The organism is Micromonospora sp. NBC_01638 (assembly GCF_045209745.1).
Taxonomy (GTDB): Bacteria; Actinomycetota; Actinomycetes; order Mycobacteriales; family Micromonosporaceae; genus Micromonospora.
In genome coordinates this window covers 5,838,258-6,064,803 of the sequence record NZ_CP109273.1, presented here as the reverse complement: position 1 = coordinate 6,064,803, position 226,546 = coordinate 5,838,258, and the positions used below count along the sequence as shown (strand labels likewise).

The following is a 226,546-nucleotide window of genomic DNA, read 5'->3' as shown; positions in this document are numbered from 1 at the left end:
GGAGACGGTCATCGTGGAGTACGAAGCGCACGGAACCCTTGTCACGACTGGCGCGGCGTTCGAGCAGGTGGTCATCGCCGTATTCCGGGTCCGCAACGGTCAGATCCTGTCGTACCGCGACTACATCAACCCCTTGCCTCTGCTCGACGCGCTCGCCAGCATCACCGGCGGCACCCGCGCTTAGGCGGCGGGTCCGTACGGGCCCCGCGCCCCCACGTACAGCACCTACCATGGTCCGGGCACGGGGTCGCGCCACACGGCGGCCCAGCCGGTAGACCTGGGGAGGTCTCGTGACGGTGCCGTCCACGTCGGATCGGCCCGAGGGTCGGGGTGCTGACCGCATTGACTCCTCGGTCGTGCATCCGGCCCGCCGCTACAACTACTGGCTGGGCGGCAAGGACAACTTCGCCGTCGACCGGGAGTCCGGGGACCAGATCGCCGCCGTCTACCCGGGGGTGCGTACCCTCGCTCGGGAAAACCGGGCCTTCCTCGGCCGGGCCGTCCGGTTCCTCGCCGAGGAGGCCGGCGTCCGGCAGTTCCTCGACATCGGCACCGGCATCCCGAGCGCCGACAACACCCACGAGGTGGCCCAGTCCGTCGCACCCGAGTCCCGGGTGGTCTACGTCGACAACGATCCGATGGTGCTGGTCCACGCCCGAGCGCTGCTGACCAGCGACCCCGCCGGCGCCACCGCCTACCTGGACGCCGACCTGCGCGCCCCGGAGCAGATCCTCGCCGACCCACAGCTGCACGCCACACTGGACCTGTCCCGTCCGGTGGCCCTGGTGCTGGTCGCCGTGACGCACTTCCTCACCGACGACGATCGCCCGCACGAGCACGTCGCCCGGCTGCTCGACGCGCTGCCGTCGGGCAGTTGGCTGGCGCTGACCCACTTCACCACCGACCACATCCCCGCCGAGATCGTCGAGCGGATGCTCGCCGAGTTCGCCTCCGGCCGGATGAAGCAGGACGCCGTGCCCCGCGACCGGGCCGAGTTCGCGCGCTTCTTCACCGGCCTGGAGTTGGCCGAGCCGGGCATCGTCCCGGTCACCGAGTGGCGGCCGCGGGTGCCTCCGGAGCAACGCCCGTCCCTGGCCGACGCCTCCATCTACGGTGCGGTGGCCCGCAAGCGCTGACCTGCCCCAGGGCGCGTCGCAAAGTCCGGGCTGGTGCCCATGGTGAGCGAATGGCGAGGGTTGGGGTCAGCCTGGGGCGAGGAGGCAGAACTCGTTGCCTTCCGGGTCGGCGAGGACCGTCCACGGGACCTCGCTCTGGCCCAGGTCGACGGCGGTGGCTCCGAGAGCCCGCAGTCTGGTCGCCTCGGCCTTCACGTCGTCACCTGGGTATGGGCGGACGTCGAGATGGACGCGGTTCCACACGGTCTTCACGTCGGGCGTGCGGAGGAACTGCAAAAACGGGCCGACGCCCTTGGCGGAGCGCAGCACCGCGTTGTGGTCGGTCACCTCGTGCAGGGTCCAGTCCATGGCCTTGCCCCAGAAGCGGGCCATGGCTCGCGGATCCACGCAGTCGACCACTACCGCGGCGATCGGTCCGGTGTCCCGGTAGAGCGGTCGGGGGTCCAGCACACAGAACTCATTGCCCTCTGGGTCGGCCATGACCGTCCATGGGACGTCGCCCTGGCCTACGTCGGCGGGTGTTGCGCCGAGGTCCTTCAGGCGCGTGACCACCTCTGCCTGATGGGCCGCCGAGGTGGTGGCGAGGTCGACGTGCACGCGGTTCTTCACCGTCTTGGGTTCCGGGGAGATGATGAGGTCGAGGCAGACAGCGACGGGGTCGGGGTAGACGAAGCCCTCGGGTTCGAGGTTGGTCACGCCGGGTCCCTCGCTGGAGACTCCCCAGCCGAGTGCCTCCGCCCAGAAACCGCCCAACGCGGAGTCGTCGCGAGCCTTCATGTTGATCTGCACGAGCCGTGTTGCCATGCCGACGATGCTAATTGTCTCCGTCGCTGGTGTGTGGTGTCGGTGCCCAGGATGGGCGCCAGGCCGTCGCGGGGAGCGGTGTCAGGCTTCCGAGGTGGGCGATGACCGCCCGGAGCCCTGGGTGTGGGTTCGCTCGGGGAAGGATGAGCGAGAGAGGGTACGCGAGCGCCGGTTTCACGATCGGGATCCGGCGTAGGTCGTAGTTCGTCGGCCAGGCGTACCGGTCGCGCGAGCCCACGAGGGTTGCCACGTCGGTGGAGTCCGCGAGGATGTCGAGGAGTACCTCGTTGCCGAAGTTTGGCCCCGCGGCGTCGATGCGGAGGTCGAAGTCGGTGGCGAGCTGATCGTAGAACTCCGCCCACTCGCTTCGCGGCGCGATACCCGGCACCCAGATCCGGTGCTGACGCAGCTGGGACGGCGTCAGTGTCCGTGCGGAGGCCAGCGGGTGCCTCGGGCCGACGAGGAGTTCCAGCGGCGAGTCGAACGCGTGGATCATCTGCACGTCGCGTGGCAGTGTGGCCGGGTCGGTCACCGACCGGAACGACGCGTCGATATCGCCGGCCTGGACGGCGGCGACCGCCGCGCGCGGGTCGTTGACCCTGAGGGTCACCACGTCGAGGTTGGTGTCCGGATGCGACCGCCAGTAGTCGTGCAGGACGACGGCCTGCGCGGTGCGCAGGCCGAGAACGTCGATGCGAAGAGCCCGTGAGCCCTGTCTGATCGCGGCGATGGCGCGATCGACAGCTGTGACGATGGTCCGGGCGTGCGGGAGGAACGCCTGGCCGTCGAGTGTCAGCTCGACCCCTCGGGCGGTGCGGGTGAACAGCCGGACGTCGAGTTCGCGTTCAAGGGTCGCGATCCGCTTCGACACGGCCTGCTGCGTGACGCCGAGTTCGTCGGCCGCGTGTTGCAGCTGGCCGAGCTCGGACGCGCGAACGAACGATCGCACCGCTTCGGTATCCACTGAAACAGTATGCATCTGCACAACTAATGGTTGTGGCTCGCCCGGAAGGCGGTTGTTTGATCTGCGGCGATGCGGCCGGTGTGATGCGGAGACCCGAACATCGGTTGTCGCGAGGGAGTCGCATGCGTGTGCGGTTGGGGCCCGATTTCGGTTGGTTGTGGTCGGCCTACGCCGCCAGCACCTACGGTACGTGGATTGCCTTCGGCGCATTTCCGCTGATCGCAGTTCACGTGCTGCACTCGCCGGCGTTCGCCGTGTCGCTCCTGGAGGCGGCCGGGCTTGCCGTCGCGGCGATTGTCGCGTTCTCGCTCGGACCGTGGGTGGAGCACCGGGCCAAGCGGCCCGTGATGATCGCGATGGACCTGATCCGGTTCGTCGCGATGGCAAGTGTCCCGATCGCGTACGTCCTCGGCAAGCTGTCCTACGGCCAACTGCTGGTCGTCTCGGTCATCTCCGCAACCGCGAGCATCGCCTTCAGTGCCGCATCCGGCGCGTACCTGAAGTATCTCGTCCGCAGCGATCACCTCCTCGTGGCGAACGGGAGATTCGAGGGCACGAACTGGGTGGCGACAGCCGTGGGTCCGCCCCTCGGTGGTGCGCTCATCGGGTTGCTCGGCCCGGTCATCACTGTCCTGGCCGATGCCTTCAGCTACCTGGTGTCCGCGTTCGGGGTCCTCCGCATCGGTGGCGGCGACGTCGCATCACCCCGCGACCGGGCCAGCAGGCTGCGCGGAGCCGACCTTCTGGACGGCTGGCGGTTCATCCTCGGCGACCGCGTACTCAGGGGCCTGTTCCTCAACTCGATCCTGGTCGGCGGCCTCATCATGGCCACCGCCCCGCTCCTGGCCGTCCTCCTGCTGGGGCAATATCACTTCCCGGCCTGGCAGTACGGTCTTACCTTCGGCATCCCGGCACTCGGCGGCTTCGTGGGCGCCCGGCTGTCCGCGCGCCTCGTGGCCCGCTACGGCCGGCACCGGTCATGATCAGCTCCGGTTGGCTGCGTTCGCTCTTCCCGCTCGGTCTCACGTTCGTGCAACCCGGCGTCCCCGGACTCATCACCGTGATCATCGTCGAGGGCCTGCTGATCACCTGCATGGGAATCTTCAATCCGATCTCCGCGACCGAACGCCTGCAACGGACTCCCGCGGATCACACCGCCCGAATCCTCAGCACGTGGAGTGCCACCGGCAAACTCCTACAGGCCGCCCTGATGGTGATCTGGGGCATTCTTGCCACACTCACCAGCCCGCTCGCCGCGATCACCGCCTCCGGCGTCCTCCTGCTCGCCACCCCGCTCCTGCTGCCTGCCGGCACCGAACGCACCGCATACCGGCGCGACGAAGACATCCGGGTCGCCTGACGCGCGGGCGCATCGTCCGGTTCTACGCGTCCGGGTCCCAGGCCAGGAGCAGGTCGAAGAGAAGCCGGTCGCCGTCGAGCTTCAGGGCGATCCACCGGGATACGGCACGCCGACTGTCCAGCACCGTGCTCCGACAATTGGTCAGCGATATTCACACCCGTCGTGGCACCGGCCGCACGCGTCGTCCCTGCCCTCGACCACGGAGGAGCCCACACATGTACGTCAGTCTGGCGACGAGCGCCGGTAGGGCCGGACGGCCGAACGAGGACTTTGTCGGTGCTGTGCCCGGCGCTGTCGTCCTGCTGGACGGTGCCGGCATCCCGGGAGCCGAATCGCTCTGCTCCCACGGTGTCGCCTGGTACACGCACCGCCTCGGCGGAACGCTGCTCGGCCACCTGTCGCGCGACGACGGGCGAGACCTCCGGGCCATCCTCGCCAGCGCCATCGGCGGAACGGCCGCCGAGCACGGCGACACCTGCGACATCGCGGACCCCAGCAGCCCGCAGGCCACCGTCCTGATGGTCCGCGCCCGCCGGGGCCGCCTGAACTATCTCCTGCTCGCGGACTCCTTCCTCGTCCTCGATCACGCCCACGCCGGCCCGCAGGTGATCACCGATGAGCGCGAGGTGATCGCCAGGCGCGACTGCGCGGCGCCCCTGGCCGGGGTCCCTCAGGGCACGCCGGAGTACGACCGCATCCGCGGCTTCTGCGTCACGGCGATGCGTGCCCGCCGGAACCAGCCGGGCGGTTACTGGATCGCCAAGGACGACCCGCGCGCCGCGCAGGAGGCGGTCACCGGCAGCCGGTCCCTCGCTGACCTGACCGGCGTCGCGCTGCTCAGCAACGGTGCCAGCCGCATCGTCAGCCCGTACGGCCTGACCGACTGGCCCGGCGTCCTGAAACTACTCGCCGCCGACGGACCAGCCGGCCTCATCCGTCGCCTCCGGCAGGCCGAAGCCCAAGCTGGCGGCGGCCCCGATGTTCAGGTCCCGGACGACGCCACGGTGGCCCACTGCATGCACCTGCCGCGCTGAGAGTCGGCCTGGACGGATGACGCTCATCGGTGAGTAATCATCAACGCTGTACCCGTCCACTCATGTAGCCGAGATGAGTGTGCTGCCTGAAGTCGCGATATCGGCCCTAACGGCGTTTCCACCAACGCCGCGGGCCGGGCGCTTCGATGGCGGTTGGCGCCAGTAGGGCCTGGGCGGTTGATTTGCTGATTACCAGGCTGATCTCGCAGATGGCGCTGTTGACGAGAACGCCTTCACAATCGGGATCGGTCACGGCCATCTGGAGGAGGACCTCACCGGACAGGCCCGCGTTGAACCGGGGACCAACGTTGCGTAGTGCCGCTTCGGGATCGGCGTATGCCAGCACGCGTGGCCGTCCGTCGCCGTGAGTGGTGCTGCCCGCGCCAAGGTTGCCGTCAGCGACATACCCGTGCGCGCCGTGGGCGGGCACTCCGGTGGCCACAATGCCGACCGTGGAGGCCCGGAAGAGCCTGAGAAAGCGCTCGTAGCTCTCTGGGGTCTTGGTTTCCGCGTGCTCCGACATGACATCGGACAGCGGGGTTTCACTCATGCGGCGGACGATAGCCTGCTCGCCACGCGCGCGCACCACGGCAGGCTGTTGAGCGGCAGCCCCATGTCCGGTGAGCGCCGCCGACCCGAACAACGGCTGCCGCATCACTATGCTGCAGCCCATCGCCACACCGGGTTGGACGTCGTCTCGAGCGTCCGGACATGCCGCCGACCGGGCGTGGTGACCGATCAAGAGCGGTCACCGCGGGTAGTTGGCCTCTGAGTCGAGCGGGCATCCTGAACTGCCGATGTGAGTGCGCGTCATGAGCGGAAATTGCGTACACGGAAGGAATGCTCTCCGTCTGGATGTATGGGCAACCCCCGGCGAAGCGGGTCGATAGAAGTAGCGCCGGGCGGAGTTAGCGTTGGTGACGCGGATGAGCCATTGGAGAGTCGCCCCCGCACCTCGGCGACCAGATCATCCCGCTGGCCCCACTCCCGCGTCGGTGTTGGCCTCCTACCTTGACTACCGGCAGCGCACCTGGCCAACCACGATCAACCCCACCTGTCCGTCCACGCCCAACGGCTGAGCAGGACTTTCAACCCAACGATTGACACATCCGGGAACGGCGACTAACGTCGGTTTCAACCGAGGGGTTGAAACACTGTTCGAAGTGAGGTGCCGATGGCGGCGGACGAGCTGTCCCGGATCTTCGCGGCACTCGCGGATCCGACCAGACGCGACATGGTGACCCGGCTGGCGGCCGGCGACGCGACTGTGAACCAGCTCGCCGAGCCATACCAGATGTCGCTGCAGGCGGTCTACAAGCACCTGAACGTGCTGGAGGACGCCGGGGTGGTGAGCCGGCCGCCGGGGCCCCAGCCTCGGCCGGTGCGGCTGGAAGCGGAGGTCTTCGACCTGATGGACAAGTGGATCGAGCGCTACCGGCGCCAGGCGGAGGAGCGTTACCGCCGCCTGGACGGGGTCCTCGCGCAAGTGAACAAGACCGAGATTGGCAACGATGAGCAGAAGGGAAGCGTGGCATGAGCACCATCGCCGAAACCAAGATCGAGGCCGACCCGAACGTGCCGATCATTCGCATGACCCGCGAGTTCGCGGGCACGCCGGAGCAACTGTTCCGGGCGCACACCGATCCCAAGCTGTTCGCGCAGTGGATCGGCCCGAGCTCCCTGGAGACGCGCATCGAGGAGTGGGACGTGCGCTCCGGCGGCAGCTGGCGGGTTGTGTCCACACGGGACGGGGAGGAACACGCGTTCCGCGGCTGTTTCCACGAGGTCCGGCCGGACCGCATCGTGCAGACGTTCACCTACGAGGGCGACCCCGACGGTGTGGCCCTGGAGACGCTGTGGTTCGAGGACCTCGGCAACGGCCGCACCCGGTTGCGCACGCAGTCCCTTGTAGACAGTTTCGAGGGCCGGGATGCGTGGCTCAAGAGCGGCATGGAGATCGGGGTCAACGAGGGCTACGCGAAGCTCGAGGAGATGCTCGCCGATGGCACTGTCTGACCGGCTCGCCGAGCGGCACCGGGAGATCGGCCGGGTGTTCACGGACCGCGTCCGGGGCACCCGGTCATGGGACGTGCCCTCGCCGGTCGCCGAGTGGACCGCCCGGGACGTGGTGCGCCACCTGACGGAGTGGTTCCCATCGTTCCTCGCCGCCGGCAGCGGCATCCAACTGCCGGCCGGCCCGAGCGTCGACGACGACCCGGTCGGCGCGTGGCAGACGCAGTGCGACGCCGTGCAGGCGCTGCTCGACGACCCGGCGACCGCCGACCTGGTCCTGAGCAACCGGCACATCGGCGAGGTTCCGCTGGACCGCGCGATCGAACAGTTCTACACCGCCGACGTGTTCATGCACACCTGGGACCTCGCCCGGGCCACTGGCCAGGACGACCGGCTCGACTCCGACTTCTGCGTCGAGTTGCTGGCCGGGATGGAGCCGATCGAGCAGGTCATGCGGTCGTCCGGGCAATACGGCGCCCGGGTGCCGGTGAAGGACGACGCCGACGCACAGACCAAGATGCTCGGCTTCATCGGCCGGGACCCGAACTGGACGCCGCGTTGACCCCCGGCCCGCGACCACGTGCTTCAAGGAAGTCGCCATCATTCCCAAAGACCGCCTACCAGGAGCGGCTCGCGTGCCGACCAGCAACCTGAGCAGGACCCCAACGACATCCGGATCTGCCGCTGGTCGCGCGGGCCCCTTCCGCTGAGCGTTGCAGTTCACCGCTTGGATATTCGTCCATGCGCAAGCCGTCTTGCCTGCCAACGGATGCGCCGCGGATCGTCAGGGAAGAAGCTGTCCCAGTCGTGGTCCAGGCGCGTCCATGCCAGCGGCTGTCCGATCTCTTCGACGAGCGGCGTGGAGACGTCAACGATCGCCACATACGACAGCCCGAGAGTTGGGGACCAGCCTCGGCTATACGAGCGCGCGGCAACGGCTGCGGGCGTGGACAGCAACTCCGCGCGCAGTCCCGTTTCTTCGAATAGCTCACGGCTGGCCGCTTCCCGAGGCGTTTCGCCGGGCTCCACCTTCCCGCCGGGTGGGACCCAGGGCCGCCAGCGATGGTTCACGAGCAGCACCTGCGCCAGAGCCTCGTCGAAGACCCATACCTCGGCCGCAAGCGGGGACATGAGTGTCTCTTTGGCGCGTTCCAGCCATTGACATGCGTTGTCGAACTTCTGAAGGGCCCGGCGCGCGTCCACGTCCGCAGCCTCGCAAGATCGCATCAGTAGCTCGTCGCTCATCACCCAAACTTACGGCGAGGTTGTGACATATCTCGATGAACCAGTGCGGTCTGGCCCGGCGTCCCATACAGGGCGGTCAGGCCGGACTCCAGTAGTCGACGAAGCTGAGTGGGGAGCTGGATGGCCGACACTGGGCGCCCGCCATTGATCACCAACGAGGGGACGCCGGTGACGCCGTGTTCGGCCGCGCGACGCCGGTCGGCTCGGACGTCTTCGGCGTAGTCGTCGCCGGTCAGGACAGCGCGGACCTCGGCGTCAGCGAGCCCTGCTTCGCCGCCGAGGCGTTGCAGGACCTGCGGGTCGGCGACGTTGAGCCCGTCGGTGTGGTAGGCGCGCAGCAACTGCTCCATCATCTGGTCGGCTCGGCCTCGGTCAGCGGCGAGGTGGCACAGGCGGTGCGCGTCGAAGGTGTTGACCGGCCGGGCCCGATGCAGGTTGATCGTCAGGCCTTCCGCAGCGCCCAGAGCCTCAATTCTGGCTACTCGAGCCGGCGCCTGATCCCCCCACCAACCAGCCATGGCCTCCGCGGCGGTGCGGCCGGGGGTCCGGCCTTCATCAGGTGCCAGTTCGAAGCTGCGCCAGACGATCTGCACCTTGTCCCGCTCGGTGACGTGCTCCAGCGCGGCGGTCAGGCGTCTCTTGCCGATGTAGCACCACGGGCACAGCACATCGGCGTAGACCTCTACTCTCACGAACGTCCTTCGGTGCGTGGCTATCGGTCACCGGGCGCCTCGGCCCGTATCCCTGGCCGAGGCGCCCGCTGGGTGTGGTCCGATTCAGTCAGGCGTCGAGACGCTGTGGTCCGGGGCCGACCTCGCGGACGACAGTGCAGGTGGGAACGCCACTCATACGCGGTTCGGCCTTGCCGGACAGGCCCTCCAGGGCCTGACGGATGGCGGTCATCCGGCCTTCGGTGTCTGAGGTCTCCACGAAGTTGCGGTAGTCCGCCTCGCTGGCCCAACGCACGATGTTGTACACCCGAGAGCCGTCGGTGCTTACGTGGAAGCGGGCCGACTGGTAGCCAGGATAAAAGCGCACCCAGCGCTCCTGAATCTCTGCGAAGACCGCTACCAACTCCTGTTGGGTGCCGAGGCCGTCCACCGTGTAGTCGATGATCGAGTAGAAGCTGGCATCCGTGCTCACGTACACACTCCTCAACATGCGGGGCAGGCCTGCCGCCACCCTGCAACCTCAACCAAAGTTGAGGTCAAGAGTGGTTGTTGCAGCACCACTGCCAGAGGCAGGTAGCGGCGCCCGGGTCGCGCGTCACCAAGATCAGGGCGGTTGCCCCGGTATGACCGGCACCTTGACGGATCACGAACGCGGGGCCAACGGTGCCGGAGGTCCTCACCGCGCCTGCTGAGGCTGTGGCACCAGGAGGAGGTCGGCCAGGCCGGCGGCGGTGAACGCGGCGCGAATGTCGGCGATGCCCTCGGTGAAATGTGCCCAGCTGTCGATGTGGACGGGGACCACGGTCGACGCGCCGAGGATCCTGGTCGCCTCCACCATCTCGCTCGCGTCGAGGGTCAGGTTCGCGTCGCCGAGCGGCGGGGTCCGGGCGGCGCCGCCGAACAGGATCGCGACGTCGACGTCCGGGAACCGGGCGGCGATCTCCTTGACCACCCGGAGCGAGGCGTTGTCGCCGCTGACGTACACGGTGGGCAGGCCGTCGCCGTGCAGGACGAAGCCGGCGACCGGGCCGGTGAGGTGTTCGGTGCCGTCGGGTCCGTGCTGGGCGGGGACGGCGGTGACCCGCAGATCGCCGGCGCCGTCCGGCCGCGGCAGGTCAATGTGCGCCCAGGTGGGCAGCGCGCGGGCGGGCGGGCCTAGCCGCTCGGCCGCAGTGGTGGTGCACAGCACCAGCGGCATGGTGGCGCAGAAGTCGCGACCCGCGGCGTCGAGGTTGTCAGGGTGCTGGTCATGGGAGAGCAGGACAACGTCGACTGGGCCGGCGTCGGCGGGTGTGCCGGCGGCCGCAGCGGTCTTGGTCAGGGTACGGGTACCGATCGGGTACTCGCCCGGGGCGTCGAACGTGGGGTCGGTGATGAAGGTGAGGCCGCCAAGGGTAAATGTCGCGGTTGGGCCGCCAAAGAGGCGGATCGCAAGGGTCATGTTGGCAAGTCTGCGAGCTGCCGATCCTTTGGGGGAGTGGCTGGAAAGCCATCGTCCGATATGTTCAAGCCATGACGCGTGGTCGGACAACCGTGGGTGTCCTGATCGGTGACGGCGCACCGATGCTGGAGGTCGCGGTGGCGCCGCGGGTGTTCGGCATCGACCAGACCGCCCGGGGCGGTCCCAGGTTCGACGTGCGGACTGCGGGCGAGCACAGCGGCCCGCTCGGCACCACCGCCGGCATCTCGATCAGCGCGCCGTATCCGCTCGCTGCGCTGGACGAGGCGGGGATCATCATTGTTCCCGGCTGGCGCGCGCCGGGCGGAGCACCGGTCGAGCCGAACATCCTCGACCTGCTCCGCCGGGCGCATCGCGACGGCGCCACCGTCGTCGGGCTGTGCGTGGGCGCGTTCGTGCTCGCCGAGGCTGGCCTGCTCGATGGCCGGCGGGGCACCACGCACTGGCGCCACCTCACCGAGTTCGCCGACCGGTTCCCCGCCGTCGAGGTCGTCGACGACGCGCTGTATGTCGACGAGGGCACGGTCATCACCAGCGCGGGCAGCGCCGCCGGTCTGGACGCGTGCCTGCACCTGCTGCGCCGCGATCACGGACCGGACGCGGCCAACACGGCCGCCCGCGCGCTCGTCGTGGCGCCACAGCGAGCCGGCGGGCAGGCCCAGTTCGTCGAACGCCCGGTGCCGCGGTTACCCACCGGGGACGCGATCGCCGGCGCGATACGGTACGCGCTCGACCGCGTCGACGACCCCCAACTGGACGTCGCCGAACTCGCCGCCGCCGCACACCAGAGCCGGCGCACCTTCGACCGGCGCTTCCGCGCGACCACGGGCTGCTCACCGCTGCAATGGCTGCTCCACCAACGGATCCTGCGCGCACAGCACATCCTGTCGACGACCGGCCTCGACATCGACGCCGTCGCCCGCGCCAGCGGCTTCACCGACGGCGTCGCGATGCGCCCCCACTTCCGGCGCATCGTGGGCGTGCCACCGCAGGCGTACCGGGCGAGCTTCCGGGCCGCGTAACGCCGTCACGAAACGGCAGGACACGGCGCGAGCCTCTTTGGCCTGGCCAGTTGCTCGGTGCGCTGCTCAAGTAGCACGACGCCCGTGCGCAGACCCTAACCACACGTCGCGTGGCACCGGTTCGCCAAGGTCGGGGTGCGCACAACTGCCGCTGGTCGCGTGACCAACCAGGACGGGATGGTAGCCGGGACTGGGCTCAGGCACCCGGGCGGGCACAATGCGGCGGTGTCAAATTTCTCTGAGCCGCTCGGCTACCGCCTTATCACCGGACCCGATGATGCTGAATTCTGCGCCCGCGTCAGCGGCCTTCTCGGCCAGGGCTATCAGCTGCATGGGTCGCCGGCGCTGACCTTCAACGGTGAACGCGTCATCGCCGCCCAAGCGTTGGTGTTGCCGCACTCCGTCGGCCCCGAGGCGCCCAAGGGCAGCGCGAGATAGAGGCGCACGCTCATGCCGCGAGCTGCGAGCTGCGAGCCGCGAGCCGCGAGCCGCGAGCCGCGCGTTACGCAGCGTGACTCGACGCCGGTCGGCCGCCGGTCGAAACTAGCCGATGTGAACGCCGCCAGCCGGTTCCTCACCGCCGGGGCCGGTGTATGCGACGCCGAGCTCGGCGGCGGCCCGGCGCGGCCAGTACGGGTCGCGCAGCGGAAGTAGTTGTCCCTGCGCGGTTCGTCTCGATGCGATCTGTGTTCCGGTTGGCTGTGGTTGCCAGAGGTGTCGGGACGTGCCCTGTCGATCTGGCTACGACAATGCGCGGAAGTGGACGGCAGCGCCGACATCGGGTGCGTTATTCAGAGTGGCACTGCATCGGTCCGGGCAATTGATGGTGTCGAGGAACGCGCGTGCGGCCGGGCTGGGGTTGAAGTTGCTCCAGGCGACGTATTCGGCGCGGGATGGACCGTCGGTGACCGGGATCGCTGAAAGGGCGAGGTCGTCGGGTGCGTATCGGGACGGTAGAAGTGTGACTGCGAGGTTCTGGCGGATCAGGTCGATCATAAGGTCGGTGGCCATCGCCTCGAACGCCACGTCACGATTTATGCCTGCGGTTGCGAAGGCGAGATCACTCTGGGTGCGTCCGGGTGTTCCGGCTGGGAAGTCGACGAAGGTCTCCTGCGCGAGGTCACTCAACCGCACTTCGCGGTGCTCAGCCAGGGCATGCTCACGGCTGAGCACGGCGACGAGTCGGTCGGATCTCAGGTGACGCCAGGCGACTCCGCGCGGCTCGCGGTTCTCGGGGAGTCCGAGCAGGCCCACGTCGACGTCGCCGTGGGCTATTGACGATTCCAGTTCGTCGCTGCCGGCAACCTGGAGCGCGATGCGAACCTGCGGGTGCGTCCTGTGGAAGGTCCCCAGCGCGGCGGGCACGTCGACGGCGGTCACCGTGGGAATCACTCCCACGGTCAGACGTCCCCGTACCTGGCCGGTTGCGGCTGCGGCGTCGGCTGCGGCGCGTTCTGCGGCTTCGAGGCTCACCCGCGCTGCGGGCAGGAAAGCGCTACCTGCTGCGGTGAGTGCCACTCGTCGGCTGGTGCGTGCGAACAGCGTGACTCCCAGTTCCTTTTCCAGCGCCTTGACCTGGTGGCTGAGCGCCGACTGCACCACGAAGCATCGTGCCGCGGCGCGGGTGAAGCTGGCCTCCTCGGCCACGGCGATGACATACCGCAGTTGCTGCAACTCCATACATCTATCGTGCCTGTAGATAGCTGAGATGACAAGCATGTGTTGGATTCATCAACGGTGGCGCCCTCACGATGGGGTTGTGACGACGACAACGATGAGAAGCGCACCTGTCGGTGCGGGTGGCCGGGTGGGTCTCACAGCACTCACTGCCATCGCTCCGACGGTGTGGGGCACCACCTACATCGTGACGAGCGAACTGCTGCCCGTCGGGCAACCACTGTTCGCCGGGCTGATGCGAGCCCTCCCTGCTGGCGTCTTGGCGCTACTCATCTCGCGCACGCTGCCGTTCGGCTCGTGGTGGTGGAAGATCGCGGTGCTGGGCACGCTGAACATCGGGGCGTTCTTCCCGCTGCTGTTCCTGACCGCCGAGCGCCTGCCCGGTGGAGTGGCCGCGACGCTGGGCGCGACCCAGCCGATCATCGTGGCCTTCCTCGTCGTCGCGATCCTCAGCGAGCGGCTCTCCCGGTGGCGGGTGAGCTGGGGCGTCGTCGGCATGATCGGTGTAGGCATGGTGGTCCTCGGTCCCGGCGCGGCGCTCGATCCCGTCGGCGTTCTCGCCGGGCTCGCCGGTGCTGTCTCCATGGGCACGGGCGTCGTCCTCACCAAACGGTGGGGACGTCCCGAAGGCGTCAGCGCTCTCGCCCTGGCCGGTTGGCAGCTCACCGCAGGAGGCCTGGTGCTCCTGGCTCCCACCCTCTTCTTCGAGGGCGTCCCCGCCCTCATCGACCCTCCCGCAGTCGCCGGCTACCTGTGGCTCGGGCTGATCGGAGGGCTCGTCACCTACACCCTCTGGTTCGCGGGAATCCGCCGCCTCCCCGTGACCGCCACAGCGCTGCTCGGCCTGCTCTCTCCGCTCGTCGCAGCGGCGCTCGGCGCCCTGCTTGTCGGCGAAACCCTCACTCCCGTCCAGCTCGCCGGCTTCGTGCTGGCCCTCGCGGCGATGCTCGCCGGTCAACTCACCCCACGCGTCAAGAATGGACACCAGTCCCATGAGAATCTCCGTGTTCGGAGCAACCGGAATGGCTGGAAGCGCGATAGTCGCCGAAGCCCTGCACCGTGGACACACGGTCACCGCGATCTCCCGTAAACCCGAGGGCCTCACACTCCATGAGCGTCTCAGCGTCCAGGGCCTCGATGTGACCAGCTCCGCCGATCTCGACCCGGTGCTCACCGATTCCGACACTGCGGTGCTGACGATCCGTCTGGCCCCTGGCGACAACCACCTGCTGGCGCCCGCGACCGTTCGATTTCTCGACGCCGCCGCCAGGACCGGCACCCGCGTCATCGTCCTCGGAGGCGCAGCCCCGCTGCGCTCGCCGAACCATCCCGACCGTCTCGTCGCCGACGATCCCGCCTATGTCCCCGCCGAGTGGAAAGCCCTCGCCGAGGCGAGCCTCGCCCAGTTCCAGGTGTGCAGACAACATCCCTACAGCGGATGGGTCTACCTGAGCCCGCCCGCCATCTTCGAGCCCGGACCACGCACCGCGAAGTACCGGCGTGGAACCACACAGCTGTTGACCGACGCTGGGGGAACCTCTCGGATCACCTCAGCCGACCTTGCCATCGCCGTCATCGACGAGATCGAGACGCCCGGAGGTGACCGACACTTCACCGTCGCCCAAGCGGTGTGACCTGGCGACGACATGACCGTTTCCGCGCCTGGGTGCCGTTGCCGGAATCAGGCCGGATCGCCGCATCGGCACGCCCACGGTCGGGCGTTCGGCGGCGGTGGGAACCAGGCCAGCCAGGATGACCGCCGCCGATGCCACCGGCGAAAGACGGCCGGTGTGCGACGATCCGGGCCAGGGGAGCGGGAGTCAGGCGCGGCCAGGTGCGGGTGCGGGCACTATCGTTCTGGCGTGCACATCCGTTTTGACGTCCCAGCCGATCCCGCCTACCCGGGCCGCGTGGCCGCTGCGTTCGGCCGTGTTCGGCTGCGCAGGTACGGCTATATCGGAGCGGTGCTGGCGGCGGTCGGGGCGATCGGCCTCGCCGTTTCGCGGGGGTTCGCGTGGGGCGAGCAGATTTCGCCGTTGTGGATGGCGATGGTCGTGGGTGGCCTGCTGTCGATCCTGTACCGGCCGTGGGTGCAGTTGCGCGCCCGGCGCCGCTCCAGTCGCTACGCTGTCGAGGGCGCCTACGACATCACCGATGTCAACATCATGATGCGCAGCGGCTCGGAGTCCGGCGGCATCGCCTGGGACGGCGTCGCCCAGGTGAGGGACACCCCTGAGTTCTGGATCGTGTACGTCGGCCGGATGCCGGCGACCGTGATCCCACGTTGGTTGATGTCCGCCGAGGATGCCGAAACGTTGCGAGCCTTCATGGCCGCACGTGGGCTGCTCCGACGCCGGTGAACTCAATTGCCGCAGGCCGCTTGTCATGGCGCGCAGCCGGGTCGTTCCGGCCGTCGTGTTGCAGCCAACGCTGATTCTCGCTTCCCGCACGCCGACCCGCCGATCCGGCGTAGCGGGTCGGCGAAAAACTTCTGGCAGGGTGTCGATTGGGCCGGCCCCCATTCGACGCGTAGGTGAGAAGGCACCCTGACATGAGGAGACAGCGATGCGGTTCATGGTGATCACCAAGGCCACCGCGGAGAGCGAAGCCGGCGTGCTGCCCGCCACCGAGGATTTCGACACGATGGGCAATTTCATTCAGGAAATGGTCGACGCTGGCGTGCTGCTGGACGCCGGCGGCCTCCAGTCCAGCGCCAAGGGCACCCGGATCTACTTCGACGGCGACGAGAAGACCGTGGTGGACGGGCCGTTCACCGAGACCAAGGAGCTCATCGGCGGTTACTACCTGGTCGAGATGAAGTCGCTTGAGGAGTGCGTCGAGTGGTTCAAGCGCTGCCCGATCCAGCCGGGCGTGGGGGAGCCGACCAACATCGAGATCCGGCGGGTCTTCCATGCCGAGGACTTCGGCGAGAGCTTCACCGCCGAGCAGCAGGAGGCCGTGGAGAAGCGGCGCGCGAAGGTCGCCGGGAACAGCTGATCAGCACAGCCTGGGAGACGCGGGTTCGACTCAGGAGCGAACCCGCCCGCGCAGCATGAGCACTCGGCAAGCCCGGCCCGTACGTGCTGCAGGCGGCCATCGTCGCCTGCCAGGCCCGGGCCTGCCGCTGCGAGGACACCGACTGGGAGCGCATTCCCTGGCTCTACGAGCATCTGGCCGAGTCAGTGTCTCGTACGCCAGCACTGTCCTCGGCCGGCATCCGTGCGGAGTTACGGGAGCTGGATTTCATGCGCTGCGACTCGCCACACCGCGGACCCACGCTCGATCGTCAGCTGCCACGAGCACGAGGCATCTGCTGGCGTTATGGGGCAGGTGTCGTGGCGCGATCCAGCGGAGTCCGGGATAGCCTTGGCGGATATGGCTACCTATCGCAGCGCCTCAGTGCTTCTTTCCTCCGACGGCACCAGGACTCCTGGCACCGCCGCGCTCTTCGCCGAGCCCGCCCGCAAGGGTGGGATCCCGCCGTGGGCAGGCGATTTCCGACCCGCCAACAGCGCCGGCAATGGTCCCAAGAACGCGGTCGGGAAGACCTTCACGTTGGAGCTGCCCGACGGCAGCACCGGCAAGGTCGTCGTCCAAGGCCTCAAGAGCGGCAAGGGAGGCGTCGTGCTGGCGTTGATGGGTCAGGACGCACCCCCCTTCTGATCAGGAAACTGACCGCCACCGGCTGGTGACAGCCGGTTTGCCACCCTGTCGATGTCAATGCGTTCGGATAGCTGCCGGGCGCATTGCCTCATCCGTGGCTGCGCGTCGACGAAACCCGGGGAGAGCGCGCCACCGGGCTACGGTTCGTCGCGGATGGGTCGCGGGTGCCGGTAGGCGCCCAGCAGGGCGAAGACGACAGAAGCCGCCAGCAGGATGCTGATCACGTTGAACAGCACCGTGTCGCCCGTGGAGTGGGACGGGAAGATGTCCTTGACGAGCCAGCCGACGCCGATGCCCAGCCCCAGGCAGGTGTGCATCGCGGCCCGTAGACGCGGGACGGGCTGCGGGCGGCCGAAGATCCGGGGCACCGCCGTGCCGCCACGGCTCTTGGCGAGCAGCACGGCGGCGAGGGCCAGGTTGGCCGCAGCAGTCGCGAGGGCCAAGATCAGGTCCACGGGTTCCATGGGGCCATACGCTACCGCGCGGATGCCCGCGTCCAGGATCAGCGGAGGTGGCACTCCTCGTAATGCATCGACGCGGCCGGCACGACCATCCGGCGGATGGCGCGGGACAGCATCCGCGTCGTGCGCGACGGGCCCCGGATCAACCCAGCGATCTTGCAGGCTCGGTCGCCGTTTCGCGCGAACTGCCCCGTAAGTCGGGGCAGAAAGTGCAAGATCGCGCAGGCGGCCGCCTCGCCCGGGGCCACGGCAACGGTCGGCGCCGACACCACCAGAATGTTGGCCGGGTGGTTCCTACGGCGAAGCCACGTCCGCCACCGACGAGGAGCAGAGCATCGACATCTCGCGTCGGCCTGACCTGAGCAGGACGCGTCGGAGGTTCGCCGTCCGTTGCGTCAGCCCAGCGGCACCTGCGCCGGGCGATCGCCGGTTCCAGCGGCACCCACCACACCTTCGGGAGCGGTGATGATCCGGCTGGGCAGCACCGGCGCGTCCCGGCCCGTGCCCCGCCGGCCGTCGCGGTCAGAGGACTGCTCGTGGTAGTCCTGCTCCACGTTGACCGACCACACGTCGTGCGTACTGCCGGTGGCGATGTTCTCGGCGGTGAGCATCGCGGTGAGCATCGAGTGGTCCTGGTTGTTGTAGCGGTGCATGCCGTTGCGCCCCACCGGGTGCACGTTCGGCACCGCCTCGGTCAGCCAGGCCCGGATCACCTCCACGTTGTGCTGGTAGCGCTCGTCGTACACCGGGTAGGCCTTGGGCATGCGCACGACGTAGCCGGCCTCCACCACGCCGGGCCGGGCCAACCCCAACCGCTCCAGCTCCGCGGTAGCCAACGCCACGAGGTCAGCATCCGGGGTACGCCACATCTCGTCGTCCTCGAAGACGAAGTACTCCAGGCCCAGGCAGGTGCGCCCGTCCTTCACGAGGTACGGCGACCAGGAGCCGAAGTTCTGGATCCGGCCCACCCGTACCCCCGGGTCGTGCACATAGATCCAGTTGTCCGGGAACGAGAATTCCGCCGGCACCACCAGGGCGACCGTCAGGAAGTCGCGGTAGCGCAGGTCGGCGGCGCAGGCCAGCACCTCCGGCGGCGCCGGAGGGCGCAGCGCGGCCACCAGCTCCGAGATCGGCATCGACGAGATCACGTGGTCCGCTGGTTCGGTACGCTGCCCGCCCGCGCCGTTGACCGTCACGGTGATCGCCCGCCGTTGCGCCGGGTCCCGGTGTACGGCCGTGACCCAGGTGCCGGTCGACACCTGCCCGCCCCCCTGGCGCACCTGCTCGGCGCAGCGTTCCCACATCATTCCCGGCCCGTACTTCGGGTACTGGAACTGCTCGATCAGGCTGGTCACGTCCGTACGCCGCCGCCGCGGCAGCACCGCGTTGCGGATCGCCTTGGCCAGCGACAGGTTCTTGATCCGCTGCGCGGCCCAGTCCGCCTGCAGCCGGTCCGCCGGCATTCCCCAGACCTTTTCGGTGTACGTCTTGAAGAAGATCGAGTACAGCCGCCACCCGAACCGGGCCGACACCCAGCCTTCGAAGTGCGACTGGTCCTTGGGTGGGCGCAGCCGCGCGCGGGCGTACGAGCCGAGGCAGCGGGCGGCCTCCGGCAGCCCGAGGTTGCGGAGCGCGTTCACGGCGCTGAGCGGGTAGTTGAACAGCGCACCCCGGTAGAAGATCCGGCTCATCCGCGGCCGGGTCAGGAAGTCCTCGTCCGGCAGGATCTCGTGCCAGAACGCCTCCACCCGGGGCACCTTCGTGAAGAACCGGTGCCCGCCGATGTCGAACCGCCACCCGTCGCGCTCCACGGTCCGGCTGATCCCGCCGACCACCTCGTCCGCCTCGAACACCCGGACCAGCCGACCATGCCGCAGCAGCTCGTACGCCGCCGTGAGCCCGGCCGGCCCCGCGCCGATGATCACCGTGCCGTGTTGCTCAGTCATGCTGCCGCGCTCCCTGCTCACCGTCATGGTTGAGGCGCGGCGCGTACCCGTTCTGCGCCGAATGTCACCCTTGATGATGGGTCGTTTCCGCTTCGGTGGGCCGCGCGTCGGCGTACAACGGGAAGGGCGACACCCTCCGCGCGGCGGGCGGGCCGGCGGACCGGGGGAGCGGGGCGGATGCACCGGTGGCAGAGCGGCGCGGCGGCGCTGGCCGCCCGGTTGACCCCGGCTGGCCGCGTCGCAGCGCGCACGGCCCGTCGGGTGCCGGCGCCCTGGCCGTACGTGATCGGCCTGTTCCTCGGCGCGAAGGTGCTGCTGACCCTGCTCGGGCTGCTGGTCCTGCACGCCTGGGACGGCATCCCCGGGGCGCCGCCGCCGGACGAGACGTTGATGTGGTCGCAGCAGCGGGAAGTCTCCGGGCACCGGTGGATCTCCTTCTGGTTCGCCTGGGACGCGCTGCTCTACCTACGGCTGAGCGAGCGGCCCCTGACCGGACCGTGGGGAGACTTCGGCTTCCCCCTGCTCTACCCGTTCCTGGCCCGGCCGGTCGGCGCGCTGCTCGGCGGCGACAACGCGCTGGCCCTGTTGTTGATCAGCAACGTCGCGTTCCTGCTGGCCCTCTGGTACGGCTACCGGCTGGCCGAACTGCTGCTCGGCGGCCCGGACGCGGCTCGCCGGTTCACCCGGTACCTGGTGCTGCTGCCGACCGCGTTCCTCTTCCAGGCCGCGCTGACCGAGTCGCTCTTCGTCTGCCTCGCGTTGGCCGCGTTCTACCACGCCGAGCGACGCCAGTGGCTGCTGGTCGGTGTGCTCGGCTACTTCCTGGCGATGAGCCGTTCGGTTGGCCTGCTCGTCGCGCTGCCGTTGGCCCTGGTGCTGCTCCGTCAACACGACTGGCGGCTTGGCCCGCGCGCCCTGCTCGGCTACCTGCGGACCGGCTGGCCGTTGCTGCTGCTGCCCGCCGGGTGGTTCACCTTCATGGTGTTCTGTCGGTGGCGCGGCGGGGACTGGTTCGCCTACCAGCACGCCCAGCAGACCGGATGGGGGATCAGGGTGCAGAACCCGCTGCCGGTGCTGCTGAACGGGCTGGCCGGAGAGCCGCGCGACGCCGCCCGGGTCTGGTTCGCCGTGGCCGTGTTGGCCGTGCTGGTCGCCGGATTCCGCCGCCGGGAGCTGGCCTACCTGGTGTACGGCGTACTCATGGTGTTGGTGCCCCTCTCGATGGGCCCGGCGGTGTACAAGAGCCTGCTGCGCTACCTGCTCGCCGCCTTTCCAGTGGCCCTGGTGCTGGCCCGCTGGGCCCGTCACGCCAGCGTCGACGTGTGGCTGACCGCGGCGCTTGCCGTGGTGCAGGGCGCGCTGTTCGTGCTCTGGCTCAACTACTGGACCCACATGATCATCTGACTGGGCCGCCCTCTGCGGCGCGACCGAATGGTCTGTGCGAGCCTGCTACCGACGTTCGAAGCGCACTCGAGGAGGCCCGGTGTTCGCCCTGCCGCTGACCGAGGAGGTCGAGCTGCGCCCGCTGGACCCGTGGCGGGCCGAGGAGTTCCTCGCCCACCTGGACCGGGCCCGGGAGCACATCCAACCCTGGGTGTCACCGTCCTTCGTCGCGACCGACCTGCCCTCGGCCCGGGCAGTGCTTCAGCGGTACGCCGACCGTTGGGCCGCCGACGCCGGTGGCATCTGGGGGCTGTGGCGGCGCGGCACGCTGGTCGGCGGGGTGATGTTCGTGTCTTTCGACGCCACGCTGGGCGTCTGCGAGGTGGGCTGCTGGGTGGAGCCGGCGGCGCAGGGGCGCGGCGTGGTCGCGCCGGCGGTCCGCCGGATCGTCGACTGGGCGGTCCGCGAGCGCGGCATTCAGCGGGTGGAGTGGCGTACCAACGCCGAGAACGCCCGCAGCATCGCGCTCGCCCGCCGTCTCGGGCTGCGCCACGACGGCACGCTCCGGCAGGTCTACCCGAGCCCACGCGGGCGGATCGACCTTGAGGTCTGGTCGGTGCTGGCCGACGAGTGGCTGGCCGGACCGGCTGCGCGGACGCCGACCGTCCACTGACGACGGCGAGTTTTGTCGTACCCCGGCCCCACCATGCATCCATGGCCATCCCCGCGCTCACCCCTCATCACGACCCGCCGCGTTCCGTGCCGCTGCGTGAGGCGCGCACCCGGTTCAGCCAGCTCGTCGCGCTGGCCGAGCTGACCGACGCGGTCACCGTCGTCACCCGCGACGGCGATCCCCGCCCGGTCGCCGCGATCGTCCCCGCAGCAGCCGCCCGCAGCGGTGCGCAGGCCCGCGCCGACGCCGAGCGGCTCGCCACGGTCACCGCCGGTTGGGCCCGGCGCCTCGAAGAGCAGCACCGGCGTAGCAGTCAGCGGCACGCCGCCGAGCTGGGTGCCGTCCGCGCGGCGCTGGCCGAGGCGTGGGCCGAGCTGGATCGCCGGGTCATCCCGGGCAGCGACCAGACGCTGGCCCGGCTGCGCGCCGCGCACGCCGACCTACTCGCCGGCTGAACCGTACCGGCGTCGGTCGGCCCGTGTCGGACCTCGGTCAGCCCGTGGCCGGGTAGGCGTGCGTCTCGGCCGCTTTGACCGCCACCCAGACCCGTTGGCCGGGGATCAGCCGCAACTGGGCGGCGGCGGCCGGCGTCACGTCGGCGGCCACCCCGATCGGCCCGTCCAGTTGCACCCGTACGTTGTCGCCGTGTCGCTGGACTCCGGCCACGGTGCCCGCCCAGGTGTTGCGCGGGCTACCCTCCGGCCGGGTCGGATGCAGGGCCACCGCGGCCGGGCGGAATGCCACGAAGGCCTCGCCGTCGAGCCGGTCGGCGACCGTGAGGGCCAGCTCGGGGGCGACCCGTACCCCGTGCCCTTCGGCCCGACCACGGTAGAGGTTCAGCCCGACGAGCCGGGCGACGTAGTCGGTGCGCGGGCGGGCGGTGACGCTCGGCCCGTCACCCTCCTGCACGACCCGGCCGGCCTCGACGATGACCAGCCGGTCGGCCAGCGCCAGCGCGTCCAGCGGGTCATGGGTGACCAGCACCGTCGCGCCCGGGTGGGCGGACAGGTGGCGGTGCAGTTCGGCGCGGGTGTCCAGCCGGGTGCGGGCGTCCAGCGCGGCGAGCGGCTCGTCCAGCAGCAGCAGTGCCGGCGCGACGGCCAGCGCGCGGGCCAGCGCCACCCGCTGCGCCTGACCGCCGGAGAGCTGCCGGGGGCGGCGCTGCACCTGCGCGTCAAGCCCCACACGTTCGAGCCAGTCTCGGGCCGTGGCACGTGCGGCCCGCCGGTCGACGCCGTGCCGGCGCGGCCCGAAGGCCACGTTGTCCAGTGCGCTGAGATGCGGAAAGAGCAGATATTCCTGGAAGACCACGCCGATCGACCGGCGTTCGGTGGGCACCCAGCCCCGCGTCGCCGGGCGGTCCAGGTCGGTGCCGTCGAGAGTGACGTGCCCGTCGGTGAGTGGATGCAACCCGGCCAGCGCGCGCAGCGCGGTGGTCTTACCGGCGCCGTTCGGGCCGAGCAGCGCGACCACCTCGCCGGGCGCCACCCGCAGCGGCACGTCGAGCCGGAAGGCGCCCCGGTCGACGACGAGCCGGGCGTCGAGCAGTGGACCGCTCATGCGCTGGTCATCCAACGGTCCCGCAACACGACCAGGATGCCCACCGAGACGACGAGCAGCACCAGGCTGAGCACGATCGCGGACTCCAGGTCGGTCTCCAACGCCAGGTAGACGGCGAGCGGCATGGTCTGCGTCCGGCCGGGATAGTTGCCGGCGAAGGTGATGGTGGCACCGAACTCGCCGAGCGCCCGCGCCCAGCACAGCACCGCGCCGGCGGCCAGCCCGGGTGCCACCAGCGGCAGCGTGACATGGGTGAAGGTGGTCCATCGGCTGGCGCCCAACGTTGCGGCAGCCTCCTCGTAGCGGTGGTCGGCGGCGCGTAACGCACCCTCCACGGCGATGACCAGGAACGGCATGGCCACGAACGACTCGGCCAACACGACACCCGCGGTGGTGAAGGGCAGGGTGATCCCGAACGTGGCGTCGAGCCAGCCGCCGAGCAGCCCACGCCGGCCGAAGACCAGCAACAGCGCGACCCCGCCGACCACCGGCGGCAGCACCAGGGGCACGGTGACCAGCGCGCGTACCAGCCGGCGGCCGGGGAACTCGACCCGGGCCAGCACCCAGGCGAGCGGCACCCCAAGCAGCAGGCAGAGCGCGGTGGCCAGGGTCGCGGTCTGCACCGAGAGCCGCAGAGCGGTGAGCGCGCCCGGCTCGGTGAGCCGCTCCGGCAGCGTCGTCCAGGGCGCCCGGATCACCAGCCCGGCCAGTGGCAGGACGAGGAAGAGCAGCCCCAACCCTGCGGGGATCAGCAGCGCCGCCGGCACCCGCCCCCGCCGTCGGGGCGCGGCACGGTCGAGGACCTGACTCATGGAGCCTGGAAGCCGGCCTCGGCGAGGACCGCCTGCGCCGGCGCCGAGCGGACGTACGCGACGAAGGCCCGCGCGCCCGCCGGATTCGGCGCGTCCTTCAGCGCGACGATCGGGTAGTCGTTGACCGCCCGCGCCGACTCGGGAAACTCCACGCCGGTCACGTCAGCGCTCGCTGCCCGCGCGTCCGTGCGGTAGACCAGGGCCGCGTCGACCTCGCCGAGCTTCACCTTGGCCAGCGCGCCCTTGACGTCCTGCTCCAGCGTGACCGGTGTCAGCGCGACGCCGGCCGCGTCCAGGGCGGTGCGGGCCGCCGCGCCGCAGGGCACCTGCTCGGCGCAGAGCGCAACCTTCACACCAGGCCGGGTCAGGTCGGCCAACCCGGCCACCCCCTTCGGGTTGCCCCGGGGCACCGCGATCACCAACTGGTTGCGGGCGAAGGTGCTCGGTGTGCCGTCGGCATTGCCGGCCTCGGTGACCGTGGTCATGTTCGCCGGAGCGGCCGAGGCGAACACGTCCGCCGGCGCGCCCTGGTTGATCTGGTTGGCGAGGGCGGAGCTGCCGGCGACGTTGAGAGTCACGGTGCTGCCCGGGTTGGCGGCCTCAAAGTCCTTCCCGATCCGAGTGAACGACCCGGTCAGCGAGGCGGCCGCGAACACCGTCACCGTGCCGGTGACCCGGCCGTCGGTGACACCACCGGATGCCCGGTCGTCGCCCGCACCGCAGCCGGCAACGGTCAGCCCGGCCACCGCCACCAGGGCAGCGAGGGTCGTACGCAGTCTCGGCGTGTTCATCCGCCGGCCCTTCCTGTCGCTGCCGGGGGAGTGGCCCGCTCCACCACCACCGTGGTCGACTTGATCACCGCGACGGCCACCGACCCGACCCGCAGGTCGAGCTCGTCGACCGCCTCCCGGCTCATCAGCGACACGACGCGGAACGGACCGGCCTGGATGTCGACCTGGGCCATCACCGTGTCCTTGCGAACGTCGACGACGATGCCGCGCAGCCGGTTGCGGGCCGACGAGAACTCGGCGCCCACGTCCGGGTCGGCGGCCTGGGCGCGGGCGAAACCCGCCAGGTCGACGCCCTCGATGATCCGGTGGCCGTGCTCGTCACGCGCGGCCGTCAGTCGCCCGGCGTCCACCCAGCGGCGAATCGTGTCGGCGCTGACACCGAGCAGGTCGGCCGCCGCACCGATCCGAAACGTCGTCACCGGCCCACCCTAGCGTCCGCATCTGCGAGCAGGAAGAGCCGGAAGGGATTGTGTCTGCATACTCCTGTGGGTCTTTCTGGCCGTAATTGCGCGCCAAGCTTAGGAGGTCAGGGCCGGCGGGGGTGGCCCTTGAGGTGCCGGCCCAGTTCGCGGGCGATCTCCCGGTTGGCGTCCCGCTCGGCCAACGTCTGTCGCTTGTCGTACGAGCGCTTGCCCTTGGCCAGGGCCAGCTCGACCTTGGCGAAGCCGTTCTCGAAGTACATCGACAGCGGGACCAGGGTCACCCCGCCCTCGCGGACCTTGTCCAGGATCCGGTCGATCTCGGCCCGGTGCAGCAGCAGCTTGCGGTTGCGGCGGGGGGCGTGGTTGGTCCACGTGCCATAGGCGTACTCGGCGATGTGCAGGCCGTACAGCACGATCTCGCCGTCGCGTTCGTGCGCGAACGCGTCGACCAGCGAGGCCCGCCCCTCGCGCAGCGACTTCACCTCGGTGCCGACCAGCACGATGCCCGCCTCGTACGTGCGCAGCACGGTGTACTCGTGCCGGGCTTTCTTGTTGGAGGCGATCAGTCGGCGTTCGGTTTGCTGGGACCTGCTCACGGCGCGACGATATCCGGCCGCCGGGTCAGCCGGTGCGCCGCCGCCCGGCGCGCGACCGCTCGGCCAGGTCCCGGACCGAGCCCGGCCCGACCACCTTCCGGGTGGCTGCTGCCGATCACGGAGGGCGTGCCGTCGACGTCCTGATGCTCCAGAGGACGCGCCGACTACCTGGAGACATCAGGCGGTCGCTGGCAGTAGTCTCGGGCGGCGTCCGTGATCCCCGCCCCCCGAGGAGGGTCCGTGGAGTCGATGGCCCGCCAGCGCACCGCTGCCGAGGACGACGATCAACCGGGCTCCCCGCCGGCCGGCACGATGCTGCCGGAGTTGGAGGAGCGCGAATGGTTGCATCACGCGCAGGAGTTCGCACACACCAGCTTCTGGGCGGTGGCCCGCCGGCTGCCCCGGCTGGTCCGGGAGGCGGTCGGCCTGGCCTGGGCCACCAACCGTCGGGACACGGTCGCCTCCATCGGCCTGAACATCGCCGCCGGGATGATGACCACGTTTGGTCTGCTGGCCACGACCAGCGTGCTGCGTGAGCTGTTCGCCGCCGGTCCCACGCCGGACCGGGTCCGTGCGGCCCTGCCGGCGCTGATCGTGGCCGCGGCGGCGGTGTCGGCGCGCGGCGGCCTGGCGATCGCCGCCGGCTGGGCACAGGCCCGGCTGACTCCGCAGATCAACTACCAGGTGGAGCTGCGGCTGTTCGAGGCCACCACCGCGGTGGAGTTGGCCGCGTTCGACGACGCGGGCTTCGCCGAGGAGATGGACCGGGCGCGGGACCGGGGGATGGCGGAGGCCGCGTACATCGTCGACCACACGGTCAACCTGGTCACCGGCGTGGTCGGGATGCTCGCAACGGCTGTGGCGGTGACGGTCATCCAACCGTTGCTGCTGCCCTGCCTGTTGCTCGCTGCGATTCCCCAGGCGATCACCGCGGTGCGGATGGCCCGCCGTGAATACCTGGCGATGCTGGCCCGGATCACCCGGCAGCGTCGGATGTGGATGCTGGCTCACCTGATGGCCAACCGGCACACCGCGGCCGAGGTGCGCGCGTACCAGATGCGCGGTTTCCTGCTTGCCGAGTATCGCGGGGTGATGGCCGTCGAAACCCGGGCCCAGTTGCGGCTGGTCCGCTCACAGACGGGCACGCGGGTGGCCGGCGCGACGGTGGCGGGGCTGGCCACCTTCGGGGTGTACGCGGTCCTCGGCGGGCTGCTCCTCACCGGAATGGTCGCCCTCGCCGCCGCAGCCACCGCCCTGCTCGCCCTGCAGTCCGCGCGGACCAGCCTGGGCGTGGCGGTCGTCGCCACCAACTCGCTGTACGAGGACGCCCTCTACTACCAGGACTACCGCGACTTCCTGGCCCGCGCCCATGCCCGGGTGCCGAGCGGGGGCGACCGGGTGGCCGACGGTGTCGACGTGATCGAGTTGAACGAGGTCAGCCTGAGTTACCCGGACACGGACGCCCCGGCGGTGGACCAGGCCAGCCTGACCGTCCGGCGCGGCGAGGTGATCGCGCTGGTCGGCGAGAACGGCTCGGGCAAGACCACCCTGGCCAAGCTGATCGCCGGGCTCTACCGGCCGACCGGTGGGGTGATCCGCTGGGACGGGGTCGACGCCGCCGAACTGGACCCGCGTGCCCTCGGCGCTCACGTGGCCGTGATGACCCAGGAATACTGGAAGTTCCCGTTCACCGCCGGGCAGAACATCCGCGTCGGCCGACACGACCGCCCGCCGGAACGAACCGGCCCCACCGTGCAGGAGGCAGCCGACGCGGTTGCGGCGCACGACATGATCGTCGGTCTGCCGCACGGCTACGACACCCTGCTCGACCGGGAGTTCAAGGATGGCCACGAGCTGTCCGGCGGGCAGTGGCAGCGGCTGGTCGCCGCCCGTGGCCTCTACCGCGACGCCGCCCTGCTGATCTGTGACGAACCCTCGGCAGCCCTGGACGCCCGCGCCGAACACGCCCTGTTCCAGCACCTGCGCCGTCGCCCCGACCGGGCGGTCGTCCTGATCACCCACCGGCTGGCCAATGTCCGGCACGCCGACCGGATCTTCGTGATGGACCGGGGCCGCATTGTCCAACAGGGCAACCACGACGAGCTGATGGCGGCCGGCGGCCTCTACCGCGAGCTGTTCGACCTCCAAGCCAGTGGCTACCTGACAACCAACGCCACCAAAACCCACCCCCGCTAACTCGGAAGTAGACCTACTTCCTCCCGATTAGGGCCGCTTCGCGGAGCGAAGCAGCAAGGACTAACCCCCACCCCCCACCCCCTCCCCCCGCGCCACCCCGTCGATCTAGGGAGAATGGCTGCGATCGTAGATCAACTAGCGGCGATTTTCCCTAGATCGACGGGGCGGATCGACGGGGCGGATCGACGGGGCGGATCGACGGGGCGGATCGACGGGGCGGATTGGCGAGGGCGGCTGCGCTCAGGCCTCTGGGGCGCCGGTGTAGAAGGCGGTGGTGCGGTTGGCGGCGGCTTTTGCCTCGTCGGCGTCGGTGCCGGCGGCGATGCTCGCCGCACCCCACAGGTGGCTGCTCAGCTCCATGGCCCGTCGTCCCTCGTCGGAGGCGCTCCATTCGGCGCTCTGCTCCGGGGTGACGCCGCTGCCGTCGCCGGCCAGGTGGGAGGCGAGACCGAGCAGGCCGAGGTCCCAGCCGACGCCGACGGCGCCCGGCCCGAACTGGGTCCACCGGTCCTGGTCGACGTGGGCGATGTGGTCCAGGTCGAGGCGGGCCCGCTCGTCGCCGACCGGGGTGACCCGCACCTCGATCCAGCTCACCTCGTCGCCGTACTCCCAGGTGGCGGTGAAGCGGTGCGGCGGCTCGCAGCTCTCGATGGTGCCGTGCGCGTTGCCCTGGAGCTCGTACGTGCCGTGCAGCCGCAGGTCGCCGGAGACCGGCAGGAACCAGCGCGGGATGCGTTCGGCGTTGGTGCAGGCGTCCCACAGATCCTCGGCCGTCGCCTGGTAGGTCTGGCTGATCGTGGTCACCCGAGCCTCGCCGGCCTCCAGGGTGCGCCTGCCGACCTGCCGCTGGACGGCGTTGATCTGCTCGGTCGCGTCGAACATCAGGTGTTCCTCTCGTCGGGTGGGTCGGCGGGCCCGCGCAGCCGACGCTCACGTCGGCCCCGGGCCAGTTCGGTGGCGAGTGCCGCCAGGGGCGGGGTCCAGAACCGGCGGAAGTGTTCCAGCCAGCCGTCGACCTCGCGTAGTGGGCGCGGGTCGACCGCGTACAGCCGCCGGGTGCCCTCCGGTCGCACGGTGGCGAAGCCGTTGTCCCGTAACACCTTGAGGTGCTGGGACACGGCGGGCTGGGAAATGCCGAACTCGTCGCGGATGGCCGCGCTGAGGGCGCCGGCGGTCTGCTCGCCGCCGGCGAGCAGTTCCAGGATGCGGCGCCGGACCGGATCGCCCAGCACGTCGAAGGCGTGCACGACGACCTTTATATCACCGCAGGCTTATTTAAGCCAGAGCTGATGAACCGATGAGCTTGTCCAACCGGATCGGCAGGTCCCGGATCCGTACGCCGGTGGCGTGGTGCACCGCGTTGGCGATCACCGCCGCGGCGCCGACGATGCCGATCTCGCCGATGCCCTTCACTCCGGCCGGGTTCAGCTCGCCGTCCTGCTCGTCCAGCCAGTACGCCTCGATGGACTCCACGTCCGCGCAGCCGGTGATGTGATAGGTGGCCAGGTCGTGGTTGACCCAGTCGCCGTACCGCTCGTCGAGCAGACCCTCCTCGTGCAGCGCCATCGACAGCCCCATCGTCATGCCGCCGATGAGCTGGCTGCGCGCCGTCGTCGGGTTCACCACCCGGCCGGCCGCGAACACCCCGAGCATCCGGTTCAGCCGCACCTCGCCGGTGTCCGCGTCCACCCGCACCTCGGCGAACTGCGCCCCGTACGCGTACCGGGGCAGCGCGGGCTGCCCGCCCACCTCGTCGGTGGTGTCCGCCTCGGCGGTCACCGCACCGTCCGCCGGCACCCCGCCGGGGAGGTCGCGCAGCTTGTCGCGCAACGCCTGACAAGCGCGGATCACCGCCCAGCTCCAACTGGCGGTACCCATCGAGCCTCCGGCCACCGGCGCGGTCGGCAGGTCGCTGTCACCGATGCGGATCTCCACCCGATCCGGTGGCACCCCGAGCGCGTCGGCGGCCACCTGCCACATGGCTGTCCGGGCGCCGGTGCCGATGTCGGTGGCGTTGACCTGGACCAGGAAGCCGCCGTCGGGCCGGGCGGTGGCCGTGGCCGACGACGGCCTGGCCCGGGCCGGGTAGCTCGACCCGGCCACCCCCGTGCCGATCAGCCACCGTCCGTCACGCCGCGCGCGGGGCGTCGGGTCCCGATCCGCCCAGCCGAACCGCTGAGCGCCCTCGCGTAGACAGGCCACCAGGTTGCGGCTGGTGAACGGCTGCCCCTGGTCGGGGTCGACCTGAGCGTCGTTGCGGATCCGCAGCTCCACCGGGTCGATGCCGACGGCGATGGCCAACTCGTCCATCGCCGACTCCAGGGCGTACGCGCCGGGGCACTCGCCCGGAGCGCGCATCCAGAACGGCGTGGGGACGTCCAGGCGGACCAGCCGGTGCGTGGTGCGTCGGTGGGGTGCGGCGTACATGCTGCGGGTGTAGACGGCGGCCTGCTCGGCGAATTCCCGGATGGTCGAGGTCTGGCTGATCGCGTCGTGGCAGATCGCGGTGAGTCGCCCGTCGGCGTCGGCGGCGAGGCGGATCCGCTGGATGGTGGGGGTGCGGTAGCCGACCGGCCCGAACAGCTGCTGGCGGGTCAACGCCAGCTTGACCGGTCGGTCCACGTGCCGGGCGGCGAGCGCGGCGAGCACCACCGGGGCCTTGGCATCCCCCTTGCTGCCGAAGCCGCCGCCGACGTGCTCGGTGACCACCCGGACAGCCTCCGGGGGCAGCGCGAACAGCTCGGCCAGGGTGGCCTGCACCGACGAGGAGCCCTGGTTGGAGTCGTGCACCAGCAGTCGTCCGTCGCGCCACTGCGCCGTCGTGGCGTGCGGCTCCATCGGGTTGTTGTGATAGGCCGGCGTTCGATACGTGACGTCCACCCGCACCGGGGCGGCCGCGTACCCGGCGTCGAAGTCGCCCTCGGCGGTGTCCGTCGGATAGCTCGGGTTGACGTGGTCCGGCCGGTACAGGCCCGGATGGTCGGTGGTGAGCATGGTGCTGTGCGGCCCGGCGTCGTAGTCGATCCGGACCAGCCGGGCACCCTCCCGGGCCGCCTCCAGGCTGGTGGCCACCACCACCGCGATCAGCTGCCCCCGGTAGTGCACCCTTGGCTCCTGCAAGAGCCACGGCTCCGGCTCCGGGCCGGGCACGAGGCGGGGCGCGTTGGCGTGGTGCAGGACGGCCAGCACGCCCGGCGACGCGAGCGCCTCCGCAGTGTCGACCCGGGTGATCCGGCCCCGCACCACGGCCGATGGCACCGCCCAGCCGTAGGTGACCCCGTCCACCGGGTACTCCACCGCGTACCGGGCCGTGCCGGTGACCTTCTCGCGGCCCTCCAGCCGGGGGTACGCCCGACCGACCGCGTCGGCGGTCACGACGTCGTCCCCTCGGCCAGTTCGCTGAGCGCCCGCACGGTGATGGCCCGGGTCAGCGGCAGCTTGAAGCCGTTGTGCCGCAACGGGCGCGCCTCGGCCAGCTCCACGTCGGCGGCCCGTGCGGCCAGCTCCGGGCTGAACGGTCGACCCCGCAGCTCCTCCTCGGCCCGGTAGGCCCGCCACGGCCGGTGCGCCACCGCCCCGTACGCCAGGCGCACGTCGCGGACCACGTCGCCGTCGAGGTCCAGCACCGCGGCCACCGAGCCGGCGGCGAAGGCGAACGAGGCCCGGTCGCGCACCTTGAGGTACGTCGAGCGGCGCGCGGCCGGCAGCGGCGGCAGCCGGACAGCGGTGATCAGCGCGCCCCGGACCAGGGTGGTCTCCCGTTCGGGGTGCGTGCCGGGGGAGCGGTACAGGTCGGCGATCGAAATGTCGCGGGCACCGTCGGCCTCGTGCACCTCCACCACCGTGTCCAGGGCGGCCAGCGCGACGGCCAGGTCGGACGGGTGAGTGGCCACGCACTGCTCGGACCAGTCCAGCACCGCCAGGTCGCGGTTCTGGCCGTGCAGCGCGGCGCAACCGCTGCCCGGCTCACGTTTGTTGCACGCCTTGCCGGTGTCCTGGAAGTAGACGCAGCGGGTGCGCTGCAACAGGTTGCCGCCGGTGGTGGCCATGTTGCGCAGCTGACCGGAGGCGGCGGCGAGCAGGGCGCGGGCCAGCACCGGGTAGTCCCGGCGGACCACCGGGTGGGCCGCGAGGTCGCTGTTGCGGACGGTCGCGCCGATCCGCAGCCCGCCGTTGGGCAGCTCCTCGACCGCGTCCAGCGGGAGTCGGGTCACGTCCACCAGCACATCGGGGCGCTGCACCCCGAGTTTCATCAGGTCCACCAGGTTGGTCCCGCCGCCCAGGTACGCCGCCTGCGGTTCCGCGGTGAGCACGGCGACCGCGTCGCCCACGTCGGTCGGTCGGTGGTAGCGGAAGGCCCTCACCGCGTGGCCACCCTCATCGCGTCGCCGCCGTCTCGCGCACGGCTGCCACGATGTGTGGGTACGCGGCGCAGCGGCACAGGTTGCCGGCCATCCGTTCGCGGATCTCCGCGTCGGTCAGCTCGGCCGGTGCGCCCAGGTCGTCGGTGACCGCGCTGGGCCAGCCCCGGGCGATCTCGTCGAGCATGCCGCTGGCGGAGCAGAGCTGCCCGGGGGTGCAGTAGCCGCACTGGAACGCGTCCTGCGCGATGAACGCGGCCTGCAACGGGGACAGTTCGTCCGGCCCGGCCAGCCCCTCGACGGTCACCACCGACCGGCCGTCCAGCGTGACCGCGAAGACCAGGCAGCTCTTCACCCGGCGGCCGTCGAGCAGCACGGTGCATGAGCCGCACTGGCCGTGGTCGCAGCCCTTCTTCGCCCCGATCAGGCCCAGGTGCTCGCGCAAGGTGTCGAGCAGTGTGGTGCGGTTGTCGAGCGTCACCTCCTGTGACGCGCCGTTGACCTCGAACGCCACCCGGGACGAGTGCCGCTCGTCGGTCGTCGTCGCGTTCTCCGGTTCGCCCTGCACCGGCCCAGAGTAGCTTTACCGGTACATTTAAGGGCGAATAACGCAGGGGGTGACCCGGGTGCCGGACCTGCCGGTGACCGCCGGGCTGCTGCTGGCCGCCGGTGCCGGGCGGCGGTACGGCCGGCCGAAGGCGCTGGTCGAGCTGGCCGGCGAGCCGCTGGTGCGGCGCGGGATCCGGCTGCTGAGCGACGGCGGTTGCACACCCGTGCACGTGGTGCTCGGCGCGGGCGCCGACGAGGTGCCCGACCTGCCCGGCGCCGTGCCGGTCCGCCACGACCGCTGGCCCGACGGGCTGGGGTCGTCGCTGCGCCGGGGCCTGGCCTCGCTGCCGGCCGACGTACCGGCTGCGGTCGTGGTCCTCGTCGACCAGCCGCTGCTCAGCCCGGTCGCGGTCCGCCGGGTGCGAGGGGCGTACGCCGACGGCGCGGTCGTCGCGGTCGCCACCTACGGCGGCCGGCCGGGGCATCCGGTGCTGCTGAGTCGGGAGACCTGGCCGCTGCTGGACGGCTACGCCGTCGGCGACCGGGGTGCCCGCGACCTGCTGCGCGACCGCCCGGATCTGGTGGTCGAGGTGCCCTGCGGCGACGTGGGCTCACCGGTCGACGTGGACACCCCGGTCGAACTGTTCCGGCTGCGAACGGTCAGCGACGCGTGAGCCACCGGGTTGACGAAACCAGCGGGGGGTGCCGCCTCGATAATACTGTGTATTATACCGAGTATGCTAACTGTGGGTGATGGATCGTGAGTATTCGCCATGCCATGCTGGCGCTGCTCACCGAGGCACCGAAGTACGGTCTCCAACTCCGGCAGGAGTTCGAGGCGCGCACCGGCGAGGTCTGGCCGCTCAACGTCGGGCAGGTCTACACCACGCTGCAACGTCTGGAGCGCGAGGGACACGTCGAGACCGACGACGCTGGCCGCGACGGCGCACAGAAGCGCTACCGGCTCACCGCCGACGGCGAACGGGAGCTGCACAGCTGGCTCCGTACGCCACCCCAGGCCGGGCCGCCGCCCCGCGACGAGCTCGTGATGAAGGTGCAGGTGGCGATGCGCCTGACGCAGGTGGACGTCACCGAGATCCTCCAGGCCCACCGGCGGCGGATCATCGAGGAGATGCAGCGCTACACCCACCTCAAGGCCGACGCGGCACCGGAGGACACCGGCCTCGGCCTCGTCGTCGACGCCGAGCTGTTCCGGCTGGAAGCGGTCGTCCGCTGGCTGGACGCGGCGGACGCGCGCCTGCGCAGTCACCCGACGCTGCCCGCCAGCGCACCACCCACGGACACGTCGCTGGCTGCGGACGGCCAGGAGAGTCGCCCGACACGGCCAGCCCGGGCCGACGCGGCAGGAACCCGACGATGAGCGTGGTGCTGAGCCTGCGGCAGGTGTCCAAGGTGCACGGCGCTGGTGCCGCCGCCGTGCACGCCCTGCGTGCGGTCGACCTGGACGTGGTCGCCGGTGAACTGGTCGCGGTCATGGGTCCCAGCGGCTCGGGCAAGAGCACCCTGCTGACCATCGCGGGCACCCTGGAAGAGCCGACGGCCGGTCAGGTGACGGTTTGCGGGTCCGACCTCTCCACGCTCTCCGCCGACGCCACCGCCCGGCTGCGTCGCCGATCGCTCGGCTTCGTCTTCCAGGACCTGAACCTGCTCGCCGGTCTCTCCGCCGTCGAGAACGTGGCCCTGCCCCTGGAGCTGGACGGCATGGCCGCGCGTCCGGCGCGCGCCGCCGCCCTTCAGGTGCTCGACGAGCTGGGGCTGACCGACCGCGCCGGTCACTTCCCCGACGACCTCTCCGGGGGCGAGCGCCAACGGGTCGCCATCGCCCGGGCCGTGGTGGGCGACCGGCGGCTGCTGCTGGCCGACGAGCCCACCGGCGCCCTCGACGCCGCCAACGGCGAAGCCGTCCTGCGGATGCTCCGCTCGGCCTGCAAGCGCGGCATCGCGGGGGTGATGGTCACCCACGACGCCCAGCTCGCCTCCTGGGCCGATCGGGTGATCTTCATTCGGGACGGCCGGGTGGTCGACCAGACCGCGCCGTCCGCCGGCCCGGACGCTCTGCTCGCCCCGGACCCGGCGCTGTGACCGCCACCGTGAGCCGCGGCCGGACGGCCGCCCGGCCCGCGGGCGGCGGGCTTCCGGCCCGCCGCGCGGTGATCCGCTGGGCGGTACGACTGTTCCGCCGCGAGTGGCGGCAGCAGCTGCTGGCCATCGCGCTGCTCACCGTCGCGGTCACCGGTGCCACCTTCGGTCTGGCGGCGACCTGGAACCTCCCCGCGTCGAGCGACGCCACGTTCGGCCGCGCCGACCAGCTCATCCGGATCCCCGGCGACGACCCCGCCGCGCTGGACACCCGGGTCACCGCCGCACGGGCGTGGTTCGGCACGATCGACGTGATCGGTCACCGGCGCGTGCCGGTGCCGGGATTGTTCGACCCGGTGGACGTCCGAGCCCAGGACCCCGCCGGCGCCTACGGCGGCCCGAGGCTCGCCCTGCGGCAGGGCCGCTACCCGACTGGGCCCGCCGAGCTGGCGGTGACCGACGGGGTGGCGCAAGCCCTGCGTGCCGGGCTTGGTGCCCGGGTCCCGCTCGGTGACGCCGACCGCCTGATCGTCGGCGTGGTGGAGAACCCGGCGGACCTGCACGACGAGTTCGCCCTCACCGACCCGGCGCACGCCGACCGACCGCAGTCGGTGACCGTGCTGGTGGCCGGCGACCACGACACCATGGAGGCCTTCCGCCGGACCGTCGACGGCCCGCTGGTGCGCGAGGCCAGGCCGGTCGCCGAGCGCACCACGCTCACCATCGCCGCGCTGGCGCTGGCCACCGTCGGCCTGCTGCTCGTGTCGCTCGTGGCCGCCGCCGGGTTCGTGGTGCTGGCACAGCGCCGGCTGCGTCAGCTCGGCATGCTGGCGGCGATGGGCGCCACCCGTCGACATCTGCGGCTGGTGCTGCTGGTCAACGGCGCGGCGGTCGGGGTGATCGCCGCGGTCTGCGGCACCGCCATCGGGGTCGCCGCCTGGCTGGTCACCGCCGGTTTCGTCGAGACCGCCGCCGGGCACCGCATCGGCCGGTTCGACCTGCCCTGGCTCACCATCGGCGCGGGCATGCTGATGGCCGTGGTGACCGCGACCGCCGCCGCCTGGTGGCCGGCCCGCGCGGTCGCGCGTACCCCGATCATGAGCGCGCTGTCGGCACGGCCACCGACCCCGCCGGCGGCGCGGCGGACCGCCGTGGCCGCGGCCGCGCTGCTCGCCGCCGGCCTCACCGCCCTGGTGCTCTCGGACGGGTCGAACCCGCTGCTCATCGTCGTGGGCAGCGTCGGCACCGTGCTCGGCGTGCTGCTCGCCAGCCCGCTGACCATCCCGGCGCTGGCGGCGGCCCGGGGTGGCCTGCCGGTGGCCGTTCGGCTCGCCCTGGCGGACCTGGCCCGGTATCGCGTTCGGGCTGGTGCGGCGCTCGCCGCGATCAGTCTCGCGGTGGGCCTGTCGGCGGCGATCGTGGTGGGCTCCGCCGCGGCGGAGTACCGCAGCCGGGAGGCGGCCGGGCTGGGCAACCTGGCGGACAGCCAGCTGCTGATCCGGATCGGTCAGCCGGACCCGGTGATTCCGGAGCGCACGGCGGCCGAGATCACCGCTCTCCAGGCCCGGACCGACACCATCGCGGCCAGTATCGGCGGGGCGACCGTCGTTCCGCTGGACATGGCGGTGGTGGCCTCGCACACCGATCCGGGCCGGGACGGGGGACCGACCGGTCACCCGGCCGTCGAGATCGGCGCTCCGGCCGCAGCCGGCGAGTCCACGATGCCCTATCCGCTCTACGTGGCCAGTCCCGGGCTGCTCCGGCTGAACGGCGCGGCCGGGATGGCCGTCGACGCCGACACCGATGTGCTCACCACCCGCACCGGTGAGCTGGCGCTGCTGAACATCCCCACCCGCGGGGTGCGGCCGACCGTGCGTCCCCTGCCCCGGTCCGGCTACACCGGGCTGCCGGACTCGCTGATCACTCCCGCCGCGCTCGGCCGGCACGGTTGGCAGCCGGCCCGGGTCGGCTGGTTCCTCGCGGCCGATCATCCCCTCACCAGCGCGCAGCTTGCCACGGCCCAGGAGTTGGCCGCGACCGCCGGGCTCACCATCGAGTCACGCCGGGAGCAGAGTTCACTGACCCCGCTGCGGACCGGCGCGACCGGCGCCGGCGTGCTGCTCGCGCTCGGCGTGCTGGCGACGACGGTCGGACTGATCCGGGGTGAGGCGGCGGGGGATCTGCGCACGCTGACCGCGACCGGTGCGCCGAGGCGGGTACGGCGGACACTCACCGCCACCACCGCCGGAGCGCTCGCTCTGCTCGGTGCCGTGTTGGGGGTCGCCGGTGCGTACCTGGCGCTGGCCGGTGCGCTGCATCGCGACCTCGACCCGCTCGGCGCCGTGCCGGTGGTTCACCTCGTCGCGATCGCCGGCGGGCTGCCGTTGCTCGCCGCCGGTGCTGGCTGGCTGCTCGCCGGCCGGCTGCCGCCGTCGCTGGCCCGCCGCGTCCTGGACTGAGCGCCGGTCGGCGGACGGAACGCCCTGGGCGCCGCTCGACGCGGCGCCCAGGGTCTCCGGATTCGCCGGCCCTCGTTCAGGCCACCTGCGTGGCGGTGCTGGTCGCCCTGACGAGTCGCTGGTGGGCGCGGATCAGCTCGGCATAGCGCAGGCCGCTCGCCTTCACCGTCCGGCGCTGGGTGGCGTAGTCCACGTGCACCAACCCGAAGCGCTTGTCATAGCCGTACGCCCACTCGAAGTTGTCCAGCAGCGACCAGACGAAGTAGCCGTCCAGCGGCACCCCCCGGGCCACCGCCGACGCGCAGGCCGCCAGGTGCTGCTCCAGGTGGTCGGTGCGTTCCTTGTCCTCCACGGTGCCGTCGGGGGTGACCTCGTCGGGCCACGCCGAGCCACTCTCGGTGACGATGATCCGGCCCGGCCGGTACTCCCGGCTCACCTCGACCAGCAGCCGCTCCAGGCCCGCCGGGTACATCTCCCAACCCATCGCGGTCTGCACCGAGCCGGGCACCGGCACCTGTCGGGCGTACGGCGGCGGCCCGGCCGGGTCGTCGACCACGAGTTGCCGGAAGTAGTAGTTCACCCCGAGGAAGTCGGTGGGCGTGGCGATCACCGCCAGGTCGTCGCCGCGCACCGGCGGCTCGACCCCGTAGGTGGCGACCATGTCGGCGGGGTAGCCGCGCCCGTGCACCGGGTCCAGCCACCAGCGGTTGACGTGCCCGTCGGCCCGCCGGGCGGCGGCGACGTCCTCGGGCCGGTCGGTCGCCGGCTCGATCGGGCTGAGGTTGAGCACCAGCCCCACCGAGGCCGTCCGGGCGGCGTTGGCGCGGACCGCCTGGGCGGCCAGGCCGTGCCCGAGCAGCACGTGGTGCGAGGTGTGCACCGCGCGGGTCAGGTCCCGCTCGCCGGGGGCCATCCGCCCCTCCAGGTGCCCGATCCAGGACACGCAGAGCGGCTCGTTGACGGTGTTCCAGTCGGTCACCCGGTCACCGAGGCGGGCGGCGACCACGGCCGCGTAGTCGGCGAACGCCTCCGCCGTAAAGCGCTGCGGCCAACCGCCCCGGTCCTGCAACGCCTGCGGCAGGTCCCAGTGGTAGAGCGTGACGAACGGCCGGATCCCGTCGGCGAGCAGCGTGTCGACGAGCCGGTCGTAGAAGTCCAGCCCGGCGGGGTTGACCCGGCCGACGCCGTCGGGCAGCACCCGGGGCCAGGCCACCGAGAACCGGTACGCGTCGACGCCGAGCCGGCGCAGCAGCGCCAGGTCCTCCGGCCACCGGTGGTAGTGGTCGCAGGCCACCGCGCCGGTGTCGCCGTTGTCGACGTTGCCGGGGGTCGCCGAGAAGGTGTCCCAGATGGACGGCGCCCGGCCGTCGACGTCGACAGCCCCCTCGATCTGGTACGCCGCCGTGGCGATGCCCCAGAGAAAGTCGGGCGGCAGCTTGGACAGGTCGGGCACGGGTCGGTTCTCCTCTGGGGTTGGATGATTCACTTGACCGCGCCAGCGGTGAGGCCGGCGACGAAGTAGCGCTGCAGGGCCAGGAACCCGACGACGACCGGGATGCTGACCACCAACGAGGCCGCCATGATCTGGTTCCAGTACACGTTGAACTGGGTGGAGTAGCCCTGCAGGCCGACGGCCAGGGTGCGGCTGCCCTCGTCGGTCATCACCGAGGCGAAGAGCACCTCACCCCAGGCGGTCATGAACGCGTACACGGTGACCGCGACGACACCGGGCACGGCAGCCGGCAGGATGACCCGGAACAGGATGCGCAGCGGCCCGGCCCCGTCGACCTGCGCCGCCTCGTCCAGCCCCCGGGGGATCGAGTCGAAGTAGCCGACCAGCATCCAGATCGAGAACGGCAGCGAGAAGGTCAGGTACGTGATCACCAGGCCGGTGCGGCTGGCGTACAACTCGATGCCGGTGGCGTTGCCCAGGTTGACGTAGATGAGGAACAGCGGCAGCAGGAACAGGATGCCGGGGAACATCTGGGTGGACAGCACCGTCACCGAGAAGACGCCCCGGCCACGGAACCGGTACCGGCTGACGGCGAACGCCGCGAAGATGGCCACCGCCACCGAGCAGACCGCCGCGATGCTCGACACCACCAGGCTGTTCACCAGGTAGCGGGCCAGCGGCACGGTGCTCCACATGTCGATGAACGGTTGCAGGGTGGGCCGGCTGGGCCACCAGGTGAAGCCGTTCTGCACGTCCTGCAACGGCTTCGCCGCGGAGGTGACCATCACGTAGAGGGGGATGACGACGAAGAGGGTGAGCAGGGTCAGCACGATGCGCCGGCCCCAACGCTCACCGGCGGTCTCACGCATGGTCGTCCCTCCGACGGTTGGTGATCAGCAGGTACGCGGCCGAGACGATCAGCAGGAACAGCAGCAGCGCCACGGACATCGCCGAGCCGGAGCCGAAGTCCCAGGTCTTGAAGGAACTGCGGTAGATGTGGATGGAGATCAGGTCGGCCTGCTCGGGTGCGGAGCCGCCGAAGAGCACGTACGGGGTGTTGAAGTCGTTGAAGGTCCACAGGAACAGCACCAGCAGCAGCACCAGGTTGACCGGCCGCAGCATCGGCAGGGTGACCGAGCGCAGGCGCCGCCAGAACCCGGCACCGTCGATCGCGGCGGCCTCGTACAGCTCGCCGGGCACGTTCTGCAGGCCGGCCATCAGGCAGAGGAACGCGAACGGCCAGTTGCGCCACACCGACACCACCAGCAGCGACCAGAAGCTGTTGTCGCCGATCAGCCAGAACGGCCGCTCGTTGAGCAGCCCGAGCTGGTCGACGAGGACGTGGTTGACCAGGCCGGTGTCGCGTTGCAGCAGGAAGCTCCAGGTGATCACCGCGGCGTAGACCGGCAGGGCGTACGGGGTGAGGAAGAGCGCCCGCAGGATCGCCCGCCCTCGGAACGGCTTTTGCAACACGACCGCCGCCGAGATGCCGAGCAGCCAGGCGAACCCGACCGAGAGCACGCTGTAGGCCAGGGTGACCCAGAACGAGTGCAGCAGTTCCTTGCCGGCGGCGCTGTTCAGGTCGAGCGTCGCCCGGTAGTTCTCCAACCCGACGAAGGGGGCGGTGGACCAGTCGCGGATGTGAAACTGGGTCAGCTCCAGCAGGCTCATCCAGACCCCGACCACCATCGGGATCACGTGGATGGCGAGTTCCAGCACGACGGCCGGTACGAGCAGCAGGTACGGCAGGAGCGAGCGGCGCGGGCCGCGGGGCCGGCGGGCCGGTGACCCGGCCCGGGGTTCGCGCCGGTCCGCGTCCGGCGCGGTGGTGCTGGTTGCCATCGGGGTCCTCTCGGAGTCGGTGGCCGTGGCCGGGCTCAACACCCGACCACGGCCACCGGTGACGCCTGGGTCAGCGCATCTTCTGCTGCGCGTCGGTCAGCTTGGCCTTCACCGACTCCTCGGTGACCGGCTTGCCGCTGGCCGCGTCGGCGAACAGCTCCTTCATCGCGGTGCCGACCAGGGTCTCGAAGGTGCTCTCCTCGGGCACCTGCGGCAGCGGGGCCGCGGTGGTGACCAGGGTCTCCTGGATGTTCTTCTGCTCGACGGCGCTGAACGCCGGGTCGGAGCCCGCGGTCTTCACCGCCGGCAGCGAGCCGTACGTGCGGTTGAGGAGCGTCTGCTCCTCGTCGCTGGTCATGAACTTCACGAAGTTCAGCGCGCCGTCACGGTTCTTGGTGTGCTTGAAGACCGCCATGTTGATGCCGGCGACCATGCTGTTGACCTTCTTGCCGCCGGCCGGCGGGCTGGCCAGGAACGGCACCGGGGCCACCCCGTACGCGTCGGCGGGCATGTTCTGCGTCTTCAGGTTCGAGCCGGCGGACTGCCACAGCAGCATGGCGGCCTTGCCGTTGGCGAAATCGGAGACCGACTGGTTCTGCGCGTACTCGGCGTTGCTCGGGTTGGTGATCTTGTCGGCGGCCATGAAGTCGATGTAGCGCTTGATCGCCGAGACGTTCTGCGGGGTGTCGAAGGTCGGCTTGCCGGCCGAGTCGAACCACTCACCGCCGTACTGCTGGCTGAAGGTGAACGCGTGGTGGGCGTTCTCCGACGGGTTGGCGCCCTCGATCGCCAGGCCCCACTTGCCGCCGGTGCTCAGCTTCTTGCCGTACTCGGCGAGCTGCTCCCACGTGGTCGGCGCTGCGGTGATGCCGGCGTCGGCGAACGCCTTCTTGTTGTAGTACAGGCTGTACGCCATGCTGTAGAGCGGCACGGCGGCCGGCGGCTTGCCGGGGGCGCCGGCGGCGGCGAGCGCGGCGGGCACGATCCGGTCCTTGCCGCCGACGGCCTGCAACGCGGCGTCGTCGAACTCGACAAGCGCGCCGGTGGCCTGCAACGACGCCGACCAGGTGTTGCCGATGTTGACCACGTCCGGGCCCTTACCGGACGCGGCGGCCGCGAGCAGGCGGTTGAGCAGGTCCGACCAGGGGACCACCTCGACGGTGACCTTGATCCCGGTCTGCTTCTCGAACTTGTCCAGCTCCGGCTGGAGGATCGTCTTGTCAGCCTCCAGGCTGGCGCCCTGGTTGCTGGCCCAGTAGGTGAGCGTCTTCGGTGCTGCGGCGGAGTCGTCGCCGGAGCCGCCGCAGGCCGTCAGCGCGGTGGCGGCCAGTACGGCGGCGGTGAATATCCCGAGGTGTCGTCTCGACACGGTCAGCCCTTCCGGTGCGTGGTGGGGGTCCGCCGGCCTCCGTCGCCGATAGGGGGTCGGGGACGACGGGCGGCCGGCCGCGGACAGGGGTTCGGGGGTGCGCCGTCGGGGTCCGTCGGCGGTTCCCGGGAGTTACATCACGGCTTAATTTATGTCGTCATTAAAGTTGTTGGCCGGTGGGTCGTCAAGCACGAGGCGGTTACAGTCGCCTCGAACGGCCGACGGGAACGAGGTGACGAGTGGAGCTGGTGCGTGCCACCAACCGCAGCGTGCGGCTGCGCAACCGGTCCGCCCTGCTGACCAAGCTCTTCCTCGACGGCCCGCTCACCCGGCAGGACCTGGTGCGCAGCACCGGGCTGAGTCAGCCGGCGGTCAGCAACGTGGTGGCCGACCTGATCGACGAGGGGCTCGTCGCCGAGGCCGGGGCTGCCGAATCCGACGGCGGCCGGCCCAGCATGCTGCTGCGGATCGCGCCCCGCTTCGCCTTCGTGATCGGCGTGGACGTCGGCGAGACCCGGGTCCGGGTGGAGCTGTTCGACTTCGCGATGACCCTGCTCGCCAGCATCGAGTACCCGCTCGACCCGGTCCGCACCGAGCCCGACCTGGTGGCCGGGCACGTGCTGGCCGGTATCGACGCGGTGACCGGGCGGGCCGGGGTGGCGGCGGGCGACGTGCTCGGCGTCGGTATCGGCGTCTCCGGCGTGGTCGAGCAGGGCATCGAGGCCGTCGTGGACGCCCAGGCCCTCGGTTGGGACCGGGTGCCGCTGGAGCGCCTGATCGGCGCCGGCACCAACCTGCCGCTGCACATCGACAACGGCGCGAAGACCCTCGGCCAGGCCGAGATGTGGTTCGGCGCCGGCCGGGGTGCCCGGCACGCCGTCTTCGCGCTGGTCGGCTCCGGCGTGGGCGCGTCGGTGGTGACCAACGGTGCCACCTACCGGGGTGCGTCCAGCAGCGCGGGGGAGTGGGGCCACACCACCCTGGTGTACGGGGGCCGGGCCTGCCGGTGCGGCGCGCGCGGCTGCCTGGAGGCGTACGTGGGTGCGGAGGCGATCATCGACCGGTACCGGGAGGCGCGCCGGGGCCGAGCGGTGCCGGGTGACGACGAGGAGTCCCAGATCGCCGCGCTGGTCGCCGCCGGTGAGACCTCGACCACCGCCCGGCGGGTGCTGGACGACACCGCCGGCTACCTCGGCGCCGGGGTGGCCAACCTGATCAACCTGTTCAACCCGGAGCGGGTGGTGCTCGGCGGCTGGGCGGCGATGGCGCTGGGCGACCTGCTGCCGGCCGTCCGGGAGGCCGCCGGACGGCAGGCGCTGCGCCAGCCGTACGCGCAGGCGTCGATCGAGCTGTGCCGTCTCGGGGTGGACGCGGTGGCGTTGGGCGCCGCCACGCTGCCGATCGCCCGGTTTCTCACCGAGGGTGGCGTCCGCCGCTGACCCGACGGCAGCCTCCGTACTGAGGGCGAACCGCCCATAGCTAACCTTCGGGATAAATAACAGTGTTATAGATCGATGTCTTGACGCCGTCGCAATCGCGCCGCAACACTCCTACGAGAGCGCTCTCCACCCCGTGACGCCGCATCGGCGGCACCACCCACGGCATCACGGGCGAGCCCGATCCCACCTGCGCGTCGTCCGGAACCCCCTATCGACAGGCGATGTCATGACATCTCGTGCTACATCCGTACGCCCGCGTCCCCGGCGTGCCGTCCGCCACCTGCTCCTCGGGCTCACCGTCGCCCTGGTCGCGGCGCTCACCCCGACCGGCGCCACCACACCCGCGCAGGCCGCGCCCACCCTGCTCTCCCAGGGCCGCCCCGCCACCGCCTCGTCCACCGAGAACGCCGGCACCCCAGCCGCCGCGGCCGTCGACGGCAACACCGGCACCCGCTGGGCCAGCGCGTTCAGCGACCCGCAGTGGCTCCAGGTCGACCTGGGCACCCGGGCCACCATCAGTCAGGTGAACCTGCTCTGGGAGGCCGCCTACGGTCGCGCCTTCCAGCTCCAGACGTCCGACGACGGTGCCACCTGGACGACGATCTACTCGACCACCACCGGCACCGGCGGCACCCAGAACCTCACCGTCACCGGCGCCGGCCGCTACGTGCGGATGTACGGCACCGCCCGGGGCACCGGCTACGGCTACTCGCTCTGGGAGTTCCAGGTCTACGGCGAGACCGGCGGCAGCACGCCGACCTGCGGCGGCACCAACGTCGCCCAGGGCAGCCCGGCCACCGCCTCGTCCATTCAGGATGCCGGCCTTGCGGCGTCCGCCGCCGTCGACGGCAACCCGGGCACCCGGTGGGCCAGCGCCGCCAGCGACCCGCAGTGGCTGCGCGTCGACCTCGGCAGCACCCGGACGATCTGCCGGGTGGTGCTCACCTGGGAGGCCGCGTACGCCCGGGCCTTCCAGCTCCAGACCTCGGCCGACGGTGCCACCTGGACCACGATCTACTCGACCACCACCGGCACCGGTGGGACGCAGTCCCTCGCCGTCACCGGCAGTGGCCGCTACCTGCGGATGTACGGCACCGTCCGGGGCACCGCCTACGGCTACTCACTCTGGGAGTTGGCGGTGAACACGACCGGCGGCACCAGCGAGCCCCCGGTCGACACGACCGACCCGCGTAACCCCAACCTCGGGCCGAACACGTTCGTCTTCGACCCGAGCACGCCCACCGCCACCATCCAGAGCCGACTGAACACCCTCTTCACCCAGCAGGAAACCAACCAGTTCGGCCCGCAGCGCTACGCGGTTCTGTTCAAGCCCGGCACCTACACCGCGGACGTCAACCTCGGCTTCTTCACCCAGGTCGCCGGCCTCGGCCTGAGCCCGGACGACGTCAACCTCAACGGCCACGTCCGCACCGAGGCGTTCTGGATGGGCGGCAACGCCACCCAGAACTTCTGGCGGGCCGCGGAGAACCTCTCGGTCACCCTGCCCGCCGGGCAGACCGTGGAGCGCTGGGCGGTGTCCCAGGCCGCGCCGTACCGCCGGATGCACCTGCGCGGCGCGCAGAACCAGATCCAGCTCTGGAACGGCGGCGACGGTTGGTCCAGCGGTGGTCTGCTGGCCGACACCCGCATCGACGGACTGGTCGTCTCCGGCTCGCAGCAGCAGTGGTACTCCCGCAACAGCGAGTTCGGCAACGGCTGGACCGGCTCGGTGTGGAACATGGTCTTCCAGGGCGTCACCGGCGCCCCGCCACCGAGCTTCCCCAACCCGTCGCACACCGTCATCGGCCAGACCCCGCAGGTGCGGGAGAAGCCGTTCCTCTACGTCGACGGCACCGGTGAGTACCGGGTCTTCGTGCCGGCGCTGCGGACCAACTCGGTCGGCACCAGCTGGTACAACAAGACCCCGGCCGGCTCGTCCATCTCGCTGTCGCAGTTCTTCGTCGTCCAGGCCGGCACCAGCGCCGCCACCATCAACGCGGCCCTCGCCCAGGGCAAGCACCTGCTCTTCACCCCGGGCGTGCACCACGTCACCGAGCCGATCCAGGTCAACCGGGCCGACACGGTGATCCTCGGCCTCGGCCTGGCCACCATCCAGGCCGACAACGGCACCGTCGCGATGCGGGTGGCCGATGTGGACGGCGTCAAGGTGGCCGGCCTCATGTTCGAGGCCGGCACGACCAACTCGCCGGTGCTGATGGAGGTCGGGCCGTCCGGTTCGTCCGCGAGCCACGCCGCGAACCCGACCTCGCTGCACGACGTGTTCTTCCGCATCGGCGGGCCGCACGTCGGCAAGGCCACCAACACGCTGACCGTCAACAGCGACAACGTGATCGGCGACCACATGTGGCTGTGGCGGGCCGACCACGCCGCCTCCGGCGTACCCACCGGGTGGACGCTGAACACCGCCGACACCGGGCTCACGGTCAACGGCGACAACGTCACCATGTACGGCCTCTTCGTCGAGCACTACCAGAAGTACCAGACGGTCTGGAACGGCAACGGCGGCCGGACGTACTTCTACCAGAACGAACTGCCGTACGACCCGCCCAACCAGGCGGCCTGGATGAACGGGTCGACCCGGGGTTATGCCGCGTACAAGGTCGCGGATTCGGTGACCAGCCACCAGGCGTGGGGACTCGGCAGCTACAGCTACTTCAACGTCAACCCCGCGGTGGTCGAGGAGCGATCCTTCGAGGTGCCCACCAACCCGAACGTGCGCTTCACGAACATGGTCACCGTCTCGCTCGGTGGCGTCGGCACCATCAACCGGGTGATCAACAACGCCGGTGGCACCGCTAACGCGGCCAACCAGACGGTGTACCTGACCACCTACCCCTGACCGGGGCACCCGCGCCGGCCCGGTCGTAGCACCGACCGGGTTGGCCGGGTCGCCACCGTGGGCCGAGCCGGCCCGGTCCCGCCGAGACCGGGCCGGCCTCGGTCGGGCCCGCTCACACCGCCAGCACCTCGGCCGCCGCCCGCTCACCGGCCCGCACCGCGCCCTCCAGGTAGCCGGTCCAGCGGGTCGCCGTCTCGGTGCCCGCCCAGTGCACCCGCCCCACCGGTGCCCGCAACTGCGGGCCGTACGTGCTCCAGGTCCCCGGGGTGAGCGCACCGGAGAAGCAGCCCCGCGTCCACTCCTCGGCCGACCAGTCGTACTCCACCAGCTCCATCGGGTCACCGGCCCGCGGCCCGACCACGGTGGCGAACGCGTCCAGCAGACACCGTCGACGCTGCTCAGAGGACATCTCGCGCAGCGCGGCGGCGTTCGAGGAGTAGCTGAACCCGGTCAGCACCCCGAGCGGCGAGGTCGGGGTGGAGTTGTCGACCGTCTCGGTGAGCGGACCGGCGCTGCTGGTGGCCACCCCGGAGAGTCCGTCGGCACGCCAGAACGGCTCCGGGTAAACGGCGTGCACCTTCAGCGCCGAGCCCATCGGCATCCGCTGGGTCAGCCCGTCGCGCAGCGCGGGCAGCGGCGGGTCGTACCGGATCCGGCTGGCCAGCGCCGGCGCCAGCGCGACCACCACGGCGTCGCCGTCGACGCGCCCGGTGTTGGTCCACGCCGTCACCCCGTCGATGGTCTGTGCGATCGCCCGCACCGGTGTGGCCAGCGTCAGAGTCCCCGGCGGCAGGGCCGCGGCCATCCGTTCGGCGAGCGCCGGCGGCCCACCCACGATCCGGTCCTGTTGCGCGCCGCCGGCCATCCCCAGCAACGGCCCGGTGCCGCCGGCGCTGCGCAGGTAGAACAGCAGGTGCAACAGGGACAACTCGTCCGCGCCGGTGGCCAGCAGCCCTCCGGCGAGCAGTCGCCCGAGGTAGTCGGCGGTGTCGCCGTCCCCGGCCGTGGCGCGCAGCCAGCCGCCGAGGATCGTCCGGTCCCACTGCGTGGCCTCCGGCGCCTGCCAGGGCGCGGCCGGGTCCAGCCGTGCGGCGTACTCGTCGAGCAGGCGGAACACCCGACCGGCCTGCGCTGGTGGCTCGGTCCGGCGCTGGCCCGCCCAGAGCAGGGTGGGCGCGCCGACCGCCGCCGACGGGAAGGTGGCCAGCCTGTGCTCGGCGACCAGCGCGTACATCCGGTCCTGGGTCGGGCCGATCCACTGCGCGCCCAGGTCGAGTTGGGTGCCGTCGGGCAGCCAGCGGGTCAGCACCCGCCCGCCCACCCGGTCGCGGGCCTCCAGCACCCGCACGTGGGCGCCGGCGCGGGTGAGCGCCAGCGCGGCGGCAAGGCCGGAGAAGCCGGCGCCGACCACGATCACCCGGATGCCGTCGGTCACGGCGCGGCTTACCCGCAGCCGCCCGGCGCATGACTCCCGGTGCCGATCGAAGGGCTGATCACGCCACGGCAGCGTGGGGTCTCGCACCCCTGTCCCCGCGTCCTTTGCTCTGCTTCAACCCACGCGACACTCGACCCCCCTCATCGTTGCGTCCGGTGAAGCAGAGCAAAGCAGGCGCCGACACCGGGGCCGGGGCGGCCCTCGAGATTTCTTGCGGCGGCCTGTCGATCCGGGCGGCGGCCGAACGTGTGGAGGATGAGAAGTCGGCGACCGGCCGACCCCGCGAGGAGGACCGATGACGCTCTACCTGCTCAGCCTTCACCAGCCCCAGGGTGAGCTGCCCCCCGACCCGGAGTTCCTGGCCGGGGTGATGCGCCAGCTCGGCGAGCTGCGCGACGAGCTGGCGTCCACCGGGTCGTGGGTCTTCGGCCAGGGTCTGCACGGCCCGGAGAGCGCCACCGTGCTGCGCGCCCGCGACGGCGACGTCCTGATCACCGACGGCCCGTTCGTCGAGGGCAAGGAACACCTGGGCGGCATCACCATCATCGACGTGCCGGACCTGGACGCCGCCCTCGACTGGGGCCGCCGCTACGCGTTGGCCACCACGCTGCCGATCGAGGTCCGCCCCTTCCACGGTGGGAACGGAGACTGACCGTGCCGGATGTGGAGGCGGTGTTCCGCGCGGAGTACGGGCGCACGGTCGCCGTCCTGGTTCGCCTCCTCGGCGACCTCGACCTCGCCGAGGAGGCCGTCCAGGAGGCTTTCGCCGTCGCGGTGGCGCGGTGGCTGACCACCGGCCCGCCGCCCAGTCCGGCCGGTTGGATCATCACCACCGCCCGGAACCGGGCAATCGACCGGCTGCGCCGCGAGGCGTCCCGGGCCGACCGGCACGCCCAGGCGGCCCTGCTGTTCGCCGCCGACGGACCCGTTGAGGAGGGACCTGTGCGCGACGACCGGCTGCGTCTGATCTTCACGTGCTGTCATCCGGCGCTCGCTCCGGCCGCCCGGGTCGCGCTCACCCTGCGCCTACTCGGTGGCCTGAGCACCGCCGAGATCGCCCGGGCCTTACTGAACGCCCGTCAACTCCGTACATGGGTACGCCGGTCGCCTGCCGTGGCCTACGGCCGTCACCCTCGCGTCTCGGCCGTGCCGGTCGCTAGCGGGGGCCAAGCGGGGCGAGCCATCGCGGCGAGCGAGGCGGCCGGGCCGACGGGGTAGCTGCAGGGTAGGCATCGCGCTCAACTCCGCCATGAGCGCGCATCGCCAGAAGCGGATGCCACGACGGGTCGACCCGAACGTCGTGACATGGGCCCGGTGCTGGATCATCGGTTCATGACGAGCCGGGGACACGGGGATTTGCAGTTCGTTCGTGCGACGCCCGCCGATGTGGCGCAGGTCGTGGCGGTGCTCGACCACGCCGCGGCGTGGCTCACGGCCTCCGGCATCCGGCAATGGCCCGACCGATTCGATACGGAGTGGATTACACCGTCCGTTGAGCACGGAGAGACCTGGCTGGTACGGGCCGACGGTCGCACGGCGGGCACGGTGACGCTGGACTGGGCCGATGCCCTGTGGAGCGACTGTGTGGGCAGCGCTGGATACGTGCACCGCATGGCGGTGGAACGGTGGGCCGCGGGTACGGGGCGCGCCATCCTGACCTGGGCTGCCGATCAATCGCGCGCCCACGACGCCGCTGCGCTGCGGCTCGACTGCGTGGCCGCCAATCCTGGTTTGCGGGCATACTACGAGGCCGCTGGCTTTCACCACCGGGGCGATGTCGAAGTCGGGGGTGCACCGGGTCAGCGCAGCGACGGCGGCATGCGAACGCTCGTCAGTCGTTACGAGCTACAGCTCTGACGACGTCCAACTCTCGCAAGTACATCGGCATGCCCGGATGCCAGCGGGAGCCACAGTCGGCTACAAGCCGTGATGGCTTCCTTGGGCAGCGCGCACGAACGGCGGCATGTCCGCGCACTCGATCAAGCGGTCGCATCCCGCCGCGACGTATCCGATCGCTGCCCTTTCCCAGGTTCCTCGGCGGCATGAGCGAGCGTCTGCGGCGGTGCTCAGTGACCGAGGACTGTGCGCGGGCGGCGGTGGCGTTGTCGCCGAGCGGGGCGCTGCCGGACCAGACGACGCGGAGGCCGGCGCGGTGTCGGGGGCGGCCGGCGAGCGCTCGGAGCGTTTCGACCGACATCCATACGCCGTCGGCGTCGTCGTCGGGGTCGGCGGCGTCGTCGTGACTGTCGGTGTTCACCGTGGTGCTCCTGGGTAGCTCTGAATTAATCGCGCAACGTCACTAGATCTGGTCTCGGAAGTGGCGCACCTGAGTGCACTTTTGCTGCTGGCGGTGGGCGCGGCCGTGGGGTGGCCGGCGGCCGTACTTGGCTGCTGACCTGCACGAACGGGCCGACCGCTGGCGCGCGACGGTGAGCGCTGCGGCCGGCTCGTTGGCGGGCCGGTCATCAATTCAAGCTCGGCGCGCAGCGAGCGGCGCAGGGCACGGGCGGCAGCGAATGCGGTCTCATCATCGGCGTCGTCGGCGGCGGGCATCGCGCGCTCGGCCTGCCGGATGGCGTCGGCGAGGTCGGCACGCCGGCGTCGGGCGCAGTGGTCACCTCCTGGACGTCGGCGGCGTACAGGTCGCCTGCCAGGCTCAGGAATCGCTCGGTGACGATCGCGTCGAGGTCGGCGACGCGGATCGATACGCCACGGGAGCACTGGTCACGCCCGCGACGGTCGCAGCGGTACCGCTTGTGTCCCTGGTTGTCGGTCGCGACGGTCAGTGGTCCGCCGCAGTTGCCGCAGCGGGCGATGCCTCCGCTGAACAGGTACAGCGCGGGCGGGCGGCCGGTGGGGGCTGTGCCGTCGGGGCGTTCCCAGCCGTCGCGCTGCTTGGTGCGGCGCCGAGGCGATCCGGCTGACCCGGCTGCTGGTCGCGCTGATGCCGGACGAGCCCGAGGCGCTCGGCCTGCTCGCACTGATGCTGCTCACCGAGTCCCGCCGTGCCGCGCGGACCACCGCCGACGGTGAGCTGGTGCCGCTGCCCCGGCAGGACCGGGGCCGGTGGAGCGCCGAGCTCAGCACCGAAGGGCAGTCGCTGGTCCGCCGCTGCCTGCGCCGCGACCAGCCCGGGCCGTACCAGATCCAGGCCGCGATCGCCGCCGTGCACAGCGCCGCGCTGCGTGGCGCCGACACCGACTGGGGTCAGATCCTTCAGCTGTACGACCAGCTGACGGCGGTCGCCCCCGGTCCGGTGGTGGCACTGAACCGGGCGGTCGCGCTCGCCGAGGTGGCCGGGCCGGCGGTGGCGCTGGCCGAGGTGGACCGGCTCGACCTGGACGGCTACCACGTTCACCATGCGGTCCGCGCCGACCTGCTGGCCCGGCTCGGCTGGGACGCGGAGGCCGTCGACGCGTACCGGACGGCCGTCGCGTTGACGGACAACGCGGCGGAACGGGCCTTCCGCACCGCCCGCGCGGCGGCCCTGGCGACATCCTGAGCGCGCGTTTGCCCCGGCGTCGGGCCGGGAAACCGTGCCGCCCCGGCCGTTGGTTCACCCGCGGCCGCAGGAGCGGATGGAGGCGGCCATGGCGTACCGTCCGGCGATCGCCGACACCGTGCCCGACCTGTCCACCCTCACGCTCGGCGTGGAGGAGGAGTTCCTGCTGCTCGACCCGGACAGCGGGCGGAACCTGCCGGTGGCCGACCAGGTGCTGACCGCGCTGCGCGGCTCCGCCCGGGACCAGAGCCGCCAGGAGTTCCGGCACAGCATGGTGGAGATGGTCACGCCCGTCTGCGCCGACCTCACCGAGCTGCGCGCGCACCTGGTGGCGCTGCGCCGCTCCGCCGCCGAGGCCGCCACGGCGGCCGGGGCCCGGCTGGTGGCGGTCGGCGCCACCCCGGTAGCCGAGCCGCACCGGACGGTGCCCGACAAGCCGCGCTACCACGCGATGTCGCGCCGGTACGGTCCGGTGGCACACGACCCGGCGGTGTGCGGCTGTCACGTGCACATCGGGCTGCCCGACCGGGAACTGGCCGTGCAGGTCTGCAACCACCTGCGGGCGTGGCTGCCGGTGGTGCAGGCGATCACCACCAACTCGCCGCTGCACGACGGGCAGGACACCGGCCACGCCAGCTGGCGGTCCATGCAGCTGGAACGCTGGCCCAGCATCGGCCCGACGCCGTACTTCGACTCCGCCGCCGACTACGACCGGACCGTCGACGAGCTGATCGCCGCTGGCATCATGCTCGACGCCGCGATGGTCTACTGGTACGCCCGGCCGTCGACGGCCTACCCGACCGTGGAGGTGCGGGTGGGGGACGTCTGCCCCGACGTGGACGACGCGGTGCTGGTCGCCGCGCTGGTCCGGTCACTCGTCGCCACCCTCGCCGACGACGTACGCGCCGGGGTGACCGCCCCGCGTACCCGCGACTGTCTGGTCGCCGCAGCGCACTGGCGGGCCGCCCACGACGGCCTCGACGGCGAGCTGATCGACCTGCGCGCCGGCGGCACCCGATCGGCCTGGGCGCTCGTCGACGAGTTGATGGCGGCGATCTCCCCGGCCCTGCTGCGTCACGGCGACCTGGGGTACGTGCTGGCACAGCTGGCCCGGCTGCGCCGTGACGGCACCGGCGCGACCCGGCAGCGCCGGGTGCTGGAGCGCACCGGTGAACTGCGCGCGGTCATCGACGACCTGGCCGCACGCACGACTGCGGCCTGACCGCCCGTTGCGGCCGACCCGCGGCCTCGCGGTTGCGGCTCAGCGGATGTCGTGCGTCTGCAGCCACAGCTCGAGGAGCCCGAGCTGCCACAGCTTGTTGCTGCCGGCCGCCGCCTCGGCCCGGTCCGGCTCGGCGAGCAGGCGTGCCACGTACTCCGGGCGGAACAGCCCCCGCTCGCGCGCGGCCGGCGCCTGCAACGCCTCGGCGACCAGCTCGCGCACCGGGCCGGCCACGTTGCGCAGCGCCGGCACCGGAAAGTAGCCCTTCGGACGGTCGATCACCTCGGCGGGCAGCACCTCCCGGGCGACCTCCTTGAGGACGCCCTTGCCGTTCTGGGCGACCTTGTGCTCGGGCGGGCAGTGCGCGGCCAGGGTGACCAGATCCTGATCGAGGAAGGGAGTGCGCACCTCCAACCCCCACGCCATGCTCATGCTGTCCACCCGCTTGACCGGGTCGTCGGGAAGTATCAGGTGGGTGTCCAGGCGCAGCACGGCGTCCAGCGCGGTCTGTGCCCCGGGCGCGGCGAGATGCCCGGCGAGCAGGTCCCGGCTGGCGTCGTGCTCCAGCGCGTACGCCGGGCCGACGATGCTGCACAGCTCGTCGTGGTCGTGGTCGAAGAAGGCGGCGGCGAACGTCTCGGCGGCGCCGTGCCGGGGTGCCTCGGTGAGCGGCTGGTGATAGCCGTAGCCGGCGAACACCTCGTCGGCGCCCTGCCCCGACTGTGCCACCTTCACGTGCCGCGCCACCTGCTCGGAGAGCAGATGGAAGGCGACCACGTCGTGGCTGCCCATCGGCTCGGTCATCGCCAGCACGGCACGCCGCACGGCGGGCACCAGGTCGTCGTCGGCCAGCCGAATCCGGTGGTGGTCGGTGTCGTACGCGCGGGCCACCAGGTCGGAGTAGTGGAACTCGTCGCCGGATTCGCCGTCGCGGCTGTCGAAACCGATGCTGAACGTCCGCAGGTGCTGCTGGCCCGCCTCGGCGAGCAGCGCCACGATGAGGCTGGAGTCCAGTCCACCGGAGAGCAGCACGCCGACCGGTACGTCGGCGACCAGCCGTCGGCGTACCGCCGCGCGCAGCGCGTCCCCGATGGCGGCCCGCCAGTCGGCGGCGTCCATCCCCGCGTCGGCGGGCTCCCGCACGTAGTCAGGTCGCCAGTACACCTCCTCGCGGCTGCGCCCGTCCGCCTCGATCACCCGCAGGGTGGCCGGTGGCAGTTTCCGCACGCCGCGCAGCACGGTGCGCGGGGCGGGCACGATGGAGTGCCAGGACAGGTAGTGGTGCAGCGCCACCGGGTCGATGCCGGTGTCGACGTCGCCGGCCCGTAACAGCGCGGGCAGGGTGGAGGCGAACCGGAGTCGCCCGGGTGTCTCGGCGAGGTAGAGCGGTTTGATGCCGAGCCGGTCCCTAGCCAGGATCAGCCGCCGCCGCACCCGGTCGACCAGCCCGATCGCGAACATGCCGACCAGGTGGTCGACGAAACGTTCACCCCAGTGCGCGTACGCCACCAGGATCACCTCGGTGTCGCTGGTGGAGTGGAAGGCGTACCCGGCGCGGCGTAGCTCCTCGCGCAGCTGGGGGTAGTTGTAGATGCAGCCGTTGAAGACCAGCGCCAGGCCCAGGTCGTCACGGACCATCGGTTGCCCGCCCGCGTCGGACAGGTCGATGATGGTCAGCCGGCGGTGCCCGAGGGTTACCCAGCCGTCACTGAACAGGCCCTCGTCGTCCGGGCCGCGCGAGCGCATCGCCTCGGTCATCCGGGTGACCGCCGCCGCGTCGGGCGACCGGCCGTCGAAGCGCGCCTCCCCGCTGATCCCGCACATCAGGTGTGGTGGTTGTTCGTCAGATGGGACACGCATCCTCCGGTTTACCTCACCCCGGCCCGTGCTGGCCGGTCCCGCCGACCGAACGGGGCCGCTGGCTACCCGTGCGCGGGGTGGACAAACCCGTCAGGCGCGCAGGGTGCGCAGGATGCGGGCCAACTCGGCTCGGTCGGTGTCGTTGAGGTGGCCGAAGAAGCGATCGGCCTCGGCCCGGCGGGCGGTCCGGATGGCGGCGCTGACGCGGTCGCCCTCCTCGGTGAGCGCGACCAGGGTCGCCCGCCGGTCGGCGGGGTCGGGTCGGCGTTCGACGAGCCCACGGGTCTGGAGGTCGTCGACGACCTCGGTGGCCGAGCGGGGTGCGATGCGCAGGTGCTCGGCGAGTGTGCCGGGACGGACCTCGCCGTGCCGGCCCAGCACGCCGAGCGCCCGGGACTGGCTGGGGGTGATGTCCCAGGGTGCCAACGACTCCCGCGTCTGGCGGCGCAAAAGGGACGCCACGGCCCAGAACGTCTCGGCCAGGCTCTCGTGGTCGGCGTTGTCGGTGGTGTCCTCGGTCACCGGAATACCGTAGCAGCCGATACGGTTGTTTCCTCATGATGAGGTAACCTCAGCATCTCCCGCAGGGAAAGGTGTACCCCCTTGGAATCCACCCCCATGGGCCGCGACCGTGGCCACCGCACCCTCAGCGCCGAAGAGAAGATGCAGGCCCGTCAGGTGTCGCTGCGCCGCATCGGCCGCCTGTTCACCCCCCACCGGCCCGCACTGGTCACCGTCACCGCGATCATCGTGATCTCCTCGATCATTGCGATGGCCAGTCCGTTCCTGCTGCGCGCCGTGATCGACCAGGCCCTCCCGCAGGGCGACGTGACCCTGCTGGTCTGGCTGGTCCTCGGCATGGTCGCCGTGGCGGCGGTGACCTCCGCCCTCGGCGTCGTACAGACCTGGATCTCCACCCAGGTCGGCCAGCAGGTCATGCACCGGCTGCGCACCGACGTCTTCAGCCACCTCCAGCGCCAGTCGCTCGGCTTCTTCACCCGCACCCGCACGGGCGAGGTGCAGTCCCGGATCACCAACGACATCGGCGGCATGCAGTCGGTGGTCACCTCCACCGCCACCGCCGTCGCGTCCAACCTCACCACCGTGGTCGCCACCGTGGTCGCCATGGTCGCGCTCTCCTGGCAGCTCTCCCTGGTCTCGCTCGTGGTGCTGCCACCGGCGATCTGGCTGACCCGCCGGGTCGCCCGGATGCGCCGCGAGATCACCGCCCAGCGGCAACACGAACTCGCCGACCTCAACGTCACCGTCGAGGAAGGGCTCTCGATCAGCGGGGTGCAACTGGCCAAGACCCTCGGCACCGGCCCCGCGCTGATCGACCGGTTCACCGCCTCGTCGGCCCGCCTCGTCGACCTGGAGCTGCGCAGCGAGCTGGCCGGCCGCTGGCGCATGGCCTCGATGAGCATCATCTTCGCCGCCGTACCGGCGGTCATCTACCTCGCCGCCGGCCTGCCCGGCACCGCCGGCACGCTGAGCATCGGCACCCTGGTCGCCTTCACCGCCCTGCAGGGCGGCCTGTTCCGGCCGCTGATGGGGCTGCTCAACGTGGGCGTCTCGCTCACCGCGTCGTTGGCGCTGTTCGCCCGGATCTTCGAATACCTCGACCTGCCGGTCGACGTGGCCGACCCCACCGAGCCGGTCCGCGTCGACCCCACCCGGGTGCGCGGCCACCTGCGCCTGGAGGACGTCACCTTCGGCTACCCGGGCAGCGACACCGCCGCGCTCGCCGGGATCACCCTCGACGTGCCCGCCGGCACCAGCCTCGCCCTGGTCGGTGAGACCGGCTCCGGCAAGAGCACCCTCGCCGGGCTGATCAGCCGGCTGCACGACCCGACCGGTGGCCGGGTAACCGTCGACGGAGTAGACCTGCGGGACCTGCGCCTGGCCGACCTGGCCGCGATCGTCGGCGTGGTCAGCCAGGAGACGTACCTGCTGCACACCACCGTCCGGGAGAACCTGCGCTACGCCCGTCCGGATGCCACCGACGCGGAGATCGAGGACGCCGCCCGTGCGGCCCAGATCCACGACCTGATCGCCGGGCTGCCCGACGGGTACGACACCACGGTCGGCTCACGCGGCCACCGGTTCTCCGGCGGCGAGAAGCAGCGCCTCGCGATCGCCCGTACGCTGCTGCGCGACCCGCGCATCCTGGTCCTCGACGAGGCCACCAGCGCGCTGGACACCGACACCGAACGGGCCGTGCAGCGCGCGTTCGACGTGCTCGCCGAGGGGCGGACCACGATCACCATCGCGCACCGGCTCTCCACCGTCCGCGACGCCGACCAGATCGCGGTGCTCGACCACGGCCGGATCGTCGAGGCCGGCACCCACGACAGCCTGCTGCACCGCAACGGCCGCTACGCCACGCTGGCCGCCTGAGCCGGGGTTGGGCACTCAGCGGCGGACGAAGTCGACCACCTCGGCCACCACGGCGGGATCGCGCAGTAGGCGACGGTGTCCGAGGCCGGAGGTGACGTGCAACCGGGCGCCGGTCCAGGCCGCCGCGATGGCCTCGCCGTCCGCGACCGGGGTGGACGCATCGTCGCGGTCGTGGACGATCAGGGCCGGCGGCACGGTGGCCCCCCGGCCGAGCAGGGGCACGTCGAAGTGGTGCATCGGTGCGCCCACCCGCCGCTCAATGCGGGCGACGAGCCGCCGGTGGGTGCGTTCACCGAGATTGAGTACGGCCGCGAACTGCCGCGCGTACGACGCGGGGCTGGCCATCGGGGCGAGCAGGGCGACCCGGCCGACGGGCAGGCCGTCGCAGAGCGCGACCGCCGCCGCGGTGGCCCCCATGGAGTGTGCGATGACGGCGTGCGCCGGCCCGTGTCGGGCGACGACCCCGGCCAGCGCCGCCACGAACTCGGGAATGGACGACGAGCGCGCCCCGTACCGGCCCGGGGCCGATCGGCCGTGGCTGGGTGCGTCGAAGGCCACGACCCGGTGGCCGGCGGCGACCAGCGGCGGCACGAACGGGGCGAGGTGCTCCCGCCGGCCGGCCCAACCGTGCATCAGGTAGACGACAGGCCCCGCACCCCACGCCTCCCCGACCACCTGGTGCCCGTCCACCTCGACGGCGAAGGGGTCGCCCGGTGCGGGTAGGCCGGGTCGGGCTGCCGGAGTGTCGCGCGGACGGGGCAGGGTGAACCAGATCCGCTCGGCCCACCGGGCACCGATCGCCGGTGCGGCGTGCTCCAGCACCCGAAAGCTGGCACGGACCGGCGCCGGCACGGAAAAAAGACGAACGGTCATGCTTTTTTGCGGAGCCACGGAGACCACTGGTGATACCTCTTCCGTTCGGGGGAGATGGGTCGTGCGGGGTCTGTTCAGGGGGATGGTGTCGTGCGGGCTGCGACCAGCAACGCCTCGACGGCGCGTCGGGCCCGGCTCTCCGCCCGCTCGTCGCCGAGCAGCCGGAGCGCGTGGTGACAGGCGAGGATCACGCCGTAGAAGTCCTGAGCGAACTGCTCCGGGTCGGCGTCGACGCGGAACTGGCGATCGCTGACGCCGCCGCGGAAGATGGTCGCGATCATGTCGAACATGTCGCGTTGATCGTGGACCAGCCGGTCGCGCACCGCGCCGGGCTGGTCGTCGAAATCGGTCGCGGCAGCCACGAACGGGCAGCCACCGGGTCGGGCGTCCCACTCCAGCCACCGGTCCAGCAGCTCGCGCACCCTCGGCTCGCCACGCGCGGCGCGTAGGGCCGGCCGGGCCACCGCGTCCTCGAACCCGGCGCGGGCATGGTCGAGGACCTGGAGCTGAAGCGCCTCCTTGGAGCGGAAGTGCCCGAACAGCCCGCTCTTGGAGAGCTGCGTCTGCTCCGCGAGTGAGCCGATGGTCAGCCCACTCAAACCGACCCGGCGCGCGACCTCGACCGCCTGGTCGAGCACCGCGAGTCGGGTCTCGTCCCCCTTGCCCATGGAAACCACAAAAGCACGGTCGTACGGATTTGGCAAGGCTGGCGCACCCAACACCTCGCCGCCCAGTTCCTCCGTGTCGACGGTGAGCCCCGCCCGCACGGCCATGGCCGCCACGAGATTGAAGGCTCCATGCGGCGCACCGCGCACGTCCGACGCGAGGACCTCGTCGTCGGTCCGAACCGCTGGCTGAGGGCACCGGGTGAGTGGTCGGCCGTCCCGATGGCAATGATCGTGCTCGATCCAGGATGTAGTGCCTCGGAATGCCAGGGAGGCCCCACATTCCAGGATCGAGCACGATCTTGCTTGAGCGCGGCTCTTGCCGCCTTCGAATCGCCGTCGATCGGGAACATCTGCCCGGAGATGCTGCGGCCGTGCGGGCCGGTCAGGAAGAGGCCGACTCCGCGATGTCGGCCGGGGCGGCCGGGGTCAGACGGCCTCGAGGGACCGCTTGGCCAGGCCGAGAGAGTAGCCGTCAATGATCGTGGTCGGTGCTGCGGTGGGGTCGGTGGCGGCGCCGAGGGTGACGAACAGCGGGGTGAAGTGCTCGACGGTGGGGTGGGCGTAGGGCATGCCCGGGGCCTTGGAGCGGAACCCGGCGAGCTCGTCAACGTCGCCGCGGGCCAGCGCCCCGGCAGCCCAGTGGTCAAAGTCAGACGACCAGCCGGGCACCTTGTCGAGGTTCTGCCAGTCGATGAACGGCAACCCGTGAGTCATGTAGCCCGACCCGATCACCAGCACTCCGGACTCCCGCAGCGTCCTGAGCCGCCGGCCCAGCGCCATCAGCCGGTCCGGGTCATGGGTGGGCATGCTCAGCTGCAATACCGGGATGTCCGCGTCTGGGTACATGATCTTCAGCGGCACCCAGGCGCCATGGTCCAGACCGCGGTTGTGGTGCTCGTGGACTTTCTCGGTGTCCGGCATCAGCGCGACGACCTGCTGGGCGAGGTCCACGGCGGGTGGGGTGTCGTAGCGCATCTGGTAGTACATCGGGTGGAAGCCGCCGAAGTCGTAGACCAGATCGACCGGCCGGGTGCTGGTGATGCTCAGCGGCGCGGACTCCCAGTGCGCGGAGACGATCAGGATCGCCCGCGGTTTGGGCAGGCCCCGGGCCCAGGTGTGCAGTTGGGTCATCCAGTCGGTCATCTCGAACAGCATCGGGGCGCCGTGGCTGAGGTAGAGCGCGGGTAGCGGCCCGTCGGCCGGTGCCCACAGCCGGTGCCGTTGAGCGTTCTCAAGGGTGGCGGCCCGCTGCAGGTGCGTGCTGAACGGGTGCTGGGCGGGGATGAGCTTGTCGGCGGCCGCGGTGGTGCCGGCGGCGGCGTGGTTGGCCATCAGTGTCTCCTCGGAGAATGTGCTGTGTGGTCGAGACCTGGTGGGTGATGGCGTCACGGGCCTGACCCCTGTCCTGACTGCCGGCGCCAGTGGGCCAACGCGGCCAGGTGGCGTCCGGGCGGGTCAGGCCACGACGCCGAAGCCGCCGGTCCAGGAGACCTTCTCGTTCGAGGCAAGGCCGATCTGCAGGAAGCCGAGGGCCTCCAACTCCCGGGCCCGCTTGAGCGCGCCGGCGTCGAGGGCCTTCAGGCCGGCCGCGCTGATCACACCGATGAGGGTGGACTTGGCGTCAGCGTCGTCGCCGGCGACCAGGACGGTCGTGGTCAACGGGCCGGCGGTGCCGGCGGCCAGCGTGCCGGCGAAGTTGGTGTTGAACGCCTTGAGCACCCGGGATCCCGGCAGCTTGGCGGCGATCTCGGCGGCGGCCGAGCTGTCGGCGGGGACGGTGAGGGAGTCGAAGGTTTCGAAGTTCAGCGGGTTGGTGATGTCAACCACGATTTTGCCCGCGAGCTGCTCACCACGCTCGGCGAGCACCTGGTCGACGGCCGGGTAGGGGACCGCGAGGACGACGATGTCGCCGGTGACCGGCTTGTCGGCGTCGGCCTTGCCGAACAGTTCGACAGTGTTGCCACCCTTGGTGACGACGCTGGAGATGGCCTGGCCCATGTTGCCGGCGCCGATGATGGAGATGTGTGCCACGGGGAATTCCTCTCGAAACAGATGGTTGAACCTTCAAGTAACACCATAGCAGATTTACTTGCACGGTCAACTATTTGGGTAAGGTGTGAGGGTGAACAAGCACAAGCAGTGGTTGACCAGCGAGCAGTTGACGACATGGGTGCAACTGGTCGCGGTGATGGAACTGCTCCCCGGCGCCTTGGACTCGCAGCTGCGCCGTGACGCCGGGCTGACCCACTTCGAATACATGGTGCTCGCGATGCTGTCGGAGGCACCCCGGCGCACGCTGCGGATGACCGCCCTCGCCGCGCGCACTAACGCGAGCCTACCGCGGCTGTCCCACGCGGTCCGGCGTTTGGAGGACCGTGACCTGGTCGAGCGGTTCCCCTGCCCGCAGGACGGGCGGGCCACCAACGCCCGGCTGACCGAGGCAGGCCGGCAGAAGGTGGAAGCATCCGCGCCCGGGCATGTCGCCAACGTCCAGCGCCACGTGTTCGAGGTGCTCTCGCCGGAGCAGGTTGCGCAGTTGGCCGGGATCACCGACGCGATCCTCGACCGGCTGGACCCCGGCGGTGTGATGACCGCCCCGTACCAGCGCCGCACCGCGCCGGCCGACGCAGCCGAACTCACGCCCGACGACGCGCCCAGGGAGAGTTGACCCGGACGCGGCACCACGGGCCCTGACTGGCGCATACCACAGCCGGTGGGGGCGCAGGACAGGTCAGGGGATGTCGCTGCTTGCCTGCAGATTGTCCCGACCATGTCCATCGGAAACCCGACAGCATCCGCACGCCGGGCGAGGCACGCACGCGTCTGGCAGCCCACTCATCTTAGAGCGACCGGCGATAGGTCAAGATCTGGACAGGTAGGCATCCCGGGGTAGCAAGCAGGCACGGGTCCATCGATCATCGGAGTTCTCTACGCTCAGTGATCGACGGGAGTCCTGTGCCTGCCCTGCCATCATCGTTGCTCGAACCTGTCTGGGTCCAGTTCGACGCGTTGTGCGGTGAGCAACCTGAGTTCGACCCGACGCACCCGCTGGGCTGCCACCGGCGCCGGATTCCCGGCCGGGTCGTGTTCGAGCACGTCATCGCCGCGCTGGTGCACGGCTCCGGCTACGAACGTGTCGCGTCGGACCGGTGCTTCGGATCGCACCATCCGCCGGCGTCTGCAGCTGTGGGCCGAAGCCGGCCTGGGTGAGCGGCTGCATGAGCTGACTCTGGACGCCTACGACCGCATGATCGGCCTGGAGTTGGACGATGTCAGCGTCGACGGAGCGATCACGAAAGCACCGTGTGGCGGCGAGCGGGCCGGTCGTTCCCCGGTCGACCGTGGCAAGGGCGGCATGAAACGCTCGACCGGCGTGGAAAGCAACGGGATCCCGCTCGGGTTGACCGGCACGACGGCCAACCGCCACGACTCGCCGCTGCTGCGTGACACCTTCGAAGCGTGCAGCGCGCAGCTGCGGCATCGCTGGCCCGAGCAGGTCACCGCGCATCTGGACCGCGCCTACGACAACGGCCCGACCCGCAACCTGCTCGACGAGCTGGGCTTCGACGCCGAGATCGCGCGCAAAGGCATCCCCGCCCCGGTCCAGGTCGGCAAACGCTGGGTGGTCGAGCGGACCAACTCGTGGATGAACGGGTTCGGCAAGATCCGCCGCTGCACCGACCGCAACGCCAGCATCATCGACTTCTACCTGTACCTGGCAGCAGCCATCGTCACAATCCGTCAACTCATCCGCCGTGCCCGCACGCTCTACCGCTGGGATACCCGGCCCACCACCCGCCGGCTCAAGTGACACCTATTGCCGGTCGCTCTTATCTACTGGTGCTACGGCCGCAGCCCGGCCAGGCTTGGTCGAGGTGACCGGCGGGGTGGCTCTCTCATCGGCTACTTATGTACTGGTGCTACGACCGCAGCCCGGCCAGGCTAGGTCGAGGTGACCGGCGGGGTAGCTCTCTCATCGGCTGCCCACCGCGAGTTGGTGTGGCTCTCATTTGGCATGCGCCCCGCCGGTCACCGTGGCGCGGAGAGGCTCAAGAGGGGTCTGCCCAGCTCGAAGTAGCGCTGCCCTCCTCGCCGGATTCAGCCCGGTTCGATCGAGGAGGACGAGCGTGGGACGCGTCATCATCGGCATGGATCCGCACAAGCGGTCCGCGACCATTGAAATCATCAACGACCGCGAGCAGATCCTTGCCCAAGGTCGATTCGGCACCGACCGTGACGGCTACCAGGCGATGCTCAAGGTCGGCCGACAGAACAAGGACCGTGTCTGGGCGGTCGAGGGCTGCAACGGTATCGGCCGGCACATCGCTCAACGCCTCGTGGCTGACGGCGAGACTGTGATCGACGTTCCGGCGAAGCTGTCCGCGCGGGCCCGGGTCTTCGATACCGGTCAGGGCCGCAAGACCGACCCGGTCGACGCTCACAGCGTGGCCGTCGCGGCGTTACGGGCCAAGGGCTTGCGGGAGGTGGCCGTCGACGACGTGACAATTGCGCTGCGGCTGCTGGTCGACCGCCGCGATGGTCTTGGTCATGCCCGCACGGACCTACTCAACCGGATTCACAAGTTGCTCCTGGAACTGGTGCCCGGCGGGGCGAAGACGTTCCTGTCCGCCCCGCAAGCCCGGGCACTACTCAACACGGTCCGACCCCGTGACCTGGTCGGGTCCACCCGCCGGCGGCTCACGTCGGAACTCATCACCGAGCTGGCCCAGGTCGACAGAAAGATCAAGGCCGCGAACAAGGAGCTCACCGAACTCGTCGCCGCCACTGGCAGTGGTCTGCAGGACCTCAACGGCATCGGCCCGTCCGGCGCGGCCCGACTCATCGGCGACGTCGGTGACGTCAGCCGGTTCGCGACCCGTGGCCACTTCGCCTCCTGGAACGGCACCGCGCCTCTGGACGCCTCGTCCGGCGACCAGAAACGCCACCGGCTGTCCCGCGCCGGAAACCGGCGCATCAACCGGGTCCTACACATCATGGCCATCGTCCAGATGCGACACGACACCGAAGGTCGTGCGTACTACCGGCGCAAACTCGCCGCGGGCAAGACCCCGATGGAAGCCATACGTTGCCTGAAACGGCGCCTGTCCGACGTCGTCTACAAGCAGATGATCAAAGATGCCGCCTCGTCGAGGACGGGCCCGGGAGGACACGTGGGGGCGACTCTTCAATCCAGCGCGGCCGACCCAGTCCCCAAGGCCGACACTTCGGAACAGTCACTTCCCGGACCCGCCGAACCCCAGCCTAGAACACCACTCCTCGCCGTCTCTTGACACAGAGGGGTGCCTGATCCGGAAGCCGCGCGGGCTTTCGTCGCCACCGCCCATGCGGCGCGCTGGCCCCAGTGCGCCGCATGCCCTGTCGAGCGACACGCCGTAGGAATCGCCGCGGTGGCCGCCAGCCTCAGGCAATTCGAACCATGCTGATATCCGACGGTGCCAGCACCCTCGCGGGGAGCGCATCCAGGATGCGGGTTTGACCGCTTGGGTGGTGGTGTTGAGATCACCCCTCCGGCAACCTGTCCAATGTGAAGGCCTTCGTGGGTGTGACGGACCAGCGATGGTATCGCTTCCTGGCGGAGCGACCCGAGCTGAATGAGGTCAACTTCTGGCGACCGTCCGGAGGCGGTTTCCGCGCTCTCATTCCGGGTGAGCCGTTCCTGTTCAAGGCGCACTTCCCGCTGAACCGGGTGGTGGGCGGTGGGTTCTTCAGCGGCTTCACGCAGCTTCGGATCTCGGAGGCTTGGGAGCTTTTCGGCGAGGCCAATGGCGCTGCGAGCATCGACGAGATGCGCCTCAGCGTCGGGCGTTACCGTAAGCAGGCGATTGGCCCCGGCGAGGATCCGATCATCGGCTGCATATTCGTCCGTGACGTCACCTTCTTCCACGCAGCGTCGACCGTCGACCCGCCGCCACGATTCGCGTCGAACGTGGTGCAGGGCAAGACCTACGACCTGGCCGACGCTGACTCGGCGCCGTACTTTGATCTGCTGATCCGCCGGTTGATCGGGTTGACGGCAGAGGTGGACCTCGACGGGCCCTGGCACCGGCCTGGTCCTGTGTATGGCGACCCCCGTCTGGTGCCGCAGCGGCTCGGGCAGCAGTCATTCAAGGCCGTGGTCCTGGGAGCTTACGGCCGGCGTTGCGCCATCACCGGCAACAAAGTTCAGCCTGTGTTGCAGGCCGCGCACATCCGGCCGCTTCCCATGGGCGGCGAGCATCGGCTGGACAACGGCCTGCTGCTCAAATCCGACGTGCACATCCTCTTCGACCGGGGATATCTGGGCGTCGATCCGAAGCATCGGCTGATGGTCAGTCCACGGCTTCGGACTGAGTTCGGCAACGGCGACCAGTTTTATGCCAAGGCGGGTGAGCAGATAGCGCTTCCTGAGCGACGCGATGATCGGCCGCGCGCCGAGTTCCTTGAGTGGCACCTCGACACCGTCTACAAGGCTGCCTGACCTTTGTGCCTCTGCCCCTGTCGCCGCAACGTCCACGGTGTCGACGCCACGAATACCTTCGCTTGCCTGATCAACTCTTGGTGTCGCGTCGGTGGACGAGTTCGCTGACCCAGCGGGCGGCCTCCTTCTGCGCGGCCAGCATGTGCTGGCGGGCTTCGGCCACTTCCTCGTCGGCGTCCGGGTCGGGGTGTTCGCTCAGGATCGTCACCCACCTGCGGCTCAGCTCCTCGGCGTACGTCGCCTTGCGGAGCTGCTCGTCGAACTGGTACTCCAGCTTCACCATCCGATCGACGTGTGGCTGGAGCGCCGGCAGGATCCGCTCGTCGAGGCGGACGGCGGCGTCGGGCCGGCAGGTGATGAGCACGTCGCCCCGCCGGTAGGACCACTCCGGGTCGTCGGCGAGCGCCCGCTGCAACGCCACCTCCAGGTCCGCTGCCCGGTGCGGCGGCAGGTCCCGGGCTGCGTCGGAGGCGAGCCGGGTCAACCGTTGGACGGCGTTGGGCTGGAAGTACTGCACGTACCAGCTCAGCACCTCGGCGCGCAGGCTCGCCGGCGACGACCAGGCGAAGGTGGCGCGGATGTAGAACGAGTACACGTATCCGCGTGCCGGAACCGCGATCAGCCGGGGCGCGTCGCGCTGTTCGACGAGCGGGCCGGACGGCGACGGTGCGGAGCCGGAGCCGACGGGCGCCTCGTCCTGGAGCGCGGCGACCAGCCGATCCCAGGTCCGCGCCCACCAGCGCCACGCGCCGACACTCACGTTCCGGGTGATGGTCAGCCCATGCATGCCGCGCTGCCGCCACAGGTCCGCGGGCCTCGGCCTCCCGTTGGGAGCGTCCGTCATGGCACCCCTCCAGGGTCACGGATCCGCATTGCACGCTAACAACCCGTGCCCGATATGCCCGTCGCCACGCCGTCAGCCGGCGGGGCCACGCCCGTCACCGGAGCAGGCCGGCGGTCGTGGCTGCTGCCGTCGGCCACGTCGGTGGAGAGCCGATCATCCGAGGTTCACCAAGCATTGTGGAGCCGTAGAGACGCGAAGGGGTGTTGCCGCAGGACGCTGCTCAATGGCCCGAGTGGCTGACCGTGTGTCGGGGCGGGGGCCCGGAGGTGCCCGGCGCGTCGGTGCTGGCCGGCGCGGCGACCCGGACCCGACCCGCGTTCTTCGCCGCGTTGGCCGACGTGCTGGACCTGCCGGCCCATCTGGGAAGCACCTGGGACGCCCTCGCCGATGTGCTTCAGGACCGGCTGGACGCCGGCTCGCTCACCCTGCTGATCAACGACGCCAGCGAGTTGCTCGCCGACGAGCCAGCTGGTCAGTACGCTCTGCTGCTCGCCGTGCTGGGCGACCTGGCCGCCAGCGCCCCGCACCCGCTGCGCGTCGTCCTGCACGACGCCTCGCCCTCCTGAGCGTTACCCGGCCCCGCGAGTGTGTCTCACGGACGGTGACGGTGCCTGGGTGCACATGTTCGGACGAGCGTGATGACTCTGAGGTATCAAAATGACTCTGAGGTATCGCGCTCTTCTGCGACAGGCCGCCGGCTCGCGCCGTGCCACCTCGTGCCGAATCGTGCCGACCCTGGCCGTGTGCGCCGGGCGCATCCAGGCGCGGCGCTGGGTGCCGGTGTCTTACGGCGAAGCCGGGGGGCGGAGAACCTGGGCCGACGGCGGTGGCCTGTGGCGGAGGACGGCATTGCGCTGTGTCGGTGCTCAGTTCCCGACAGTCGGGGCAGCGTGCGGGCGCGGTGACGGTGGTGGTGACGGTCGGGTGACGGGCCCTTCGCGATCCTCTTGCCGAGCCGGGCAGGGTGCACCGGCGCGGGCAGCGGGGAGGCCGTGCGGTGGACTTCGTCGACGGGGTGCTGGTGCGGTTGGCCGATCCGGGCACCCGCGCCGCGCTCTTCGATGACGCGTCGCTGGCGCACCTGGTCGAGGCCGCGTACGACACCGAGGCGATGCCGGTCGCGCCGCCGTACGCGGCGGTCTTCGACGAGCTGACCCTCGGCTTCGCCGCCGCCCCCGTCACCCTGGCCGAGGGGGAGTGGCTGGGCTCCGGCGGCACCACCCGCACCGAGTTGCGCGTACGCCTGCACGGCCTCGGTGGCTCGGCGCTGCGCATCGACGCCCTGTGGCGGGGCAGCCTGGTGGTGCGGACCAGCGCCGCGCGGGACCGGGTCGAGGACCTGGACGTGGCGGTGCCCGCCTTCGACGTGGACCCGCAGATCGTCGCCGACCTGGGCGCGTTGCCGGTCGACCCGACACAGTTGGAGACCGAGCGCCGAACCCGGCTGGTCGCGCGACTACGGGCCGGGCTGCACCAGCCGGCCGCGTTCACGGACGCACACCTGGACCGGCTGCTCGCGGGCGTCGGCGCCGCGAACGCCGGCGACCTGGTGGCGCGCATGCGGGGGCAGGCCGCCGGTGCCACCGTGAAGCTGCGCTACGCCGCCCCGCCAGCCGCCCCACCCACTCCGCGCCCACTGCCGTTCGCCGCCGCCGTGCTGATCCGCGACCAAGGGTTCTCCCTGGCCGACCTGCTCGTCGAGACCCGCCTGGTGCGGGCCCGCGCCGAGGAGTTGGGGCTGGACGTGCCCGCGCCGGACGACGTCCGGCGGCGGCACCGGGTCGTCGCCGTGTGGGTGGTCCCCATCGAGACGTTCGACGACGACGGGTGGCCGGGCGGCGACACCGGCACCGACGCACAGAAGCGGGCCGGCCGGTTCGCCCGGGCCGGCCAGTGGCTCGCCCGCAGCGGCATCGGGCTCGCCGCCCTGGCGACCTGAGACTCCCGGCCGCTGGCAGCCGCAGCGGCCAGGAGCCGCCCAACGACCGCAGCGGCCGGGAGCCGCCCAACGACCGCAGCAGCAACTTCGTCCGGGAGGACCCGTGGCACCGACAGCAGCATTCCCGTTCATCGAGGTCCGGATCGTGCCGCCACCGGCGCCGCTGGCCCAGCGCTCGCCGGGCGTCATCGCCGTGGTGGGCAAGGCGCCGTCCACGGCCGACGGCGGTTCGGCGCCGGCGAACACGCCGGTTCGGATCGAGACCCTCGACGACGCGGTGACCAACTTCGCCCGGCGGCAGGCCGGCAACGTGGTCCGCAACGCCCTCTACAACTCGCTGGAGTTGGCGTTCCTGCAGGATCCGCGCCCGGCCAAGGTGTACGGGGTCAAGGTGTCCGGCGACGACTACGCCGCCGCGCTCGGCGGTCTGGAGGCCGCCGACGACGTGACCATGGTGTCGCTGGCCAACGAGTCGAGCGTCGGCAACCCCGCTGGTGCGGGTGCGCCCACCGGGCTGCACGCGCTGAAGGCGCACGTGGAGACGATGTCGGCGGCCGGCCAGCGGCGGATCGGCTTCGCCATGGTCAACCCGGCCACCGAGAAGGGCCCCAGCTACGTCACCGACATCACCACCGCGGCGGGCCCGCTCAAGAGCAGCACCAGCCGGATGCTGATGATCGCCGCCCGGGGCGCGGACGGCGACGCGGCCACCGCCGCGATGGCCGCCGTGGCCGGACTGCCGGTGCACCACAGCATCGTGCTGAAGAAGATTCGTGGCGTGGCCATCCCGGTGGCCAAGCAGTACAGCCCGGCCGAGATCAAGGGCCTCTCCGAGGCCAACCTCACGCCGATCATCGACCCGACGCTGATCACGGGGGAGAGCCTGCACTTCGCCGACGGGCGGCTCTTCACCTCCGACGCGAGCCTGCTGCACGTCGACCTGGTGCGCACCCTCGACCAGATCGAGTTCATGTTGCGCGCCGGCCTGATCGGCCTGGTCGGCGACGCCCGGATCACCAAGCCGGGCATGACCCTGCTGAAGACCCAGGTCGACGGCATTCTCGGCCCCCTCAAGCGGCAGTCGGTCATCGACGACTACCGCATCGAGATCCCGGTGCTGGACATCCTCAGCATCCCCGAGGTCGCGCGTACCGCCACCGACACCTCGATCGTCACCGCCGCCCGGGCCGACCGCACCGTCGACCTGGTCGTCACCGTCACGTACGGCCCGGCCGTGAGCCGCCTGCTGGTCACGCTCGTGGCCAAGTTCTGACCCGGAGGAACCAGACCATGGAGTGGAAGACCCGCCTCGCGGTGCAGTACACCAAGGGCACCGAGACGGTGCTGATCAGCCCGATCGACTCGTTCAGCCCGTCCTTCTCGCTCAACGTTGAGGCGCTGCACTCGTGCGAGGTGACCCACCTGGGTGTCATCCACGCGCCGGTGTCGATGAACTTCACGATGACCGTCAAGGCGATCGGGGACGTCGCCGGTCGGCTCACCAAGCTGGCCCTCGACGGTGAGCTGTTCGACATCGCGCTGCTGGAGCACACCGGCGACGACTGGGCGTTCTCGTCCTTCGTGCTCCAGGACTGCATGATCACCAGCGCGACGCCGACCACCGCCACCATCTCCGGCGCACCGGCGGCCACGTTCAGCGGCTTCAGCCTGGCCGCCACGGTCGACCCGAAGACCGGCGACCAGTCCGTGCTGCCCTGACGCGCCAAACGACAGCCTGCCAACGACTGCCCGCCGACGACAGCCCGTCCACGATCAACCGGAGGTAGCAGATGGCGACCGGTGCTGGCCGTGCCGCCCGGGTCACCCGTACCGGGCTGGCCCTGGTGCACGCGGGTGAGTTGGTGCTGCCGGCGGCCGGCAGCGAGGCGGAGGCCGAGCAGGTGGCCGAGGACGACCGCGCGGTCATCGCGTACCACTTCCCGGTGGAGATCGAGGTGGTCGCGGCCGGCGGCGCGGTCGACGCCGACGCGCTCGCCGACCTGGCGCTGGCCCGGCTCGCCGAGCACCTGGACGGGCGGTTCTGACGGTGGCCATCTCGGTGCACGTGCCGGTGCGGATCCGGCTGGACGCCCGGTCGGTGACCGAGCGACCGGAGGCGGTGACCGAGGCGCTCGGCGCGGCCCTGGCCCGCGCCCTGGAACGCTCCCGGCGCGAGGTGGTCGCGCCACGCGGCGGCTACCTGGAGGTACGCGCCGAAGCGCCGACCTTCCGCTGGACCGGCGCGGCCGGCGAGCGGGTGTCGCCGGACGACCGGCGGGCCTTCGAGGCCCGGCTGCGCCGGCGCATCGATGAGATGGTGACCGCCGCGCGGCTGGACCCGGGGCTGCCCCCCGGGGTGGCCGCGCCGCTGAGCCGGCCGGCGACCGAGCTGTTCGACCCGCAGCGGATGCGCCACCTGCTGGCCGTCTACCGGGTGCCGTCCTACGACGACGGTGGGGACGCCGCCGAGGTGCCGGTGGACGGCGACGAGCCGCCCGGGGTGACCTACCAGTGGCTGCTGCGCCCGGCCACCTACGTGGTGAACCACATCGCCGAGCTGGGCCGTGAGGCGGTACGCCAGCATGGCGGCCTGCCGTCGGGCACCCCGCAGGGTGTGATCGCCCGGGTGGTCGGCTCCGACGGACGCCCGGCCTGGGCGATCCTGGTGAACACCACACCGTGGTCGGTCCTCACCTTCGAGCGGTTCGGCGAGACGGTGTTCCGGGCCACCCCACAGCCGCACTTCGAGGTGGAGGAGCGGGTGCCCAGCCCGCAGCCCGGAACGGTGCAGCGGCGGCCCGTCGCCGATCGGAGCGCCCTCGTCGCCATGGTGGACGAGGAGCTCAGCGCCGACATCCGGCAGCGGCTGCGGACCGCCCAGCCGCGCGGTGAGACCACCAGCGCGGACGAGTACCAGGCGCAGATCGAGCGGGCCGTCGACGCGGAGGTGTCCCGGCGGGTCGACGCGATCCTCGCCTCGGTGGGCGGGGCGATGCCGACCTGCCTGGTGGTGGTCCAGATCGGCGGGGTCTCCCTGCTGCTGGTGGGCACCGAGGAGACCGACGCCACCATGCACTGGACCGGCACGGCCAACCTGTTGCCGATCAGCGTCGAGCAGCGCCCGGCCGTCCCACCGGACCCGAACGCACCCCCGGGCGGTGGCACCGGCGACGGCACCGGTTCAGGGGCGGGCACCGGCAGCGGGTCCGGCACGGGCAGCGGCGCCGGCAGTGGACCGGGCGGCACCGGCACCGGCGGCGTTGGCACGGGCACCGGGCCGGACGGTGGCGCCGGTGGCACCGGCGGGGACGGCATTGGCGGTGCCCGGCGGGGCGGGTTCGTCTTCGACCCGAGCAGCCCGAGCGCGCCGGCCGGCACCGAGGGTCGACGGTTTCCCGCCGTCGTGGGCGAGCACTCCGAGATGCGGGCCTGCGCCCCGTTCAACGGTGAACCGGAACTGGCCGCGCTCGGGCCGGACGGCGACGAGCTGCGCCGGCTCATGGACGACATCGCGTTCCGGCTGCAGATGGGTGAGCCGTGCCGCTATCCGGCGAACTTCTGTCTCCAGGCCGCCTCCATGCTGCGCGGCCGGGCCGCGGCGATCAGCCTGCTGGTCGGCGCCGCCGAGCGTGAGGCGTTCAGCCGACCCGTGCCGGCGGGCACCGGAGGGCTCGGCCCGCTGGACTTCCGGCCGGTGGCCTCGCCCGCCGTGCAGTTCCTGCGCCACCTGGCCGGGGTGGTGCCCCGCCTGGACCACCTCGCCCAACTCGTCATGGGCCGCTACAGCCAGCCCGAGCACTTCGCCCGGATCCAGGGCGGCTGGATCGACTCGTCGGCCTCCTGGAATCTGCACTTCATCCAGGCGCTCAGCGGCGCGATCAAGGGCGCCGTCGGGCAGCTCTTCATCGTCGGCAGCCAGGCGATGCTGGTGCAGCTGCTGCTCACCTCGCGTACCGGCATCGACGCCCGGATCACCACCTTCGATCAGTACGCGCCCATCTTCGAGCGGCTGATCGTCTCCCAGCTCACCGACTACGCCGAGCTTCAGGGGCTGCGCGAGCGACTGCGCCGCCACGAGGCCGCCCGGTGGACGGCTGAGCACACCGGCACCGGCGGCGGCACCCTCGCCACGGTGAGCATGGCCAACCCTGTCACCGCCTGGTACGGGGCAGCCCAGGCCATCTCCAGTGCGTTCCTCGCCACCGAGGCCGCCCTGACCAGCCCCGGCGCGGCCGGTGAGATCGTCGAACGCGACGGCACCACGCGGATCCGCGACGCCCACGCGGTGCTCTGGACCCTCGCCGAGATCGAACAGGCGCTGGTCATCCAGCGCGGCGAGGCCGAGGGCATCGACCCGCTGGTCAAGCAGATCACCGACCTGCCCGACCTGCTGGCCCGCTTCGCCGGCAACCGGTCGGCGATTCGCGACGAGCTGTGGCGGGTGCTGCAGGACATGCGGCGCAACAACGCCGAGATGCTCGGTCGTGCCCGCACCGACGCCCGGTTCGCCTTCACGTCCAGTCGGATCAGCGAGCACATCCCGTCGGCCACCATCCCCCGTGGACGCTTCGCCCTGCAGGGCATCCACCTGGTCACCCACCAGCAGATCGGCGAGTTCTTCGGCGGCAACCTCTACTACGCCACCGGCGTCGACGCCCTGTTCGCCACCGAACTGGGCCGGGAGGCGCTGAGCTCGTTCGGGATCATGGTGGGAATCATCGCGCTGTCCATTCTCTGCCCGCCGCTGGGCTTCGTGGTCGGGGTCGCGGTCGCCGCCGTCGACGTGGCGCACGCACACCAACGCGCCCGTCTCTACTCCTCGATGCTGGACCCGGAGCTGGTGCTCACCCGCACCGAGGTCGAGGTCGAGCTGTTCGCCGCGTACCTCGGGTTGGCGTTGTCGCTGATCCCCGAGGTCGGCACCATCGGCGGCGCGGCCGTGCGTGGCGGCCGGGTCGCCCTGCGCTTCGGCGTCCGCGCGGGGCTGCGTGCCGCCCGGGGGTACGTGGTGCGCCGCGTCACCCGGCAGATCATCGAAGCGGCCTCCCGCGACCTGCTTCAGGCGTTCCTCACCGAGATCCTGCTCAACGAGGTGCTGGAACGGGTCGTGCAGAAGCTGATGGAGCCGGTGCTCGCCTACGTGGAGCGGGAGGCGATGCTGCACGGCGCGGTCGGCGGCCCGGAGGGCGCCCGGTTCATCCTCATGGTGCTCGACTCGCAACCCGGTGGCGCCGCCGCCGGCCCCCGCGTCCCGGTGGTGCGGCCGTGACCGGGCCACGCCGGTTCCGCGCCGGCCGGTTCCTCGACGCCGCCGCCGTGCACGCCGCCGCCGACGCCAACCCGCGGCTGCAACGGTTCATGCGAACCGTCGCCGCGCACAGCGAGGCCGGCGAGGTGCGGTCCCGACGGCTGCTGGAACACCTCATCCGCCGCATCGTCGACGACGTCGGTGACCTGCACCTGGGCAACGCGGTCAACCGGCTGGAACGCATCGCCGTGCTGCGCGACAACATCGCCGCCATCCTCGACCACGTGCTGGAGGGCGGCACCCTGCCCGAAGGGGTGCGGGTGGCCACCCTCGGCGAGTACTTCGACCAGCTCAACACCGAGATGCGCGAGCTGAGCCGACCCCGCGAGGGCATCGTCGGGGACGCGCCGCTGCGGCTGGCCGACGACGCCGCCCAGTACGCCGACTCGCTGCTGCGCGAGTTCGACGCCGCCGGCGGCGGCACGTCCGGCCGGCACGTCGAGCCCGCCGCCGTGGTCGGTGACGCGTTCCGGGCCATGCCGGCGGACCGGCAGGCCGCGCTGCGCCGCGCCGCCGAGCTGGAACCCGCCGCGCTGTGGCGCGCGGTGGCCGCCGAAACCGAGAGCGGCAAGCGGGCCGCCGTCGCGGACCTGGAGACCCGCCTCGGTGGCCGGCTCACCCCCGACGAGCTGGGCCGGATGCGCACCGCCGTCGACGACCTCGGTCGTGCCCGCTCACGCGGCCTGCAGATGAGCCAGGCCCGACTCACCGAAGCCCTCGCCCGCATCGCCGACCCGGACCTGCGGGCCGTGGTGGCCGGCGGCGACGTCTGGCTCACCCAGCAACTCGCCGTGCACAACCCGGAGGCGCTGAGCACCCTGTGGCGGCGCTTCCGCGACCGGGGCGGACGCGCCGACGACGGCCCCGGCTTCCGCGCCTACCTGCGCCACGACATGGTCACCTACGGCCGGGGTGTGCTCGGCGAGTACAGCGCGGCGTTCTCGCTGAGCAGCATCGAGCTGTTCCTCAAGGGCCCGGACGCCAACGTCAAGGTCGCCGGAACCGACCTGGTCGGCATCGGCCACGACGGCTGGGTGTGGCTGATCGACGACAAGTCGCACCGCGCGACGAGCGTCGGCGGGGTCAGCGCGCTCACCGACAACCTCGTCACCAACCTGCGCCGCGACGCCGCCAACTTCCGCGATGCCATCGCCCGGCTGCAACGCGACGACCCCGGCTTCACCCCCGACCCACGGGTCCTCGACGCGATCTCCCGGATGGAGGACGCCGCCGCCGAGATCGACCGGATCAACCGGCGCGGCTCCGCGTCCACCCGGCCGGCGCGGATCAGCCGGGCCCTCGAAGAGCGCCGGCTGCGGCTGCGGGTCACCAGCGCCGCCGGCGAGGTCCGCGAGATCACCCAGGCGCTGCGCGACCTCGGCCTGGCCGTCGAACCCACCGGTACGCCGGTGCCGCTGCCACCCACCGGAGGGCGCTGAGCATGGCCACCACCAGCTTCATGCGGTACGGCACGGTGCCGTCCGCGATCATCAGCGACGGAATCCTGCCGATCCCGATCTGGGCGGTCACCGCCATCTCCCTGGCCCAGACCTACCACCTGCCGCCGATCGGCTCGACCGCGCACAAGGCCATCGTGGCCACCCACGACGACACCATCACCCTCACCGGCGTGCTGGTCGGCCCGGAACGGTACGCCTGGAAGTTCGCGCTGGAGACGATGGCCGAGGCGAGCAAGCGCGGCACCGCACTGGCCGCGTACTCCGGTGGGAAATTCGGCGGCCTGATCCTCGTCACCTCGATGACCATCCGCACCGACATGCAGGTGCAGTCGCTGACCTTCAACGCCTCGGCCGCGCGCCGGGACGTCCTGGACACCACCATCACCCTCGTCCACGTGCCTCGTCCCAGCCTGCTCGGCAAGCTGCTCGACGTGGCCAGCATCGGAGTCGGCGCGCTCGCCGACGGGTTGGGAAACTGATGCCACCGTTCCCGATCGACCGCTACCTGCTGCCGGAGACACCCATCGAGGTGCCCGACGGGTTCACCGAGGTGCGGCAGAGCCTCACCGCCGGCCTCCCGCACCGCGTCGAACTGGGCGCCGGCGTACACGCGGTGCTGATCCTGCCCACCGGGCTGGCCCGGCAGTGGCTGGACACCGACCCCCTCGCGGTGGTCACCAGCTCCGCCGACGACCTGGCACCCCGACCAGCGCCCCCGGCCGTGCCCCGGCCACCGGCGCTGGTCGGTCGGGTGCCGCTGCGCCTGGTCGTCCGCCAGGGCACCCGGATCCTCGGCTCACTGCCGCTCGCCGCCGGCCTGCGCCGGGTCTGCCCCGACGCCGGCCCGTCGACCACCACCGGCGCCGCCCCGGTCGCCGTCGAGGTGGTGGTGCTCGCCTGGCTGCTGCACGCCGGGACGGTACGCGGCTCCGGTGACTACGGCTCATCGGTGACCCTCGCGTGGCGGCCCGCGGACCGGGCGGTGGACCAGTTCGGGCCGCCGCCGATCAACGAGTTCGTCTGGCGTCGCCGCCCGCCCGCGCAGCGCGTCGAATCCGAGCTGGGCCCCGGCAAGCTGCGCTACCGCTACCTGCTCGACAAGAAGCTGCGGAGGGTTCTGCGATGACGCTCACGCCGTTTCAGACCGGCCAGGTACGCCAGGGCGCGGTGGGCAACGACGCCGGCTGGACCCTGACCTTCCACCGGGAGACCTCGACCGGGCTGAGCCCGGACACCGCGCTCAGCCTGTCCAGCGCCGACTACTATGCGGCCATCGACGCCGCGCTGCCCGACGGGCTGGGCCCCGGCGCGTACACGATCACCGTGCAGGGGTTGATCGACGAGCACTTCGCCGCGCTGCGCACCGCCGAGGGGCAACCGCCGCTGGTGGCGAAGCTGTACCTGTACTGGCGGGACGCCAACACCTCGGTCGGCGCCTTCTTCACCAACCTGGTCGGCGTCAACGCCGGCCCGTCGCCCGCCGAGCTGACCCAGGCGCTGGTCGCCGTGCTGCGGGTGACGAAGGTACGCCGGCTCACCGGGGAACGGACGTACGACACCGAGCTGACCCTCGTCGAGCAGGCGTACGCCCGGCTCGGGCAGCGGGTGGCCGAGCGGTTCGAGGCGGAGAACTTCACCGCCGCGATCCGGGCCATCGCCGACCGGACCCGGGTGGACGTCACGGGGTGGGGCGCCAACCCGGACGGCACGATGACCCTGGGTGCCACCGAGGCGGCCGGTGACGAGCGGGTCGCCTTCGGCGCCGGCCTGCTCTACCGCGCCGCGCTGGACCGGATCGGCGGCGCGTTGCAGCAGTCGCTCAACGCGTACGGGCGGGGGATGCTGCTGATCCGCGACGGCACCGTGCACGTCGGCAAGCGGCCCATCCCGTACCCGGAGGGTGAACCGAAGCCACTCACCCTCGCCACCGGCCTGCTGGCGTGCACCGAGAACGGCAGCCAGGACACCGACCCGTACGCGGCCACCGAGTCCGGCGGCACCGCCGCTCCGCGCCGTCGAGCGTGGACGCTGACCCTCAAGGGTCGCCCCGACCTGAAGCCCGGTGACCTGGTGTGTTTCGACCCGCCGGCCGTGGACGAGGCCACCACGCTGGGCAGCGTCGGCGCAGCACTGCTCGGCTCGTTCGCCGCCCCGTTCGCCCCGTCGACCGGGGAGCTGGGCGCGGGGGCGAAGCTGCTCTACCTCAGCGCGGCCCGGCACACCCTGTCGCGTACCGCCGGTTTCGTCACGGTGGTGCAGGGCGTCGAGGTCACGTCGGGCACCCAGGCCTGGGACAGCTGGAGTGACGCCTCCGGCGTGGGCACCGCCGAGCCGGCCGGCCCGGCGTCGTCGCCCGGCGTCGCCGCCGCCGAGGCGGTCCGTCGGGCGGCCCGCGCGGCCCGGGGCGAGACGCGCGGCCTGGAGATCGGCGAGGTACGCGCGGTGGCCACCAAGGCCAGCGGCGCCGTCGAGCCGCCGGCGCAGACCGAGACGGTGTGGGAGGGGCTGGCCCGACCGGACGGCCGACCCAACGGGGCCCGCCGCCTGCCGGTGCGCCGGGAGCAGCCCGCGCCGCTGCCCGGGGTGACCTACCTGACCCCGTTCGCCTGGGGTGGCTGCGGGCTCATCCTGCCCCGCTACCCGGGCACCCGGGTGGCGTTGGCCTACCGCAACGGCGCGCCGGACGACCCGGTGGAGGTGGGCGCGCTCTGGCCCACCGGGCACGCCCCGGTCTCCGAGCCGGGGGACTGGTGGCTGTCACTGCCGGTGGCGGTGGCCACCAACAGCCGCTCGTCGATCGGCGACGCGGTGGTGCCCGCCGACCACGACGGCAAGGTGACGCACGACCTCACCGACGGCGACGGCAACCGGGTCATCGAGCTGGGGGAGCTGACCGTGCGGGTGGGCCGGGCAAAACTGCGCGGTCGGGGTCAACGCCCGAAACGCGCCGACGAGGCCGACAGCATCACCATCGAGCACGCCGCCGGCGGGTCGTCGATCGTGATGAAGCAGGACGGCTCGATCACCATCACCGCCACCCAGATCGACCTGGACGCGGGCAACGGCGCGGTGAACATCAGCGGCGGCACCGTCAACATCGCCGCCGACGATGTCGACGTCCAGGTCAGCAACGCGATGAACGTCCACTGAGGAGAGCGACATGGCTTTCGTGCTCACCACGTCGAGCGACGTGCACTGCCCCAACCAGGGGAAGGTGTCCCCGTCCGGGCAGGGCAAGTTGACCGTCAACCGTGCCCCGGTGGTCCGCCTCGACGGCATCAGTGGCAAGTCGGTGACCGGCTGCACCATCACCACCAGCAACTCCACCAAGCAGTGCGGCACCGTGACCTCGGCGACCGGATCCGCCGGCAAGCTCAAGGTCGGCGACGTCGCCGTGGCGCTGAGCACGCTCAGCGGCGCCACCGACGGCACCAGCCCCGGCCTTTCCGCCAGCGCCGGGCAGAGCAAGCTGAAGGCGGCCTGAGGTGGACCGGACCGAGCGGGAACGGCAGGCCGCCCAGCGCCGCTACCTCGGCTGGGGGCTCGCCTTCGAACCCACCATGCCCGGCGTGGACCTGGCCCGCGACGTCGTCTTCGACGACGGCCCGAACGGCCGGGTGCTGGCCCTCGTCGCCGGCACTCAGAACGTGGCCCAGAGCCTCGCGGTGGCGCTGACCACGCTGCGCGGCTCGAACGTCTTCGACGCCACGTTCGGTTTCGACGGTCTCAACGCCCTCGCCGAGCAGATCGAGCCCAACCTGATCCGCGAGCAGGTGCGCATCGGCATCATCACGCTGCTCGACCGCGACCCCCGCGTCCGCAAGATCGTCGACGTCAACCTCGACGACGGTCGGCTCGGTGCGAACGGCACCGATGACGCGGCCCGGTCCGCGCTCCGCGCCTCTCGCACCCTGCAGGTGCAGGTCCAGTTCGAAACCATCACCGACGACCGGCTCTCGGTGCATCTCGGGGAGCTACCCAGTGTCTGATCCCACCCTTCCGGCCGAGCTGGCCGACGTCCTGGCCGTCGACGCCGCCGCGCTGCGAGCCACCGGCTCGACCGGCTTCGGCATCGTCGAGAGCGGCTTCGTGCCGAAGTCCTTCGCCCGGTTGCTCGCCGAGAAGCTGGCCACCGCCCGACTGCTCTTCGGCGACGACATCGACCTGACCAGCGGCGCCGTGCTGCGCAAGGTGCTGGAACTGGCCGCGCTGGAGGACGCCCGGCTGTGGGCGGCCCTCGGCGCGGTCTACGACAACTCGTACGTGGTGTCGGCGACCGCCGACGCGCTGACCCGCCTCGGTGAGGAACTGGGCATACCCCGGCCGTACCTGCCGGCGCGAGGCACCGTGAAGCTGAAACTGAAGGCGGCGCTACCCACCGGCCGCACCCAGCTCACGCTGCCCCGGGGCGCACGGCTGTCCACACCCGGCGGGCACCACGTGGCCCTGGACGAGACGGTGGTGCTCTCCGCCGCCGTCGGCGAACGGGTGCCGGCCGTCGCCGCCTTCTACCCCGGCCCCGCGCACAACCTGGACCCCGCCCAGCCCAGCCAGAAGATCGACCGGTGGAATCGGGCCGACACCCTGCTGGCCGACCTGGACGACGCCGAGCAGGCCGCCGGCAAGGAGCTGGTGGACATCACCCACACCGTCGCGCTGACCGGGGGTGAACAGCAGGTCCCCGACGCCCGCTACCGGCAGCTGCTGCTGGCCGCGCCCCGCTCCATCTGGACTGCCGAGGCGATCGGTCTGGCCGTGGCGACCGTGCCCGGCGTACGCCAGGTGCAGGTCTTCGACGGCCGGGGCGGGCTGGACCTCAACCAGTCCATCTTCGGCAATTTCAACTTCATCGAACGGGTCTTCAGCACCGAACGCGACCTGGGCAATCCGTACTACGTCACGGTGCTGGTCGCGCCGACCGCCGCGGCCATCTGGGACGGCCCGGACGGGCTGCACGCCGCCGTCGAGTCGGTCATCGAGGACCTGCGCCCGGTGGGCATCTTCGCCTCGGTGGACCGGGCCGACGAGGTGGGCATCGGCGTCGAGGCCGACCTGGTGATCCGTGGCCTGCCGCTGCCCACCGGCTCGAAGGAGACGGTGAACGCCTCCACCGCGGCCACCGAGCTGCGCGCCCGACTGCACGCCCGACTCCGCCGCTACGTCGACGAGCTGCCGTTCGGCGAGCCGGTCCGCGCCGCCGAGGTGATCTGGACGCTGATGAACGAGCCGGGCGTCGCGGACGTCCGCTCGCTGCGGCTGGTCCGCTTCCCGGCCGACTCGGCGGTGGTGGTGACCGGCAGCGCGCCCACCGGCGACGGGGTGCAGCGGCTGCCGGTCGGCGACAACGCGGTGCTCGCCGCGAACCAGGTGCCCGTCTATGTCGACCGGGACGATCCCCGGCCGTTCCGGATCGTCTGAGCGGGGGCGCGCGATGACCGACATCCGGGTGCCGGTGGACGGGGCCGACCCGTCCGTCGAACGAAACCTCGTCGACCAGTTGGAGGGCCCGTACCCGGGGACCGTCCGGCGGGTGGTGGTGCCGATCGCCACCACCGGCGCCGCGGCGGTGGACTGGACCAGCCGGCACCCGCTGCTCACCGTGGTGCTGCGCCGGGACCTGGTCGAGGAGACCATCCGGGTGACGGTCACCGTGCACCCGGGAAGCACCGGTGAGCGGGTGCTGCCGCCGGTGGTCTTCGCGCCCTGGTCGGCCGCCGGGGCGTCGGTGCCCGCGTACGTGCCGGACACCGCCGACGAGCCGCTGGTCGCGTCGTTCACCGTCGCCGTGACAGCCGAGCGGGCCGTCGACGGCGCCGCCGCCACCGCGGTCACCGGTGCGGCGCTCACCGGGCTGGTCGAGCTGGCCGTGCTGGAGGGCAACCTGGGCCGGCTGCTCTACCTGGTGTCGTACGAGAAGCACCGGCTGCGCCGCGCGGCCCGTGAGGTGCACGCGTACCGGACCCTGGCCCACGCCCGGCGTGACGCGCTGGACCGGATCGGCGCGGACGTCGGGGTGGCCCGCTTCGTCGACGAACTGGTGCACGAGCCGGCCAGCGGGGAGGTCTACGCCCGCCGGCTGGCTCCGCCGGCCCGCGAGCCGGACCCCGCGTACGCCCACCGGCTCGGGCTCTACCGACGGTTCCTGCTGCCCACTCCGGGTGCGGTGCGCCAGCTGCTCAACGGCCCCGGCACGGACACCGACCGGAATGCCGGGCTCTTCGCGGACCTGCCCGGCGGCGCACGGTTCACCCTGCGCGAGGACGACGACCGGTTCGCGGTGGCGATCCGGCTGGTCGCCGCCGGTGATCCGCAGCACCGCACCAACTTCCTCGCCCAACTGCGCCGCGACCGGCTGGTGCTGCCCGCGAACACACCGCCGAACAACACCGTGCACGCCGGCCGGGCGTCGCCGGCCAGCCGATTGACCGAGGTCACCACGCTGCGGGCCAGCCTGCGCCAGTCGTACGCCTTCGGCAGCGCGCACGGCGTCGCGCCGCCGCTGGCCGTCGCCCTGGACCGGGCGGGGCGGGTCTGTCGGGCGCTCGGCTCGTCCGTCGTGTGGCAGGTGACCCGGGCCCAGGACGACGCCGGTGGCAGCCGCTACGAGCTGGGTCTCGGCGTGGACATCACCCCGCCGACCGGTGCACAGGCCACCGACCTGCGCAACCGTGTGCTGGACGCCGGCCGGAACGCCACCGCCGACCGTACCGCCGAGGCGTTGATCGCCGCCGCCCGCGCGCGCGGCGTGCCCACGGTTGCGGCCGACGGTGCGCTGGCGTGGCTGTGGCAGGTGTGCGGGTTGCAGACCGTCCACCGGATCAGCACCGCCACGGTGTACCTGTCCCACCTGCCCACGCGCGGGCTGGCGGTGACCGCGCCGGTGAGCGCCGCGGTCGGCGCCAACACGGCGGTCGAGGCGCAGTTCCACGCGCCGGGCGACCCGGGCGGCAACGCGCTGCTGCTGGCCGGGCTGGCTGGCGCCGCGGCGGCCTGGACCGGCGGTGGCGAGCCGGGGTGGGCGCAGCTGACCGATGCGGCGGCCCGGACCCGGTGGGCGGCGGTGCCGACCCGGCCGGCCGGGCAGCCCGTGGACCAGGTGCTCGCCGCCGCCGGCCTGCCGGCGGTACGGGATCCGGCGCCGGTGGTGGCCGCGCTGAACCGGCTCCCCGACGAGCTGGTGGAGACCATCGAGCTGCCGGCGGCGTTGGCCAGCGCGCTGATCGCCGGGCAGCCGGCCGCCGGCGACCGGCTGGCTCGGCTGGTCGGGCTGCTGCGCGACCAGCACCTCGCCGCCGCGCTGCCGCTCGTCGACACCGGCAACCGGGTGCTGCTGGTGTGCAGCCTGATCGGTCTGCCGCAGGCCGGGCTGAACCTGTCCGAGCGCCGGGCCACCGGGTTCCGCTGGTACACGGTGGGGCTCGGCGGCGGCACGGCGGAGATCAAGGCGGTCGGCGCCCGGACCACGCTGCGGCCCACCCATGCCGGGTTGGTCGCCGTGGTGGCGCTCGCCTATGTGCGGACCGGCCTGACCGACCCGTACGAGTTCCGGGTGGAACTGCCCGACGGGGTGACGTTGACCCTGGCGCAGTACGAGCGGCTGATGAACGCGCTGGCGAGGGTCTGCCCGCTCGGCGTGGAGATCAACACGTTCGGCATTCGCCGCGATCACGTCGACCTCGACGCCGACGGCACCGCCGAGCCGCTGCGCCCGGCGGTGGCCCGGACCTACCGCACCTTCCAGCAGCGCCGGCACCGCGGCGTGTACGACCAGCTCTGAGAGGGACATCATCATGGCGAGCGAGATCAACTACGACGGGCTGACCGTCACCGAGCTCTACCGGATGTTCACCGAACACGGCATCCCGCAGACGGACGCCAGTGTGCTGGTCTCGTCCTGGATCTACGAGAACGTGGGCACCGCGAAGCGGGTGTTCAACTACGCCGAGTCGTTCCCGGCGGTGGAGCCCGGCTGTGCGCCGCCGCCGTTCGCCCGCACGTTCGCCCACGCGGACTGGGTCGACGGCGAGGACGTGGTGCAGGCCGGGCAGACCCCCGGCGAGCAGGGCTTCAACGAGCGTTTCCACCGCATCGAGCACGACCTGGACCACCTTGGCACCGACCTGGCCAAGGCGTTCTCCTGCATGGCGGTGATGCGCGTGAGCCTGCGCCGGCTGCTCGACGAGATCCGCGCGGAGATCAACCGACTGCACTCGACGGTGCACGAGAACAGGGTCGAGGGTGGCCCGTTGCACATCGAACAGATCCCCAACTACATGAGCACCCTCGACTTCGGGAAATACATGGGCACCACGATGTTCCTGGACAAGAAGGTCAGCATCTGGCAGACCAAGGCCGGCACCATCGTGCTGCCCGCCGTGGAGACCCTCGGCGTGGACGTGGTCGCCGGCCCGAAGGTCCGGGGCGCCGCCTATCTGGAGCGGTACGCGGCCGAGAACGGGGACGTCCGGCAGCGCTTCCCGCGCGAGGTGAAGCTGACGGAGTTCATCCGCTTCTTCGGCGAGGAGGAGTTGGCCGACGGTCGGACGGTCCGCGACGTGCTCAAGGTGCTGCCGGCGGAGACCGCCTATCAGAGTGTGGACGCGATGTTCGGCGAGGTGAGCGAGCGGGAGGCGGCGATCGTCCGGACCACGGTCGGTGCCCAGTCGGCGGTCGCCGCCGCGCTCGGCATCGAGACTGAGCTGGAGAACGTCGGGGACGCCGACATCGCCATGCTCGCCGGGGTGCCGACCAAGGTCCGGGCGGCGCTGACCCGCGCCGGGATCAGCACGCTCGGCAAGCTGGCCGATGCGCCGGCCGAGCGGGTGCTCGGGATCATGAAAGAGGCAGGGGTACGCGCCGACGTCGGTGACGCCGCCGAGTGGACCGGGTACGCCCGGACGCTGAGCAAGCTGCGCTGAACGGCCGGTACCGAATCCGGCGAACGGTTGGTCCACGCCGTTCGCCGGGTCGGTGTGACGACACTGCGCTGGCGTGTCGATCGTCCACGCCCGACCGTGGAACTGCCACGGGGCGATCGGGTGCGAAGGGCGCATGCATGGCTGTTCACGAGGTAACGCACGGGCTTCGCGCCGGGGCACCCGAGACCGACGCGGGGCAGCCTCCCCGGTACGCGCTGCGGCTGCTCGGCGGGTTCGGGTTGGAACGCGACGGGCGGGTGGTGGCGGTGCCGCAGGGTGCCCGCCGACTGCTGGCCTACCTCGGCGTACGCCAGCGGTGTGCCCGGTCTGAGGCCGCCGGCACGCTCTGGCCCGGCTCGCACGAGGAGCGGGCCCGGGCCAACCTGCGGACCATGCTCTGGCGGCTGCACCGGGTCACCCCCGAGCCTCTGGTGGAGGAGGACGACCGGCTGGCATTGGCCGCCGGGGTGACCAGCGACGTGGCCACCCTGAGCACGGCGGCCACCGCACTGCTGGCCGGCGGGTCACCGGTCGGCGGCGGCCCCGGTGTGCCGGCGCTGGCGACCGGCGAACTGCTGCCCGGCTGGTACGACGACTGGGTGCTGACCGAGCGCGAACGGCTCCGTCAGACGCAGCTGTACGCGCTGGAGGCCCTCGCCGAGCGGCTCACCACGCAGGGCCGGTTCAGCGAGGCGGTGCAGGTGGCGCTGACCGCTGTGCAGTTGGAGCCGCTGCGGGAGAGCGCCACCCGCACGTTGATCGCCGTGCACCTGGCGGAGCGCAACATCAACGAGGCGGTACGACGGTTCGAGCTGTTCCGCGCCGACCTGGGCCGGGAGTTGGGCGTCGCCCCGACGCCCTGGCTGGAGCACCTGGTGCGGGCCGGCATGGCCGGGGGTGCATCCCGGTATCCGTGATCGACTCACGGTCACACCCGACGTCCCCCCGACCGGTCGCCGACGTCACGCGCGCCCCCATGCCGCCCCCAGGGCACCCCCGACCGGCACTGCCTGTTGTGCGGATCAGTGTGTCGCGGGCGGCACGCTCTGTTCGTACTGGAAGACGTTGTGGGGGTCGTACTTCGCCTTGATCCGGCGCAGCCGGTCGAAGTTGCGTCCCCAGTAGGCGGTCTCCCACTCGGCCATCCCGATGTTCGGCACGTTGACGTAGGCGCCGTCCACGTAGGGCCGGAGCGCCTGGCTGAACTCGGCGATCCAGGTCTGGGCGATCGGGGTGACGTCGTCACCGCTGTCCGGTTCTCCGCGAGTGCCCCAGCCAACGCCGGGCTCGGAGTAGAAGAGCGCGTCGCGGTGCGGGAAAGCCGTGCCACCGAACGGTTCCTGCCGCTGCGCCCCGGTGCCGAAGGCCTGGGTGAAGAAGTTGCTGTCGGCGGAAGGGGCGTCCTCCATGAACGCGCGAATCACACTGATCGCCTTCTCCGGGAACGGTTCGCGGGTGAACTGGGAGAAGAACTTCCAGTTCGCGGGCTCGTCCTCGGTCGGAATCTGGAAGCCGGCATAGGTGTCGCTCCAGCCGCCGATCTGCACCGTCACCGTGGGGTTGCCGACCGAGAGGACCGGTGCCAGCAGCTTTCGCACCTCCGCCTCCGATCCTTCCGCGAGCACCCCGAACAGCAGGATCTCGTTCGGGTGGATCTCGAGTTGGGTGCCGAGGCGGGGGTCGGTGAACGGTGCGCTGCGCTGCCAGGAGTCGAAGACCCCGTGCAGGTCGTCGAGGCCTTCCCAGGTCGCCTGCAGGTAGGCGACAGTCTTGAGCGGAGCCACCTTGTAGGTCAGTGAGGTGACGATCCCGAAGTTGCCGTTTCCCGCTCCGCGCAGCGCCCAGAGCAGGTCCGAGTGGTTCCACGGGTCCACCTCGAGCACCTTCGCGCCGTCGGCGCCGGCCGCGACGACGATTTCCGCCCCGATCAGGTTGTCGCAGGCCATGCCGAGATAGCGGGTCAGGAAGCCGAAGCCGCCGCCGAGGGTCGCACCGGACAGGCCCACGGTGCCCTCCGTGCCCGTCGTCGCCGCCAGGTCGTACTCCCCGAGCGCGGTCACCGCCTCCGACTGGTTGAGCCCGGCGCCGACCCGTGCGGTGCGACTGGCGGGGTCGATGTGGGCATCCTTCAGCTCGCTGACGTCGATCACGATGCCGTTGTCGACGTTCGACCAGCCTTCGAGGCTGTGGCGGCCGCTGCGCACCCGCAGCGCGACGTTGTTCTGCCGCGCCCAGGTGAGGGCGTTGACCACGTCCTGGGTCTCCTGAGCGAAGACGATGACCAGCGGATAGTGAACGAACAACTCGTCCCAGCCGAGGCTCGCACTCGCGTAGTTGGGGCTCTGGGGGCGGACGATGCGGCCGGTCAGCTCCGCCGGCGGGTACTTCGCGTCGGAGGGCCACCCGGGACCATCGGCCGCGATTGCCGAGCTACCGGCGATCATGCTCGGGAGAGCGACCGCTCCGGCGCCAACGGCGGTCGCCCTGAGCAGATCGCGACGAGAAAGGTCGCGCATGGTCCAAATCCTCTCGATCGGTGTCACGCCCGAAATATGAACCAAGAGGGCCTTTGCCTCTCATTTGGCGCAAACCAACCGTAATGCCCGAGGCTTCTTCGAAGATCTGAGAACTTGTCACGGAACCCGGTCGGGTGATGCGGTGCCGGGTCAGTCAGTTCGGGGCGGGCTGGTCCAGGATGGCGCTGAACCGCTCCTCGGCAAGGTCGAGCTGGCCGAAGATGTGCCGCTTCACCGCCAGTGACAACGGCGTGTCCGGCCGGCCGATGAGGTCCCGGAAGAGCGGCACCAGCGGCCGGTACTTCCGGGCCGACGAGACGACCTTCGGCCCGACCGTGTGGATCACCCCCACGCCGTTGTCGGTGAAGTCCGACACCTTGATCACCCGGGCCCAGGGCTCCCGGTCCAGGCTCACCGCCAGGTGCTCCCGGTACTGCGCGTTACGGTCGCGCTGCGGGTCGTACGCCGGGTTGGTGACGGCGGCTACCAGGGTGGCCACCCGCGGCCCGAACCGCGCGGCGAGCGCGGCCAGCGCGGCCCCGGTCGGGTCGGCTCCCGGGTCGCCGTCGGCCAACTCGGCCGGGTGGTCCTCCACCGCGTCGTGCAGCAGGCCGGCGACGATCACGTCCACGTCACGCACCTGATAGTGGTGCATCAACCGGATCGTCACCCGCAGCAGGTGATTGAGGTACGGCTCGCGAACGCGTCGGTCGTCGCGGTGCAGCTCGGCGGCGAGGTCGAGCGCGGCGGTCAGCCGTGCTCGGGCGGTGTCGTCGAACTGTTGGACCTCCAACCGGAAACGTTCCAGCAGACCCGGTTCGCCGTGGATCTCGGTGATCGCGTGCATCGGCATGCTGCCCAGGTGCGGCGGGAAGTCCATGCGTCACTTATAGCCGATCTCCACCACATCGATGAGCCCCTACGTCGCCGACCCGACCACAAGTCCCGGCCGTCACCACCAGCGGCACGGTGGCTCCGGCGAGAGGGTCCACCAGGAGGGGGACCAGCGGGGCCGGCAGGACGGGGTCGCGGCGCAGGACGGGCGTCCAGCCCGCGTCGGCCCCGAGGTCCGGATCATGGGTCGCGTTGTACGCCGCCAGCAGGTCGACCGGTCGTGCCAGGCCGCCGCCCTGGCGCACCCAGGAGCCCCGCTCGGTCAGCGCGGTGCCGCCCCAGTCGTAGAGCAGATCGGCCGGGTCGACCGTCGCGTCCAGAGTGAAGAAGTTGTTCTGCGCGTAGATCGCCGACTGGACGCCGACGCCGAGCGCGTACTGGAAGTCGTCCCCACCGAGCCGGTAGTGGTTGTTGTAGACGTCGACCTGACCGAAGCGCACCCGGGGCAGCCGTTGCAGGACGCCGTCGAAGAGGTTGTGGTGCAGGGTGACCTTCAGCCGCCCCACGTCCGGGCCGACCGTGTTGGACGAGCCGATCAGCATCAGCTTGTCCCGACCGGTGAAGCGGTTCCACGACGCGGTGACCAGGCTGGCGGTGTGCGTGATGTCCAACGACCCGTCGTGCACCTGGTACGGCCGGCCGAAGTGGACCGGCTGGGCGTTGTCCGGGTTGTCACCGTCGGTGAAGGTGTTGTGGTCGACCCAGACGTTGTCGCTGCGGCGAACGGAGATCTGGTCGTACTGGCTGTTCCAGTTGCCGGCCTCGCCGTCGGTCGGTGACCAGGCGGGAAAGCAGTCCCGGGCGTCGACGAAGGTCAGGTTGCGGACGATGACGTTCGACGCCCGGTCGATCATCAGGGTGAGGCCGCTCAGTCGAGCACCCCGCAGCCCGACGATCGTGGTGTTCGGGCCGACGTTGACCTGGGTCTGCCGGGTCTGGTTGGTCACCGAGCGCACCCGGGCCTCCTCCAGCGGCCCGCTCGGTGGCACCCGTCCCCACACCGCCGGGTCGTACGCGGCCAGGTAGGCGTCCAACCCGTACGCCGGGTCGGCCAGCTCGGCGCAGCTCAGCGGCGTACCGTCGGGCCCCTCGAAGCCGTCGATGGCGCCGTCGACGTAGATGAGCTTCGGCGTGGCGTCGGTGGCGTTGCTGGCGTTGTCACCGCCCAGCGCGGCGACCAGCTCGGCCCGGCTGTGCACCACCCGGGTCCGGTCCGGGGTGGCCGCCGAGCCGCCGCTGGTGCCGGCGCCCTCGGCCGCCCAGCCGTCGCGCTCGGGCAGGGCCTGCCGCCCGAGCTGACGGGCCAACCAGGAGAGCCGATCGGCGGACGCGACGTCGGGGCGGGGAGCGGCGGCGGCCGGGGCGGCACCGAGCAGGAGCGCGATCACCGTAGCGCCGGTGAGAATTCTGCGCATCGACGGTCTCCATTCGCTGGTGGTGTGGGTCGGTCCAATGCGGCCCGCACAATCTCGGGCGATGTCTGCTGTCCTTCTATCCCGCCAGTTCGGCGCGGTACGCGGCGGCCGCCCACGGCACCGCCAGTTCGCTCGGGAGCGCCCCCCGCTCGGCGGCCCGACGCAGCACGTCGACCACGCCCCGCAGGTGGCGGACCCGATCCCTGCCTTCGCCCACCGCGGTCACCAGGTCGCCGTCGAGCAGCCGGGGCTCCGGCGCGGCCCGCAACGCGTCCAGCAGCGCGGTGAGCGGCGCGGTACGGGCCAGCGGGGCGATCAACGGCACCCCCGCCGGGTCGACCCGGTGTGCGAGGAGGTTCTCCAGCAGCCCCTGCCGCCCCGGGACGCGGCGGGTCACCACGTCTCCGGGCAGCCGCAACCGGTCTGTCGGGTACTCCAGCACCGCCTGCCCCGCCGAACCGGTCACCACCACCTCGCCCGCCACGAACTCCTCGGCGGCCAGGGTCACCGCCACCAGCACGGGTGGGCCGGCGCGGAACAGGACCCGCAGCACGGCGGTGTCCTCCACCTCGATCGGCCGGACCCGGTAGCGTTCCACCTCGATCGCGACCGGCCAGGGCGTCGCCCCGCCGAGCGCCCCGGCGATCGCCAGGCACTGCATCACCGCGTGCGCGAGCGGGTTGGCCAGCGCGCCGTCCAGCACCGGCCGACCGTTGAGACTCCGTCGACCGGCCCAGGGGGAGCGGGCGTAGTAGGCGTCCGGCCGTTGCCACGCGGCGACGGTGGAGATGCCGGTGACCGTGCCCAGCCGGCCTGCGGCCAGCGCGTCGGTCAGCGCGGTGAGGGCCGCCGAGCCGAGCGCCTGGAAGCCGACCTGGGCCACCCGGCCGGCGGCGGCCAACGCCCAGGTCAGCTCCTCGTGCTCGGCCAGCGACAGCACCGGCGGCTTCTCCAGCAGCAGGTCCGCACCGGTGGCCAGAGCGTCGCGGGCGATCGCCAGGTGGGTGTGCGGCGGTGTGCAGATCACCACCACCTCCGGCCGGGTGGCGGCGAGCATCGCCCGGTGGTCGGTGAACACCTCGACGCCGGGCGGCACCGGCGCCGCCGGATCGTCCTCCACCGGCCGGACGTCGACCAGGGCGACCAGCCGCAACCGACCGGCGGCGTGCAGCGGCGCGATCACCCGTCGGTGCCAGCGTCCGTGCCCGTTCGCGCCGATCACCGCCACCCGGGGCGGTGGCGTCCCCCCGTTCACCACGCACCGGCCAGCGTCGGCCCGGTCACCGGGCACCGGCCAGGGTGGCCTCGACCCCGTGCCGCTCCAGCGCGGTCAGCCAGGCGATCACGTCGGCGCGGACCTCGTCGTCCTCGGCCACCTCGACCGGGATGACGTCGCGCAGGGCGAAGACCGCGTCGACCGCGCCCGCCGGGCTCTGCGTGCCGGCGTCCAGCGCGGCGCGGATCGGCCCGGCCAGTGGGTCCTGGAACGGCAACGGATGCCCGTCGTCGGCGTGGCCCAGCGCGAAACGCAGCCACGCGGCCACCACCAGTGCGCCCCAACGCGCGCAGCGGCCGGCGGCGCGCAGGTCGACGATGGTGTGCAGGACCCGCTGCGGCAGCTTCTGCGAGCCGTCCATCGCCACCTGCAGGGTGCGGTGGTGGATCGCCGGGTTACCGAACCGGGTGAGGACCTGCTCGCCGTAGTCGACCACCCGGACCCCGTCCGGCGGCGTGAAGCTCGCCGCCACGTCCTCCGCGATCAGCCGACGCAGCACGTCGCCCAGGTGCGGGATCTCCAGCGCGTCGGCGATCGTCTCCCGACCGGCCAACGCGCCCAGGTACGCCACGGCCGAGTGCACGCCGTTGAGGGTGCGCAGCTTCAGCCGCTCCCACGGGCCGGCGTCGTCGGTGAGCACCGCCCCGGCGTGCTCCCAGCCCGGCCGGCCGCCGGGGAAGTCGTCCTCGATCACCCACTGCGCGTACGGCTCGGCGGCCACCGCGGCCAGGTCGGTCACGCCGAGCGCCCGGCGGGCCGCCTCGATCGTCTCCGGCGTGCTGGCCGGCACGATCCGGTCCACCATGGTGCCCGGGCAGGTGACGTTGCCGGCCACCCAGTCGACCAGCCCGGCGGGCACCCCGACGGCCCGACCGACCGCCTGGTCGAGCATGCCGCGCAGTCGTCGGCCGTTGGCCGGGAGGTTGTCGCAGCTGACCAGGGCCACCGGCCCGGCGTCCGCGGCGGCCCGGGCGGCCAGCCCGCGCAGCAGCAGCCCCGGCACCGTGCTCGGCGGGCGGCCACCGGCCAGGTCCGCGGCGAGCGCCGAATCCGGGCACAACCGGCCGGTCACCGGGTCGAGTTGGTACGCCTTCTCGGTGATGGTCAGCGTGACCACCCGCACGGCCGGGTCGGCGAGCAGCGCCACCACGGCGTCCGGGTCGCTGGCCGCGTGCCGTACCCCGCTCAGGGCGCCCACCACCCGGGTGGCGCTGCCGGCGGCGGAGAGGGTGCTGACGCTGAACAGGTTGTCCTGCGCGGTGAGCGCCTCGACCAGGGCGGTGCTGCGCGGGGCGACGGCCACGATGCCCCAGTCGCCGCCGGCCGCGCCGACGGCTACCTCGGTGTAGACAGCCTGGTGCGCCCGGTGGAACGCACCCAGTCCCAGATGCACGACACCGGCCGGCACGGTCCCCGGACGGATCAGGGGGCGGGCCTCGGCGGGCAGCCGGCGCAGCATGCCCAGGCCGAGCCGGGAGGCGCCGACGGTCACCGCCACGCCGGGCCGTCCGGGAAGCGGAACTCGGCGATCGACGCCGGCTTCATGGTGGCGCTGTAACCGGGCCGCGCGGGCAGCAGGTAGCGGCCACCGCGGGTGCGTACCGGATCGACGAAGTGCTCATGCAGGTGGTCGACGTACTCGATCATCCGACCGTCCAGGCCGGTGCCCACCCGCAGGTAGTCGAAGATCGCCAGGTGCTGGACATACTCGCAGAGGCCGACACCGCCGGCGTGCGGGCAGACCGGCACCCCGAACTTCGCCGCCAGCAGCAGCTCGGCCAGGACCTCGTTGACGCCGCCGACCCGACACGCGTCGATCTGCATCACGCCGATCGCCTCGGCCTGCAACAGCTGCTTGAAGATCACCCGGTTGGCGGCCACCTCACCGGTCGCCACTCGACACCGGCCGCCGGTCAGCTCGCGCACCGCCCGGGCGATCCGGGCGTGCCCGAGGATGTCGTCGGCGTGGGTCGGCTCCTCGATCCAGTACGGATCCACCTCGGCCAGCGTGGCCATCGCCGCGATCGCCTCGTCGACATCCCAGACCTGGTTGGCGTCCATCATCAACAGCGCGTCCGGGCCGATCTCCTCCCGGATGATCCGAGCCCGACGCAGGTCGTCCGCGAGCGGGCCGCCGACCTTCATCTTCATCGCACGCCACCCGTCGTCGTACGCCTGCCGGGTCAGCGCTCGCACCTTGTCGTCCGGGTAGCCGAGCCAGCCGACCGAGGTGGTGTACGAGGAGAAACCATTCTGCTTGAGCTCGGCGAGCCGGCCATCGCCTCCGATCAATCCTTTGTCGAGGATGGCGGCTGCCTCGTCCGGGGTGAGCGCGTCGGTGATGTGCCGGAAGTCGACGCTGGCCACCAACTCGTCGGTGGGCAGCTCGGCGAGGAACCGCCACATCGGCTTGCCGGCCAGGGTGGCCCGCAGGTCCCAGACCGCGTTGACCAGCGCCCCGGTCGCCATGTGGATGACGCCCTTCTCGGGGCCCAGCCAGCGCAGCTGCACGTCGGCGCTGAGCGAGCGCCAGAACGCCACCGGCTCGGCCGCGATCTCCTCGATCGTGCGCCCTTGCACGTGGTGGGCCAGCGCGCGGACCGCCGCGCAGGTGATCTCGTTGCCCCGGCCGTTGGTGAAGGTGAACCCCGCGCCGGTCGGCCCGGCGTCGGTGCCCAGCTCCACGTACGTCGCCGAGTAGTCACCGCGGTTGATCGCGTCGGAGCCGTCGCCCCGGGCGGCGGTCGGGAACCGCACGTCGTGCACCTCGACGGAGGTGATGGTCACCGTCACTGGTCCGCCTTTCCAAAGTTGAAGACCCGCTTGGGCAGCCGGTACGCCAGGTCGACGATGGTCTCGGCGGCCTCGTCCATCGGCAGCCGGTGCTCGGCGACCAGCCGGGCCAGGAAGCCGGCGTCCACCCGGCGGGCCACGTCGTGGCGGACCGGGATGGAGCAGAACGCCCGGGTGTCGTCGACGAACCCGGTGGTGTTGTAGAAACCGGCGCTCTCGGTGACCGTCTCCCGGAACCGGCGCAGCACCTCGGGGGAGTCCAGGAACCACCAGGGCGCGCCGAGCAGCAGCGCAGCGTACCCACCGGCCAGCGGCGCCAGCTCCCGGGTGAAGGTGTCCTCGTCGAGGGTGTAGAGCACCACCCGCAGCCGCGGGTCGTTGCCGTAGCGCTCCAACAGCGGGGCGAGCGCGTGCACGTACTCGGTGGCCTGTGGGATGTCGCCGCCGACGTCCCGGCCGTGCCGGGCGTGCAGCCAACGGTTGTGGTTGCGCACCGCGCCGGGGTGCAGCTGCATGACCAGGCCGTCGTCGAGGGACATCCGGGCGAACTCCACGAGCATGTGCGCCCGGAACGCCTCCGCGTCGGCGGCGTCGGCCGCGCCGCGCCGGCCCCGGTCGTACAGCCGCTCGGCCTCCTCCGGTGCCAGGTCCAGGGTGCGCGCGGTGGGGTGGCCGTGGTCGGAGGACGTTGCGCCGGCGGCGATGAACGCGGCGCGCCGAGCCCGCAGCGCGGCCAGGTAGCCGGCGTACGTGCCGGTGTCCTCGCCGGCCAGCTCACCGAGCCGGTCCACGTTGGTCGACCAGCCGTCGAACTCCATGTCCACCACGTCGTCGGGGCGGAACGTGGTGACCACCCGGCCGCCCGGCCCACCCCAGCCGTCGGCGGCGAGCTTGGCGTGCTGGCCGAGGTCGTCCAGTGGCGACTCGGTGGTGGCCAGCACCTCGATGCCGAATCGCTCGAACAGCGCCCGGGGTCGGAAGCCCGGCTCGGCGAGCCGGGCCGCGATCTCGTCGTACAGGGTGTCGGCGGTGGCCGGGCCGAACGGGGTGTGCACCCCGAACACGGTGCGGAAGGTCTGCTCCAGCCAGAGCCGCGACGGGGTGCCCCGGAAGAGGTGCCAGTGTGCGGCGAAGCGTCGCCAGATCACCCGGCCGTCGGTCTCCACCGGGCTGCCGTCGCGGGTGGGCACGCCCAGTTCCGCCGGGGGTACGCCCTGGCTGAGCAGCATCCGGGTCAGGTAGTGGTCGGGCACGATGAGCAGCTGCGCCGGGTCCGGGAAGGGTCGGTCCTCGGCGAGCAGGGCCGGGTCGACGTGCCCGTGCGGCGAGATGATGGGTTGCTCCGCGGCCAGCGCGTACAACTCCCGGGCCAGCGCGCGCTGGCCGGGTTCGGGCGGTAGGAGCAGGTCGGTGTGGTCGAACGTCGGCACGGGGATGGGCTCCTCGTCTCCTGTGTCAGCGGGGGGTGAGCAGGTCGGCGACCCGGACCGGTTGGCCGGTCTCGAAGGACCGGTTGGCGGCCAGGCCGGTGAGCAGGGCCAACGCGCCGTCATCGGCGGTCGCGGCGCGGTCCAGCGGGTCGGGTTGGCCGCCGAAGAGCACCCCGGTCATCCGGGCGTCCGCGCCCCCGTGCCCGTGCCGGGTCCGCCGCTCGACCGGGATCTGCTGGGGCGGCGCCCAGAACGGGCGCAGGGTGAGCGTCGCACCACCGCCCTCGGCCGGCGCCTCGGTGCCGTGCAGGGCGGCGCCCTTGACCGCGCCGGCCGTGCCCCGGTCGACGAAGTCGTTCTCGGTGACCTCGAGCTCCAGCCGGCCCCGGCTGCCGTTGACCATCACCCGGTAGCCCTCCCAGGGGGCGTACGCGGTGAGGTGGTAGGTCATCGTGGCGCCGGTGGAGTAGCGGGCGAGCACCGCCATGTCGTCCTCGATGCTCACCCCGGGGGCGAAGACGTTGCGGTCGCGCTGGTAGCCGTCCTCGGCCTCGGCGTCGAGGTACAGCTCACGCAGTCGGGGGTGCGCGTCCAGCCGCAACGCGAACGGGTCGTCGACGGCGGCGGGGGAGCCGTGCGCCCGGTCGTAGTCGCGGGCGTAGCCGTGCCGGCGGCCGCCCTCGCCGTAGAAGAAGAGCCGGCCGGCCGCGTACACCTCGACGGGGGTGGCGGCCAGCCACCAGTTGACCAGGTCGAAGTGGTGGCTGGCCTTGTGCACCATCAGCCCACCGGAGGTGGCCTTGTCGCGGTGCCAGCGGCGGAAGTAGTCGGCGCCGTGGCGTACGTCGAGCAGCCACTCGAAGTGCACCGAGCCGATCTCGCCGACCGCGCCCTCGGCGAGCAGCCGGCGGACCTGTTCGTGCAGCGGGTTGTAGCGGTAGTTGAACGCGACCGTCACCCGACCGCCGGTCTTGCGCACCGCGTCCAGGATGCGTCGGCAGCGCGGCGCGTCCACGGTCATCGGCTTTTCGGTGACGACCTCCCGGCCGGCGCGCAGCGCGGCCACCACGTACTCGTCGTGGGTGACGTCCACACTGGTGACCAGGACGACGTCGACGCGTTCCTTGTCCAGCATGGCGGCGAAGTCAGCGGCCCGGTACGTGGGCAGCGGACGGTGGCCCAGCTCGGACAGCCAGCGGTTGTGCGCGTCCATCCGGGCCTGGTTGACGTCGGCGAAGGCGACCAGCTCGGCGGTGTCGGCGTGGTCGAGCACCAGGGCCCGGACGAACATCTCCGCCCGCGCGCCGGTGCCCACGACGGCGTACCGGACCCGGCCGTCGGCTCTCGGTGACATACGGTCGCCTCCCCGGTGATCCTGCAAAGGTTTGCAGTGAAGTAATCACGATCGATCCGATCGCGTCAACGACGGCACCACAATCGGCGGTATATGTCAGTGTTTGCGGGGTCGCAGGTCACCAAGGGGAGTGCGGACGCAGCGAAGCCGTAACCATTCACCGTTGACACTGGAGCAACCGTTTGCATTAATGGGCCACACCCACGTGACCGCCGCCACATCGGACGAAGGGGCCGCCGTGCCAGTCACCATCCGGGACGTCGCCCGGGCGTCCGGTGTGCACATCTCCACCGTGTCCCGCACGTTCTCCGCTCCACACCTGGTCAACCCGGAGACCCGGGTCCGGGTGCTGGCGTGCGCGGAGGACCTGGGCTACCGGCCGAACCGGGCCGCCCGAGCCCTGATCACCGGGCGCACGCACAACATCGGGCTGATCATCGCGGACATCGCGAACCCATTCTTCCCGCCGCTGATCAAAGCGGCGGAGAGTCAGGCCCGGCACCGCGATTACCACGTCTTCGTGGCCGACACCAACGAGGACCCGACCGCCGAGGAGGAGCTGGTCCACGCGCTGGCCAAGCAGGTGGACGGGGTGCTGCTGTGCAGTCCTCGGATGAGCAACAGCCTGATCGAGCAGCTCAGCCGTGAGGTGCCGCTGGTGGTGGTGAACCGCCAGGTGACCGGCCTGCCCTGCGTGCTGATGGACGTCGGGCAGGGTGCCCGGGCGGCGATCGAGCACCTGGTCGGCCTGGGTCACCGCAGCATCGCGCTGCTCGGTGGCCCGCGCAGCTCGTGGACCAACCGGGAGATGCGCCGCGCCGCCGGCACGGCCGCCCGAGCCGGCGGCGCGGAGTTGACCGTGCTCGGCCCGAACTCGCCCACCGAGATCGGCGGCTCGGCCGCCGCCGAGCAGGTGCGGCGCAGCGGCGTGTCAGCCGTGCTCGCCTACAACGACCTGATGGCGATCGGCCTCATCGAAGGGCTGGACGCGCTCGGGGTCCGGGTGCCGCAGGAGGTGAGTGTCGTCGGGGTCGATGACATCGCCCTGAGCCGGCTCACCCGCCCCAAACTGACGACGGTGGCCACACCCACCGGGGCCGCCGGCCGGACGGCCGTCGACATGCTGCTGCAACAGGACATCGAGTCACCGCGCGGTGCGCGGGGGTCCGGTGCCGGCACGGCGCTCGGCGCTCGTCGTACCACCGCACAGGTAATGCTGCAGACCGACCTGGTCATCCGCGACTCGACCGGTCCGGGCCCGTACGCCCGACCGGCACGTCCCCTGGCCGCGCCGCAAAGCCCGGACCCGCATTGCCCTGCGGGCCCGGGCATCCCGACCGCGGCCACCGGTGACGCCGTCGCCTCCTAATGCCGAGGAGTGAGTGCACATGCACCCCGCAACGCCCCCCACCACTGACGCGCCCATCGGGCGCACCCACCGTACCGCCCTGCCTCGGCGGCGCCTGCTGCGCGGCCTGCTCGCCGTGACGGTCGCCGCGCCGCTGATGTTCGGGGCCGCGGCCTGCGGAGACGACGGCGGCGCCGCCGACCCGAACGCGCCGGTCAAGCTGTCCATCTTCTGGTGGGGCGGCGACGCCCGAGCCAAGCTGACCGAGGACGCGCTGGCCCTCTACACCAGGAAGCACCCGAACGTGACCTTCGAGAAGACCTGGCAGGCCAACCAGGGCTACTTCGACAAGCTGGCCACGCTCACCGCCGGCGGCAACCCGCCGGACCTCTTCCAGATCGACGACAACTACCTCGCCGAGTACGCGGCCCGCAACACCACGCTCGACCTCACCTCGTACCAGAAGTCCGGCAAGCTGGACACCTCCAAGTTCCCGGAGAGCCTCTGGCAGTACGGCGTTGTCGACGGCAAGCTCGCCGGGCTGGCTGCCGGGGAGAACACCCAGGGCCTGGTCTACAACAAGACGCTGCTGGCCAGGCACAACCTGCCCGAGCCGACCACCGGGATGTCGTGGGAGCAGCACATCGCCTGGGCCGAGCAGGTCACCGCCAAGACCAGGGTGCCCGGCACCCAGGACCCGAGCGCCGACTACAAGGCGTTCTGGGTCTGGCTGCGCCAGCAGGGCAAGGACCTCTACCAGGGCAAGGAACTGGGCTTCACCGCCGAGGACGTGACCACGTGGTTCGACCTGTGGAAGGGCGCCCGGGACCGCAAGGCCACCCCGACGGCCGACGTCATCCACGAGGGCAACTCCAGCGACATCACCAAGCAGCTGGTGGTCACCGGCAAGTCGGCGACCTCCTGGGTCTGGGCCAACCAGATGCGCGATCTGAAGAAGAACACCAAGGACGAGCTGGGCGTCGTCGCCTACCCAGGTGACCCGAGCGCGCAGTGGGCCCGGGCCTCGATGTACTGGTCGGTGTTCAAGGGCAGCAAGCACAAGGACGTCGCGGTCGACGTGATCAACTTCCTGAACAACGACCAGGAGGCGGTCAAACTGCTCGGCACCGACCGGGGCCTGCCGTCCAACCAGGACCTGCGCCGGGTGGTCAGCGACGACACCACCGACCCGGCGATGAAGCAGTCCATCGCCGTCGAGGCGGAGCTGACCCAGAAGTTCGGCACGTCGCCGCAGGTGCCGATCAAGGGACACAGCAAGGTCCGCTCCGAGCTGATCAAGGCCGCCGAGAACGCGCAGTACGGCCGGGCCACCCCCGCCCAGGCCGCCGCCCAGTTCATCGAGGCGTGCAAGTCCGCCATCGCCTGACCGCCCCCAGGGTCTGTGTCGAAGTCCCTGGCCGGACCGCCGCCTGGACTCCGCCTCGGCTCGACCGGGGACTTCGACACAGACCCTACGCGAGGAGAGGAGCTGTTCGTGGCGTTGACCACGGCGCCCGACCCGACCCGACGCGGCCCCGGATCCGTCCGGGCCCACACCGAGAGGCGTGGACCCGGACGCTTCCGGCACAGCGAAGGTCTGGCAGGGTACGTCTTCCTGTCGCCGTGGCTCATCGGGCTGATGGGTGTCACGGCGGTCCCCATGCTGTTGTCGCTCTACCTGAGCTTCACCAACTACGACATCCTCACCCCCTTTTCCGAGGTGGAGTGGGTGGGGTTGGCCAACTACGAACGGATGTTCACCGCCGACCCGTCGTACTGGCACGCGGTGCGGGTCACCCTGACCTTCGCGCTGATCGCCGTACCGCTGAAGCTGGCCGCGGCGCTCGGCGTGGCGCTGCTGCTCAACCGCGCCTGGCGCGGGGTCGGGTTGTTCCGGGGGCTGTTCTACCTGCCGTCGCTGCTCGGCGGCAGCGTCGCGCTGGCCATCGTCTGGGTCAACATGTTCAACCGCGACGGCGCGTTCAACTCGCTGCTGAGCCTCGTCGGCATCCAGGGCAAACCGTGGGTCAACGACCCGGACTGGGCCCTGGAGACGCTGATGGTGCTGGCCATCTGGCAGTTCGGCGCGCCGATGGTGATCTTCCTGGCCGGGCTCAAGCAGGTGCCCACCGAGCTGTACGAGGCCGCGTCGGTCGACGGCGCCGGCCGATTCCGTCAGTTCCGCAACGTCACCCTGCCGATGCTCTCCCCGGTGATCTTCTTCAACCTGGTGCTGGAGACGATCAACGGCTTCCAGGGCTTCACCGCCGCGTTCGTGCTCAGCAACGGCACCGGCGGCCCGGTCGACTCCACCCTGATGTACACGCTGAACCTCTACATCACCGGCTTCACCGACCTTGAGATGGGCTACGCCTCGGCGATGGCCTGGGTGTTCCTGCTCGCCATCGCGGTGATCACCGCGATCTTCTTCAGCACCGGGCGGTTCTGGGTGCACTACTCCGACGGGGAGGACCGGTGATGGTGACGGTGACCCCGACGGCCGACGCGCCGACCGGAGCAGCGCCGACCACGAGTCGCCGGCCCGGCGGTCGGCCGGTGCTGCGGCTGCTCATCCTGGTGGCGATCGTCGCCGTGGTGCTCTACCCGCTGATCTGGATGATCGGCACCTCGATGAAGTCCCAGGAGGAGATCGTCAACAACGTCGGGCTGCTGCCCGAGCGGTTCACCCCGGGCAACTACACCGCCGGGTGGTCCAACTTCGACGTCAGCTTCGGCCGGTTCTTCCTCAACAGCGCCATGGTCAGCCTGCTCACCGTGGTCGGCAACGGGCTCTCCTGCCTGCTGGCCGCGTACGCCTTCGCGCGGCTGCGGTTCCGGCTGCGCGGCATGTGGTTCGCCGTCATGATCGGCACGCTGCTGCTGCCCGGGCACGTGCTGATCGTGCCGCAGTACATCCTGTTCCGGACCCTGGGACTCGTCGGCGGCGAGTGGCCGTACCTGCCGCTGATCATCCCGCAGTTCCTGGCCACCGAGGCGTTCTTCGTCTTCCTGATGGTGCAGTTCATGCGCGGGGTCCCGCGTGAGTTGGACGAGGCGGCCCGGATCGACGGCGCCGGCCCGTACGGCATCTTCCGGCACATCATCCTGCCGCTGAGCCGCCCGGCGTTGGTCACCACCGCGATCTTCTCGTTCATCTGGACCTGGAACGACTTCTTCCGCCAGTTGGTCTTCCTGTCCCAACTGGAGGATTACACCGTGCCGGTCGCGTTGACGCTGTTCATCGACTCGACGAGCCAGAGCGCGGTCGGGCCGATGTTCGCCATGTCGGTGCTGTCGCTGCTGCCGGTCTTCCTGTTCTTCGTCGCGTTCCAGCGGATGCTCGTCGAGGGGATCAACACCAGTGGCATCAAGGGCTGAACCCGACGACACCGGCGGGCGGCGGGACTGGCGCGACGTCGCCCGCGACGCCGCCGACCTGGCACTGCTCGGCATCCTGCTGACGGTGGCGGCGGTGCCCCTGTGCACCGCCGCCGCGGCGGCGGGCACGGCCAGCGCGGCGGTGCACGACTGGACGCGGACCGGCAGTTGGCCGTCCGCGCGGGCCACCGTGCGCCGGTTCGGCCGCTCGGTGCTGCCCGGCGTGCCGGTCAGCCTGCTCACGCTCACCGTGGCCGGGCTGCTCGCCGCCGACCTGGCGGCGCTGGCCACCGGACGGGTGCCGGGCGGCTCACCCGCGCTGCTGGTGACCGCACTTGTCGCGGCCGGCCTGACCGGGTACGCGGGGCTGGTCGTCGTCGAGGTGGGCGGCAACGGGGGCGGGCGGTGGCGGGCGGCGGCCCGGTCCGCCGCCCGGGCCTGCCTCGACGCGCCCGCCCGCTGGGCCGCGCTCACCGGGGTGACGGCGCTGGCGGGCCTGCTCGCCGTCCTGGTCACCCCGGTCGCGGTGCCGATCCTCGCCGGATACACCGTGGCCGCCCTGCACGCCGTCGCCGGCCGGCCGGTCCCTGGCCGCGTCGCCGGCCACGGGCCGGCCCCTGCCCACCCGGAGCTGCCGTGAGTGGAGCGCAGGAGCCGGCGCGGCTGTTGGTCGGCGAGACGGAGGTGGCCCGGTACGTGCTCGACCCGGCGCTGGACGCGCGGCACGGGCCCCGGCCGTACCTGCACCCGGTGCGCACCCTCGGCGGGACGGTGGTCACCGACGCGCTGCCCGCCGACCACGTGTGGCACCTCGGCGCCTCCCTGGCCGTGCAGGACGTCAACGGCGCCAACCTCTGGGGCGGGCGCACCTACGTCCGCGACGTCGGCTACACCTGGCGCGACGACCACGGCGTCATCGCGCACACCGGGGAGGTCGAGCGCTCCCCGGGCCGGTACGCGCACGATCTCCAGTGGCGCGACCGAGCCGGCCAGGTGCTGCTGACCGAGCGGCGGTGGCTCGCCGCGTCGGCGGTCGCGCCGGGCGCCTGGCGGCTCGACCTGGACACCGTCCTGACCGCCCCGGCCGACCGGGAGGTGCGCCTGGGAAGTCCGGCCACCAACGGCCGTCCGGACGGGGCCGGCTACGGCGGGTTCTTCTGGCGCGCTGCCGCCGACGGCGAAGCGGCGGTCTGCACCGGCGACGCCGCCGGGGAGGAGACGGTCAACGGCAGCGCGGCGCCGTGGCTCGCGCTGACCGGAACCGGGCCGGGCGGCGGGGCGTACACCCTGGTTTTCGCCGGCCTCGGCCGGGGCGACCGGTGGTTCGTGCGGACGGGGATGTATCCGGGGGTCTGCGTGGCGTTCGCGTTCGACCGCCCTGCCGTGGTGCCGGCCGGCGGGAGCCGGCACGGCCGGTACCGGGTGGTGGTGGCCGACGGAGCCCTCGACCGGGACCGGGCCGCCGCGCTGGTCCAGACGGTGCCGTGACTCCCGCGGGTACGCCCCGGCGGGCCGGGCGGTGCGCTCAGCGGGACCGGTCGGCCAGCTCACGGACCGCCACCTGATATGCGGCCTGGGTGTGGTAGGGCCAGTGCCGTTCGATCGGAGGTGGCACGGTGTCCGCCGGGTCGATGGTCAGGCTGCGGGGATCACGGAGTCGAATGTCGACGTCTCCGGCCGCTGGGTCGGCGCAGGGCGGCGTCGCGTCCGGGGCACGGGGAAAGGTCGACCCGCTGATCGGATCGGTGTCCCGCCACAGGTTGCGCCAGCGCCACCCGACCCGCCGGCCCAGGTCGCAGAGCGTCTCCGGTCCCAGGTACGCCGGATAGAGCCAGGCGTAGGTGCGCCGCAGCGGTGAGCCGTAGGTCAACAGCGAGACCCTGGCCAGCACGGACGGCGGCAGTTGCAGGATGGTGGCGGCGGCGAGCACCGCGCCGTGGCTGTGGCCGGAGAGGACCACCGGCCCTCGCGCGGTGAGGCCGGTGATCCGTTTCGCCAGTTCCGGGACGGCGCGGGCAGCGTAGCAGGGCGGTGCGAACGGGTGGACCGTGCGGGGCCAGAAGGTGCCGAGGTCCCACAGCACCGCCACCACCCGCCGGGTTTGGGACGACCGGTACGCGCGGAAACCGAGCACCATGAGGGAGATGACCAGGAGACTGATCACCCAGACACCCGCGTCGGTGACGTAGGCGGCGAGCACCGCGAGGGCGCCACCGTGTCCGCCGAGCCGGGCGGCGAGCTGGGTGGGACCGATCCCGATCACGTCGAAGGCGACGGTGACCAGTCCGAGTGACGCGATCACCAGGAACGCGATCAGCACCGGCCCGAGTTCCTCGGTGAGCCGGGACCGGGCGATGGTCTCCCGGACCAGGCGCAGCCGGCCCGCGTCCTCCGCCGGCACGTCCGGGTAGTCCCGCTCGATGATGCACGCCGCCTGCCCACGCCGTCGCCGCCGGCTCAGCAGGAGGGCGGCCGAGGTCACCGCCGCGCCGATCAGCACCGCGGTGAGCCCGGCGAGCGCGGCCCACCAGTAGGCGACCGGCGGCTCCAGCGGGCCGACGAGCGGCGGGTTGGGTCGGATCGGGTCGGGAATGTCGCCGTGGTCGAGGGCGTCGGCGACACGGTAGACCAGGGTCGCGGTGAAGGCCGCGCCGACGCTCACCGCCGACGCTGCCATGAACGGGGTGCCGAGCCCGAGAAGGGCCGGGCGGTCGCCGTCGAGGGCACCACGCTGGCGGGTGTACGTGACGACGGTGAGCACGACGAGCAGGACACCCTGCGCGGCGACCACCCCGGCGGCAGCGCCCTCGTACCCGGGCAGTTTGCCCGTGCCGGACGGTGCCGCGCCCGCGAGCGTGGCGGACCCGAGGCACAGCACGGTCACCCCCGCGGTGGCCGCCCACAGGGGGCGCAGCAACCGTCGGGCCCCCGCCGGGTCGGCCGGCACGGGTAGGCAGAGCAGGACCACGCTGAACACGAGCAGCCCGACGGCCACGCCGACCAGCGCGACCTGACCGGGCGCGCCGACCCCGCCCGGCGAGACGCCGGCGAGCAGGGCGACGTTCAGCGTCCCGATGCCGAGCGCCACGTGGATCTGACGCAGCCAATCAATGGTCTGTTCGTCGTGCCAGAAGCCGGCGGCGGCGAGGTCCTCGGTCCGGCCGCCGGTGGGCGGCTGCGCCGATGAAGGACCGAACCCCTCGTAGGCCCGCGCCGATCGGGTGCCGATGGCCCAGACGACCCGCAGTGCCAGCAGTGGGACGACCGACAGCAGTGCCAGCCGGGGGCCGGACGGGAGCGCGTGGAGCCAGGCCAGGTAGGGGCGGCTGGCCCGGCACCCGGGGTACGGCACGCACTGCCAGCCGATCAGGTCCAGTGTGACGCCGACGATCGCCAGCACGAACGTGGCCGTGAGTGTGCCGGCGAGCAGGCGGCACAGCATGCCGAGCAGGCCCCACCGGTCACGCCCCGGCGGTCGCAGCCAGATCGCGAGGTTGCTCAGCATGAAGGGCAGCAACAGCAACATCGAGGCTGTCCGTACCGCCGCCCCGGCGGTCAGCGAACCCCAGCGGTACGCCTCGACGGCGACCCCGGCCGTGGCCCCGCCAGCGGTGCCGCTCCCCGGCCGGGGCCGGAAGAAGCCCGCGTGCGCGTCCCCCGCGACGCGGATCACGATCGGGTGGTCGAGGATCCGTTCCGCGGTGACCCCGGAGATGCCGTGTATGCGCAGCTCCACGGCGTCGCGCTTCGGCGTCTCGTCCACGCCGTCAGGGTCACAGACAATTCAGCCCTCCGCTGCTGATACCGCAAACGTCAACGGGCGGGCAGTGCGGCGGTGACCCGGATGGCCTTGACGATCGCCGGGATCGAACCGATCAGCAGCACCAGCCCCCAGATGATGGCGATCACCGCGAAGATCAGTGCCGCCACGTCGTCGACGATGCTGACCAGGATCACCGGCACCAGGTTGTGCAGGAACTCCAGCACGACCGTGCACAGCAGGGTGGTGAGGATCAGCAGGACGAGGCCCTTGTTCTGCAGGAAGCGCGGCTGGGCCAGCACCAGCAGCCCGGCCCAGACCAGCTTGAGCAGGAGCACCAGCCCGAGCAGCACCGCCGCCTCGCCGACCGGGAAGAACCCCCACAGGGCCAGGTACGCCAGCGTGCCGAACGGGACGGCCAGGAACAGCGACACCATGATCATCAGCTCTACGAACGCGATGACCAGCGCGATCAGCCCGACGATGATCAGGATGATCGAGAAGATCAGGCTGGCGACGCCCTGCACCCGGCCCTGAATGCGTTCGGGCAGCAGCAGACCCAGGCAGAACAGCCCGGTGCTCCAGACCGCGACCGCGTCGATCAGGGCCAGGTAGCCGGTGCCCCGGCCGGACGGCTCGCTGACCCCGGACACGTCGGCGAGCTCCACGTCCAGCGCTCCGGCGCTGTCGGCCAGCGCCGCGCCGGCGTCGGCGCCGCCGAGCAGCAGCCCGGCTCCCAGCTCCACGCCGATCGCCAGGACGACGGCGAGCATGGCCAGCAGCAGGAACGGTTTGCGCAGGTCTCCCACGTCGGCACCTCCCTCTGGATGCTTCTCGGCTCAGGACGGGGCGACGGTGACCGTGCAGCCACCGAGGCCGGGACAGCGCACGGTGACCTCGGTGGCCTGGTCGATGGCGACCTTCGCCACCGCGCCGGTGCCGTCCGATGCCGGCTCGACCTCGTCGCTGATGGTCAGGTCGGCGTCGCCCGGCGCTGGCGCGGTGACCGTGAACCGCGCCGGGCTGCGCAGCACCAGGGTGCGCAGCCCGCCCGGGTCGGCGACCCGCAGCACGCAACTGCCGGAGAAGACCAGCTGACCGGGCTCCTCGAAGCAGTCGGCGCGGACCGTGGCCGGGTCCACCGCGGCGCGCTCGCCGCCCAGCGCGCCCAACCGGTCGACGAGCCCGTGCCGGGCACCCGGATCGCCCCGGTCGTCGCGACCCGCGCCGACCGCGACCCCGAACAAGGCCACCAGCAGGACGGCGAGCAGCCCCAGCAGCGCCTTCTGCCGGCCACTCATCGCGCGGCGGCCGGTGACACGACCTCGCTGAACCGGATCAGGTCGACGCCGGCGTAGTAGCGGTTGGTGCCCTGCGTCTTACCGATCACCAGCAGCGTGACCTGGTGCGCGCCCTTGGTGAGCTGGACGGTGCCGACGTCCAGGAACTCCGTCTTCTGCACGGTCGGCGTGAAGCCGAAAAACGTGCCGCCGACCTGGTTGCCGTCGATGGTGAAGACGGTGTTGGCGTAGTCGAGGGAGGTGGTGCGTACCGCGGCGAAGCGCCAGGTGCCGTCGGCCGGGATCTGCACCGTCAGGGTGATCTTGTCGCCGATCGCCAGCCCCTGGAAGAACAGCTGCTTGTCCCCGGACCAGGTCACCGCACAGCAGTTGGGTTGGGCCTCGACGACCGCCCCGCTCTTGTTCGGTGACTCCACCTTCGCACCGTCGATCAGGTTCTCCGCTTCGACGGTGACCACCCGCGGCTCGCCCGGGCCCGAGTCGCGGGTCAGCAGGACGATCCCCACGGTCACCACCACCAGCACCAACGCCGCCGCCGCGGCGATCCACGGCCACGGGGTACGCCGTGGCGGCGCGACCGCCCGCACCTCGTACGTGACCCGGCCGCTGGAGCGGGAGCTCTCCTCCGGCGCGGTGTTCGCCGAGTACGCGAACCCGGTCATGTCGTAGCGCCGAGGCGGGGTACCCGCCGGCACGGCGAGCTTGACCAGGAACGACACCGAACCCTGGCCGGGGACCACCCGCTGTGGCTCGGCGACGGTGAACCACGCCCGCTGGGAGCCGTCACCGGGTGCCACGTCGAACACCACCGTGTCCGGTGCGTTGCCCGGGTTGGAGACGGTGAAGGTCAGCTCGCCGCTGTTGCGCGGGTCGAGGGTGAACTGCTCGGCGGCGGCGACGACCGCCCACTCGGTGGTCATGATGACTCCTCTTCCAGGACGATCTCGACGGTGGTCGAGGCCGGTTTCTCCGCCTCGACGATGCGGGTGATCACGGCGAGCTGGCCGGCGGCGGCGGCCGGCACCCGCACCACGACGTGGAAGGGCTGCTCGGCCGGCTCGTCCAAAGCGAAACCACTCAGCCCGGTAGCCACCTCAAGAGCTCTTCGCATCCCGTACGGGGTGCCGCGCCACCGGGCCAGCAGCGCGGCGTTGGCCACCAGGTCGCGCAGCCGGCCCACCGGCAGCGGCAGCGGGGCGTCCGGCCGGGGCGAGGCCACCACATGGTCCATCGCCACCCAGCGGGTCAACTGCACGACCATCCCGTCCGGCGCCCGGTACGGGTCGAACAGGGCGTCCACCTCGGCGAGGATCGCCTCGTCCGGGGCGTGCAGCCCCTCCATCACGTCCAGCAGCGCCCAGAGCACGCTGCCCGGCACGCAGGCCCGCTGATAGGCGGCGGGCAGCAACCGTTCAATCGCCGAGCGTCGCATCCTGGCGCACCACCTCAATGTCGTGCTCGCCGGAGCAGAGCAGCCAGGTGTCCGGGACGGTCACCACGTCGGCGGTGGCCTGGTTGGCGCTGGGCATCCAGTCGACGGCGTCGGCGCTGCGATGCACGCCGCGTTCGCCGCCGGCCAGGATCAGCCGCTCCGTCGCGACGGAGCTGCCGGTCGCGTGGCCGCCCGCGCCCCCGCTCACGGCAATGGCGTCGACTGGCACGAACCGGGTCCGGTCCCGCAGCGGCAGCCCGCAGTTGACCATCACCGCCTGCCACTGCGGCTGGGCGGCCAGGGTGTCCAGCCGCAGCACCCCGCCGCTCTGCGTGGCCGCCACCGCCTGTTGGCCGGCGAACGCGAGATCCCGGCAGGTGCCGCCGATCCAGCCGGCCTGCATCGACTGCCATTTCACGTCGGACTCGAACAACCGGGTGCGGTGACAGCCCTGGCCGGGTTTCTTCGGGTCCGGCTCACCCGCGCCGCTCCACAGCAGGGTGGCCGGGCCGTCGTACTGCACCGCCAACACCCGGTTGTCCACGTTGGAAAGACCGACGTGCGTGAAGCTGCGGGGCCGTCCGCCAGCGGTCGACAGGTACACCCCGAAGCTGGCCTGCGCGGCCACCGCCACGCCCGGCACACCCCGTTCCGAGACGAACGCGCGCACCGCGTAGAAACCCCGGTCGGCGTCGGACGGGTCGACCAGGATCTGCAACGGCACCGCCCCGGGCAGCAGCGACACCTCGTACAGGCCCGTGTCGGTGGCCACCAGCAGCGCGCCCGCCCCGTCGCGGTCCAGCCAGGCCACGTCGGAGATCCGCGAGTCCAGGTCGGTGAGCAGCGACCACGTCTCGCCCAGGTCGGTGCTCAGGTGCACCCGGGAGCCGCCGGAGGCGCGCAGCGTCACCACGGCCACCGAGCCGGGGCGTGCCACGATGCCCGGTCGTACCGGCGCGGGAGCGGGCGCCACCCGCAGCACCGTCTCACCGTCGAAGCGGCCGGCCGGCTCCCAACCCGCGCCGCCGTTGCTGGAACGAAACAGCACCGGTCCGCGCCCGGCGTACCAGGTGCGGGGCTGGTACTCATCGACGGCGAGGGCGCGCACCTCGGCGTCGGGCGCCTCGTCGACCACGAAGCGGACCGACTCGACGTAGCGCACACCCGGCTCGGCGTGCTCCAGCAGCCGGTACACGTTGGACGCCCGCAGCGGCTCGCCGAACGGCCAGCCGGTCGGGTTGAGCGCGGTCGGCAGCGGGCTCAACGTCTGGTGCAGCCGATCGTGGATCCGGCGACGGACCGCGTCCACGTCCTCCTCCCGCCGGACCACCACCCGGGCCCGCACCGACACGGCCTTGAAGCGGGCCCAGGTTGCCCGGGACCGGATACCGACCATCCGGCGTTCCTCCAGGTCGGACTCCACCCGGCGCCGCGCCTCGGGCACCTCGTGCTCGCGCAGCACCGCCACCGGCAGCCGGCCACCCGGGCGGGCCGCCGGTGGCACGTACGGCACCAGCACCACCTCGACCTCGCCCGGCCGTGCGAAGCTGTACACCGCGGCGCGGGTGAACGCCCGTGCCCTCGCCACCGCGCCGGAGCTGGTGGCCAGCACCTCGAAATCGCGGGCCGTGACCGCCCGCTCCTGGGCGAAGAACTCGTACGGGCCGCGCAGCAGCACCGACTCCAGCGCCTCCACCTCCCGCCCGCCGGCCGCCGGCGCGGGGTTGTCGGCGCGTACCCCCGGTAGTGGGTCGCGCAGGCTGGTCAGCGTGCCCGCCGCCACGTTGCCGGTGGGCCCGCCGCCGGCCCGGTACCAGAGTCGGATCTGCCGCCCGGCCGGCGGCACAGCCGCCACGGTCACCGGCGCCAGGCCGTTCACCGCGGCCGGTTCGTGCGGCGCGGCTTCGTCCGGCGCGGCGTGGGCCGCACCGGCGGGCGGTCGCAGGTCGAGGGCCGGGGCGAAGGTGACCGTGCCCGAGCAGCGGTCCACCAGGTACGCCTTGGCCTGCGGGCCGAGCCCGGCGAAGCTGTCCACCGGCCGCCAGATCTCAAACGTGCGGCCGTCGTGCTCGCGGGCCGCCGCGCCCAACTCGACGGTGCCGGCCGGCACCTCCACGCCGAGCAGCAGGTCCAGCGGTTCGGCGGTGTGCGCCAGCGGAGCGTGGGCGGCCCGCAGCACCTGACCCGGTTGGCCGGTGCCCACGCCGAGCAGCTCCGCCTCCACCGGCTCGCAGTGGTGCATCCGGACCGTCACCGACGCCTCGCCGGCGGGCAGCAGCGCCGGCTCGGTGGTGACGAACACGACGGGCCGGGGATCCGCGCCACGGGCCGCCGCGACCCGCAGACCGGCCGGGATCCGAATCGCCGCGCGGTCGGTGCCGCTGCGGGTGAACCGGACGTCCGCCCAGGCCGCGGTGGGTGCGTGCCGAGTGACCCCGAGCAGGTTCAGAAACGAGACGTACGCCTTCTCCGGCAACTGGTTCAGCCGGTAGATCATCACCTCGGTCAGGTGCGCGAACGCCTCCACCAGCGCCATGCCGGGATCGTGCGCCGACAGGTCGGTCCACGCCGGGCAGGACTGCCGGATCCGTTCCCGGGCCTCGGTGACCAGGTCGAGGAACCCACGATCGTCCAGGTGCGGCACGGGCAGTGTCATGACGGTCCTTTCTGTGTGGGCTCGTCGGCCGGAAGCAGGTCCACGGAGAAGACCAGCTGCCCGGGCGTCAGGCTGGCCCGCACCCGGTAGTCCAACCGGATCACCAGCCGCCACGCGTCGTCCGGGTCCGGCCCGGCGTCCACGTCGATCACCTCGACCCGCGGCTCCCAGCGGGCGATGGCCTGCCGGACGTAGTGGATGGCCAGGCCGGCCGTGGTGTCGTCATTGGGCGCGAAGATCAGCCGGTGCAGCCGGGAGCCGTACCCGGGTCGCATCAGCCGTTCGCCCGGCGTTGTCGACAAGAGCAGAAACAGCGCCTGTCGTACGCTTTCGTCGCCCTCGGTCATCGCCAGGCCGCCGGCCGCGGTGAGCGCCAACCCACCGGTCCGGCCGGCGTCGAAGCCGGCGCCGACGAAGCGGAAGGCCCTCATCGGTCCGCCCCCAGGAACCTCTGTTGCGGGTCACGCACCGTGTGCTTGACCAGCCCCGGCGGTGTGCCGTTGGTAAACCCCTCCAGGTGCGACAGCACCACCCGGTGCCCGTCGACGCGGACCCAGTCGCTGTAGCCGACCCGGACGGTCAGCGTCGTCGTGCACGGCTTGATGGTCGGGCCGTAGTTCGGGCAGGCGATGATCTTGCGTCCCTCCGGGTCGTCGTCCACCAGCACGGGCACGTCGGTGACGGTCACCCACTGCTGCGAGGGCCGGTTCTCGACCCGGCCGTCGTGATCGCAGGTGATCACGGAGTCACGGTGGATCCAGCGCATCAGCCGCCTCCTTCGTGGTGGGCGCGGGCGAGCGAACGGGCCTGCCGCGCCGCGGTCGTCGGGTCCTCGGTCGACTCGGCGTGCCGGAAGTCCACGCTGCGGGCGCGCACCACCATGGCCCGGCCGGGCGCCGAGATCACCAGGTCGGACGCCGCGTGCAGAGTGGCCAGATCGGGGGTCAGTTCCAGGAAGCTGCCGCCCTCGGTGGCCAGTCGCAGGCTGCGCTGCACGTCGTCGACGACGATCGACTGCCCGCCGGCGGTGCGCAACGTCCAGCGCCGCGCTCGGCCGTCGTCGATGCCCGCGTCGTACGGCTCGACGGCGCCGAACAGCGAACCGAGCACGATGCCCGAGGCCGGCTCGCCGCCGGGCAGCACCACCAGCACGGTGTCGTCCGGATCGGGAAGCGCCACCAGACCCTTGCCGCGCCCGGCACCGGGGCAGAGCACGGCGAGCCAGCCGGCGTCCAGGTCCCCGTAGGCCGGCAGGGTCAGGCGGACCCGGCCCAGCCCGTCCGGGTCGGCGACGTCGGTGACGGTGCCGAGGGTCACCACGGCACCGGTGCTCGACACGTGGGGCGGCGCGGCCGGAGGCACCGTGGAGAACCGGGTCAGGTGCCCGTTGCCGTCGACGGTGTGCACCACCTCGGTCAGCACGTACGCCCCGGCGACCGGGTCGGGCACACCGCTCAGGTCGACCCGTCGGCCCGGTCGTAGCGCCGGATCGCCCGCGGCCACGCCCTCGGCGGTGACCAGCGCCGCCGCACGGGTGTCCAGTCGCGCCTGGGCCAGCGCCGCCAACTCGTCGTCACTGCGGCCGGGCTGGTCGACGGCGGTGCGGACCCCGTCGGCTCCCACATCAGCCGGGTCCGGGCGGTCGCCAGCCGGCCGTGCGCAGCGCGCCTCGTCGGCCTGCTGGCTGATCACCTCGGCCCGCTGGGGGTGCCAGCCCAACGCCGCGCTGGCACCGCTGGCCTGGTCGGCGTTGGTGGACAGGCGCAGGGTGTGCACGCTCGCGCCGAGGGTCAGCGGGACCGGCTCTCCGTAGCCGGCGAGCGTGATCAGCCGGACACCGCCGTCGTCGGCGGCCAGGTGCAGCCCGGCCCGGCCGGCCACCTCGCGCAGCAGCTCCAGATCGCTGTGCCGGTGCTGTAGCAGCCGCTCCAGCCGGGGCCCGTCGACCTCCGCCGTCACGTCCAGCCCCACCTCGCCGCACAGCTCCCGGGCCAGCTCGACGGCGGTCACCGAGGTGAAGACCCGCAGCCCCTGCCGCTTACGCAGCCGATGCAGCGGGTCGTACGCCCGCAGCCGCAGCACCGCAGCCCCGTCGGCGGCGTACTCGACCTCCACACCCGTGACCTCCCCGGTGAACAGGGCATCGGTGTGCTCGGCGAGTCGTACGTCGAGCGCCGCACCGGGACGGACCGCCGGGTCGAACGCGCCCGCCCCGGCGGCGGTGGCGAGCACCAGCTCGGCCTGTGTGGGCTGGTCGAGCCGCGCCGCCACCCGCAGTGAGCGGACCCGTTGACGGGTCGCACCGGCCAGCTCGACGCCGTCGAGCAGGACGATCAACGCCCGAGGCGCGACGCTCGTCACGGCGTACCCCCGGGGCCTGGGCCTGAGATCGTGCTGGTCGGTGTGGGTCCGGTCGACGGTCCGGTCGTCGCGCCCCAGGCGGCGGGCGCGGTGGCGATGGAGGCGCCCACGAACGATGCGCCGGCACCTACCGCGCCGGCCAGCGCCCGCGCGACTCCGGCCACCGCACCGGCCACCGTCGACCCACCCCCGCTCGGCGGGCCGGGTGGTGGGATGGCCAGGGTGGTCCCGGCCGGCACCGCCAGCGGATCGGTGATCCGGTTGTGTTCGGCCAGCAGGCGCCAGCGCAGCGGCGAGCCGAGCGCGTCGTTGGCGAGCAGGTCGAAGCGCACACCGGAACGACCCGGCTCCGCGGCGCCGTCGCCGGCGGCGATCACCGCGCTGCCCGGTGCGGCGGTCGGGGTGCTCGCCGCGGCCAGCTCCTCGGCGAAGCCGGCCTCGGCCTGATCGGCCGTCTCGGCAGCCCGGACCAGCTTGAGCCGCAGCCAGGAACGTCGGGGCGACCCGGTGCCGGTGAACGCGTCGAACCGCTCCGCCACCGCGATGATCACACCGGGCACGTTCCAGGTCTTGCCCCAGACCAACCGGACCAGCGGCGGTCGCAGCCAACCATGCTCGGCGGTGGAGTTCTCCGCGAGCATCCACAGGGGACGGGTCAGCACCCGTACGTCGGCCGGACGGACCTGCGCCTCCACGAAGTCGACGTCGAAGAGCAGATCGAGCACCAGCTCGGTCCGGCCTCCGCCGGTGAAGACCAGCGGGTCGTCGGCCAGCCCGGACCCGGTGAGCTGCCCGCCAGCGGCACCCCGCTGGCGTACGCCGGCGAGCCGGGTCACCTGCACGGTCTCCGGGTTGAGCAGGCAGTCCACCCGCTCGCCGGAGGAGTCGATGAGGAAGGCGACACGTTCCATCAGTCGCCCGCCTGTTCCCGATCCAGCCGGCTCAGCTGGGCAGCGTCCAGCGCGTCACCTGGCACGGTCCACAGCGTCGCGTCGTCCGGCAGCGCCGGCCACGGGTCGGTGACCCTCGCCTCGATCACGGACGACCACGGCCCGGTGCTCGCCGACCACCCGCCGTCGGTCGGGCCGCGTCCCCGTTCATCGGCCCAGGTCCCGCTGATCGTGCCTGCCTCGGTGACTCGCTGCCCGGCCGGACGTCCGGCCGGTTGCCCGACCCACGCCGGTTCGTCGGGCAGGGCCAGCCAGGGTCCGCCGCCCGTGGTGCTGGCCAGGTCACCGCGCCCATCGATCGTTGTGCCCCCGGCGCCGGCCGCCACCGTCGCACCAGCCGAGCCGCTCCACGAAGCAAGCCGGCCCAGGTTCGGCCCGTCCAGGTCTCGCCCGTCCGGTGCCGCACCCGCAGCCCCGCCCAGCCGCGACGTCCGCGCCCGGTCCGGTTCACCCGTACGGCGCTCACCCGTGAACTCGGGCTGGCCTTCCCTGCCCCAGGTGTGGCCGTCCGCCGATCCGCCCCGGAACCCGTCGCGACCAGGCGAGAGCCCGTCGGCGGCGGTGCCACCGGTAACGCTGGTGCTGGCCGGAGGGCCGATGCGGGTTGCGCGTCGCGTGATCCGGGTGGATTCGAGGTTGTCGGTCCGATGCAGGGGGTGGCTGGTGGGTGCTGGGGTGTCGCCCCCCGCACCCCGTCGCACCGATCCGTCCGGTCCCGCCGGCCGTGCCGATCCCGCCGACCCGTTCGTCGCGTCCGGGCCGGTCGATGGGTCAGGTTCGGACGGTGACGCGGCACCCCTGCCGAACGGGCTGGCGCTGCCGATCTTCGTGCCGTCAGCTCCGTCTGCGGCCTGCGACCTGCGGCCCGGCCTTTCGGTCGCGCCTGGTGAGCGCGACCCGTCCGCCCCTGCGAACCCGCGCGCACCAGGATTGCTCCCGCCAGCCGCGCCAGTGCCGCCCACGCGGGCGGTGCTGCCGAACGCGCGGTCCGTGGCCGGGCCCGCAGCATCCACTCCGTCCCGACCAGTCGAGGCGGACCCGCCCGGCCGGTCGTCGTGGACGCTCGCGTCGTCCGAGCCGACCGGGGACATGTCGAGGTCCAGGTCGTGCAGCAGGCCGGGCGCGTGAGCGGCGACCAGGTCCAGCCAGTGCTGCGGGGGCTCCCCGAAGCGGCGCGGTGCTGCGGTGGGCGCCTCCGACGGCGGGAGTTGCCCGGCGGGCTCGATCCGACCGGCGAGGCGCTGTACCGCCCCGGCGGCCGAGCGCAGCCGGTCGGCCAGCCAGCTACGCGGGTGTCGGCGCGGTGGCACCGCCGGTCTCCAGCTCCAGGCCCTCGTAGCGCAGGGTCAACGAGGCGATGGCGATCTCGTGGCTGAGCGTGTTGAGGTGCGCGCCACGCCACCGGGTGGGCCAGGCGTCGATCAGGTTCCACCGGAGCACCTCGGCGGTCCCGACCGAGTCGAGCAGCACCACCGAGACGTTGCGACGGTTGAGGGTGCCCTGCGCGGTGGCGTTCACCCAGTCCCACAGCTCGCGGGAGGCGGTGAGGCCGAAGTGCAGCGTCACCGGCTCGTACTCGGCCTGGCCGGGCACCATCCGCATCCGGCCGAGGCCGTGCTCCCGGTACGGCTGCCCGGGGATGTTCACCTCCAGCCCGGTCATCTCGGTGAAGTGGCCGTTGGTGACGCCGTTGATGAGCAACCGAAAGTTGTACGCCCGGTACGGGTCGACCGGGGCGCCGGGCTGTGGGGTGGCTGTGGTGGGCATGTCAGCCTCCGATCGTCTCGGTCTCGGTGCCGCCGGCCCACTGGCTCAGCTTGAACACCACGAATTCGGCGGGCTTCACGACGGCGATGCCGATGTGGGCGATCACCATGCCCGCGTCGCGGACGTCCGGCGGGTTGGTCTCCTCGTCGCACTTGACGAAGAACGCCTCCTCGGGGCTGCGCCCGAGCAGCGCGCCGTCGCGCCACACCCGGGTGAGGAACGCACCGATGTCGCGCCGGATCGAGCGCCAGAGGGTGAAGTCGTTGGGCTCGAAGACCATCCACCGGGTGCCGTTGGCGATGGCCTGTTCGATGGCGATGCTGAGTCGCCGTACGTTGAGGTAGCGCCATTCGCTGGCCTCGGCGGCGAGCGTACGGGCGCCCCAGACCCGGATGCCCTCGCCGGCGAAGTAGCGGATCACGTTGACGCCTTTGGGGTTGAGCACGTCGTGTTCCGGTCGGGTGACCAGGTAGCCCAGGTCGACGGCACCGCGTACGGGTTCGTTGGCCGGTGCCTTGTGCACACCGCGCAGGGCGTCGGTGCGGGCCCAGATGCCGGCCAGGTGCCCGCTCGGCGGGGTGAGTTCCAACTCGCCGCTGATCGGGTCGCGTACCCGCAGCCACGGGTAGTAGAAGGCGCCGAACTCGGACTGCCGGGGCCGGTACGCGGCCCCCTCCGCCCCGCCCGAGCCACCAGGACTGCCCGAGCCACCACCCTCGGCGGGCTTGGGGGGTTTGCCGGAGGATGGCGTGGCGACCCGGGTCAACGCGGAGATGTCGTCGATGTCCGGTGCCGGGTCGCAGATCGCGACCATGGTGCGGGTGCGCTCGGCCATGCTGAGCAGTGCCTCGTGTGACACCACGTCGTGAAAGCCCGGCGCGGCGATGATGGAGATCTCGTCGACGGCCTCCAGCAGTTGCAGGCCGCCGCGCCGCTGCCCGGTGCCGGTGATCGCGCCGCCCTCGCCGACGTTGACCACCCAGCAGCGGGCGCCCCCGTTGTCCAGGAAGCCGAAGACCGCCCGGGCCAGCGGGGTGCTCTCCACCCGTTCCCCGCCGGCGAAGAGCCGCAGGAACTCCGTCCAGTTGTTGACCGGCACCGCCTTGCCCAGTTGGGCGGAGCGGTCCGGGGCGACGCCGACGAAGGCGGCGATGCTGGTGCTCGCCGGGCCGATCGGTCGGGCGCCGCTGGGGACCTCCTCGACATAGATGCCGGGGGAGAAGTAGCTGGGCATCGGTCCTCCAGTGCGGGTGGGCGTCAGTGGGTCGGTGGCGCGCAGACGATGACGATGTCGGGTTCGGCGGGGTCGACGTCGGCGGTGAGGATGAGCCCGCGCCCGGTCAGCCGGAGCCGGACCGGGCCCGGATGCTCGGGGTCGTGCGGGACGCCGACGATCAGGAACCGGCCCTCGGGGTCGGTGCGGGTGGCGGACCCGGTGCCGGGAAGCTCGACCCGCATCGCCGCCAGTGGTTGGTCCTCGGGGCCGACGACCCGGCCGCTGAGGGTGCGCACCTCGAGTTGCCGCAGCCGCAGCGGTTGCAGCACCGGCGGCGCGGCCGGGGTCGGGTGGTCCACCTGCGCGGGTACGTCGATCAGCAGCGCCGGGCGGGGAGCCGTGCCGAACGCCGTCCAGAGTGGTGGGTCACCCGCCTCCAGGACGACCGGGTAGTTGCCGTCGCTGGTCGCGGCGGTGAGCACCCGGTCCAGCCGGGGCAACCCGGCCGGCCCGGTGACGCAGAGGAGATAGCGGACCGTGAACCGGTACGGTTCGCGGACCGCGCCGCTGGAGCGGGTCTGCCGGGCCGGGCGCAGCTCCATCGGCCAGAGGGTGAGCCCGGCGGCGTCGCCGCACGCGCGGGGCGGGCCGATCGGGACGGGTTCCCCCGCCGCGCTGGTCAGCCAGGCGGCCAGCTCGGCGGTGGCCGTCTCGATCGGCCCGCGCCCGTCAGTGGTCATCGCGGCGGCGTCCCCTGGATCCGGTACGCGATGGCCTCGTTCCACACGTGCGGGTAGACGCCGATCTCGAAGTACCGGGTGAACCGGTTGATCGGGGCGTTGGTGTGGTCGTGGTAGAGCAGCCACACCGGGGCGATGGTGAACAGGACGTAGTTGGCCAGCACCAGCGGGATGTAGAGGGGGCCGAGCAGGCGACCCTGGAAGATGTGCACGTCCTCGTGCCGCTGGATGCCCGAGCTGGAGCCCGCGCAGACCGTGCCGATGGTGGTGGCGTAGCGGGGCGAGACCCCCTCGACGACGCTGACCCGGCCGCTGCCGGACGAGGTGGGCCGGTCCAGCGAGTGCCCGAAGATCAGGTGCACGGCCAGGTAGATGGCGCCGACGACCGTGTTGAGCAGGCTCCAGGTGTGGTCGACGACGAAGAGGAAGATGCCGCGGGCGTCCGCGGCGTACACCCCGGCGGAGGCCACCGACCAGCCGAAGACCGCGCCGACCAGCAGGCCCACGACGGCGCCGATCAGCAGCCCGATCGGGCCGCCGGCGAGGAAGCCGAACAGGGCGCCGAAGCCGACCTGGATAGCCGCGCTGATGATTCCGAAGACCATGACGTCACCCCTCAGACCCAGGAGCGGAAGACTCGGGGCTCACGACCCTGCGCGACCTGGGTCGGCGACGCCTGTGTCGCCTGCCGATTGCCGGGCGGGAACTGGTTGACGCCGAGCGCGGCGGAGAAGATGACCAGCGCGTTGAAGAACGCGATGATCCATTTCTCGGCGCCGGCGTCGTCGGCGAACGCCGCTGTCACGTAGGACAGCAGGAGCGCGATGCCGATGGCGATCCATTTGCGGAGCTTGTCGCCACTGGGGCCGATCAGCCCGCCGATGACGTTGGTGGCCAGCAGGGTGGCGGCGCTCGCGCCGGCGAGGCTCCCCAGGGCTGCCCAGGTGAAGAGATCGTTCATGGCGATCCCCCTTTTCTGCGATGGTGCGACCGGGATGTGGTGGTGGTGAGGTCCGGGGCTCCGGGCTGGGAGCACCGGGGCCGGTCGCCGTCGTCTCGGGGGCGGCCGGGGCCGGGCGTGGCCGGCTGAGCCGGCCACCAGGTGGATCAGCCGGGCCCCGGGGCGTCGGCGGGCGGGCCCGGCGCGGTCGGGCCGGGCGCAGCCGGCGCCGCGGGGTGACGGCGGCGCAACAGGAGTACGACCACCGCGGCGAGCAGCAGCAGGAGGAGCGCTCCGCCGACGATGAGCAGCCAGGGGAACCCGCCTCCGTCGCCGGCGGCGGCCGGCGAGGCGGACGGTCGAGGTGGCGCCTCGGCCACGGCACGCAACTCGGTCGGCTTGTCCTGGTTGGAGTCCACCTTCCAGCTGACCGACCGGCCGTTGACCGTGCCATTGCTGTCGATCACCCGGCCGGGAAATGTCACCGAGATCTCGAACGACATCAACTTGAGGAATGCCTGCTGCTGCTGCGGATTCTGCTGCGCCACCTTTCCGCCGTATTTCGACGGATCGAGCGGCAGCGTGAAGCGGTACAGATCGCCGTCCCGAACCAGTTTCACGCTTTCCGTGTCGAAACTCGCCAGCGACGCCTTGTGGTAAGCGATCTGGGTGCCGAAGAGTTTGTCGTCCTGGTAGCCGGTCTCTTCCCCTGCCGGCAGGGCGGGAATGTTCTGCCGCAGCTCCGCGAAGGCCGCCGGGATGTTCTTGTTCCGCGAAGTCAGCAGGGACTTCTGGGCCGTCAGCAGCAACTGCCCGTCGACCGTGTCATCGGCGTTGACCGTGAGACCCATGTTGAGTTGCATGCAGCCGCTCAGTGCGGCGAGGAGGAGAAGACACACCGCGACGCGGAGTGCCTTACCGCGGTTGACTCTCCTGTTCATGGGCTCAGTGTGTGTGATCGCTATCACCACGAGCAGTCAGCGATCAGTCACAACGCAGTCGCCGATCTTACCGGTGTGCTGTCACGTTCGGCTGAGGCCGACGCCGGCACAAATGACTACTCTGGAGTCTTGGGCCCGGCGCAGTTTTTCACGCGTCTCGGCGCTACATCTGGCCGCGGAGGCTGTTCATGATCTTTTCCCCCGTCGCCCGGTCGTCGGGACGGTTCGTCAGGCGGGCCGCCACGTAGAGGGTCTGTCCCGGGGAGCCCGGTCCCAGCAGGCCGGCCGGCGCCGCCCAGACGTGCTCCATCGTCAGGTGCAGGGTCCGGCGGCCCATCCAGTCCGGAGCCGTCCGGACGTCGGCGAGCCAGGTGCTGTCGTCGACGGCCCGGGTGGGCCCGCCCGCGAACGGCGGCCGTAACCGGGCCCGCGCCTGGGCGTCGCACGGCTGCGGGCACGGTGCGAGCAGCACGCGCAGCGAGGTCTCCTTGCCGGTGGTGTCGGGGGACCCCTCGGAGCACTCCCACTCGGCGGTCGACGCGGTGCCGATGCCGGCAAGGCTGAACACCAGGCACCGCCATTCGGTGCCTCGGGGCACCAGCACCGCGATCGGCGGCCCCGGCTCGCCGAGGAGTGTCGCTTCGTCCGTGGCGAACTGCGCGCCGACGGGCGATCCGGTGGACGGCGGCAGTTGCCGCGGCGTCGACAGTGGATAGTAAGGCGCCACCGGCAACGGGGGCATCGAGACCGGCGCGGTCAACCGGTCCACGACCGTGGTCTGGGCACGCTCGACCGGCGTGGCGACGACCCTACCCAGGGCGTAGCCGCCCAGGAAGAGGGTGACGGCGACGAGCACCAGCACAGGATCCGACTCGCTCAGCATCTTGCGTGGCATCGCGCGGCCGCCTCCTGCACCAGATTCCGCACGGCCTCGAACATGGCGTCCCGGGACGCGTAGGGCGTGTCCAGCTCGCCCGCGATCGTCACCGTGCCGATCCGAGCGACGACCTGCGTCGACTGCCGCCCGTCGTGGCCCGTGAGTGCGTACTCGTAGGACTCGTCGCCGATCCGGACCGGCGTCGGACGTGGCCGGCAGCGGTTGCATCTCCAGGCGCGCGTCTCGTCGCGGGCCCGTTGCACCGCGGACTCGCCCTCCGCCCGGGTCAACCGGTGGTAGCCGAACCAGAGCTCCACCTCGGCCCGGTCGTCTCCCGCACCCACCCAGCCGGAGTACACGCACCAGATGTAACCCCCGTTGCCGGGCTCGGTCGTCGGGGGCGACGCCTCGGGCACCAGCCGGGCGATCGTCGCGGGACGGACGAGACCGCAGACGTCGACGGCAGGAGGCCGACCCGGCACGTCGGCGGTCAGTGTCTGCCAGCCGAAGAGGCCCATCCCGACGGTGCCGCCGACGAGAAGCGCGTTGCGCAGTCGGTAACCGATCCGCCACCGCATCCCCTCCGAGGGTAGGGCCTGCCCACGCCACTGTCGACGCGCCAGCGCCTACCCGACAGGGTCACCTGCCCGGCCTAGGCTCAGGGGATGACCGTGATCGTGTGCGTGCTGCTGGTGGACCCCGATGGACGACTGTTGCTGCAACTGCGCGACGGCGACGCCCGCTACCACCCCCGGTCGGCTTGCGCCATCTTTCCGCCGTACTTCGTCGGGTCGAGCGGCGTAACTGGATAGGTTCTGGTTTCCGGGTACGGCGGGATGCCGATGGACGCGGGTTTCAGGCGGTGGTGGGGATCCAGGGGTTGCCGGTCGTGGGAGTGCCGTGGCCCCCAGTGCATAAGGATCTAGCCGGGATGAGGTCCGGGGCGTCGACCGGCGGCTTCAGGTTCGGGCGAGCCGGCGGACGGCGAGGAGCGCGGCCACCGCGGCGATGCCGACGAGAGCCGCTACGGCGGTTACGTTGAAGCCGGCGCCGTGCCACGGATCGCTGACCGCGTCCATCAGCGGCCCCATCGGGGTGAAGTCGACGGCGGTGTTGAGGGCATCCGGCAGCAGGTACGGCGGCGGCCCGCCACCGGCGATGAAGAAGAGCCCGAAGAACAGCAGCAGCCCGACGCCCTGAGCGGCCCGGGCGGTCGGTATCAGCGTGCCGAGCAGGACTCCGAGCGCCGCGAAGGCCAGCGTGCCGGCGAGGAATCCGGCCACCACCCCGACAGTCGAGGACGGTGCGTTGAGGTCGTAGCCACCGAACCCGATCGTGATCATGAGACTGGCGGCGACCAGCGCAACCAACCCGGTGACGATGATCTGTGCACCCGCGAGCGGCCAGGCGGATACCCCGGCCGCGCGGAACCGCCGCAAGACCCCACGTTCGCGGTAGGCGGCCAGGTGGGTGGGCACACCGAGGAAGCCCATCACCGCTATCGCGGCGGCGGCGTACACCGGTACGTAAAAGTCCACCCCGCCGACGCCGCCCATCTCCGGGTCGGGTTCGTTGCCGAAGGAGCCGGCCAGCAGGACCAGGAGGAGGGCGGGGAACGCCAGGCTCATCAGCAGGGTGATCGGTTCGCGCCCGAGCAGTTTGATCTCGGTCCAGACGATGCGCGTTGTCATCTCGGTCTCCTCTGCGGTCAGTCGCGGAGCTGGCGGCCGGTGGTGGCGAGGAAGACGTCCTCAAGCGTGGGGTGATGGGCCCTGAAGTCGGCCGGAAACAGGCGACTCTCGGCAAGGGCGGCCGCCACCGGTACCACGGCCTGCGCCTGGCCAGCGACGGTGACCACACCGTTGGTGGTGCTGACGCTGCTGATGCCCGGTATCGCGGCGAGGAAGCCGACGTCGCAACCGTTGGCGGTGAAGGTCATGGTGATCGGGCCACCGTGGCGGGCGGCGAGCGTGTCAGGGCGGTCCAGCGCGACGACCCGCCCTTTGTCCACAATGGCCACCCGGTCGCAGAGGGCCTGCGCCTCTTCCATGAAGTGGGTGACGAGGACCACGGTGGCGCCCCGGTCACGTACCCCGCGGACCAGGTCCCAGGTGGCGCGGCGTGCCTGTGGGTCCAGCCCGGTGGTCAGCTCGTCCAGGAAGACGACCTCCGGCTGGCCGAGCAGCGCCAGGGCGAGGAACAGCCGTTGTCGCTGGCCGCCGGAGAGCGCCGCGAACGATCTGCGCCGCAGCGCCGTCAGATCCCACGCCGCCAGGGCCGCCTCCACGTCCACATCGGACCGAGAAGCGGCGAACAGCCGGATCGCCTCGGCCACCCGCAGTCGGTCGGGCAAGGCGGAGGACTGCAGCTGCGAGCCGATCTTGCGGCGTAGCCGATCCGGCTCGCGGGCCGGGTCCAGGCCCAGCACCTCGACGCAGCCGCCGTCCCGCCCGCGCAGACCTTGCAGGCACTCAACGGTGGTGGTCTTGCCGGCGCCATTCCGGCCGAGCAGCCCGAAGATCTCGCCGCGGCGGACCGAGAACGAGACGTCCTCGACGGCGACGAAGGCATCGTAGGTCTTACGAAGGTTCTCGACGGTGACAACGTCCATGGTTTGACGGTAAAAGGCGGCCCGGGTCGAGCACGTCCGCCAAAGGAGGACTCTTCCACCTACTCAAAAGGAGGTACGGCCCGGACCAGGCCGGTCTCGTAGGCGACCACAGCCGCTTGGACCCGGCTCTCCACGCTGAGCTTGGTGAGGATCCGGGAGACGTGGGTCTTCGCGGTGAGCTCGGCGATGTGCAGCCGCCCGGCGATCTCCCGGTTGGAGCACCCGCGGGCAACGAGCTGCAGCACCTCCCGCTCCCGATCGGTGAGCGCCTCCAGCGCGGGCGGTGCCGGGCGGTTCCGGCGCAGCCGGCTGGCCACCAGATGATCGACCAGGCGGCGGGTGGTGGACGGCGAGATGACCGCGCCGCCACGTACCGCCGACTTGACCGCCTCCAGCAGCTGCACCGGCGGCGTGTCCTTCACCAGGAAACCGACCGCCCCCGCCTCAAGGGCGTCGAAGACGTTCTCGTCGGTGTCGTACGTGGTGAGGATCAGCACGTGCGGCGGGTCGGTGGCGGCCAGCACCCGGCGGGTTGCCGCGATCCCGTCCAGCCGTGGCATCCGGATATCCATCAACACAACGTCCGGCCGATGTGCAGCGACCGCGGCCACCGCCCGCTCGCCATCCTCGGCCTCGGCCACCACCTCGATCTCCGGGTCGGAGTCGAGCAGCGCCCGGAAGCCGGCCCGGAGCAGCGCCTGGTCATCGGCGATCACCACCCGGATCACGACGCCTCCAGCGGGAAGGTCGCCGTCACCCGGAAGCCGTCGGGCCCGCCCGCGGTGGAGAGCTCACCGTCGTAGAGGGCGACGCGCTCGGCCATCCCACGCAGGCCCTGTCCCGGGATGAAGGCCGGATCGGCCACCCCGCGGTCGCGCACCTCCACGCTGAGCCGATCCGGTTGGTAGCTCACGCTGAGGTGTGCCCGGACTCCGGGGGCGTGCTTGATGACGTTGGTGAGCGACTCCTGGACGACCCGGTAGGCAGCCAGGTCGAGGCCGGGGGAGAGCGGTACCGGTGTGCCGGAGGTCTCGGCGGTGACGGTGACCCCGGCGTCGCCCGCGGCGGCCACCAGTGACGGCAGGTCGGCGAGTCCCGGCTGCGGTGCGGGCGCCGGGCCGGCCACGCCGCCCCGAACCGGGTCGCGCAGTACGGTCAGCATCCGGCGCAGCTCCGACAGTGCCTCCCGGCCGGTCCGCTCGATCACACTCAGCGCCTCGGCGGCCTGGGTCGGGCGGGCGGCGACCAGATGAGCACCGACCCCGGCCTGCACGGTGATGACGCTCATCGCGTGGGCGACGACGTCGTGCAGCTCCCGGGCGATCCGGGACCGCTCGTCGGCGATGGCCCGCTCGGCGAGCGCCTGTTGCGCCGCCCGCAACTGCTCGGCCTTGACCTCCAGTTCCTCCGCGTACCGCTGTCGCCCGGCCATCGCCACCCCGAGCGCCCAGACCACTCCGTACACCACGGCGACGTACAGCAGCTCCGTCACGTCGACCGGCCACAGGCCGGACACCACCGCGACCATCATCCACAGCGGGGTGGCGAGCGCGATCGCCCGCAGCCACAACGGGCGGCGCCACGCGCCGGCGGCATAGAGCGCGGCCATCAGCGGCAGCGACTGAAGGAAGTGGCCCTCATGCGGTCCGTCGAACGGTGTGGCGAGCCAGAGTGGGTAGGTGACACCGAAGACCAACGCGACGGCGAGCGGATTCCACCGGATCGCCAGCACCGGCAGAGTGTTCGCGAGCAGCAATGGGATGGCGCGGAGCGGGTGCAGCTCGATGATCCGCCATTCCGGTACGGCAAACACGATCGTCAGGACCACCGTGAGCCCGACCAGGGCGCGTCCGGACCGCATTGGCCCAGCCTAGGCGACGGTCGCATGCGGTGTGATCACCACTGAGTCCGTGGCTCACCGTACGTGCGCGCCCAGCACCCAACGGTGTCATCATCCCCGCCGATTCAGGGCACTCCGCTTGCAGCCCGGCAGCATCAGTCGCGGGGCCGAGGCCGGAGTGAAGGGCGGTGAAGTTGTCACCGCCAGCGGGTTCTCCGCGCTGATCGCTTGCGGGGCGGGGTCAGCCGCCACTGCCGACGCCCCAGCGCCTACCCGACGGTCGACCCGTGTGGGCCGGTGCCCCAGGTGCGTACGCCCAGCGCCATCGACTCGGTCAGCGGTTCGCCGTGCAGGGTGGTGCAGCGCTGACCGGGGTGGATCACCACCTGCGGTGGGGTGGCCGGGTCGTCGGCGACGAGGTAACCGTCCGGCCCGCGCAGCACCGCCACGTCGCCGAGGCGCAGCGCCACCGCGTCGGCGTCGTCCGGAACGAGCCAGGCGGTGCCGCTGACCAGCGCCACGACGGTGAGCGGCGCCCGGCTCGATCCGTAGCGCGTACGGCGGGTCGAGCACCGACCGGAGCAGGAAGGCGCCCCGCGCCCGGGGACCGTCGAGCAGCCCGGTGAGGGGGTCCATCGCGCGATGGTAGACGATCGCGAGGGGCACTCGCGGTGCCGGTGACCTGGTGCGGGAGGTGGGCAAAGGTGCGGTTCAGCGGCGTGCGGGTGGCCGGCGAGCGGCTGCGGCACGGCTGGCGGCCGGTGCTGGAGACGACCGTCGCGGCGACCGTGGCCTGGCTGCTCGCCACCCGGCTGGTCGGGCACCCGCAGCCCTTCTTCGCTCCGGCGGCGGCGCTCATCGTCCTCGGCCAGGCCCGGGGACAACGGATCCGGCGGGCCGTCGAGGTCGTCCTCGGTGTCGCCGCCGGGGTGCTGGTCGCGGACCTGGTGGTGCAGGCGCTGGGCACGGGCACCACCTGGACGGTGTTCACCGTCATCCTGCTCACCGTCCTGCTCTCGGCGGCCTTCGGCGCCACCGGCGTGACGTTGGTGCAGGCCGCGGTCTCGGCGCTCTACCTGGTGGTGGTCGCACCGCCGGACGGGTCGCTGGTGCCGTTCCGCTTCGTCGACGCGCTGATCGGCGGCGCGGTCGCGCTCGCCGTCAGCCTGTTGGTCGACGCCCGGCACCCGCTGGCCCCGCTGGCCGCCGAGGTACGGCGGACCTTCGACGAACTGGCCGGGCTGCTGGACGGGCTCGCCGACGCGCTGGACCGCCGCGACGAGCCCGGCGCCGTCGCCGCACTGGCCCAGGCGCGGGGCATGGACGCCCGGGTCGACGGGCTGCGCGACAGGGTGCTCGCGGCCGGCGAGGCGCTGCGGCTCAACGTGCGCCGGCGCCGGCACATCGGCCGGCTCCGGTCGGTGGACGAGTCGATCCGGCAGATCGACTACGCGGTACGCAACGTCCGGGTGCTGGCCCGCGCCGGGGTGACGCTCAGCCGGCTGCAGTCCCCGGCGCCGCCCGAGCTGGACGCGGCGCTACGTGCGCTCGCCGAGGCCGTCCGGGAGGCCGGTGCGGCCCTCTCCGCCGACCTGGACGGGCAGGACGAGGCAGCCGACCGGCACGCCAACCGGGCGGACGAGGCCGCGCTGGCCGCCGTGCACACCGCCGGACAGCTCTTCGGGCTGACCCAGACCCTGCCACTCGCCATGATCATCGGTCAGGTCCGGGCCACGGCCATCGACCTGCTGCGCGGCGTCAACCCGGATGACGACGTCGCCGTCCTCACCCGGGTGGACGACGCCCTCGGCCTTCCCCCGGTCTGACCCGTACCCGGGCGGTCGAGGTCAGGTGGTAAGCCAGGTGGCGGCGGACTGCCGTACCGGGGTGGGGATCTCGTGGCCGCCGGGGAACTCCTCGTAGGTGACGTCGTAGCCGAGGTCGTGCAGGTGCGGGACGAGCCGGCGGCTGCACATGTCGATCGGCAGCACGCGGTCGTCCACCCCGTGCGAGACGAAGATCCGCGGTCGGCCGTGGGTGGCCGGCGGTGCGGCGAAACCGGGGGAGAAGGCCAGCACCCCGTCGACCAGGTCGCCGTTGGCCAGGCCGAGCGAGAGCGCGTACGAGGCGCCGTCGGAGAACCCACCGAACGTCACGTCGCGTACCGGGTAGCCGTCGAAGACGCCGGCCAGCAGCCCGTCGATGCGCCGCACGTCCACCCCGAAGCCCCCGGCGATCAGGTCCCAGCTGCTGGCGGCGGCCTGTGGGGCGACCAGCAGCAGGTGGTGCGCGTCCGCGACCGGCAGCAACAGGTCCAGCCCCTGCCGCGCGGAGCCGCCCGCCCCGTGCAGCAGCACCACCAGCCGGTACGCGGCGCCGTCGGCGACCGGCTCCGGGGCGTACACCATTGCCAACAGCCCACCGCCGGGGGCGCTCACCGGCACCAGCCCGGCGGGCGCCGGCGCCACCGGTGGGTGGGCGCGAGCGGTCAGCCGGCCGAGCCGGGAGTCGTCCCCCGGCTGTCGGTCTGGCGGCGCGGGGTCGGACACGGGTCACCGCTCCTCGCTGTCGGCGGGGTGTGCGCCGCGGTTACCCGACCAGCCACGGGTTAACCGCCGTCTGTCAGGCGCTGCCGGCGAGACACCGGCGCGAAGGGGCGGATCGGGTCAGGCGCTGTCGCGGGCCACCAGGGCGGACGGGAAGAGGGTCAGCGGAGCGGTCGGACGCCGGTCCAGCACGGCCGTGGCCGCGGCGGCGGCGATCCGGCCCACCGGGTGGCTCGCGGTCGTCAGCGCGGGGGCGGTCATCCCGGCCAGCGGGATGTCGTCGAAGCCGGCCACCGCGACGTCGCCGGGCACCCGCACGCCGGCGTCACGCAGGCCCGCGATCACCCCGAGCGCGGTGTCGTCGCTGATCGCGTAGATCGCGTCGACGTCCGGCCAGCGCCGCAACGCCTCGCCGGCCGCCGCCCGGCCGCGCGCCGCGGTGAAGTCCCCGGGCAGCACCCGCTCCGGCAGTCCCGACTGGCGCATCAGCCGCCGGTACGCCTGCACCGGCCGCTGGGAGCACGGCAGCCAGCGGGGCCCGGTCACCATGGCGATCCGGCGGCGACCGCTGGCGTACAGGTGGCGCAGCACCTCGTCGGCGCCGGTGCCGTTGTCGACGTCGACCGACGGGACCATGGCCGAGCCGATGCCGATCGAGGCGACCCGGCCGCGCAGCGACCGCGGTACGGCGTCCAGCAGATCCTGGGTGGTGTTCACCAGCACCACCCCGCACACGCTGCCGTCCCCGGCGAGCTGGTCCAGGCTGTTCGGCGCGCCCAGCGGCAGCCAGTGCAACGCCACCCCGATGGCGGCCGGCGCGCAGACCCGGGCCGCCGAGCCGACCACCCGGTGGACGTACGGGTCGTCCAGCACCGCCGCGCTGGTCCCCAGAACGGCCACGACAAGTCGTACGCCGCCGCCGCGGACCAGCGCCCGGGCGGCCGGGTTGGGCACGTAGGCGAGCTGGTCGACGGCTGCCGTGACCAGTTCCCGGGCTGCCGGCGAGGCGAACCCGGTGCCGGCGATCACCCGCGACGCGGTGGACCGGGACACCCCGGCGACCCGCGCGACGTCCTCGAGAGTTGCCGGTCGGTGTGCCGCTGCCGTCATCGTTGCCTCCTGCGGCGGCCCATCCGGTCGGACAAACGCCTGCTCACATCATGCCCCTGCCAGCCCGTGAGCGGTAAGGGGCGGTGCCGGTTGTGGTGGTAACGCTCTCAGGTGTGCGATTGTGCGAGGAGAGCACCCCGAGGAAGAGGACCTGACCCCGTGAGCGCCCCCACCAGCCAACCCGTAGCCCCGGACACCGCACCGCCGCCTTCGCGGGCTGTGCGGCTCGCTCGCAACGGCGTCGCTGCCACCTTCACCCTCAACGGGCTGGCCGTCGGCAGTTGGTTCTCCCGGGTGCCGGCGGTCCGCGAGGCGTTGGATCTCTCCGCCGGCCGGCTCGGGTTGCTCCTGCTGGCGATGAGCGTCGGCGCGCTGCTCGCCATGCCCACCTCCGGCCTGCTCGCCCAGCGACTCGGCGCGGCCCGCACCGTCACACTGGCCACCGTGCTGGTCGCGGTCGGCCTGACCGTGGCGGGGCTGGGCGCCACGATGACCGGGTCGTTCGCCGTCGTCGCCGTGGGGTTGGTCGCCTTCGGCTACGGCTCCGGCGCCTGCGATGTGGCGATGAACGTCGAGGCCGCGACGGTGGAACGGCGGCTGGGGCGTACCGTCATGCCCCGCTTCCATGCGGCGTGGAGCCTCGGGTCGGTGGCCGGCGCGGGGCTCGGCGCGGCGGCGGCCCGGTTCGACGTGCCGGTCGGCGCGCACCTCGTCGCGGTGGCGGTGGTCGTGTTGAGCGGCACCGTGCTCGCCGCCCGGGCGTTCCTGCCCCTGCGGGGGAGCGACCCCGCCGACGACCCGGCGGACGCCACCCCGGCCGCCCGTCGCCGGGCACAACTCGCCGCCTGGCGGGAGCCGCGCACCCTGCTGATCGGGCTGTTCGTGCTGGTGGCAGCGTTCACCGAGGGCGCCGCCAACGACTGGCTGGCCGTCGCGTTCGTGGACGGCCGGGACCTGAGCGAGGCGGCGGGCGCGGCGGTCTTCGGCGTCTTCGTCGTGGGCATGACCGTCGGGCGCACCGCGGGCACGGTCGCGCTGGACCGGTGGGGTCGGGTGCCGGTGCTCAGCGGCACCATCGGGCTCGCCGTGGTCGGCGCCAGCCTGGCCGTCCTGGCCGGCTCCGGGCCGTTGGCCATCGTCGGCGTCGCGCTGTGGGGCCTCGGTGCGTCGCTGGGCTTCCCGGTCGGGATGAGCGCGGCGGCCGACGAGGAGGCGCACGCGCCGGTGCGGGTGAGCGTGGTCGCGGTGATCGGCTATACCGCGTTCCTGGGTGGGCCGCCGTTGCTGGGGCTGCTCGGCGACGACGTCGGCACCCTGCGCGCGCTGCTGGTGGTGCCGCTGCTGCTGCTGCCGACCCTGCTGCTGGTGCCGGTGCTGCGCCCGCCGTACCCCGCCGACATGGCTCCGTCAGCACATAAAAACTAACCCACGCCACCGCCGAGCGGTATCGGGCGCGTGGCCGACTGCGCCGCGTGCCCGCGCTGGCTACGGTCGCCGAGTGCCAACGGACGAGATCACCGCCGCCGCGGCGGGTACCTGGACCCTGGGCGACCGCACCGTGCGTCGGATGGGCTTCGGCTCCATGCGGATCACCGCGAACCCCGACCGCGACCGGGCCGTCGCCCTGCTGCGCCGTGTCGTGGAGTTGGGCGTCAACCACATCGACACGGCCGCGTTCTACGTCTCGCCCGGTGGAACCCTGCGGGTCGGCACCGGCCCGGCCCGCTACGCCACCGAGCTGATCCGCGCCGCGCTCGCCCCGTACCCGGAGGATCTGGTGATCGCCACCAAGGTCGGCTTCGGGTACGACCCGGTGGCCGGCTTCACCGAGGCGCTCACCCCGGCGCAGTTGCGCGCTCAGGTGGAGGAGAACCTGCGTCGGCTCGGCCGCGACCAACTCGAGGTGGTCAACCTGCGCCTCGGTCGGGGACCGGGGGCGGTGCCGCTGGTCGAGCGGTTCGGCGCCCTCGCGGACCTGCGCGCCGCCGGGCTGATCCGGCACCTCGGGCTCTCCAATGCCCGGCCCGAGCAGGTGGACGAGGTGGCGGGCATTGCGCCGGTGGTCTGCGTGCAGAACAACTACGGGGTGGACGCCTACCGGGAGCAGGACGACTTCGTCCGGGTCTGCGGCGAACGGGGCATCGCGTACGTGCCGTTCTTCGCGCTGGCCGGCACCGGCCGGGAGGCGGGCGCGAGCGCCGCGCAGGGCGGGGCCGTCGAGGCGGTCGCCCGCGCCCACGGCGTCACCCCGCATCAGGTACGCCTGGCCTGGACGCTGCACCAGGGCCCACACGTGCTGGCCATCCCCGGCACCGGAGACCCAGAACACCTGGCGCAGAACATAGCGGCCGGCGCCCTGCGCCTATCCCCCCAAGACCTAACCCACCTGCGCGCCCGACCTTGCCCACCCACCCCGCCCTTGCCCCGTTGATCATGAAGTTAGCGACGTCGATGTCGGCGTGTCGCGCCGCTAACTTCATGATCAACGGGGCCGGGGGCCGGGGGCCGGGGCGGGGGACGGGGGCCAGGGGGGTTTAGTCGTTGAGCCAGACTCGGAGGGGGCCGGTGGTGGTGAAGCCTGCTTCCAGGGCTGGGGTCAGGTCCGGGGTTGATTCGTAGCCGACCAGGTGTGCCTCGGGCAGGGTGGCGCACACCGCCAGCCAGACATCGCGGGGGTTGGTGGTGTGGGTGAACAGGTTGGAAACGCCGTACTGGCCGTCGCCGCTGAGCACCGCACCGCCGGTGGTCACGCCGTGTTCGTCGTGGCGAGCGAGCACCCGTACCCGCGAATCGGCCAGGAGCGCTGGGCGGAACAACTCCCCGCCACCGTGTGCCGCCGCCCAGGCCGTCAGCTCGTCAGGTGTGGTGACCGGGGTGAGCGGTGCGTCGACCGGTGGCTTCGCCGGTGGCCGGTGGATCCACTGGGCGTCGAAGAGCACCCGGAACCCGTACCCGGTCAGGTCTAGGTCGGCGAAGCTGTCCTTCACCGACGCACCGGGTCCCGCGTCGATCCGGGTCAGCAGGGCGTCGGCGTCGACGCCCGGTCGCAGGGTGACCGCGTCCGGATACCACGGTGGGGAGCGGTGGGGGACCGACCAGGCTCCGGCGTCGGTACGGCCGGCCAGTCCGTGGCTGCCGCAGACGATGTCGCACCATTCGGCGTTGTTACGGGCCGCCGCCGTCCGTGGGTCCCCAGGCACGTCACGCAGCCTAGGCGGCTCACCGACCGGCCGAGCACAACGGTCGCTCCGACGGCTCCGGACGAATGGCGCCGGAGCGGCTCATGGGGCGTAGACCAGGTCCATCGTGTCGGTGTGCCCGGACCAGCGCAGGTCGAGGTGCCAGCAACCGGCCTGGGGCATGTCGATGATCGACGGACCGGGACCGCCGGTGACCCGCCGGGTCACTGTGGTGTCGGTGCCGTCCAGCGTCGCGGTGATCACCAGGGTTGCCGGTGACGTCGGGTCGGGCGAGGTCGTGGAGGCGCGGGCCACCCAGAGGATCTTGTTGTTCGACCCGTCCTTTCGGCCCTGCCGCAGCGGATGAGCGAACAGCGCCGCCACGATGTCACCCTTCGCGCCGAAGACGTGCGGAATTCGCGCGTCCCCGCTGAACCCGGCGTCCGCCCAGTCGGGCAGGGACCCCGTCTCGACCCGTGAACCGCAGCCTGTCGTGGCGCTCGCCGTGGTGGCGGCAGCGCCGGCCGACGCGGCCGACCCGCCGCCGGCCGACCCGGCCGACCCGCTGCTTGTCGTGGTCGTGCTGCACCCCGCCAGCAGGACCACCGTTGACGCCAGCATCAACCTGCCCCATGAACCCATCTCGCCCCTTCCGGTACGCGTCGAGGACTCGTCGCATTGTGGTGACACCGGCGGGGCTCGCCAGGTTCCTAGCGCAGTGAGCGGGCGATCTCGATGGCCTCTGCCCTGCTGAGGTCGCCCTCAAGCCGGTAACTCACGTCGGCGTCCTGCCAGATCAGGGTCGAGGCGGCCAGCCGGGCGGTCTCCTTGCGGATCTCGCCGGCACGGTTCACGTACGACAGCACGTGTGGCCTGTCGACCCAGACGGCGAAGTCGCCGTTGACCTCAACCCAGGTCACCCCTGGTGGGGTGGCCTCCTTGTGGAAGGCCAGGTTGAGACGACCATCGAACGCGTCGACGCGCAGCGCGCCGCCGTCGTAGAGCAGCGTCGCCACCCGACAGGTGCCCGTGGAGTCGGGGTCGGCCACCAGCACCTGCTCGGGTGGGCCCAGCTTCGCCGGTAGGCGAATCGGGAACCGCACCGCCCGCTGTGCCTCGTCCAGGGCGACGGCCCGCTGCCCGGGCAGCGGCGACGGAGCGCCGCTGGGCAGCGCCGGCGCGGGCGAGGTGGCGATGCTGACACCGGCGAAGCGCAGCAGCCCCGCGACGGCGTCGGCTATCGCGGCACGGGTTGGCGGCAACACCGCCACGAGCAGGGCGACGAGCGCCGCCGCGGCGAGCGCGCGCCACCGGCGCTGCCGGGGTGCGGGCCCGCTGAGCCGTACGCGGACGCGAGCGGTCACGTCGGGCGGGTCGGGTGTCTCCAGCCAGGCGGAGAGGTCGCGCAGTTCCCGTTCGAGGTCACCCATGCCGGACCTCCTCGCGGTCGAGCAGGCCGCGAAGCTTCGCCAGTGCCCGTGACGTGCGTGACTTCACCGTGCCCCGGGGCCAGCCCAGTGCCGCCACCGTCTCCTCCTCGGTGAGATCGAGGAAGAATCGGCAGACGATCACCTCGCGGTCCCGTACCGGCAGTTGACGCAGGGCCTGCACCAGTGCGGCACGGCGCTCCCCGGCGAGGACCGCGCTGACCGCCCCGTCCTCGGTGATCTCCGATGTCGGGTTCGCCGTCGCGGCCCGCAGGACGAGCCCGTCCCGCCGGCCGCGGGAGCGGTGCAGGTTGCGGGTCTCGTTGGCGACGATCGCGAGCAGCCATGATCGGAAGGACGATTCGCCCCGATAACGGGACAACTTGCGGTACGCCTTGACAAACGCCTCCTGGATGACGTCCTCGGAGTCCGAGCCCGCGCCGAGCAAGACCGCCGTCCGGTGCGCGGACGCGGTGTGCCGGGCGACCAGGAGGTCGTACGCCTCCAGGTCACCTGCCCGAGCGCGGGTGACGAGCGCGTCGTCGTCCAGGGGAGACCTCCGTTCGGATCACACTTATGACACCGGGCACGCGCCGCGGGTTCCACCGGCGGTTTTTCGCGGCGGGTCAGCCGTCTCCCATCGGGCGTGCAGCGTATTGCCAGGAATCGGTGCTGCACTGGAGGGGCGTCGAGGAGAGGGGCTGGGCATGAGCTGGTTCAATCGCCGGTCACGGGGCGCCGAGGCGACCCCGACGAAACTGGACCGGGAGGCGACGCGCGACGACCTCGCCGCGCTGGAGGCGTTCGTCGCCACCCGGCGGGGCGTGGAGTTCTACCTGGAGCCGGAGACCACCGCGACGGACACCACCGTGGTGGCGATCGCCCACGACGGCGAGTGGATCCGTCGCCGTACCGGCACGCCACGCGCGGCGGGGGCCATCGCCCGCAAGCACGCGGTGCCGCTGTACGAGGCGGCGCGCACCGGCTACCCGGAACGGATGCGGGTGTGGAACCGCGCCCATCCGGAACGCCACGCCCGCTGAGCATGATGAACGCGTCGATCCTGCCGTGGGCCAACCAGGCGAGAACGATCGCGGCGGAGCCGTGCATGCGTATCCGTTGGACGTGCTGGGCGAGTTGCTCCGTGATGGCAGGTCGCTCGGTGTTCTTCCGGCTGGCCTCGGCTCCGACCGCGTAGTCGCCGATGGCGACGACGGCGTCCTTGAGGTCGGTGATCCGCTAGCCGCCCAAACCCACCCTCACTCCCGCGATCTTGCACTTCCTGTCGCGGCATAACGCGCGAAGTGCGCATATGGCAGACCGAAACTGCAAGATCGCGGGAGGAACCGGCGTGACGATCATTCGCTGCGGGCTGTCTCCGGGCCGGTGATGCGTTCCAGCAGCGGCAGGGTGGAGGCGATGATGCCGAGACAGGCCGCCAACCCGACGACCACGATCACGTAGAAACCCGGTCCCGGTGCAATGAGCGTGTAGTCCATCTGTGCCCGGAGGAACAGGTGCGCGGCGAGGAGACCCATCCCGATGGCGACCACGGCGACGGCGAGCATCGGTACGGCGCTCTCCAGCGCGACCACCCGGCGCAGGACCCGCACCGGAGCGCCGCTGAGGCGCAGCAGGCTGAACGGGCGCCTGCGTTCGGTGAGACCGCCGATCACGCTGACCGCGAGACTGCACCCGCCGAGCGCCAGGCTGGCAATGATGGTGACGTTCGCCAACTGTTCCCAGCCGCGCAGCGTGTTGGCGAATTCCGACTCGAAGTCGCCGGGCACGTTCGGCCCCACCCAGAAGGTCGGGTAGGCGATCTCGAGTACGGTGCGTGCGCGCTCGATGGCGGCGGCGGAACCGTCCGTGCCGACGACGATCGACATCACCGGCAGCCTGGGGAGATCACCGAGCGGCACCGACGCGGCCGGCCAGACCCTTGTGGACAGAGCCGATTCCCGGAAGGGGATGAGGCCCGTCGGCACCTCGGCGACGCCTGCGCCGTCGGCGCACCGGCCGTGCGCGCTCGGGAGGTCGGTGCACGCGATCAGGCCGGGCTCGCTGGCGCTCATCATGTCCGGGTTCTCGCGCACCGTGGCCGCGTATCGCACGCCGGTGGTCGAGCGCAGTTCGGTGAGCAGCGTGTCGGGCACCGGTGGTGCCTCTCCGCCGAAGTGCATGGACATGGTGCTCGCCTCGGTGGAGCCGATCGGCGCTGGGCCGCGGTTGGCCACGATCGTGGTGATCACGCCGACGGCGACGCTCGTGACGAAGAGCGCGAGCATGATGCCGCTGATCGCCCGGAAGCCGGCCTTCGGGTTGTCGGCGAGGCGTCGCGCGGCGATGAGTGTGGCGGGGCGGCTGGCGTACCGGGCCATGACCCGGGCACCGACCATCGTCAACCAGGGGCCGGCGAGGACCAGGCCGGCCATGATGAGCAGCAGGCCGGGCAGGAACACCGCGGTCTGGCCGTCGGACGTCTCGGGCCGGTGGCCGAGCGCGAACACCAGCACACCGACGCCGAGCAGGAGTGGGATCAGCCGGTAGGCGCGCGGTGCCCGTGGGGTGACCCGTCGGGTGACGCCCAGCGGCGAGATCCGCACGCGGCGCAGCGAGACCTGGGCCGCGACCGCCGCACCGGCCGGGACACCGAGCGCGACGAGCAGGACGTCCAGCACGCCCAGCGACATGTCGCTGGGGAAGAACGGCATGCCGGTGAACGGGATGCCCGCGAGTGAACCGCGGAACGCGGCGAACAGGAGGAACCCGAGGGCGGTGCCGGCGACGGCCGCGGCGGTCGCCTCCACCGCGGCGACCACCGAGATCTGCTTCGGGGTCGCGCCGACCAGGCGCATCGCGGCGAAGCGCTGCTCCCGGCGGGCCGCGCTGAGCCGGGTGGCGGTGCCGATGAAGATCAGCACCGGAAACAGCAGACCACCGGCGATCACGCCCAGGATGAGGTTCATTGTGGTCTCGGGGAGCGCGGGGGTCTCGCCGACGCTGGTGAGCTGCTTGGCGAGGGGCAGCCCGGCGACGTCGTCGGGGGTGCCGCCCATGATGACGAGCAGGGTGTCCGGTGAGGTCAGCGCGGCTGGGCCGACGGTGCCGAGGTCACGCCCAGGGTAGCGGTCGCCCAGTTGGTCGGCCGGGTGGGCGGCCAGCAGCTTCTGCAACGAGGGCGAGGCGTAGTACTCCCCGGGCCCCGGGGTGGTCGGGATGCCGACCGGGGTGGGCGCGCTCGATCCGGTGGCGGCGACGTCGATCCGGATGATCTGCTTGCCGTGGAAGTAGTCTTCCCGGGTCGACCACCACAGCGGATCGGCGTCGCCGCCCGTCGAGGCGCTGGGATAGATCGACGCGTACCGGGTGAGCTGCGCGTTGACGGCGTTGACCCCGGCGAGGGTGGTCAGCAGCAGCCCGCTGCCGATCGCGACGGCGGCGGCGATGACAGCGAGGCGGGTGAGCGCCTCGCGGCCGCCGGCCACGGCGAGGCGGAGCCCGAAGGCGATCATGAGGCGATCCGGTCCGGCGCGTTCACGTGCCCGTCGCGGACCATGACCTCGCGGTCGGCGTACGCGGCGATCCGAGCCTCGTGGGTGACCAGGATGACCGTGGTGCCCTGCTCGCGGGCCGAGCTGACCAGCAGGTCCATGACCTGCTCGCCGGTGAGCGAGTCGAGCGCGCCGGTCGGCTCGTCGGCGAAGAGGACCTGCGGCTCGGCGACCAGCCCTCGGGCGAGGGCGACGCGTTGCGCCTGCCCGCCGGACAGCTCACCCGACCGGCGTTGCTCCAGGCCGTCCAGGCCGAGGCGTTCGAACCAGGCGCTCGCCATTTTGAGTGCCTGCGTCCGGCGTACGCCGCTGAGCAGCAGCGGCAGGGCGACGTTCTCCGCTGCGGTGAGCTCGGGGACGAGCTGGCCGAACTGGAACACGAAGCCGAAGCGGTCGCGGCGCAGACTGCTGCGCTCGGTCTCGGCCATGGCATCGACCCGGGCGCCGTCAAAGAGGATCTCGCCGGAGTCGGGCACGAGGATGCCGGCCAGGCAGTGCAGCAGGGTCGACTTGCCCGAGCCGCTGGGGCCCATGATGGCGAGAACCTCGCCCGCGTCCACGGCGATGCTGGCGCCACGCAGCGCGGGCGTCCGGCCGAAGGAGAACTCAACGTCGCGTGCTTCGATCACGACGCTCATGGCCGCACCGCCTTCCGCAGGGCGTCCAGCCGGGCGCCGGTCATCTCGATCCACCGGAGGTCCGCCTCCAGGTGGTACAGGCCGTGGTCGGCGAGCAGGGCGTCGACCAGGTTGCCGGCGCGTTTGATCTCGGTGAGCTCACGCATCCGCCCCAGGTGCGCGCTGCGCTGGGTGTCGAGGTATTCGTCGGCGGGACGGTCCAGCATTAGCGCGAGCACGACCTTGGCGAAGAGCACGGTCTGCAGGTGCGGCTCCGGGTCGACCGGCTGGGTCAGCCACTGCTCGACCTCGGTCGCGCCCAGGTCGGTGATGATGTAGCGCTTGCGGTCGGGGCCGGAGCCGGGGGCGACGTCGCTGATCACCACCTTGCCGTCCCGGGACAGTCGGCTGAGGGTGGAGTAGACCTGGCCGAACGGCAGGGGCTTGCCCCGGCCGAAGAAGGCGTCGTAGTCACGCTTCAGGTCGTACCCGTGGCTGGGCTCCCGTTCGAGGAGGCCGAGAAGGGTCAGTGGCACGCTCATGCCAGGAGACTACACCGAGGGTATACCTCGCGTATATACCCTCAGTATCCTGCGGGTGTTCAGCCCACCAGGGCGTGGGCCAGGGCGTAGCCGGCGGTGGCCGCGGCGAGCCCGACGGCGACGCTGCCCAGCACGTTGGCCAGGGCGAGGAGCCGGTTGCCGTCCTTGGCGAGCCGCAGCGTCTCGTAGCTGAACGTCGAGTAGGTGGTCAGCGCGCCGCAGAACCCGGTGCCGAGCAACGCGGTGACCGCCGGGCCGGCCGGCAACCCGACGAGTACGCCGAGCAGCAGCGACCCGATCACGTTGACGGTCAGCGTGCCCCAGGGAAACGCCGACTCGTGCCGGGACTGCACGGCTCGGTCGGTGAGATAGCGCAGCGGAGCGCCGAGGGCCCCGCCCAGGGCGATGAGCAGCACAGTCATCGGGCCACCCGCCGCCGCAGCAGTCCAGCGGTGACGGCGTCGCCCAACCCCACCGCGGCGAGCGCCCCGAGCACCGTCGCGGCCAGGTACGCCAGCGCGGTGCCCGGGGCGCCCGCGATCAGCGCCTGCTGAACGTCCACCGCGTAGGTGGAGAAGGTGGTGAACCCGCCGAGCACCCCGACCCCGAGGAACGGGCGGACCAGCGGGCGCCCACCGCCGAGGTGCCCGAGCACCGCCATCAGCACGCCGATCAACAGACAACCGGACAGGTTGATGCCGAACGTCGCCCACGGGAAACCCGTCGGCGGGTGCGGGGCGGCGTGTTGCAGGCCGGCCCGGGACAGCGCGCCGAGCACCCCGCCGGCCGCGATCGTGACGAGAATCGTCGCCGGGCGCGCGGTCAGCTCGCCCCGGTCGGCGGGGACGTGTAGGTCGACGTCGGGGTCGGTGCGGCGCTCGAACGGCTCTGACACGGGTCCTTAGCGTACTGCCGCGACGGCGGCGTCCGGGCCGCCCCGCCACACCGTGCCGACCTCGCTGAAGCCGGCCGTGGTGAGCGCGGTGAGGTGCCAGGAGACCGGCGGGTTCCATTCCGGGCTGTGCCCGGTCGGGTAGATGGCGCGCCGCTGGGCGACCAGCGGGGCGAGCGCCGGGTCGGCACCGGCCCGCTCCCACCAGTCCGACCAGGACAGCATCGAGCCGGCGGCGTACCGGGCGTTGCGCCGGTCCCGGGCCCGGTCCAGCAGCCGCTTGGTCAGCTCCGGCACGGTGTCGTCCGGCATGTGGTCGGCGTTGACGAAGACCCCGCCCGGTCGGAGCACGTCGCGCAGCTCAGCGTAGAGCTGGGTGAGCCGGTCGGCCGGCAGCCAGTGCAGGGCGGTGGCGGTGAGGACGGCGTCGTACTCACGGTGGGGGAGCGCGGAGCGCCACTCAGGGGTGCCGAGGTCGGCCGTGACGATGGTGGCCCGGTCGCCCAGCGAGGCGTCGGCGATGGCGAGCAGTGCCGGATCGAGGTCCAGCAGGGTCGCCTCGGCGTCGGGGAAGCGCGCCAGCGTCCGCAGCGAGATGGTGCCGGTGCCACCGGCCAGGTCGAGCAAGCGCGGCTGCCGACCGTCGAGGACCGCGTCGACGGTGTCGAGCATGGCGGTGAACCGGTGTTCCCGGTCCGGTAGGTAGGCCTCCTGCTGACGGTCCCAGCTCTCCTGCCAGGCCCACGGATCCACGATGTAAGGACTCATAGCGATCGGGCTAGTTACTAAAGTCGGTCGGGTCCAGAGCTTGTTGCACATAACTTGCAACTGCCAGAAGATGGCAGAGCGATGATCAGGGTGACGCCGGGGCGGGTTTCCGCCCGGCCCGGCGTCCTCACGCCAGCGGGATCAGACCGTCGTGTCCGACCCCGGCCGGCTCCGAACTGCCCGCCCAGGCCCGACCCACCCACGACCGGCTGCTCACCGACGCGGCGCCGCCCCGAGCTGGCCCCGCTGGTCGGCCGCGAGATCGCCGCGATGGGCGACCCTGACCCCGACCTCGTCGCGCGGCTGACGGCGCTGGTCTGACGTCCGTCCCGCGTGGCCGCACCGGACAGACGCCCGGCTGCGGCAGGATGGCCCGATGCGACACGTCGTGCTGTTCCATTCCGTGTACGGGCTGCGGCCCGCCGTACGCGCCGCCGCCGACCGGATGCGCGCCGCCGGGCACCGGGTCACCACCCCCGATCTGTACGGCGTCCCGGCCACCGACACCGTCGAGGAGGGCTTCGCGCTGCTCGACAAGATCGGCCAGGAGGTGGTGCTCGACCGGGCCCGGGCAGCGCTGCGGGACCTGCCGCCGGAGACGGTGCTCGCCGGGTTCTCGATGGGCGCCGGTGTGGCCGGGGCGCTGCTGGCCGAGCGCCCCGACGCCGCCGGTCTGCTCCTGCTGCACGGCACCGGCGGCGCACCGGACGCGGTCCGCACCGGGCTGCCGGTGCAGCTGCACCTCGCCGACCCCGACCCGTACGACGTGCCGGACGAGGTCGACGAGTGGCAGCAGGCGATGACCGACGTCGGCGCTGACCTGACGGTCTTCCGCTATCCCGGTGTCGGGCATCTGTTCACCGACCCGGACCTGGCCGAGTACGCCCCGGACGCCGCCGCGGCTACCTGGCCACGGGTGCTGGCCTTCCTCGCCGCCCGCTGAGCACTTCGATCAGGGCTGTCGATGACCGCCGCCTACCGTGACGCGGACGGCCTGCTCGCACTGCCCACCGCGACATTGCTGGCCTCGGCGTCCGTGCCGTAGAGCGGCCGGACGACACCCCGTCTGCTGAGGGTGCGGCACCGCGTCGAGAATGTGGGCCATGGAGTTCCTGTGCTACCACCGTGACCGGCCCGGCTCGGCGGCGTTGCGCGACGAACTGCTGGCGGCGCACTGGTCCTACATGGACCGGTACGCGGTGGAGATGATCGCCCGCGGCCCCACCTTCGCCGACGACAGGCCCACCGGCAGCGTGCACATCGTCGACGTGCCCGATCCGGCCGCTGCGCGGACGTTCGCCCTCGATGAGCCGAACTACCAGGCCGGCGTGTACCGGGACGTGTTGCTGCGCCGTTGGCACAACGCGCTGGGCCGCACCATGTGGGACTTTCCTGGAGGCCGGACCGGTGGAAACCGGTACCTGGTGCTCGGCCTCGGCATGGGGCAGGCCGTCGACCTGGCCGTGCCGCCCGACCCGGACGAACTGATCGCGTACGGGCCTCTGCTGTCCGACGACGGCACCACCTGGCTCGGTACCGCCGCGCTGGTCCGGGCACCGAACCCGGACGCGGCGCGTGCCATCCTGACCGTGGACCGGTACGCCGACATCGAGGTGCACAACTGGCAGTTCGGCGGGCGACCGGCCTGACTCGCCGCCGTGTCGCTACGTTTCTCGGCAATCTTGGACAGTTCCCGTTAGCTCGTAACGGGAACTGTCCAAGATCGCTTCGGCGGTGTGGCTTCGGCGGCCGGGCTCGCCGCAAGCGAACGAGCCCGCCGGAGGTGATCCAGCCCGGCCACCCACGACCGCTGGCGGACCCTCAAGCGGAGGCGGCCAGGTCGTGCGGCCAACGGATCGGCGGATGGGGTACGGCGTGCACCGCACCTGGCGGAGCGCCGACAGCGGCAACCGCGCCGCGTCCGGCTGACCCCGGCACGGCAGGCACTGCGCGGATCGCCACCGGAGATCGGTCAACGGCCGAGGGCCAGTGACCGGCCGTATTGGCCCGCGCCGCGGTCACCACTGCGGCCTGGGTCGCCACTGTGACCGGGGTCGGCGGCACGTCACCGGCCGACGCGACGGCTCGGAGCCGGCTGGAGCCTGGCGGACGGTTGGTCACCCGAGTCAGCGCGGCCGGCGGGGTGGCCATCGTCGGGGTGGAGAGGCGGCGGCGCGACGGGCCGGATCCCGGCGCCGGGGCCAGCGCCGCGAGGACGCCGTCGAGGCCGACCCGGGAGCGAACGGCGTCGAGGCGCACGACCTCGGCGGGGCGCGCGGACGAGCCGCCGGCGCCAGTGCGAGCGGCGCCAGCGCGAGCGGCACCAGCAACGCCGGCGCCAGCGGGGTCGACGGCAGCATCCTCAGGCAGGAGGGCGACCCCGTGGACGGTGTCGAGGCGCGGGGCGTCGGCGGTCCGGCGGGTGAAGACGGCCCGCAGCACACGGGGCAGTCGCTCGGCGGCGACCTGGCGCAACGCCGGTGTGGCGAACGCGTACCCGCCGACGCGGTGGGGGAGCAGCAACCCGGCGGCGACCAACCCGCGCAGCGCCGGCGCCGACCGGCCGGGTGCCCAGCCGAGTGCCCGGTCGACGGCCGCGCCGCAGATCACGCCGCCGAGGATGCCGGCGGCCATCAGTACCGCCCGCCGTTCACCGTCGAGGTGGTCCAGTTCCGCGCCGACGGCCCGGCGGACCGCCTCGGGCAGCGGGAGCGTGACCGGGTCGGCGCCGTCCGCGACCGACGTGACGTATGCCGCCGCGTGCCCGGGCCGGCCGCCCACCAGCGGCAGTAGCCGGTCGACCAGCGCCACCGGCTGGCCGGCCCGGGTGAGCAGGTGGCGCAGCAGTCGCCCGGACTGCACCGTGGCCAGCGGTCGGATCGTCACCCGTCGGGCCGGGCCGGGCCGGGTGTCGGCCCACTGCGGTTGGTGCAGGGTGACCATGGCCAGCGGAAGCCCGCGCGCCGTCGCCGCGCTGAACAGCGCGTGCAGGAACCGACTCACCGCCGGCGCCGCCCGGTCCACGTCGTCGACGGCGACGATCAGCGGCCGGTGGGTGGCCAGGCGCAACAGGACGTCCTGGCAGGTCGCGGCGCCCGCCAGCGCCGCGTCCGAGCCGTCCGGGGTGGTCAGCAACCGCTGTAGCGCCGGGACCGTCGCGGTGACCTGGGCCGGCGGGAACAACGGCGTCAGGGCCGCGGCCAGGCGGTCGCGGACCGCCGCCGGGCCGTCGCCGGGAAGGATTCCGGCGAGGCCGCGGAGCAGCTCCGCGACTGGCGCCAACACCTGATCGGGGTACGGCTGGCAGGTCGCCACGCACCAGCGGACCGACAATCCGTCCACCGTGGTCAGGCCACGGGTCAACTCGTGCAGCAGTCGACTGCGGCCGCTGCCGGTGGGGCCGACCAGGGAGACCCAGCGCGGGTTCTGCTCCCGGATGGCCCGGGTCAGCTCGTCGCGAATGGTGGCCAGCTCGCGGCGGGGACCGATCAGCGGGCCGTCGTGCCGGTCGGCACCGGGGCGTACCGGACCGACGGCGTGCCAGACCGGCACCGGCGGCACCCGACCGGCGACCGGCACCGGCGTCAGCTGACGCTGGGTGATCAGGCCGGCGGTGGCCCGTGCGGTGGCGGCGCAGAGCGCGACGGCGCCGGGTGGCGCGTACTCCTGGAGGCGGGCCGCCGTGGTGATCACCGCGCCACTGGCCACGCCGTGTCCGCCGCTGACGGCGCCGCCCAGGTCGACCACGACCTCGCCGGTGGCGACACCGACGCGAACCCGCAGTCTGATGTCACCCACCATCGGCCGGCGGTCCAGCGCGGCCTGGATCTCGAGTCCGGCGCGCACCGCCCGGTACGCGTCGAAGCCGTCGGAGTGCCGGGCGCCGAAGAGCGCCATCACGGCGTCGCCGACGTACTTCTCGACCACCCCCTGCCAGCGGTGCAGCACACCGGCGACGGTGTCGAAGTAGGCCCGCTGCAACGCTCGGACGTCCTCCGGGTCGAGCCGGTCCACCAAGGCTGTGGAGCCGACGATGTCCGCGAAGAGCACGGTGACGGTGCGTCTCTCCTCCGGTACCGGCCAGTGTGGGGTCGGGGTCCGCTGCGTGTCGCCGACAACGATGGTGGTGGTGGCCATGGGTATCGCACCGGCCTTTCTCCCCGCTGATGCCTGATGACCTCCGGAGATTGGCATTCCTGGGCTGACGGGGGATCTGCCGAACGACGTATGTCGGCCACCTGCAACCATTAGTCGCAAAGTCGACGCGAGGAGTACCACAAGCGGCAGATGGCCGTAGAACGGTACGGGGACCTGTGATTAGGCTGCGTGCCATGGCCAGCGATGTGGACACCGCACCGCTCGTGGGCAGGGCCGAGCTGGTGCAGACGGTTCGGTCCGCGTTGCTCGGTGGCGCCGCGCACGGGCAGACCGCCGCCGTCTTCCTGAACGGCGAGAGCGGTGTGGGCAAGACCCGACTGTTGGGCGAGATCGGCGCCCGGCTGCGTGAGCAGGGCGCGGTGGTGCTCACCGGCAGCTGCCTGGACATCGGCGACGCCTCCCCGCTGCACCCACTCCTGCAGGCACTGCGCCGCTTCGACGCCGATGTGTCCACCTCGCACGCACGCGCCTCCTCGGCGGTGCGCGGGCTGCTGCAGATGTTCGCCGACGAGACCGCCGGCCCGGACGGCGCGGGGGCGTTGCTGGAGCGGGTCTCCCGCGGGCTGCACCTGATCGCCGAGGGCAGGCCGCTGGTGTTGATCCTCGACGACCTGCAGTGGGTCGACCGGAGCACGCGGCAACTGCTGCTCTACCTGTTGGCCGGGCTCGGTGACCTCCAGCTCTCGGTGCTGGCGGCGGTGCGCGCCGAGTCGTTGCAGGGGGTGCACCCGCTGCGCCGGGTGCTCACCGAGCTGCGCCGGCTGCGGACGGTGCAGGTGCTCGACCTGGCACCGCTGGGCCGGGCCGACACCGAGAAGCTCGCCGGCGCGGTGGTTGGCCGGACGCTGTCCTCCGACGCGGCCGAGCAGGTGTGGCAACGCAGCGGTGGCAACCCGTTCGTCATCGAGGAGCTGGCCCGCGACCTGCGCGACGGTCGCGACGGTCTGTCCGAGACGCTGCGCGAGATCTTCCTCGACCGGGTCGACGCGCTGCCCCAGCACGCGCACGCGGTGGTGCACGCGGTGGCCGCCGGCGTCGAGCCGGTGCAGCACTGGCTGCTGGCCCAGGTGCTGCGGTTGCCCGAGGACGAGCTGATCGACGCGGCCCGCGCCGCGGTGGCGCACCGGCTGCTGGTCGGCGACGACGACGGCTACCGGCTGCGGCACCGGCTGGTGGCCGAGGTGCTGGCGCACGAGCTGCTGCCGGCCGAGCGTTCCGGGCTGCATCGCCGCTACGCCGAGGCGCTGACCGCGGCGCCGGGTGAGCTGCACCAGGCCCGGCTGGCGCACCACTGGCGGCTGGCCGGTGAACCGGCGCGCGCCTTGCCGGCGGCGGTGGCCGCCGCGCAGGAGGCCGAGCGGCTGCACGGTTACGCCGAGGCGCACCGGCACTGGTCGGCGGCGTTGCAGCTGGCCGTCGGCCCGGGCCCGCTGGCGGTGGACCGGGTCGAGCTGCTCGGCAACGCCGCCGAGGCAGCCCACCACTGTGGGGAGCACGCCCGCGCGTTGGCCCTGCTGGAAGAGCTGGCCGCGCTGCAGGGCGGCGAGCCGAGCTGTGCGCTGCACATCCGCCGGGCCCGTTACCTGGCCGCCGCCGGTCGCTCGGCGCTGGCCGAGGAGGAATACCAGCGGGCGCTGGAGGCGGCGGACTGCTCCCCGCGGGACCGGGCCGCCGCCGCCGCGCGCCTGGCCGAGCTGCTGCTGCACCTGGGCCGGTACGCCGACGCCGGCCAGCGGGCCCGGGAGGCGCTGGCGCTGGCCGAGAACGTGGAGGGCTCCGCCACCGAGGTCGTGCTGGCCAGCTCGGCGCTCGGCTTCAGCGACGCCTGTCTGGAAGACCCGGACGCCGGTCTGGCGGTCATGCGCGACGCCCTCGACACCGCCGAGCGTGCCGGCCAGCCCGAGGACGTGGCCTGCGCGTACCTGCACCTGGCGGAGCTGCTGACCGGGCCGCTGAACATCCTCGAAGAGGGCGTCGTGGTGGCCCGGCGGGGCGCCGAGCGGGTGGCCGAGCTGGGGCTGGGTCGCACCTGGGGCACGCGGTTGCTGGCCATCGCCATCAACGGGTTGTTCCGGGTGGGCCAGTGGGCCGAGGCGGAGAAGGTGGTCGCGACCGCACTGCGGCACCGACCGTCCGGTGCGGACGCCGTCGAGCTGCTGCTCGCCCGGTGCCGGCTCTCGGTGGGTTACGGCGACATCGAGGCCGCCGGTCGGGACCTCGACGCGGTGGCGACCCTGCTCGCCGGCGGCGGGGCGCGACACGTCATTCCGCTGCTCACCCTGCGCTCTGGGCTGGCCATGTGGGAGGGTCGGCACGACGTGGCGCGGCTGGCGGTGCAGCGCGGCCTCACCGAGAGCCGCTCCGACGACGTGATGATCCTGTCCGCTCTGGTCTGGCACGGCCTGCGCGCCGAGGCGGAGGCGCATGCCAGCCGCACCGTGGACGTGGACCCGACGGCGGTCCGCCGGCTGCGGGACGTCGCCGAGCGGGTGGCCCGCAAGAGTGCCGGTGCGGCCCGGCCGGTGCGGTCGGTGGTGGAGGGCTTCCTGGCCCTCTGTGCCGCCGAGGTGAGCCGCCTCGACGGCAGCGACCCGGAGCTGTGGGCCGTGTCGGCCGCCGAGTGGGACCGACGTCAACACCCCTACCCGGCGGCGTACTCGCGGCTGCGGCAGGCCGAGGCGCTGCTGGCTCGCCGCAGCCGGGTGGCCACCGCCGGCAAGCTGCTGCGTGAGGCGTACCGGGTGGCGCAGGGGTTGGGCGCGGTGCCGCTGACCTCCGAGATCCGCGAGCTGGCCGGGCGGGCCCGGGTGTCGCTGGAAGAGCGCGAGACCACCGGCGGGACGCGGGGCGCACCGTCCGAGGCGTCCGACGACGAGTTGGCGGCGCTCACCGCACGGGAGCGGGAAGTGCTCGCTCTTGTCGCGGAAGGGCTGACCAACAAGGAGATCGGGCAGCGGCTGTTCATCAGCGAGCGGACCATCGGGGTGCACGTGTCGCACATCTTCGACAAGCTCCAGGTCCGCACCCGGGTCCAGGCCAGCGCGATCCAGTTGCGCAACCACCGGGGCTGACCGACCGCTCCGTCCGCCGGCGCCTGTGCGCGCCGGGATACGTCGTTCTACTGATCCGGCGAGTGGGTGCCGGCTGAGAGGCTGAGCCGCGTCGACGACGGCACGGGGGATGCCCCCGACCACCATGGAGGAGAGATGACCGAACCGGTCTGGGGGCCCGTGCAGCGGGACATCGTCGACCTGCTCGCCGACCATCCCGCGGACGTGCCGGCCGTGGTCGATCACCTCACCAAACTCCAGGACATGCTGGTGCGGCTGCCTCCGTTGGAGGCCAGTTGTCCGTTGGCCGATTTCAACAGGCTCTACCTGACCATCACCAGCAGCGTGCTGGACGGGCTGTACGACGACCGTTTCGTCGACCCGGCCTTCCTCTCCCGGCTCGACGTCGAGTTCGCCGCACGGTATTTCGACGCGATGCGTCTGTGGACCGACTCCAGCCCGGGCACCCCGAAGGCGTGGTCATGCCTCTTCGAGCGGATGCGCGGGCCGGACGCCCGCCCGCTGCCCTCGGCGGCGGCCGGGGTCAACGCGCACATCAACTTCGACCTGCCGTTCGCGCTGGTGACCACGTTCGACCACCTGGAGTCGGAGCCGGTCGACGGCACCGACCAGCACCACGACTACCTCGAGATCAACAAGATCTTCGCGGACAAGATCCCCGGCCTGCGCCGGGGCTATCTGGAGCGGTGGCAGCTGCTCATCGACATGCTCAACGGCGACATCGACGACTGGTACCAGGGGGAACTGGTCGAGTACACCCGCGATGTGGCGTGGCGTAACGCGCAGAAGATCTGGCGGTGCCGGCATGACCCGGACGCCCGCGAGTGTGAGCGTACGCGGTTGGACGACAACGCCGCAGCGCTCGGCCGGCTGCTGCTCTCGCCCCTGGGGGCGTTCCTGCAGTAGCCGGGACGGGGGGTCCCCGCGCTCCGCCCGTGGGGGGCGGCGGAGCGCGGGGGCGCGTCCCACCAGCCCGCGTGGCCGCCCGAGGTTCGGTCGGCACCGGGCGGTACAGCCGGCCGGCCCGGGGGGTGTCGGCCGTCTGCCACCGTCGGCCGACCCAGGGGGGTGTCGACCGACGGTGGGGGAGGGGCGTCGGCTCAGGCCGACGGTCGGAGATCCGGGGGTGTCGGCGGGCTCATACCGGGTACGCCCGCGCCATGACCGTCCTGGCCCGGCGCCGGCCCGCTGCCCGCCCCCGGCCCGCGCGGCCCGGCCCGCCGCGGCCGGGTGGCCCGGTACCACGATCCACCGCCCGGCCCGGTGCGCGATGACCGGCGTCGCGACGCGGTTCCCGTTCCGCTTCGATCCGGCGTTCCGCCCGGTGTTGGCGCTGCTGGGGGTCCGCCCGGCGACCGCCTGGGTCGCCGTCACCGACCAGGATCTGCTGATCCGGTACGGGCCGTGGCGGCTGCGCACCGACCGGGCAAACGTGATCGCCGTCGAGCTGAGCGGCCCGTACCGCTGGTGGCGGGTGATCGGGCCGCACGCGTCGCTGGTCGACGGAGGTGCGAGCTTCGGCAGCAGCACGGCCGGCGGGATCTGCCTGCGCTTCCGCGTACCGGTGCCGGCCCTGCTGCCCGGTGGGCGGCCACGGCACCCGGCGGCCACGGTGACCGTCGCTGATCCGCCCGCACTGGCCCGGCTGCTCGCCGTACCGGACCTGTCCTGAGCTGGCCATCCACGTGCCCGGTTCCGCCGGCCGGGCGCCGGGCTACCGCCTACCGTCTGAGCAGGACCTGTGAGGGTGGGACTGGCGATGGGTGACGAGCACCGGGCGAGACCACGACGCTGGAGCGGACGCCGCCACGCGCCGACGGGGCCGGACCCGGCTCTGCGGGCGGCCCGGGACCCGGCGCACCCGCACCGAGGTGGCCGACCGGGTGTCGCGGTGCCCGAACGCGTGGCCACCCCGGCCCGCTCGGCGCCGCTGGCCAGCCCACTGCGCCGGTGGCTCTTCCAGCACCGGGTGCAGCCGCCCGGCCCGGAGGCCACCGAGGGGCAGAGCCGCAAGCATGCCTGGTGGCAGGTGATGTGCCTGACCGGGGTGGACTACTTCTCCACGCTGTCGTACCTGCCGGGCATCGCGGCGGTGGCGGCCGGTGCCCTCTCCCCGTTGGCGACCCTGTTGATCGTCGCGCTCACCCTGTTCGGCATGCTGCCGATGTACCGGCGGGTGGCCCACGAGAGCCCGCACGGGCAGGGCTCGGTGGCGATGCTGGAGCGGCTGCTGCCGTTCTGGCGGGGCAAGATCTTCGTACTCGTGCTGCTCGGCTTCGTGGCCACCTCCTGGATCATCACGATCACCCTCTCCTCGGCCGACGCCACCGTGCACCTCATGGAGAACCCGTACCTGCCGAAGGCACTGCACGGCCCTCTGGTGCCGGTCGTGGTCACCGTGGTGCTGCTGCTCATCCTCGGCGGGGTGTTCCTGCTCGGTTTCCGGGAGGCCGTGGTGGTGGCCATCCCGATGGTCGCGATCTTCCTGGCGCTCAACGCGGTGATCGTCGTGGTCGCGATGCACCGGATCATTGACAGTCCGAGCATCGTGTCGGACTGGACCGCCGCGTTGACCGCGACCGGCGGAGGGCCGGGCCGCGTGCTGCTCACGGCCGTTGGGGCGTTCCCGCTGCTGGTGCTGGGGCTGTCCGGCTTCGAGACCGGGGTCAGCATGATGCCCCTGGTCGCGGCCGACGGGCCGGACAAGCAGGCCCAGCTCGCCGCCCGGATTCGCAACACGCGTCGGCTGCTCACCACCGCCGCGCTGATCATGTCGGTGTATCTGATCTCGACGACCTTCGTGACCACGGCGCTCATCCCACCAAAGGAGTTCCGGCCGGGCGGCGCCGCGAACGGTCGCGCGCTGGCGTTCCTGGCGCACACCTACCTGGGTGAGGTGTTCGGCACCGTCTACGACGTGAGCAGCGTGCTCATCCTCTGGTTCGCCGGCGCCTCGGCGATGGCTGGGCTGATCAACATCGTGCCGCGCTACCTGCCCACGTACGGCATGGCACCGGAGTGGGCGCGGGCGGTGCGCCCGGTGGTGATCGTCTACACCGTCGTCAGCGTCGCCATCACGATCGCCTTCCAGGCCGACGTCAACGCTCAGGCCGGGGCGTACGCCACCGGCATCCTGGCGATGATGGTCTCCGGCGCGGTGGCGGTGACGATCTCCGCGGTCCGGGGCCACCAGCGCGCCTCCGCGATCGGCTTCACCGTGCTGACCCTGGTGCTGCTGTACGCGCTGCTGGCGAACGTCATCGAGCAGCCGGACGGAATCACCATCTCCACGCTGTTCATCCTCGGCATCATCGTGGTCTCGTTGGTCTCCCGGGTCACTCGGACCACCGAGCTGCGCGCCGAGCGGATCGAGTTCGACGAGCCGGCCCGTCGGTTCATCACGGAGTCGCTGGCCCACGACGGGCAACTGCACCTGATCGCCAACAAGAGGCATAACGGGTCGGTGAAGGAGTACACGGTCAAGGAGCGGGCGCAGCGGGGGATGAATCCGGTGCCCGGGGCCGCTGACGTGCTGTTCCTGGAGATCGATGTGGTCGACCCGTCGGAGTTCAGTCAGGTGCTGTGTGTGCACGGGATCGAGGTGGGTGGCTTCCGGTTGCTGCGGGCCAGCAGCCCAGCCGCGCCCAACGCGATCGCCGCGATCCTGCTGGCCCTGCGTGACGCCACCGGGGTGCGGCCGCACGCGCACTTCGAGTGGTCGGAGGGGAGCCCGATCGCGCACCTGGCGCGCTATCTCATCCTCGGTCGTGGAGACACCCCGCCGGTGGTACGGGAGATCATCCGCCGGACTGAGCCGGACCCCCTACGTCGTCCCGGCATCCACGTCGGCGGGTGATCTGGTTGCCGATGTGACGGTTCAAAGATGAATGGGGTTAGAGCCGCTGCCGAGACATGCAAGCCAGCCTCCTAGGACGCCATACGGGGTGTGCGGTGGTGGTGGCGCCAACGACTGCTCCGGAGCCCCCGGACCGGGCGGCGGCGAGGGGCTTCTCGAACAGGTCCGAACACGCCGGTGAACAGGCCGAACATCCGATCGTCTGTTCGGAACAGGATCCGCCTCTTCCTCGGTCACCGCCGGGCCACAACACTGCTCCTCATCCGGCAGGCCACCCGACGGGGGACTGACGGCGGAAACCAAGATCGCCGTACGGCACCAGGGCACGGCGCACCTCGACTTGTGGAACCCGGCCCGACCGCCCGGACCTGACGTATCCCGATCAATGCCGGCGGCCGGACTGGTCGCGGCAGAGCCAACATGGAGTGAGAGATGACCAACCGATTGTTCCGCCGTGCCAGCGCCTTCGCTGTGGCGGTCATCCTTGGAAGCGGCGTAGCCCTCGCCGTCGCGTCACCGGCCCAGGCGGCTCTCTGCAAGTACGGCGAGAACACCGTCAGCAGCCCGACCGGCGGGCCGGGAGCCACTGCGGGGGCGAGCATCTGTATCGACAGCACCGGCCACGCCTGGCTCGACTGGTACAACCACAACTACGTCAAGGACCTTAAGGCCGACGGGTACGCCGCCAGGGCATACGTCTACTGGTCGACGCGGTACACCGGTGCGATCGCCGTCGACGACACGGCCACCTCCTCGGCCGCCTTACTGAACTGGGAGTCCAGTGGCGGCACTCAATATCGCTGGACGGAGGTCTGGGTCTGCATGGGCTTCGCCCGCCCCGAGGACGGCTCCGGCCGCTGTGCCCTGGTCGTTCACCACGTCTGAGCGGCCCCTACCGAAGTGCACCAGCCCGTGCCCCCGACCCAGGGGCACGGGCTGGTCGACGTCTGTCCTACTTGGATGGCTGGGGCAGCTTGCAGTCGACCTTCGGGTTGGCGCCGATGTAGTTCAACGGCCCGGCCACGATGGTGACCAGGATGGTGCCGGCCTCGGCGCAGTTGGTGTCGTCGCCGCTGTAGTAACCTCGCTGGCCACCGGCGATCACGCCGATCACCAACCAGATCACGACGATGACTCCGAGTATCGAGGTGCCGCGCATCGCTACCTCCTGAGGTATGTGGTGGATCTGAGGTGCAGGCGTTGTACCCAATCGGGTCGCGCGCCTAACGGTTTTGCGCTACAACCACCGCCGGATCGTCCATCCGGCCGATGCCGTCCGCCGTCGGTACCGCCCGGGCATCGGCCGCCCGCACCGGGTAGCGCGGGTCGGCTATCGGATCGACGACCGACCTCGCCGTCGTACGGGTCGGCGGACGTAGAACTGCCTCACGGCCCCGCCGAGGAGGACTCATGGACGCCCCGACACCGCCCCTGTACATCGACCGCCCCGAGGACGTCGCGGTCGCGGCTCGCGCGCTGGCTGGCGGCGCGATCGTCGCGGCGGCGTTCGCCAACTTCTACGTCATCGTCACGCGTCCCGACGCGGCCACCGTACGCCGGGTCAACCTGGCCAAGGGGCGACCCGTCCACCAGGTCGGCAGCATCACCACCGCGATCGGCCGGATCCCGGGGATGTTCGACTGGACGCGGATTTCGCCCCGGTTGCCGGTCGGTCGGGTGCGGGCGCTGATGGACGCCCTCTACGGGGCCGGGCCGTTCGGCTTCCGCGGGCCGGCGGCGGAGCGGATCCCCGAGCACCTCACCCAGGTCGACCAGGGGCTGCGGACCACCCAGGTGATCGCACCGGGCCTGACCTGCCCGTCCAACGCCTTCTTCGAGCGGGCACTCGCCGAGACCGGGTCGGACCACCTCTACATCACCTCGGCGAACCGGTCCCGGCATCTCACCGGCGCAGCCGAGGAACCAGCGCACTGGAAGGCCGGGGCCCTCGCCGCCGACTTCGCCCACCTCGACGACCTGGTGGTGCTCATCCACCGGGACGAGGCGGCGGCCCGCGCCGCGTACCCGGGCTACCTCACCACCTCGGTCACCCTGCTCTCCTTCCACGCATCGGAGGGCGAGCTCGAGGAGCCGCCGGTGCTCACCGTGGACCGGCACGGATCGCTGCACCTCGACGACGTCCGCCGCGCCGCCGCGCCGCTCGGGCTCCAGGTGCGACTCGGCGGCGCCGCCGGGCAGCGGCTGCAGGTCCGGAAGTACGCGGGAGCACTGGTGTGAGCGGCTACCGCATCGGCGGTGGATGGGCCGGTTTCCCGTAACCCGAGTCGATCGCCCGGGTCCAGGCGGTCGGTGCGCGTGGACGTTTCGCCCCCAACGGCCGAGCCCCCGGCCGCCGTCCAACGGGACGGCGGCCGGGGGCTCGAGGGCAGGCGTCAGGCCTGGTTGCCGCCCGGTAGCACCGCGGCCATCGCGTCGCCGGCGCCGGCGAGCACGCGCGCCTGCTGTGGCCAGCTGGCCAGCCCGGATGCGGCGCGCAGGCCGGCGGCCCGGATCAGGTCGCGCAGCGCCGGCTCGTCCAGCTCACCGAGCTGGCCGTACGTGCGCACGCCGGCGTCCTGCAACGCGGCCGCCATCTTGGGCCCGATCCCCTGGATCCGGCGGAAGTCGTCGGCCGGGCCCGTCGGGGTCACCGGCGCCGCTGCCGGCACCGGGTCCGCCACGACGGCCTTGGTCTCCGCGTCGTCGACCAGGCTGGCTGCGGGCGGCGCGTCGTCGGTCGGGCTGGCCTCGGCGGGCTGACGGGGGGCGATCACGGCCGCCGGGGCGGGCTGCTCATCGAGCGTGACCGGCTCGGGGGCAGATTCCACGTCGGGTTCCGGCCGCAGTTCGGCCGCGTCGGACTGCTCGGCGACCGGTGCGGGCGGCGGGGCCTCGGTCAGCGCCATGTCGGCCGGGTCGACAGTGCTCAGGGCTTCCGTCGAGATGGCCGCCGGGGTGGGACCGTCCGGCTCGGTCATCACGGCTGGCGCGCTGACCGTGTCCACCGGCACCGGCTCGTCGGCGACCGCGGTCGGGGCCGGGTCGACGGCGGCCGCGGGCCGGGCCTCGTCGGTGGTGGCCGCCGACGCCGGCGGCTCTATCACGGCCAGGCCGGCGATGGGGTCACCATCCACAATCGATTTGCCCGGTATGCCCCGCCGGCCGGGCAGCAGCCACCCGGCGGCCAGGCCCAGCAACAGTGCCAGTATCACTATCAGCGAGTGTCCGATAGACCACGCCACGGCGAACCTCCCTCTCAGCTCGTTGAAAAAGTCACGAGAAAAACTCGCCGCAGCTTCGCATACGCGTATTGCGGACGACAGAGAGGATCGGTTAAGGGCATCGCAGGCGGGTCGGCCACCTCAGTCGGTGCCCGCCGAGTGACACAGCGTCGCGCCGAACACGACGAAAACCCAAAAAATCAGGAACGACGAGACCCCGGGCCCGGCGGGCACGCCGAGCCCGGGTTGACGGGCCGAGACCGACTCAGTCCTGGTCGCCCTCGTAGGTGTGGAAGTCGTCAACGAACCGGCGGCGGAGCCGCGGCACCCGGCTGGTCACTCCGAAGTAGCCGCGCGCGCCGAGCAGCGCGAGTCGACCCACCACCGGCCGGTACATCCGGTCCTCGCCGCTGGTGCCGCTGCGATTCAACGAATCGGCGACCCGCGCGAACCCGTACGGCGCCATCGCGGCTTCGTAGTCCGCCACCGCCTGTAGCAGCGTCTTGTCGCCAGTGGTGGCGCGGGTGACCTGCTCGCAGAGCAGGCGGGCGTCGCGCAGCGCGGTGTTCGCGCCCACACCGCGACCCGGGGTCATGGTGTGGATGGCATCGCCGAGCAGGGTGACGGTGCTGCTCTTCCAGGGCGGCACCGGCTCGGACGTGGACACCTTGATCGGTAGGGCGCTGGCCGGGTCCGCGCGGGCCAGCAACTCCCGCAGGTTCGGGTGCCAGTTCGAGGTGAGGCCCAGGGCCACCCGCAGCAGGTCCTCGCCGCGGCGCCGCATGATGTCGGCCGGGAACCGGCGGGCCGCACTCCAGATGATCAGGTTGATGTTGTCGGTGCTGGTGTCGTGGGCCAGGCCGGGCCAGTCGCGCAACAGTGCGGCGGCGGCGTCGCTGACGCCAGGCTTGATCGCCCGCCCGGCGTCCCAGTTGAACTCCAAGACGTGCAGGACGCCCATGACCCCGCCGACACCGAAGATCAGCGAGATGCCCTGACGGATCCGCTCCGGTACGAGGTCGCGGGTGTGGGCGGTCAGCGGTATCCGGGTGGCGATGTTGATGGTGCCGGCGTCCTTGGTGACGGCGTGCGGCAGGTACTGGCGGCGCACCGCCGAATGTGTGCCGTCTGCCGCCACCAGCAGGTCGCCGGTGGCGCTGGTGCCGTCGGCGAAGTGCGCGGTGACCGTGCCGTCGTCGCGCTGCGCGTACCGGGTGAAGGTCTTGTCGAAGTGCACCACATCGTCCAGGCCGGTCAGCAGCACCTGGCACATCGCCATCCGGGCCACCGAGTGCTCGGTGCGCACCGGGTCGGTGGTTGGCCGCAGCTCGAACGAGGCGGTCTGGCGTAGCCCTTCGGTGACCACGTTGAAGTAGTGCGGCGGCCGCGCGCAGGTGGCCAGGAAGGTGGCGAACAACTCCGGGGGCAGGCAGTCCCGCAGTGCCCGGCTACCGGTCGGGCCGATGCCGACCCGGTAGCCGAGCAGCCCCTCGGCGCGGTCGCGGTGCCGTTCGTAGACGGCGACGGTGATCCCGGCGCGGCGCAGGCCGTGCGCCAGGCACAGCCCGCCCGTGCCGGCGCCGATGATCAGGACGTGCGGTGGCGCGGTGGACATGTCAGCTTGCCGGCTGCGCCGCGGGCGCCTCGGCGGCGTCCCACCGGTAGAAGCAGCCGGCGATCGCGTCCCGAGGGGAGCGCCAGGTCGGCAGGTACGGCGACGTGTGCGCGGAGAGCCGCTCGTTGACCTGCTGGAAGAGCGGGTGGTTGCGGGCCGCCGCGAGCGAGTCCGGATCGACGTCCGAGGTTTCCAGCAGGTGTACGCACAGGTCGTGCAGGCAGTACAGGGATCGGTGTGTGACGCCGGTCAGACCGGAAAGTTCGGTGGCGTCGGATTCGGCGAAGATCTGCGCGACCCGCCCCTCCGCGCCCGGGATGATCCGGCTGACGATCAGTAGACGACTCATGGGACCCCTTTCCGCCGGTGGCTCCCCGACCCTCGGACCGGTGCCACGTGCTCTGTGCGCCCACCGTGCCGCAGCGCCTGTCACGTCACCGTCACGTGCGCCGGCCGGCCGGTGACGGGCGATCGGTGACGGCGTCCCGGCTGGCCTGGCGGATCGGGGCGAGGGTGTCGTCGAGCAGGGCGCTCATCGCGGGGCTCGGCTCCAGGCGCAACTCCCTGCGCAGCAGGTCCCGGTAGACGTAGAAGGCGTGTACGGCTTCGAAGGCATTGCCCTCGGCCAGGTGGATGCGGACCACCAGCCGGTGTGGTGTCTCCCGTAACGGCTCGGCGGCCATCGCCTCCAGCGCGGCCTCCAGCGCCTGGCCGTGCCGCCCCGCGGTCAGGTGTTGCCCGGCCACCTGTTCCAGCATGTGCAGGCGTAGTTGGCGCAGTCGCTCCCGGTCCAGCAGCACCCAGTCGTCGTACCAACCGGGTAGGAGGTCGTGCCGGCCGGCGGCGAGCGCGCCGGCTGCGGTGCGCGGGTCGTCGCCGTCGCGGACCCGGGCCGCGGTGCTGACCAGGTCGTCCACGTCGAGCCGGACCGCCGGGCCGAGCCGGACGGTGTCGCTGGCCACGGTCATCGGGCAGCACGGGTCCTGCCGAAGTCGCCACAGTGCGGTGCGCAGTGAGGACAGCGCCCGCTCTTCCGACGCGTCGGGCCAGAGCAGCCCCGCGAGCTGGCTGCGGGTGGCGCCGGGGCGTAGCCCGATCAGCGCGATCACCCGTTGCAGCCCGCGTGGCACGACAACCGGCACCGCTTCGCGCAGCAGTTGGAAGCCGCCGAGCAGGTGCAGTGAGACGCCCTCCTGGGGCGGGTCTCCGGCGGTCGGCACGGATGGATCAGCGGCCACGGTGGCACCCCCTGCGGAACGCTCGTCCCGACTGTTTGCTGTGTCCCGAATCGGTTGCCCGGGGCGCCACTGTCGACCCCACCGGTGGGGTCGCGGCTCGCGTTTGTCGGGCGCGACCCCACCGGCGGGTTCGGCGGGCTGACCACGGTGAAGATTATCAATAGCAGTCACGGTGCGTCAACATTGGCGTGAACCTTCTATTGGTGACGGTCAGCCAGAGATCCGTTCTGAACTGCATAAACATTCGTGTGACCCACCGCTTTGAGCGCGACGGACGCATAGCTGATACACAGGTTGCGTCAACGCAGCGTCACTGCCATGCGCCGCTGACCTGTCCTGCACGGTGACGCCGCCGTGACGAGGATTGCCGCATCGTGTCGGCAGTCGTCCAGCGCGTCCGGGGGCCACCCGTCGCCGGCCGGACGCCGTGGGGGGAGGCCCAGCATGGACCGATCGCTGATCGTCGCAAAGGTGGATCCGACCGCCGAGGAGCGGGTCGCCGAGATCTTCGCCGAGTCGGACGCGACGGAGTTGCCGCGCCTGGTCGGCGTCCGGCACCGCTCGCTGTACCGACTGCACGACCTGTATGTGCACCTGCTCGAGACCGAGCAGCCGGCGGAGAGCGCGGTGGAGGGCGCCCGCGGCCACCCCGAGTTCATCCGGGTCAGCGACCGTCTGCGCCCGTACGTCTCGCCGTACCTGTCGACCTGGCGCTCGCCGCGCGACGCGATGGCGCAGTGCTTCTACCGGTTCGACGCCCCCGACATCGGGCGGCGGTCGTGACGGCCACCGCGCCGCGCGAGGAGCAGCTCTGGTCCCGCTGCGCCGGCTGCGCCAGCCTGCTCTACCGCAAACGGTTGCGCCGCAATCTGGACGTCTGCCCGGAGTGCGGGGAGCACGCCCGGCTCGGCGCACCGGAACGCCTGCGCCAACTCGTCGACCCGGGATCGCTGCGCCTCCTGCCGGACCGGCTGCCTGAGGTGGATCCGCTCGACTTCGTCGACGTGCTGCCGTACCCGCACCGGCTCACCGCCGCGCGGGCCAGCACCGGCCTGGCCGAGGCGGTCGTCTGCGCCACGGCCACCATCGGTGGACACCCGGCCACGTTGGCCGTGATGGATTTCCGCTTCCTCGGCGGCAGTCTGGGTTGCGCGGTGGGGGAGCTGATCACCCGGGCCGCCGAACGGGCATTGGACGACCGCATCCCGCTCATCCTGATCACCGCCTCCGGCGGGGCGCGGATGCAGGAGGGCGCGCTGTCGTTGATGCAGATGGCCACCGTCAGCCAGGCAATCGCCGCGCTGCGCGAGGCGGGTCTGCTCACCGTGAGTGTCCTCACCGACCCGACCTATGGCGGGGTGGCCGCGTCGTTCGCCACCAACACCGACCTGGTGCTCGCCGAGAGCGGCGCGCGGATGGGCTTCGCCGGCCCCCGGGTGATCCGTCAGGTCACCGGCCGGGCGCTGCCGGAGGGCTTCCAGACCGCTGACTTCCTCCTCCGGCAAGGGCAGGTCGACATGGTGGTGCTGCGTCGGTCGCTGCGCGGACGGCTGGTGGCGCTGCTCGCGGCGACCCGCGCCGGCCGTCCGACCCGCCCGCCCGTACCCCGGCAGGAGCCGGCGCCACGCCGCGAGCACGGCACGGCTCTGGCGCGGCCGGCGGACCCGGCGGCCGGTGGAGACGCCGCCATCGCGCCAGGAGCGGGTGACACCCCGACGGTACGCGACGCGTGGGACACCGTCCGGATGGCGCGACACCCCGGCCGACCCACCACACTGGACTACCTCGACTCGGTCTTCGACGGGTTCGTGGAGCTGCACGGAGATCGGCTCGGCGGAGACTGCCCGGCCATCGTCGGCGGCGTGGCGCGGCTGGCTGGCCGGCACGTGATGGTCATCGGTCACCAGAAGGGGCACACCACCGCCGAACTGGTCGCCCGCAACTTCGGCATGGCCAGCCCGGCCGGGCATCGTAAGGCGCTGCGGCTGATGCGCCTCGCCGCCCGGCTCGGCCTGCCCGTGGTCACCCTCGTGGACACCCCGGGCGCCGACCCCGGGGTGAGCGCCGAGGAGCAGGGCCAGGCGGCGGCCATCGCGGAGAACATCCTCACCCTCACGGTGCTGCCCACCCCCGTGCTCGCGGTGATCACCGGTGAGGGCGGCAGCGGCGGCGCACTGGCGCTGGCGGTCGCCGACCGGGTGCTGATGCTGGAGAACGCCGTCTATTCGGTGATCAGCCCCGAGGGCTGTGCGGCCATCCTCTGGCCGGACCGGTCCGCGGCGCCGCAGGCCGCCCGCGCGCTGCGCCTGACCGCGCCCGACCTGTGCCGGCTCGGGGTGGTCGACGAGGTGGTCCCGGAGCCGGCGACCGCCGCGCACGACGACCCGGCGGAGACCGCCCACCGGCTGCGCGCCGCCTTGCTGAGCAATCTGCTGCCGCTGCTGGACGTGCCGCCCGCCATGCTGGTGCGCCTGCGCCGGCAGCGCTTCCGGCGGTTCGGCGCGGCACGCGCCGGCACCTGGGCGGGTGCTCGGTGACCGCCGGCGACGGGGCGGTGTCGACCGTCGACGCGCCCGACGACGCCGGGGTGGGCGGCGAGGAGGCGCTGGCTGGGTTGCGCCGGCAGGCGCAGCACCTGATCGCGGAGCTGGCCGGGCCGGTGCGCCGGATCCGGCTGCGCAGCGGGCCGGCGGTGCTCGAGGTCGAGTGGCACCCCGAGGAGGTGAGCCGGCCGGACGTACCCCTGCCACGGGCCGAGGTGGCGCCGCCGGCACCCGGTTCACCGGCGGCGCTGATCCGGCCGCCGGTGCCCGGGCGCGCCGCGGTGCGGGCACCGATCGTCGGCACCTTCTACCGTGCGCCGGAGCCTGGCGCGAGGCCGTTCGTCGCGGTGGGCGACCTGGTCCGCCCGGGCCAGCCGGTCGCCATCGTCGAGGCGATGAAGCTGATGAACGAGGTGACCGCCGACCGCGCCGGTCGGGTGGTCGCGATCCTCGTCGAGGACGGCCAGCCGGTGGAGTACGACCAGCCGCTGGTCGAACTGGACCCGGCGTGACAGCGCGGGATGGTTGACCATGTTCGAGACCGTGCTGATCGCCAACCGGGGCGAGATCGCGCTGCGGGTGCTGCGCGCCTGCAAGGAGCTCGGCGTGCGGACGGCGGTGGTCTACTCCGCCGCGGACGCCGACTCGGCGGCGGTCCGTCTCGCCGACCAGGCCGTGCGGATCGGGCCCGCGTCGAGCCGGCGCAGCTACCTCAACGCCGCCGCCATCGTGGAGGCGGCCCGGCAGGTGGGCGCGCAGGCCGTGCACCCCGGTTACGGCTTCCTCTCCGAGGACGCCGACTTCGCCGAGATCTGCGCGGACAACGGGCTGATCTTCATCGGCCCGCCGCCGGCGGTGATGGCCGCGCTGGCCGACAAGTCCTCGGCACGGGCACTGATGAGCGCCGCCGGTCTGCCACTGTCGCCGGGCAGCGTCGCGCCGGTGCCGACCGCCGCTGCGGCGGCCGAGGTGGCCGAGGCCGTCGGCTACCCGGTGATCGTGAAGGCCGCCGCCGGGGGCGGCGGCCGGGGGATGACCGTGGTGCGCACCCCGGGTGAGCTGCGCCGGGCGTACGCCCGAACCCGCGCCGCCGCCCAGGCCGCCTTCGGCGACGACCGGGTGTACGTCGAGCGCTATCTCACCGAGGCTCGGCACGTCGAGGTGCAGGTGCTCTGCGACTCCAACGGGAACGGGGTGCACCTGGGAACCCGGGACTGCTCGGTGCAACGCCGGCACCAGAAGTTGGTCGAGGAGGCGCCCGCCCCGGCACTGCCCGCCGCGGTGCTCGACACCATCGCCGAGACCGCGCTGCGGGGTGCGCTTCAGGTCGGCTTCGTCGGCGCCGGCACGCTGGAGTTCCTGGTCGACGCCGAGGAACAGTTCCACTTCCTGGAGATCAACTGTCGGATCCAGGTGGAGCATCCGGTCACCGAGATGGTCACCGGGATCGACCTGGTGCACGAGCAACTGCACATCGCGGCGGGGGTGCCGCTGCGCTGGCGGCAGGAGGAGATCCGCCTGCACGGCGTCGCGGTGGAGTGCCGGGTCAACACCGAGGACCCCGGGCGAGGCTTTGCCCCGACTCCCGGCCGGTTGGAGCGCTTCACCCCACCCGGCGGCCCGTTCACCCGGGTCGACACCCACGCCAGCGCCGGCTACCTGGTCGGCCCCTGGTACGACTCGCTGCTGGCCAAGGTGATCGTCTGGGCGCCCGACCGGGAGCTGGCCCTCAACCGGCTGGAACGTGCCCTGGACGAGTTCGACATCGCCGGGCCGGGCGTGCACACCACCATCCCGTTCGTCCGGCGGGTGCTCGACGACGCCGCATTCCGCAAGGGCCGCTACACCACCGGCCTGGTCGACCGTCTGCTCGCCGCGTCCGCGCAGCGGCCGACGGCCACCCCCGCACCGCGCCCCGCGTCCGCCGCGGAGCCCGTCGCAACCCACAGGAGGACCCGATGACCGTCACCCATGGTCGCCCGATGACCGCCGAGATCACCGACATCCTGGTGGCGCACTGCGGGCTGGACGCCGACGCTGCGGCCCGGGCGCCCGCCGCGTCGCTGGAGGAGCTGGGCATGGACTCGCTCGCCCTGCTGGAGCTCTCCGCGGTCGTCGCCGACCGGTGGCAGGTGAGCATCCCCGAGCAGGCCGGGCACCTGAGCATCCCGGCGGTGGCCGACCTGGTCACCCGCCGCGTCGACCCGCCCGGGCACACCGAGAACAGCGTCCTCATCGACGCGCCGCTGGCGCTGGTCTGGGAGGTCACGAACGACGTGGCGAACTGGACCGAGCTGTTCACCGAGTACGCCGTGGTGGAAATCCTGCACCGCGAGGGGCACACCGTGCGGTTCCGGCTCACCATGCACCCCGACGAGAACGGGACGGCCTGGAGCTGGGTCAGCGAGCGCACCGCCGACCCGGTGAGCAGGCAGGTCCGGGCGTACCGGGTGGAGACCGGGCCGTTCGAGTACATGCGGATCCACTGGCGCTACACCGAGGAGGCCGGTGGCACCCGGATGGCCTGGACGCAGGACTTCGCGATGAAGCCGACCGCGCCGGTCGACAACGCCGCGATGACCGAGCGGATCAACACCAACAGCGTCACCCAACTCGCGGTGATCAAGGACCGGGTGGAGCGGATCGCCTGGCAGCGCGCCGACCAGGGTCGCCCCGCGGCCAGCGAGGAGCAGACGGAGGCCGACGATGAGTGACCTGAGCACCCGGCCGATCGCCGCCGGGGACGTACCCGCCGACCGACGGCGCGGCGGTGAGCTGCGGGTGCTGCTCGGCCCCCGCACCGTCGGCAGCACCTCCGGCTTCCTCGGGGTGGCCGCGCTCGCGCCGGGGGAGCGGATCGCCGAGCACTACCACCCGTACAGCGAGGAGTTCCTGTACGTGGTGCGCGGCGCGATCACCGTCGACCTGGACGACCAGCCGACGCTCCTGGCCGCCGGCGAGGCGCTGTTCGTGCCGGTGAACGTGCGGCACCGCCTGCGCAACACCGGCGTCGAACCGGCCGAGGTGGTCTTCCACCTGGGCCCGCTCGCCCCCCGCCCCGAATTGGGACACGTCGACACCGAGCTGGCCGAGCAGCGGGGCGGGTCATGACTGGGCGCCGCACGGTGGTGACCGGGGTAGGGGTGGTCGCCCCCGGCGGCGCCAGCCGGGACCGCTTCTGGAAGACCATCACCGAGGGGCGGACCGCCACCCGGCGGATCAGCTTCTTCGACCCGTCGGCGTTCCGCTCCCAGATCGCCGCCGAGTGCGACTTCGACCCGATCGCCGCGGGGCTCAGCGAGGCCGAACGACGCCGGGCCGACCGCTACGTGCAGTTCGCGCTGGCCTGCTCCGTCGAGGCCGTCGCCGACGCTCAGCTGGTGCTCACCGACGCCGAGCGGGACCGGGCCGGGGTGGTGCTGGGCACCGCAGTGGGCGGCACGATGGCGCTGGAGCAGGAGTACGTCACCGTCAGCGAGCACGGCCGGCGCTGGCTGGTCGACCCGGCGCGCGGCGGCCCGTACCTCTACCAGGCGTTGGTGCCCAGCAGTCTCGCCGCCGACGTGGCCTGCCGGCACGGGCTGCACGGGCCGGCGCAGGTGGTCTCCACCGGTTGCACCTCCGGCATCGACGCCATCGGCTACGCCCATCAGATGATCGTGGACGGTGAGGCGGACGTGTTGCTGGCCGGTGCGGCCGACTCACCGATCTCACCGGTCACCGTCGCCTCGTTCGACGCGATCAAGGCGACCAGCCCGGACAACGACGACCCGGCGCACGCCTCCCGCCCGTTCGACGCGGACCGGCACGGGTTCGTGCTGGCCGAGGGTGGTGCGGTGCTGGTGTTGGAGGAGGCCGGGCACGCCCGCCGGCGGGGGGCGCACATCTACTGCGAGGTGGCCGGCTACGCCAGCCGCAGCAACGGCTTCCACATGACCGGGCTGCGCCCGGACGGGCTGGAGATGAGCCTCGCCGTCACCGACGCGCTCAAGCAGGGACGGATCCTTCCCGAGCAGGTCTCCTACATCAGCGCACACGGCTCGGGCACCCGGCAGAACGACCGGCACGAGACGGCCGCGTTCAAGCGGGCGCTCGGCCAGGCCGCGTACGGGGTGCCGATCAGCTCGATCAAGTCGATGGTCGGGCACTCGCTCGGCGCGATCGGGTCGATCGAGATGGCCGCGTGCGCACTGGCCATCGAGTTCGGCGTGGTGCCACCGACGGCGAACTGGAGCACCCGGGACCCGGAATGCGACCTGGACTACGTACCGAACGAGGCGCGGGAGGTCCCGGTGGACGTGGCCCTCTCGGTGGGCAGTGGGTTCGGTGGCTTCCAGTCGGCGATGGTGTTCCGGCGGATGCTCGGCGCGGTGGCGGCGTGAGCGCCGGGGTCGCCCGCGCGGTGGTGACCGGCATCGGTGTGGTCGCGCCCAGCGGCATCGGCGCGGACGCGCACTGGCGCACGGTGCTGGCCGGCACCCGCCGGACCGGGCCGATCACGCTGTTCGACCCGTCCGACTACCCGACCCGTTACGGCGGGGAGGTGCCCGGTTTCACCGCCGACTCCTACGCCGACAGCCGACAGTTGGTGCAGACCGACCGGTGGACGCACCTCGGCTTCGCCGCCACCCGGCTGGCGTTGGCCGATGCCGGCCTGCCCGACCGGGCCCCCGACCCGTACGGCTACGCGGTGACCCTGGCCAGCTCGTCCGGCGGCAACCTGTTCGGCCAGCGGGAGCTGCAACGGCTCTGGGGCGGGTCGTCACGGACGGTCGGGGCGTACCAGTCGATCGCCTGGTTCTACGCGGCCAGCGTGGGGCAGCTCTCCATCCACCACCAGTTCAAGGGCCCGAGCGGGGTGCTGGTGGCGGAGGCGGCCGGCGGGTTGGACAGCCTCGCGCACGCCGCCCGCGCGGTGCGGCGGGGCACCCCGGTCGTGATCGCCGGGGCCACCGAGTGCCCGCTGAGCCCGTACGCGCTGGCCTGTCAGCTGCGCTCCGGGCTGCTCAGCGACGTCGCCGATCCGGAGCGGGCGTACCGGCCGTTCGACGCCACGGCCAGCGGCTACCTGCCGGCCGAGGGGGGAGCGGTGTTCGTGGTGGAGGAGCTGGGGCACGCCCTGTCCCGGGGCGCCCGGGTCTACGGCGAGGTGAGCGGGTGGGGCTCCACCCACGACGCCGCGCACACCACGGCGGACAGTGCCGGCGACCCGGCCCAGTACGCGCGGGCGATGCGGCTGGCCCTGGACCGGGCGGGCGTCGCGGCGGCCGGGATCGACGTGGTGCTGCCTGACGCGCTCGGTGTGCCCCGCTACGACCGCAGCGAGGCCGAGGCGCTGCGCGCCGTGTTCGCCGACCGGCAGCCCCCGGTGACCACGCAGAAGCCGCTGACCGGGCGGGCGTACCAGGGTGGGTCCGCGCTGGACGTGGCCACCGCGCTGCTCGCCTTCGCGCACGACACGCTGCCGGCGTCGGCGGGGCCGGACGAGGTGGCCGACGGGTGCGAGCTGGACTTCCTGCGGGAGCACCGCCGGCCGCGCAGCCGGCTCGCGCTGGTGTGTGCGCGCGGTTTCGACGGGTTCAACAGTGCTCTGGTCCTGCGCGGGGCCGCGCCGATGAGGGGAGCGACGCCATGAGTGAGCAGCGGGCTCGGGTTGTCTTCCTGGTGCGGGTGCCGGTGCCGCGCACCGAGCAGTTCCTCGCCGCGTACGAGGAGGTGCGGCATCTGGTTGCCGGTGGGGTGCCGGGGCACATGGTCGACCAGGTGTGCCGCTCGTCGACCGACCCGGAACAGTGGTTGATCACCAGCGAGTGGGCGAGCCTGGCCGACTTCGAGAGCTGGGAACGCAGCCCGGAACACCGGGACCTGGTGCGTCCGATGCGGGAGTGCTTCACCGACGCCCGATCCCTGCGCTTCCACATCCACGCACAGACCCCGACGCTGGCCTGACGGTCCGCGCCTGCCTGGATGATCGCGCTCGATCCATGATGTAGTGGCCTCGCCCTCGGGTGGAGGCCACTATTTCGTCCTACGAGCACGATCTCCTCGCGCGGCGAGGGCACGTTTCCGTTCCGAGCCAACGGAATCTGTCCAAGATTGCCAGCGGCGCGACTCGCCACCCTCATCGGGCTCACCCGATGACCGGGGCGCCATCGGCCGTCCGGTTCAGGCCGCGCGACGGTTGTACGAGGCGTCATCCTGCGGTGACGCTCTGCCGGCGCACTCGCCCGATCCTTCCCGCCGAACGGGCTGTCGGCAATCCGGCTGGCCGTTCGTTCTGATCCAGCCATTTGCATCTAGCAATGGCCTTGTGGGCGTCGTATGGTTCCCCGCACTGGCACAGGGCTGCGTCGACGAGGTGCTGCGGTTGGAGAGCCCGGTGCATTTCCTGGCCCGTGCCGCGCCGGCCGACACCACGCTGGACGGCGTGCCGGTCGCCAAGGACGACAACGTGCTGATCATGATCGCTGCGGCCAATCGGGACCCGGCCCGCTTTCCGGCCCCGGACACCTTCGACCCGACCCGCCCCGGCCCCCCGTCACTGGCCTTCGGAGTGGGTCTGCACTTCTGCCTCGGCGCGGCGGTGTCCCGGTTGGAGGGACGCCTCGCACTACCCCGGCTGTTCGCCCGGTTCCCCAACCTGACGTACACCGCAACGCCGACGTACAGCGGCAGCCTGTTCCTGCGCGGCATCGACAAGCTGCTGGTCAGCACCGGCGGATAGGAGCGACATGGCCCTGCACCCGGAGGTCGCGGCGTACCGGGCGGCCCGTGCCGCGGCCGGCACCCCGCCGCTGTACGCGCAGACCCTCATCGAGGCGCGCGCCGCGGACCTGGCCGCGATCCGCGCCGGCAACGGCGCGGTCGAGCCGGTGGCCGAGGTACGCGAGGAGACGATCCCCGGCCCCGGCGGCGAACTGCCGCTGCGGGTGTACCGGCCGGCCGGGTCGGGCCGGCTGCCCACCCTGCTGTATTTCTTCGGCGGCGGGTGGACGCTCGGCAGCATCGACACCGCCGACGACATCTGCCGACGACTGGCCAACGCCGTGCCCTGCCAGGTGATCACCGTCGGCTACCGCCTCGCCCCGGAGCACCCCTTCCCGGCGGCGGTGCACGACTGCCACGCCGCCACCCGCTGGGTGGCCGGCCAGGCCGACCGGCTGGGCGTGGACCCGGACCGGCTGGCGGTGGGCGGGGACAGCGCTGGCGGCAACCTCGCCGCCGCGGTCACCCTGCTCTGCCGTGCGGGCGGGCCCGCGCTCGCCGCGCAGCTGCGGGTCTACCCGAACACCGACCAGGGCGGCGACCCGGCCGGCCCGGCCGACGACGTCGATCCGACGTTGTTCAACCGCCGCTCGGTGGCCTGGTACCGGACGCACTACCTGTCCGACCCGGCGCACGCCCGGGACCCGCTGGCCTCGCCGCTGCGCGCCGACGACCTGTCCGGGTTACCGCCGGCGCTGGTGGTCACCGCCGAGCTGGACCCGCTGTGCGCGCAGGGGCAGCGTTACGCCGAGCGACTGCGCGAGGCTGGCGTACCGACCCGGCTGGCGCACTACCCGGGCATGATCCACGGCTTCTTCGCCATGCCCGGCGCCTTCACCGACGGGCGGCGGGCGCAGGGGAGCGCGGCGGCGTTCCTCCGGGAGCGATTCGGGCTGCCACCCGGGCCGGACGATCCGGCAGTCGCCGGGACGGGCACGGCGGTGCGCGATGGTTGAGCCGGTGCTGACCGACCTGCCGGCCGTGTCGCTCGCCGACTACGCCGAGCGGGCCCGGGCCGTGCTCCCGTCGGACGTGTGGGACTACGTCGCGGGCGGCAGCGCGGCCGAGGTGACCCTGGCTGCGAACCGTCACGCGCTGGACCGGGTCGCGGTGCTGCCCCGGGTGCTGCGCGGGGTGGACACCGTCGACCTCGGCACCCGACTGCTCGGCCGCCCGTACGCCATGCCGGTCGGGGTGGCGCCGATGGCGTACCAGCGGCTGGTGCACCCGGACGGGGAACTGGGCCTCGCGGCGGCGGCCGGGGCGGCCGGGGTGCCCTATCTGGCGAGCACGCTGGGCAGCACACCGATCGAACAGGTCACCGGCGCGGGCGCGGACGTCTGGTTCCAGCTCTACTGGCTGCGCGATCGGGCTCTCGTCCGCGACCTGCTCGACCGGGTCGTCACGGCCGGCTGCCGGGCACTGGTGGTCACCGTGGACGTTCCGGTGCTGGGCCGCCGCCCCCGGGACCTGCGCAACGCGTTCCGACTGCCGGCCGACGTGGTCGCCGCGAACCTGCCCACCGGACGGGATGCCCTGGCGCACGCTGGCGCCCCCGGGGTTTCCGCGATCGCCGCACACACCGAGGCGGCCTTCGCGCCCGCGCTGCGCTGGACGGACCTGGCCTGGCTCCGCGAGCAGGTCGACCTTCCGCTGGTGGTCAAGGGGGTGCTGGACCCCGACGACGCGGTCGAGGCGGTGCGGATCGGCGCGGACGCGGTGGTCGTGTCCAACCACGGTGGGCGGCAGCTCGACGGTGCGCCGGCCAGCGTGACCATGCTCCCGGAGGTCGTCGACGCGGTTGGTGACGAGTGCCAGGTGCTGATGGACAGCGGCATCCGGGGCGGCACCGACGTGCTGCGGGCGCTCGCGCTGGGTGCCGCCGGGGTGCTGGTCGGTCGGCCGCTGCTCTGGGCGCTGGCTGTCGGTGGCGAACACGGCGCGCGGGACGCGCTGGACCTGCTCGCCGCCGAACTGCGCGACGCTCTCACCCTGGCCGGCTGTCCCGACCCGGCGGCTACCGGCGAGCTGCGCACCCGTACGGCAGGTTGAGCGGTGACCGCCACCGAACCGGTCGACCTGACCGTCGCCGACCTGCACCCCGCGCTGGGCGATCCGGCGCTGACCTCGATGAACTTCCTCAACGAGGTGTCTGAGCGCTATCCGGCGGCGGTGTCCCTCGCGGCCGGCCGGCCATACGAGGAGTTCTTCGATCTCGCGGCGGTGCACCGGCACCTGGACACGTTCCACCGGCACCTCACCGACGACCTGGGTCACCGACCCGAGCAGGCCCGGCGGCTGCTGTTGCAGTACGGCCGCACCAAGGGCATCGTGCACCACCTGATCGCCCGCAACCTCGCGGTCGACGAGGGGATCACCGTCGACCCGGAGGCCGTCGTGGTGACCGTCGGCTGCCAGGAGGCGATGTTCCTGGTGCTGCGGGCGTTGCGGGCCGGGCCGGCGGACGTGCTGCTCGCGGTCGCCCCGACCTACGTCGGGCTGACCGGGGCGGCCCGGCTGGTGGACCTGCCGGTGTGGCCGGTCGCCGGTGGGTCGTCCGGGGTGGACCTGGTCGACCTCTCCACCCAGGTACGCCGGGCCCGGGCGGCGGGGCTCCGACCGCGCGCCTGTTACGTGATGCCGGACTTCGCCAACCCCTCCGGAGTCAGCATCGACACCGCCCACCGGCGGCGGCTGTTGGCGTTGGCCGCCGAGGAGGATCTGCTGCTGCTGGAGGACAACCCGTACGGGCTGTTCCACCTCGACGACAGGCCGCGCCCGCCCACCCTCAAGGCGTTGGACACCGAGCGCCGGGTCGTCTACCTCGGCTCGTTCGCCAAGACCGTGCTGCCCGGTGCCCGCGTCGGGTACGTGGTCGCCGACCAGCGGGTGGCCGGGCCGGACGGCCGGGTCGGCCCGCTCGCCGACCAACTCGCCATGATCAAGAGCATGGTCACGGTGAACACGTCGCCGATCGCGCAGGCGGTGATCGGCGGCCGGCTGCTGGAACACGGCGGCAGCCTGGTGCCCGCGAACACCCGGGAGCGGTCCGCGTACACCCCAACCTGCGCCACCTGGTGGCCGGCCTGGGTCGGCGGTTCCCGGACCGGCCCGACCGGCCGGTGCGGTGGACCGTGCCGGCCGGCGGGTTCTTCGTGGTGGTGACCGTGCCGTTCCCGGTCGACGACGCGCTGCTGGACCGCTCGGCGCGCGACTACGGTGTGTTGTGGACGCCGATGGCTCACTTCTACGACGACACCGCGCCGGTGTGTGGCTGTCGGTCAGCGCGGTGACTCCCCAGCAGATCGACCTCGGGCTGGATCGCCTCGCGGCCCTGATCACCGACGAGCTGACCCGTCGGGCAACGGGAACGGTGGGTTGACACACCGCGTTCATCGGATGGCAATGCGCAACGGCCCGCGTGCCGGGGTCCTGGCTGGACGGTCATAATAGGCCGCATGGTTGCCTGGGAGTACGCCCTGCTCGTCCGCCGCTATCAGGGACAGGGCCGCAATTTCCATGTCTCGTTCGTCTGGTACGCGCCGGACGGGTCACGCAAGGACATCACGGCCTTCGGCGACACCGCCATCGCGCACCTCAACCTCGCCGGCCGGGAGGGATGGGAGCTCGTCTCCGCGGCCGAGGACGTGAACAACGTCCAAGGAAGCACCGAAGTCCACCGCTACCACCTCAAGCGCCCCCTAACCTGAGCCCCACCCACCCACCCCCCGCCCTTTGCCCCCGCCCCGCCCCCGTCCGCCGCCCCCGCCCCCCGCCCCGTCGATCTAGGGCTAATCGTCGCTAGTTGATCTCTAGCCGCAGCAATTTTCCCTAGATCGACGCGGTGGGGGGAGCGGGGGAGCGGGGGAGCGGGGAGCGGGGAGCGGGGGTCAGGTCAGGTTGATGGCGGGGTAGAGGGGGTGCGGGGCCAGCAGGTCGGTGGCCTGGCGGGCGATCTTGTCGGCCAGATCGGGGTCCAGGGTGTACTTCGCCTTCGACGGCGTGCCGTCGGCGTTGGCGCCGGCGGTGGTCTGGGCCAGCACGGTGTGGATCAGCTCCGCGGTCTGGTCCATCTCGGCGGTGCCCAGCCCCCGGGTGGTCAGCGCTGGCGTGCCGACCCGGATGCCGGACGTGTACCAGGCCCCGTTCGCATCCTGCGGGACCGAGTTGCGGTTGGTGACGATGCCCGAGTCCAGCAGAGCCTGCTCGGCCTGCCGGCCGGTGAGCCCGTAGCCGGACACGTCGATCAGCACCAGGTGGTTGTCAGTGCCGCCGGTGACCAGCTTCGCGCCCCGGCGCAGCAGCCCCTCGGCGAGGGCCTGCGCGTTGTCGACGATGCGGGTCGCGTAGTCGGCGAAGTCGGGGCGGCGGGCCTCCGCGAGGGCGACCGCCTTGGCGGCCATCACGTGCGGCAGCGGACCACCGAGCACCATCGGGCAGCCCCGGTCCACCTGGTCGGCCAGCTCCGGCTGGCAGAGCACCATGCCACCGCGCGGGCCGCGCAGCGACTTGTGGGTGGTGGTCGTGACGATGTGCGCGTGCGGCACCGGGTCGAAGTCGCCGGTGAACACCTTGCCGGCCACCAGGCCGGCGAAGTGTGCCATGTCGACCATGAAGGTGGCGCCGACCGAGTCGGCGATCTCCCGCAGGATCCGGAAGTTCACCTTCCGGGGGTACGCCGAGTAGCCGCCGACCAGGATCAGCGGCTTGAACTCGCGGGCCGCCTCGGCCACCCGGTCGTAGTCGATGAGACCGGTCACCGGGTCGGTGCCGTAGCTGCGCTGGTCGAACATCTTGCCCGAGATGTTCGGCCGGAAGCCGTGGGTGAGGTGACCGCCGGCGTCCAGCGACATGCCGAGCATCCGCTGGTTGCCCAGCTCGCGGCGCAACGCGAACCAGTCGGCCTCGGTGAGGTCGTTGACCTGGCGGACCTGCGCCTTCTTCAGCGCGGGGGACTCCACCCGGTCGGCCAGCACCGCCCAGAACGCGACCAGGTTGGCGTCGATGCCCGAGTGCGGCTGCACGTACGCGTGCGCGGCGCCGAACAGCTCCCGGGCGTGCTCGGCGGCGAGCGCCTCGACGGTGTCGACGTTCTGGCAGCCGGCGTAGAAGCGGCGTCCGACGGTGCCCTCGGCGTACTTGTCACTGAACCAGTTGCCCATGGCCAGGAGCGTCGCCGGGGAGGCGTAGTTCTCACTGGCGATGAGTTTGAGCGACTCCCGCTGGTCGGTCAGCTCGGCGCCGATGGCATCGGCCACCCGCGGCTCGACAGCCCGGATCACCTCAAGGGCACTACGGAAAGCGGTGGACTCGGCGTTGCGCGACATGCGACCTCCTACAGACGTGCGGGAAGGCCCAGGCGCTCGGCAAACGTCCTCGTGACGGGACCGCTCCCCGATGGTTCTCCATCCCCACGCGCCAGTAACGGCCCGCGCCGATCCTACCGGGTACGCCGCAGCCCGCCCGGTGCACCTCCGGCCCACCGGGCGGGTCCACGTCCAGGGCGGGGCCGCTCAGGCGGTCACGGCGTCCAGCGACTTCTTGAGCGCCTTCGGCGCGGTCGGGGTCTTCGGCGCCTTCCGGCGTAGCTCGATCATGCGCTCGCCGATCTCCTGGAGCTGGTTACGCCCGAGCGCCTCACGCACCTTGGGGAACCACTCCTCCTCTTCCTCCTGGACGTGGTGCAGCACGCTCTCGATCAGCACCGTCGTCTTGGCGTTGTACCGCTCGTCGTCTGGGGCCATGGTGAAGAGTTCGAGGCAGAGCACGTCCGCGACGTGGTGCTCCTCGTACGACTCCAGGACGTCGTCCTCGACGTCCGGCACGAGCCGGCGGACCTCGGGGTACATCACCTCGTTCTCGAGGTAGGTGTGCACCGTCAGCGCCTCGATGATCTGCCTGACCAGCTGCCGCCGCTCGCTCGCCGGCGCTTCCTCGGCGTCCTGGAACGCCTTGAACAGGCGGCGCATCTCCTTGTGGTCCTCTTTCAGCATGACGATGGCATCGGTGGACACCGGATGACCTTCTCGAGTCGACTGGTGTCGCCACCCGTACCCGGGCATGGACCTGCGCAAACAGCAGGACGGGGCCCGGCGCTGGAACGCCGGACCCCGTCGCTGATGGTGCGGGTGTTACTTCACCACGTTGTACGCGTCGACCATGCCGAAGCCGTAGAACCCGTTACGGTTCCCGCCGGAGCAGGTCGCGTTGTAGGTGTCACCCAGCAGCGGCACCGGGTTGTAGACGCCCTTCGGGCAGGACTGGGCCACCGCCGTGCGCTCCAGGAACGACGACAGCTGGCCCGGGGTCATGCCCGGGTGCGCCGAGAGGGCCAGCGCCGCGACACCGGTGGCGTGCGGGCCGGACATCGACGTGCCCTGCTTGTACCCCCACCCGTTGGTGCGGGTAGCGGTGTTGAAGGTGGTCGACAGGACGGCGTCGGTGCTGGTCGAGCGCGCACCCTGGGTGCGGAACCGGCTGTCGCCACCCGGCGCCGTCACGTCGATGACACCTTGACCGTAGGAGGAGTAGTAGCTCTTCTCCCCGGTCGGGCCCACCGCACCGACGGTCACCACGCCCGGCACCTCGGCCGGCAGGTCGAGGCAGGCGTTGGTGAGGTTCTCACGGTTCTCCGGCGTCCCGTTGTTCGGGCTGCCGGTGTCCGTGATCTTGTGAGCGAGGTCGTAGTTCGAGTTACCCGCGGACGCGACGTTGAGCACGCCCTTGGACTGCGAGTAACGGATCGCTCGCTGCACGGCCTGCCACACCGGGCGCTGGCGCGCGTCGTTGCGGCAGTTCATCTCCCACGGGTCGATGTAGTAGCTGTTGTTGGTCAGCTGCATCCCGTGGTCGGCGGCCCACATGAACCCGCAGACCGCAGCCTCCGGGAAGATGTAGCCGTCGTCGTTGACCACCTTGACGGCGGCGACCTTGGCGCCCGGCGCGATGCCGGTCACGCCGACGCCGTTGACGGCGGCGGCGATGGTGCCGGCCACGTGGGTGCCGTGGTCGCTGGTGGTCGGGTTCCAGGCCGCCTCGGCGGTGTTGGTGGCACCGCCGATGCAGGACACGCTCTTGTCCTTGGCGATCTGGGTGGCCAGGTCGGGGTGGCTGCTGGAGATGCCGCTGTCCAGCACGCCGACAACCACGTTCGAGCTGCCCGCGTTGACCGCGTGGGCCTGCGGGACGTGGATCATGTCCATGTCCCACTGCTGGGCGTACATCGGCTCCTTGGTCGGGTCGCCGGTGGCGTCGGCCGCGGAGACCTCCACGGTCTCGCCCTCGTCGAGGGCGGTGCCCAGGCCGGCGGTGGACGCGACCGCGTCGACGCCCGCGCCCGCCACCGCAGTGGCGAAGTTCGGGTTGGTCGAGCGGACGACGAGCACGCCGATCTGGTTGTAGCTGGCCACCACGGTGCCGTTGGCGGCCGCCACGCGGGCGGCGGCCTTGTCGGTCTTGCCGCCCTGCGGGGCGAGGACCAGGAACGTGGTTTCCGGTCCAGCCGCCGCGGCCGGCGCCAACCCGCCGGTGGCGGCGAGGCCGACGCCGAGCGCCACGACGGACGCGGCGGCGAGTGTCTTGCGACGCAGGTTCTTCACACAGACTCCCAGAGGGCTGATCCAGCCGGCCCCACTGCCTGGCGGGAAGCGGGCCGGCGGTAAACGAGCAGGTTGCTCGCTTTCCAGGGGGTTCAGCGTCGGAATCCTGGGTTGTGTTACCCGCAGCCGGAGGGATCGACAACAACCGTCAGACCGTGGCCAGGCACGGGGGCAGCTCGTCGAGCAGCTCACGGGCGAGACAGCCGGTTCGCGGCCGGCCGGGCGTGAACCCGCTGGGGGCGGGTAAGCGGTGCGCGACCGGAGTCGAGACAGGGGAGGTATGTCGTGGCGACCATGACCAGGGAACAGATGAGCCCGGTGCGGGACAAGAACTACGACCTGATCCACATGTTGCAGATGTCGTTGGAGAACATCTACCGGATGGACACGTACATCGCCGACGCGGACGCGCGGGGCGACACGGAACTCGCCAACTGGTTCCGCAAGATCCAGGAGAACAACCGCAAGGCGGGTGACCAGGGCAAGCAGATGCTCATGACGCGCATGCAGCAGGAAGGGCGCTGATCGCCCGAACCGTCGGCCCAACCGGCCGCTGCCCAGCGGGGGCAGCGGCCGGACCCGTCGATGGCGCAAAATGTCTCGTCCGACAAGACGGGATGGAGCCATCGATGACGGTCCTCAAAGGGCTGCGGGAAGCCCTGGTGCTGCTGGTGATCGCGCTGGTGGTGGTCGCGGTGGCTGCCGGGGTGTGGGTCGCGGTGTCCGGCGGTGAGTTCGCCACCCGGCTCGGCATCGCCCTGGTGGTCGTCGGGGCGCTGCTCGGGGTCACGGGCGACCTGACCCTCAGCCGGGTCGGCATGTTGGGTGCCCGGGCCACCTTCGGGCTCGCACCCGAGCAGGAGACCGGGGGCGGTGGCCGAGTCCTCACCGGGGTCGGGATCTTCCTGTTCGTCGGGTTGCCGCTCGTCGTCGTGGGCATCATGCTGATCTCCTGACCTGCCCGGCCTGCCCGAGGGGCGGCCGGGACGGGCCGCTGCCCGTTACGGTGTGAGGCGTGGCGACCACGGCGGCCGAGGAGATCCGGGTGGGGCAGCGGGTGGTCCGCGTCTCCAGCCCAGACAAGCCGTACTTTCCAGAACGCGGGCTGACCAAGCTCGACGTGGTCCGCTACTTCCTCGCCGTCGGCGACGGCATCCTGCGCGCCCTGCGCGACCGGCCGACCATGCTGGAGCGCTGGCCGCGCGGCGTGTTCGACGGCGCGAAGATCGCCACCCGGCAGGACAACCGCGGCGACGCGTTCTACCAGAAGCGGCTGCCGGCCGGGGCGCCCGACTGGGTACGTACTGCGCACATCACCTTCCCGAGCGGCCGGACCGCCGACGAGGTGGCCCCGAGCGAGCTGGCCGTGGTGATCTGGGCGGCCAACCTGGGCACCTTGCGTTTCCACCCCTGGCCGGTCTCGGCCGGCGACGTGGAGCATCCCGACCAGCTTCGCATCGACCTGGACCCGATGCCGGGAGTGGACTTCGCCCAGGTCGTCCCGGTCGCCCACGAGGTGCGGGCGTTCCTCGACGAGCTGGGGCTGGTCGGCTACCCGAAGACCACCGGCGGCCGGGGCATCCATGTCTATCTGTCCATCGAGCCGCGGTGGAGCTTCGGGGACTGCCGGCGGGCGGTGCTGGCGCTGGGCCGGGAGATGCAGCGCCGGCTGCCCGACCTGGTCACCACCACCTGGTGGCGGGACCAGCGGGACCGGCCGGTCTTCGTCGACTACAACCAGATGGCCCGCGATCACACCGTGACCTCGGCGTACTCGATCCGGCCCACCCCGCGGGCCCTGGTCTCCGCGCCGCTCGACTGGTCGGAGCTGGACGACGCGCGGCCGGAGGACTTCGACGTGGTGAGCCTGCCGGCCCGGTTCGCCGAGCGGGGCGACCCGCACGCCGGCCTCGACGGCCGCCGGTTCTCCCTGGAGCCGCTGCTGGAGCTGGCCGACCGGGAAGGGCTGGAGGCCCCGCCGGCACGCTGAGCGCCTACGGCCAGGGGCTCTGCGTGCCGTCGAACTCCTCGAAGACCAGCCAGCTACGCGTCGACAGCACCCCGGCGATGCTCTGCACCCGATCCAGCACCACGTCCCGCAGGGTGGCGTTGTCCGGCGCCCGCACCAGCGCCAACACGTCGTGCTCGCCGCTGAGCAGCGCCACGTGCTCGACGTAGCGCACCCGGGCCAGCTCCTCGGACACCTCCCGCCACGTGTTCTGCTCGATGGTCAGCGCGAGGTACGCCGACGTGCCCAGCCCGGCGGGCTCCGGCGCCACCCGGGCCCGGAAGCCGGTGATCACCCCGTCCCGCACCAGGCGCTCCACCCGGGCGTACGCGTTGGTGCGCGAGACGTGCACCCGCTCGGCCAGCGTACGGATGGAGAGCCGGCCGTCGCGGACCAGTTCGCGCAGGATCCGGCGGTCCACCTCGTCGGGGGGCCCGGCCGAACGTCCCGTTCCGCCCGCCACGCCCGGTACGAGGTTGGCCTCCTGGCTCATGAACCACTCCTCATCCTGCCATTCGTCCCGCGTTCCACCGGCACCTTGAGTCAATCATCCGACGGCATGAGCATAGGTCCACCACACGTCCAGGAGGTCCCCGCCGTGACGACCACACCCCAGGCGGTCCGCAGGGCATCCCCCCGCACCCGCCGGCCGGCCACCCAGGCCGCCCCCGACCCCTCGGCCGGGCTGCTGCCGCACGCCGAGCCGGTCCGACTGCTGAACCCGGACGGCACCCCGCTGCCGGCGCGCAAGGACTACCCGGAGCCGCCCGTCGAGGCGCTGCGCGAGCTGTACCGGCGGATGGTCGTCGGCCGCCGCTTCGACGTGCAGGCCACCGCCCTGACCAAGCAGGGCCGCCTCGCCGTCTACCCGTCCTCGCGCGGCCAGGAGGCATGCCAGGTCGGCGCGGTGCTCGCGGTCCGCGACACCGACTGGGTCTTCCCCACCTACCGCGAATCGATGGCGCTGGTTGCCCGGGGCATCGACCCGGTCGAGGTGCTCACCCTGCTGCGCGGCGACTGGCACTGCGGTTACGACCCGACCCAGGTACGGACCGCACCGCAGTGCACCCCGCTCGCCACCCAGTGCGTGCACGCCGCCGGGCTGGCGTACGGCGAGGCGTACCAGGGCCGCGACACCGTCGCGCTGGCCTTCATCGGCGACGGCGCGACCAGCGAGGGCGACTTCCACGAGGGGATCAACTTCGCCGCCGTGTTCAAGGCGCCGGTGGTCTACTTCGTCCAGAACAACCGGTACGCGATCAGCGTCCCGCTGTCGCGGCAGACCGCCGCACCGTCACTGGCCTACAAGGGCGTCGGCTACGGCGTCCCCAGTGAGCAGGTCGACGGCAACGACCCGGTCGCGGTGCTCGCCGTGCTCACCCGCGCGGTCGCACACGCCCGCGCCGGCAACGGGCCGTTCCTGGTCGAGGCGCACACCTACCGGATGGAGCCGCACACCAACGCCGACGACGCCAGCCGCTACCGCGACGGCGCCGAGGTCGACGCCTGGCGTGACCGGGACCCGGTCACCCGGCTGGAGACCTACCTGCGGGCCCGCGGGGTGCTCGACGACGCGGTGGTCGCCGAGGTCGCCGAGCAGGCCGAGGCGTACGCGGCGGAGCTGCGGACCCGGATGAACGAGCAGCCCACGGTCGACCCGTTGAGCCTCTTCGACCACGTCTACGCCGAGCCCACCCCCCAGTTGATCGAGCAGCGCGAACAGGTCCGCGCCGAGCTGGCCGCCGCCCGCGACGAGGAGGGTGACGCCTGATGGCCACCACCATGGCGAAGGCGCTCAACGCCGCGCTGGCCGACGCTCTCGCCGCCGACGACCGGGTCGTCGTCTTCGGGGAGGACGTCGGCCAACTCGGCGGTGTCTTCCGGATCACCGACGGTCTGCAGGCCCGTTTCGGCGAGAAACGCTGCTTCGACACCCCCCTCGCCGAGGCCGGCATCGTCGGCTTCGCCGTCGGTCTGGCCATGTCCGGGCTGCGACCGGTGGTCGAGATGCAGTTCGACGCGTTCGCGTACCCGGCGTTCGAGCAGATCGCCTCGCACGTGGCGAAGCTGCGCAACCGGACCCGGGGCGCGCTGAGCGTGCCGATCGTCATCCGCGTGCCGTACGCCGGTGGGATCGGCGGGGTCGAGCACCACTGCGACTCGTCCGAGGCGTACTACGCGCACACCCCCGGGCTGAAGGTGGTCACCCCGGCGACCGTCGAGGACGCGTACTCGCTGCTGCGCGAGGCGATCGACGACCCCGACCCGGTGGTCTTCATGGAGCCCAAGAAGCTCTACTTCGGCAGCGCCGACGCGCAACTGCCGGCGCGTACCGAGCCGTTCGGCCGGGCCGTCGTGCGCCGTCCCGGTCGCGACGCCACCCTGGTGGCGTACGGGCCGGCGGTGCCGGTCGCGCTGGAGGCCGCCGAGGCCGCCCGCGAGGAGGGCTGGGACCTGGAGGTCGTCGACGTACGCACGATCGTGCCGTTCGACGACGCCACGATCACCGCCTCGGTCCGACGTACCGGCCGGTGCGTGGTGATCCAGGAGGCGCCCGGTTTCGCGGGCGTCGGCGCGGAGATCGCCGCCCGGGTGCAGGAGCGCTGCTTCCACGCGCTGCACGCCCCGGTGCTGCGGGTCGCCGGGCTGGACATCCCGTACCCGGCGCCGATGCTGGAGCACACCCACCTGCCCGGCGTGGACCGGGTCCTTGACGCGGTGGCCCGCCTGCAGTGGGACGACCAGCCGGACGCGCGTTGGGCGGCGGCATGAAACGGACGCAGGTCTTCCTTCTGCCCGACCTGGGTGAGGGGCTGAGCGAGGCCGAGATCGTCGAGTGGCGGGTCGCCGTGGGTGACGTGGTCACGGTCGACCAGAGCGTCGTCGAGGTGGAGACCGCCAAGGCGGTCGTCGACGTGCCCTGCCCGTACGCCGGCCGGGTGGTCACCCTGCACGGCGCGGCCGGTGAGGTGCGCCCGGTCGGCCAGCCGTTGATCACCATCGCGCCGCTGGACGGCGGCGACGAGCCCGCCGGGCACGCCACCTACCGCGAGGAGGAGCGGGCCGGGTCCGGCAACGTGCTGATCGGCTACGGCACCGGGCACGGCAACGCCACCCGGCGTCGGCGTCGGCCCCGCCTGGCACTAGCCCCCGAGCCGGCCGACGCTGCCTCGACCGGCGGCTCTGGCTCGACCGGCGATGCTGCTTCGACCGGCGGCTCTGGCCCGACCGGCGGCTCTGGCGTGGCTGTCGGTGGTGCGCCCGGCGCGGGTACCGCGTCCGGCGACCCGGCGCGGTCGCCCGCTGCCCTGGTCATCTCGCCGATCGTGCGGCGGCTGGCCCGCGAGCAGGGCATCGACCTGAACACGGTGCGGGGCACCGGGCCCGGCGGGGTGATCCGCCGTGCCGACGTGGAGACGGCGCTGACCGTGCCCGCCGCCCGGCTCGCCGCCGTGCCGGACCCGCACGTCGCGGCCGCCCCGGCCGGGGACGACGACGTGATCGTCCCGCTCACCGGCGTCCGCAAGGTGATCGCCGACAAGCTCTCCCGCAGCCGACGGGAGATCCCGGAGGTGACCATCTGGGTCGACGTGGACGCCACCGGGTTGCTGGAGACCCGGGCCGCGATCAACGCGGCGACGCCCGACGCGCCGGTGAGCATCCTGGCCCTGCTGGCCCGGATCTGCCTCAGCGGGCTGCGCCGGTTCCCGCAGCTCAACGCCCGGGTCGACACCGAGGCGCAGCGGATCGTCCAGTCCGCCGGGGTGCACCTCGGCATCGCCGCGCAGACCGACCGGGGCCTGCTCGTGCCGGTGCTGCGCGACGCCCAGCGGCTCACCACCGCCGAACTGGCCGCCGAACTGGCGGCGACCACCGCCGCCGCGCGGGCGGGCAGCTTGCCGCCGGCCCGGCTGACCGGCGGCACGTTCACGCTGAACAACTACGGGGTGTTCGGCGTCGACGGTTCCACGCCGATCATCAACCACCCCGAGGCGGCCCTGCTCGGCGTCGGGCGGATCGTGGACAAGCCGTGGGTGGTCGACGGGCAACTCGCCGTCCGCAAGGTGACCCAGCTCAGCCTCACTTTCGACCACCGGGTCTGCGACGGCGGGGTGGCCGGTGGCTTCCTGCGGCACGTCGCCGACTGCGTGGAGCGCCCCGCGTTGCTGATCGCCGCTGTCTGACTGCGTACCCCCCCCGGCCCTGGCGTTGCCTGTGCGGCGCCAGGGCCGGCGTGCGTCCGGGGTTTCCTGGACGCGGCATCGGGAAGTCGGCCCCGCCGGAGCGCACCATTCGCGTCGAAGGGAGCCGGCCCATGGGGTACGAGATGCTACTCAACTCGGTTCGGGTGCGGCGGCCAGCCTCGGCCGGCGCGCCGCTCTGCTGCGACGCGCTGGAGTACGGGCTGACCGGTGACGGCTCGACCAACGACCAGCCGGCGCTGGCCGCCCTCGTGGACCGCCTCGGCACCGCGTACGCCTCGGACGGGCGGGCCCGGGTCATCTACTGCCCGCCGGGCATCTACTCGATTCGGGACGCCGGCACGGTGTGGCGCAGCGGCGTGTCGCTGATCGGGGCCGGCCCGGCGGCGACCCGGTTCATGCTCAGCAACGAGGGCAACCGGGCCGACCCGACCCCGTTGGCGTTCTGGACCACGGTGCAGCACGGTGCCGACCGGAACCGGCACATCGCCGACTGCACCTTCTCCGACTTCCAGATCGACGGCTCGGGTGTGGCGATGGCCGAGTACAACTACCTGGCCAAGGGCCTCGGCCTCCAGTACGTGGTGCGGGGTGTGTTCCGCAACCTCTACATCCACCACACCGCAGCCACCGGGCTGGGCTGCGACTTCCTCCAGGACTCTCTGATCGACGGCGTGGTGGTGGTCGGCTGTGGCCGACTGGACAACGGCGAGCAGTGGGGCGGCGCCGGCATCGGGGTCGGCATCGGCGGCTGGGGCGCGGTGGAGCGGCTGACCATCGCCAACTGCACCACCCTGGCCAACGGCACCAACGGAATTTTCCTGGAACTGCAGAAGGATTTCTGGGAACCGCCGCGCGGCTACCGCATCATCGGCTGCCACAGTCAGGGCAACCGGTACGGCATCTCCGACTGGGGCGCCGACGGTCTGATCGTCTCCGCCTGCACGATGACCGGCAACCTGGAGGCCGGCTTCGACGTGTCGGCGCAGGGAACCTCGTCCGTGGCCGGCCGGGGTGGGCTGCTCACCGACTGCGTCATCGACGGCAACGTGCGCGACGGGGTCAGCATCGGCAACAGCCCCGGCCCGTACACCGTCCGGGGTAACCGGATCAGCGACAACGGCCGGCACGGCTATCACGCGCACGACCTCGGGCGCGGTCACCAGGGCTCGATCCGGGACGTGGTGATCGAGAGCAACGAGTTCTGGGGCAACGGCCTGGACGCGGTCCGGATCGACCACCAGATGACCGACACGGTGCTGCTCAACAACCGGATCCGCAACAACGGGCGGCAGTACGCGGAAGGCGCCGGCGGTAGCGGTGAGGCCGTCCGCTACGGCGAGCGGAGTCTGGTGGACCGGTCGGCCAACTGGCCGCACGACGGGCACCGGGGCAAGGTCCTGCGAGTCGGTCGGGCCGTTGCCATGGTGGCCTCCAACACCGGCAACGAACTCACCCTCGCCCCGGTCCGACCCGACGCGTTCAGCGCCTGGAGCGGGGACGTGCCGCCGCCGGGATGCGGATACGAACTGTCTGCCGCACCGGAGCGGCGGGCGGGCATCACCATCGACGCGGCGTTCGACTCGGCCACGGTCCGTGGCAACCGAATCTGGGACAACCACGACGACCAGACCCAGACGCACGGGTTGTGGATAACCGAACGTGGCAGTTGCGTGGACTGCCGGGTCGAGGACAACGACCTCGCCGGCAACGTCGACGACGGCATGCGGCTGGACACCCCACCGGTGGGGGGACGCTGGCGTGACAACCACGTCGACAGCGACTGGAGCTGACCGGCAAGCACTCGCCGGGGGCCAGCACTTCGGCGGGGCTTGAGCTGAACGACGTGCGGCGGCGGCCGGAGTGATCCGGCCGCCGCCGCTGTCATCGTGCGCTGGTCAGCCGGCCAGACCGGCCACCGGGGTCGGGTCCAGCACCACCGTGGCCGTGCCGGACTGCGCCGGTACGCCCGGCTCGGTCGGCGCGTCGGTGTACTCGGCGACGAAGACCGCGGTGAGGTTGTCCGCGCCGCTGTGCCCGCCGTCCACGAAGGTGGTGATCGTTCCCGAGCACCCCATCGCCGTGGAGAGCGGGTGTCCGTGCTCGTCGTGCCCCAGCACGTAGGTGACCTTCACCCGGGAGCAGTCCACGGGCAGATCGTCGGTGACCTTCACCTCGTACGCGACGGTCTGCCCGAACTGGAAGGGCTGCCCGGCCACCGGTGCGACGAACTCGACGACCGGCGCGGTCGGCCCGACCACCAGCGGCAGGGTCGCCGAGGCGGACCGTCCGGTGCGGTCGGTCACCTTCAGCGTCGGGGTGTACGAGCCGTTCTCCTGGAACGTCCAGGTCGGGTTGGCGTCGGTGCTGTCCACCGAGCCGTCCGCGTTGAAGTCCCACGCGTAGCGCAGCGCGTCACCGTCCGGGTCGGTGGTGCCGGCGCTGGAGAACGCGACGGTCAGCGGGGCCTGCCCGACGGTCGGGTCGGCGCTGATCTTCGGGATCGGCGTCCGGTTGCCGCGGACGAAGTCGATCCGGGACAGCTGGGCGTCCGGGTTCTCGGCGAAGTAGCCATCGCCGTACTCCAGCACGTAGAGCGCGCCGTCCGGGCCGAACTCCATGTCCATCGGGTTGTCCACCACCAGGGATGGCACCACCGACCGGATGTCCTGCACGTCCCCGTCCTCGTCGAGACGGAACTCCTTGATGTAGTCCCGCGTCCACTCGTAGAACAGCGGCACGCCGTCGTAGTAGGCCGGCCACCGGGTCCGCGACGTGCTGGTCCCGTCGAAGTCGTACGCCGGGCCGCCCATCGGGCCGACACCGCCGGTGCCCAGCTGCGGGAACTCGCCGGACGCGGCGAACGGGTACCAGACCTGCGGCTGCTCGACCGGCGGCAGTTGCCGCTTGCCGGTGTTGCGGGGTGAGTCGTTGACCGGGCGCTTGCAGTTGAACTTGGGACCGGACGCACCGGTGGCGAAGTCGTAGTCACGGTAGGCCAGCGTCGGCGTCACGCAGTACGGCCAGCCATAGTTCGCCGGCTTGTCGACCAGCATCCACCGGCCGTGCCCGGCCGGCCCGCGCTCAGGGTTCGAGTTGGAGGCGTCCGGGGAGTAGTCGCCGAGGTACACGTTGTCGGTACGACGGTCGACGGCGAACCGGAACGCGTTGCGCAGCCCCATCGCGTAGATCTCCGGGCGGGTCTGCGCTGCCCCCGGCTTGAACAGGTTGCCGGCCGGCACCGTGTAACCGCCACCAGGCTTCACCCGGATGCGCAGCAGCTTGCCGCGCAGGTCGTTGGTGTTGGCCGAGGTGCGCTGGGCGTCGAACGCGGGGTGCCGGTCGGCCCGCTCGTCGATCGGGATGTAGCCGTCGGAGAAGAACGGGTTGGAGTCGTCACCGGTCGACAGGTACAGGTTGCCCTTGCTGTCGAAGTCGATCTGGCCGCCGACGTGGCAGCAGATGCCCCGGTCGGTGGGCACGTCGATGATCTGCTGCTCGGTGCCGAGGTTCAGCTTCATCCCGTCCAGCTTGAACCGGGACAGCCGCAGCGCGCCCCGGAACCGCTGCCAGTCCGCCTCGGTGCCGACCAGCGGCGCGTCCCCCTCGTTGACGTCGGGAGTTGCCGGATCGTCCACCGGCGTGTCCATCGGCGGCGAGTAGTAGAGGTAGACCCACTTGTTCTGGGCGAAGTTCGGGTCGATGGCGACCCCCTGCAGCCCCTCCTCGTCGTGCTCGTACACCGGGATGTCGGCAGCGAGGGTGTTCAACCCGGTGCGCGGGTCGTGGATGCGGACCTCGCCGGTGCGGGAGGTGTGCAGCACCCGCAGGTCGGGCAGGACGGCGAGGCTCATCGGCTCGCCTGGGAAGTCGTTCAGTGTCACTTTCTGGAAGCTGCTGTCCGGCGGTGCCGCCGGCGCGGCGGCCGCGGCTGATGGTGGTACGGCCAGGCCGGCCGTTACCAGCAGCAGGGCGGACGTGAATGCGCTCCTGTTCATCAGGTTGTCCCCCGAGGTGGTGTCAGTACCGGAGTGAAGCGAGATGGTCGAAGCCGACCCGAGCGGTGTCCAGGGCGTCGGCGGGGGAGCGTGGCGAGGTGCCGGCGTCGTCGCGTTCGACGATGTACTCCTCGATGCCGGCCTCCCGCTCGTGGGTGAAGATCCGGCCGAAGTCGATGAGGCCGTCGCCGAGGTCGGCGAAACCGCCCTCGACGTCGAGGTCCTTGACGTGCACCTGGCGGATCCGACCGCGGTTGGCCCGGATCACGTCGACCGGGTCGTGTGCGCCTCGCCAGGTCCAGTAGAGGTCGAGCTCGAAGTGGACCAGCCGGGGATCGGTCTGCGCGGTGAGGATGTCGAAGCCGGTCGAGCCGCCGGTCAGCGGCACGAACTCAAGTTGGTGGTTGTGGTAGCCGAAGTCGAGGCCCGCGCGTTCGGCGAGCCGACCGGCGCGGTTCAGGTCCCGGGCAAGGGCCCGGTAGACGGCGGGGTCCCGGATCGGCTGACCGTTGGCGTCCCGACCGAAGTACGGGTGGACGATTTTCTTGGAGCCCACGACGTTCGCGTCGGCGAGGGCACGCTCCCAGGTGGCCGCGTCGAAGGGCTGCGGGATGCCGGTGTGCCCGGAGGTGGCGCGCAGTCCGGCCTCGTCGAGCGCGGCCCGGAACTGCGCGGCGGTGCGTCCGACGAAACCGGCGTGCTCAACCCGCCGGTAGCCGATCCGGCGCAGCGCGTCCAGAGTGCCGGGCAGGTCTGCGGCGAGCTGGTCGCGCAGCGTGTAGAGCTGGATGCTGATCTGGTCCACCGGCACCCGTCGCCGGCCCTGGGACTGCCCTGCGGGCGCGGCGGTGGCGGGGCTGGTGAGCAGGCCGGCTGCGCCGACGGCAGCGGCGGAGACGGTCGCGGCGCGCAGCACTCCGCGCCGGCTGACCGGCTCGGACGCCAGTGTCGGCTCCGGTCGGTTGAGCTGTTGATCCATGGTGGTGGTCCCTTCCTGACGGCTGGCATGCCGTCGGCGGCGGTCGACCTGGCTGCCGTCGCCCGGGCGCGCCGAACCGGCCGGAGGCGGGCTCCGGCTGAACGGTGAGGGGCGGCGCGCGGGCGCGGCCCAGACCCATCGGGGGCGGAACGCGGCGACCCGGCAGGGGTGGCGGCAAGCTGATCGACGAATGGGCAACCCTCTATCTAGATCGTGACCTTACCCTTGCCTTCGGACGAAGGCAAAGCTTCGTCGCGTTCGGCAGAAGTTTCGCTTCAGCTGACAAAAGACCGTCCCCGACGTGCGCCACCCGGGGGGTGACGGTCTACCTGCGGCCCCGGTCCCGTGCCGGGGCGACCTCCCACACCGCCTCCTTTGCTCCGCTTCACCCCACGCACCACCAGACGCCCGGTATCCGGACAGCCGGTGTGGCGTCCGCTGAAGCAGAGCAAAGGACCTGACAAGGGTCTCTTGAACCCCTCTTCCGCCAAGTGGAACATTGTCGGAAAGCGCGTCAATAAATGCGCCACCGATTATTTCCGAATGCCGTGGACGCCCCTGCCGAGGAGGCGAGAATGTGGCAAAGGGAAGTCGGAAACGGGGGGATTGAAGATGACGTCTAGGCGGCGATTGACGCTGTTGGCGGTAACCATCGCAGCCGTACCGCTCGTCCTGGGTGGGTGCACCGCCGACCGGGATCCGGGTTCGGCCAAGGGGCACCACGCTGCACCGGAGCTCGATGTGACACCGGGGGACAAGGCCCGGGACGTCCCGGTCAGCGCCGAGGTGGGCACCGTGGTCAAGGGTGGACGGGTCACCGGGGTACGCCTCACGGACGACAAGGGCAAGCAGGTCAACGCCGAGCCGCGTGAGGACGGCTCGGGCTGGGTGCCGAGCGCGCCACTGCAACCGCGACGGACGTACACCGCCGAGGTGACCGCGACCGCTGACTCGGGTGCCACCACCACTCGCACCACCACGTTCACCACGATGGCCAAATCGACCAAACCGCAGATCACCAGCACTCTCTATTTCGTCGGTAATCGGACGTACGGCACAGCGATGCCGGTAACCGTCGCGTTCGACCCGGCAATTCCGAAAGAGGCCAGAGCGGATGTCCAGCGGCGGTTGTTCGTGAAGACGAATCCGGCGCAGCCGGGCACCTGGTCGTGGCTTGAGGACGGAAGTCAGGTCTATTACCGAGCGCCCGATTTCTGGAAGCCGGGGACCACCGTCAGCGTCCGGGCCGCTCTGGAGGGTCTACCGATCGGCAAGGACCGGATCGGCGACGCCGAGCGGACCGCTACCTCCAAGATCGGACGACAGGTCGCGCTGGAGATCGACAACGCCACCAAGCAGATGACGGTGCTGCGCGACGGCAAGCAGATCCGCCAGATCCCGGTCAGCCTGGGCAAGCCGAGCACGCCGAGTTCCAGCGGCAAAATGGTGATCATGGAGAAGTACGACCGGACCACCTTCGACACCCGGGGTGACCCGAACGGTGGCTACGTGGTCGACGTCGACGATGCCCAGCGCTACACCTGGGGCGGCGAGTTCATCCACTCGGCCCCGTGGTCGGAGGGGGAGCAGGGCAACACCAACGTCTCGCACGGCTGCGCGAACGTCTCCGCCACCGCGGCGGACTGGTTGATGGGGGTGACGCAGGTCGGTGACCTGGTCACCGTCAAGGGCACCGAGGTGGAGTTGCAGCCGGGCAACGGCTGGACCGCGTGGAACGTGAGCTGGGACGAGTTCACCCGGGGCAGCGCCCTGCCGGTGCCACCCGGGCTCAAGCCGGCGCCGGTCGCCCCGGCGCACCCGGGTGCGGTGGCCGGTGGGTCGCCCGCCCCGGCGCCCTCCGTCAGCGGTCGCTGAGACACCGCCGCCGGACATTCGGGGCCGGCCCGCCACTGCGGCGGGCCGGCCCCGACGTCGCCGCCAGCTCAATGATCGTTTGGCGCAGGTGCGACTCGACAAGCCGGCCTACCAGCGATCGGCTCGGCGCCCGTGGCCCCGGGCGCTACTCCAGCGGTACGCGGGCCACGCCGGGGCCGATCAGGCTGCCCAACCAGAGGTGATCGTCGTGCTGGCGTACCCCAGTGATCATCCAGTAGTGCCCGTTCGGGCCGTGCAGCGTCCGGCGGACCGCGCCCGTGCCGTCGACCAGCGCGACCAGCCCGTAGCGGCGTGGCTGCGGCTGCATCGCGTCGGGCAGCAACGCGGCGATCTGGCGTAGTCGCGGGTGCGGCAGCAGCCACTCGGCGATCGGCACCCGTGGGCTGGGCAGAGCGATCCAGTATGTCCCGTCGCCCACGGCGGCGAGATTGTCCGGGTATGCGGGCAGGTCGGCGAGGACCCGGACGCCACCGCTCAGCTCGACGCGGAGCAGGCGGTGGGTGCTGGTCTCCACGAGCATCAGCGCTGACTCGTCCGGGGTCAGCGCGATCCCGTTGGGGAAATACAGCCCGTCGGCCACCACCTCGGTGCGGCCGGTGCCCGGATGGTGGGCCAGCACCCGGCCGTTGGGGCGGTGCTCCAACAGGTCCCGCTTCCAGTGCGAGACCGGAAACCGGTCGGAGCTGTCGGTGAAGTAGATGGTGCCGTCGCGGCCCACCGTGGCGTTGTTGGCCAGGTGCACCGGGGGCGCCGTCCCGGTCAGTTCACGCACCGCGCCGTCGGGCGTGACCCGCAGCAACCCGCGGTACGCGTCGCAGACCACCAGAGCCTCGCCGGAGGGGTCCAACTCGATGCCGAGCGGCCGGCCACCGGTCTCGGCCAGCAGTCGGGGTCGGGTGCCGGCCGGCGCGTCGACCGGCCACCACCAGAGCCGACCGCCCTCGTCACCACTGATCACCCGACCGGCGCCGTCGACCAGCACGTCCTCCGGCCCGACGGCACCCTCGGGGAGGGGCAGCAGCTCCGCCCGGTCGAGCCGCCGGTCGGTGGGTGCCCATGCCCCGGCCAGCGCCGGAGGAACGGTTGCCGGCTCGCGGACGGGACGGATCAGCCGGGGCGGCCGAGGCCGAGGGATCAGCATCGGCCCATTCTCCACCGCCGGTGCCGGCCGTCTCCGAATCATCGTCCGCGCGGCGCGTCGGCGGGCGTGATCACCACGGTATCGGTGATGTCGGGGTGTCCCGCTGACCCGGACGCCCCGACATTGGTGATCCGGAGTGGATCACCGTCCGAAATGGGCGCGGCGGGTCCGGTGGCCGGTGGTCCGTGCGGCCGGAGGCCCTGACCTCCACCCCGAGAGGGATGAGGCGCACCTCGGGGTATGACCCTGGGCGTACCCGGAATCACTCGGTGGAGGGGCGAAAGTGTCGGTGGTGGCGGCTAGGTTTCTAGGCATGGAAGATCGCAGCGAGCGGCTCGACGTGCGGGTGAGCGTGGGTGACCGGGTGGTCCTCGTGCGGGTGGCCGGCGAGGTCGACATCGCCACCGTGGCCGCGTTCCGGTCCGCGCTGTGGTCCGCGCCCGCTCGCCCGATGCTCCAGCTGGAGCTGTCCGAGCTGCGGTTGCTCTCCGCCGCCGGCGTCCGCACGTTGCTCGCCGCGCATCTGCGCGTCCGGGCCCGCGGTGGCGAACTGGTCCTGGTCGACCCGAGCCCGGTGGTGGCGCGGGTGCTGCGCGCTACCGGCCTGCACCGGGTGATGCCGATTCTGGAGCCGGCCCGGGTGGTCGAGGCCGCTCGTCGCCCGGTGATCACGACCGCACACCTGCAGCTCGCCGCCTGATCTGACCCCAGAGCAGCCGACCCGACCCGACCCGAGCTCGCTGACGCGGCCCAGCGCCGGTCGTCTCAGGCTGTGTTGCTTGGGCGTGGTGCGGGGCCGCCGGCGTGCGCCGGCGACCCTGCAGAATCGGTCAGCGCACGCCGAGCAGGTCGACGACGAAGATCAGCGTCTCGCCCGGCTTGATGACTCCGCCGGCGCCGCGGTCGCCGTACCCCAGGTGCGGTGGGATGGTGAGACGGCGCCGGCCGCCGACCCGCATGCCGACGACACCCTGGTCCCAGCCGGCGATGACCTGGCCGCCGCCGAGCGGGAAATCGAACGCCTCACCGCGGTTCCAGGACGAGTCGAATTCGCCGCCGGTGGAGTGTGACACGCCGACGTAGTGCACGCTGACCAGCTGGCCCGGCTCGGCCTGCGGGCCGTCGCCCACGGTGATGTCCTCGATCACGAGGTCGGCCGGCGGTGCACCCTCGATCGGACCCACCTCGGGCTTGCCCGATCGGGCGCTTGCTGCCTGGTTCATGCGGGGATCTCCTGCCGTGTTGGGTGATGTGTCCGGGCACCGTCGATCCTGCCAAATCGCACCTGACCCAGGTGCGGCAGACCCGCTACCTGCTCCCGCACCCCATACATCGATCTTGCACTTTCGGTCGCCGGTGTGCCCCGACTCGCACCTTTCGTCAGGGCAGTAAGTGCAGATCGGCGGACGGACGGACGGACGGACAGACCGGCGGGCGTCACCGGTGTTGGTGACGCCCGCCGAGAGGTGGTGCGCTGTGGTTCATCGCAGCCAGGGCACCCGCCGGACGATCGGCAGCTTCGCCCAGAGCTGGCCGAGGCCCCAGGTGTCGCCGGCGTTGACCAGCGCCAGGACCGCCAGTACCGCGGCGTAGATCAGGTGGTCGTCCATGAAGGGGTTGTTCTCCGGAGGCAGGACGGCGGTCCACATCAGGACCAGCAGCAGCCCACCCGCCACCGCGGCGACCCGCATGCCGATGCCGAGCAGCAGGGCGACACCGATCCCGGCCAGGCCGGCCATGAAGAGCCAGTCCGCCCAGGCGGCGCCGGCGATCCCGGTGTAGAGGTCCTTGAACGGGCCCGTCACACCGAAGGTCAGGAAACCCTTGGTGGGGCTGCCCCCGTTGATCCAGGCGTTCTTCGACTCGGTGGCCATCCCGAGGCCGAACATCTTGTCGACGAAAGCCCAGAGGAAGATCCAGCCGAGCGCCAGCCGGGTGCCGGCCAGGATGTACCGGACGGCCCGCACTCGGGCGGTGCCGGCGTTCGGAGCGGTGTTGTCGGCGGTGACCTGCTCGATCGTCGCGGTCATGGTCTCCACGTCCCTTCTCAGCTTCGCACCGCGCTTCCCGGTGGCATCTCCAGTAGACGCTTACCGCGCCGTCGACGGCAGGGCCGACAGACCGCAACGGCCCGGGACGTTGGACCCCCCTCCGGCCGGCCCGGTGACCCTGACGCCCCACCACCGTCGCAGCGAACACCCGTCGCCGGCCGTCGCCGCATCGGTGGTCCGGCGGGGAGGGAACTTCGCCGGACCACCGACGTCGGGCCGGCACCCATCATGTCCGGCGGGGTCAGGCGGCCCGGTTCAGGGTCGGCCGGGTTCGATGCGGGCGGTCACGTCGAGGTGCGCCGGTGTGCAGCCGGCGGTCGTGGCGAACCGGCGGACCGCGGCGTCGACGTGCTCGCGTACGTCGGCGGCCCGGGCGTCGGCCGACAGGTCCACCCGGATCCACACGTCGGGTCCAGGCGGTGCGCCGGTGAGCACCACTCGGGCGCCGCGCACCCCGGGGTCGCCGGTCAGGTCCCGCTCCAGTGCGTGGACGAGCACCTCGGTGGCCAGGCGGGTGCGGCCGGGGCGGCTGCCGGGGTGGCTCAGCATGCCGCGCAGTGCCCGGCCGGGCCGGCGCAGCTCGCGGTCGAGCAGGCGTTGCCCAGCGAGGGCGGTAAGCACGCCGGCGACCGCCGCGGCCAGGGTGCTCCACGGCGCGGCCAGCCGCCACGCGTCCAGCAGTCCCGCGCCGAGCAGTAGCGCGCCAGGGTCGCTGCCGGGCAGCGTGCCGAGGCTGACCAGCAGCGCGGTCGTTCCGCCCGCCAGCAGCAGCAGCGCGACGATGGTCCACAGCAGTCGGTGCGCGGCGTCGGTCATGCCGGCCGCCTGTGGGGCAGCAGCCGGATCTCGATCCGGCCGATCCGGGGCGAGGCGAGCTGACGCAGCTCCTGGTGCACCGCGAACTCGACCTCGGCGCGGGCGGCCGGGTCGCCGGTGGCACGCACCCGGGGGCGCCACTGGTCGCCGCGCCGGCGGACCCGCACGCGGGCCCGACGCACGCCCGGCACGGTGCCGGCCGCGTCGGTCAGCCGGCGCTCCACGCACCGCCGGTGCAGGTACCAGCCGTCGCGCTCGTCGATCCGCAGCCGGACCGGTGTCCAGCGGCGCAGCTGGGCGGCCAGGATGACCAGGCCCAGCAGCAGGGCCGCGCCGGCCCCGGTCCGGACGCCCAAGTCATGCCAACGGGTGGTGGTCAGCGCGTCGTACCAGCCGGTGCGGGCGAACAGCGGTGCCGGGCGATCCAGTGTCACCAGCAGCGCCTGCACGGCCAGCAGCGCGCCGCCGGCGAGCAGGGCGACGGACAGCAACAGCGAGGCCGCCCGGTTGACGGTTCGCATGCCGGCCTCCGGCCGACTGACCGGTCGTCCTGTCCCGGCGCCGTCCGCCCCGGGGACGAGCAGGTCGTCCACCGTGACGGTCACCGCGGCCACGGTGCGCCCGGTGCTGGCGGCAACCCGGTCGGTGACGGCCGTCCGGACGGCCTCGGCGACGGCGGGCACGCTGTACCCGTAGGTGGTGACGAGGTGCAGGTCGAGACCCACGGCCCGGTCGCCCAGGCGAACGGTGGCCGGGTGGACGTCGGAAACGCCGGGCACCCGCCCGGCCGCTTCGGCCGCGATCCGCGCAACGTCCCCCGCCGCAACGTCCCCCGCCGCGATGGTGCGCCGGTGCGAGTCGGTGCTGGCGCGGGTCCCGGTGCTCGGGTTCCCGCCGGGGGTGCCGGCGCTGGGTGCAGGGCCGGCGGATGGGGCGGACGGGCGGGTGGCGATGGGCCGCGGGGGGAGCCGGTGGTGTCGCCCCGCTCGATCGGCGCGAGGGCGCCGAAGGATGGTCGGATCACCGACCAGCCGAGGTCGGCGGGCGCGGCGAGGGTCATCCGGACGCGGGCGAGCACCCAGGCCGCTGCTGGTGAGGGCGCCGAACTGCTGTCGCGACATGCTGACCTCCCGGCCGGTCCGCTACCGGCGACCCCGCTGGATACACCCCGTCGGGACCTCTGGAACGCGACCCTCATGTGATCCCGGTCACAGTGCCTGGTCCGCGGCCTCGAAGGCGGCAGCCGCCGCCCACCCCGCGCCCACGGGCGAGGACGAGGTGCCGGCCGAGGCACTCGGCGACCTCTACCGCGACGGCAGCACGGCAGGCCGTGCCGGGGTCCGGCTGGCCGGGGTGGCGCTGGCCGCACCGCCGAGGCGAGCACCATGATCGACCGCCTAGACTCGGCCCGGCTCGACCGACCGGCGGATGGATCAGGCAGATGACGAGCATCGGCAGCGACGACCGCGGCTGGTTGCGGGCGGTGCCCGACGATGGTGGGCGCGACACGCTGCTCAGCCGCGCCGGTCATCGGGTCTATCCGGCACGCCGGCTCAGCGACCTGGTTCAGGGCCGCCCGCCCGGTGTCACCGGCAGCCAGTGGAGTTCGGCCAGCCGCGCCAGCTTCGACTTCGTGGTCTGCGCCGCCGACACCGGCCGGGCGATCGTTGCCGTGGAGATCGGTCCGGTCGCGTCCGCCGGCTCGGCAGAGCAGCGCGTTGAGCGACTCAAAGACGCGGTGAGCGCGGCCGTGGGCCTGCCCGTGCTGCGGATCGGATCGTCGACGTTGCGGGCGGCCGAGCACGGTCGACGCCTCGTGGAGTACGTGATCGACGCGCGCGCCTACGCCGAGGGCGGTGCCGGGGTGACCGCCCCTGGGAACGGGCCGTCCCCGGTGAGTTTCCGGGACATCCTCGGTCGGCTGCCGGACGGCCGCCCCGGGCCGGTCAACGACCTCGGCGCGCTGACCCGCGCGGCGGCGGTCGAGGCGTACGTGGCCGGGCGGGTGGCCGACCCGATCGTGCGAGGGCTGCACGTGCGCTGGGCGGACGGGCCGGCGCAGGGGTGGAGCTGGGTGCAGGTACGCCCCGACGCGTGCCTGATCGAGCGGGTCTCAGTGACCGAGCACCGCTTTTCGTGCGGCGTCGACGCGGCTCGGCTGGCCGAGGATCTCGCCACGGTCGCCGTCGGGGAGCGGCTGCGGACCAACGACGTCGGGGAACTGCTGCCGCGCGCCGAGTTGACCGCGCAGATTGCCGCGCTGAGTCGGCGCCGCCACGAACTGGTGGGCGGGTTCGCCTTCGACCACCTCTGCGCCGACTGATCGGCGCCCTTTCCACCTGCTGACTCCTGCTCCGGACCGGCTCCGTGTCGGGTCGCGGCAATTTCCTGTGCGCCGGTTGAACCTTCCCGGTCGCCGCACCGTACTCCTGCGCGAATGAACAGGATCTCCCCATCCGCGTCGACCGGACGCGGGAGACGGTGCGGAAAGGGCATCGCCGGCCATCGACACGTTACCGGGTAGGTCACGGTGCTCGCCGCCGTGCCGTGCCCTCTCACATCCGTCGATCCGCCGAGGGCAGAAATCCACTACCGGATCGAGAAGGAGAGCAATTCGATGCGCAGGTCCACACGGGCGCGCCGGCCATCCGGCAACGCGCGGAGCAAGCGTCTGCTGGCTGTTGTCGGCACGCTCGTGGTCTTCGGCGGAGTTGTCGCCGTGACCCAGATTTCGTCGGCCCAGGACCGGCGGACGAATAAGCCACGTCCGGCCGCTGGGCAATGTGTGGAGCCGAGCCCGGGCGCGACCGCGCCGACTGGCGGCGGCTCGACCAGCCGGACCTGGCAGAACGGTCGGTGGGTGCGTAATCACTGGGGTGACGGGCAGCAGTCGGTCCCCGAGTGCGAGGACGGCAAGGACGGCACGGTGGGCACCGGTACGGCCATCGCCTGTCCGGACGTGACGGCCAAGCTGCCGCAGGTGCCGGCCCAGGCGCGGGCCGAGGTGGACCGCAACCTCGCCCAGCTGCAGTCCCAGATCGCCGAGGCGGACCGCCGGCTGGCAGCCGAGGGCAACAAGGGCGAGGCGTTCATCCGCAGCGCAATCCTGCAGCCGTTGGCCTCCAAGCGGCGCGCGGTGCTGGACCGGATCACGACCGCCATCGACCGTGCCGGTCCCCGACCGCAGGGTCTCGCGCAGCTCGCCGAATGCCAGGTGCAGCCGACCAGCAACACGGGCGGCAACAACGGTGGGAACAATGGCGGTGGCAACAACAACGGTGGCAACGCCCCCGGCACCGGTCTCGGCGTGTTGGCCAATAACTGCGACGAGAGCCAGCTCCAGCGGCACGACGGCTTCCAGATCGGCAACCGCTGCGTGAGCACCGAGTTCGGTGAGGTCGGCGCCGCCGCCAACAACCCGTCGCTGCTGATCACCCAGTTCCCCCAGCAGGTCGGTCAGAACCAGGCGTTCACCCTGCGGGTCAGCACCCGCAACCTGATCCGGGACCGCTTCCTGGCCGCCGGTCAGGGTGGCTACTACGTGGAGAGCTCGCTGCTCAACGCCCAGGGCCTGGTCCGGGGCCACTTCCACACCGCCTGCCGGATGCTGGACAGCCTGACCGCCCCGCCGGAGCCGCAGGAGGTGCCCGCGTTCTTCGTCGCGACCGAGGACGGCCGCGGTGGTGCCGAGCCCGACGAGGTGACGATTCAGATTCCGGGTCTGCCGGAGTCGGGCACCGCGCAGTGCTCCGTCTGGGCCGGTGACGGTTCGCACCGCCTGCCGATGATGGAGCGGGCCAACCAGACTCCCGCGTTCGACTCGGTGCGTATCACCGTCAACTGATCCAGTTCGACCAGCGGTGGCCGGTCACCCGGGGCGACAACCCGGGGTGACCGGCCCGCGTTGTTTCGGGTGCCCGGACAATCCGACGGGGTCACGCCCGTTTACGGCGGGACCCCGTCATCATCTCGTGTCAGCGGCTCTTGTACGCCTCGACGACCTCAACCGGGATCCGGCCCCGTTCGGAAATCTTGTAGCCGTTCTTGATGGCCCATTCCCGGATAGCCCGGTTCTGCTCCCGATCCATTCCGGCACCGGTGGGTCGACCCGGTCGCCGGACTGCGCGGGTGCTCTCCACCGGGCCGCGCCCGATCCGCCGACCCGCATTGATGTACGGATCCAGCGCCTTGCGCAGGACGCCGGCATTTTCGTCCGAGACGTCGATCGTGTACGCCACTCCGTCGAGACTGAACTCGACCGTCCGGTCGGCCTTCCCACCGTCGAGGTCGTCGGTCAGGATCGTGATTACTTTTCTCGCCATTGCCGATTACTCCCTGTGTGCGGCGGGATGTGCCCAAAGTCTGACCTATCACCCCGGGAATCCGCAACAATACGCGTCCATTCATTCGGCGCGTCGCGATTCCGTTACGGAGCAAACCGTGAATCGGTGCGATGAAGGGGCTTCATTCGCCGAGGAGACCGGTCTGCCCGGCGACGGCGGCGGCCTCCGCCCGGTTGGGCACCCGCAGCTTGCGCAGCAACGCGGTGGTCATTCGTTTCACCGTCCGCTCCCGAGACGTGCAGTTCTTCAGCGATGTCGACGGTGTTGCGGCCAGAGGTGAACGCCCGTAACAACCGACGTTCCTCGCCGTCCAGATCGACCGACGCGGCGTGCGCGGGCCGCAGCAGGGCGTGCAGCAGTTCGGCCGGAAGTACCGCCCAGCCGTCGAGGATGGCCAGCAGCGGCGGCGCTGGTCGACCGCCTCGGCCGGGCGGGCGGACAGTGTCCTGGGTCACAGGTCGGAACAAGGGGAACGCTTTGTTACTTGAGTGAGACACGCTCAACTCAACGTGATAGCAGGTGTTCGATGGCAACTATTCCGGTACTTCCCCTGACCGACGCCGTGCTGCTGCCCGGCATGGTCATCCCGGTGACCCTCGACCCGACCACCCAGGCCGCGATCGACGCGGCGCGGGCGACCGGCGACCGCAAGCTGCTGGCCGTGCCCCGCATCGACGGCGAGTACGGCCCGGTCGGCGTGGTCGCCACCATCGAGAAGGTCGGCCGGCTGCCCGAGGGTGAGCCCGCCGCCGTCATCCGTGGTCTGTCCCGGGCCCGGATCGGCTCCGGCGTGCCCGGCCCCGGCGCCGCACTCTGGGTCGAGGCGACCGAACTCGACGAACCCGCCCCCGCCGGCCGCGCCCGGGAACTCGCCCGCGAGTACCGCGCCCTGGTGACCTCCGTGCTCCAGCAGCGAGGCGCCTGGCAGGTCATCGACGCGGTGGAGCGGATGACCGACCTCTCCGAACTGGCCGACTCGGCCGGCTACGCGCCCTGGCTGACCCTGGACCAGAAGACCGAACTGCTCGCCGCGCCGGACGTCACCGCCCGACTGGAGCTGCTGGTCGGCTGGGTTAAGGACCACCTGGCCGAGCAGGAGGTCACCGAGCAGATCAACAGTGACGTCCGTGCGGGGCTGGAGAAGTCCCAGCGGGACTTCCTGCTGCGTCAGCAGCTTGCCGCGATCCGCAAGGAACTGGGCGAGGGCGAGCCGGACGGCTCGGCCGACTACCGGTCCCGGGTCGAGTCCGCCGAGCTGCCGGAGAAGGTCCGCGAGGCGGCCCTGCGCGAGGTCGGCAAGTTGGAGCGGGCCAGTGACGCCTCCCCGGAGGCGGGCTGGATCCGCACCTGGCTGGACACCGTGCTCGAGATGCCGTGGGGCACGCGTACCCAGGACAACACCGACCTGGCCGCGGCCCGGGCGGTGCTCGATGCCGACCACGCCGGCCTGGCCGACGTGAAGGACCGCGTCCTGGAGTACCTGGCCGTGCGCAACCGGCGTGCGGAGCGCAACCTCGGCGTGGTCGGCGGTCGCGGCTCCGGCGCGGTCCTCGCACTCGCCGGTCCTCCCGGGGTGGGCAAGACCAGCCTCGGCGAGTCCGTTGCTCGGGCGCTCGGACGCAACTTCGTCCGGGTCTCGCTCGGCGGCGTCCGCGACGAGGCGGAGATCCGCGGTCACCGGCGCACCTACGTGGGCGCGCTGCCCGGTCGGATCGTCCGCGCGCTGCGGGAGGCCGGCTCGATGAACCCGGTCGTGCTCCTCGACGAGGTGGACAAGCTGGCCGCTGGCTACGCCGGCGACCCCGCGGCCGCACTGCTGGAGGTGCTCGACCCGGCCCAGAACCACACCTTCCGGGATCACTACCTGGAGGTCGACCTCGACCTGTCCGACGTGCTCTTCCTGGCCACCGCCAACGTGGTGGAGAGCATCCCCGGCCCACTGTTGGACCGGATGGAGCTGGTCACCCTGGACGGATACACCGAGGACGAGAAGGTCGCCATCGCCCGGGACCACCTGCTGCCCCGGCAGCGGGAGCGGGCCGGGCTGACCGCCGACGAGGTCAGCGTCGCCGACGAGGCTCTCGCGCTGATCGCGGGGGAGTACACCCGGGAGGCCGGCGTACGGCAGCTCGAACGTGGCCTGGCCAAGATCCTGCGCAAGGTGGCGGTGGCACTGGCGACCGACCCGACCCCGGTACGCGTCGACACCGACAACCTCACCGGCTACCTGGGGCGGCCGAAGTTCACCCCGGAATCAGCCGAGCGCACCGCGGTCCCCGGCGTGGCCACCGGCCTCGCCGTGACGGGCGCCGGCGGGGACGTGCTCTTCATCGAGGCGACCAGCATGGAGGGCGAGCCGGGTCTGACCCTGACCGGCCAGCTCGGTGACGTGATGAAGGAGTCGGCGCACATCGCCCTGTCGTACCTGCGCTCCAACGGGCGTCGGCTCGGCATCGACCCGAACGCCCTGGCGGGACGGCGCATCCACCTGCACGTCCCGGCGGGCGCGGTGCCCAAGGACGGTCCGAGCGCCGGCATCACCATGGTGACGGCCCTGGCGTCGCTGGTCACCGGCCGCCCGGTCCGCCCCGAGTTCGGGATGACCGGCGAGGTGACGCTCTCCGGTCGGGTGCTGCCGATCGGTGGGGTGAAGCAGAAGCTGCTCGCCGCACACCGGGCCGGCCTCACCGAGGTGATCATCCCGGCGCGCAACGAGCCCGACCTGGACGACCTGCCGACCGAGGTGCGCGAGGCGCTGACCGTGCACACCCTGGCCGACGTGGCCGACGTGCTCGCCCTGGCGCTGCGCCCGGCCGACGTCCAGGCGCTGGACGGTCCGGCGCTCTTCGCCGCCTGACGCTACAAGCACAGTGACCCCCGCCGTCTCCGGAGACAGCGGGGGTCACTGGTGTACGCGCAGGCGGTCTACTGTCTCGCTTGCACTCTCTACCACCACTTTGCCGCGAGGCGGCTCCCGGAGACGGTGGGTGGACCCGGGTGTGGCGTGGGGCCGCGGCCCGTACTCCTTCTGATCCGCGCCAGCGGCGGCTCAGCGCTCGTCGCCCCCGCGGTCGCGGCGCACCGTGGCCTTGCGACCCTTGATCGTGCTGGAGCGCAACCCCGAGATCACGTCGTCGGCCACCGCCTGCGGCACCTCCACCAGCGAGAACCGGTCGGCGATCTCGATCGAGCCGATGTCCCGCCCGCGGATCCCGGTCTCCCCGGTGATCGCGCCGACCAGATCCTGCGGGCGCACCCCGGCGCGCCGGCCCAGGCCGACGAAGACCTGGACGGTGTTGCCGCCGCCCGAGCGCGGCCGGCCCCCGCCACGCCGATCGCCGCCCCGGCCGCCGGTCTCCGGTCGACCCTCGCGGGAGCTGCGCACCGGCGCCTGCGGGATCTCCACCTCGTCGTCGGACCCCGGCGACGCCACCTCGTGGGCCAGCTTCACGGCGGCGAGGGCGACCTCCATCAGGTCGAACTCGTCGGTCAGCGTCTCCACGATCACCCGGAACGGGTCGAGGTCGTCCTCCAGCAGGCTCTCCCGCAGCGCCGCCTGGGTCAGCTCCAGCCGCCGGGTACGCATGTCGGCCAAGGTGGGAATCTTGTCGATGGTGATCCGCTGCCCGGTCACCCGCTCGATGGTCTTGAGCATCCGGTGCTCACGCGGCTCGGCGAGAGTGATCGCGACACCCTCCCGGCCGGCCCGGCCCACCCGACCGATCCGGTGCACGTACGACTCCGGGGCCGACGGCACGTCGTAGTTGACGACGTGGGTGAGCTGCTCGACGTCCAGCCCACGGGCCGCCACGTCGGTGGCCACCAGAAGGTCGGCGGTGCCCGCCCGCAGCCGGCCCATGACCCGGTCGCGCTGCTCCTGGCTCATGCCGCCGTGCAGGGCCTCGGAGCGGTAACCCCGGCCGTTCATCGTCTCGGTCAGCCGGTCGACCTCTTCCCGGCTGCGGCAGAACACGATCGCCGCGGTGGGCGACTCCACGTCCAGCACCCGGCCCAGCGCGGCCGGCTTGTGCGCCCGGGTCACGATGTACGCGCTCTGTCGTACCCGGGGCGCCTCGCCCGCGACCGTCTGCTCCCGGCCGATCTCGATCCGGACCGGCTCCCGCAGGTGCTGCCGGGCCATCCCGTCGATGCGCGACGGCATGGTGGCCGAGAAGAGCACCGTCTGACGCTGCGCCGGAGCGTGCTCCAGAATCGCCTCAATGTCCTCGGCGAAGCCCATGTCGAGCATCTCGTCGGCCTCGTCGAGCACCACCGTGGCCAGCCCGCCGAGGCGCAGCGTGCCCCGGGCGATGTGATCGAGGGCTCGCCCGGGGGTGGCCACCACCACGTCGACGCCGCTGTCCAACGCCCGCAGCTGCCGCCCGATCGGCTGCCCACCGTAGATCGGCAGCACCCGCGCGCCCAGGTCCTTGCCATAGCGGTGGAACGCCTCGGAGACCTGCACCGCCAGCTCCCGGGTCGGGACCAGCACCAGTGCCACCGGGTCGCCACCCTGGCGGTGTGCCGTCATGCGGTTCAGCAGCGGCAGCGCGAACGCCGCCGTCTTGCCGGTGCCGGTGGCCGCCTGACCCAGCAGGTCCCGACCCTCCAGCAGCGGCGGGATCGCCTCCCGCTGGATGGGGGTCGGCTCCTCATACCCGAGGGCGGACAGCGCACCCAGCAGCTCGGGACGCAGCCCGAGCTCGGTGAAGGCGTACACGTCGTCGGTGCCGGCGGGGGTGGCGTCAATCGGTGCGTCAATCGGTGCGTCGTGCTGTGCAGGTGCGGAACTCATGTGCCAAGCCTTTCATTACGCCGTCGTGGCCGCTGCGCCGACCGCCACAAGACCCGCCACGCGCCCTGCGCGTGGGTGCGCGCGCCGACCGCGCCCCGGATCAAGACCTGCACAAGATCTTGCCCGCGTTGGTGCCGGCGGGCGGTCCGGTCAGGCGTCGGTGGTCAGGATTGCCAGGATCATGATGCCCGCCAGCGCCACATCGAGCACTCCGCAGCACTCGGCGTATCCGCGCGGCACCACCCGGCCGGTGCGGTGGTGGAGCAGGTCCCAGCCGGCGTGCGCCAGCCAACCGAACGCCACCAGCCACGCGGCCGTCCGCCCGCCGGCAGCGACCGCGACCAGCGTCAGGGCGACCCAGCCGACCAGGCCGGCCAGTTGGGTGGCGAGCACTCCCGGCCCGCGCAGTGTGCGGCGGACCACGCCGATCACCAGATAGCCGCCGGGCAGCACCAGCATCGTCCACGGGCTGAGCACCCCCGGTTCTACCCACATGTCCACGGTCATCAGCAGCGCCAGCCCGGTCGGCCAGCGGCGGGCCAGCGCCACCACTGCCGGGTATCGGCGCACGGGCCTCGGCGTCTCGTGCCGGTGCCGCACCGCCACCAGCACCATCGCGGGAATCATCAACAGGTGACCGCCGAGCAGAAGCGCGTCACCGTCGAGCAGGCCGGCCCGAAATGGCACGAGCAGCAGCAGGAACGGCACGTACATCGCAGCCGCCATCTCGCCGACCGCCGGCCAGCCGTGCGCCCGGTAGCGCATCCACACCGTCATTCCGACGGTCATGTTCGTGGCCATCACCAGCGCGGCCACCTCCGGGCGGCCCAGTGACCCGGCGAGCCCCCACACGGCGCTGGCCGCGTCCCACAGCGGGCCGAGGAGCAGCATCCCGGCGACCATCGCCAGCGCCATCTCGCCGAGATGCCACAGCATCCGCCGCCTGCCGCCGGTCGGCGCCGCGTCCATCAATGCCGGGTCTGGGGGCGCCGGGTCCAGGGACGCCGCGTCCGAAAGGCCCGGCTGGTCGGTCGTCGGCGGCACGGGCGGCGGTACGGCGGTGGCGGTGTCCGCGTACATCGGTGTCTTTTCCATGACTTGACCCTGCCGGCATCGCGGCGCGGCGGGCAGATTCGTTCGTCATCGGAATCCCGTGCGGGCCGCACGGTCCAACCGTGACAGTTCGCAGGGGTGGGCAGGGCGTGCAGCGGTCCTAGGATCGGTGCGTGGCGAGCGAGGCGGTGACTCCCCGGGCGGACCGCCGGCTGCACCGTGCCCGGCAGGCGACGTGGTGGTCGTTGGCGACCGGCGTCTGGGCGAGCGTCCTGCTACCGGCGGTCGGCCTGACCCGCGAGCCCGATCCGGGCCGGGTGGCGCTCGGCGCGGTCGGCATCCTCGCCTTCGTGAGCGCCCAGACAGGTGTGCTGTACGCGGCCGTGACGCCGTGGCTCGACCCGCGCTGGCGGCGCCGCGCTCAGTTGGGCCTGGCCGGGGTGGCGGTGCTGACCGTGCCGCTGGTCGGGCCGGTGGCGGCCGGCGCGTGGCCGACCTGGGCCTGGCTCGGTGCGGCACTGATCGGCATGGCGCCGCTGCTGGTGCGGTTGCGGGCCGCGCTGGTGTTGGCGGCCGGCGTCCTGCTGGTGGCGGTGGCGGTCGCCTGGTGGACCGGTGGTTCCATCCCGCGTCACCTCGCCGTGACCGGTGGGATCGGGGTGGCCGTCGCCGCCGTGAACGGGTTCCAGGTCTGGTTCTGGGACCTGCTCGTGGAGGCCCGGCAGGGTCAGGCCGCCCTGGCCCGGTTGGCCGCCGCCGAGGAGCGGCTGCGCTTCGCCCGTGACGTGCACGACGTGCTGGGGCACAGCCTCACGGTGATCGCGTTGAAGGCCGAACTCGCCGCCCGGCTCGCACCGGTCGACCCGGAACGGGCCGGTCGGGAAGCCGCCGAGGTGCAACAGTTGGCCGCGTCCGCGCTGACCGAGGTACGGGAGACCGTGCACGGTTACCGGGCCGTCGACCTCGACGAACAACTCGCCGCGGTCGTGGGGGTGCTGCGCTCCTGTGGCGTGCGGTGCACGGTCCTGCCGCCGCCCGCGGACCTGCCGCAGGCCGCCGCCACCGAACTGGCGGCGGTGCTGCGTGAGGCCGGCACGAACGTGCTGCGGCACAGCCGGGCCGACTGGTGCCGGATCCGCATCGATCGGGAGGACGACGTGGCCAGGATGACGGTGGTCAACGACGGCGCTGACGACCGTGGTCCGGACGCGCACAGCCATGGCCTGCGCGGGTTGGCCGACCGGCTCGCCGCCGCCGGGGGCGAGTTGCGGGTACGCCGGGAGGACGCCGTGTTCACCCTCGAGGCCATCGTGCCGGTGCCGTCGTGATCCGCGTCCTGCTCGCCGACGACGAGGACCTGATCCGGGTCGCGGTCGCCGCGCTGCTCGGTCTGGAGCCGGACATCGAGGTGGTGGCACACGCCGTCGACGGCCCGACGGCGGTCACCGCGACACTGGCGCACCGCCCGGACGTCGCGGTGGTGGACCTGGAGATGCCCGGGCTGGACGGCATCGGGGTAGCCGCCGAGCTGACCCGGGCCCGACCCGAATGCGCGGTGGTCGTGCTGACCGGGCACGGTCGTCCCGGGCACCTGCGTCAGGCGCTGACCGCTGGCGCCCGAGGGTTCCTGCGCAAGGGTTCGCCGGGTGGTGCGCTCGCCGACGTGATCCGCCGGGTGCACGGCGGAGGCCGCTACGTCGACCCGTCGCTGGCCGCTGACGCGCTGATCCTGCCCCCGTGCCCGCTGACCCCTCGGGAGTTGGAGACGCTGCGGCTGGCCGAGGTCGGCGCCCCGGTCGCGGTGATTGCCCGCCGGGTGCACCTGTCCACCGGCACCGTGCGCAATCACCTGTCCGCCGCCGTGCAGAAGCTCGGCGCGGCCAGTCGGGAGGAAGCCGTTCGCGCCGCCCGCGACAACGGTTGGCTCTGACCGTCGTCACGTCTTCGACCTGACTCACCGGGCCCGGATCGCGGGCGGAATCAATCCGATGAGGGGCGAGGACGTCCCCGCCGCCAGACGCGTTGAGAGGAGCGCGCTCGGTCCCGATCTGTAGGGGGATCGCGCTGACCGCCGGGTTAGCGTGGGCGGGTGCGTACGGTGGAACTGGTCTGCTCGGCCGGGTTGGACACTGAGGTCCGGTCGACCTGGGAACGGTTGGCGGCGGCGGGGCTGCCCAGCCTGGCGCGCAACACCCACCCGACCAACCGGCCGCACCTGACCCTCGCCGCGGTGGACGATTTTCCGCCCGGCGTCGAGCACCGCCTGGCCGAGCTGTTCGACGCCGCGCTGCCGGTGCCGGTCACACTTGAGCGCGTTGTCGTGCTCGACGGCAGCGCCCCGTTGGTCTGGCTCGTACGACCCACGCCGGCACTGGCTGCCGTGCACGCCGCCGTCTGGGACGTCCTCGCCGAGGCCGACGGGCTTCGACCGTGGCACGCGCCGGGTGCGTGGGTGCCGCACCTGAGCCTGGCGCTGCGGTTCCGTAACGCGGATCTGCGGCTGGCCCGGGCTGTTGCTGGCGGGCAGCGGCCGGCGGGCACGTTCGTCGCGGCCCGCAGCTACGACGGGGCGGATCGAACGGTCGCTCGACTCGGGTAGGCGCAGGTACGCAACGCGGCTGTCCCGCAGGACCACGACCCGTGGGGCGGATCAAGCCCGGCGTACCGCGTCCTGGTTCCGCCGCCCCAGCGGTAGAAGCGCAGGTAGTCGAACTCGGGCGGTGACCGCGGCCGTGCGCGACCAGCCCGCCATCCGGGAACGGCACGCCGATCAGACCCGGCCGATCGGAGCGCCGATGCTCAGGGCGATGATGGGCCCATGAGCAGTGGCACCGAGGGGCGGGGAATGGCCGAACTGGCCGCCCTGCTGGCCGACGGCACCCGCGCCGACATCTGCCTCGCGCTGCTCGACGGCCGGGCCTGGACGGCCGGGGAGCTGGCCCGGCGGGCCGGGGTCGCGCCCTCGACGGCCAGCGACCATCTCACCCGGCTGGTCCGGGGCGGGCTGCTCGTCGAGGAGCGGCAGGGGCGGCACCGCTACCTGCGGCTGGCCGGGCCGTCGGTGGCCCAGCTGATCGAGCACCTGGCCGGACACGCCCCGGCCCCAACTCCGCCGACCGGCTCGCTGCGCGCGGCGACAGCGAGCGCCGCCTTGACGTACGCCCGGACCTGCTACGACCACCTCGCCGGGCGGCTGGGCGTGCTGATGTACGACGCGCTGCTGGCCGACGGGCGGCTGGACCGGTCCAGCGGGTTGGCGCTGACCGCCGACGGGTGGGCGTGGGCGGCCGAACTGGGCGTACCGGTGGACGTGCTGCGCACCGCTCGACGCCCCGTGGTCCGCGACTGCCTGGACTGGACCGAGCGCCGCCCGCACCTGGCCGGGGCGCTCGGCGCGGCGCTCTGCCGCCGCTTCACCGACCTGGGTTGGATCACCCAGGGCAGCGGCCGCGCCGTCCGTCTCACCCCGACCGGCCGCGCCGCACTGGCCGAAACCCTGGACGTCCCCGACAGCACGCTCACCCCCGACACGGTCCCGGCGCCGACCAGCGGCCGAGCCTGACGCGACGGTCGCCGGCCAGAGGCAGAGGCGGCACAACATCCTGGATCGAGTGGCCTCGGCACCGCCGGAGGCCACTCGATCCATGATCGAGCACGATCTTGAAGGCGTGGCGTGGCGTGGCGTGGCGTGGCGTGGCGTGGCGTGGCGTGTGCGGCGTGGCGTGCGCGGGCGGGATTGTTCGGTGAGGAGCGAAGGGTTCGGGTCTTACAGTCGGCCGGTGACTGACAGGTGGCCCGACATTGCTCCCGCAGCGGGAACGCCGGAATGCGGCCCGCCCTCGTTCGCACCTGGACGGGGTTGGTGGGTGACGCGGCACGCTGACGTGCGGGCGGCGCTGACCGACCCGGCCTTCCGGGTGCCGGCCGTCGACAGCGGTCCGCCTGGCACGCTCGCCTGGCTGCGCGCCTCGGTCAGCCGGTTCAGCCCGCCGCAGCGGCACGCCGAACGCCGGGCGGTCGTGGTGACCGCGCTGGCCGAGTTGGACCCGGACGAGCTGCGGCACGAGGCCGCCCAGCTGACCGTCGCCGTCCTGGACCGGGCCGGTGACCGCCTCGACGTGATGCGTGCACTGGCCCGGTCGGTGCCGCTGCGGGTGCTGGCCGGCCGCCTCGGTCTCGCCGATCCGGCAGCCGCCGGGACGGCGGTCGCGGTCGTCGCCGCGGCGTACCACCCGGGGGTTGACGTGGCCCTGGCCCGGCGGGCCGACCGGGCGGTGGCGACGCTGCTGGCGCTGGTGCCGCCGGCCCCGCCGGAGGTGCGCGCGAACCTGATCGGTCTGCTGGTCCAGGCCTGCGACGCGACCGCCGGCCTGATCGGCGCCGCCGCCCACCACCTGCTGCCCCGGCCGGACCGTGACCCGACGGGTCAGGCCGGGACCGCCGACCTGCTGGCCGAGGTGCTGCGGCTCGACCCGCCGGTACGGGCGACCCGCCGAGTCACCACCGCCGCGGTGCCCGTGGGCGGGCAGGATCTGCCGTCGGGTAGCCCGGTGCTGCTGCGGTTCGACGCGGCCAACCGCGACCCGCGGGTGTTCGCCGAGCCGGCGACGTTCCGACCGGGTCGACCCGAGGCCGCGCTGCTCACGTTCGGAACGGGGGAGCGCGGCTGCCCCGGCGAGCGACACGCCCTGGCCCTCGCGGGCGGGGTGCTCGACGTGCTGCGCGAACGCTGCCGACGCACCCGTGCCGACCTCCGCCATGAACCGCACCCGACCCTGCGTGTGCCGACGAATGTGCAGGTGAGCGTCCGATGACCGACCGCCGTGCCGAGTTCCGCGCCCTGCACCACACCGGCCGGCCCCTGCTGCTGCCCAACGCCTGGGACCATGCCTCGGCGGCGGGGCTCGCCGCACGTGGCCACCGGGCGATCGGCACCACCAGCCTCGGGGTCGCCGCGGCCGCGGGCCGACCCGACGGGACCGGGGCCACCGCCGCGGAGACCCTGAGTCTGGCACGCCGGCTGGCCAAGCTGCCGGTGCTGCTCAGCGTCGACATCGAGGCCGGGTTCAGCGACGATCCGGCGGCCGTCGCCGGGTACGTGGCGGAACTGGCCGGGCTGGGTGTGGTCGGGATCAACCTGGAGGACGGGCGCGCCGACGGCACCCTCGCCGACCCCGAGGACACCGCCGACAAGGTCGCCGCGGTGAAGGCGGCGGTGCCGGGCCTGTTCGTCAACGCCCGCACCGACACCTGGTGGCTCGGGGTGGACGACCCGCTGCCGCAGACCCTCGCCCGTGCCCGTGCCTACCAGGCCGCCGGCGCCGACGGGATCTTCGTGCCCGGCACCGTCGACCTGGCCACGCTGCGCGTCCTCACCCAGCGGATCGACGCCCCGGTCAACGCGCTCTACCAGCCGGGCGGACCGGGGCTGACCGAACTGGGCGGGGCCGGGGTCGCCCGGGTCAGCACCGGCTCCCTGCTGTTCCGGGCCGCGCTGGCCGCCGCGCTCGCCGCCGCCGACGGGGTACGCGCCGGCGGGCGCGCGGTGCCGCAAGGGCTGCCGTCGTACGCCGAGGTGCAGGGCCTGGTGCCGGCGGACCACTGTACAAAGCCGACGTCCCGCTCCCTTCGGGGTGAATAGGAGGATTGTTCGGTCCGTTCCAGTCCCGACGATTACGGTGTGTTACAGGGCGAACCACCCAGTGTCGTGACCGGAGAAAGGGACCCCGTCATGCGTGTGCCCAGCCGTAGCCCGGGACAGCAACCCGGTTCGCCCGTGTCGCCCACCGCGCCGGCCCGCCGCCGGCCCTCCGGCGTGACCCCCCGCCGCCTTGCCATCGCCGTGCCCGACCTGGCCGCCTACCGGGCTGCCGTCGCCGAGCTGCTGGTCGAGGTCGGCGCCCTGGCCGACGCGGCGAGCACCCGGGCTCGACAGGTGCTCATCGATGAGCGATTGCGGGAGCCAGCGCTCGCCGCGGTCCTCGACGCCACGCCGCAGGGGTTGATCGGCGCGCGCGAGACGCTGCTGCTGGAGATGGCCCGCTACCAGCCGAACCCGCGCACCTCGGCGCGTGACCTCACCGCGCTGGTCCGGATCTACCTGCTCTCCCGTATCGACGTGCTGTGGTGGCAGGACGCTCCGACGTTCGTCACCGACGACCAGGTCAACGGCAGCCCTGAACTGGTCGACCTGGAGTGGCTGCGCCGCCGCGACCTGCTGCGCTTCCGCTACCAGGAGCAACCCGCCACGGTGCTGGGCCGGGCCGCGCGCGGGCTGCGTCGGCGGCTCCGACCGGGCGCCACCCCGCGCACCGCGGGGCTGCTGTTCCGCCGCGCCCGGCGCGAGGTGGTGGCGCTGCTCAACGACATCGGACGGGAGTTCACCGCCGCCGCGCCGCCGGCTACCCCGCCACTGTGGGTGACCAGCCTGGTCCGCAGTACCGAGCACCAGCACCGGCTGCGCCGCCTGGGCTACGCCGCGATGCTGCCCAGCGGGCACTGCCTCGGCTACTCGGTCGACGTCGAGCTGGCCTGGTTCGAGCGTTTCGGGGCGCGGGACGCCCTGGCGGAGCTGCTGCTGGACCGGCAGGAGGCCGGAGAGCTGAACGTGATCGACGAGGGGCAGGCCTGGCACCTGTGCCTCGCGCCCGCAGCCCGGCGGCGCCTACGCCGGGCGTACGAGGCTGAGATGGGGGTCTGAGCCGATGTGCGGCATCGCGTTGAGTATCGGCCCCGAGGCCGACCCGGCGACCTTCCGGCGGATGCTCGCCGTCCTGGCCCCGCGCGGTGAGGTCACCGAGACCCGATCCGAGAGTGGGCTGCTCGCCGGCACCCGCCGGCTACGGGTCGTCGACCGGGACCGGGCGGTGCAGCCGTGGACCTCGATCGACGAGCGCTGGCTGCTCTGCTTCAACGGCGAGATCTTCAACTATCGGGAGCTGCGGGCGCAGCTGACCCTCCTGGGGCAGGCGTTCCGCACCGAGGGCGACACCGAGGTGCTGCTCGCCGCGTTCCAGCAGTGGGGCGAGGCGGCGGTGACCCGGCTCCGTGGCGAGTACGCCTTCGCGGTCGTCGAGCGGGCCACCGGCCGGGCGTACCTGGCGCGCGACCCGCTCGGGGTCAAGCCGCTGTACTGGTCCCGCCGGCCCGGCTGCCTGCATGTCGCCTCCGAGGTCAAGGCGCTCGTCGGGCATGGCACCCCGATCGCCGAGGTGCCACCGGGGCACCACGGCTGGGCGGAGGCGGACGGACACGTGCGACTGAGCCCGTACGTCGACCTGCTCACCATCGGCGAGGGCCTACCCGTCATCGACGACCCGGACGAGGCGGCGCTGCTCGTCCGTGCCGCGCTGAGCGACTCGATCCGCATGCGGGTGGAGACCGACCTGACCGTCGGGGTGGTGCTCTCCGGTGGGTTGGACAGCTCGTTGACCCTGCGGCAGGTGCGCGACATCCACCCGGACTGCGTCGCGGTGACCATCGGCGTGGCGGACAGCCCCGACGTGGCGTACGCCCGGCGGCTCGCCGCCGACCTCGACGTGCCGCACGTGGTGGTCGAGTTGCGTCCGCGCGACATCCGGCTCGCCGACGTCCGCGAGGCGATCCGGATCTCCGAGCTGACCGAGTACGGCGACATCATCAACGCGGTCGTCTCGGTGCCGATCTTCCGACGGCTGCGCGACCTGGGCATCAAGGTGGTGCTCACCGGCGACGGCTCCGACGAGCTGTTCGGCGGGTACCCGATGTATCACCAGGTCGATCCGGCCGTGGCCCGCCGACTGTTCCTGCACCGGATCCGCAACCTGTGCCGGACGGAGTTGCAGCGGGTCGATCGGGCGGCCATGGGGCACGGGGTGGAGGCCCGGGTGCCGTTCCTCGACCCCAGCGTGGTGGAGCTGGCGATGCGGCTGCCGTTGAGTCTCAAGCTGCGCCACGGGCAGGAGAAGTGGATCGTCCGGCGGGCGTTCGCCGACGTGCTGCCCGACTACATCCTGCGTCGCCCGAAGAACCCGATGTCGTACTCGTCGGGGCTGCACGAGCGGGTCCGGCTGTACAAGCCGCTCTTCGCCCGGCTGCACCGCTCGTTCGGCTACGACCTGCAGGAGCCGGTCCGCCGGGACTTCGACAGCGTGCTGAGCCGCTGCGGCAACGACCTGGACCGGGCCATCGCCGCCGGGATGGACCGACCCGACTACACGGTCCTGGAGCACGCCCGCGACCTGGTCGGTGCGGCGAAGTGGAACGCCGCGCCGATGGTCCGTCGGCTGGTCGGCCCACGCCCGGCCCGTCGTTGACGGCTGCGTCGGCCCGAACACGTCCGCTCAGCGTAGATGCGCCCTGTCCCCAAATGATGGTGCTACGGTATCTATATCGTATTCCGTATATTGGGGGGCATTTAATGAATGTTAGTCCTGTTTCCCTTTCGCTGAACGAGGCTTCACAGGGCTACCAGCCGCCGCAGCTGCGCCGGCTGGGCACGCTGGCCGAGCTGACCCAGGGCGGTTTCCCCGGAGTCACGGACGCCGACGGCCAGTCCGGCGTCGAGGGCTCGATCTGACCGTCCCGGTCGACCACTCATCCTCGCCATGCTGCGACTCGACGGTGCCGGGCGGGCCTTCGGGCGGCGCCGGGTCTTCTCGGGGCTCGACCTGGAGGCTGCGCCCGGCACCCGGCTGTTGCTGACCGGCGGCAATGGTGCCGGCAAGACGACCCTGCTGCGCTGTCTGGCCGGCACCCTCGCCTTGAGCACCGGCCGGGCGACCATCGCCGGGTGGCCGGCCGGCACACCGGCGGCCCGCCTTTTGGTCGGCGTCGCTCTCGCCCCCGAGCAGACCCTCAGCGGTCGACTGTGCGGGCACGACAACCTGATGCTGGTGGCCCGGCTGCGGCTGCCCCGCCGGGAGGCTGCCGCAGCGGTGGCGGAGGTCGAGGAGGAGTTGGGCATCTCCGATTACGCCCGTCTGCCCGCGCAGCGGTGTTCCGCCGGGATGCGGGCCCGGATCAGCGTCGCCCGCGCGCTGCTCGGCGCCCCGCCGGTCGTGCTGTTCGACGAGCCCGGGCGGTCCCTGGACGCTGCGGCTCGGGCGCTGTTCTGGGCCGCGCTGGATCGCCGTCCGGGCCTGACCTGCGTACTCGCCTCGCACCTGGATGAGGATCGCGCCCGGTGCGACCGCACGCTCGCCATGCCGGTACGTCGATGAGCAGCGACCTGCGCGCCGCCGACGCCCTCGGGGCAGGACGGTTGCCCCGACCGACCGGCACCACGGAGCCCGGTCGCGCCAACGCGGTCCCCGACGCACCACCGACATGGCGGGCCGGCGGCCGTGCGGTGCTGGCGCTGCTGCGCCGGGACCTGGCCGAGCGTCGTGGGCTGCGACTGTCGTTCCTGCTGGACCTTGGGTTCGGGCTGCTCAACCTGCTGGTTTTCCTGTTCGTGTCCCGGGTGCTCATGCTGTCCCCGGCCAGCGACTTCGCCCGTTCGTCCAGCTACTTCGACTTCGTCGCGGTGGGCATCGTGTTCCTGCTGGTGATCCAGGCCGCGACCGTGCAGGTGGTCGCCCGGGTGGCAGCCGAGCAGCGGGACGGAATGCTGGAGTTGCTGGCCGCGCAGCCCGTGCCCGGCTGGGCGCTCGCGCTTGGGCTGGTCGGTCACCCGTTCGCCTTCGCGCTGCTGCGCGCCGGGGTGTATCTGGGCCTGCTGGCCGGGTTCTTCGGTCTGCACGTCGGCGATGCCCACTGGCTCGGGGTGGTGGTCGTGCTGGTCCTCGGGGCGCTGTGCGCGCTGCCGTTCGGGGTGGTGCTGATGGGGTTCGCGGTCGCGGTCGGTCGCGGCGACCCGGCGGCCCGGCTGCTGGTGGTGGCCCTGTCGTTCCTGTCCGGCACGTACTTCCCGATCTCGGCGCTGCCCGACGTCCTGCACCCGGTGTGCGCGGTGCTGCCCACCCGGATGGCGCTGACCGGCCTGCGGCACGCGCTCACCGGGGGCGACTGGGCGGGGGCGGCGTGGGCGCTCGCCGGTATCGCCGCCGTACTGCTGCCGTTGTCCGCCTGGATGTTCGATCGCGCGCTGTGGTTGGCCCGGCGCAGAGGGGTGCTCACCCGTGACTGACCTCGTACCGCTGCGTCCCACCGACCGCGACGTGGCGTGCGGCATCGTGCTGGGCCTGGACCCCGCCGCGTCGGCACCGGCCACCCCGTCCGGCCCGGCGCCGACGCCGCTGGTGGCCCTGGAGCAGGCGGTGCTGCCGGCGCTGCGCCGACCGCCCTGCCTGGTCAGCTTCTCCGGCGGGGTGGACTCCTCGCTGGTGTTGGCGATCGCCGCCCGGGTGGCGCGGCGGGAAGGGCTACCGGACCCGGTGCCGGTCACCTGGCGGTTCACCGACGCGCCCCGCGCCGAGGAGTCGCCCTGGCAGGACCGGGTGATCGCCGAGTTGGGGCTGGCCGCACAGTGGCAGATCCTCCAGGCCGGCGACGACCTGGATCTGGTCGGGCCCGTCGCCCACCGGTTGCTGAGCCGGTACGGGCAGGTGCACCCGCCCAACCGGCACCTGCACCTGCCGATCGTCGAGCTGGCCCGGGGCGGCGCGTTACTCACCGGGGTCGGCGGTGACCAGATCCTGGCCGGTTGGCGGCGGCGGCCCGGCTCGGTGCGGGCCCGACTCGGCCGGCTGCGGGCCCGGTGGTGGCACCGGAAGCCGGACCCGTTCCCTTGGCTGCGCCCGGAGGTGGCCCGGCAGATGAGCCGCGCGTTCCGCGTCGAGCAGCGCGCCGAGCCGCACCGGCTGGCCGGGCGGGTCGCCTGGCACCTGCGCCGCCGAGACCTGACGATGACCCGGGCGAGTTTGGCCGTGGTCGCCGCCGACCACGCCGTGCTGGCGGTGACGCCGCTGCTGGACGACGGGTTCGCCGCCGCCCTGGCCGCCCACCACGGCGGGCTGCGGTCACCGTCCCGGCGGGAGCTGCTCGCCGCGATCACCGACGCTGCCCTGCCGCCGCTGATCGTCGCGCCCCGCCGCAAGGCCACCTTCGACGAGGTGTTCTTCCGGGCGGAGACCCGCGAGGCGGTGCGCGCCTGGGACGGCGGCGGGGTCGACGAGTCGCTGGTCGACGTGGCGGCGCTGCGCCGGGAATGGTCGGGCTGGCCGGTCAACCCGCGGACGGCGGCGCTCGTGCAGCAGGTGTGGCTGGCCGACCGGTCGGCTCCGAGGAGACAAACCACCCTGGAGGTGCCGAGGTGACCACCGATACCGCGCCCGTCTATCGAGTGCTGGCCGACCGGGTCGCCTGGCGGTCGGCCGGCGACGAGACCGTGCTGCTGGACACCCGGCAGTCGGTCTACTTCGCACTGGACCGCTCGGCCGCGCTGCTGTGGCCGCACCTGCTGGCCGGCGCCACCGCCGACGAACTGTCCGAGGTGCTGGCCGGGCAGGCACCGATCGGCCGGGACCGGGCCGCCGCCGACGTCCGCGCCTTCCTCGCCGAGTTGGAGGCCGCCGACCTGCTCGAACGCCTCTGACGCCCGCCCGAGCTGCGCGCGCAACGCAACGGGCGGCGCGGTCAGACCGACGGCGTGGTCAGGGCAGCCAGGAGCGTGGGACCGGGCGGCACAGGATCTCCGCCAGCTCGTGCCGGTGCGGGTCCGGGTCGCCGTCCAGCCAGGCGTGGGCGTGGAACCCGACCCCCGGCGCGCTGACCCCGATCACCACGGTCCGCGCCACCCGCTGCCGGGCGAACCAGCGTTGCCGCACCAGCGCGCTCTCCAGGCAGTTGCCACCGCCCCGGCCCAACGCGCGCCGGACCAGGGTGTCGGTGCCGCCGGGCGGGGGCGCGGGAAGGTGTACGGCGTCGAGCCCACCCCGGGCGAGTTGGCGGCGTACCCGCCGGCAGGCCAGCAGCGTCCACGCCACCACGGCCAGGCCGAGCGGCCCGTGCCGACGAATCACCCGGGCCAGGGCGCGCAGCGCGCGTACCGAATCAGGCATGGTGCCGCCGCCGCGCGGTCCGCAGTTCCCGCAGCACCCGGGGCAGCCGCCCGACGTGCCGGCCGATCCGCCGGGCGTACGCCCACAGCAGGCCCCACCGGCCACGGTGCGCCCCCGCGTCGAGCTGGCGCAGGTGCACCGGTGACGGCAGTACCAGCCGGGACAGTGCTCGCAGGCGGTGCCCCGGCCCGGACAGTTCCGCCAGGTGCGCCAGGCCGACGGCGGTCGGACTGGACAGGCGGGCGGCGAGCCATGCCGACGACGGGCCGTGCGTGGACGACAGGCCGAGCCGGGTCGCGACGGCCACGCCGGCCGGCAGCACCCCGAGCCCGACCGTGAACGCCGGCACGGCGTCGCAGGCCACGGCGAGCCGACCGGCCGCCTCCCAGGCATCCGGGGGCAGCACCTCAAGCGCGCGGGCCAGGTCCCGGGCGGGCTTGCCGAAGCCGTGGGGACTGGCGGCATGCAGGGTGGCGATCAGGGCGGCGCCGACGGCGTCGGGCACGAGGACGTGCCCGCCGGCCAGGTCGAGGTGCTGCGCCGAAGCGCGAAGCGACCGCCACAACTCGTCGTAGTCGCCGACCCCGGCGAAGCCGCGGTGCAGTTCCATGGTCAGCGGCAGTGGCCCGGGGGCGTGCCAGGGCTGCTCGTGCCAGTACGCCCCGACGTCGTACAGGTCGGGGGGCAGCTTCGGCCGGTAGCCGGCGGCGAGCAGGGCGTCCTGCGCGGCGGTGACGGTGTCCGGCGCGACGAGCAGGTCCACGTCGGCGTAGAGCCGGTCGGTGTCGAGCCGGCGGGCCAGGCCGGCACCCTTGAGCAGCATGCTGTCGACGCCGTGGTGGCGCAGCACGTCGCTGGTGGCCACGGCCAGGGCGTCGAGGGCGAGGCAGCGCAGGGCGAGGCCGGGGCTGGCCCTCACGGCAGCACCCCGGCGGGGGTGAGCGCGGTGTCGAGGAGCCGGTGGGTGGCGTCGAGGGCCGCCCAGTCGCGAGGGCGGGTCAGGTCGTATCCGGGCCGGCCGGCCAGCGTGAGCAGCGCGGCCGGGTCGGAGGGCAACTCGGGCAGGGAGCGCCGGGCGGCGAGGCGGGCCAGCAACTCGGCCGGCCCGATCGGCGTCAGCGCGGGCCCGTCGCCCCAGCGCAGGAAGATCCAACCGCCGAGCGGCAGGCGGGGCACGATGGCGGGCAGGGTGACCCGCAGCCGGGTGGCGTCGCGGACCTCCCGGGTGGGCAATGCGAGGCTGGGGACCGGTTCCCGCAGGTCGACGCAGCGCGGCCCGGCGAGCACGTCGTCGCCGTCGCAGACCACGATGTCGTCGGCCAGCACCGGCACCTCCCGGGCGGCGAGCGCCGCGAGCAGGGTGCTCTTGCCGGCGGTCCGGGCACCGAGCACCACCCAGGCGCGTCCGGTGTGGGCGAACGCCCCGGCGTGGAAGGTCTCCCGCCCGGCCCAGCGGTTGACGACGACGGCCACCGGAGCGAGGTAGGGGTGGGCGAGCACGTCGGCGGCGAGCGGCGGCCCGTAGAAGGTGGCGTCGCCGCTACGCCGTTCCAGTGCGAGGGTGCGCCCGTCGGTGAGCTGCCGGACCATCCGGTCGGCGTCCAACGCCGCTGGCTGCGGCGCAGAGGTGTGGCGTTGGCGCACGGTCACCGGGCGGCTGCCGGGCGCCAGGTGTGCGGCGGCGGGCAGCTCGGCGACCTCGTCGAGGCCCCGGATGTGCAGCCCGTACGCGGATCTGGCTGGCATGTGTCTCCTGGTGCGGCTCGGGGGCGCGCGGACGGCGCCGGGTGGGGTGTTCCCCCACCCGGCGCCTGGTCCGGCTCGGACGGATCAGTGGCTCAGCGCAGGCTGCCCTGTATGTTGGTCAGCTTGCGGTTCTTCGTCGCCTGCTGGCGGGCCTTGTTGGCCGCCTTCTCCTTGGCCGAGGTCACCGCCGCCGTCGCGGCGAGGCCCGGCGGGTTGACCGGACCGCCGCCGATGGCTTCGACGTCCCACCCGGCCCAGAACCTGCCACCCTGGTCCACCTCGAAGGCGAGGGAGATGTACAAGGTCTGTCCGGGGGTCAGGCCGCCGATCGTCAGCGGCAAGGTGAGGGTGGTGGCAAGTCCGCCGCCCGGCGGGTCCTGGGTCGGGACATCCATCCGGAGGTTGTTGACTGTCACCGTCCGCCCGCCGACGGTGAACGTCCCAGTCGCGGTGTCCGGGTTGACCAACCGCAGCTGCGCCGGGTTCGGCGGTGGCGGTACGCCCGGGTTCGGCGCACCGTTGGGCTGGCTGAGCGTGGTGATGCGCAGCCGCACCAGGGTGGCCGGAGTGATTCCCCGGTTGGTGATGCCCCGCCGGACTATCAGTCGCTTCGGGCTGGTCGGCGTCGCGTCCACGATCTGCTGGTTTGGACCCTCGTTGGCCGCCTTGCTCGGATCGAGCAGGGTGGTCTGGAGGATGCTGCTCTGCTCGAACGGCCCGGCCTGGCGCAGCGGCGACGGTGTGCCGAGGGCGGACGGCACCCCGTTGATCGGACCGAGGGTCGTGGACACCAACCTGAAGTCGGTCGGGTTGTTGCGGGTGTCCTGTGGATTGCCGCGGACCCGTATCCGCACCCACGCGTTGCGGACCGTCGGCGGGCTGTTGAACGCGGGCAGCGGGTTGCCGGTGAAGTAGCCGGGAGTGCTGCCGGCCGCGTCGGTGACGGTGCTGGCGGCATCGGGCACCCGCAGCCGCAGGCCGGTGGCGCCGGTGTTGGGCACCGGCCCGAGGGTGGGCACCACCAGGTCCGCTTGGAGGGTCGGCACGCTGATGTTGTACCTCCCGGTGCCGATCAGGTAACCGTGCCGCGGTTCCAGGACCGTCTCGCTGCTCGGGATCACGACGGTGACGCCGCCGGGGGCTTCCACCGTGATCCCGGGCAGCTGCATCGGGATGGAGGTGTTGTTGTAGAGCGCCACGAACTGGTCGAACTGGGCGGGAATGTTGGCGAGGCCGGACTGCCGGAACTGCTGAATGAGCAACTGCCCGGGCATGCCATTGACCTGCACCGGAACGGTGTTGGAGGTGGAATTGGCGGTGGTGAGCGTCGAGTCGTAGCGCACGAACAGCTCGTTGAGGCCAAACGCGGGCGGCTTCAGGGTGATGGTCGCCCGGCTGAACAGGACGGTCGTGGAGCCCAGGTTGGCGATGACCCCACTGCGTTGCCGGTCGAAGACAGTGACCGTGCCCGCGGTCTCACCCGGGCCGAGATTGGCGGTGAGGGTGATCGGGCTGTCGAAGGCGACCGAACTCGTGCTGACGTTCAGCGTGACCACCGTGTGCGGCTGCACCACGAGGCGGATCTGCCGGACGTCGCTGAGCCCGGCGGCGTCGGTCACCCGCAGGTCGAGGCCGAAGGTGCCGGCCGTGGTAGGTAGGCCGTTGATCTGACCGGTGTTCGGGTCGACGGTCAGTCCTGGCGGCAGGGCGCCGGCGGCGATCGACCAGGTGTAGGGCGCCACCCCGCCGACCACGGTGGGCCGGAGCGAGTATGGCCCGGTGATCTCGGCCAGCGGGATCGACGCGATGACGATGTTCGGGGCCGGGGTGACCGGAATGGTGATCAGCCGGCTGCCGATCAGTCCGAGGCTGCTGGTCACCCGCACCACCAATGCGTAGCTGCCGGCCGCGGTCGGGATGCCGGAGATGCTCCCGGTGTTCGGGTTGATCGACAGCCCGGGTGGCAGCGCGCCATAGGTGACGGAGAACGTGTACGGGGAGCGGCCCCGGACCACGTCGACGATGTGGCTGTAGGCCACGCCGACCTCTGTCGAGGCACCATCCCAGAACACCCACGGCGACTCGTTCGGGATCACCGAGTGCGACGGCGCGGACTCCGGCCCGAGCCCCTGACCGCTCAGCGCGGCGACGGTGAAGGTGTAGGTGACGCCGGCGGTGAGGCCGCTCACGGTGGCGGTCAGCGGTGTCGCCGGTACCGTCTGCGATGGCTGCTTCACTCCGCCGACGTACGGGACGATGACGTAGTTGGTGATCGGTGAGCCGCCGTCGGAGGCGGGCGGGCGCCAGCTGACCACCGCGGTGGTGACGTCGGCGGTGGCTGCGAGGAGGGTCGGAGCGTCGGGCAGGGCAAGGAGCTTCGGCGGGGCGGAGCGCTTGCTGGCGGGGCCGGCGCCGGCGGCGTTGCGGGCCGCCACGGTGAAGGTCCAGGTGCCCTTCGTCGACGCCAGCTTCAGGGTCGCGCTGGTCTTCGCTGCGTCGACTGACGTCGACTTGGCCTTCGTGCCGTTACGGTAGTGCGTGACCACGTAGCCGGTGATCGGGCTGCCGTTGGCCGCTGGCGCCTTCCAGGTGACCACCGCCTTCGTGCCCTTGCGGGCCGCCTTGGGTGCGGCGGGAGCGGATGGCGGGCGAAGCTTGGCCGGCGCTGCCCTTGGTCCGGTGGGCTCCAGACGTTGGGCCGGGGCCCGCGGTACGGCGGCCTGCGCCGGCGCGGCGGTCAGGTCGGGGGCGCGTGCTGCGGCGGCGCCTGGCACCGTGAGCGCCGTCGCGACCAGCAGGCCGGCGAGCGCCGAGCCCGCCAGGGCGCGGAGACGGGATGCAGATGACATTGAACCTACCTCTCGGGGTGGGTGAGGCATCGGGCTGGGGAACAGTGGCGGGCACGTCGATGGGCGCGCCGCAGAGCCCGGCGGGTGACCGGGCGCTGCGAGGGAAGAATTCCGAAATGGACTCGTTTATATTGATATTGCGCTATCTCTGGTATACCACATTTCCGCAGGTCAGAAGCTTGATGACCAATTGCGGACAGTGGCGTATCCGGACCCCCGGAGCTGCTCCGGTCAGCCGACCAGGAGCAGCGCGCCGACCGCAGCGAGCGTGCCGGTGACCGCGAGCAGGGTGCTCGTCAGCACGAACCGGGTCAACGGCACGGCCACGTCGGCCGCCCGGCACCGCTCGAACCACAGCAGGGTGGCCAGCGACGCCCAGGGGGCGGCCAGCGAGCTGACGTTGGTGCCGATCAGCAGGCCGTCGCCCGGACAGCATCGGGCCCGGCCCCCCGGAGATCGGGGGCCGGGCCCGGCGTCGCGCGCGGCGCCTACCAGCCCAGGTAGCTGGGTTGGGTCTGCACGTTGAGCTCGTTGTAGCGGGTTAGCTGGGCTGTCCAGGTACGCCAGTCGTTCAGCTCCAGGACGTCCAGGCCCTTCACCATGTCGTTGGAGTAGATGTGGCCGTTGTAGTAGTACGCGGACCAGGTGCCACCGCCGACGAACGTGTCGGCCGAGAGCGGGCCACGCTCCCAGAAGGCGATCTCCTTCGGGCGGGCCGAGTCGGTGAAGTCCCAGACCGAGATGCCGCCCTGGTACCACGCCTGGACCATGATGTCCCGACCGAGCACCGGGACCAGCGAGCCGTTGTGCGCCACGCAGTTCTCGGTGTCGGCGTTGACGCGGGGGATCTTGTAGTAGCTGCGGAAGTTCATCGTCCGGGCGTCACCGCGGCCGGTGATGTCGTAGATGGCGTCCGCGCCCCGCTCCGGTCCGATGGCCTCGTTTGCAGGTCGCCGCCCCGCCACCACCCAACTCGTCGGTGAAGATCACCTTGTTGCCGGAGTTGTTGAAGGTGGCCGAGTGCCAGAACACGAAGTTGACCGTGTCCCGGACTCGGTTGATGACCCGGGGTGCCTCCCGGTTCTTGATGTCGAGCAGGATGCCGTCACCCATGCAGGCGCCGGCGGCCAGGTCCTTCGACGGGTAGGCGGTGATGTCGTGGCAACCGGTGGTCGCCGAGCCGGTCGGGCTGCCGGGGAAGCCGCCGTCCGGGAAGAGGTTCGGCGTCGCGACCACGGCCGCGTCGGTCGGCTTCTTCAGCGGCACCTTGATGATGGAGATGGAGTCGTGCGGCGGCTGGCAGTCCGGGAATTCGGCCCGCGGGCTGTACGACGAGACGTACAGGTAGACGGCCTTGCGGTCCTTACCCGGCACCAGGGTGTGGGTGTGCGAGCCGCAGGCCGTCTCGACGGACTTGATGTAGCGCGGGTTGGCCTTGTCCTTGATGTCGAAGACCTTGATGCCCTCCCAGGACCCCTTCACGTCGGCGCCGAGCGCATCCGAGCCAGCCAGGGGCCGGAGATGGGCATGATGCGTGGCTGGTTGCAGACCCGTGGGCTCCCGGCGGAGGTCCAGGGGCACGACCACGGCGCCATGCGCGGCATGCAGACACCCGAGGCGATGCGGCAGCTCGCCGCGACCCGCGGCGCGGACTTCGACCGGCTCTTCGTCCGGATGATGACCGAGCACCACGAGGGTGCCATCGAGATGGCCACCAACCTGCTCACGGTCGGTTCCGACCTGACGCTCAACGAATTCGCCAACTCGGTCGCCACCGAGCAGACCGTCGAGATCGACCGCATGCGCGAGGTCCTCGGCCGCTGAGCCGGGCCCCCCGGCACGTACGCTGGGTGACCGTGAGACGCACGATGTTCGGTCGCCCGCTACGTGGCGTCGCCTTCGACGTGGCCGTCTCCGCCCTGGTGGCGCTCATCGTCCTGGCCGCGGTGAACCCGCCGGGCGGGTGGGCGGCCACGCTTGTCGGCGCGGGGATGGCGGTGGCGCTGCTGTTCCGCCGCACCCGCCCGAGCGCGGTGACCGTGGCGGTCGCGGCGCTCGCCCTGGTCCAGGTGATCGCCGGGTGGGGCCCGCTCGCCTACGATGTCGCCGTCCTGATCGCGCTCTACAGCGTGGTGAAGTACGGCGAGCGGCTGCGCGACGCGGTGCTCGCCGGTGCGGCCGCCGCCGTGGGCGTGCTCCTCGCCGCCGCGCAGACCCCGGGCGTCATCGCCTGGTGGGTGACCACGCTCTGGTACGCGCTGGTCACCGGCGCGGTCTGGCTGGTCGCGCTGAACGTGCGGACCCGCCGGCTCTACGTGCTCAGCCTGGAGGAGCGGGCCACGACCCTGGAACGCGAACGGGAGGCCGAGTCCCGGGCCGCGGTCGCCGAGGAGCGCACCCGGATCGCTCGGGAGCTGCACGACGTGGTCGCCCACAGCATGGCGGTGATGATCGTCCAGGCGGACGGCGCCCGGTTCATGCTCGACCGTGATCCCGCCCAGGCCCGCACCGCCGTGAAGGTGGTCGCGGACACCGGCCGGCAGGCACTGGAGGAGATGCGCCGGCTGGTCGGCGTCCTGCGCGACGCGGGCCCGACCGGCGTGGGTGGGTTCGCGGTGGCCGCCGACCCGGAGCACCGCCGGCTGGCCCTGGCCGACCTGCCCGACCTGCTGGCCCGCTTCGGCGACGCCGGGCTGCGCATCCGGCACACCGTCACCGGCGACGCCCTGGTCCTGCCGCCGGGGTTGGAGCTGACCGTCTACCGGGTGGTGCAGGAGGCGCTGACCAACGCGCTCAAGCACGGCGGCGTCGGCGCCGGCGTCGACCTGAGCCTGTCGTACACCGCCGACGCCGTCGTGGTCCGGGCCGTCGACGACGGTCGCGGCCGCCCGGTGGTCAGCCCGGCGCCGCCCGGCGGTCACGGTCTGCTCGGCATGCGCGAGCGGGTGACGGTGTACGACGGCAGCCTCACCGCCGGCCCCCGGCCGGCCGGGGGCTGGCAGGTCGAGGCCCGGCTACCGCTACCGACGTCAGGCCCGGCGACGGAGGTGATCGCGGCATGACGATCCGCGTGGTGATCGTGGACGACCAGACGCTGGTCCGCGCCGGGTTCCGGATGGTGCTGGGCTCCCAGCCCGACCTGGAGGTGGTCGGCGAGGCGATCGACGGCGCGGACGCCCTGCGGGTACTCGCCCGCACCGAGGCCGACGTCGTCGTGATGGACATCCGGATGCCGACCATGGACGGGGTGGAGGCGACCCGGCGGCTCTGCGCCGGCCGGCCGGCCCGCCCCGGGTGCTGGTGCTGACCACCTTCGACACCGAGGCGGACGCGTTCGCGGCCCTGCAGGCCGGGGCGAGCGGGTTCCTGCTCAAGAACGTCCCGCCGGAGGAACTGCTGGCCGCCATCCGGGTGGTGGCCCAGGGCGACTCGGTGGTGGCCCCGTCGATCACCCGGCGGCTGCTGGACCGGTTCGCCGGGCAGTTGGGCGCCGCCCCGAGCGCCGACCCCCGGCTCACGCAGCTCACCGAACGGGAACGGGAGGTGCTGTTGCTGGTCGCACAGGGGCTGTCCAACGCGGAGATCGCCGCCCGGGTGCACGTGGCTGAGGCGACGGTGAAGACCCACGTCGGGCGGATCCTGGCGAAGCTCCAGCTGCGCGACCGCGTCCAGGCGGTGGTCCTGGCGTACGAGAGCGGGCTGGTCACACCCGGCGGATGACGCCGCGTACAACCTGGGTCGTACCGGCCGGTGGATGACCGCGACCCGGGACGCACGCAGGTCGAGCACGGCGGCGGGAGCGGCCAGCGGTGCCGGGCCTACAGGCGCTCGACCATCGGGCCGACGCACCGGTTGCGAGTGTCGAAGACGTAGCGGGCGTGCCGGACCACGAGGTCGTAGTCGAAGCTGTCATGGTCGGTGACCACCACCACCGCGTCGGCGCCGCGCACCTCCCGCTCGGTGAGCTCGACCACGGTGACCCCGGCCGGGATCTGGTGCGCCTCGGCGTAGGGCTCGACCGCGTGGACGTCGGCACCGAGGGCCTGCAGCCGGCGGGCCACGTCGACCGCGGGGGAGTCCCGCATGTCGCCGGTGTTCTTCTTGTACGCCAGACCGAGCAGCAGCAGTCGGGCACCGCTGACGGCCCGGCCGTCCCGGTTCAGCCCCGCCATGACCCGCTGCGCGACGTGCTCGGGCATCTCGTGGTTGATGTCGTTGGCCAGCTCGATGAATCGGAACTGCCGGCCGAGGCGACGCTTGACCTGCCACGACAGATAGCACGGATCGATCGGTAGGCAGTGCCCGCCGACGCCGGGGCCGGGCCGGAACGGCAGGAAGCCGAACGGTTTGGTCTCGGCGGCGTCGATCGCCTGCCAGACGTCGATGTCGAGGTGGTGCGAGAGCATGGTCAGCTCGTTGATCAGCGCGATGTTGACCTGGCGGAAGGTGTTCTCGATCAGCTTGGTCAGCTCGGCGACCCGGGTGGAGTCCACCGGCACGGTGCGTTCCACGAGGCGCTGGTAGAACTCGTCCACCCGCGCCAGCGACGTCGGGTCCACCCCAGAGACCACCTTCGGCGTGTTCTCCAGCCGCCAGGTCGGGTTGCCCGGGTCGATCCGCTCCGGGCTGTAGCCGAGGTGGAAGTCGCCGGGGCTGCTCAGCCCGCTGGCCGATTCCAGCAGCGGGCGCAGCAGCTCCTCGGTGGTGCCCGGGTATGTGGTCGATTCCAGGATCACCGTGCAACCCGGGCGTACGTACGGGCCGATACCGACGCCGGCCTGTTCGACGAAGCTCAGGTCGGGGGTGCCGTCGCGCAGTGGGGTCGGCACGGTGATGACGCAGATGTCGAAGCCTTCGGCGTCGGTGTACTCCGTGCTGGGGTTGTACCGGCCGCTACCCAGCGCCCGGCCCAGCCGGTCGGTCGGGATGTCCTCGACGAACGACTCACCGGAGGCGAGACGCTTGACCCGGTCGGCGTCGACGTCGAGGCCGACCACGTCCAGCCCGGCCTCCACGGCACGCATCGCCAGCGGCAGTCCGACGTATCCCTGACCGATCACGACCAGCTTTTCAGCGCTCACCCAGGCTCCCGCAGCAGATGGTGGAAATGACCTGCTGAGAGCCTAGAGGCGTCTTCGGTGACGTAAGTCCGTTTTGGTGATATCGGTGCTGGTGGGACTGCCCGCGACGGTCGGCGCCGCTCGGCTCAGCCGGCCACCGGCCCCTCTGGGACGGTCGGCGGGCCCGTGGTGGGGGGTGGATCAGACGGCGGTGGCGCGCTCGTCGGTGGCGCGCTCGTCGTCGGCACGCTAGGCGGGGATGTGGTGGTGACCGTCGGCGTCGGCGTTGGCGGGCTGGTCGTCTGGCTGGGCTGGATGCTCGGCGGGACGGAGACCGACGTCGACGGGTGGTTGCCGGGGGCGTTCGGCCGGTCGGGTCGGTTCGGGTCGGCGGTGGCGATCTGCTCGTTCGCCGCAGGAAGGTCCACTGGGCCGGTCGGCGCCATCGTCGGCGAGGTGGTCGGCAGATGGACCGCCGGGTCCTCGCCAACATTGCGTGCCGCGGCCAGTGCCGCACCGAGCCCGACCAGCGCGACCAGCACGGCCGCCACCGCGCCGACCAGCGGGCCGCGCCGTCGCTGCCGCCCGGCCGACGCCCCGCTCGCCACCGCCGCGCCGGCCGGCACGTCGGTGCGGGTGCCCGGCCCGGCGTCGCGCAGCGGGACCGGCGTCGCCATCGCCGTCGGCGGCTCGGCGCCGGTGACCGCGGTCCGGGCGGCCTCGGCCATCGCCGCGCCGCTGGTGAACCGATCGAGCGGATCCTTGGCCAGGGCCCGCGACACCAGGGCGCGGACCGCCTCCGGGATGTCGTGTGGCAGCTCCGGCGGCTCGTCGTCCAGGTGTCGGACGGCGACCTGGAGCGGGTTGTCGCCGGTGAACGGCGGACTGCCGGTGAGGCAGCAGTAGGTGACCGCGCCCAGGGCGTAGATGTCGGTGGCACCGCTGACCGGCCGGCCGGCGGCCTGCTCGGGGGCCATGTAGAGGGCGGTGCCCGGCACCGCGTTGGTGCTGGTGATGCTGGTGATGTCGGTGGAACGGGCCACGCCGAAGTCCACCAGGACGACCGTGCCGTCCTCCTGCACCAGCAGGTTGCTGGGCTTGACGTCGCGGTGCACGATGCCGCCGCGGTGCGCCGCGTTCAGCGCCGCCGCCGCCTGGGCCACGATCGACATCGTCTCGGCCACGTCGAGCCGGCCGGCCGTCTCGATCCGCTTGGACAGCGGTTCGCCGGCGACGAACTCCATGACGAGGTAATCCGCCCGACCGCCGTCGGGCAGGTCGTCCGCGCCGCAGTCGAAGACCTGCACGATGCCGGGGTGCCGCAGCGCCGCCATGATCCGCGCCTCGGCCCGGAACCGGGCGATGAAGTCAGGGTCGGAAACCAACGCGGGCAGCAGTACCTTGACCGCGACCTGCCGGCCGAGGATCAGGTCGGAGGCACGCCACACGTCGCCCATACCGCCGGTGGCGACACGTTCGTCCAAGCGGTAACGACCGCTGAGCACGACCTCCGATGACAACACCGCATTACCGTACCCAGAGTGGCGCGCAACGGCGCGCCACGGCCGGTCGGTCGGGCGGCTGGTACGGGACCGACCATCCGGTCTGACCTGTATGGACGCGGCATTTCTGTGACGGCAAGGCAACGTGGCGTGACGAAACCCGACATATTCCGGCGTACGACAGATCAAAGAAGCCCGCCGGCCGCCCCCGGGCGCGGTCAGCGACCCCTGGTCGCGATTTGTTACCACGACGCGCCGTTGCGCAGGGTTGATAATTGTCACTCTTCCGTGACACAGTCCCGACTTGTCGCGTCCTTGGTCCGCTCCTAGCGTTAGCCCGGCTCGGGCCCGCCCGGCGACCTCTGCCGGCAGCGCGGCGAGCCGGCCCGCCCTGGCGCTGGCCTGGACACTCCGCCTCGGCCATCTCGGTCCCAGGCGCGATCAGATCGGCGGAGGGCGGTGCGGGTGCGGGAGTTGGTCGGGCCGACGACTCGTACCGCAGTGTCTGCGCCGGCGCGGCGGCCTGGGCCGGCTCGTGCCGGACGATCCACGGGCCGCGGATGACCGGCGAGCTGTCCGAGGCGGTCAGCGCCGCACAGGCCGGCGACGAGGACGCGTTCCGCCTCCTCTACCGCAGCCTCCAGCCGGGACTGCTGCGGTATCTGACCGTCCTCGTCGGCGCGGACGCCGAGGACGTCGCTTCCGAGACCTGGCTGCAGATCTCCCGCGACCTGCCCAGGTTCGCCGGTGGCGAGTTCCGCGCCTGGACCGTCACCATCGCCCGCAACCGGGCGATGGACCACCTGCGCCGGCTGCGCCGCCGACCGTCCCTTCCGGTCCCGGTGCAGGCGCTCGTCGACCTGGCCAGCGACGCGGACACCGCCGAGGGAGCCAGCGAGACGATCGGCACCGAGACCGCCCTGGCACTGATCGCCACCCTGCCACCGCGCGAGGCCGAAGCAGTGCTGCTGAGGGCCGTGATCGGGCTGGACGCGGGATCCGCCGGCCGGGTGCTGGGCCGCCGCGCCGGTGCCGTTCGGACCGCCGCCCACCGGGGTCTGCGACGGCTCGCAGCCCTGCTGGAGCCGCAGACCCCGGCCGGGCCGCCAGCCGGGGTCGAAGGGCTGCCGCCGCCCCGCACGGGCGGTAGCCCATCCCTGCGGGCGCCGCACGCTGAGCCGGCGGACAGCTGACGTGAGGGGATTCCCGATGAACCCGTTCCGGCGGGTCGGCCGTGCCGAAAGCGAACGGCTGCTCGACTCGGCCCGCGCCAACGTGGACACCGAGCTGGACCAGGCCCACCCCGCCACGTCCACCGAAGCCGACGCGGCGTCACCTCAGGACCGGGTGCCGATCCGGGCAACCGTGCCCCCCACCGAGCCGGTGGCCAGGTTGCTCGCCGCGGCCGCCGGCCCGATCCGGCCGGCCGAGTTGGCCGGCGAGGAGGCCGCGCTGGCCGCGTTCCGGGCCGCCCGGGCCAACCCGGCGCCGTCCGTGCCGCACCGGCCGCACCGGCGCCGCCTGACCACCGGCGCGGTGGCCTGGATCGGCGCGGTGGCGGCCACCGCCACGGCGGGCGCCGCCTTCGCCGCGGTGACCCGCGACTGGGTGCCGAACCCGGTCGCACCCGCGCCGTCCAGCACGTCACCGACCCCCGACCAGCCTGCGTCCCGGTCCGGCGAGCCCAGTCGATCGGCATCCCCCGGCACCCCGTCGCCCGGGACCCCGTCGCCCCGGACCCCGTCGCCCGGCATGCCGTCCGCCCCCGGCACCGCGCCGGCCCGCACCGCGCCGGCCAGCCAGTTGCACGGCCTGTGCCGCGCCTGGCAGGCCAAGAAGCCCGAACAGCGGGAGAAGGCGTTGCGTACGCCGGGCTTCAAGAAGCTGGTGATCGCAGCCGGCAGCGCCGACGAGGTCGAGGCGTACTGCCAGCGGCTGGTGCTTGAGGCGAAGCCGTCCGCGTCGGCGAAGGCCTCGCCGCCCCACCCGCCGACGGGCCGCCCGACCCCGGAGTGAGTGGTCGGCGGCCGGGGCGGTTCGTTCCGCCCTGCATCGGAAATTCGTCTGCTAGACAGAGGGTGGTGGCGCCGTGCACGCCCCCGACGGTGTCGGTGGGTCAGGTTACGGTGGCACAGTGTCCCGGCGCCGGCACACGGAGAGGGGCCCGACGGATGGTGACGTCGCCCGAGCTGGATCGCAGCGCCATCCTGCGCGAGTCCGCTGCCGCAGGCCGGCACCTCGCCCGGATCTGCTTCAAGACCGGCCCACCGACACACACCGGCGTCGAACTGGAATGGACCGTGCACGACGCCGCCGATCCCGCCCGCCCCGTCGACCCGATGCGGCTGCGGGCGGCGCTGGGGCGGCACAGCCCCGCCACGCTGGATGCCATCAGCCCGGCCGAGCCACTGCGACACGGTGGCATGGTGACCCTGGAGCCGGGTGGCCAGCTGGAGATCTCCACCCCACCCCGTTCTTCGGTCGCGACGTTGATCCAGGCCACCGAGGCCGACATCGCCCAGGTCACCGACCTGCTGGCCGACGCCGGGATGATCCTCGGCCGCAGCGGCATCGACCCACACCGACGGCCCCGCCCGGTGGTGGAAACTCCCCGTTACCGCGCGATGCGCGGTGCCTTCGACCGGCGCGGTCCGGCCGGTCGCACGATGATGTACAGCACCGCCGGCCTGCAGGTGTGCCTCGACGCAGGCGAGCCGGATCAGGTCGCTGACCGCTGGGCCACGGCCCACGCGGTCGGGCCGCCGTTGCTCGCGGCGTTCGCCTCCGCCACCCGACACGCCGGGCGGCACACCGGCTGGGCCTCCGCCCGGATGGCCGCCTGGTTGGCCATCGACCCGGCCCGCACCCGCCCGGTCTGGACGCCCGGCCGCGCCGACGAGGACCCGACCGCCACCTGGATCCGGTATGTGCTCGCCGCGCCGCTGCTCTGCCTGCGTCGGCATGGCCCGGACTGGACCGCGCCGCCCGGCGTGACCTTCGCCGACTGGCTCGACGGCGCGCTGCCCCAACCACCCACCACCGATGACCTCGACTACCACGTCAGCACCCTCTTTCCGCCCGTGCGGCCGCGCGGCTACCTGGAGCTGCGCTACCTGGACGCCCAACCCGACCGGGACTGGCGGCTTCCGCTGGCGGTGCTGACCGCCCTTTTCACGGATCCGGGCACGGTGCGCGAGGCGTACACGATCGCCGCTCCGGTGGCGCACCGCTGGTCGGCCGCAGCCCGGCACGGCCTGGCCGACCCGGCGTTGGCCGCAGCCGCGGCGGCCCTGCTCGACCTGGCGCTGACCACCCTGCCCCGGCTGGACCTGCCGGCCGGCACACCCGACGAGATCCACCGAGGCGTACGTCGGCGGCTAGCCGCCGCGGAGAGGGGAGACCGGTGAGTGCGAGGAGTGCGCCGGGGTTGCGAGCCCCCGCAGTCGCGAACGAAGGCGGCGCGGTGAGTGCGAGGAGCAGGGGGCACGTCGACGGGGAGCAGCTACGCGACCGGATCGCGGTGGAGTTGGCCCGGGCTCGCTCCCGGACCACGCTGCTGACCGAGGTGGTCGACGACGCCGACCTGATGCGCCAACACTCACCGCTGATGTCGCCGCTGGTCTGGGACCTCGCTCACGTGGGCAACCAGGAGGAGCTCTGGCTGGTCCGCGACGTCGGAGGCCGCGAGCCGGTCCGGTGCGACATCGACGAGCTGTACGACGCGTTCAAGCAGCCGCGCCGGGACCGCCCCGCGCTTCCTCTGCTACCGCCCGCCGAGGCGCGCGCCTACCTGGAGACCGTCCGGGACAAGGTGCACGACCTGCTCGACGCGGTGGCCTTCACCGAGCGTCCGCTGGTTGCCGACGGGTTCGCCTTCGGCATGATCGTGCAGCACGAGCAGCAGCACGACGAGACGATGCTCGCCACCCACCAACTGCGCTCGGGGTCGGCGGTGCTGCACGCCCCGGCGCCGCCCGAGCCGCACAGACCGTCCGTGCAGGTCGACGGGGAGGTGCTGGTGCCGGCCGGCGAGTTCATCATGGGCACCGACACCGACCCGTGGGCTCTGGACAACGAACGCCCCGCGCATCGCGTCGATCTCCCGGCGTACGTCATCGACGCCGCCCCGGTCACCAACGGCCAGTACGCGGCCTTCATGGCCGACGGCGGTTACACCGATCCGCGCTGGTGGAGCCCGGCCGGCTGGGCACACCGGCTCCGGGAGCAGCTCAGCGCGCCGATGCACTGGCGCCGTGACGGCGACCAATGGTCGTACCGGCGCTTCGGGCGGTGGAGCCGGGTCCGCGCGGACGAGCCGGTGGTGCACGTGTGCTGGTACGAGGCGCAGGCGTACGCGGCGTGGGCCGGAAAGCGGCTGCCGACCGAGGCCGAGTGGGAGAAGGCGG

At 72.1% G+C, this 226,546-nt stretch carries 214 protein-coding genes, 7 pseudogenes and 1 riboswitch (2 of these 222 only partly in view); of the genes and pseudogenes, 116 read left to right on the top strand and 105 right to left on the bottom strand.

Annotated features, from left to right (window positions below):
- Positions 1-184, top strand: the 3' portion of a protein-coding gene (locus tag OG811_RS28440) for a nuclear transport factor 2 family protein (RefSeq protein WP_406070116.1). It extends 218 nt beyond the left edge of the window; the window shows 184 of its 402 coding nt (coding positions 219-402); the start codon falls outside the window, past its left edge; its stop codon occupies positions 182-184.
- 106 nt (positions 185-290) lie between these two features.
- A complete protein-coding gene (locus tag OG811_RS28435; protein ID WP_406070114.1) occupies positions 291-1,136 on the top strand; it encodes an SAM-dependent methyltransferase in 846 nt (281 codons plus the stop codon).
- Between the two features lie 66 nt (positions 1,137-1,202).
- On the opposite strand, the gene OG811_RS28430 is transcribed toward OG811_RS28435, so the two are convergent.
- Both OG811_RS28430 and OG811_RS28425 read right to left on the bottom strand, forming a co-directional pair.
- Positions 1,203-1,940, bottom strand: coding sequence for a VOC family protein (locus tag OG811_RS28430; RefSeq protein WP_406070112.1), 738 nt, complete (start codon positions 1,938-1,940; stop codon positions 1,203-1,205).
- Positions 1,941-1,950: 10 nt separating this feature from the next.
- A complete protein-coding gene (locus tag OG811_RS28425; protein ID WP_406070111.1) occupies positions 1,951-2,904 on the bottom strand; it encodes a LysR family transcriptional regulator in 954 nt (317 codons plus the stop codon).
- A 122-nt stretch (positions 2,905-3,026) separates the two neighbouring features.
- On the opposite strand from OG811_RS28425, the gene OG811_RS28420 reads away from it, so the two are divergent.
- The 3 genes from OG811_RS28420 (at position 3,027) to OG811_RS28410 (ending at position 5,298) form a co-directional block, all read left to right on the top strand.
- Complete coding sequence (locus tag OG811_RS28420) at positions 3,027-3,887, top strand: MFS transporter (RefSeq protein ID WP_406070109.1); 861 nt, start codon at positions 3,027-3,029, stop codon at positions 3,885-3,887.
- Complete coding sequence (locus tag OG811_RS28415) at positions 3,884-4,264, top strand: hypothetical protein (protein ID WP_406070108.1); 381 nt, start codon at positions 3,884-3,886, stop codon at positions 4,262-4,264. The genes OG811_RS28420 and OG811_RS28415 overlap by 4 nt, the downstream gene beginning before the upstream one ends.
- Positions 4,265-4,479: 215 nt before the next feature.
- Positions 4,480-5,298, top strand: coding sequence for a hypothetical protein (locus OG811_RS28410; protein WP_406070107.1), 819 nt, complete (start codon positions 4,480-4,482; stop codon positions 5,296-5,298).
- A gap of 106 nt (positions 5,299-5,404) precedes the next feature.
- On the opposite strand, the gene OG811_RS28405 is transcribed toward OG811_RS28410, so the two are convergent.
- A complete protein-coding gene (locus OG811_RS28405) occupies positions 5,405-5,848 on the bottom strand; it encodes a hypothetical protein (RefSeq protein ID WP_406070105.1) in 444 nt (147 codons plus the stop codon).
- Positions 5,849-6,472: 624 nt separating this feature from the next.
- Between OG811_RS28405 and OG811_RS28400 the strand changes: the two genes are divergently transcribed.
- From OG811_RS28400 to OG811_RS28390, 3 genes are read left to right on the top strand one after another with little or no spacing between them, the layout of a single operon-like run.
- Positions 6,473-6,835 (top strand): ArsR/SmtB family transcription factor, encoded by a 363-nt coding sequence (locus OG811_RS28400; RefSeq protein WP_406070104.1) that lies wholly within the window; start codon positions 6,473-6,475, stop codon positions 6,833-6,835.
- Positions 6,832-7,314 carry an SRPBCC family protein gene (locus OG811_RS28395; RefSeq protein ID WP_406070102.1) on the top strand — a complete coding sequence of 161 codons (483 nt, stop codon included), beginning with the start codon at positions 6,832-6,834 and terminating at the stop codon, positions 7,312-7,314. Before OG811_RS28400 ends, OG811_RS28395 begins: the two co-directional genes overlap by 4 nt.
- Positions 7,301-7,873: a TIGR03086 family metal-binding protein gene (locus tag OG811_RS28390; protein WP_406070101.1), complete on the top strand. Its 573-nt coding sequence runs from the start codon at positions 7,301-7,303 to the stop codon at positions 7,871-7,873. Before OG811_RS28395 ends, OG811_RS28390 begins: the two co-directional genes overlap by 14 nt.
- 158 nt (positions 7,874-8,031) lie before the next feature.
- Here OG811_RS28390 and OG811_RS28385 read toward each other — a convergent pair whose 3' ends face one another.
- From OG811_RS28385 to OG811_RS28370, 4 genes are all read right to left on the bottom strand, one after another.
- Entirely contained in the window at positions 8,032-8,556 is a 525-nt protein-coding gene (locus tag OG811_RS28385; RefSeq protein ID WP_406070099.1) for an NUDIX hydrolase, read from the bottom strand.
- Positions 8,556-9,248, bottom strand: coding sequence for a DsbA family oxidoreductase (locus OG811_RS28380; protein WP_406070097.1), 693 nt, complete (start codon positions 9,246-9,248; stop codon positions 8,556-8,558). Before OG811_RS28380 ends, OG811_RS28385 begins: the two co-directional genes overlap by 1 nt.
- 88 nt (positions 9,249-9,336) lie before the next feature.
- The gene (locus OG811_RS28375) at positions 9,337-9,699 is read right to left on the bottom strand and encodes an antibiotic biosynthesis monooxygenase family protein (RefSeq protein WP_406070096.1); all 363 of its coding nucleotides are present in this window, start codon (positions 9,697-9,699) and stop codon (positions 9,337-9,339) included.
- A 204-nt stretch (positions 9,700-9,903) separates the two neighbouring features.
- Positions 9,904-10,668 carry an MBL fold metallo-hydrolase gene (locus OG811_RS28370; protein WP_406070094.1) on the bottom strand — a complete coding sequence of 255 codons (765 nt, stop codon included), beginning with the start codon at positions 10,666-10,668 and terminating at the stop codon, positions 9,904-9,906.
- 71 nt (positions 10,669-10,739) lie between these two features.
- Between OG811_RS28370 and OG811_RS28365 the strand changes: the two genes are divergently transcribed.
- Positions 10,740-11,708, top strand: a complete 969-nt coding sequence (locus OG811_RS28365) for a GlxA family transcriptional regulator (RefSeq protein WP_406070093.1) — start codon at positions 10,740-10,742, stop codon at positions 11,706-11,708.
- A 225-nt stretch (positions 11,709-11,933) separates the two neighbouring features.
- The gene (locus tag OG811_RS28360; protein WP_406070091.1) at positions 11,934-12,146 is read left to right on the top strand and encodes a DUF1737 domain-containing protein; all 213 of its coding nucleotides are present in this window, start codon (positions 11,934-11,936) and stop codon (positions 12,144-12,146) included.
- A gap of 303 nt (positions 12,147-12,449) precedes the next feature.
- Here OG811_RS28360 and OG811_RS28355 read toward each other — a convergent pair whose 3' ends face one another.
- Positions 12,450-13,388 (bottom strand): LysR family transcriptional regulator, encoded by a 939-nt coding sequence (locus tag OG811_RS28355; RefSeq protein ID WP_406070090.1) that lies wholly within the window; start codon positions 13,386-13,388, stop codon positions 12,450-12,452.
- 127 nt (positions 13,389-13,515) lie between these two features.
- Here OG811_RS28355 and OG811_RS28350 point away from each other — a divergent pair, with 127 nt between their 5' ends.
- The 5 genes from OG811_RS28350 (at position 13,516) to OG811_RS28330 (ending at position 17,048) form a co-directional block, all read left to right on the top strand.
- Positions 13,516-14,475, top strand: coding sequence for an EamA family transporter (locus OG811_RS28350; RefSeq protein WP_406070088.1), 960 nt, complete (start codon positions 13,516-13,518; stop codon positions 14,473-14,475).
- Positions 14,408-15,019, top strand: a complete 612-nt coding sequence (locus OG811_RS28345; RefSeq protein WP_406070086.1) for an NAD(P)-dependent oxidoreductase — start codon at positions 14,408-14,410, stop codon at positions 15,017-15,019. Before OG811_RS28350 ends, OG811_RS28345 begins: the two co-directional genes overlap by 68 nt.
- A 228-nt stretch (positions 15,020-15,247) precedes the next feature.
- Positions 15,248-15,745, top strand: a complete 498-nt coding sequence (locus OG811_RS28340) for a YcxB family protein (protein ID WP_406070084.1) — start codon at positions 15,248-15,250, stop codon at positions 15,743-15,745.
- 205 nt (positions 15,746-15,950) lie between these two features.
- Positions 15,951-16,382: a YciI family protein gene (locus OG811_RS28335; RefSeq protein WP_406070082.1), complete on the top strand. Its 432-nt coding sequence runs from the start codon at positions 15,951-15,953 to the stop codon at positions 16,380-16,382.
- 378 nt (positions 16,383-16,760) lie between these two features.
- Positions 16,761-17,048, top strand: coding sequence for a hypothetical protein (locus OG811_RS28330; protein ID WP_406070081.1), 288 nt, complete (start codon positions 16,761-16,763; stop codon positions 17,046-17,048).
- Between the two features lie 137 nt (positions 17,049-17,185).
- Here the strand turns inward: OG811_RS28330 and OG811_RS28325 are convergent, their stop codons facing one another.
- The 3 genes from OG811_RS28325 to OG811_RS28315 form a co-directional block, all read right to left on the bottom strand.
- On the bottom strand, positions 17,186-17,512 hold the full coding sequence (locus OG811_RS28325; protein WP_406070080.1) for a hypothetical protein: 327 nt from the start codon (positions 17,510-17,512) through the stop codon (positions 17,186-17,188).
- Positions 17,513-17,550: 38 nt separating this feature from the next.
- A complete protein-coding gene (locus OG811_RS28320) occupies positions 17,551-17,778 on the bottom strand; it encodes a hypothetical protein (protein WP_406070078.1) in 228 nt (75 codons plus the stop codon).
- 126 nt (positions 17,779-17,904) lie between these two features.
- Entirely contained in the window at positions 17,905-19,455 is a 1,551-nt protein-coding gene (locus tag OG811_RS28315; protein ID WP_406070077.1) for an NAD(P)/FAD-dependent oxidoreductase, read from the bottom strand.
- Positions 19,456-19,632: 177 nt separating this feature from the next.
- Between OG811_RS28315 and OG811_RS28310 the strand changes: the two genes are divergently transcribed.
- The 3 genes from OG811_RS28310 to OG811_RS28300 all read left to right on the top strand — a co-directional run bounded on the left by OG811_RS28310 (position 19,633) and on the right by OG811_RS28300 (position 21,966).
- Positions 19,633-20,859 carry a hypothetical protein gene (locus tag OG811_RS28310; protein ID WP_406070075.1) on the top strand — a complete coding sequence of 409 codons (1,227 nt, stop codon included), beginning with the start codon at positions 19,633-19,635 and terminating at the stop codon, positions 20,857-20,859.
- Positions 20,860-20,938: 79 nt separating this feature from the next.
- Positions 20,939-21,511, top strand: coding sequence for a GNAT family N-acetyltransferase (locus OG811_RS28305; RefSeq protein ID WP_406070073.1), 573 nt, complete (start codon positions 20,939-20,941; stop codon positions 21,509-21,511).
- 41 nt (positions 21,512-21,552) lie between these two features.
- Complete coding sequence (locus tag OG811_RS28300) at positions 21,553-21,966, top strand: type II toxin-antitoxin system Phd/YefM family antitoxin (RefSeq protein ID WP_406070072.1); 414 nt, start codon at positions 21,553-21,555, stop codon at positions 21,964-21,966.
- Positions 21,967-22,003: 37 nt separating this feature from the next.
- On the opposite strand, the gene OG811_RS28295 is transcribed toward OG811_RS28300, so the two are convergent.
- The 5 genes from OG811_RS28295 to smpB all read right to left on the bottom strand — a co-directional run bounded on the left by OG811_RS28295 (position 22,004) and on the right by smpB (position 25,692).
- Positions 22,004-23,071 (bottom strand): ABC transporter ATP-binding protein, encoded by a 1,068-nt coding sequence (locus OG811_RS28295; protein WP_406070071.1) that lies wholly within the window; start codon positions 23,069-23,071, stop codon positions 22,004-22,006.
- On the bottom strand, positions 23,068-23,883 hold the full coding sequence (locus OG811_RS28290; RefSeq protein WP_406070070.1) for an ABC transporter permease: 816 nt from the start codon (positions 23,881-23,883) through the stop codon (positions 23,068-23,070). Before OG811_RS28290 ends, OG811_RS28295 begins: the two co-directional genes overlap by 4 nt.
- Positions 23,880-24,674 (bottom strand): molybdate ABC transporter substrate-binding protein, encoded by a 795-nt coding sequence (gene modA / locus OG811_RS28285; RefSeq protein ID WP_406070068.1) that lies wholly within the window; start codon positions 24,672-24,674, stop codon positions 23,880-23,882. The genes OG811_RS28290 and modA overlap by 4 nt, the downstream gene beginning before the upstream one ends.
- Positions 24,671-25,093 (bottom strand): molybdopterin-binding protein, encoded by a 423-nt coding sequence (locus tag OG811_RS28280; protein ID WP_406070066.1) that lies wholly within the window; start codon positions 25,091-25,093, stop codon positions 24,671-24,673. Before OG811_RS28280 ends, modA begins: the two co-directional genes overlap by 4 nt.
- A 107-nt stretch (positions 25,094-25,200) precedes the next feature.
- Positions 25,201-25,692 (bottom strand): SsrA-binding protein SmpB, encoded by a 492-nt coding sequence (gene smpB, locus OG811_RS28275; RefSeq protein WP_406070064.1) that lies wholly within the window; start codon positions 25,690-25,692, stop codon positions 25,201-25,203.
- Between the two features lie 249 nt (positions 25,693-25,941).
- Between smpB and OG811_RS28270 the strand changes: the two genes are divergently transcribed.
- Complete coding sequence (locus OG811_RS28270; protein WP_406075957.1) at positions 25,942-27,888, top strand: ABC transporter ATP-binding protein; 1,947 nt, start codon at positions 25,942-25,944, stop codon at positions 27,886-27,888.
- Between the two features lie 240 nt (positions 27,889-28,128).
- Here the strand turns inward: OG811_RS28270 and OG811_RS28265 are convergent, their stop codons facing one another.
- Genes OG811_RS28265 through OG811_RS28245 form a run of 5 tightly spaced genes read right to left on the bottom strand, consistent with a single transcriptional unit; the run spans position 28,129 to position 32,763 of the window.
- A complete protein-coding gene (locus OG811_RS28265) occupies positions 28,129-28,770 on the bottom strand; it encodes an SRPBCC family protein (protein WP_406070062.1) in 642 nt (213 codons plus the stop codon).
- On the bottom strand, positions 28,770-29,135 hold the full coding sequence (locus OG811_RS28260; RefSeq protein ID WP_406070060.1) for an ArsR/SmtB family transcription factor: 366 nt from the start codon (positions 29,133-29,135) through the stop codon (positions 28,770-28,772). Before OG811_RS28260 ends, OG811_RS28265 begins: the two co-directional genes overlap by 1 nt.
- Positions 29,136-29,163: 28 nt before the next feature.
- Complete coding sequence (locus OG811_RS28255; RefSeq protein ID WP_406070058.1) at positions 29,164-31,263, bottom strand: xanthine dehydrogenase family protein molybdopterin-binding subunit; 2,100 nt, start codon at positions 31,261-31,263, stop codon at positions 29,164-29,166.
- Positions 31,260-32,252, bottom strand: coding sequence for an FAD binding domain-containing protein (locus tag OG811_RS28250; protein WP_406070056.1), 993 nt, complete (start codon positions 32,250-32,252; stop codon positions 31,260-31,262). Before OG811_RS28250 ends, OG811_RS28255 begins: the two co-directional genes overlap by 4 nt.
- 13 nt (positions 32,253-32,265) lie before the next feature.
- A complete protein-coding gene (locus tag OG811_RS28245) occupies positions 32,266-32,763 on the bottom strand; it encodes a 2Fe-2S iron-sulfur cluster-binding protein (protein ID WP_406075956.1) in 498 nt (165 codons plus the stop codon).
- Positions 32,764-32,875: 112 nt separating this feature from the next.
- On the opposite strand from OG811_RS28245, the gene OG811_RS28240 reads away from it, so the two are divergent.
- The 4 genes from OG811_RS28240 (at position 32,876) to OG811_RS28225 (ending at position 37,357) form a co-directional block, all read left to right on the top strand.
- Positions 32,876-33,472, top strand: coding sequence for an NTP transferase domain-containing protein (locus OG811_RS28240; RefSeq protein WP_406070054.1), 597 nt, complete (start codon positions 32,876-32,878; stop codon positions 33,470-33,472).
- Positions 33,473-33,558: 86 nt separating this feature from the next.
- Entirely contained in the window at positions 33,559-34,179 is a 621-nt protein-coding gene (locus OG811_RS28235; protein ID WP_406070052.1) for a PadR family transcriptional regulator, read from the top strand.
- The gene (locus tag OG811_RS28230; RefSeq protein WP_406070050.1) at positions 34,176-34,901 is read left to right on the top strand and encodes an ABC transporter ATP-binding protein; all 726 of its coding nucleotides are present in this window, start codon (positions 34,176-34,178) and stop codon (positions 34,899-34,901) included. The genes OG811_RS28235 and OG811_RS28230 overlap by 4 nt, the downstream gene beginning before the upstream one ends.
- Complete coding sequence (locus OG811_RS28225; protein ID WP_406070048.1) at positions 34,898-37,357, top strand: FtsX-like permease family protein; 2,460 nt, start codon at positions 34,898-34,900, stop codon at positions 37,355-37,357. Before OG811_RS28230 ends, OG811_RS28225 begins: the two co-directional genes overlap by 4 nt.
- 76 nt (positions 37,358-37,433) lie before the next feature.
- Here the strand turns inward: OG811_RS28225 and OG811_RS28220 are convergent, their stop codons facing one another.
- From OG811_RS28220 to OG811_RS28205, 4 genes are all read right to left on the bottom strand, one after another.
- Positions 37,434-38,810 (bottom strand): GH1 family beta-glucosidase, encoded by a 1,377-nt coding sequence (locus OG811_RS28220; RefSeq protein WP_406070046.1) that lies wholly within the window; start codon positions 38,808-38,810, stop codon positions 37,434-37,436.
- A gap of 29 nt (positions 38,811-38,839) precedes the next feature.
- Positions 38,840-39,679, bottom strand: coding sequence for a carbohydrate ABC transporter permease (locus OG811_RS28215; RefSeq protein ID WP_406070044.1), 840 nt, complete (start codon positions 39,677-39,679; stop codon positions 38,840-38,842).
- Complete coding sequence (locus OG811_RS28210; RefSeq protein WP_406070043.1) at positions 39,672-40,652, bottom strand: carbohydrate ABC transporter permease; 981 nt, start codon at positions 40,650-40,652, stop codon at positions 39,672-39,674. The genes OG811_RS28215 and OG811_RS28210 overlap by 8 nt, the downstream gene beginning before the upstream one ends.
- A gap of 70 nt (positions 40,653-40,722) precedes the next feature.
- Positions 40,723-42,021, bottom strand: a complete 1,299-nt coding sequence (locus OG811_RS28205) for an ABC transporter substrate-binding protein (protein ID WP_406070041.1) — start codon at positions 42,019-42,021, stop codon at positions 40,723-40,725.
- Positions 42,022-42,260: 239 nt separating this feature from the next.
- Between OG811_RS28205 and OG811_RS28200 the strand changes: the two genes are divergently transcribed.
- Together OG811_RS28200 and OG811_RS28195 are read left to right on the top strand one after the other, a co-directional pair.
- A complete protein-coding gene (locus OG811_RS28200; protein ID WP_406070040.1) occupies positions 42,261-43,460 on the top strand; it encodes an ROK family protein in 1,200 nt (399 codons plus the stop codon).
- A 226-nt stretch (positions 43,461-43,686) separates the two neighbouring features.
- Positions 43,687-46,320, top strand: coding sequence for a discoidin domain-containing protein (locus OG811_RS28195; protein ID WP_406070039.1), 2,634 nt, complete (start codon positions 43,687-43,689; stop codon positions 46,318-46,320).
- Positions 46,321-46,432: 112 nt separating this feature from the next.
- On the opposite strand, the gene OG811_RS28190 is transcribed toward OG811_RS28195, so the two are convergent.
- Complete coding sequence (locus tag OG811_RS28190) at positions 46,433-47,842, bottom strand: flavin monoamine oxidase family protein (protein WP_406070037.1); 1,410 nt, start codon at positions 47,840-47,842, stop codon at positions 46,433-46,435.
- 208 nt (positions 47,843-48,050) lie between these two features.
- On the opposite strand from OG811_RS28190, the gene OG811_RS28185 reads away from it, so the two are divergent.
- From OG811_RS28185 to OG811_RS28175, 3 genes and pseudogenes are all read left to right on the top strand, one after another.
- Positions 48,051-48,407 (top strand): YciI family protein, encoded by a 357-nt coding sequence (locus OG811_RS28185; protein ID WP_406070035.1) that lies wholly within the window; start codon positions 48,051-48,053, stop codon positions 48,405-48,407.
- Positions 48,408-48,409: 2 nt separating this feature from the next.
- Positions 48,410-48,826, top strand: a pseudogene (locus OG811_RS28180) (sigma factor); the annotation flags it as partial.
- Between the two features lie 234 nt (positions 48,827-49,060).
- Positions 49,061-49,612 carry a GNAT family N-acetyltransferase gene (locus tag OG811_RS28175; RefSeq protein WP_406070034.1) on the top strand — a complete coding sequence of 184 codons (552 nt, stop codon included), beginning with the start codon at positions 49,061-49,063 and terminating at the stop codon, positions 49,610-49,612.
- 608 nt (positions 49,613-50,220) lie between these two features.
- On the opposite strand, the gene OG811_RS28170 is transcribed toward OG811_RS28175, so the two are convergent.
- A complete protein-coding gene (locus tag OG811_RS28170; protein ID WP_406070032.1) occupies positions 50,221-50,736 on the bottom strand; it encodes a zinc ribbon domain-containing protein in 516 nt (171 codons plus the stop codon).
- Between OG811_RS28170 and OG811_RS28165 the strand changes: the two genes are divergently transcribed.
- Complete coding sequence (locus OG811_RS28165; RefSeq protein ID WP_406075954.1) at positions 50,670-51,257, top strand: DUF6596 domain-containing protein; 588 nt, start codon at positions 50,670-50,672, stop codon at positions 51,255-51,257. The genes OG811_RS28170 and OG811_RS28165 overlap by 67 nt on opposite strands.
- A gap of 88 nt (positions 51,258-51,345) precedes the next feature.
- Complete coding sequence (locus OG811_RS28160; protein ID WP_406070031.1) at positions 51,346-52,479, top strand: glutamate--cysteine ligase; 1,134 nt, start codon at positions 51,346-51,348, stop codon at positions 52,477-52,479.
- A gap of 39 nt (positions 52,480-52,518) precedes the next feature.
- Here the strand turns inward: OG811_RS28160 and OG811_RS28155 are convergent, their stop codons facing one another.
- On the bottom strand, positions 52,519-54,303 hold the full coding sequence (locus OG811_RS28155; protein ID WP_406075953.1) for an N-acetylglutaminylglutamine amidotransferase: 1,785 nt from the start codon (positions 54,301-54,303) through the stop codon (positions 52,519-52,521).
- A 126-nt stretch (positions 54,304-54,429) separates the two neighbouring features.
- Positions 54,430-54,861, bottom strand: coding sequence for a MarR family winged helix-turn-helix transcriptional regulator (locus OG811_RS28150; protein ID WP_406070029.1), 432 nt, complete (start codon positions 54,859-54,861; stop codon positions 54,430-54,432).
- A 96-nt stretch (positions 54,862-54,957) separates the two neighbouring features.
- Here OG811_RS28150 and OG811_RS28145 point away from each other — a divergent pair, with 96 nt between their 5' ends.
- Entirely contained in the window at positions 54,958-56,736 is a 1,779-nt protein-coding gene (locus tag OG811_RS28145; protein ID WP_406075951.1) for an ABC transporter ATP-binding protein, read from the top strand.
- A gap of 15 nt (positions 56,737-56,751) precedes the next feature.
- Here the strand turns inward: OG811_RS28145 and OG811_RS28140 are convergent, their stop codons facing one another.
- The 4 genes from OG811_RS28140 to OG811_RS28125 form a co-directional block, all read right to left on the bottom strand.
- A complete protein-coding gene (locus OG811_RS28140) occupies positions 56,752-57,609 on the bottom strand; it encodes an alpha/beta fold hydrolase (protein ID WP_406070027.1) in 858 nt (285 codons plus the stop codon).
- A gap of 74 nt (positions 57,610-57,683) precedes the next feature.
- A complete protein-coding gene (locus OG811_RS28135) occupies positions 57,684-58,382 on the bottom strand; it encodes a TetR/AcrR family transcriptional regulator (RefSeq protein WP_406075950.1) in 699 nt (232 codons plus the stop codon).
- Positions 58,383-58,703: 321 nt separating this feature from the next.
- Positions 58,704-59,609 carry a dioxygenase gene (locus OG811_RS28130; RefSeq protein WP_406070025.1) on the bottom strand — a complete coding sequence of 302 codons (906 nt, stop codon included), beginning with the start codon at positions 59,607-59,609 and terminating at the stop codon, positions 58,704-58,706.
- Between the two features lie 123 nt (positions 59,610-59,732).
- Entirely contained in the window at positions 59,733-60,308 is a 576-nt protein-coding gene (locus OG811_RS28125; protein WP_406070023.1) for an NADPH-dependent F420 reductase, read from the bottom strand.
- A gap of 91 nt (positions 60,309-60,399) precedes the next feature.
- Here OG811_RS28125 and OG811_RS28120 point away from each other — a divergent pair, with 91 nt between their 5' ends.
- From OG811_RS28120 to OG811_RS28105, 4 genes and pseudogenes are all read left to right on the top strand, one after another.
- Positions 60,400-60,945 carry a MarR family winged helix-turn-helix transcriptional regulator gene (locus OG811_RS28120; RefSeq protein ID WP_406070022.1) on the top strand — a complete coding sequence of 182 codons (546 nt, stop codon included), beginning with the start codon at positions 60,400-60,402 and terminating at the stop codon, positions 60,943-60,945.
- A 287-nt stretch (positions 60,946-61,232) separates the two neighbouring features.
- Positions 61,233-62,088 (top strand): annotated as a pseudogene (locus OG811_RS28115) (IS5 family transposase).
- Positions 62,089-62,404: 316 nt separating this feature from the next.
- A complete protein-coding gene (locus OG811_RS28110) occupies positions 62,405-63,568 on the top strand; it encodes an IS110 family transposase (RefSeq protein ID WP_406070020.1) in 1,164 nt (387 codons plus the stop codon).
- 254 nt (positions 63,569-63,822) lie between these two features.
- Positions 63,823-64,755, top strand: a complete 933-nt coding sequence (locus tag OG811_RS28105) for an HNH endonuclease (protein ID WP_406070019.1) — start codon at positions 63,823-63,825, stop codon at positions 64,753-64,755.
- Positions 64,756-64,825: 70 nt separating this feature from the next.
- Here the strand turns inward: OG811_RS28105 and OG811_RS28100 are convergent, their stop codons facing one another.
- The gene (locus tag OG811_RS28100; protein WP_406070017.1) at positions 64,826-65,599 is read right to left on the bottom strand and encodes a hypothetical protein; all 774 of its coding nucleotides are present in this window, start codon (positions 65,597-65,599) and stop codon (positions 64,826-64,828) included.
- Positions 65,600-65,865: 266 nt separating this feature from the next.
- Here OG811_RS28100 and OG811_RS28095 point away from each other — a divergent pair, with 266 nt between their 5' ends.
- From OG811_RS28095 to OG811_RS28020, 16 genes are all read left to right on the top strand, one after another.
- A complete protein-coding gene (locus OG811_RS28095; protein WP_406070016.1) occupies positions 65,866-66,165 on the top strand; it encodes a barstar family protein in 300 nt (99 codons plus the stop codon).
- Between the two features lie 431 nt (positions 66,166-66,596).
- Entirely contained in the window at positions 66,597-67,538 is a 942-nt protein-coding gene (locus tag OG811_RS28090) for a hypothetical protein (protein ID WP_406070014.1), read from the top strand.
- 103 nt (positions 67,539-67,641) lie between these two features.
- Positions 67,642-68,811, top strand: coding sequence for a hypothetical protein (locus tag OG811_RS28085; RefSeq protein WP_406070013.1), 1,170 nt, complete (start codon positions 67,642-67,644; stop codon positions 68,809-68,811).
- Between the two features lie 17 nt (positions 68,812-68,828).
- Positions 68,829-69,257 (top strand): hypothetical protein, encoded by a 429-nt coding sequence (locus tag OG811_RS28080; protein WP_406070012.1) that lies wholly within the window; start codon positions 68,829-68,831, stop codon positions 69,255-69,257.
- 71 nt (positions 69,258-69,328) lie between these two features.
- Positions 69,329-69,583: a hypothetical protein gene (locus OG811_RS28075; RefSeq protein WP_354994239.1), complete on the top strand. Its 255-nt coding sequence runs from the start codon at positions 69,329-69,331 to the stop codon at positions 69,581-69,583.
- Between the two features lie 2 nt (positions 69,584-69,585).
- Positions 69,586-72,807: a hypothetical protein gene (locus tag OG811_RS28070; RefSeq protein ID WP_406070010.1), complete on the top strand. Its 3,222-nt coding sequence runs from the start codon at positions 69,586-69,588 to the stop codon at positions 72,805-72,807.
- Complete coding sequence (locus OG811_RS28065; RefSeq protein ID WP_406070009.1) at positions 72,804-74,285, top strand: hypothetical protein; 1,482 nt, start codon at positions 72,804-72,806, stop codon at positions 74,283-74,285. The genes OG811_RS28070 and OG811_RS28065 overlap by 4 nt, the downstream gene beginning before the upstream one ends.
- A gap of 2 nt (positions 74,286-74,287) precedes the next feature.
- A complete protein-coding gene (locus tag OG811_RS28060) occupies positions 74,288-74,785 on the top strand; it encodes a hypothetical protein (RefSeq protein WP_354974903.1) in 498 nt (165 codons plus the stop codon).
- Positions 74,785-75,432, top strand: a complete 648-nt coding sequence (locus OG811_RS28055; RefSeq protein WP_406070007.1) for a hypothetical protein — start codon at positions 74,785-74,787, stop codon at positions 75,430-75,432. The genes OG811_RS28060 and OG811_RS28055 overlap by 1 nt, the downstream gene beginning before the upstream one ends.
- Complete coding sequence (locus OG811_RS28050) at positions 75,429-77,456, top strand: hypothetical protein (protein WP_406070006.1); 2,028 nt, start codon at positions 75,429-75,431, stop codon at positions 77,454-77,456. Before OG811_RS28055 ends, OG811_RS28050 begins: the two co-directional genes overlap by 4 nt.
- Positions 77,457-77,466: 10 nt before the next feature.
- The gene (locus OG811_RS28045) at positions 77,467-77,790 is read left to right on the top strand and encodes a hypothetical protein (protein WP_406070005.1); all 324 of its coding nucleotides are present in this window, start codon (positions 77,467-77,469) and stop codon (positions 77,788-77,790) included.
- 1 nt (position 77,791) lies between these two features.
- The gene (locus OG811_RS28040; RefSeq protein WP_406070003.1) at positions 77,792-78,295 is read left to right on the top strand and encodes a hypothetical protein; all 504 of its coding nucleotides are present in this window, start codon (positions 77,792-77,794) and stop codon (positions 78,293-78,295) included.
- On the top strand, positions 78,288-79,724 hold the full coding sequence (locus OG811_RS28035) for a hypothetical protein (RefSeq protein ID WP_406070002.1): 1,437 nt from the start codon (positions 78,288-78,290) through the stop codon (positions 79,722-79,724). The genes OG811_RS28040 and OG811_RS28035 overlap by 8 nt, the downstream gene beginning before the upstream one ends.
- A gap of 13 nt (positions 79,725-79,737) precedes the next feature.
- Positions 79,738-82,083 (top strand): hypothetical protein, encoded by a 2,346-nt coding sequence (locus OG811_RS28030; protein WP_406070000.1) that lies wholly within the window; start codon positions 79,738-79,740, stop codon positions 82,081-82,083.
- Positions 82,084-82,096: 13 nt separating this feature from the next.
- On the top strand, positions 82,097-83,224 hold the full coding sequence (locus OG811_RS28025) for a hypothetical protein (protein WP_406069998.1): 1,128 nt from the start codon (positions 82,097-82,099) through the stop codon (positions 83,222-83,224).
- A gap of 137 nt (positions 83,225-83,361) precedes the next feature.
- Positions 83,362-84,141, top strand: coding sequence for a BTAD domain-containing putative transcriptional regulator (locus OG811_RS28020; protein WP_406069997.1), 780 nt, complete (start codon positions 83,362-83,364; stop codon positions 84,139-84,141).
- A gap of 105 nt (positions 84,142-84,246) precedes the next feature.
- Here the strand turns inward: OG811_RS28020 and OG811_RS28015 are convergent, their stop codons facing one another.
- The 8 genes from OG811_RS28015 to OG811_RS27980 all read right to left on the bottom strand — a co-directional run bounded on the left by OG811_RS28015 (position 84,247) and on the right by OG811_RS27980 (position 94,902).
- Positions 84,247-85,740, bottom strand: a complete 1,494-nt coding sequence (locus OG811_RS28015; RefSeq protein WP_406069995.1) for an FAD-binding oxidoreductase — start codon at positions 85,738-85,740, stop codon at positions 84,247-84,249.
- 154 nt (positions 85,741-85,894) lie between these two features.
- Entirely contained in the window at positions 85,895-86,620 is a 726-nt protein-coding gene (locus tag OG811_RS28010) for an HD domain-containing protein (protein ID WP_406069993.1), read from the bottom strand.
- A 7-nt stretch (positions 86,621-86,627) separates the two neighbouring features.
- The gene (locus OG811_RS28005; RefSeq protein WP_406069991.1) at positions 86,628-88,049 is read right to left on the bottom strand and encodes a polysaccharide lyase family 1 protein; all 1,422 of its coding nucleotides are present in this window, start codon (positions 88,047-88,049) and stop codon (positions 86,628-86,630) included.
- A gap of 76 nt (positions 88,050-88,125) precedes the next feature.
- Positions 88,126-89,340, bottom strand: a complete 1,215-nt coding sequence (locus OG811_RS28000) for a Gfo/Idh/MocA family protein (protein ID WP_406069989.1) — start codon at positions 89,338-89,340, stop codon at positions 88,126-88,128.
- On the bottom strand, positions 89,330-90,823 hold the full coding sequence (locus OG811_RS27995; RefSeq protein WP_406069988.1) for a mannitol dehydrogenase family protein: 1,494 nt from the start codon (positions 90,821-90,823) through the stop codon (positions 89,330-89,332). The genes OG811_RS28000 and OG811_RS27995 overlap by 11 nt, the downstream gene beginning before the upstream one ends.
- On the bottom strand, positions 90,814-92,118 hold the full coding sequence (locus OG811_RS27990) for an enolase C-terminal domain-like protein (protein ID WP_406069987.1): 1,305 nt from the start codon (positions 92,116-92,118) through the stop codon (positions 90,814-90,816). The genes OG811_RS27995 and OG811_RS27990 overlap by 10 nt, the downstream gene beginning before the upstream one ends.
- A complete protein-coding gene (gene uxaC / locus OG811_RS27985) occupies positions 92,115-93,548 on the bottom strand; it encodes a glucuronate isomerase (RefSeq protein WP_406069985.1) in 1,434 nt (477 codons plus the stop codon). The genes OG811_RS27990 and uxaC overlap by 4 nt, the downstream gene beginning before the upstream one ends.
- A 25-nt stretch (positions 93,549-93,573) precedes the next feature.
- A complete protein-coding gene (locus tag OG811_RS27980) occupies positions 93,574-94,902 on the bottom strand; it encodes a Gfo/Idh/MocA family protein (RefSeq protein WP_406069984.1) in 1,329 nt (442 codons plus the stop codon).
- A 238-nt stretch (positions 94,903-95,140) separates the two neighbouring features.
- On the opposite strand from OG811_RS27980, the gene OG811_RS27975 reads away from it, so the two are divergent.
- The 6 genes from OG811_RS27975 to OG811_RS27950 all read left to right on the top strand — a co-directional run bounded on the left by OG811_RS27975 (position 95,141) and on the right by OG811_RS27950 (position 101,116).
- Entirely contained in the window at positions 95,141-96,271 is a 1,131-nt protein-coding gene (locus OG811_RS27975; protein ID WP_406069983.1) for a LacI family DNA-binding transcriptional regulator, read from the top strand.
- Positions 96,272-96,290: 19 nt separating this feature from the next.
- Positions 96,291-97,637 (top strand): ABC transporter substrate-binding protein, encoded by a 1,347-nt coding sequence (locus OG811_RS27970; RefSeq protein WP_406069982.1) that lies wholly within the window; start codon positions 96,291-96,293, stop codon positions 97,635-97,637.
- 108 nt (positions 97,638-97,745) lie between these two features.
- Positions 97,746-98,729, top strand: coding sequence for a carbohydrate ABC transporter permease (locus OG811_RS27965; protein WP_406069980.1), 984 nt, complete (start codon positions 97,746-97,748; stop codon positions 98,727-98,729).
- Positions 98,729-99,628 (top strand): carbohydrate ABC transporter permease, encoded by a 900-nt coding sequence (locus tag OG811_RS27960; protein WP_406069978.1) that lies wholly within the window; start codon positions 98,729-98,731, stop codon positions 99,626-99,628. The genes OG811_RS27965 and OG811_RS27960 overlap by 1 nt, the downstream gene beginning before the upstream one ends.
- A complete protein-coding gene (locus tag OG811_RS27955; protein ID WP_406069977.1) occupies positions 99,612-100,268 on the top strand; it encodes a hypothetical protein in 657 nt (218 codons plus the stop codon). The genes OG811_RS27960 and OG811_RS27955 overlap by 17 nt, the downstream gene beginning before the upstream one ends.
- Complete coding sequence (locus OG811_RS27950; protein WP_406069976.1) at positions 100,265-101,116, top strand: PmoA family protein; 852 nt, start codon at positions 100,265-100,267, stop codon at positions 101,114-101,116. Before OG811_RS27955 ends, OG811_RS27950 begins: the two co-directional genes overlap by 4 nt.
- A 37-nt stretch (positions 101,117-101,153) precedes the next feature.
- Here OG811_RS27950 and OG811_RS27945 read toward each other — a convergent pair whose 3' ends face one another.
- The 19 genes from OG811_RS27945 to OG811_RS27855 all read right to left on the bottom strand — a co-directional run bounded on the left by OG811_RS27945 (position 101,154) and on the right by OG811_RS27855 (position 119,147).
- On the bottom strand, positions 101,154-103,391 hold the full coding sequence (locus OG811_RS27945; RefSeq protein ID WP_406069975.1) for a hypothetical protein: 2,238 nt from the start codon (positions 103,389-103,391) through the stop codon (positions 101,154-101,156).
- 50 nt (positions 103,392-103,441) lie between these two features.
- Positions 103,442-104,197: a hypothetical protein gene (locus OG811_RS27940; protein ID WP_406069973.1), complete on the bottom strand. Its 756-nt coding sequence runs from the start codon at positions 104,195-104,197 to the stop codon at positions 103,442-103,444.
- Between the two features lie 30 nt (positions 104,198-104,227).
- Positions 104,228-104,689, bottom strand: a complete 462-nt coding sequence (locus OG811_RS27935; protein WP_406069972.1) for a hypothetical protein — start codon at positions 104,687-104,689, stop codon at positions 104,228-104,230.
- The gene (locus OG811_RS27930) at positions 104,686-105,609 is read right to left on the bottom strand and encodes a hypothetical protein (RefSeq protein WP_406069970.1); all 924 of its coding nucleotides are present in this window, start codon (positions 105,607-105,609) and stop codon (positions 104,686-104,688) included. The genes OG811_RS27935 and OG811_RS27930 overlap by 4 nt, the downstream gene beginning before the upstream one ends.
- A complete protein-coding gene (locus OG811_RS27925) occupies positions 105,606-106,121 on the bottom strand; it encodes a phage tail protein (protein WP_406069969.1) in 516 nt (171 codons plus the stop codon). Before OG811_RS27925 ends, OG811_RS27930 begins: the two co-directional genes overlap by 4 nt.
- Positions 106,102-108,777: a putative baseplate assembly protein gene (locus OG811_RS27920; RefSeq protein ID WP_406069967.1), complete on the bottom strand. Its 2,676-nt coding sequence runs from the start codon at positions 108,775-108,777 to the stop codon at positions 106,102-106,104. Before OG811_RS27920 ends, OG811_RS27925 begins: the two co-directional genes overlap by 20 nt.
- Positions 108,774-109,208 (bottom strand): GPW/gp25 family protein, encoded by a 435-nt coding sequence (locus tag OG811_RS27915; protein WP_406069965.1) that lies wholly within the window; start codon positions 109,206-109,208, stop codon positions 108,774-108,776. The genes OG811_RS27920 and OG811_RS27915 overlap by 4 nt, the downstream gene beginning before the upstream one ends.
- Positions 109,205-109,543, bottom strand: coding sequence for a hypothetical protein (locus tag OG811_RS27910; protein ID WP_406069964.1), 339 nt, complete (start codon positions 109,541-109,543; stop codon positions 109,205-109,207). Before OG811_RS27910 ends, OG811_RS27915 begins: the two co-directional genes overlap by 4 nt.
- Entirely contained in the window at positions 109,543-111,138 is a 1,596-nt protein-coding gene (locus OG811_RS27905) for a contractile injection system protein, VgrG/Pvc8 family (protein ID WP_406069962.1), read from the bottom strand. Before OG811_RS27905 ends, OG811_RS27910 begins: the two co-directional genes overlap by 1 nt.
- Positions 111,135-112,049 carry a hypothetical protein gene (locus OG811_RS27900; protein WP_406069961.1) on the bottom strand — a complete coding sequence of 305 codons (915 nt, stop codon included), beginning with the start codon at positions 112,047-112,049 and terminating at the stop codon, positions 111,135-111,137. The genes OG811_RS27905 and OG811_RS27900 overlap by 4 nt, the downstream gene beginning before the upstream one ends.
- Positions 112,049-113,398 carry a hypothetical protein gene (locus tag OG811_RS27895; RefSeq protein WP_406069960.1) on the bottom strand — a complete coding sequence of 450 codons (1,350 nt, stop codon included), beginning with the start codon at positions 113,396-113,398 and terminating at the stop codon, positions 112,049-112,051. The genes OG811_RS27900 and OG811_RS27895 overlap by 1 nt, the downstream gene beginning before the upstream one ends.
- The gene (locus OG811_RS27890; protein ID WP_030327509.1) at positions 113,373-113,855 is read right to left on the bottom strand and encodes a phage tail protein; all 483 of its coding nucleotides are present in this window, start codon (positions 113,853-113,855) and stop codon (positions 113,373-113,375) included. The genes OG811_RS27895 and OG811_RS27890 overlap by 26 nt, the downstream gene beginning before the upstream one ends.
- 1 nt (position 113,856) lies before the next feature.
- Entirely contained in the window at positions 113,857-115,089 is a 1,233-nt protein-coding gene (locus tag OG811_RS27885; protein ID WP_406069958.1) for a phage tail sheath family protein, read from the bottom strand.
- Between the two features lie 23 nt (positions 115,090-115,112).
- Entirely contained in the window at positions 115,113-115,811 is a 699-nt protein-coding gene (locus OG811_RS27880) for a carboxypeptidase-like regulatory domain-containing protein (protein WP_406069957.1), read from the bottom strand.
- The gene (locus tag OG811_RS27875; RefSeq protein ID WP_406069956.1) at positions 115,808-116,416 is read right to left on the bottom strand and encodes a glycine zipper family protein; all 609 of its coding nucleotides are present in this window, start codon (positions 116,414-116,416) and stop codon (positions 115,808-115,810) included. The genes OG811_RS27880 and OG811_RS27875 overlap by 4 nt, the downstream gene beginning before the upstream one ends.
- Before the next feature lie 11 nt (positions 116,417-116,427).
- On the bottom strand, positions 116,428-116,772 hold the full coding sequence (locus OG811_RS27870) for a hypothetical protein (RefSeq protein ID WP_406069955.1): 345 nt from the start codon (positions 116,770-116,772) through the stop codon (positions 116,428-116,430).
- A gap of 146 nt (positions 116,773-116,918) precedes the next feature.
- Positions 116,919-117,692 (bottom strand): LppM family (lipo)protein, encoded by a 774-nt coding sequence (locus OG811_RS27865; protein ID WP_406069954.1) that lies wholly within the window; start codon positions 117,690-117,692, stop codon positions 116,919-116,921.
- Between the two features lie 163 nt (positions 117,693-117,855).
- A complete protein-coding gene (locus OG811_RS27860; RefSeq protein ID WP_406069952.1) occupies positions 117,856-118,587 on the bottom strand; it encodes a hypothetical protein in 732 nt (243 codons plus the stop codon).
- The gene (locus tag OG811_RS27855; protein WP_406069950.1) at positions 118,569-119,147 is read right to left on the bottom strand and encodes a hypothetical protein; all 579 of its coding nucleotides are present in this window, start codon (positions 119,145-119,147) and stop codon (positions 118,569-118,571) included. Before OG811_RS27855 ends, OG811_RS27860 begins: the two co-directional genes overlap by 19 nt.
- 87 nt (positions 119,148-119,234) lie before the next feature.
- Here OG811_RS27855 and OG811_RS27850 point away from each other — a divergent pair, with 87 nt between their 5' ends.
- Complete coding sequence (locus OG811_RS27850) at positions 119,235-119,381, top strand: hypothetical protein (protein ID WP_406069949.1); 147 nt, start codon at positions 119,235-119,237, stop codon at positions 119,379-119,381.
- Between the two features lie 147 nt (positions 119,382-119,528).
- Here OG811_RS27850 and OG811_RS27845 read toward each other — a convergent pair whose 3' ends face one another.
- The 5 genes from OG811_RS27845 to OG811_RS27825 form a co-directional block, all read right to left on the bottom strand.
- On the bottom strand, positions 119,529-120,260 hold the full coding sequence (locus OG811_RS27845; RefSeq protein WP_406069947.1) for an ABC transporter permease: 732 nt from the start codon (positions 120,258-120,260) through the stop codon (positions 119,529-119,531).
- Between the two features lie 17 nt (positions 120,261-120,277).
- Entirely contained in the window at positions 120,278-121,180 is a 903-nt protein-coding gene (locus OG811_RS27840; protein ID WP_406069946.1) for an ABC transporter ATP-binding protein, read from the bottom strand.
- 59 nt (positions 121,181-121,239) lie between these two features.
- Positions 121,240-121,908, bottom strand: a complete 669-nt coding sequence (locus OG811_RS27835) for a response regulator (protein ID WP_406069945.1) — start codon at positions 121,906-121,908, stop codon at positions 121,240-121,242.
- Positions 121,905-123,041: a sensor histidine kinase gene (locus tag OG811_RS27830; protein WP_406069944.1), complete on the bottom strand. Its 1,137-nt coding sequence runs from the start codon at positions 123,039-123,041 to the stop codon at positions 121,905-121,907. Before OG811_RS27830 ends, OG811_RS27835 begins: the two co-directional genes overlap by 4 nt.
- Positions 123,042-123,289: 248 nt before the next feature.
- A complete protein-coding gene (locus OG811_RS27825; protein ID WP_406069943.1) occupies positions 123,290-123,541 on the bottom strand; it encodes a cupin domain-containing protein in 252 nt (83 codons plus the stop codon).
- A 183-nt stretch (positions 123,542-123,724) separates the two neighbouring features.
- Between OG811_RS27825 and OG811_RS27820 the strand changes: the two genes are divergently transcribed.
- On the top strand, positions 123,725-124,846 hold the full coding sequence (locus OG811_RS27820) for an FUSC family protein (RefSeq protein WP_406069942.1): 1,122 nt from the start codon (positions 123,725-123,727) through the stop codon (positions 124,844-124,846).
- Between the two features lie 21 nt (positions 124,847-124,867).
- Here OG811_RS27820 and OG811_RS27815 read toward each other — a convergent pair whose 3' ends face one another.
- Complete coding sequence (locus OG811_RS27815) at positions 124,868-125,569, bottom strand: alpha/beta hydrolase (RefSeq protein ID WP_406069941.1); 702 nt, start codon at positions 125,567-125,569, stop codon at positions 124,868-124,870.
- Between the two features lie 117 nt (positions 125,570-125,686).
- The gene (locus OG811_RS27810; RefSeq protein ID WP_406069940.1) at positions 125,687-126,676 is read right to left on the bottom strand and encodes a LacI family DNA-binding transcriptional regulator; all 990 of its coding nucleotides are present in this window, start codon (positions 126,674-126,676) and stop codon (positions 125,687-125,689) included.
- A 159-nt stretch (positions 126,677-126,835) separates the two neighbouring features.
- Between OG811_RS27810 and OG811_RS27805 the strand changes: the two genes are divergently transcribed.
- Together OG811_RS27805 and OG811_RS27800 are read left to right on the top strand one after the other, a co-directional pair.
- Positions 126,836-128,101, top strand: a complete 1,266-nt coding sequence (locus OG811_RS27805; RefSeq protein ID WP_406069939.1) for an MFS transporter — start codon at positions 126,836-126,838, stop codon at positions 128,099-128,101.
- A 73-nt stretch (positions 128,102-128,174) separates the two neighbouring features.
- Positions 128,175-129,107 carry an aldo/keto reductase gene (locus OG811_RS27800; RefSeq protein WP_406069937.1) on the top strand — a complete coding sequence of 311 codons (933 nt, stop codon included), beginning with the start codon at positions 128,175-128,177 and terminating at the stop codon, positions 129,105-129,107.
- A gap of 103 nt (positions 129,108-129,210) precedes the next feature.
- Here OG811_RS27800 and OG811_RS27795 read toward each other — a convergent pair whose 3' ends face one another.
- The 4 genes from OG811_RS27795 to OG811_RS27780 all read right to left on the bottom strand — a co-directional run bounded on the left by OG811_RS27795 (position 129,211) and on the right by OG811_RS27780 (position 131,730).
- Positions 129,211-129,876, bottom strand: coding sequence for a hypothetical protein (locus tag OG811_RS27795; RefSeq protein WP_406069936.1), 666 nt, complete (start codon positions 129,874-129,876; stop codon positions 129,211-129,213).
- An 81-nt stretch (positions 129,877-129,957) separates the two neighbouring features.
- A complete protein-coding gene (locus OG811_RS27790) occupies positions 129,958-130,476 on the bottom strand; it encodes a hypothetical protein (RefSeq protein WP_406069935.1) in 519 nt (172 codons plus the stop codon).
- Positions 130,477-130,565: 89 nt separating this feature from the next.
- Complete coding sequence (locus tag OG811_RS27785; RefSeq protein ID WP_406069934.1) at positions 130,566-131,285, bottom strand: hypothetical protein; 720 nt, start codon at positions 131,283-131,285, stop codon at positions 130,566-130,568.
- On the bottom strand, positions 131,278-131,730 hold the full coding sequence (locus tag OG811_RS27780) for an RNA polymerase sigma factor (protein ID WP_406069932.1): 453 nt from the start codon (positions 131,728-131,730) through the stop codon (positions 131,278-131,280). Before OG811_RS27780 ends, OG811_RS27785 begins: the two co-directional genes overlap by 8 nt.
- Before the next feature lie 259 nt (positions 131,731-131,989).
- Here OG811_RS27780 and OG811_RS27775 point away from each other — a divergent pair, with 259 nt between their 5' ends.
- Positions 131,990-132,325 (top strand): hypothetical protein, encoded by a 336-nt coding sequence (locus OG811_RS27775; RefSeq protein WP_406069931.1) that lies wholly within the window; start codon positions 131,990-131,992, stop codon positions 132,323-132,325.
- Positions 132,326-132,640: 315 nt separating this feature from the next.
- Here OG811_RS27775 and OG811_RS27770 read toward each other — a convergent pair whose 3' ends face one another.
- Genes OG811_RS27770 through OG811_RS27745 form a run of 6 tightly spaced genes read right to left on the bottom strand, consistent with a single transcriptional unit; the run spans position 132,641 to position 137,655 of the window.
- Positions 132,641-134,797, bottom strand: coding sequence for an FtsX-like permease family protein (locus OG811_RS27770; protein ID WP_406069929.1), 2,157 nt, complete (start codon positions 134,795-134,797; stop codon positions 132,641-132,643).
- Positions 134,794-135,474 (bottom strand): ABC transporter ATP-binding protein, encoded by a 681-nt coding sequence (locus tag OG811_RS27765; RefSeq protein WP_406069927.1) that lies wholly within the window; start codon positions 135,472-135,474, stop codon positions 134,794-134,796. The genes OG811_RS27770 and OG811_RS27765 overlap by 4 nt, the downstream gene beginning before the upstream one ends.
- The gene (locus tag OG811_RS27760) at positions 135,471-135,995 is read right to left on the bottom strand and encodes a PadR family transcriptional regulator (protein ID WP_406069925.1); all 525 of its coding nucleotides are present in this window, start codon (positions 135,993-135,995) and stop codon (positions 135,471-135,473) included. The genes OG811_RS27765 and OG811_RS27760 overlap by 4 nt, the downstream gene beginning before the upstream one ends.
- 59 nt (positions 135,996-136,054) lie before the next feature.
- A complete protein-coding gene (gene crcB, locus OG811_RS27755; RefSeq protein ID WP_406069924.1) occupies positions 136,055-136,417 on the bottom strand; it encodes a fluoride efflux transporter CrcB in 363 nt (120 codons plus the stop codon).
- Positions 136,414-136,890 (bottom strand): fluoride efflux transporter FluC, encoded by a 477-nt coding sequence (locus OG811_RS27750; protein ID WP_406069923.1) that lies wholly within the window; start codon positions 136,888-136,890, stop codon positions 136,414-136,416. The genes crcB and OG811_RS27750 overlap by 4 nt, the downstream gene beginning before the upstream one ends.
- Before the next feature lie 6 nt (positions 136,891-136,896).
- Complete coding sequence (locus OG811_RS27745; RefSeq protein ID WP_406069921.1) at positions 136,897-137,655, bottom strand: class I SAM-dependent methyltransferase; 759 nt, start codon at positions 137,653-137,655, stop codon at positions 136,897-136,899.
- Between the two features lie 376 nt (positions 137,656-138,031).
- Here OG811_RS27745 and OG811_RS27740 point away from each other — a divergent pair, with 376 nt between their 5' ends.
- Together OG811_RS27740 and OG811_RS27735 are read left to right on the top strand one after the other, a co-directional pair.
- A complete protein-coding gene (locus tag OG811_RS27740) occupies positions 138,032-138,598 on the top strand; it encodes a dienelactone hydrolase family protein (RefSeq protein WP_406069919.1) in 567 nt (188 codons plus the stop codon).
- Between the two features lie 160 nt (positions 138,599-138,758).
- Positions 138,759-139,304, top strand: a complete 546-nt coding sequence (locus OG811_RS27735; protein WP_406069918.1) for a YciI family protein — start codon at positions 138,759-138,761, stop codon at positions 139,302-139,304.
- Between the two features lie 172 nt (positions 139,305-139,476).
- On the opposite strand, the gene OG811_RS27730 is transcribed toward OG811_RS27735, so the two are convergent.
- Complete coding sequence (locus OG811_RS27730) at positions 139,477-141,792, bottom strand: adenylate/guanylate cyclase domain-containing protein (RefSeq protein WP_406069916.1); 2,316 nt, start codon at positions 141,790-141,792, stop codon at positions 139,477-139,479.
- 194 nt (positions 141,793-141,986) lie between these two features.
- On the opposite strand from OG811_RS27730, the gene OG811_RS27725 reads away from it, so the two are divergent.
- The 5 genes from OG811_RS27725 (at position 141,987) to OG811_RS27705 (ending at position 149,625) form a co-directional block, all read left to right on the top strand.
- Positions 141,987-144,884 (top strand): AAA family ATPase, encoded by a 2,898-nt coding sequence (locus tag OG811_RS27725; RefSeq protein WP_406069914.1) that lies wholly within the window; start codon positions 141,987-141,989, stop codon positions 144,882-144,884.
- 135 nt (positions 144,885-145,019) lie between these two features.
- Positions 145,020-145,790, top strand: a complete 771-nt coding sequence (locus tag OG811_RS27720) for a DUF5995 family protein (RefSeq protein ID WP_272611510.1) — start codon at positions 145,020-145,022, stop codon at positions 145,788-145,790.
- A 364-nt stretch (positions 145,791-146,154) separates the two neighbouring features.
- Complete coding sequence (locus OG811_RS27715) at positions 146,155-146,556, top strand: hypothetical protein (RefSeq protein ID WP_406069912.1); 402 nt, start codon at positions 146,155-146,157, stop codon at positions 146,554-146,556.
- An 87-nt stretch (positions 146,557-146,643) separates the two neighbouring features.
- On the top strand, positions 146,644-148,740 hold the full coding sequence (locus OG811_RS27710; RefSeq protein ID WP_406069911.1) for an amino acid transporter: 2,097 nt from the start codon (positions 146,644-146,646) through the stop codon (positions 148,738-148,740).
- Between the two features lie 432 nt (positions 148,741-149,172).
- Positions 149,173-149,625 (top strand): hypothetical protein, encoded by a 453-nt coding sequence (locus OG811_RS27705; protein WP_406069909.1) that lies wholly within the window; start codon positions 149,173-149,175, stop codon positions 149,623-149,625.
- 67 nt (positions 149,626-149,692) lie between these two features.
- On the opposite strand, the gene OG811_RS27700 is transcribed toward OG811_RS27705, so the two are convergent.
- Positions 149,693-149,899, bottom strand: coding sequence for a hypothetical protein (locus tag OG811_RS27700; protein ID WP_406069907.1), 207 nt, complete (start codon positions 149,897-149,899; stop codon positions 149,693-149,695).
- A gap of 251 nt (positions 149,900-150,150) precedes the next feature.
- On the opposite strand from OG811_RS27700, the gene OG811_RS27695 reads away from it, so the two are divergent.
- Positions 150,151-150,978, top strand: a complete 828-nt coding sequence (locus OG811_RS27695) for a hypothetical protein (RefSeq protein WP_406069905.1) — start codon at positions 150,151-150,153, stop codon at positions 150,976-150,978.
- 155 nt (positions 150,979-151,133) lie between these two features.
- On the opposite strand, the gene OG811_RS27690 is transcribed toward OG811_RS27695, so the two are convergent.
- From OG811_RS27690 to OG811_RS27675, 4 genes are all read right to left on the bottom strand, one after another.
- Positions 151,134-151,952, bottom strand: a complete 819-nt coding sequence (locus tag OG811_RS27690) for a hypothetical protein (protein ID WP_406069904.1) — start codon at positions 151,950-151,952, stop codon at positions 151,134-151,136.
- A gap of 274 nt (positions 151,953-152,226) precedes the next feature.
- Positions 152,227-153,576, bottom strand: coding sequence for an FAD-dependent oxidoreductase (locus tag OG811_RS27685; protein WP_406069902.1), 1,350 nt, complete (start codon positions 153,574-153,576; stop codon positions 152,227-152,229).
- A gap of 1 nt (position 153,577) precedes the next feature.
- Positions 153,578-153,925: a TcmI family type II polyketide cyclase gene (locus OG811_RS27680; RefSeq protein ID WP_406069901.1), complete on the bottom strand. Its 348-nt coding sequence runs from the start codon at positions 153,923-153,925 to the stop codon at positions 153,578-153,580.
- Between the two features lie 91 nt (positions 153,926-154,016).
- Positions 154,017-154,814 (bottom strand): BTAD domain-containing putative transcriptional regulator, encoded by a 798-nt coding sequence (locus tag OG811_RS27675; protein WP_406069899.1) that lies wholly within the window; start codon positions 154,812-154,814, stop codon positions 154,017-154,019.
- 444 nt (positions 154,815-155,258) lie between these two features.
- Between OG811_RS27675 and OG811_RS27670 the strand changes: the two genes are divergently transcribed.
- From OG811_RS27670 to OG811_RS27605, 14 genes and pseudogenes are all read left to right on the top strand, one after another.
- Positions 155,259-155,597 carry a TcmI family type II polyketide cyclase gene (locus OG811_RS27670; protein WP_272611497.1) on the top strand — a complete coding sequence of 113 codons (339 nt, stop codon included), beginning with the start codon at positions 155,259-155,261 and terminating at the stop codon, positions 155,595-155,597.
- On the top strand, positions 155,594-157,351 hold the full coding sequence (locus OG811_RS27665; protein WP_406069898.1) for an acetyl-CoA carboxylase carboxyltransferase subunit alpha: 1,758 nt from the start codon (positions 155,594-155,596) through the stop codon (positions 157,349-157,351). Before OG811_RS27670 ends, OG811_RS27665 begins: the two co-directional genes overlap by 4 nt.
- On the top strand, positions 157,333-157,869 hold the full coding sequence (locus tag OG811_RS27660; protein ID WP_406075948.1) for an acetyl-CoA carboxylase biotin carboxyl carrier protein: 537 nt from the start codon (positions 157,333-157,335) through the stop codon (positions 157,867-157,869). The genes OG811_RS27665 and OG811_RS27660 overlap by 19 nt, the downstream gene beginning before the upstream one ends.
- Positions 157,870-157,888: 19 nt before the next feature.
- Positions 157,889-159,319 (top strand): acetyl/propionyl/methylcrotonyl-CoA carboxylase subunit alpha, encoded by a 1,431-nt coding sequence (locus OG811_RS27655; RefSeq protein ID WP_406069897.1) that lies wholly within the window; start codon positions 157,889-157,891, stop codon positions 159,317-159,319.
- Positions 159,316-160,071, top strand: coding sequence for an SRPBCC family protein (locus tag OG811_RS27650; RefSeq protein WP_406069895.1), 756 nt, complete (start codon positions 159,316-159,318; stop codon positions 160,069-160,071). Before OG811_RS27655 ends, OG811_RS27650 begins: the two co-directional genes overlap by 4 nt.
- Positions 160,064-160,468 carry a cupin domain-containing protein gene (locus tag OG811_RS27645; protein ID WP_272611493.1) on the top strand — a complete coding sequence of 135 codons (405 nt, stop codon included), beginning with the start codon at positions 160,064-160,066 and terminating at the stop codon, positions 160,466-160,468. The genes OG811_RS27650 and OG811_RS27645 overlap by 8 nt, the downstream gene beginning before the upstream one ends.
- On the top strand, positions 160,465-161,739 hold the full coding sequence (locus OG811_RS27640) for a beta-ketoacyl-[acyl-carrier-protein] synthase family protein (RefSeq protein WP_406069893.1): 1,275 nt from the start codon (positions 160,465-160,467) through the stop codon (positions 161,737-161,739). Before OG811_RS27645 ends, OG811_RS27640 begins: the two co-directional genes overlap by 4 nt.
- Positions 161,736-162,992, top strand: coding sequence for a beta-ketoacyl synthase N-terminal-like domain-containing protein (locus OG811_RS27635; protein WP_406069892.1), 1,257 nt, complete (start codon positions 161,736-161,738; stop codon positions 162,990-162,992). The genes OG811_RS27640 and OG811_RS27635 overlap by 4 nt, the downstream gene beginning before the upstream one ends.
- Positions 162,989-163,306, top strand: coding sequence for an antibiotic biosynthesis monooxygenase family protein (locus OG811_RS27630; RefSeq protein ID WP_406069890.1), 318 nt, complete (start codon positions 162,989-162,991; stop codon positions 163,304-163,306). Before OG811_RS27635 ends, OG811_RS27630 begins: the two co-directional genes overlap by 4 nt.
- Positions 163,307-163,616: 310 nt before the next feature.
- Positions 163,617-164,081 (top strand): annotated as a pseudogene (locus OG811_RS27625) (cytochrome P450); the annotation flags it as partial.
- A 7-nt stretch (positions 164,082-164,088) separates the two neighbouring features.
- Positions 164,089-165,078 (top strand): alpha/beta hydrolase, encoded by a 990-nt coding sequence (locus OG811_RS27620; protein WP_406069888.1) that lies wholly within the window; start codon positions 164,089-164,091, stop codon positions 165,076-165,078.
- Positions 165,071-166,174, top strand: a complete 1,104-nt coding sequence (locus tag OG811_RS27615) for an alpha-hydroxy acid oxidase (protein WP_406069887.1) — start codon at positions 165,071-165,073, stop codon at positions 166,172-166,174. The genes OG811_RS27620 and OG811_RS27615 overlap by 8 nt, the downstream gene beginning before the upstream one ends.
- A gap of 3 nt (positions 166,175-166,177) precedes the next feature.
- Positions 166,178-167,504, top strand: a pseudogene (locus OG811_RS27610) (aminotransferase class I/II-fold pyridoxal phosphate-dependent enzyme).
- A gap of 67 nt (positions 167,505-167,571) precedes the next feature.
- The gene (locus OG811_RS27605) at positions 167,572-167,832 is read left to right on the top strand and encodes a hypothetical protein (protein ID WP_406075946.1); all 261 of its coding nucleotides are present in this window, start codon (positions 167,572-167,574) and stop codon (positions 167,830-167,832) included.
- Positions 167,833-168,012: 180 nt separating this feature from the next.
- On the opposite strand, the gene OG811_RS27600 is transcribed toward OG811_RS27605, so the two are convergent.
- From OG811_RS27600 to OG811_RS27590, 3 genes are all read right to left on the bottom strand, one after another.
- Positions 168,013-169,449: a glycine hydroxymethyltransferase gene (locus tag OG811_RS27600; RefSeq protein ID WP_406069886.1), complete on the bottom strand. Its 1,437-nt coding sequence runs from the start codon at positions 169,447-169,449 to the stop codon at positions 168,013-168,015.
- Between the two features lie 19 nt (positions 169,450-169,468).
- Positions 169,469-169,558, bottom strand: a riboswitch (ZMP/ZTP riboswitch).
- Positions 169,559-169,635: 77 nt separating this feature from the next.
- Positions 169,636-170,136, bottom strand: coding sequence for a hemerythrin domain-containing protein (locus OG811_RS27595; RefSeq protein WP_406069884.1), 501 nt, complete (start codon positions 170,134-170,136; stop codon positions 169,636-169,638).
- 117 nt (positions 170,137-170,253) lie between these two features.
- On the bottom strand, positions 170,254-171,720 hold the full coding sequence (locus OG811_RS27590) for a S8 family peptidase (RefSeq protein ID WP_406069883.1): 1,467 nt from the start codon (positions 171,718-171,720) through the stop codon (positions 170,254-170,256).
- A gap of 294 nt (positions 171,721-172,014) precedes the next feature.
- Between OG811_RS27590 and OG811_RS27585 the strand changes: the two genes are divergently transcribed.
- The 3 genes from OG811_RS27585 to OG811_RS27575 all read left to right on the top strand — a co-directional run bounded on the left by OG811_RS27585 (position 172,015) and on the right by OG811_RS27575 (position 173,710).
- The gene (locus OG811_RS27585; RefSeq protein ID WP_406069882.1) at positions 172,015-172,245 is read left to right on the top strand and encodes a hypothetical protein; all 231 of its coding nucleotides are present in this window, start codon (positions 172,015-172,017) and stop codon (positions 172,243-172,245) included.
- Between the two features lie 104 nt (positions 172,246-172,349).
- Positions 172,350-172,676 (top strand): hypothetical protein, encoded by a 327-nt coding sequence (locus tag OG811_RS27580; protein WP_406069881.1) that lies wholly within the window; start codon positions 172,350-172,352, stop codon positions 172,674-172,676.
- A 59-nt stretch (positions 172,677-172,735) separates the two neighbouring features.
- On the top strand, positions 172,736-173,710 hold the full coding sequence (locus tag OG811_RS27575; RefSeq protein WP_406069880.1) for a DNA polymerase domain-containing protein: 975 nt from the start codon (positions 172,736-172,738) through the stop codon (positions 173,708-173,710).
- A 4-nt stretch (positions 173,711-173,714) separates the two neighbouring features.
- Here the strand turns inward: OG811_RS27575 and OG811_RS27570 are convergent, their stop codons facing one another.
- Positions 173,715-174,221 (bottom strand): Lrp/AsnC family transcriptional regulator, encoded by a 507-nt coding sequence (locus OG811_RS27570; protein ID WP_406069878.1) that lies wholly within the window; start codon positions 174,219-174,221, stop codon positions 173,715-173,717.
- 72 nt (positions 174,222-174,293) lie between these two features.
- Here OG811_RS27570 and pdhA point away from each other — a divergent pair, with 72 nt between their 5' ends.
- From pdhA to OG811_RS27550, 4 genes are all read left to right on the top strand, one after another.
- On the top strand, positions 174,294-175,499 hold the full coding sequence (gene pdhA / locus OG811_RS27565) for a pyruvate dehydrogenase (acetyl-transferring) E1 component subunit alpha (RefSeq protein ID WP_406075945.1): 1,206 nt from the start codon (positions 174,294-174,296) through the stop codon (positions 175,497-175,499).
- Positions 175,496-176,500: an alpha-ketoacid dehydrogenase subunit beta gene (locus OG811_RS27560; protein ID WP_406075943.1), complete on the top strand. Its 1,005-nt coding sequence runs from the start codon at positions 175,496-175,498 to the stop codon at positions 176,498-176,500. Before pdhA ends, OG811_RS27560 begins: the two co-directional genes overlap by 4 nt.
- Entirely contained in the window at positions 176,497-177,912 is a 1,416-nt protein-coding gene (locus OG811_RS27555) for a dihydrolipoamide acetyltransferase family protein (RefSeq protein ID WP_406069876.1), read from the top strand. Before OG811_RS27560 ends, OG811_RS27555 begins: the two co-directional genes overlap by 4 nt.
- Before the next feature lie 131 nt (positions 177,913-178,043).
- Positions 178,044-179,723 carry a right-handed parallel beta-helix repeat-containing protein gene (locus tag OG811_RS27550; RefSeq protein ID WP_406069874.1) on the top strand — a complete coding sequence of 560 codons (1,680 nt, stop codon included), beginning with the start codon at positions 178,044-178,046 and terminating at the stop codon, positions 179,721-179,723.
- Positions 179,724-179,828: 105 nt separating this feature from the next.
- Here the strand turns inward: OG811_RS27550 and OG811_RS27545 are convergent, their stop codons facing one another.
- Positions 179,829-181,928, bottom strand: a complete 2,100-nt coding sequence (locus OG811_RS27545) for a PQQ-dependent sugar dehydrogenase (RefSeq protein ID WP_406069872.1) — start codon at positions 181,926-181,928, stop codon at positions 179,829-179,831.
- A gap of 22 nt (positions 181,929-181,950) precedes the next feature.
- Positions 181,951-182,907, bottom strand: coding sequence for a sugar phosphate isomerase/epimerase family protein (locus OG811_RS27540; RefSeq protein ID WP_406069871.1), 957 nt, complete (start codon positions 182,905-182,907; stop codon positions 181,951-181,953).
- Between the two features lie 630 nt (positions 182,908-183,537).
- On the opposite strand from OG811_RS27540, the gene OG811_RS27535 reads away from it, so the two are divergent.
- Entirely contained in the window at positions 183,538-184,782 is a 1,245-nt protein-coding gene (locus OG811_RS27535; protein WP_406075942.1) for an Ig-like domain-containing protein, read from the top strand.
- Positions 184,783-184,927: 145 nt separating this feature from the next.
- On the opposite strand, the gene OG811_RS27530 is transcribed toward OG811_RS27535, so the two are convergent.
- Positions 184,928-185,944 (bottom strand): SMP-30/gluconolactonase/LRE family protein, encoded by a 1,017-nt coding sequence (locus OG811_RS27530; RefSeq protein ID WP_406069869.1) that lies wholly within the window; start codon positions 185,942-185,944, stop codon positions 184,928-184,930.
- A gap of 313 nt (positions 185,945-186,257) precedes the next feature.
- On the opposite strand from OG811_RS27530, the gene OG811_RS27525 reads away from it, so the two are divergent.
- The gene (locus OG811_RS27525; RefSeq protein WP_406069868.1) at positions 186,258-186,644 is read left to right on the top strand and encodes an STAS domain-containing protein; all 387 of its coding nucleotides are present in this window, start codon (positions 186,258-186,260) and stop codon (positions 186,642-186,644) included.
- Between the two features lie 130 nt (positions 186,645-186,774).
- On the opposite strand, the gene OG811_RS27520 is transcribed toward OG811_RS27525, so the two are convergent.
- The 4 genes from OG811_RS27520 to OG811_RS27505 form a co-directional block, all read right to left on the bottom strand.
- Positions 186,775-187,167: an FKBP-type peptidyl-prolyl cis-trans isomerase gene (locus tag OG811_RS27520; RefSeq protein ID WP_406069866.1), complete on the bottom strand. Its 393-nt coding sequence runs from the start codon at positions 187,165-187,167 to the stop codon at positions 186,775-186,777.
- Between the two features lie 258 nt (positions 187,168-187,425).
- Entirely contained in the window at positions 187,426-187,983 is a 558-nt protein-coding gene (locus tag OG811_RS27515) for a hypothetical protein (protein WP_406069864.1), read from the bottom strand.
- A 267-nt stretch (positions 187,984-188,250) separates the two neighbouring features.
- Positions 188,251-188,811, bottom strand: a complete 561-nt coding sequence (locus tag OG811_RS27510) for a hypothetical protein (protein WP_406069862.1) — start codon at positions 188,809-188,811, stop codon at positions 188,251-188,253.
- Complete coding sequence (locus OG811_RS27505; protein ID WP_406069860.1) at positions 188,808-189,932, bottom strand: Asp23/Gls24 family envelope stress response protein; 1,125 nt, start codon at positions 189,930-189,932, stop codon at positions 188,808-188,810. The genes OG811_RS27510 and OG811_RS27505 overlap by 4 nt, the downstream gene beginning before the upstream one ends.
- A gap of 320 nt (positions 189,933-190,252) precedes the next feature.
- On the opposite strand from OG811_RS27505, the gene OG811_RS27500 reads away from it, so the two are divergent.
- Both OG811_RS27500 and OG811_RS27495 read left to right on the top strand, forming a co-directional pair.
- Positions 190,253-191,134, top strand: coding sequence for a DUF2726 domain-containing protein (locus OG811_RS27500; RefSeq protein WP_406069859.1), 882 nt, complete (start codon positions 190,253-190,255; stop codon positions 191,132-191,134).
- A gap of 294 nt (positions 191,135-191,428) precedes the next feature.
- The gene (locus OG811_RS27495; RefSeq protein WP_406069857.1) at positions 191,429-192,655 is read left to right on the top strand and encodes a hypothetical protein; all 1,227 of its coding nucleotides are present in this window, start codon (positions 191,429-191,431) and stop codon (positions 192,653-192,655) included.
- A 130-nt stretch (positions 192,656-192,785) separates the two neighbouring features.
- On the opposite strand, the gene OG811_RS27490 is transcribed toward OG811_RS27495, so the two are convergent.
- Positions 192,786-193,133, bottom strand: coding sequence for an Lsr2 family protein (locus OG811_RS27490; RefSeq protein ID WP_406069855.1), 348 nt, complete (start codon positions 193,131-193,133; stop codon positions 192,786-192,788).
- Between the two features lie 547 nt (positions 193,134-193,680).
- Here OG811_RS27490 and lon point away from each other — a divergent pair.
- The gene (lon, locus tag OG811_RS27485) at positions 193,681-196,011 is read left to right on the top strand and encodes an endopeptidase La (protein ID WP_406069853.1); all 2,331 of its coding nucleotides are present in this window, start codon (positions 193,681-193,683) and stop codon (positions 196,009-196,011) included.
- 192 nt (positions 196,012-196,203) lie between these two features.
- Here lon and OG811_RS27480 read toward each other — a convergent pair whose 3' ends face one another.
- Positions 196,204-197,949, bottom strand: a complete 1,746-nt coding sequence (locus OG811_RS27480) for a DEAD/DEAH box helicase (RefSeq protein WP_406069851.1) — start codon at positions 197,947-197,949, stop codon at positions 196,204-196,206.
- A 150-nt stretch (positions 197,950-198,099) separates the two neighbouring features.
- Positions 198,100-199,044, bottom strand: coding sequence for a hypothetical protein (locus OG811_RS27475; RefSeq protein WP_406069849.1), 945 nt, complete (start codon positions 199,042-199,044; stop codon positions 198,100-198,102).
- 131 nt (positions 199,045-199,175) lie between these two features.
- On the opposite strand from OG811_RS27475, the gene OG811_RS27470 reads away from it, so the two are divergent.
- The 13 genes from OG811_RS27470 (at position 199,176) to OG811_RS27410 (ending at position 210,517) form a co-directional block, all read left to right on the top strand.
- Positions 199,176-200,330 (top strand): sensor histidine kinase, encoded by a 1,155-nt coding sequence (locus tag OG811_RS27470; RefSeq protein ID WP_406069847.1) that lies wholly within the window; start codon positions 199,176-199,178, stop codon positions 200,328-200,330.
- A complete protein-coding gene (locus OG811_RS27465) occupies positions 200,327-200,932 on the top strand; it encodes a DNA-binding response regulator (protein ID WP_406069845.1) in 606 nt (201 codons plus the stop codon). Before OG811_RS27470 ends, OG811_RS27465 begins: the two co-directional genes overlap by 4 nt.
- 159 nt (positions 200,933-201,091) lie before the next feature.
- The gene (locus OG811_RS27460) at positions 201,092-201,601 is read left to right on the top strand and encodes a 2'-5' RNA ligase family protein (RefSeq protein ID WP_406069844.1); all 510 of its coding nucleotides are present in this window, start codon (positions 201,092-201,094) and stop codon (positions 201,599-201,601) included.
- 219 nt (positions 201,602-201,820) lie between these two features.
- Positions 201,821-202,564 carry an ArsR/SmtB family transcription factor gene (locus OG811_RS27455; RefSeq protein WP_406069842.1) on the top strand — a complete coding sequence of 248 codons (744 nt, stop codon included), beginning with the start codon at positions 201,821-201,823 and terminating at the stop codon, positions 202,562-202,564.
- A gap of 304 nt (positions 202,565-202,868) precedes the next feature.
- A complete protein-coding gene (locus OG811_RS27450; RefSeq protein ID WP_406069840.1) occupies positions 202,869-203,816 on the top strand; it encodes a cytochrome P450 in 948 nt (315 codons plus the stop codon).
- Positions 203,813-204,643 (top strand): isocitrate lyase/phosphoenolpyruvate mutase family protein, encoded by an 831-nt coding sequence (locus OG811_RS27445; RefSeq protein WP_406069838.1) that lies wholly within the window; start codon positions 203,813-203,815, stop codon positions 204,641-204,643. Before OG811_RS27450 ends, OG811_RS27445 begins: the two co-directional genes overlap by 4 nt.
- A 90-nt stretch (positions 204,644-204,733) precedes the next feature.
- Positions 204,734-205,702, top strand: coding sequence for a DUF5715 family protein (locus tag OG811_RS27440; protein ID WP_406069837.1), 969 nt, complete (start codon positions 204,734-204,736; stop codon positions 205,700-205,702).
- A 4-nt stretch (positions 205,703-205,706) separates the two neighbouring features.
- Positions 205,707-207,296, top strand: coding sequence for an asparagine synthetase B family protein (locus OG811_RS27435; protein ID WP_406069835.1), 1,590 nt, complete (start codon positions 205,707-205,709; stop codon positions 207,294-207,296).
- 104 nt (positions 207,297-207,400) lie between these two features.
- Positions 207,401-207,559, top strand: a complete 159-nt coding sequence (locus OG811_RS27430) for a lasso RiPP family leader peptide-containing protein (protein WP_406069833.1) — start codon at positions 207,401-207,403, stop codon at positions 207,557-207,559.
- Between the two features lie 28 nt (positions 207,560-207,587).
- Complete coding sequence (locus OG811_RS27425) at positions 207,588-208,202, top strand: ATP-binding cassette domain-containing protein (RefSeq protein ID WP_406069832.1); 615 nt, start codon at positions 207,588-207,590, stop codon at positions 208,200-208,202.
- Positions 208,199-209,110, top strand: a complete 912-nt coding sequence (locus OG811_RS27420; RefSeq protein WP_406069831.1) for an ABC transporter permease — start codon at positions 208,199-208,201, stop codon at positions 209,108-209,110. The genes OG811_RS27425 and OG811_RS27420 overlap by 4 nt, the downstream gene beginning before the upstream one ends.
- A complete protein-coding gene (locus tag OG811_RS27415) occupies positions 209,103-210,239 on the top strand; it encodes an asparagine synthase-related protein (protein ID WP_406069829.1) in 1,137 nt (378 codons plus the stop codon). The genes OG811_RS27420 and OG811_RS27415 overlap by 8 nt, the downstream gene beginning before the upstream one ends.
- Complete coding sequence (locus tag OG811_RS27410; RefSeq protein WP_405432586.1) at positions 210,236-210,517, top strand: PqqD family protein; 282 nt, start codon at positions 210,236-210,238, stop codon at positions 210,515-210,517. The genes OG811_RS27415 and OG811_RS27410 overlap by 4 nt, the downstream gene beginning before the upstream one ends.
- A 58-nt stretch (positions 210,518-210,575) precedes the next feature.
- On the opposite strand, the gene OG811_RS27405 is transcribed toward OG811_RS27410, so the two are convergent.
- The 5 genes and pseudogenes from OG811_RS27405 to OG811_RS27385 all read right to left on the bottom strand — a co-directional run.
- A complete protein-coding gene (locus tag OG811_RS27405) occupies positions 210,576-210,983 on the bottom strand; it encodes a lasso peptide biosynthesis protein (RefSeq protein ID WP_405432587.1) in 408 nt (135 codons plus the stop codon).
- Positions 210,976-211,902, bottom strand: coding sequence for a nucleotidyltransferase family protein (locus tag OG811_RS27400; RefSeq protein WP_406069827.1), 927 nt, complete (start codon positions 211,900-211,902; stop codon positions 210,976-210,978). Before OG811_RS27400 ends, OG811_RS27405 begins: the two co-directional genes overlap by 8 nt.
- Entirely contained in the window at positions 211,899-212,729 is an 831-nt protein-coding gene (locus OG811_RS27395) for a hypothetical protein (RefSeq protein WP_406069826.1), read from the bottom strand. The genes OG811_RS27400 and OG811_RS27395 overlap by 4 nt, the downstream gene beginning before the upstream one ends.
- A gap of 92 nt (positions 212,730-212,821) precedes the next feature.
- The gene (locus OG811_RS27390; protein WP_406069824.1) at positions 212,822-215,578 is read right to left on the bottom strand and encodes a fibronectin type III domain-containing protein; all 2,757 of its coding nucleotides are present in this window, start codon (positions 215,576-215,578) and stop codon (positions 212,822-212,824) included.
- A gap of 488 nt (positions 215,579-216,066) precedes the next feature.
- Positions 216,067-217,048 (bottom strand): annotated as a pseudogene (locus OG811_RS27385) (LVIVD repeat-containing protein); the annotation flags it as partial.
- An 18-nt stretch (positions 217,049-217,066) separates the two neighbouring features.
- Between OG811_RS27385 and OG811_RS27380 the strand changes: the two are divergent.
- The 3 genes and pseudogenes from OG811_RS27380 to OG811_RS27370 form a co-directional block, all read left to right on the top strand.
- Positions 217,067-217,402: pseudogene (locus tag OG811_RS27380) on the top strand (DUF305 domain-containing protein); the annotation flags it as partial.
- A gap of 26 nt (positions 217,403-217,428) precedes the next feature.
- Positions 217,429-218,640: a sensor histidine kinase gene (locus tag OG811_RS27375; protein WP_406069822.1), complete on the top strand. Its 1,212-nt coding sequence runs from the start codon at positions 217,429-217,431 to the stop codon at positions 218,638-218,640.
- Positions 218,637-219,298 (top strand): annotated as a pseudogene (locus tag OG811_RS27370) (response regulator). The gene OG811_RS27375 and the pseudogene OG811_RS27370 overlap by 4 nt, the downstream one beginning before the upstream one ends.
- A gap of 98 nt (positions 219,299-219,396) precedes the next feature.
- On the opposite strand, the gene OG811_RS27365 reads toward OG811_RS27370, so the two are convergent.
- Entirely contained in the window at positions 219,397-220,659 is a 1,263-nt protein-coding gene (locus OG811_RS27365; RefSeq protein WP_406069821.1) for a nucleotide sugar dehydrogenase, read from the bottom strand.
- A gap of 125 nt (positions 220,660-220,784) precedes the next feature.
- Positions 220,785-222,161, bottom strand: a complete 1,377-nt coding sequence (locus tag OG811_RS27360) for a serine/threonine-protein kinase (RefSeq protein WP_406069819.1) — start codon at positions 222,159-222,161, stop codon at positions 220,785-220,787.
- 539 nt (positions 222,162-222,700) lie between these two features.
- Between OG811_RS27360 and OG811_RS27355 the strand changes: the two genes are divergently transcribed.
- The 4 genes from OG811_RS27355 to egtB all read left to right on the top strand — a co-directional run.
- On the top strand, positions 222,701-223,333 hold the full coding sequence (locus OG811_RS27355; protein ID WP_406069818.1) for an RNA polymerase sigma factor: 633 nt from the start codon (positions 222,701-222,703) through the stop codon (positions 223,331-223,333).
- A 16-nt stretch (positions 223,334-223,349) separates the two neighbouring features.
- Positions 223,350-224,156 carry a hypothetical protein gene (locus tag OG811_RS27350; RefSeq protein ID WP_406069817.1) on the top strand — a complete coding sequence of 269 codons (807 nt, stop codon included), beginning with the start codon at positions 223,350-223,352 and terminating at the stop codon, positions 224,154-224,156.
- A gap of 155 nt (positions 224,157-224,311) precedes the next feature.
- Positions 224,312-225,547: an ergothioneine biosynthesis glutamate--cysteine ligase EgtA gene (egtA, locus tag OG811_RS27345; protein WP_406069815.1), complete on the top strand. Its 1,236-nt coding sequence runs from the start codon at positions 224,312-224,314 to the stop codon at positions 225,545-225,547.
- A 56-nt stretch (positions 225,548-225,603) separates the two neighbouring features.
- On the top strand, positions 225,604-226,546 hold the 5' portion of the coding sequence (gene egtB / locus OG811_RS27340) for an ergothioneine biosynthesis protein EgtB (protein ID WP_406069813.1). 404 nt of this gene lie beyond the right edge of the window; only the first 943 of its 1,347 coding nucleotides appear in the window; it begins with the start codon at positions 225,604-225,606; its stop codon lies off the right edge, out of view.

Bases quoted from the DNA above. Each gene is read 5' to 3' on its own strand.
- OG811_RS28430 (WP_406070112.1), bottom strand. From the start codon at position 1,940: ATGGCAACACGGCTCGTGCAGATCAACATGAAGGCTCGCGACGACTCC.
- OG811_RS28420 (WP_406070109.1), top strand. From the start codon at position 3,027: ATGCGTGTGCGGTTGGGGCCCGATTTCGGTTGGTTGTGGTCGGCCTAC.
- OG811_RS28415 (WP_406070108.1), top strand. From the start codon at position 3,884: ATGATCAGCTCCGGTTGGCTGCGTTCGCTCTTCCCGCTCGGTCTCACG.
- OG811_RS28410 (WP_406070107.1), top strand. From the start codon at position 4,480: ATGTACGTCAGTCTGGCGACGAGCGCCGGTAGGGCCGGACGGCCGAAC.
- OG811_RS28405 (WP_406070105.1), bottom strand. From the start codon at position 5,848: ATGAGTGAAACCCCGCTGTCCGATGTCATGTCGGAGCACGCGGAAACC.
- OG811_RS28400 (WP_406070104.1), top strand. From the start codon at position 6,473: ATGGCGGCGGACGAGCTGTCCCGGATCTTCGCGGCACTCGCGGATCCG.
- OG811_RS28395 (WP_406070102.1), top strand. From the start codon at position 6,832: ATGAGCACCATCGCCGAAACCAAGATCGAGGCCGACCCGAACGTGCCG.
- OG811_RS28390 (WP_406070101.1), top strand. From the start codon at position 7,301: ATGGCACTGTCTGACCGGCTCGCCGAGCGGCACCGGGAGATCGGCCGG.
- OG811_RS28385 (WP_406070099.1), bottom strand. From the start codon at position 8,556: ATGAGCGACGAGCTACTGATGCGATCTTGCGAGGCTGCGGACGTGGAC.
- OG811_RS28370 (WP_406070094.1), bottom strand. From the start codon at position 10,668: ATGACCCTTGCGATCCGCCTCTTTGGCGGCCCAACCGCGACATTTACC.
- OG811_RS28365 (WP_406070093.1), top strand. From the start codon at position 10,740: ATGACGCGTGGTCGGACAACCGTGGGTGTCCTGATCGGTGACGGCGCA.
- OG811_RS28355 (WP_406070090.1), bottom strand. From the start codon at position 13,388: ATGGAGTTGCAGCAACTGCGGTATGTCATCGCCGTGGCCGAGGAGGCC.
- OG811_RS28345 (WP_406070086.1), top strand. From the start codon at position 14,408: ATGGCTGGAAGCGCGATAGTCGCCGAAGCCCTGCACCGTGGACACACG.
- OG811_RS28335 (WP_406070082.1), top strand. From the start codon at position 15,951: ATGCGGTTCATGGTGATCACCAAGGCCACCGCGGAGAGCGAAGCCGGC.
- OG811_RS28330 (WP_406070081.1), top strand. From the start codon at position 16,761: ATGGCTACCTATCGCAGCGCCTCAGTGCTTCTTTCCTCCGACGGCACC.
- OG811_RS28325 (WP_406070080.1), bottom strand. From the start codon at position 17,512: ATGGAACCCGTGGACCTGATCTTGGCCCTCGCGACTGCTGCGGCCAAC.
- OG811_RS28315 (WP_406070077.1), bottom strand. From the start codon at position 19,455: ATGACTGAGCAACACGGCACGGTGATCATCGGCGCGGGGCCGGCCGGG.
- OG811_RS28310 (WP_406070075.1), top strand. From the start codon at position 19,633: ATGCACCGGTGGCAGAGCGGCGCGGCGGCGCTGGCCGCCCGGTTGACC.
- OG811_RS28300 (WP_406070072.1), top strand. From the start codon at position 21,553: ATGGCCATCCCCGCGCTCACCCCTCATCACGACCCGCCGCGTTCCGTG.
- OG811_RS28295 (WP_406070071.1), bottom strand. From the start codon at position 23,071: ATGAGCGGTCCACTGCTCGACGCCCGGCTCGTCGTCGACCGGGGCGCC.
- OG811_RS28290 (WP_406070070.1), bottom strand. From the start codon at position 23,883: ATGAGTCAGGTCCTCGACCGTGCCGCGCCCCGACGGCGGGGGCGGGTG.
- modA (WP_406070068.1), bottom strand. From the start codon at position 24,674: ATGAACACGCCGAGACTGCGTACGACCCTCGCTGCCCTGGTGGCGGTG.
- OG811_RS28270 (WP_406075957.1), top strand. From the start codon at position 25,942: ATGGCCCGCCAGCGCACCGCTGCCGAGGACGACGATCAACCGGGCTCC.
- OG811_RS28265 (WP_406070062.1), bottom strand. From the start codon at position 28,770: ATGTTCGACGCGACCGAGCAGATCAACGCCGTCCAGCGGCAGGTCGGC.
- OG811_RS28230 (WP_406070050.1), top strand. From the start codon at position 34,176: ATGAGCGTGGTGCTGAGCCTGCGGCAGGTGTCCAAGGTGCACGGCGCT.
- OG811_RS28215 (WP_406070044.1), bottom strand. From the start codon at position 39,679: ATGCGTGAGACCGCCGGTGAGCGTTGGGGCCGGCGCATCGTGCTGACC.
- OG811_RS28210 (WP_406070043.1), bottom strand. From the start codon at position 40,652: ATGGCAACCAGCACCACCGCGCCGGACGCGGACCGGCGCGAACCCCGG.
- OG811_RS28195 (WP_406070039.1), top strand. From the start codon at position 43,687: ATGACATCTCGTGCTACATCCGTACGCCCGCGTCCCCGGCGTGCCGTC.
- OG811_RS28185 (WP_406070035.1), top strand. From the start codon at position 48,051: ATGACGCTCTACCTGCTCAGCCTTCACCAGCCCCAGGGTGAGCTGCCC.
- OG811_RS28175 (WP_406070034.1), top strand. From the start codon at position 49,061: ATGGGCCCGGTGCTGGATCATCGGTTCATGACGAGCCGGGGACACGGG.
- OG811_RS28160 (WP_406070031.1), top strand. From the start codon at position 51,346: ATGGCGTACCGTCCGGCGATCGCCGACACCGTGCCCGACCTGTCCACC.
- OG811_RS28155 (WP_406075953.1), bottom strand. From the start codon at position 54,303: ATGTGCGGGATCAGCGGGGAGGCGCGCTTCGACGGCCGGTCGCCCGAC.
- OG811_RS28145 (WP_406075951.1), top strand. From the start codon at position 54,958: ATGGGCCGCGACCGTGGCCACCGCACCCTCAGCGCCGAAGAGAAGATG.
- OG811_RS28140 (WP_406070027.1), bottom strand. From the start codon at position 57,609: ATGACCGTTCGTCTTTTTTCCGTGCCGGCGCCGGTCCGTGCCAGCTTT.
- OG811_RS28135 (WP_406075950.1), bottom strand. From the start codon at position 58,382: ATGGCCGTGCGGGCGGGGCTCACCGTCGACACGGAGGAACTGGGCGGC.
- OG811_RS28130 (WP_406070025.1), bottom strand. From the start codon at position 59,609: ATGGCCAACCACGCCGCCGCCGGCACCACCGCGGCCGCCGACAAGCTC.
- OG811_RS28100 (WP_406070017.1), bottom strand. From the start codon at position 65,599: ATGACGGACGCTCCCAACGGGAGGCCGAGGCCCGCGGACCTGTGGCGG.
- OG811_RS28080 (WP_406070012.1), top strand. From the start codon at position 68,829: ATGGAGTGGAAGACCCGCCTCGCGGTGCAGTACACCAAGGGCACCGAG.
- OG811_RS28075 (WP_354994239.1), top strand. From the start codon at position 69,329: ATGGCGACCGGTGCTGGCCGTGCCGCCCGGGTCACCCGTACCGGGCTG.
- OG811_RS28060 (WP_354974903.1), top strand. From the start codon at position 74,288: ATGGCCACCACCAGCTTCATGCGGTACGGCACGGTGCCGTCCGCGATC.
- OG811_RS28055 (WP_406070007.1), top strand. From the start codon at position 74,785: ATGCCACCGTTCCCGATCGACCGCTACCTGCTGCCGGAGACACCCATC.
- OG811_RS28050 (WP_406070006.1), top strand. From the start codon at position 75,429: ATGACGCTCACGCCGTTTCAGACCGGCCAGGTACGCCAGGGCGCGGTG.
- OG811_RS28045 (WP_406070005.1), top strand. From the start codon at position 77,467: ATGGCTTTCGTGCTCACCACGTCGAGCGACGTGCACTGCCCCAACCAG.
- OG811_RS28030 (WP_406070000.1), top strand. From the start codon at position 79,738: ATGACCGACATCCGGGTGCCGGTGGACGGGGCCGACCCGTCCGTCGAA.
- OG811_RS28025 (WP_406069998.1), top strand. From the start codon at position 82,097: ATGGCGAGCGAGATCAACTACGACGGGCTGACCGTCACCGAGCTCTAC.
- OG811_RS28020 (WP_406069997.1), top strand. From the start codon at position 83,362: ATGGCTGTTCACGAGGTAACGCACGGGCTTCGCGCCGGGGCACCCGAG.
- OG811_RS28015 (WP_406069995.1), bottom strand. From the start codon at position 85,740: ATGCGCGACCTTTCTCGTCGCGATCTGCTCAGGGCGACCGCCGTTGGC.
- OG811_RS28010 (WP_406069993.1), bottom strand. From the start codon at position 86,620: ATGGACTTCCCGCCGCACCTGGGCAGCATGCCGATGCACGCGATCACC.
- OG811_RS28005 (WP_406069991.1), bottom strand. From the start codon at position 88,049: ATGCGCAGAATTCTCACCGGCGCTACGGTGATCGCGCTCCTGCTCGGT.
- OG811_RS27980 (WP_406069984.1), bottom strand. From the start codon at position 94,902: ATGTCACCGAGAGCCGACGGCCGGGTCCGGTACGCCGTCGTGGGCACC.
- OG811_RS27970 (WP_406069982.1), top strand. From the start codon at position 96,291: ATGCACCCCGCAACGCCCCCCACCACTGACGCGCCCATCGGGCGCACC.
- OG811_RS27960 (WP_406069978.1), top strand. From the start codon at position 98,729: ATGGTGACGGTGACCCCGACGGCCGACGCGCCGACCGGAGCAGCGCCG.
- OG811_RS27935 (WP_406069972.1), bottom strand. From the start codon at position 104,689: ATGAGTGGCCGGCAGAAGGCGCTGCTGGGGCTGCTCGCCGTCCTGCTG.
- OG811_RS27930 (WP_406069970.1), bottom strand. From the start codon at position 105,609: ATGACCACCGAGTGGGCGGTCGTCGCCGCCGCCGAGCAGTTCACCCTC.
- OG811_RS27925 (WP_406069969.1), bottom strand. From the start codon at position 106,121: ATGCGACGCTCGGCGATTGAACGGTTGCTGCCCGCCGCCTATCAGCGG.
- OG811_RS27920 (WP_406069967.1), bottom strand. From the start codon at position 108,777: ATGACACTGCCCGTGCCGCACCTGGACGATCGTGGGTTCCTCGACCTG.
- OG811_RS27915 (WP_406069965.1), bottom strand. From the start codon at position 109,208: ATGAGGGCCTTCCGCTTCGTCGGCGCCGGCTTCGACGCCGGCCGGACC.
- OG811_RS27910 (WP_406069964.1), bottom strand. From the start codon at position 109,543: ATGCGCTGGATCCACCGTGACTCCGTGATCACCTGCGATCACGACGGC.
- OG811_RS27900 (WP_406069961.1), bottom strand. From the start codon at position 112,049: ATGGAACGTGTCGCCTTCCTCATCGACTCCTCCGGCGAGCGGGTGGAC.
- OG811_RS27890 (WP_030327509.1), bottom strand. From the start codon at position 113,855: ATGCCCACCACAGCCACCCCACAGCCCGGCGCCCCGGTCGACCCGTAC.
- OG811_RS27885 (WP_406069958.1), bottom strand. From the start codon at position 115,089: ATGCCCAGCTACTTCTCCCCCGGCATCTATGTCGAGGAGGTCCCCAGC.
- OG811_RS27880 (WP_406069957.1), bottom strand. From the start codon at position 115,811: ATGACCACTGACGGGCGCGGGCCGATCGAGACGGCCACCGCCGAGCTG.
- OG811_RS27875 (WP_406069956.1), bottom strand. From the start codon at position 116,416: ATGGTCTTCGGAATCATCAGCGCGGCTATCCAGGTCGGCTTCGGCGCC.
- OG811_RS27870 (WP_406069955.1), bottom strand. From the start codon at position 116,772: ATGAACGATCTCTTCACCTGGGCAGCCCTGGGGAGCCTCGCCGGCGCG.
- OG811_RS27865 (WP_406069954.1), bottom strand. From the start codon at position 117,692: ATGAACAGGAGAGTCAACCGCGGTAAGGCACTCCGCGTCGCGGTGTGT.
- OG811_RS27860 (WP_406069952.1), bottom strand. From the start codon at position 118,587: ATGCCACGCAAGATGCTGAGCGAGTCGGATCCTGTGCTGGTGCTCGTC.
- OG811_RS27855 (WP_406069950.1), bottom strand. From the start codon at position 119,147: ATGCGGTGGCGGATCGGTTACCGACTGCGCAACGCGCTTCTCGTCGGC.
- OG811_RS27850 (WP_406069949.1), top strand. From the start codon at position 119,235: ATGACCGTGATCGTGTGCGTGCTGCTGGTGGACCCCGATGGACGACTG.
- OG811_RS27845 (WP_406069947.1), bottom strand. From the start codon at position 120,260: ATGACAACGCGCATCGTCTGGACCGAGATCAAACTGCTCGGGCGCGAA.
- OG811_RS27840 (WP_406069946.1), bottom strand. From the start codon at position 121,180: ATGGACGTTGTCACCGTCGAGAACCTTCGTAAGACCTACGATGCCTTC.
- OG811_RS27830 (WP_406069944.1), bottom strand. From the start codon at position 123,041: ATGCGGTCCGGACGCGCCCTGGTCGGGCTCACGGTGGTCCTGACGATC.
- OG811_RS27810 (WP_406069940.1), bottom strand. From the start codon at position 126,676: ATGACGGCAGCGGCACACCGACCGGCAACTCTCGAGGACGTCGCGCGG.
- OG811_RS27790 (WP_406069935.1), bottom strand. From the start codon at position 130,476: ATGCTGGCGTCAACGGTGGTCCTGCTGGCGGGGTGCAGCACGACCACG.
- OG811_RS27785 (WP_406069934.1), bottom strand. From the start codon at position 131,285: ATGGGTGACCTCGAACGGGAACTGCGCGACCTCTCCGCCTGGCTGGAG.
- OG811_RS27775 (WP_406069931.1), top strand. From the start codon at position 131,990: ATGAGCTGGTTCAATCGCCGGTCACGGGGCGCCGAGGCGACCCCGACG.
- OG811_RS27770 (WP_406069929.1), bottom strand. From the start codon at position 134,797: ATGATCGCCTTCGGGCTCCGCCTCGCCGTGGCCGGCGGCCGCGAGGCG.
- OG811_RS27765 (WP_406069927.1), bottom strand. From the start codon at position 135,474: ATGAGCGTCGTGATCGAAGCACGCGACGTTGAGTTCTCCTTCGGCCGG.
- OG811_RS27760 (WP_406069925.1), bottom strand. From the start codon at position 135,995: ATGAGCGTGCCACTGACCCTTCTCGGCCTCCTCGAACGGGAGCCCAGC.
- crcB (WP_406069924.1), bottom strand. From the start codon at position 136,417: ATGACTGTGCTGCTCATCGCCCTGGGCGGGGCCCTCGGCGCTCCGCTG.
- OG811_RS27745 (WP_406069921.1), bottom strand. From the start codon at position 137,655: ATGAGTCCTTACATCGTGGATCCGTGGGCCTGGCAGGAGAGCTGGGAC.
- OG811_RS27740 (WP_406069919.1), top strand. From the start codon at position 138,032: ATGCGACACGTCGTGCTGTTCCATTCCGTGTACGGGCTGCGGCCCGCC.
- OG811_RS27735 (WP_406069918.1), top strand. From the start codon at position 138,759: ATGGAGTTCCTGTGCTACCACCGTGACCGGCCCGGCTCGGCGGCGTTG.
- OG811_RS27730 (WP_406069916.1), bottom strand. From the start codon at position 141,792: ATGGCCACCACCACCATCGTTGTCGGCGACACGCAGCGGACCCCGACC.
- OG811_RS27725 (WP_406069914.1), top strand. From the start codon at position 141,987: ATGGCCAGCGATGTGGACACCGCACCGCTCGTGGGCAGGGCCGAGCTG.
- OG811_RS27720 (WP_272611510.1), top strand. From the start codon at position 145,020: ATGACCGAACCGGTCTGGGGGCCCGTGCAGCGGGACATCGTCGACCTG.
- OG811_RS27715 (WP_406069912.1), top strand. From the start codon at position 146,155: ATGACCGGCGTCGCGACGCGGTTCCCGTTCCGCTTCGATCCGGCGTTC.
- OG811_RS27710 (WP_406069911.1), top strand. From the start codon at position 146,644: ATGGGTGACGAGCACCGGGCGAGACCACGACGCTGGAGCGGACGCCGC.
- OG811_RS27705 (WP_406069909.1), top strand. From the start codon at position 149,173: ATGACCAACCGATTGTTCCGCCGTGCCAGCGCCTTCGCTGTGGCGGTC.
- OG811_RS27700 (WP_406069907.1), bottom strand. From the start codon at position 149,899: ATGCGCGGCACCTCGATACTCGGAGTCATCGTCGTGATCTGGTTGGTG.
- OG811_RS27695 (WP_406069905.1), top strand. From the start codon at position 150,151: ATGGACGCCCCGACACCGCCCCTGTACATCGACCGCCCCGAGGACGTC.
- OG811_RS27685 (WP_406069902.1), bottom strand. From the start codon at position 153,576: ATGTCCACCGCGCCACCGCACGTCCTGATCATCGGCGCCGGCACGGGC.
- OG811_RS27680 (WP_406069901.1), bottom strand. From the start codon at position 153,925: ATGAGTCGTCTACTGATCGTCAGCCGGATCATCCCGGGCGCGGAGGGG.
- OG811_RS27670 (WP_272611497.1), top strand. From the start codon at position 155,259: ATGGACCGATCGCTGATCGTCGCAAAGGTGGATCCGACCGCCGAGGAG.
- OG811_RS27655 (WP_406069897.1), top strand. From the start codon at position 157,889: ATGTTCGAGACCGTGCTGATCGCCAACCGGGGCGAGATCGCGCTGCGG.
- OG811_RS27650 (WP_406069895.1), top strand. From the start codon at position 159,316: ATGACCGTCACCCATGGTCGCCCGATGACCGCCGAGATCACCGACATC.
- OG811_RS27645 (WP_272611493.1), top strand. From the start codon at position 160,064: ATGAGTGACCTGAGCACCCGGCCGATCGCCGCCGGGGACGTACCCGCC.
- OG811_RS27640 (WP_406069893.1), top strand. From the start codon at position 160,465: ATGACTGGGCGCCGCACGGTGGTGACCGGGGTAGGGGTGGTCGCCCCC.
- OG811_RS27630 (WP_406069890.1), top strand. From the start codon at position 162,989: ATGAGTGAGCAGCGGGCTCGGGTTGTCTTCCTGGTGCGGGTGCCGGTG.
- OG811_RS27620 (WP_406069888.1), top strand. From the start codon at position 164,089: ATGGCCCTGCACCCGGAGGTCGCGGCGTACCGGGCGGCCCGTGCCGCG.
- OG811_RS27615 (WP_406069887.1), top strand. From the start codon at position 165,071: ATGGTTGAGCCGGTGCTGACCGACCTGCCGGCCGTGTCGCTCGCCGAC.
- OG811_RS27600 (WP_406069886.1), bottom strand. From the start codon at position 169,449: ATGTCGCGCAACGCCGAGTCCACCGCTTTCCGTAGTGCCCTTGAGGTG.
- OG811_RS27585 (WP_406069882.1), top strand. From the start codon at position 172,015: ATGACCAGGGAACAGATGAGCCCGGTGCGGGACAAGAACTACGACCTG.
- OG811_RS27580 (WP_406069881.1), top strand. From the start codon at position 172,350: ATGACGGTCCTCAAAGGGCTGCGGGAAGCCCTGGTGCTGCTGGTGATC.
- OG811_RS27570 (WP_406069878.1), bottom strand. From the start codon at position 174,221: ATGAGCCAGGAGGCCAACCTCGTACCGGGCGTGGCGGGCGGAACGGGA.
- OG811_RS27555 (WP_406069876.1), top strand. From the start codon at position 176,497: ATGAAACGGACGCAGGTCTTCCTTCTGCCCGACCTGGGTGAGGGGCTG.
- OG811_RS27550 (WP_406069874.1), top strand. From the start codon at position 178,044: ATGGGGTACGAGATGCTACTCAACTCGGTTCGGGTGCGGCGGCCAGCC.
- OG811_RS27545 (WP_406069872.1), bottom strand. From the start codon at position 181,928: ATGAACAGGAGCGCATTCACGTCCGCCCTGCTGCTGGTAACGGCCGGC.
- OG811_RS27540 (WP_406069871.1), bottom strand. From the start codon at position 182,907: ATGGATCAACAGCTCAACCGACCGGAGCCGACACTGGCGTCCGAGCCG.
- OG811_RS27530 (WP_406069869.1), bottom strand. From the start codon at position 185,944: ATGCTGATCCCTCGGCCTCGGCCGCCCCGGCTGATCCGTCCCGTCCGC.
- OG811_RS27525 (WP_406069868.1), top strand. From the start codon at position 186,258: ATGGAAGATCGCAGCGAGCGGCTCGACGTGCGGGTGAGCGTGGGTGAC.
- OG811_RS27520 (WP_406069866.1), bottom strand. From the start codon at position 187,167: ATGAACCAGGCAGCAAGCGCCCGATCGGGCAAGCCCGAGGTGGGTCCG.
- OG811_RS27510 (WP_406069862.1), bottom strand. From the start codon at position 188,811: ATGACCGACGCCGCGCACCGACTGCTGTGGACCATCGTCGCGCTGCTG.
- OG811_RS27505 (WP_406069860.1), bottom strand. From the start codon at position 189,932: ATGTCGCGACAGCAGTTCGGCGCCCTCACCAGCAGCGGCCTGGGTGCT.
- OG811_RS27500 (WP_406069859.1), top strand. From the start codon at position 190,253: ATGACGAGCATCGGCAGCGACGACCGCGGCTGGTTGCGGGCGGTGCCC.
- OG811_RS27495 (WP_406069857.1), top strand. From the start codon at position 191,429: ATGCGCAGGTCCACACGGGCGCGCCGGCCATCCGGCAACGCGCGGAGC.
- OG811_RS27490 (WP_406069855.1), bottom strand. From the start codon at position 193,133: ATGGCGAGAAAAGTAATCACGATCCTGACCGACGACCTCGACGGTGGG.
- lon (WP_406069853.1), top strand. From the start codon at position 193,681: ATGGCAACTATTCCGGTACTTCCCCTGACCGACGCCGTGCTGCTGCCC.
- OG811_RS27480 (WP_406069851.1), bottom strand. From the start codon at position 197,949: ATGAGTTCCGCACCTGCACAGCACGACGCACCGATTGACGCACCGATT.
- OG811_RS27475 (WP_406069849.1), bottom strand. From the start codon at position 199,044: ATGGAAAAGACACCGATGTACGCGGACACCGCCACCGCCGTACCGCCG.
- OG811_RS27455 (WP_406069842.1), top strand. From the start codon at position 201,821: ATGAGCAGTGGCACCGAGGGGCGGGGAATGGCCGAACTGGCCGCCCTG.
- OG811_RS27445 (WP_406069838.1), top strand. From the start codon at position 203,813: ATGACCGACCGCCGTGCCGAGTTCCGCGCCCTGCACCACACCGGCCGG.
- OG811_RS27440 (WP_406069837.1), top strand. From the start codon at position 204,734: ATGCGTGTGCCCAGCCGTAGCCCGGGACAGCAACCCGGTTCGCCCGTG.
- OG811_RS27435 (WP_406069835.1), top strand. From the start codon at position 205,707: ATGTGCGGCATCGCGTTGAGTATCGGCCCCGAGGCCGACCCGGCGACC.
- OG811_RS27430 (WP_406069833.1), top strand. From the start codon at position 207,401: ATGAATGTTAGTCCTGTTTCCCTTTCGCTGAACGAGGCTTCACAGGGC.
- OG811_RS27425 (WP_406069832.1), top strand. From the start codon at position 207,588: ATGCTGCGACTCGACGGTGCCGGGCGGGCCTTCGGGCGGCGCCGGGTC.
- OG811_RS27420 (WP_406069831.1), top strand. From the start codon at position 208,199: ATGAGCAGCGACCTGCGCGCCGCCGACGCCCTCGGGGCAGGACGGTTG.
- OG811_RS27405 (WP_405432587.1), bottom strand. From the start codon at position 210,983: ATGCCTGATTCGGTACGCGCGCTGCGCGCCCTGGCCCGGGTGATTCGT.
- OG811_RS27395 (WP_406069826.1), bottom strand. From the start codon at position 212,729: ATGCCAGCCAGATCCGCGTACGGGCTGCACATCCGGGGCCTCGACGAG.
- OG811_RS27390 (WP_406069824.1), bottom strand. From the start codon at position 215,578: ATGTCATCTGCATCCCGTCTCCGCGCCCTGGCGGGCTCGGCGCTCGCC.
- OG811_RS27355 (WP_406069818.1), top strand. From the start codon at position 222,701: ATGACCGGCGAGCTGTCCGAGGCGGTCAGCGCCGCACAGGCCGGCGAC.
- OG811_RS27350 (WP_406069817.1), top strand. From the start codon at position 223,350: ATGAACCCGTTCCGGCGGGTCGGCCGTGCCGAAAGCGAACGGCTGCTC.
- egtA (WP_406069815.1), top strand. From the start codon at position 224,312: ATGGTGACGTCGCCCGAGCTGGATCGCAGCGCCATCCTGCGCGAGTCC.